Raw genomic sequence first — 230,686 nt, forward strand, 5'->3', positions numbered from 1 at the left:
CAGCGATGCGGAACGCGGTGTCGCCGGGCAGCCAGCGCGTCATGAAGAAGCACAGCGTGCCCACCAGCAGCGCGACCAGCAGCGCCTGCAGCAGGCGCCGGCCCAGCAGCGGCGACCAGCGCCGCGCGGTATCGATCCAGGGTGTCAGGGATTCCATTTGATGTCCGATAGTCGGTAGCTGCGCTCGAAGGCGTCGATGGTCACGTTGCGCACGCGGCTGGAGACGGCAATCGTTTGCCGGTACCAGACGATCGGCACGACCGGCAGCGATGCCTGCAGGCGCGTGGCGACGATGGCGCGGTCGGCCTGCTGCGCGGCCGGCGCGGCGCCCGTGGCCAGGCGCGCCAGGGCGGCATCGAGCGCGGCGTCGTGCCAGTTCATGGCGCCCCAGTCGCCGCCGCCGTTGGTGTAGTCGCCGACCATGGTGGCGGTGGGATCGGGCGTGGTACCGAAGTTGCGGGCGACCAGTCCCATGTCCAGCGATCCGCTGCGATGGCCGGCCGGGATGTCGCTGGAGTTGCCGACCACTACCCGCACGGCGATGCCGATCTGGCGCATCTCTTCCTGGATCGCGGAGGCGATCAGCGGCAGCTCGGGGCGATCGACAAAGGTGTACAGCGTGATGGCAAAACGCCGGCCGCCTTTCACCAGGATGCCATCGGCGCCCGGCATGAAGCCGGCTTCCTTCAACAGCGCGCGGGCGGCGGCAGGGTCGGTGCGCAACGGCGCCAGCGCCGGCTGGTGCCACTGCGTCAGGGCGGGCGGGAACAGCTGGGTGGCGCCCAGGTCGGCGTCGCGCAGCAGTGCGCGGGCAATGCCGTCGCGTTCCACACCCAGACTGATCGCACGGCGCACCCGTTCGTCGCGCATGAACGGGTGGGCGGCATTGAGCTTGAGGAAGGTGGTGCGCGGCAGGTTCTGCGCCACCAGCGACACGCCTTGCTGGCGTTGCAGGCGGCGGATGCTGGGCGGATCGAGCGTGAAGGCGAGATCGGCCTGGCGGCTTTGCGCCATCAGCGCCCGCGTCTCCGCGCGCGACACGCTGATGTAGCGCGCGCGCCGCACGTTCGGGGCGTCGCCATTCCAGGTTTCGGCAAACTCGGTTTCGAACATCTGCGGCAGGGTCATCGACTTGATGCGATACGGGCCGCTGCCGACAATGGCCGTTACGCGGCCGGTGGCGTTGAACGACGATGGCGCCAGCAGTTGCGTGCTGTACTGGGTGAACAGGTACGGCAGCGGCGCAAACGGTTTGCGCAGCCGCACCACGATGGCGCCGCGCTCCGCGTACAGGTCGTCGATGCCGGCCAGTTGCAGCACGCCGGGCGTGCTCAAGGCCCGTTGCAACGACACCAGCGCGGTATTGGCGGTAAGCGCGGAGCCGTCGTGGAAGCGGTTGCCCTGGCGGATGAAGAACCGCCATTCGCGCTGGTCGCTCGATACTTCCCAGGTGCTGGCCGCGCCGGCCCGCAGGCGGCCCTGGTCATCGACGTCGAGCAGGGTTTGCGTGACTTCCATGCGGGTAAACATGAAGCCGCTGCGCGACGGTTCCAGTCCGGTCAACTCCCACGGCCCGACCACGGTCAGCGTATCGGCACTGGCAGGCGTGAGCTCGTGGACGTGCCCCGGATCGGCCAGGGCCGCCAGCGGCAATGCCAGCAGGGCGGCGACCATCAGGCGGCGTTTAAAGAGTGTGGCGGCAGCTGGTCTCATGGAGCGCACGGGGATGAAAGACCCCGCATGGTAAAGCAAGTTGAAGGGCGGGGCCAGTCCAACAGGCGGACAGGTGTCACGGCTTGTCTCGGCTGGCGACCTGCTACCCCGTATACTGCACAATCACATGAATCACCAACCCCGCCAGCCCACCCACCACCGTGCCATTGATGCGGATGAACTGCAAATCGCGCCCGATCGCCAGTTCGATGCGCTTGCTCATTTCGTCGCGGGTCCACCTGGCCAGCTGGGTTTCGATGAACAGGCCCACTTCGCCGCGATAGTTGCGCACCAGTTGCGCGCTGCCCGCTTCCAGCAGGCGGTTCAGGCCTTCGCGCATCGACTGGTTTTCGGTCAGCATGCGGCCCGCTTTTTCCACCAGCTTTTGCACGCCGGCCGGCACGCCTGGCGTCTCCGTGTGCAGGTCGGCCAGTGCGCGTGCGTGCAGTGCATCCCACAGGCCTTCGAGCATGTGCCGGATCTTGTCGCTGGCCAGTGCGTCTTGCTGGTAGCGGCTGATGGCGTCCTGCCATAGCGGGTCGGCCTTCAGCCGCAGCGCGCTTTCGGCGATCCAGACGCCCAAGCGCGCGCGCAGCGGATGATTGCGGTCGGCGCGCACGTCGGCCACCTTGCGGATGGTGGAGCGGATCAGGCGCGGCATGGCCTTGTGCAGCGCGTATTCGACCACCGAGCTGTCGGTATTGACCGCGCTTTGCACCATGTTGCCGATGGTCTCGTGGTTGTCCTCGTGCGCCAGGTACTCGCCCAACTGGTCGAGCAGCAGGTCCACCAGATGCTGCGGCTGGTCTTCGGCGATCAGCGCATCGACGCAGTCGCCGGCCAGGCTGGCCAGGTCCAGGCGCGCCAGTTCGCGGGTGGCGGTGTCGCACACCATGCGCCGCATCTTGTCCTGGTCGAGCGAATGCAGCAGCTTTTCCAGCGCGGGGCCGGTCCACTGGGACAGGCTCGCGGCGTTGGCCGGCTGCTGCAGGTAGTTGCCGGCCCTGCCTGCAAGGTCTAGCTCGCGCAGGCGGGCGTTGATGGCCGCTTCGGTAATAAAATGGTTTTCGACGAACTGGCCCAGGCTCTTGCCGATGCGTTCCTTGCTGTTGGGGATGATGGCGGTGTGCCACAGCGGAATGCCGAGCGGGTGGCGGAACAGCGCCACCACCGCGAACCAGTCGGCAATCGCACCGATCATGGCCGCTTCGGAAAAAGCTTCCAGATAGCCCCAGGCAGGATGCGCATGGCGTTGCGAGCGGGCCAGCGCGAACAGCAGCGCGGCAATCAATAACAGGCCCAGTGCAACCAGTTGCATGGTGCGCAGGCGCGCGCGTTGCAGCACTTCTTCCTGGTCGTCGAGCTGGCGGATGATGTCGACTTCGTGTTCCACGAGTATTCCCCCGGGTCAATTTGATTGCATTGTAGGGCAGGGCGCGCAGGACCGGTCACACGCCTAGCGCCGATGCGGGTAAAATAGCGCCGAGTCGAAAATGAGCAAGCCGGTTGGTAACCCGGCAAGTGTCCCGCTATGGGAGATGCTCCCGCACAGCGGACCCACGGCGCCGATCTTGACAGAGAACCTATCTCAGTAGGGATGGGGCAGCGGATTGCGATGCATCGGTAGTGGGGGCAAGGCGCGAGGAAGAAGCATGGCAGGCCATGCGATGACGAGCAACGCCGGCCCCGCTGCCGAGGCGCGCAAGCAGCGCCTCATTCCCTGCTGAGATAGGTTCTCCTAACCGTCCGGGGATGCGTGGTGGTGCGCCTGGTGCGTTGACCATGTATCTGCCGGCCATTGAGGACAATCCGATGGCATCAACCAATTCCACCTTCTCCGGCCTTGCGCTGGACCGCTCCGAACTCGAACACCACCTCGCGCAAGACACCCGTCACTTCGAACAATGCACGTTCGACGACGAGGACCTGTCGCGCCTCGACCTGCAAGGCTGTACGTTCGACCGCTGCACGTTCGGCGGCGCCAACCTGTTTGCCGCCAAACTGGCGCGCACCGTGTGGCAGCGCTGCCGCGCTGGCGGCGCTGATTTCGAATCGGTGGACGCGGTCGATGCCCGCTTCGATAGCTGCGACCTGAACAACACCAAGTGGCGCCGCGCCAAGCTGGCTTCGGTCAGCTATCGCGGTTGCAAGCTGACCGGCGCCTCGTTCGAGGAAGTCGCGCACCTGGGCCTGCTGTTCGAAGAAAGCCTGCTGGTGGGCGCCGATCTGCGCGGCTTTTCGTTCAAAAAAGCGACCCTGAAAGAGCTCGATTTCTCCGATGCCTACCTGGCTGGCTGCGACTTCCGCGAGTCCGTGTTCGAAGGCGGCAGCTTGCGCAACGCCACGCTCAAGCTGGCCAAATTCCAGGGCGCCGACTTGCGCGCGGCCGATATCGAGGGGCTGAAACTGTCGGATGCGGCCGTGTTCAAGGGCGCCGTAATTTCGCATGCGCAGGCCGCCAGTTTCCTGCGTGCGCTCGATTTTGTTGTCATTTAGTGTTGTTATTTAGAGCAATCTTTCAATCAATTGATTGATTATTTAAAAGATATCTATTTCTACACGGATATTCTCATACTTTCAGTTGTCTTTTTCTGCTAGCGTTGCTTTAGGGAATTATCCCTATAACAATAACGGAGAAGACACATGACTATCAGCATCAAAATGACCGGCGCCGCCCTGGCTGTCCTCGCAGCTTTCGCGACCGCTCCGGCCTTTGCCGACGACACCCTGCAAACCGCGCCATCGAACGGCTGGGCCGGCCAGAATGGCGGCACCAAGGGTGGCGCCGGCGCCTCGTCGGCGGCGACCTACAAGGTCAGCTCGGCAGCGCAACTGCTGGCCGCGATCAAGGCGCAGGGTGACAAGCCCAAGATTATCAAGCTGTACGGCACCATCGATCCAACCACGGCCGATAACGGCGGCCCCTACAAGAACGCCGCCGACCAGAAGGCGCGGCTGCAAATCAAGCTGACCAGCAACACCACGCTGATCGGCATGGGTTCCGACACCAAGCTCGTCAACGCCGGCCTGATCCTCAACGGCATCCAGAACGTCATCATCCGCAACCTCAATATCGTCAATCCGTGCGACATCAATCCGATCTGGGACCCGGAAGATGGCAGTGCGGGCAACTGGAACTCCGAGTACGACGGCATCAACATTGCAAACTCGAAGAACATCTGGATCGACCACAACGTGTTTACCGATGCCCCCAAGACCGACGACCAGCTGCCCACCGCCAATGGCCGCCTCAAGCAGTGCCACGATGCCGCGCTCGACGTCAAGAATGGCTCGGACTACGTGACCATTTCCAACAACCGCTTCGAGCTGCACCAGAAGAACAACCTGATCGGCTCATCGGACAGCACCACGTCCGACGATGGCCACCTGACTGTTACCTTCAACAACAACCATTTCCTGCACATCTCGGAACGGGCGCCGCGCGTGCGCTTCGGCAAGGTCCACGTCTTCAACAATTATTTCGAAGGCAGCCGCTCGCACAAGGTCTATCCGCACAAGTACAGCGTGGGCGTCGGCTACAAGGCCAAGATCATCATGCAGAACAACGCGTTCGACATCGCCGGCGCCAGCGCGTGCGCGGACATCGTCAACAATCCGGGCTCGGCCAGCAAGTCGGGTGCAATCACCGATACCGGTTCGCTGCTCAACGGCGCGGCGCTGAACCTGGCCGGGAAATGCAGCTTCAGCAATTCTGTGGGCTGGACGCCGCCGTACACCGCCAATCCGGCAGCGGCCTCGTCGGTCAGGCAGTCGGTATTGAATAATGCGGGGACGGGGAAAATCAGCGTGAACTAAGAACCTGCCGGCAAGCCGTTGCGGCTTGCCGGTTTCAGGGAGGATCAGTTGAGCAGCGAACGCTTGCGCGAGTAGGTGAAATACACGATCAGACCCAGCACGATCCAGATGGCGAACGCCACCCAGGTATGCCAGCTCAGGTAGGTCATCAGCATCACGCAGAAGATCACTGCCAGCGCCGGGATCAGCGGCACGAACGGTACGCGGAAGGTGCGCTTGAGGTCCGGACGCTTTTTACGCATGATGATCACGGCAATCGACACCAGGCTGAACGCGGCCAGCGTGCCGATGTTGATCAGCTCGGTAAGGATGTTGAGCGGCACGAATGCTGCCACCACGCCGAAGAACAGGCCCACCATCCAGGTCGCAAAGAACGGCGTCTGGTATTTCGGGTGGACGGTGGACAGCTTCTTCGGCAGCAGGCCGTCGCGCGACATGGCGTAGATGATGCGGGTCTGGCCGTAGGCCATGACCAGGATCACGGTGGTCATGCCGAGAATGGCGCCAGCATCCACCACGCGCGCCATCCAGTTTTCACCGGCATATTGCAGCGCCAGCGTAACCGGGTGATCGACACCGAGGAATTCCTTGTACGGCACGATGCCGGTCATGATGCCTGCGACGATCACGTACAGGATGGTGCACACGGCCAGCGAGCCGATAATGCCGATCGGCAGATCGCGCTCGGGGCGTTTGACTTCCTCTGCTGCCGAGGTCACGGCGTCAAAGCCGATGAAGGCAAAGAATACCAGCGCGGCTGCGCTCAGCATGCCGTTGTAGCCGTATGGCATGAAGGGTTGCCAGTTGTCCGGTTTGACGTGCGGTGCGCCCACAAAGATAAACAGCAGCACCACGCCGACCTTGATGGCCACCATGATATTGTTCATGCGCGCCGACTCGCGCACGCCCCAGCCGAGCATGGCGGTCAGTACCAGCATGATCGCCAGCGCCGGCAGGTTGACGATGGTGGCCACACCCGGCACGGCGCCCGGGGCAGCGGTCAGCGCCACCGGCAACTGGTAGCCATAGCTCGCCAGCAGCGACTGCAGATAGCCGGACCAGCCCACCGAGACGGCAGCCGAGGCCAGGCCATATTCGAGCAGCAAGTCCCAGCCGATCATCCAGGCGGCCAGCTCACCGAGGGTGGCATATGTGTACGTGTAGATGGAGCCCGCCACGGGGACCGAAGAGGCGAACTCGGCGTAACAGAGGGCGGCAAAGCCGCAGGCGATGGCGGCGACCACGAAGGAGAGGGTGAGGGCGGGGCCGGCAGTCACGGCGCCGGTGCCGGTCAACACGAAGATGCCGGTTCCGACAATCGCGCCTATGCCCATCAGTATCAAATCGAATGGACCGAGTACTTTGGCCAGACCACCGGGCTTGTTAGCGCCGGCAATCATATCGTCGAGGTTCTTCGTTCTAAAAAGGCTCAAATTAAGCTCCAGATATTTTTATGGTGGCGGGATTGCACCCCGTGTCCCGGGTCGCGGCGACGGCAAATAATACAGGAAGATGACACCGCCGCGACAGTTTGCTTTGTTGCATTATTGTTTCGGATAACAGCAGGCGCGGCAAAACTGCCGCGCAACCAGCGTCAGGACTGGTTGATGGGCGAATTGGACTTGAGGGAGCGTGCTATTTCTGCGTCGCGGTGCGGCGTTTTGGAACCGTCGCCTTGAAAGCAGCCCGAAACTCTGGAATGGAAATTCTGGAGCCGCCGAGCACTTTGGTTTGTCCGCCCAGCGTGGAAACAGACTGGGCATTCGCCGAGAGCTTCACCGTTACCACGCCGCCTCTTTGGGTGATGCCGTCTGCATCAGGTGCGCGATCTTTGTGAAGAATGCTACTCGCACGCCGTGCAGCCGCGCCCGATCGATACGCGGCAATCAATTCAGCATCGGTGATCGGCTTGCGGGTCATGATGGGACTCTGGCAAAGGCATTGAACAGGTAGTTTATCAGAACCCGCCATGAGCGGCTTCCTGGAGCCAGATCGAAACTCATTTCACGGCCGCGACCATGTTGTTCCCACAGCACGCTGTTGCGCGCCATCACGTCCAGGACCGATGCACAGCCTTGAAGTTGGGGCCACATATTGATATCCGCCGCAATCAAGGGGGCATCGAAACCAAACTTGGGCCAGATGAAATAGCCGATCAGGTCATCAGCCTCCGGCTGCAAAGGTGAAGGCCCGCTGCCGCCGGCAAATAGTGTCAGTTGCTTGAATCCATATCGATAGGCCGTGCAGGCCATCAGCCCGATGGCGACCGAGCACAGGCGCGCAGGCGCATCGGGAGAGAACATGATACGTGCCAGATGAATGGAATCGAGCCGCACTCCTGGGCCATGGCTGTCCTGGTAGGCGATCACGAGAACTGGCGCGCCATCGAGCACAAAGCCGTTATCGGAACTGACGTTGAACCCCGCTGGATTGCCGTTCGGTTGTTCTGGCAAACGAGAGAACGATACGATCGATTCGTCCGGCGCCAGGAATAACCGACCTACCTCTGCGGCAGTCAGCGTGATCCTCCCGGGCGCAAAGCCGTCCAGCTCGACTGAAGTGAGCAAGGCATTGTCCGGAGTGTAGAGAACACCGGTGAATAAACTCCCCAGCGGATGGGAAAGCAAAAATTTCTCCAGCGGTATTACTTGCTGATCGAGAAACAGGCTTTCTTCACTGCTAATCATCGCTGTGATTCTCTCCGTGTCTGCCGCTTACCTGATCGCCCCAAACACCTTGCCCAGCAATTTGCTGCCCGTACCGATCGGATCGGCGCGGATGGCTTTTTCTTCTTCGGCAATCATCGTGTAGAGGCCGTCGAGGGCGCGCTGGGTGACGTAGCCTTCCACGGTGGATTGCTCTTTGGTGACCAGGCCCATCTTGGGCGCCATGGCCATGGTGCTGTTGTACTTGGTGGACAGGCTGGAGCGGTCGGTCACTTTTTTGACGATGGGCAGGAATTGCACGGCCAGCTTGGGCGACGTCTTTTCGCGGAAGAAGTCGGTGACCGAGGTGTCGCCGCCGGTCAGGATGTTCTTGGCGTCGGTGATGCTCATCGATTTGACGGCGTCGAGCAGCAGCGGTTTGGCCAGCGGTACGGCCGCTTCGGCGGCGTGGTTCATCTGGATCACCAGGTCGTCGAGCTGCTGGCCCTTGCCGGTCAACTTCAGCAGCGGCCGGGCCTGCTCGAGGATTTTCGGCAGCGGGATGCGCACGCGCTCGTTGTTGAGAAAGCCGTTTTCCACGCCCAGCTTGGCGACGGCCAAGCTTGCACCTTGCTCGAGCGCGGCTTTCACGCCGCCGGAGGCGTCCTGGTTGCTCAGGTCGGACAGCGACAGCGCGAACGCGCTGGCGCTCAGCAGGCCGAGGGGAAGCAGGACCAGCGCGCGGCGCGCGGTGACTACGGACTTGGACGGGAACATGAACGACCTTTCAGTTTTGCAGAACCGGCAAACACCGGGATTGCATTACTGTAAACCACCGGCGCTCATGCCGCCAGTGCCGGCAGCTCCTGTGCCAGCCGTTGCAGGAGGCGGTCGCATTCGAATACGCTCAGCGTCTGGTGTTGCTGGGTACCGCCTTCGCCGTCGGACTCGATGTCGATCACGTCAGGCATGTCACTGCTGGGACCGTTGCTATCGGCGCCGCGCATGATGCGCGGCGCCGTGAAGCGGCGGCTGTCTTCGATGGTCATGATGTTTTGCACGGCATCGACCATCAGGCCGAATTTCTCCACGCCTAGTTCGCCCATGCGCTCGACCACCAGGATCTTGGTCTGGCCGGTGGTTTCCGCTGGCGCCATGCCGTACAGGCTGCGCAGGTCGATCACGCTGATCATCTGCTGGCGCAGGTTGAGCATGCCGCGCATGAAATCGGGCATGCCGGGCGGGCGCGAGATGTCCGGCGTGTAGTCGATGATTTCGCGCACCTGCTTGATTTCGACCGCATAGATGTTATCGAGCGCAAAGGTGAGATAGACCTGGCGCTTGCTGCGCCGCGCTTCGCGCGCAGCCAGGCTCGCTGCTGCCGTGTCGTCGGTAGGGTACAAGCGGGCATGGCCGGTGCGCATCTCGACGATTTCCGAGCTCGACAGGATCTGGCGGTGGTCGAGCAGGATCACGTCGGCCTGGTCCGGCCGGGCGATGCACCCGGCAAACATGCCGGCGCGCGCCCGGCTCAGCAGCGGAATCGGCATCAGGTCTTCCGCATGGTAATTGACGATGCTGTCCACTGCATCGACCAGGAAGCCGATAGTGGCGTCGTCGATGCGGGCAATCACGATGCGCTGGTCGGGCAAAAACTCGCGCGCGGCGCAGTTGGCATCCGCGGTTTCCTTGCTGGCACCGGGCGCGGTAAGCAAGGTGCTGAAGCACACGATGGCCACCGGGCTGCCGCGAAAATTGATGCGGCCCAGGCACAGTGCACTGTTAAGGATGGACGGTTGGATCTCGGGCACGCGGATAATTTCCTGGATCGCGCTCATGTCGAAGGCAAACTTGGAGCCGGCCGCGCGGAAGCTCACGCATTGGCGCCGTTCGCCCTGGTGGCGCCGCGCCGCCTGGCGTCCGGCGTTTTGCAGCGCCAGCACGTGGGGCACGTTTTCGATGCGCACCAGTGCGGCAGGATCGAGCACTTGCAGCAGGCGGGCGCCGTCCCCCAGCAGGATAGTGCCGGCAATCACGGCATGTTCGGCGCCGGGGGCGTAGCTGAGGGTGCTGCGCTGTTCCGGGCGCACGCGCAGGATTTCACCGGTGGCGTGGAACAGGATGCCCACCAGCACGCCCTGGTAATCGAGGATGGCGATCTTGTGGCTGTTGTCGGCCTTCGGTGCGCCGGGATCGAACACGCGGCTGAGGTTGACCACCGGGATCACCGTGCCGCGCAGGTTGAACATGCCGTCGAGGAAGGGCGGCGACAGCGGCACGACCGTCATCTTGTCCGGGTAATTGACCACTTCGCGGATGCAGCTGGCGGGCAGGGCGAATTCGTCCGGGCCCAGCAGGAAGGAGCCGAACAGTTCCGGCCCCGGACCCGGTTCCGGCGCCGTTGTCGGCGCCTTCGTCACCACCATGCTGCTATCCACGGTGTCAGGCATGGTGCACCACCCGCGCCGGTTTCTGGATCGCGCTGACGCGTACTTCCTGGGTGGCGCAATCGACCGTCAGGGTGCGGCCGCACTTGCCGCCCACTTCGGCAAAGCGCACGTGCAATCCGTGCAGGCGCAGATGCTTCTGGGCGGCGTCGATATTTTGCTGGCCGATCTGGAAGCGCGCCGAGCACGCTTCGAGCATATTGCCGCCACCGGCCACCACTACTTCGATATCGGCGTAGTCGGCCACGCAGGCGCCCATCAGGCGCAGCAGCGATGGCACCGCCTGGCTGACGTAGCGCGCGCCCAGTTCGGTGGGCGGCAGCGGCGACTCGGGCAGCAGGCAATGGGCCAGGCCGCAGCGGCCGCGTTTTTTCCACAGCAGGGCAATGCCCACGCAGGAACCCAGCAGCGCCTGCAACTGGTCGGTGCGGGCGCCCACGCGCAGTTCGCCGATATTGACGTGGAAGCAACGCTGGCCGCCGGCGGCAGCAATCGGCGCGGCGTCGGCATCGAACCATGGCGCCCTGGAGGCGAGGTCGGCGGGGAAGAGGGATGGTTGTGCGTGCATGGCGGCGCCCGTTATTTTTCGAACCTGTAAATCATCGGCCGGTCGAAGTGGTAGGCGGTGTCGAGGCCAGAGATCGATTCGGATTCACCCAGGATTAACCGGGCATGGGGCGCCATGCTGTGGCGGGCTTGCTGCAGGACGGTCTCCTGGTGTTCCTGGTCGAAATAGATCAGGACATTGCGCAGGAACACGAGATCGAACTGTTTTGCTTGCTTCAGTGGAGTGAGCAGGTTGTGTTGGGCCAACTCCACGTTTTTTTTCAGTGCTTCAACGACTTGCAGGCCATGGCTGCTGGCCTGAAAATATTTTTTCACCCAGTCGGGGTGGCTGGTGCGGATTTTTTCCACCGAGCGGCCGGCATAGCGGCCCGCGCGCGCCTGCGCCAGAATCTGTTGCGAAATATCGGTGGCGTAAATCTGGTACGTGAATCCCGGCGTTCTGGCCTTGAACTCCTCGCACAGGATGGCCATCGAATACAATTCTTCGCCGCTCGAGGCTGCCGCCGACCATATTTTCAGCGTCTGGCCCGCGTGGTCGCGCTGCCACTGCGGCAGGAATTCCTGCTCCACGTAGTCCCACACCTGCTGGGTACGGAAGAACAGGGTGTCGTTGGTGGTCACCAGGTCGATAAAATGCGGCACTTCGGCGCGGTCCCTGACCACCTTGTCCAAATAGTCCTGGTAGCTGCCGATCTCCAGTGCCTGCATGCGCGGCCGCAGCCGGCGTTCGAGCAGGATGCTTTTGCGCTCGGACATGGCAATCCCCGTGTGCTCGCGCACCAGCGCGATGAGCGCGGTGAGCGTTTCGGGTTGGATGCCGGCGGCCAGGTTCATCGCATTGCTCTCGCTTACACCACGAAACCGGATACGGTTTTGTTGAGGTCGCCGGCGCGCTGATTCAGTCCCTCGGTCGAACGGGCGATGCTGTCGCAGGCGGCTGCCGATTTTTCCGCTTCCTCGGCAATATATTGCACTGCGGTGGCCACTTCGCGCGCAGTCAGTTGCTGCTCGTTGGTGGCCATCGAGATGTCGGAAATGGCGGCCGTGGTTTTGGCCACGCCAGCGACGATCTTGTCGAACGCTTCGCTGGCCTGGCGCGAAATTTCGCTGCCGGCCGACACGCGTTTCACCGACTCGTTAATCAACTTGGAAATTTCCTTGGTGGCCTGCGACGAACGCTCGGCCAGCTTGCGCACTTCGTCGGCAACCACGGAGAAGCCCAGGCCATGCTCGCCGGCGCGGGCGGCTTCGATGGCGGCGTTGAAGGCCAGCATATTGGTCTGGGTGGCGATTTCGCTGATGACCTTGACGATTTCGCCGATGTCCTCGGACGAGCGGTTGATCAGGTCCATCGCTTCGATCGACTTGGCGACCGCCTTGGCGCCGGCTTCTGCCTCGCGCTGGGTGTCCTTGGCCAGGGCGTCGGCATTGGTGCTGTTGCCGGCGATGATGTTGATCGAGCTGCTCAGGCCGTCGATCGATGCATTCATTTGCTCGACCGTGGCGCCCAGCGCCTGGGTGCCGACCGCCACCGCGTTGGAGCGCTCGGCAATGGTAGTCGAAGCGTCGGACAGGCCGTTGGCAGAGGCCACCACGTCGCCGATCACCTTGCGCAGGTCGGCGATCATCTTGCTGATGCCTTCGGCCAGCTGGTCGAGCGCTTCGTCGCCGGAGATGTCGATCTGGCTGGTGAGGTCGCCCTGAGCAGCGCGCTCGACCGACAGCAGCAGGCTGTGGATCTTGACGCTGTCCGCTTGCGACTTGGCAGCCACCGATGTTTCCAGTTCCACCTGGGCGGTAATGTCGCTGGCAAATTTGACGACCTTGTACGGTTTGCCGTTCAGATCGAGCACGGGATTATAGGTGGCCTGTATCCATACTGTTTTACCATGGTTGCCAATTCGTTTATAACGTCCCGTATCGAATTCACCGCGATTGAGCTTTTGCCAGAAGCGCTTGTAATCGCTGCTGGCGGCATATTCGGGTTCGCAAAACATGCGGTGGTGTTCACCCTGAATATCATCGATGTCGTAACCCATTACACCAAGGAAGTTATCGTTGGCATTGAGGATATGGCCAGACATGTCGAACTCGATCACGGCCTGGGCCTTGCCGATGGCAGCGACCTTGCTTTCGTACTCTGCATTCTTGAGCTTGCTATCGGTGATCACGGTGGCAAACTTGATCACCTTGTAGGGCTTGCCGTTGTCGTCGATGATGGGGTTGTACGACGCGCTGATCCAGATTTCGCGGCCGCCCTTGCCGATGCGCTTGTAGTCGCCACGGTCGAACTCACCGCGCCCCAGCTTGTCCCACAAGGCTTTATAGGCGCCGGACTGCACGTATTCGGGATCGCAAAACATGGCATGGTGCTGACCCTGGACTTCGTCCAGCGTGTAGCCGACCGTGGCCAGGAAATTTTCGTTGGCGTGCAGGATGGTGCCGTCCAGGTCGAATTCGATCAACGCCTGCACACGGTTGAGCGCGGTGTTAATCGCTTGCAAATCCTGTTCGCGGGAGTGAATGACCTGGGTATGCGCGTCCATAATAGTCCTGTTATATTTGGAGAGAATTATTTCAAGGTAAATATTTAATGAAAACGGTAACCAACAGCGCGCAATGTCGATCTGCGACAGCGTTTCATTATTCAGGTCTGGCCCTGCAATTTCAAGCCTGTTCGATTAATTTCGCTATTTTATGTGCTTTATTTTCCACTAGGAATTAATGTCTGAATTAAACCAGTTGAATTATTCTCTCGCAGTAAAAGTTTTATCGCCGCATTCAAAAGCGGGTGGCGGTTTGGGCAAGTTTTCAGGTACGATCACGATCCGGGCCTAGCAGGCCATCCAGGGACAACACATGACTGCCGAATACCAGGTTCACGGCGCCGTTGCCGTTATCACTTTGAACAACCCGCCGGTCAACGGCATGGGGCTGGCCACGCGCACCGCTGCCGTGGCCGGCATCGAACGTGCGCTCGCCGATGACGCCGTCAGGGCCATCGTCATCACCGGCGCCGGCAAGGCGTTCTCGGGCGGCGCCGATATCCGCGAATTCAATTCTCCCAAGGCGCTGGCCGAGCCGTCGCTGCACACTTTTATTGCCACGGCAGAAAGCTCGACCAAGCCGGTCGTGGCCGCCATCCACACCATTTGCATGGGCGGCGGGCTGGAGCTGTCGCTTGGTTGCCATTACCGCGTGGCGTTGCCGGGTGCGAAAATCGCGTTGCCCGAGGTTAAACTGGGCTTGCTGCCGGGCGCCGGCGGCACCCAGCGCCTGCCGCGCGTCCTGGGGCTGGAACAGGCGCTCTCCATGATCGTCACCGGCGAGCCGGTGCTCTCGGAAAAGCTGGCCGATACGCCGCTGTTCGACCGCGTATTCGAGCCCGGCGCGGATCTGGTCGCCTCGGCGGTGGCCTTTGCCGAAGGCATTGCCGATCTCCGGCCTCTGCCCAAGGTGCGCGACCGGTCGGTTGACCATCCGCATGCCGAGGCGGTTCTGCACTATGCGCGCGAGCAGGCCCGCGCCAGGGCGCGCGGCTACCCGGCGCCGCTCGAATGCATTGCCACGGTCGGCGCGTCGGTCACCATGCCATTCGATGACGGCATGAAATTCGAGCGCGAACGTTTCATGCACCTGATCCAGAGCACCGAATCGAAGGCGCTGCGCCACGCTTTCTTTGCCGAGCGCGTCGCTGGCAAGGTGCCCGATGTACCGGCCGACACGCCCTTGCGCGCGATGACCTCGGCCGCCGTGGTCGGCGCCGGCATGATGGGCGTGGGCATAACCATGAATTTCCTCAACGCCGGCATTCCGGTGGTGGTGCTGGAAACCTCGCAGCCGGCGCTGGACAAGGGGCTGGCGTCGCTGCGCAAGCTGTACGACAACGCCGTCGCCAAGGGCAAACTGAAACCCGAGCAGCTGCAACAGCGCCTGGCGCTGGTCAGTGGCACGCTGGCGTACGCCGACCTGGCGCAGGCCGATATCGTGGTCGAAGCCGTGTTCGAGAATCTGGCCGTCAAGCAGGCCGTGTTCCGTGAGCTCGACGCAGTGATGAAGCCAGGCGCCATCCTGGCCACCAATACTTCCACGCTCGACGTCGATGCGCTCGCTGCCGTGACCACGCGGCCGCAGGATGTGCTGGGCTTGCACTTCTTCAGCCCGGCCCACGTGATGAAGTTGCTGGAAATCGTGCGGGGCGAACACACTGCCACCGACGTGCTGGCCACTGCACTGGCACTGTCGAAAAAGCTGCGCAAGACCGGCGTGGTGGCGCGCGTTTGCGACGGCTTCATCGGCAACCGCATGATCGAGCAATACAGCCGCCAGGCCGGCTTTTTGCTGGAAGAGGGCGCCCTGCCGGCGCAGGTGGATGCGGCGATCGAGCGGTTCGGCTTTGCCATGGGGCCGTTCCGCATGGCCGACCTGGCCGGCAACGACATCGGACTGGCCATCCGCCAGCGCCGCGCGGTGGAACAGCCGGATCTTGCCTACTCAAAAACTGCCAACCTGCTGTGCGCGATGGGCCGGCTGGGCCAGAAGACGGGCGCCGGCTGGTACGACTACCGGGCCGGCGACCGCACGCCGTATCCGAGTTCGGAGGTGGACGCCATGGTCAATGCGTACTCGGCGCAGATGGGGTTGGTACGGCGCGCCATCAGCGACGACGAAATCGTCGAGCGGCTGGTGTATGCGCTGGTTAACGAGGGAGCACGCATCGTGGAAGAGGGCATTGCCTTGCGGGCCTCGGATATCGACATGGTATATCTGACCGGTTACGGCTTCCCGCCGTACCGGGGCGGGCCGATGTTCTATGCCGACACGGTGGGCTTGCCCAGGGTGCTGGCTGCCATCGAGCGCTATGCCGCCGGGCGTCACGGCGAGGCCTGGACGCCTGCGCCATTGCTCGTGACATTGGCTGCGGAGGGGCGCAACTTCACCAGCTGATGGCGAATGTTGTTGTATTCTCACATGTCTTAAGGAAAACTTAATGGCATGTGAGCATTTGTTTCAAAACAACGCTATAATTGCACTACCTACCCGCCATCGATACCCTAAAAAACGGTTCGAGTTGCAACGACGGAACGGCATCCGCACCGATGTCTTCGTTACAACCATATACTTTTTAGAGGTCATCATGAAGCGCATCATTATCGCAGCCGCAATTTCCCTGTCCGCCTTTGTTTCCGCGCACGCCGCGTCGATCACCGGCTTGAACAACACCGGCATCGGCGCTGGCGGCGCTAACGACAGCAGCTACCAGCTCAGCATTGTGAGCGATACCTGGAATGGCTCGACCGTCCCGGTCATCACCCTCGACAATACCTGGCCGGTGAATACCTGGCTGGCCAACGACAGCACCTCGAAATGGATCACGCCAACGGCCAACCAGGGCCAGTCGTACGACGCCTGGAATAACGGTACCTATACCTATCGACTCTCGTTCGACCTGACCGGTTTTGACGCCGCCACCGCATCGTTCGCAGGCCGTGTGCTGTCCGACAATACAGTCAAGGTCTTGCTCAACAACACCGAGATCGCCAGTGGCAACGGCTTCACCACCTGGAGCAACTTCACCGCAGCCAGCGGTTTCACGAGCGGCGTCAACCAGCTCGACTTCGTGGTTACCAACTGGGCGCAAAACAGCGGCAACCCGACCGGCCTGCGCGTGGAATTCGGCCAGTCGGCCGTGACCGCAGTACCGGAACCGGAAACCTACGCCATGATGCTGGGCGGCCTGGGCCTGGTAGGCTTCATCGCCCGCCGCCGCAAAAACAAGCAAGCCAGCGCATAAGCAAGCAAGTAGTCCACAAAGTGAGTTTGAGCCGCCAGCGATGGCGGCTTTTTTTCTTTACAGACGTCGAGGCCAACGCCGGGCCACGTGTTGGACGCGCAGTATTTCTATGGTGTTTCCCCGGACTCGATAGGGAATAATGTAGTGAGGGTGGACGACCAATTCGCGCGTGCCCGGTACCCTTCCTGGCCGGCCAAGTTCGGGAAAGTCCGCGAGTTTGTTGGTTTGTGCACGGATTTCCGACGCGAATGATTTTGCGCGTTCGGGGCTGTCTTGCTCGATGTACTCCACGATCGCCACCAGGTTGGCGAGCGCAGTCCTGGTCCATCTAACCGCTGTATTTCGCGAAGAAGGCATGGACTTCTCCCTCGCTGGCGAATTCGCCACGATCGGCCTCTGCCACGCCCTGCTCGATATCGCGGATTTGCAGCGCTTCGGCGTCTAGATAGTCGCGCAACGCGGTGACGGTGATGCTGGTTTTGTCACGCCCAGTGGACTTGATAAGCTGGTCAAGCCGGGCGGCAAGCTCGGCTGGTAGTTGGACTGTCATCGACAGGTCGGTGCTGGAGGTCATGATGCTGATCCATTGATTAAGTGCGGCAGGTACCCAGCGTACGGAGGCCTGATCCTAAAGTCAATCGGACGCCATTTGCGGCAATAAAAAATGGCCAGCCCCGCTCGCACGGAACCGGCCACCCGGATGTCAGCCTGGACGATCAGTCGTTGGCGTAAATATCGTTATCCTTGGTCTCGCCGACAAACAAGGCGCCGATCACGACCGTGATGATGGCGATGATGATCGGGTACCACAGGCCGTAATAAATATCTCCCTTGAACGCCACCAGCGCGAACGAGATGGTGGGCAGCAGGCCGCCGAACCAGCCGTTGCCGATGTGATACGGCAGCGACATCGACGTGTAGCGTATGCGGGTGGGGAACATTTCCACCAGCATCGCGGCAATCGGCCCATAGACCATGGTCACGTACAGCACCAGCACGAACAGGATCAGCACCACCATCGGCTTGTTCATCTGGGCTTCGTCGGCCTTGGTCGGATAGCCGGCCAGCTTGATCGCATCCACCACGTCTTTCTTGAGGGTGGCCTCGGTCTTCTTGCTCTCGGCACTGAAGTTGAGGTTATCGGGCGTCATGACGGCGTTGAACGACGTGATTTCCTTGTCGCCGATCTTGACCTTGGCAATCGATCCTGCCGGTGCATCTTCATGGGTGTACGCCACCGAGGCGCGCGACAGGATGCCGGCGGCGATGTCGCACGACGACGGGAACTTGCGCTGGCCGGTGGGGTTGAACTGGAAGTTGCACGAGGCGGGGTCAGCCACCAGCACCACCGGCGAATTTTTGAGCGCCATTTCCAGCGCCGGATTGCCGTAGTGGGTGAGCGCCTTGAACAGCGGGAAGTAGGTGGCCGCCGCAATGATGCAACCGCCGAGGATGATCCACTTGCGGCCAATCTTGTCCGACAGCATGCCGAAGATGATGAAGAACGGCGTGGCCAGGGCCAGCGACGTGGCGGTCATGATGTTGGCGGTGGCGCCATCGATCTTGAGCGTTTCGGTCATGAAGAACAGCGCATAGAACTGGCCCGTGTACCACACCACCGCCTGGCCCATGGTCAGGCCGATCAGTGCCAGGATCACCACTTTCAGGTTGCGCCATTGACCAAAAGCTTCGCTCAGCGGCGCCTTGGACGTCTTGCCCTCGGCCTTCATCTTGGCAAACGCCGGCGACTCGTGCATCGACATGCGGATCCACACCGACACGCCCAGCAGCAGGATCGAGACCAGGAACGGCACGCGCCAGCCCCAGGCCTGGAACTCGTCCTCGCCAATGGCAGTGCGGGTGCCCAGGATAACCAGCAGCGACAGGAACAGCCCCAGCGTGGCCGTGGTCTGGATCCAGGCTGTAAACGAGCCGCGCTTGCCCTGCGGCGCATGTTCCGCGACATAGGTGGCCGCGCCGCCATACTCGCCGCCCAGCGCCAGGCCCTGCAGGATGCGCAGGAACACCAGGATGATCGGCGCCGCGATGCCGATTGCCGCATACCCCGGCAGAAGCCCCACAATGAAGGTGGAGGCGCCCATGATCAGGATGGTGACCAGGAACGTGTATTTACGGCCGATCATGTCGCCGAGTCGGCCGAATACCAGCGCGCCGAACGGGCGCACGATGAAACCGGCGGCAAATGCCAGCAAGGCGAAAATGAAAGTGGTGGTGGGTTCGCCGATGAAGAACTGCTTGGCGATGATCGGCGCGAGCGCGCCATACAGATAGAAGTCATACCATTCGAACACGGTGCCCAGCGATGAAGCGAAGATGACCTTGCGTTCCTCTGGTGTGATCGGCGCGCCCTTGGACTGGTTGCGCGGATCGGCAGTACCCGACGATGATGCCATTATTTGTCTCCTTTTTTTAGTGTTGTGTTAAGCGGCAGACCTGGTAAAACCGGTTGAGCAAACCAACAGAAGACAAGCTCGACAGTTTCCAAATCGACAGCTTGGCAGCGAGTGTGAACGCCGAACCTTGCACCAAACTTACAACCGGCGAGCCGACGTACCTGTCGTTGAAAGCTTGCATTGTGCTATTCTTACCACCCTTTATTTGGCGCCTCGCCCGGAGAGAAACTATGCTGAAACACATCGTGATGTGGAAACTGAAAGACCATGCAGAAGGCGCCGACCGCGCCGCCAACGCCATCAAGATGAAAGCCTTGCTGGACGGCTGCGCCACGATCGTACCCGGCATCGTCAAGTTCGAGGCCATGCTGGCCCAGCCTGGACTGGAAGCGACCTACGACGTGGTGCTGTACTCCGAGTTCACCGGCAAGGATGCGCTGAATGCCTACCTCGATCACCCTGAGCACGTTGCCATCAAGCCATTCATCGGCGCCATCCGGCTGGAGCGCCAGTGCATGGATTACGAGGTTTGACGATGCCGGACAGCTACCGGCGCATCGTGCTGGCCAGCCGGCCGCGCGGCGCCGTCACGCCGGACAATTTCCGGCTCGAAACGGTGGCCACGCCCGTCTTGCAGGATGGCGAGCTGCTGGTGCGCAACCATTACCTGTCGCTCGACCCGTATATGCGCGGCCGCATGAGCGCAGCCAGGAGTTACGCTGCCTCCCAGGCGCTGGACCAGACCATGATCGGCGGCACCGTCGGTGAGGTGGTCGCCTCGCGCCATGCCGGTTTTGCTGTCGGCGATGCGGTGGTTGGCGTGCTGGGCTGGACCGAGCTGGCGGTGACCGATGGCGCCCAGTTGCGCAAGGTCGATGCGGACAAATTGCCTTTATCGGCCTACCTGGGCGCGGTGGGCATGCCCGGCATGGCCGCCTGGTACGGACTGAACCGCATCATCAAGCCCAGGGCGGGCGAAACCATCGTGGTCTCCGCTGCCAGCGGCGCAGTGGGCAGCGTGGTGGGACAACTGGCGCGCTTGCAAGGCTGCCGCGTGGTGGGTATTGCCGGCGGACCCGCCAAATGCCGATACGTGATCGATGAGCTCGGCTTCGATGCCTGCATCGATTACAAGGGCGGCAAGCTCGAGGCCGACCTGGCCGCCGCCACGTCCGATGGCGTCAATGGCATTTTCGAGAACGTCGGTGGCGTCATGCTGGACGCTGCTCTGGCGCGCACCAGTGCGTTCGGCCGGGTAGCGTTGTGCGGCCTGATCGGCGGCTTCGGCGGCGCCGACATGGCGTTGCACAATGCCCGCCTGCTGCTGATCAACCGCCTGACAGTGCAGGGCTTTATTGTCACCGAGCACATGGAATTGTGGGACCAGGGGTTGACGGAGTTGGCGGAACTGGTGGCATCGGGTCAGGTCAAATACCGTGAAACCGTGACGCAGGGCATCGCCGCTGCGCCCGAGGCGTTCATCGGTTTACTGCAGGGGTTCAATTTTGGCAAGCAATTGGTAAAGTTGATATGATTTGAACGCGTTGTGCCGCCGCAAACCGGTGGCGCATTTTGTTCGATCACGTCTACAAGGAACCACACAATGAAAACAGCCGCACTAAGCTTGAGCTGCATCCTGGCGCTGGCCGCCATTCAGACCGCCTCAGCAGCTAATGTCACCGCCCAGGCCAAGCTGGCGCCGACCGCCAACAGCAAGACGTCCGGCCTGGTCACGTTCGAACAAACCGCCGACGGCGTGCACGTCAAGGCCAAGGTCGAAGGCCTGACGCCCGGCCTGCACGGGTTCCACATCCACGAAAAAGGCGATTGCTCGGCGCCGGACGGCAGCAGCGCCGGCGGCCATTTCAATCCCACCAGCGCACCGCACGGCGATCCGTCTCACGCCAGCAAGCACAGCGGCGACTTTGGCAATATCACTGCCGATGCCAAGGGTGTAGCCACGCTCGACGTCAAGGTGCCGCTGTCGCAGCTGACGCTGACCGAAGGCAGCCCGGTCAACGCTCTCAACCGTGGCGTGATCGTGCACACTGCGCCCGACGACCTGAAAACCCAGCCGACCGGCAATGCCGGTGGCCGGCTGGCTTGTGGTGTGATTACTGCTGCCAAGTAAACCCGGACCGTGGTCCACTGGAGGGCGTTGTTGGACGCGTCTTCCAAAACGCTTCTCTGGCAACGGTAGCGGAATCACGGTGGCCTGATTGCCTGGCGGCGTGCCTGACGGCGGCGCCGGCCTACGCGCACTCCAACGTGCACTTTAGGCGGCCACGCCAGCGGTGCGCATTGCCACTCTGTTGCCACGTGTTCCGGGGCGCGACGTGCGCCAGCGTAACAGTGTTCCGTTGATGACGCAGCGCCGTGCGAATCAACGATTAATTCAACAACGCCGCAATCGCCATCCCCGCCTCAGTCGTGCTGGCTGTGCCACCGAGGTCAGGCGTTCTGGCGGCGCCGGCGATGGTGCTTTCGATCGCGGCCAGTATCGCATCGTGCGCGGCCCGGTAGTTGGCGTCGCCCTGGCCCAAAAAGTCCAGCATCATGGCGCCGGACCAGATCATGGCCACCGGGTTGGCGATGTTTTTGCCGTAGATGTCGGGCGCCGAGCCATGCACCGGTTCGAACAGCGACGGCCAGGTGCGGTCGGGATTCAGGTTGGCGGACGGTGCGATGCCGATGGTGCCCGTGCACGCCGGTCCCAGGTCCGACAGGATATCGCCGAACAGGTTGGACGCCACCACCACGTCGAAGCGTTCGGGCGAGAGCACGAAGCGGGCGGCCAGGATGTCGATGTGGTACTGGTCGCAGCGTACATCCGCGTAATCCTTGCCCATCAGCGCGAAGCGCTCGTCCCAGTACGGCATGCTGATCGAGATGCCGTTCGACTTGGTGGCCGACGTCAGGTGTTTTTTCGGCCGCGACTGCGCCAGTTCGAACGCATACTTCAGCACCCGGTCCACGCCGGTGCGGGTAAAGATCGACTCTTGCAGCACGAATTCACGGTCGGTGCCCTCGAACATCTTGCCGCCGATCGATGAATATTCACCCTCGGTGTTTTCACGGACAATATAAAAATCGATGTCGCCGGGCTGCTTGTTGGCCAGCGGGCAAGGCACGCCGGGCATCAGCCGCACCGGGCGCAGGTTCACATACTGGTCGAACTGGCGGCGGAATTTCAGCAGCGAACCCCACAGCGAAATGTGATCGGGCACCAGTTCCGGCCAGCCGACCGCGCCAAAGAAAATGGCGTCAAAGCCCTTCAGTTGCTCGAACCAGTCGTCCGGCATCATCTTGCCGTGCCGAGCGTAGTAGTCGCAGCTGGCCCATTCGAAGGTGGTCCATTCGATGCCGATGTTGAAGCGGCGGGCGGCGGCGTCCACCACGCGTATGCCTTCGGGCATGACTTCCTTGCCGATGCCGTCGCCGGCGATAACTGCGATTTTATGGGTGTGCATGGCAATCTCCTGTGTGTTGCAAAACAGCATAGCGTGATTCCATTGCGTTTAGAATGGTGCTGTTTGTAAATGCATGGATCACGAATTGTGAATAATGAGCATGAATAAGGATATCGAGAACAGCGACCTGCGCGTCTTCGCTGCCGTGGTACGCAAGGCCAGCTTTGCTGGCGCCGCAGCCGAGCTGGGCATGTCGCCCGCGTATGTGAGCAAGCGCATTGCCGTGCTGGAGACAGCGTTGGGGGTACGCCTGTTTCACCGTAGCACGCGGCGGGTGGTGGTCAGCGCCGATGGCGAGCAGGTGTATGCACGGGCGCTGACGATCCTGTCCAGCCTGGACAGCCTGTTCGACGAAGTGGCCGAACGGCAGGGCGTGCCGCGCGGCCAGTTGCGGGTCAGCAGCAGCTTCGGCTTTGGACGCAACGTGGTGGCCCCGGCCATCGCGCAACTGGTGGCTGCTCACCCGGCGCTGCAAGTGCGCTTCGAAGTGCTCGACCGGCTGGTCGATATCGTGGCCGAGGGCTTCGACCTTGACATCCGGGTAGGCGAGGACATCGAGCCGAACCTGATCGCCCGCAAGTTGATGAGCAATCACCGCATCCTGTGCGCGGCGCCGGCCTACCTGGACCGGCGCGGCACGCCGCGTGCGGTGGCAGAGTTGTCGGGCCACGATTGCCTGCCGATCAAGGAGCGCGACCTGCCGTTTGGCGTGTGGAAGCTGCGCCATGGCGCGGGCGAGGACGTGGTGGTGAAAGTGACCGGACCGCTCTCGACCAACCACGGCGAGATTGCGCTGCAGTGGGCGGTGGCTGGCGCCGGCATCGTGCTGCGTTCGCTGTGGGACGCGCAACCGCACCTCGACCGGGGCGAACTGGTGCAAATACTGCCCGGTTATACGCAGGAAGCCAATGTGTGGGCCGTGTATCCGCAACGCCTGGCAAGCTCGGCAAAAGTACGTGTGTGCGTGGACTTCCTCGAACGGCACCTTGCGTGCGACAATCATTGTTTTTCCTGAGCAAACCGAAGCCATGAACGACACCGTCCACCACACGATCCGCTACGGCGACTGGGCCACCATGTCTGCCGAAGCCAAACTGATACGCACCGAAGTCTTTGTCGAAGAGCAGGGTGTGCCTGCCGAACTGGAAATGGACAATATGGATGTGCTGTGCCTGCACGCGGTGGCGTACGACGCTGCCGGCGTGCCGATCGGCACCGGCCGCCTGCTGCCCGATGGGCACATCGGCCGCATGGCCGTGCGCAAGTCGGGCCGGGGTACCGGCGTGGGCGGCGCGCTGCTGCAAGGCCTGATGGCGCAAGCCCGCGCACGCGGCGAAAGCCTGGTCGCCCTGAGCGCCCAGACCCATGCTGCCGCCTTCTACCAGCGCCACGGCTTTGCCATCGAAGGCGAAGAATTCCTCGAGGCAGGCATCCGCCACATCAATATGAACCACAAGTTCTAGTGGATCAGTTCTTCCTGTAACGTCGCAGTGGCGTCGGCGTAGAGCTTGACGACGGTGGACGTGCGGGTTCCGTAGCCGGGGCTTTCGATCTTGACCGACGACAGCACCCGTTCCACTTCTAGCGGCACGCCGGTTTCCGGCAGGCGCTGGTCGGGGGCGGGGGTGGTGTCGGACAGCATTTCGAAGAAGGCATCGTCCGGTGCGCCCAGGCACAACAGGCTGGCGAACTGAGCCTTGGTTCTGAGCACTTTCGGCCAGGGAGCATCGAGCAGAGCGTTCGAGACGCCGTATACGCCGGGTTCGAGCGGCTTGCCGTTGCGCGGGTCGCTGTCGCCCCGGTTCGAGTACCAGATCAGGGTGTCGCGGTCGCCGATCACCAGGTTGAAGCCGTTGTAGCGGTCAGCCCGCTGGCGCAGGTCATCGATGTACTCTTGCGGACTCATGCAGCCGGCCAGGTAGTCGGCCACCAGTTGGCCGCGTGACGGCGCGTCGTCGCGGTGCTCGCTGGGGGCGCGGATGTTGGTAATCGCGGCAAAACGGGCGCCGCCGTGGTGGTTGGGGCAGTCGGCCGGATGGGTGATGCCCATCCAGCTGCCGCCCGCCTGCAGGTCGCGGCCCGCATACACTTGCGGATGCTCGGGCCACGGCGCGGCCGGCGCGGTGGCGCGCTGGTAGAACTCGTCACGGTTGGCAGCAGCTACCAGCGGCACTGTCGGCAACACTTTCCAGGCAAAGACGATCAGGCACATGGCACGACATCCACGAACGCTTCGAGGTGGCGGGCGCCAACGATCCACTGCGACAGGCCGGCCCGGTCCACTGCTGCGGCCAGCGTGCCGGCGAAATTGCCGGGAGCGGCCGGATAGATTTCCATCCAGGTTTGCACGTCGTCGTCCGCTTCCGGACGGCGTTTGAGTTCGCTGGTAATGGCGAACTGTTCGGCCAGTTGCGCCTGCATGGCGGCAACTGCCGAGTGCAGGGCTGCCGCGTCGGCATCCCTGACCTTGTAGTAAATATAGAGATCCATGCTAGAGGTCGAGCGGTTCCAGCACGTACGGCAGCGCCAGGAAGGTCAGCGCCGGGCCTGCGGCCGAGCCGAGGCGCACCGACGCCGCGTCGATTGCGGCCAGTTTCATCTCCACCAGCGCATCGACGCCGCCTTGTCCGTTCGGTGCGGCGTTGACGATCATGCCGCAAGGCTGTTCCGGATCGGCCGTGGCAAAGACTTCGGCGCCGGCCACTGCGGCCGGATCGGCAATGCTGACCAGCGTGGTACGGCGCTTGAGCTTGCCGAGGTACTGGCTGCGGGCGACGATTTCCTGGCCCGGGTAGCAGCCTTTTTTAAAGTTGACCGCGCCCAGCAATTCGAAATTGACCATCTGCGGCACGAACTGTTCCTGCGTGGCCTTGTCGATCTGCGGCACGCCCGAGTGGATTTCGGCCAGGCGCCAGGCCTGGGCGCCGCCCACGGCCAGCTTGCTGGCCAGTTCGGCGGCGATGGTATCGGCAGTTGCCGCCGACATCAGCCACTGGTAGCGCGCCGCACCGAAGGCGTCGGCCACGCGCAGCAGCGTGCCCAGCGGATGCTCGACGCGAGTGAACGGTTTGGCGGGCAGGGTGTCGAACCAGTTTTGCAGCACGACTTCGGCCTTGTCGCCGCCAAAGCCCAGCACCACCTCCATGCCCGGCAGTTCGGTGGCGTCAGTGAGCTTGGTTTTGGCGCGCAGCACGAACATCGACAGGCGCTTTTGCACCGGCGCCTGGATTTCGCGCGGCAGTTGCAAGAAGATGGTGGTGGCGCTGCGCCACATCAGGAACGAGGCCAGCAGGCGGCCCTTGGGCGAGCAGTAGCCGGCCAGGCGCACGTCGTCGGCGCCGAGGTGCTCGACATCGTTGGTCAGTTGGCTATGCAGGAACTTCGCCGACTCTTCACCATCGAGGGCGATCAGGCCCTGGTCGGTGATCGGTGCGACAAAGCCGGCGGCAAGCGCGGCGGTGGTCAGCGGGCTAGCCGGCGCGGCGGCAGATAACAGTTCGGTCCAGGATGACATAATTTCCAATATTTAGCGACGTATGTGACGATGTAGGTGACGATTACGCATTATCATTACGGGCTCATTATAGTGATGTCCCGTCGATCGCGTCGGCAACGGTGCAAAAGCGTCCGTAATACTGGCGCATCGCCTCCGGAAGTGGCAAGCTGGTCGATTGATTCAAATATGGCGTAGAAATGGCTTTTATTAAAAAAATAATCACACTCTGCATTCTTGTCGCGCTCGCGGTCGGCGGTTACTTCATGTACTGGCAGCAAGCGCCTATCCTCACCGGCGCCGCCGAACCGATCGCCTTCACCATCGTGCCCGGCAGCGGCGCCCACGCGGTCGGCCAGCAAATCGCCGAGGCCGGCGTGCCGATCCAGCCGCTGCTGTTCAACCTGCTGGCGCGCAGCACCGGCAAGAGCAGCCGCATCAAGGCCGGCTCGTACGAACTGAAGCCGGGTACCACGCCGGCGCGGCTGATCGAGCAGCTGGTGCGCGGCGAATTCGCGCAGGAGCAATTGACCATCATCGAAGGCTGGAGCTTCCGCCAGATGCGCGCGGCAATCGACGCCCACCCGGGCCTCAAGCACGACACCATCACCCTCAGCGACACCGAGCTGATGAAAGCCATCGGCTCCGAGTACGAGCGCCCGGAGGGCCTGTTCTTCCCCGATACCTATTTGTTCGCCAAGGGTTCGAGCGAATTGCAGATCTATCGCCAGGCCCACGCGATGATGATCAAGCGCCTGGAGGCGGCCTGGGCCAAACGCGAAGCGGGCTTGCCGTACAAGACGCCATACGAGGCCTTGACCATGGCCTCGATCGTGGAAAAGGAAACCGGGCAAAAGTCCGAGCGCAACATGATCGCCGCCGTGTTCGTCAACCGCCTGCGCCTGGGCATGATGCTGCAGACCGACCCGACCGTGATCTACGGCATGGGCCTCAAGTTCGAGGGCAATATCCGCAAGCGCGATTTGGAGACCGATACGCCGTTCAACACCTACACCCGCACCGGCCTGCCGCCCACGCCGATCTCGCTGCCGGGAGTGGAATCGCTGGCCGCAGCGATGGCGCCTGCCAAAACCGCCGCCCTGTATTTCGTCGCGCGCGGCAATGGCACCAGCAAATTCTCAGACAACCTCACCGACCACAACCGGGCAGTGAACCAGTACCAACGATAGAGCCATGACCGATTCCAGTATCCGCCACAACAAATTCATCACGTTCGAAGGCATCGACGGCGCCGGCAAGTCCACGCATATCGCGTTTGTCAGCAAGTACCTGCAAGACCGCGGCATCGACCTGGTGAGCTCGCGCGAACCGGGCGGCACCCAGCTCGGCGAGAAGCTGCGCGAACTGGTGCTGCACGAAACCATGCACCTGGAAACCGAAGCATTGCTGATGTTTGCCAGCCGCCGCGAACATATCGCGCAGGTAATTGCACCGGCGCTGGCACGCGGCGCCTGGGTGATTTCCGACCGGTTTACGGATGCCAGCTTCGCTTACCAGGGCGGCGGCCGCGGCATGGACCTGGCCAAGCTGGACGCGCTGGAGCAGTGGGTGCACCCGCACCTGCAACCGGATCTCACCCTGCTGTTCGACGTACCGCTGGAAGTGGCCCGCGCGCGGCTGGACGCCACCCGCACACTCGACAAGTTCGAGCAGGAAAAGACCGATTTCTTTGCCTCCACCCGCAACGAATACCTGCGCCGCGCCGCGCAGTTCCCGCAGCGCTTCCGCCTGGTCGATTCCACCCGCACGATTGCCGAGATCGAGGTGGAGATCACGGCCATTCTCGACGAACTGCTGGCGCAGCACTAGCCGCAGATCCCGCAGCCCACGCCGACGGAGCCAACCATGATCTCCAGCCAGTTCGTGTCGCAGGTCCGATTGCGCGTGGCCGACGTGCCGGGATTCGACCGGTATCCGTTTTCGCTGCCTGCCGTGCGCCATCTCGACGTCCTCGACCTGCATCCCAGGGTGACCTTCATCGTCGGCGAAAACGGCTCCGGTAAATCGACGCTGATGGAGGCGATCGCGGTGTCGTTCGGTTTCAATGCCGAGGGCGGCACGCGCAATTTCGGCTTCGGCACGCGCGCTTCGCATTCGGTGCTGCACCAGTACCTGCGGCTGTCGAAGGGCATACGGAAACCACGCGACGGCTTTTTCCTGCGCGCGGAAAGCTTCTTCAATCTCGCCACCGAAATCGAAAGACTCGACGCCGAGCCATCGTTCGGGCCGCCCATCATCAACTCCTACGGCGGCAAGTCGCTGCACGAGCAATCGCACGGCGAGTCGTTCTTTTCGCTGGTGATGCACCGTTTCGGCGGCAACGGATTTTATGTGCTGGATGAACCGGAAGCCGCGCTCTCGCCGCAGCGCCAACTCTCGCTGCTGAGCCGCATCCACGACCTGGTGAAAGACCGCTCCCAATTCGTGATCACCACCCATTCACCGATCCTGATGGCCTATCCCGACGCCGTGATCTACCAGTGCACCGACACTGGCATCCGCCAGGTCACGTACGAGGAGACCGAGCACTTCCAGGTGATGCATGATTTTGTGGTCGATCCGAAACGGATGCTGGATATTTTGCTGGATTAGGAACCACTGATAGTATGGCACTTTATTGGCCTTAAATTATTAGGTAGCTGAATGCGAGTAAATCAGACTGGTAATTTCCGCCTGCACATTTAACGTTTCTGAGGATTGAAGCGATTCTTTTAGGCCGCTAACGGCCAGGAGCAGACTTCGACACTACGTAAAATTCTTGAATAAATTCGACTCCTATGCCCGCCCAGATAATTTCTCTTGACGTAGTTATTGAACCCATCGCATCTTCTGACTTTGAAGTATTTTTTGCGTATTTAAACGACCATCTTTCCGATAACGGAAAACCCGGAAGTGTTTATTTTCAGCCATTGCCGTACGCTGAATCGGTGTTTTCGATTGATAGGGCTAAGGCTTTTCGGGATGCGCTAGACATCCCGATGGGAGAGCCAGGTTGGCGTCGATTGTGGGGAGCGTTTACTCCTGGTCGAAAGTTGGTAGGTCACATCGACTTGCGGGCAAATCCGGAGCGATTTGCAGCTCATCGTTGCCTTCTAGGTATGGGAGTTGACCGAACCTTGAGAAAGTTTGGAATGGGACAACGCCTAATTGAACATGCGGGAAAATGGGCCTCGGAAAGCGGCAAACTAAAGTGGATTGATTTGCAAGTTTTGTCTGTTAACCAACCTGCTATTCGCCTATATCAGCGCTCGGGCTTCACGAAAACTGGAGAGGTGCCTGAAATGTTCGAGATAGATGGCCAACCTTTTTCGTATACGAGTATGGCGAAGAGGGTTGAGGTCAATTTTAGCGATCTCGTGTAACATCATTTCGCAGGGCGGCGACAACTATCGGGCAAGGCCTGACGAACGAGAAAGGCAACATGAGGTTGTTTAGATTCCTTTTGGTGTTGACCGTTGCTTCATCTGCCGTTGCGATAATGATGTGGGCTTGGAGTGAAATATCGATTGACCGATGCCTAGATAGTGGCGGGCGATGGAACAGAGAGAAATCGGCCTGTGAGGGCCCGTCACGCTAGACTGTTTTCGGCCATTAGCCGCCATTCATGTATTGATGAACTATGAAAATACTCGAGCGTCTGTTGGAGTTGGAAAATGCGGCTGAGTTTATCGGAGTGATTTGCGGGTTGGGCATTCTTGGGTACATTGGCACGACATGGGTTCTTGCGCTCTGGAGTCTCGGTAGTTATGCCATCGCTGTGACTGCTTCGATTGCTGGAGCTGCGTTAGCGCTGCTTGCATTGGTGCGAATTCCTATTGCACTTATCATAGTATTCGGGGCTGCCGCAATTTCCATCGTTGCTTTCTTGGCCGGTCAGTTGGGCATCCTTCTACCTTAAGGATTGACTCGAATCGGCCAAAAGCAGTCGTTCAAAAAATTATTAAATACGAATTTTAAGGTAAATATACTGACTCCTAGCATGAAAGAAGACATGAATCGACGTCTAAGGGATGCCCTTGAAGCCGTTAAGGATGAACAATCATTCACCCGATTTTTGCTTGCGCTGGCTACCGACTGGGAGACTGAGCAAGAGATTGAATCTGTACAGCCATCATCGCCTTATTCGAGTGGGGCATCACGCTGGCTCGCGCTGCCACATGGCCTCCATGGCAGACATCGTTGACGCGTAGTCGGACCAAGTCGCACCCACGCAATTTGCTGTAGATGGCCAAGTTGAAGAGTGCCAAGTCTCGGACCCTGCCGAAGATTTCCAGGCGAACGCGAATTGCCCAGATTTCGCTTACGCGAAGCGGTGCTTTTTGCCCCACCAACTTGCCCTTGTTCCACGGCATACTGTGGCATGCGGAACCTTTCAATGGATTGTTCATGATAGACCTCCTGGATTGAAGCTCTACTATGCGCTGGACTGGCGGCGGTCGCATCCGAAAGGGATGTGGTAATTGGTGAGTTTTCTATTTGGGCAACATGGTATCCTTGCTCATCGGCCGGGCGTGGCCAGGAGCGGACTGTCGCAACTACCGCCTAATCAATCAGCAAAAATGTTTATTTACGTCTTAGTCTTTACCTGTATTAGCGCTGGCAACATTGTTCATTGTTGGTGTCTCGTTCGCCATCGCTGGGGATGGGAATAGAGCGCTATGGTTGCCGGTAATGTTAGTTGAGATTACGGTATGGGGCTTCTTCACCCATAGCGTATGGGAAGCTGCCACTCAGAGTTCTGGCGGGTATCTTGCATTGATATTTCGGTCGCTTAGTTTTCCTCTATTATTGTGGTTAAGTGCTCGCTACTTTAAGAGATGGAGAGAGCGATTTTGACCGGAAACGGCCAAAAGCAGACAGTGAGGGGAATTCCGTATGAGACTTCATATTATTTACACTGAATAGGCCATACTGTTGTCGAAGAAGGATTATGCGACATGGCAGGAAATCCAGCAGGAGTTCCCAGATTACAAAGCATCACTCGGTCCTTGGATTGATGCGGCGGTAGTGGAGTATCTTGATGAAGAGTATGTCGATATTTTTCCAAACGCGAACAAGCAGATTGCTGAGTTTCTAAAATCGGAGTCAAAGGCTGCTGTGGTACGGTTCGCGAAGCAGGTACCATCATCCAAGTCAGCAACCGGTCAGAATTCGACGCCGATGCCGACGCCGAAAAATTTAAACTTATTGGGCTAATTAGATGCGTCAGAATATTAATAAATACTTGGCGTCACTCAACTGGACAGAGAAAGTACCACCTGTCGTGGACTTCCATATGTACTTCTTGGGTAACACCGAAGAGGAATGCATCGCACCGAATCAATGGGAAAGCGGACGGCCATCCATAAGTGAGCTTTATGCAAGATTCAAAGAGATAGCGGCCAAACAAGACGTAGAAAAAGTGCTAGTCGGATTGCACTCTGACTGGGATGACCCTGACTATACTGACGGTTTCCCTCCAGGGGAGAATGTTCATATTTTAACCTCCGCCAGCAAGCGTGATGTTGAGAATTGGATAGTTGGCCTAGGGGCTGATGGAGTGGTCAATGGCTGGCCCTATGGGAGACCAGGAAACGCGCCGGAGCCGTCAGACGGGTACGCAGTTTATTCCGTATGCTGGGACTAGTAATTATCTATTTGCTTATGAAAAAATCTGAACCTTGGACGAGTATCATTTCATACTGGAGTCGATGCGGTCTGCCAATCCGTCAGGGCGTGACATTGGAGTCAATCAAGGCCTTTGAGGAGAAATATCAGGTCACTTTACCATTCGATTTCGCTGAGTATTTACAAGCCGTTGATGGAACTGGCAGCGATGATTCAGATGAAAATATTCTTAGTTTCTTGTCGCTTGCTGAAATGCGGCCTGTTCACGAGGTGCTGGATGACTGTGGAGATGTCGTGTACCCCGACCGGTTTGCATATCCCAAATGCTTTATATTTGCAGACTATTCGAGGCAAGTGACGTGTGCGGCTGCTATTGTTGTGTTCGCTTGTTCGCCCCGACAGAGGTAACACTTTGGGCTGACTCGAACGATCCAAACGATGAATACCCAGGTGCTTTGAGGGAAGCAAATGATAAGTTCCGTGGTTTGACAGCGGTATGCCCAGCCTGCGAAGACACCTCCGTCATAGGCTCGGCATCAGGGGCGACAATGACACTTTCTTTTCTTAAAGAGATGAATGATTACTGGTGCTCGCAGAATAGGCCAGTTGGCCTTTAGCCGCCAGCAGCAGGCCAGGAGCCGACGGTGAGGGATTGTGAAAATTTAAACTGTGCAGCGTGAAAATTTAGACATACGAAATATGGTTTCATCGGAATTATTACAGTCATGGGCTCGAACTGAGATGTTACTGGAGAAAGCTCAGGATTTGCTCTCTCCTGAGGTCTTCCAAGAGCATGAGATTACTCTTACGCAGATGGCCGATTTTATCGAGCATAACGAGCTTGGACTTGCATTTGTTTGGTTGAAGTCGATTGCGGAGGAGAGCCAATGGGATTCTGTAGAGTTATTGAATACGCTCCTTTTAGCAGCAGAAAACATGAATAGAACCGATGATGGAAATGCATTGCGACAGCGTCTCCGTGAGCTGGCTTAGGTATCAGCAGGGTTCGGCAAACAGCCGATATAAGATGATTGTACTTTTGGGGGGAGCAGATGACTACGGTCTTGGCTGAAACTGAATGGGTTCAAAACCTTGCTTCAGATTTTGTAATTCGTTTCCTAGCCAGGCTCAGTTGCGAGATAACCATTGTCGGGCGAAATGGTTATGAGGCCGGCACTGACGAGTTGATAAACCCGAGGCAACTTCGTAGAGTCAATGAAGTTCAAAATAAGGTTACTGCATGCCTTTCCCAATTGCTCGAAGGCGAATGCCCAGATGGTTTCGTTGAGTCGATTGCTCAGAGGGTGCTTGCGGAAGACGACGATGAGTTGAAGTGCATGCTTGAACGGTCATGGCTTCAAGCGAAAAAGTACGTTCAATCGAAATGACCGCTTTGGGGCGACAACGGCGTGTCGGGCAGCATTTTTTCACTATGAAAATTGAACCGTCTGAATCCTGCCCGCAGCTGACTTTAGAATAAATTCATAATGAAATTTTTACAAAGCGAACGCGAGACGTTGATAGGACCCGCTGCGGTAGGTGTTGCGTTGGGTATAGTTTTAGCAGTCTGCACTATCGCGTTCAATAGTGAATACAACGCAGCAGCTTCGTCCGACTGGGCAGCAGTTGGCGACACAGCGTTGATTTTTTTCGGCGGGTTTCTCCTGGCGTTTGTCCCTTTCGGTTTGGCTCCCGTGTTAATCGGACGCATCAGACTCGGAGCCGGAAAAAAGAGCAAGTAACCCCGGCTGCGGCCAAGATCAGCCATTCAAAAAGCGGGTTTTAAACGCCATCACAGCCCCGGAATATCAACGTTATGAAACCTGCTCATCCCCACCACCCGGGTACTGCTGTCCGAATACGATAACTCCACCTTGTCCCCGGGCTTGGTCAGTACCAGTTCCTCCGACAAGTCCGAACTGCCGGTAAAGATCGTGCCGAGGGTTTTCTCGGCCGTGGCCAGCGTGATGTAGTACATGGTCTGGTTGTTGCGGAACTCCGACGAGATGCGCACGACCGTGCCCTTGAGCTCGACATCGCGCGCTTCGGTGCCGATGTCGGCGGCTACGCGGTTAGTCGAGCGTTTCGACTGGTAGCTGCGCAGCGTGGCGGACAGCGTATCGGCCACGCCGATCACCTGGTTGTTGCGCATATCGACCATGCCGAACGCGCGGGACACGCCTTGGGCGTCGCGCAGCGCCATCACGTACGTGGGGGCGCCGCCCACCAGGAATGGCAGCGGGTTGGTGGCCTGGTAGCGTTTTTCCGGGTTGACGTTCTCCGCCGCATGGGCTGCCGTGTATTGCGACACCGACGGCACCTTGAACCAGCGCACCGTCTTGGTCCGCGAATCGACAAAATAAAAGCCGGACAGGCCGTTGTTGTTGCCTTTCGAGGTCATGCCGCCCACCCAGTACGGGCGCTGGTCGGAGCCGTATACCAGGTCGAGGTAGCCATCGACGCGCAGCCGGCCTTCGTTGTTGAGGTTGAAGTAGCCGTGGATGAATTCGCCGCGATCCTGCATCTGCTCGAGGATGAATTCTTCGGCCTGGATGCGATCGACCCACTTCGGTTCCGTGCCCAGCTTGTAGCGCACCACGTCGCCGGTGACAGCATTGACGGTGACGATGCCGGTCGATTCGCTGCCGGAGAAGCCCACCTTGTGCTCGTACGTGGTGCCGACGAAATACGGCACGCCGTCATCATCGATTTCCGGCTCGAAATCGGTCAGGCCCACCGTGGCCTGGCCCGACAGGTAGGCGTGGCGCTCGACGTGGTCACCAAAATAGGCCGACAGCAGGTAGCGCAGCTTGAGCGGCTTGCCATTGAGTTCCATCACCAGCTGCACGTCCGCCGGGTCGTGCGCGGAGACGGTCAGGTAGCCGGGCGTGCCGCCGTCGGCAAACCACTTGAAGAAACCGCTATGCTCGAGAAAAGCCACCCACACCAGCTTGTCGCGCACCAGTTGTTTTACTGGCCTGCCCACCCGCACTTGCGACCCAAGCGAGGCAATTTCGGACAGTCGCTTCTGCATCGCCTGCAAGGCCATGTCCTCCGACACCAGCGGCGCCTGGTCGATATCGATCGGCGGCAGGGCGTCGTGGAAATTGGCCTGGTGTTCCGTGCCCAGCATCTGGTAATAGGCGTTCGCACGGATGATCGGCGCACTGGTCAAGAACACCACCGCGCCGAACAGCACGGTCAGCGCCGTGTACGCCGCCATCAGTCCCACCCGCCCGGTGAGCGCCACCGCCGGGATCGCCGCCACCAGCAGCACCACTTAGATCCCGGCAAAGTCCAACGCCAGGGTCGGGATCTTGAAGTAGAACAGGGCCGCCAGCAGCAGGACCGAGAGGACCAGGCCGACAATACTCAAGGTACGGCGCGGATAGCGGGAGTGGCCAGGGTGACGGTACTTCATGTGCTCCATTCGTGAGGTGCCGGGCTGTGGATGCCGAAATCGATGCATAGAATACCATTTTGCCTATGAGAAAGTAAGGAAACGGCGCCCGGTGGCGTACAATCGCTCACCCGCGCGGAGTATCTTTACTTTGCTTATGCGCATGATTTAAAACACAATACCAAGAATGAGCGATTCCATTTATCCCTGGCAGCAAGAATCCTGGCAACAATTGCAGCAGTTGCGCCAGCGCCTGCCGCACGCGATCCTGTTCCACGGCGCGGCCGGCATCGGCAAGGCCGACTTTATCGAGCGCTTCGCCCAGGGGCTGCTGTGCGAGGCCGTGCGCCCCGATGGCCACGCCTGCGGCCAGTGCGCGTCGTGCGGCTGGTTCGCCCAGCACAATCACCCCGATTACCGCCGCGTGCGGCCCGAAGCGCTCGAAGACGAGCCGCCCGAGGGTGAGGAAGGCGAGGGCGATGGCGGCAAAAAGGCGGCCAAGTCCACCAAAACGCCGTCGAAAGAGATCAAGATCGAGCAGATCCGCAACCTGGCCGACTTCATGAACGTCTCCACCCACCGCGCCGGCTTGCGCGTGGTGGTGCTATACCCGGCCGAGGCGCTGAATATGCCGGCATCCAACGCACTGTTAAAGACCCTGGAAGAACCGCCGCCTGGCACCGTGTTCCTGCTGGCGTCCAACAGTCTCGATCGCCTACTGCCCACCGTCCTGTCGCGCTGCCGCAAATTTGCCATGCCGATGCCGTCGCACGACCAGGCGCTGGCCTGGCTCAAGCAGCAAAACGTCCCGGACGCCGACAGCTGGCTGCGCGAGCAGGGCGGGGCGCCGCTGGCAGCCATGGCCCAGGCCGAATCGGGCAACCGCGACGACCTGGAAACCCTGCTGCAACTGCTGGCCCGTCCCAGCGTGGAAGGCGCCCTGAAAGTGGCCGACAAGCTGCAAAAAGTGCCGCTCACGGCGCAGGTGTCATGGTTGCAGCGCTGGCTGTATGATGTGTGTGCGCTCAAGCTGGCGGGCAACGTGCGTTACTATCCACGCTATCAGCGCGAATTGGGCAGCCTGGCCGATAAAATCCATATCAGCCGGCTGCTGGCGGTGATCAAGGGCGTCAACGACCGCCGCGCCACGTCGGACCACCCGTTGTCGCCGAAGCTGTTTTTGGAGGATATGTTGCTCGACTATACCGCCGCCTGCACCCACTGAGAGATCGACCATGCCCGCTGACAGCCATTTCGATTCCACCACCGCCCCGGGCTTGCCCGGCCGGCCGGCGGTGCTGTCGCTGGCAATCCGCGAGAAGGCGGCGCTGTATGCCGCTTACATGCCGTTCCTCAAGCACGGCGGTCTGTTCATCGCCACCAAGCAGCCGTACAAGCTCGGCGACGAGTTGTTCCTGGCGCTGACCCTGATGGACGAGCCCGAAAAATACCAGGTGGCAGGCCGGGTGGCCTGGATCACCCCGGTGGGCGCCCACCACGACAAAGCGCAAGGCGTGGGCATCCACTTCCCGGATGACGAAGGCGGCCAGAAGCTGCGCCAGCGCATCGAGGATATCCTGGGGCCGGCGCTGCGCTCGGCCCGCGCCACGCACACCCTGTAGCCGCGCACTGGGGACAAGCGGTACAATCGCACCATGTATATCGACTCCCACTGCCACATCAATTTCCCCGAGCTGGCTGCTCGCATGCCCGAGATCCTGGCCAAGATGGCCGACAACGGCGTCACCCACGCCTTGTGCGTGTCGGTAGACTTGCCGGACTTTCCGCAAGTGCTGGCGCTGGCCCACCAGTATCCGCACATCTATGCGTCGGTGGGCGTGCATCCCGACTACGAGGACACGCCCGAACCCACCGTCGAACAACTGGTCGAGCTGGCCGACGATCCGAAGATCATTGCCATCGGCGAGACCGGCCTCGACTACTACCGCCTGGAAGGCGACCTGGAATGGCAGCGCGAGCGCTTCCGCACCCATATCCGGGCGTCGCGCATTACCCGCAAGCCGCTGATCATCCACACCCGCAGCGCCAGTGAAGACACCATCCGCATCCTGCGCGAAGAAGGCGCCGCACCGGAGGCCGGCGGCGTGGCCGGCGTGATGCACTGCTTTACGGAATCGCTGGAAGTGGCGCGCGCCGCTATCGAACTGGGCTTTTATATCTCGTTCTCGGGCATCGTCACCTTTAAAAGCGCCAAGGAGCTGCAAGCCGTGGCTTTGGAGGTGCCGCTCGAACGCATGCTGATCGAGACCGATTCGCCGTACCTGGCGCCGGTGCCGTTCCGCGGTCGCACCAACGAGCCGGGCTATGTCGCCCACGTGGGCGAGTACATCGCCAGGCTCAAGGGTATCCCGGTGGAAGAGGTCGCAGCGCAGACGTCGGCCAATTTCTTCAAACTGTTTAACGTCAAAGAGGCCGCCTGATGAGACGTCATTACTGGTTGCTGGCCAGCGTTGCCATCATGTTGTCCGGTTCGGCGCTGGCAGCAGCATTGCCGCCTGCGGAAGTGGCGCTGTTCCGCGCCGTCGAGCAGGACCGTGCATCCAGCGTGAAAAAAGCGCTGGCCGGCGGCGTCAATCCCAATGCACGCGACCTGGGTGGCGAAACAGCGCTGATCGTTGCCATCCGCAACGACGCCAACGACGCTGCGACGGTATTGATGGACCAGAAGGGCATCGACCTCGAAGCCAAGGCACCAAACGGCAACACGGCGCTGATGATGGCTGCGTACCGCAAGAACCAGCCGCTGGTGATCGACCTGCTACGGCGCGGCGCCAAGGTCAATCAATCCGGCTGGACCGCCTTGCACTACGCGGCGGCGGGCGGCAGCGCCGAGATCACCAACTTGCTGCTCGATCACAAGGCCCAGATCGACGCCGAGTCACCTTCGGGCATGACACCGCTGATGATGGCCGCACGCGAAGGCCAGGAAGACGCGGTCAAGGTACTGCTCGCACGCGGCGCCAATGCCACCCTCAAGGATGGCGGCTTTCACTTGACGGCTTCGGGCTTCGCGCTCAAGGCCGACAAGCCGTGGATCGCCAAGGCCATCGACGCCCACCTGGCAGCCAAGGGCATCAAACCTCAGTAGCCTATGTCTTCGAGGAAGGCATCGATATAGTTCGAGCTGTCCTCGGGCGCGCTCAAATGCGGGCAGTGGCCCACGTTGCTAATCACTTTCACGGTCGAGAGCGGCAGGTGGTCGCGCAGGTAATCGCCCACCTCGCGCGGCGCCACCAGGTCGTCGCTGCATTGCAGGACCAGTGACGGAATGGTCGACCTGGCCAGGTCCGCGCGGTGGTCGGCGGTAAACGTCACGCGGGCGAAATGGCGGGCGATCTCCGGATCGTTATGCTCGAAGCGGGTGAGCAGTTCGCGCGTGAGCTGCGGCTGGTTCGGCGCCCCCATGATGGCCGGCGCCATGTGGCGGGCCCAGGCCAGGTAGTTATCATCGATCAGTTTGAGCAGTTGTTCGATGTCTTCCGCATTGAAACCACCGACGTAATCGCCATCGTTCATATAGCACGGCGACGGGCCCACCATCACCTGGGCGGCGAAACGCTCGGGGCGCTGTATCGAAGCCAGCAGGCCGATCATGGCACTCACCGAGTGCCCGACAAAAATCACCCTGCCTTTCGCATAGAGTTCGATAATCTCAAGCATGTCTTCGGCGTGGCCGTGCAGGTCGGCGTACTTGTTGCGGTCGTAGGCGGACAGGTCGGAGCCACCGTGGCCGGTCAGGTCGAGCAGGATGATCTTGTAGCGCCGGCTATACGCCGGGTGGATGAAACGCCACATGGTCTGGTCGCAACCATAGCCATGGACGAACATGATCGTGTGGTCCCCATCGCCGTGACAATGGACGTTGTTGCGTTGCTGCACCGACATTACTATCTCCTTGAAAGCAACACCCAGTATACGGTGAAAGTGCGGATAATAGTGATTAAAAGGTAAGTTGGATCAAAGCATACCGATATATCGAGAATTGGCGGGTAATTCCTGTCCATCTCGTAACATCATGCCGAAGCGAAATTCTTGATAATGAGCCTATCCGCATTGCATCCAGAGACAGTGCGATTCATAGTTTGTTAATAGAGGGAAATCGAGGACATCCATGCTGAACGAACGCGAGATCGAAAGCTGCTATCTGGGGCAATTCATACCAGTCCACTACCATCACAATATGTTGATGGACCAAAACCGCATGCACGGGTTCAAATCGGCAATCGATTACGCGGTCCGGCCCGGCGCCAAGGTGCTCGAGCTCGGTGGTGGCACCGGCGTGCTGTCGTGGTTTGCGGCAGCCAAGGCCGCCAAGGTGTATTGCGTGGAATTCAATCCGGACATGGTGCGCGAGGCCCGCAAGATGCTGGCGCTTAATCCCAATGGCGAAAAAGTGGAAGTCATCCACGCCGACGCCTTCGAATACCTGCCACCGGAACCGGTGGACGTGGTGATCTGCGAAATGATCCACGTGGCCATGCTGCGCGAAAAACAGGTGGAAGTGATCGAATCGTTCAAGCGCCGCTACCTGGAACGCTTCGGCGGACCGCTGCCGGTATTCCTGCCCGAAGCAGTGATCATGGCAGTGCAGCCGCTGCAGCAGGAATACGATTTCGAAGGTTTCTATGCGCCGATCGTGCAATTCCAGGAAACCCAGGTGGTATACCCGGGCACCGTGGAAATGGCCCATCCGGCCGTGTACAGCATTATCGACTTCAGCCAGCCCAGCCAGCTGACCTATGCGTGGCAGGGCAAGTTCGTGGTCGAGCGCACCGGCGAAATCAATGCCATGCGTTTCGTCACCAAGAACGTGCTGGCTGTGGTGCAGGACCGGGCCACCACCATCGACTGGCTCAACCATTACATGACCTTGCCGCTGGCGCTGCCGGTCAAGGCCCGCGCGGGCGATGTGCTCGAAGTGAGCTTCCAGTACCGGGCCGGCGGTTCGATCCCGTCGCTGCAGGCGTCGCTCAAGGCCGAGCTGGTTTTTGAGGCGGCCACGCAATCCGTGGCACACGTGCCGGCTTACGCCTAAGTTGCTGCTGTGGACTGGACGGGAACAGCGTATACTTCCGCTTTTATATTTTTAAGTTGAAGAAGATGGAACAGATCGACCAGCGCTACCTCGTCCAGCAAAACAAGATCGCCGACGGCGACACCAAGCCGCCGGTGTTTGCCAAGGTGATGCGCAGCAAGGAAGGCGCCTTCGAGGGCGTCTCGTTCATTAAGTCGAAGGACAAGGCGTCGGTGCTGACCATCGACCAGGCCAACGAGGCGATTGCGTGGTCGGCCAAGAAAAAGCCGAATGCGCACGAGTACGTCACCAAGATCATCTGCGTCGGCCAATAAAAGGGCCAATACCCCGGTCCGCCACGCCGGTCCGCCACGCCGTTCATCCCGCCTTTTCCCCGCTTGATTCCCGCGTAGCTGCAACCGGTCGCACCATCGTTGCAGCAAAAACTCCCGGTCACTACAGTGTCAGCATCGACACCATTGTGATCCGGGAGTTTTTATATGTTCAGTTTTTTATTATGGCTGGTCCTGCTGCTGGTGTGCTGGCCGCTGGCGCTGCTGGCGCTGGTGCTCTATCCGCTGTGCTGGCTGCTGACGCTGCCGTTTCGCCTGATCGGCATCGGCGTGGAAGGCATATTCGAGCTGCTGCGCGCCGTGGTCATGCTGCCGGCGCGCATCCTCGGTGGCGGCGCGCGCCGCTAGATCAGAAGTCCACCTTGACGCCGATGCCGATCGACTTCTGCGCGTAGTTGTAGTCGATCAGGCTCTGGCCGTAGCCGCTGAAGCCCTGCACATACCCTTTCAGGTTGGCTGCCACCGGGAACGCCCAGCCCAATTGCAGCGCGCCGTGGTTGGTGTGCAGGTTGCGGCGCGCCAGCATCGAGATTTCGTGGCCGTCCCAGCGATAGCTGGCGGTGACGTCGCCGTGGCCGAGGAAGTCGTTGATGTCGATGTTGTCGTTGTCGGAGCGGGAATTGTCGAGGCGCTTCCACAGGCGGAAGTTGACCGCAAAATTACCCTTTTCGGCGCCGATCTGGGCGTAGATCCGGTTCCAGCTGCGCGACAGCGTCGAGGTCTGGCCGTTGGACTGGTGGACCATGCCCAGGGTCAGGAAGCGCACATCGACGCCACCGAGGTTCAGCGCCAGCGGCGTGGTTACCATCAGCTCGGGCTGGTAATTGGTTTCGCGGAACGGGCTCGATGCAGAGCGGTTGTACGCCTGCCAGAAGCTCTCTTGCGTATAGCCGAACCACAGATCGACCGGGTAGCCGAATGCCTGCTCGAGCATCTTCATCTTGAAGCTGAGCTGGTACATCAGTTCCACGTGTTTCGACTCGAGGCCGTCGGGCGAAAATTCCTTGAACGGCTGGTCGTTATTGCCGCTGCTGTAATTAGCCAGCAGCAGGTAGCTGTCGCGGTGCGGACGGAAATTGAACACGCCGCGCTTGGCCGACCGGTCCAGCTCCCACGACTGCACCATGCGCGAGACCTTGTCTTCGGCGGGGATGGTGGTCAGCTCGGCCACTTTCGGCGGCAGGACGGCTTCGGGTGGCGGCGGTGGGGCGTCGGGCTGGGTACGGGCAGGGGCATCTGCCGCCGCCACTTTTTCCGCCTCGGTGGCCGGGCCGCCGGTGGCCGGTGCGGCCGCTACCTGGCCGCCCGGCGTCTTGCGCGCCAGGCCGTCGTAGCAGGCCAGCCGCGCGCTGGCGTCGCCCAGTACCGAGCAGCGTTCGATGCGCAATTCAAGTTCGGGTGTGTCGGTGGCGGCTACCTGGGCCAAAGCGAGGACGGGGGCCATGCCAAAGGATAGGAAAAGGGCGGTTTTCGGTCGGACAGTCATGCAGATATTCCCGGTGAGATGTAAGCTTGCAGTTTAGTCCAGAGACTATATTAATTGCTGTTCGGTACGTCGCACATTTGGAAACAACTTTACTGCTTGAAATATTCTGTGCGCGCCGCACCTGAGACTACCCAAACCAGTTGTGTACGAGGAGCTGTGATGACCCGCAAAACCCCTATCGAGCGCTATCGCAATATCGGCATCAGCGCCCACATCGACGCCGGCAAAACCACCACCACCGAGCGTATCCTGTTTTATACCGGCGTCAATCACAAGATCGGCGAGGTACACAACGGCGCGGCTACCATGGACTGGATGGAGCAGGAGCAGGAACGCGGCATTACGATTACGTCCGCCGCCACCACGGCGTTCTGGAAAGGCATGGCCGGCAACTTCGCCGAGCACCGCATCAACATCATCGACACCCCGGGCCACGTCGACTTCACCATCGAAGTCGAGCGCTCGATGCGCGTGCTCGACGGCGCCGTCATGGTCTATGACGCCGTGGGCGGCGTGCAGCCGCAATCGGAAACCGTGTGGCGCCAGGCCAACAAGTACAAGGTGCCGCGCATCGCCTTCGTCAACAAGATGGACCGCGTCGGCGCCGATTTTTTGCGCGTGCGCGAACAGATCGCCAACCGGCTGAAAGGCGTGCCGGTGCCGATCCAGCTGCCGCTGGGCGCCGAGGACAATTTTCACGGCGTGATCGACCTGGTGAAAATGCGCGCGATTAACTGGGACGACGAGAGCCTGGGCGTGAAGTTTACGTACGAGGACATTCCGGCCGACTTGCAGGCGCAAGCACAGGAATGGCGCGACAAGCTGGTGGAGGCGGCGGCCGAAGCCACGCCCGAGCTGCTCGACAAGTACCTCGAAGGCGAGCAGCTGACCGAAGACGAGATCAAGGCCGGCCTGCGCCTGCGCACCATCCGCAACGAAATCGTGCCCATGCTCGCTGGCAGCGCGTTTAAAAACCGCGGCGTGCAGGCCATGCTCGACGCCGTGATCGAATACCTGCCATCGCCGGTGGACGTGCCCGCCATTTCAGGCACCGACGAGCAGGATCGGCCGATCGAGCGTCATCCGGCCGACAGCGATCCGTTCTCGGCGCTGGCGTTCAAGATCATGACCGATCCGTTCGTGGGCCAACTGACGTTCTTCCGCGTGTATTCGGGCGTGGTCAATTCCGGTGACACGGTCTATAACCCGACCAAGTCGCAAAAAGAACGGCTGGGCCGCATCCTGCAAATGCACGCCAACGAGCGCAAGGAGATCAAGGAAGTGTATGCCGGCGATATCGCGGCGGCCGTCGGCCTGAAAGGCGTGACCACGGGCGATACCTTGAGTTCGCCCGACCACGTGATCGTGCTGGAAAAGATGATCTTCCCCGAGCCCGTGATTTCGCAGGCGGTGGAACCGAAGACCAAGGCCGACCAGGAAAAAATGGGGATTGCCTTGAATCGCCTGGCGCAGGAGGACCCGTCGTTCCGCGTGCATTCGGACGAAGAGTCGGGCCAAACCATCATGTCCGGCATGGGCGAGCTGCACCTGGAAATCCTGGTCGATCGCATGCGCCGCGAATTCGGCGTGGAAGCGACGGTCGGCAAGCCGCAGGTGGCGTACCGCGAAACGATCCAGAAAGCCGTCACGGATGTCGAGGGCAAGTTCGTCAAGCAGTCGGGCGGACGCGGCCAGTACGGCCACGTGGTGCTGGCGCTCGAACCGCTCGAACCCGGTAAAGGCTTCCAGTTCGTCGATGCGATCAAGGGCGGCGTGGTGCCGCGCGAGTTCATTCCGGCCGTCGATAAAGGCGTGCAGGAAACCTTGCGCAGCGGCGTGCTGGCCGGCTACCCGGTGGTCGATGTCAAGGTAACGCTCACGTTCGGTTCTTACCACGACGTCGATTCGAACGAAAACGCGTTCCGCATGGCCGGTTCGATGGCGTTCAAGGAAGGCATGCGCCGCGCCGACCCGGTGTTGCTGGAACCGATGATGCAGGTCGAGGTGGAAACGCCGGAAGAGTTCATGGGCAACGCCATGGGCGACCTGACGTCGCGGCGCGGGATGGTGCAGGGCATGGATGAAATTGCCGGTGGCGGCGGCAAGATCATCCGCGCGCTGGTGCCGCTGGCGGAAATGTTTGGCTACTCAACGACGCTGCGTTCATTGTCGCAAGGCCGTGCAACGTATACGATGGAATTCAAGCACTACGCGGCCGTGCCGAAGCACATCCTCGACCAGATTGCCGTGTCGAAGTCCCGCAACTGAGTAACTGATTAACTAAGCGATCCCCGTGCGAGCGGGGATTTTTTTACTCGAACACTTTCAATTTCAGCTGTATCGACAAGGCGCCATACAGCCGATCCTTGTATTTCGGTACCACCGCCACGTTCACGCCCACGCTCTTGTACTCGAAGCTGGCCGTCGGTATCGCTGCCGGAAACCAGCCGCCGTCGCGCATCTTCGGGTAGCCGTTGAACCCGCCCACTACCGCGCCCAGCCGCACCGGCCCGATGCTGAACGGCTGGTAATACACGCCCACGTAATTCGAATATTGCCGATCGCTGTTATAGAAGCGACCCATCGTTGCCGACGCCACGGTCGAAAAACGGTATTCCGCGCCCAGCCCCGGATTGCTGTTGTTCAGTCCCTTGTCGCGATCGAAGTGGTACGAATAAAAGCCGGCATTGAGCCACACCTGCTTGAGCGGCGCGGACTCGATGACCTCGAAGGTATCGGCCACGGCCGCGCCGTGCAGCCCGGCCAGCGCCAGAACGCCAAAAAGAAAACGCAATCGAGAGCTCATGTCATGGTTCCATGCAGTAAAAGATTGGCAATTATAGCGATTCCAGGCTCTATAATTGCGCAGCTGAAACTTTAAATCTGAATGCCATGACGCTCGCCACCCGTGTACTCCCCCTGATTCTTGCCGTGCTGTTGGCCGGCTGTTCTGCTTCGATCAAGCAGCGCATCGCCGCCTGCAAGGTCGGCGACTGGCAGCAGATCGGCAAGACCGACGGTGCAGAAGGGGCGCCGCCCAACTTCGCCGAGCGCAAGGATTTTTGCGATGACCACGTCGATGGCGGCAAGTCCGTTACGGCCGACGCCGCCGCCCGCTACACGACCGGTTGGGAACAGGGCAACGCCGAGCTGTGGTCGGGCCTGGGCGCGGCCGATGGCACGCGCGGCCTGCCGCAACAGTTTGCCGCGCGCGCTGCCGCCGAGGACATGCGCAAGCGCAAGACCCCGCCCAACCAGGGCGCTTATGACGCTGGCTGGCTCAAGGGCAATTCCCAGTACTGGGAAGGCATCGGCAAACGCGATGGCGTGGCCGGCCAGCCGTTGACCGCCAGGGAAGCGGGCCGCAGCCAGGCTGATCACTCCGGCATCCGCTTTGACGATGCTGCCTACAGCAACGGCTGGCAGGTGGGCAACCGCCAGTTCTGGCAGGACGCCGGCGCCAACGATGCCAGCAACGGCGTGCCTGACAGCGAACTGCAGAAGCGTGCATCGAGCGCCCGCAGCCTCGGCGTGCAAGTGCAGGAAGACGTGTACCGCGCTGCCTGGAATGGCGAAATCGTCAATTATTGGCGCAACCTTGGCGCGCGCGATGCGGTGACCGGTTCCGAATTCGGCGTGCGCGGCCGCGAAGCGCGGCAAAAAGGCCTCAAGATTTTCGAAGCCGAGTACCGGCAAGCGTGGGAAAAGCGCCTGATGGAACACTGGGAACAGGCGGGCAGGGAAGACGGCTACGGCAAGCCGTTCCTGCTGGAAGAGCGCATCGCCAACGCCCGCCGCGACGGCGTGTTCGCCATTCCCGACACCCGCACTATCTATACCCGCGCCTGGGAAGCGGAAAATGCCCGCTACTGCGTGCCGGAAAACGCCTTCGAGCACGGCCGCGCCAACCGCAGCATGGCGATAGAAGTCTGCGGCTCGCCGCTGCGCGACAAGCTCAAACACGCGTACTTCAGCGGCCAGGACTTCGCCAGCGCCGAAGTGCGGCAACGCCAGGGAGTCGAAGACGCACGCCAGATCGAAGCACGGTTATACGATGGCCGCAAGCGCCTCGACCGCCTGGACCGCGACATCCGCAACAACCAGCCGACCAAGGAGAAACCGGCCACCGACGAATCGGACAAGCAGAACCGCCGCCGCGAACAGGAGCGGCGCGAGCTGGTGGACCACCTGCGCCGCCTGGAACGCCAGCTCGACGACGCCCGCCTGTGGCTCGACCAGAACGACTTACACATGCAACGCCTGCGCCGCAATATCTATTAGGAGTCTATCCCGACAGGGAATGCGGCGCTGCTTGCGCGCCTCCTCCCTACCGGAAGAGGTCCCAAAAAGAAACGATTTGCATTATCATTTGCGATTCTCTTGCGTGAATGTTATTTAACGATGAAAACCATTAATGTCCGGCGCTGGGCCTGGGTCCACAGGTGGAGCAGCCTGGTGTGTACGGTGTTCATGCTGTTGCTGTGTATTACCGGGCTGCCGCTGATCTATCACCACGAGATCGACCACCTGCTCGGCAACGCCATCGAGGCGCCGGTCATGCCGGCAGCAACGCCCAAGGCCAACCTCGATGATGTGATCGCCGCCGGCAAGACCTTGTATCCGAACAAGGTCATGATGTATATGTCGCAGGAGGCCGACGAGCGCGAGATCTGGTACCTGACCATGGGCGATACGCCCACGTCGGAACAGTTCAAGTCGATCGCGGTCGATGCCCGTACCGCCAAAGTATTGGGCGAACCCAGCTTCGAGGGCACCTTCCTCGGCGTGATGTTTCACCTGCACGTGGACTTGTACGCCGGCCTGTGGGGCAAGCTGTTCCTCGGGTTCATGGGGCTGCTGCTGATCGTGGCGATCATCTCGGGCGTGGTGCTGTATGCGCCGTTCATGCGCAAGCTGCACTTCGGCGAGGTGCGGCGCACCCGTGGCCCGCGCGTCAAATGGCTCGACTTGCACAATATGCTGGGCATCGTCACGCTCACCTGGCTGTTCGTGGTAGGCGCCACCGGCATGATCAATACCTGGGCCGACCTGTTGGTGAAGTACTACCAGTACACCGAGGTGGCCGCCATGATCGCGCCCTACAAGGGCATGCCCACGCCAAGCAAGCTGGGCTCGATGGAAAAGGCGATGGCCAACGCCACGGCGGCCGAACCGGCAATGCAGGTCGGCTTCGTGGCGTTCCCCGGTACCGCGTTTTCAAGCCCGCACCATTACGGCATCTTCATGCACGGCAACCAGCCGCTGACGTCGCGCCTGTACAAGCCGGTGCTGGTCGATGCGCAAACCAGCGAGATTACCGACCGCCGCGAACTGCCATGGTACCTGACCGCCTTGCTGGTCTCGCAGCCGCTGCACTTCGGCGATTACGGCGGCGGCTGGCTGCAGTTCCTGTGGGCGATGCTCGATATCGCCGCCATCATCGTGCTCGGCAGCGGGATTTACCTGTGGCTCAAGCGCGGCGTCCAGACTACCGCCCCGGGAGAGCAATCATGACCGACCATTTCAAACGCCTGTGGGGCGGCCCGCTGGTGATGGCCGTGCTGACCGTAATCGGCCTGCTGTCGGCGCTGCTGGGCGACGGCTTCTGGGACTACCTGTCCGCCGTTGCGCTGGGCATACCGGTGCTGGCCTGCGCCTGGTTCGGCTGGCGCCGCCGTTAGCGGCCGCCCGGCATCCTGGCCGGGGCTGTACTCGCACCGGCACCCGAACCTGCATCGGGCCGCGCGCCGGGACCGGCGCCACCGGCCCGTCGCGGCGGCGGCGTGGCGCCGCCGAAGCGGTAGCGCATGCCCAAATACATCACGCGGCCGTCGTAGCGCCGCAGCGAATTTTCCTTGAGCGTGCTGGTGTCGCTCACGAATGCCATCTTGTTGCCATTGAAGGCGTCCTGGATGTCTAGCAGCAGGTCGAGGCGCGGCGTGTACGCGTGGCGCACGGTGAAGTTGAAGGTGGTGGTCGGTTCGCGGTAGCCTTGGCCCACCAGGGTGCGCCCTTGGGCATTGAGCATCGACTGCACGGTGGTCTGCGGCGTGAGCTGGTAGCTCAATCGCACGCGTCCGCTCAGCGAATTGGTGGCGCGCCGGTTGCTTTGCCCGGTGTCGTCGAGGATGCGCTGCTCGCTGCGCGCCAGGTTGCCGCTGGCATTGAGCGTGAGCGTGGGCATCAGCTTGCCGCTGAGACTGAACTCGAGGCCGCTGGCAGCCGAGCCGGGACCGTTGTCGCTGGTGGACAGCAGCACCGACTGGTTGATGAAGTAGCGGCGTGACAGGATGGCGTCGCTGTCCTTGCGGTAGTAGCCGCGTAGATTGGCGTCCATGCCGAACAAACGGCTTTCGTAGCCCAGCTCGAACGAATTGGTGCGCGTCGGTTTCAACTTCGTGTTCCCCGACCGCACATTGAATTCATCGAGATAGATCACGAACGGATTCAACTCGTAGTCACCGGGCCGGCGCAGGCGGTTGGCATAGGCAAAGCGCAGGTTGCTCTCGCTTGACACCTTGTACGTGGCGAACAGGCTGGGGATATAGTTAACGTAGCTGTTGCTGGCGCGCACGCCGGTGGTGACCTGGTTGATGTCCAGGTCGGTGTGCTCGACGCGCAAGCCGCCCATCACGCCCCAGCGCTCGTTCAACCGCGTCTGCCAGGTGCCGTACAGCGCAACGATGGTCTCGTCGAGCTGGAAGCGGTTGGTGCGCGTGCTGCTGACGGTTTCTACCTGGCTTTGCGGATTGATGTCGAAGTAGCGGGCATCGATATCGTTGTGGGTGCTGACCGCCTTGAAGCCGGCCTTGACCATCGATTGACCCACCGGACGCTCGTAGTCGGCGGTGAAGTCGGCCACGCGCTTGTCGTTCAGGTTGGCCTGGCGCGCCTGGGCGTCGAGCCGGCCTGCCGGCCGCACGTTGTAGGTATTGGCGTAAGCGCTGTTGCTGCTAATGTCCGCGCCCGACACGCGCAGGTCGAGCTTGAACAGCTCACCGTCGATATCGCCCTTGTGATCGAGCCGTCCGCCCCAGCTGTAGCCGGTGTTGTCGCCGCTGCGCCGGCTGCTGCGGCTGTAATCGCTGGTGACCACTGGGCGGGTGTCGGTGAGCACGTACGAGTCTATCCCGCTATTGTCGTTGCTGCGCGCATTGTACGAGGCGCTTGCCTGCAGGGTGTCGCGCGCGTTCAGGTTGTAGGTCACCGCGCCGTTGATGCCGGCCGAGTCGTTGAGCCCTTCCTGGCGCGAGCGCTGCACCGTGTGCGAACGTTCGCCGGTGAATGGCGAGATGCGGTCGCGCACGGTGTCGCCGGTGCTGTTACGGCCATCGTGGCGCACGTTGATGCTGCCCTGGACGCCCCACGGGCCTTCGTTATAGGTACCCGAGGCCGAGCTGTTGTACCGGCCGCCGGTGCCGCCGTTAGCGCCCACCGAGGCCATGCCGCCCGGCTTGCGGTTGCGCCGCGTAACCAGGTTGAGGATCGGGCCGCCGCCGCCATCGGTGCCGAACTGCGCGCCGGGATTGTTGATCACTTCGATCGACTCCACGCTGTCGGCCATCATGGCGGCCAGGTTGGCGCCCCGGCTCTCGCCCTGCAACATGGCCGACGGCTTGCCATCGACCATGATCTGCACATTGGTGCTGCCGCGCAGCGTGACCGTGCCATCGGGATCGACCGCCACCGACGGCACCTTGTTGAGCGCATCGGCCACCGACGCGTTGCTGGCGGCGGCATCGTCCTTGACGTCGTAGACCTGGCGGTCGATGCGGTTGGTGGGGCGTTCGGCCGAAACGGTCACCGAGGCCATGCCGGCGGCGGCGTCGGCTTCCGGTTCGGGCGGGTCGGCTTTGACGGGTTTCTCTTCTTTGTCCGCAAGCGTCGTGGCCGGCACAGCGGCGGCAAGCGTGGTGACGGGTGCGGTCGTAGGCCCGGTGCCAGGCACATCGGCAGGCCCGGTACCCGACACGATCGCCGGTGCGATCGATGGCACAGTCGTTGGCACTGCAGCAGGCAGAGCGCCAGGCACGACCGGGGGCACGTCGGCAGGCACAACATTACGCACGGTCTCCGGCCCGTTAGCTCGCAACGCACCAGACGCGGCCGTGGGCACGCCGGCAGGCCCGGCCGCAGTGGAGGAAACTTGCGCAGAGGCCGAGGCGCTGGCGCACAGCAGCACCACGCTCGAGGCGCGGCGGATGGAATAGTTGATGGAAGGCATTACGCATACTAGCGCCTCGCCGCGTCCCCGAGTGCGCAACCGGTTGACAGTTTCTGGCTTGCACGCGGCAAGTAAGCATTGCCGCGACGCAGCAATTGTGGTTGCGTTTTTTGCACTATTGGTTATGATGGACGTTGATATCGCACAGGAGCAACGATGACTATTCCGCAAATTCCTCATCCGAACTACGACCGCCTGATCGATGCCGCCCGCAAATCGGGCCATGTCACGGTCGCAGTGGCCCACCCTTGCGACCGCAGCGCGCTCGAAGGCGTGCTCGACGCCACCCGGCTCGGCCTGATCGCACCGATCCTGGTCGGACCCGCCGCGCGCATCCGCCAGGCGGCCGACGAGGCCGGCCTCGACATTGCCGGCCTGTCCATCGAAGACACGCCGCACAGCCACGCGTCGGCCGCCCGCGCGGTGGAGCTGGTGCACGAGGGCCGCGCGGCCGTGCTGATGAAAGGCAGCCTGCACACCGACGAATTGATGGGCGCCGTGGTGGCCACGGCCACCGGCCTGCGCACCGCGCGCCGCCTTAGTCACTGCTTCGTGATGGACGTACCGGGCCGGTCCGACCCGCTGATCATCACCGACGCCGCCATCAACATCGTGCCCACGCTCACCGACAAGGTCGATATCGTGCAGAACGCCATCGACCTGGCCCACGTGCTGCGCTTCGACCCGGTACTGATCGCCATCCTGGCGGCGGTGGAGACGGTCAGCGCCAAGATGCCCTCAACGATTGACGCCGCCGCCCTGTGCAAGATGGCCGACCGGGGCCAGATCACCGGCGCCATCCTCGACGGTCCGCTGGCGATGGACAACGCCATCGACCCGCACGCCGCCGCCATCAAGCACCTGGTCTCGCCGGTGGCGGGCCGGGCCAACGTGCTGGTCGCACCGGACCTGGAAGCCGGCAACATGCTGGCCAAGAGCCTGAGCTTCATGGCCGGTGCGGCGGCGGCCGGCATCGTGCTGGGCGCGCGCGTGCCGATCGTGCTCACCAGCCGCGCCGACACCGTATCCGCGCGCCTGGCCTCGTGCGCGGTGGCGGTGCTGGTCGCCCACGACCGGCTGCGCAGCGCCAACGTGGTGGCCTGAGCGATGGATGCCACGGACAGCATTGTCGTCATCAACGCCGGCTCGTCGAGCATCAAGTTCTCGCTGTACGACGGCGTCGCGCTTGAACTGGCCATGCGCGGCAAGATCGAGAACCTGTATGCGGGGGTGACCCGTTTCGTGGCACAGGACGCCGCTGGCGCCGTCATCGACGAACACCGCTGGAGCGGCGGCGCGATCGACCACGCGGCCGGCATGCGCTTCCTGATCGACTTCGCGCAGTCGCACCTGGCCGGGCGGCGGGTAGTGGCCGTGGGTCACCGCATCGTCCACGGCGGTGTCGATTACAGCGGGCCGCAACTGCTGGACGCCGACGTGCTGGCGCAGCTCGATACGCTGGTGCCGCTGGCGCCGCTGCACCTGCCGCACAACCTGGCGCCGGTACGCTCGATGTTCGCGATGGCGCCGCAGGTGCCGCAAGTGGGCTGCTTCGACACCGCCTTCCACACTGGCCAGCCGGCCGCAGCGCAGGCGTTTGCGCTGCCGGCCCGCATCACCGACCTCGGTATTCGCCGCTACGGCTTCCACGGCTTGTCGTACGAATACATTGCCGGCACGCTGCCGCAGGCCGACCCGCAGCTGGCCAACGCCAAGGTGGTGGCCGCGCACCTGGGCAACGGCGCCAGCATGTGCGCCATGCACGGCGGGCGCAGCGTGGCCAGCACCATGGGTTTTACCGCCGTCGATGGCCTGCCGATGGGCACGCGCTGCGGCGCGCTCGACCCCGGCGTGGTGCTGTACCTGATCGAAGAACTGGGCATGGACGTGGCGGCGGTACAAAAACTGCTGTACCAGGAGTCGGGCTTGCTGGGCGTGTCCGGCCTGTCGTCGGACATGCGCACGCTGGAACAAAGCGCCGATCCGCGCGCACAGGCGGCCATCGCGCTGATGGTCTATCGCATCGGGCGAGAGCTCGGTTCGCTTGCCGCCGCCCTGGGCGGCCTCGATGCGCTGGTGTTCTCGGGCGGCATCGGCGAGAACAGCACGGCATTGCGTGCAGCCGTTTGCCGCGATGCCGCCTGGCTCGGCGTCCAGCTCGACGCGGCCGCCAACGACCGCAGTGGCAACGGCGTACGCCGCATCAGCACCGCCGACAGCCGCGTGGCGGTGTGGGTGGTGCCCGCCAACGAGGAACTGATGATCGCCCGCCACACCCTTGATATCCTGGAGCAGCAATGAATACCGAAACCGTTTATCCGATATTGGCCGGCAAGCGCGCGCTCGTCGTCGGCGTGGCCAACGAGCACTCGATCGCCTGGGGCTGCGCGCTGGCGTTCCGCAAGCTCGGTGCGGACGTGGTGCTGACGTACCTGAACGAGAAGGCGTATCCGCACGTGGCGCCGCTGGCCGCCGAGATCGACGCCCAGTTGCTGCCGCTCGACGTCACCCAGCCGGGCCAGTTGGAAGCGCTATTTTCTGCACTGGCAGGGCAGGGCCCACTCGACATCGTGGTCCATTCGATCGCCTTTGCACCGAAGGCCGACCTGCAGGGCGGCCTGCTCGATTGTTCGCTCGACGGCTTCCTGCAGGCGATGGACGTGTCGTGCCACTCGTTCGTGCGCATGGCCAGGCTGGCCGCGCCGTTGATGACCGGGGGCGGCACCTTGTTCGCGATGAGCTACCACGGCGCCAACAAGGTGGTCCCCAACTACAACGTGATGGGACCGGTGAAGGCGGCGCTTGAGGCAGCGTGCCGCTACCTGGCCTACGAGCTGGGACCGCAGGCGATCCGGGTGCACGCGATTTCGCCGGGACCGCTGCAAACCCGGGCCGCATCGGGACTCAAGGATTTCGACCGCCTGCTCAACGATGCAGTGGAACGCGCGCCGATCGGCGAACTGGTGGACATCGTCGATGTGGGCAATACCTGCGCCTATCTCGCGTCGCCCTACGCGCAGCGGCTTACCGGCAGCACGGTCTATGTGGACAGTGGCCTCAACATCGTCGCCTGACTTCCAAGGAGTTTTATCATGCAAATCATCTTGTCGGGCCTGCACTGCGATGCCTGTGAAACCAGCGTGACCGAAGGGCTGTCGCGCTTCCTGCACGTCAAGCACGTGCGCATGGTGCGCGAAGGAATAGAAGACAACCCGTGGGCGCTGATCGAGGTGGCCGATTCCTACGAGCGGGTATGGAACGTATGCAACCAGCTGCGCGGCGTGTTCCATCGCGGTAAAGTCATCAAGCTGTACATCCCGCTGCACCAGGACAACGTGTATCACGACCTGGAACCGCACCAGCGCCTCGATATCTTTTAAGGCAAGCGCGCCAGGAAGCCGTGAATCTGCGACACCACGGCCGCGCCTTCACCGACGGCCGCCGCTACCCGCTTGGTGGAGCCGGCGCGCACGTCGCCGATGGCGAATACGCCCGGTACGCTGGTTTCGAGGCTGGCTACCGGCCGGTCGCGGTCATGCCCCTGCTCGGTCGAACGATCACCGTTTTGATCAATGTTTCGATCATCAGTTTGATCATTTCGAACCAGCGCGTCGTGCCCGGTCAAAATAAACCCCTTGTCATCGACCGCCACGCCGCAGTCGTCGAGCCAGCCGGTGTTGGGATCGGCGCCGATGAACAGGAACACGCGGTTGATGGCGTAATCGCGTTCGGTGCCAAGCTGCCGGTCGCGCACTCTGACCCGGGTCAGGCCCTCGTCGTCGTTGCCATCGAGTTCCACGATCTCGGACTGCGTGTGCAGCACGATGTTGGGCGTGGCGGCGATGCGTTCGATCAGGTAGGTGGACATGGTATCGACCAGGCTGTCGCGCCGGATCAGCATGTGCACGCGGGCCGCGTGCGCCGACAGGTACACGGCGGCCTGGCCGGCCGAATTGCCGCCGCCGACCAGGATGACTTCGGCATCGGCGCATAAGCCGGCTTCCAGCGGCGAGGCCCAGTAGTACACGCCCTTGCCCTCGAAGCGGGACAGGTTGGCCAGGGCAGGGCGGCGGTAGCGCGCGCCGCACGCCACTACCACGCTGCGCGCGCGCAGCCGTTGCAGGCTGCCGCACATTTCCACTTCCAGCGGGCGGACGTCGCACAGCAGCCGGCCAGCGGGCGCCGGTATCGCCATCTCCACGCCGAATTTTTTCGATTGCACGTAGGCGCGACCGGCCAGTGCGCGGCCCGAAATGCCGGTGGGGAAGCCCAGGTAGTTTTCGATGCGCGCGCTGGCGGCGGCCTGGCCGCCATAGGCGCGGGTTTCCAGGGCCAGCACCGACAAACCCTCCGACGCCGCATACACGGCAGTGGCCAGGCCGGCCGGTCCGGCGCCCACCACGATCACATCCCATACCTGGTCGGAATCGAGCGCGGGCAGGGTGCCCAGGCGCCGTCCCAGTTCGACGATGGTCGGATTTCTCTGCACGCTGCCATCGGGGAACACCACCAGCGGCCAGTCGTTGGCCTGCGGATTGTGGCGCGCACACAACGCCCGTGCCTGCTCGGTCGCCTGCGGATCGAGCACCTTGTGCGGCTGGCCATTGCTGGCGAGCCAGCCGCGCATGGCGTGCATTTGGGAATTGTTGTTGGGTGATAGCAACACCGGCCCGCAGGCCGCGCTCTCCATCAATTCGACGCGCCGCAATATGAAAGCGCGCACGATGCGCTCACCCAGCTCGGCCTCCGCCACCAGCAGTGCGCGCAGCGCGACAGTGGTGAGCACCAGTACTTCCACAGCACCCACGGCATGGCCGTTGACCAGCGTGGGCGCATCGGACAACTGGCTCATTTCGCCGGCAAATTCGCCGGCGCCGTGCTCGGTGATGAGCGAGCTGTTACCGAGGCCGTCATAGCGGCTGATGCGGATTCTGCCTTGCACCACCACCATCAAACCGAACTTGCTGCGACCGGCTTCGAACAGCATGTCGCCGTCATTGAACGCGGCGCGTACGCCGAAGCGCTCCATGCGTTTGAGTTCCGCCGGCGCGATGGTGGGCAGCGCTTGAGCGGTGCGTGATTGGAAAGTGTCGGGGAGTGTCATCGCGCCAGTGTAGCGCGGTTTTATGGTGCATTGCCAGATGCGAAAGAGGGAAAGTCCGGCGCACGATTGTGACAATCAGTGATCATCATTTTGATTCTTTGAGCGTTTCATGATTTTTATCCGCAAGTGACAACTAGAATGCGATCACAAGCTGATCATAAAACCAAGGCCACCCGAGGGCCATGACACAAATGGAGACCATAGTGACTCATCAGTACCAAGCCTCTCACAGCAATACCACCCGCCGCGCGATCGTCAGCGCAGTCGCTTCCGCACTGGCCACCCTCATGGCCGGCAATGCCGCCATGGCGCAAACCGCCGACGCTGCCGCTACAGCCGCTACTGCCGACAACGCGCAGGCTGCGCGTTCGCCGTCCGACGTCGCGCCGACCAACGTGGTGACGGTGGTCGGTACCCGCAAATCGGTGGCCTCGGCAATCGACCGCAAGATCCGCAACGCCACCATCTCCGATTCGCTGGTGGCCGAAGACATCAATCAATTCCCCGACAAGAACGTGGGTGAGGCTCTCTCGCGCATCACCGGCGTGCAGCTGACGCGCGACTTCGGCGAAGGCTCGCAGATCTCGATCCGCGGTGTTGAGCCCGACCTGAACCGCGTGGAAGTGAACGGCATGTCGGTGCTGGGCACGAACGGCAACGCCGGCCGCGGCGCCGAGCTGCGCGAACTGGCTTCCGAACTGATCGGTTCGATCGACGTGTACAAGGGCAGCACCGCCGACCTGACCGAAGGCGGCGTGGGCGGCACCGTGGTGATCACTACCCGCAAACCGCTCGACTTCAAGAAATTCACGGTCGCCAGCTCGCTGGCCGCCGAGCACTCGACCAGCCGTGGCGGCGTGCAGCCGCGCGGCAGCCTGTTGATTGCCGACCAGTACCTCGATGGCAAACTGGGCGTGATGGCCAACATCGTCTACGACGATGTGCGCACCCGTAACGATTACTCGCGCAACACCACCTGGCGCTTCCTGCGCGACTGGGATTTCTCGCCAGAGAAAACCGTCAATTCGCTCGATCCGGCAGTCGCTGCCGTGGGTTCGGCCGCCGGTTGCGCTACTGCTGCCAACTTGAGCGCTGCCCAGAAAACTGCGTGCAACCAGCAATGGTACGACTACTCGCCAGGCACGCCGCGCTACGGCATCTGGACCCGCGACCACAAGCGTTCGTCGGTCGAGCTGACCGCGCAGTACAAGGTCAGCAACGAAATGAAAGCGTTCGTCAGCTACCAGGGCAACCGCCAGGACCAGCGCCTCAACGACCGCAATTTCGGCACTGATTTCGGCAACGTCAACCGCCTGGCCAATGCCGGCCGCGCACCGGTATATGCCGCCAACGGTACCACCACCACGGCTGGTACCTGCCTGCCGGCTTCGACCACCAGCACGCCAGCCGGCGTGACCGTGGAAAACCACTACGTCACCGGTTACACGGTCGGCAGCTGCAACTACGTGGCAGGCCAGGGCGGCCAGGGCGCCTTCAGCACCTCGGCGCGCGACTTCAAGCTCAAGATTGATTCCAACTACGCTACCACCGGTTTCAACTACAAGGATGGTCCGCTGGAAGTGGACGGTCTGGCCGGACGTTCGCGTTCGACCTATCACAACGAGACCAACAGTATCGTCCTGACGCAAAACGCGCCGGGCTTGAAAGTGTCGCTCGATTCGCAAGGCTTGCCGCACTTCGACTTCCCGGCAGGTTACTCGCCGGACGACGCCAGCTCGTACGTGAAGGCCGAACTGCAATACCGTCCTTACGAAACCAAGAATGCCGAAGACCAGGTCAAGCTGGACCTGAAGTACCGCCTGACCACGCCGTTCTTCACCAAGCTGTGGGCTGGCGCGCAGGCGCGTAAATCGGAAGCCCAGCGTTACAACGGCGGCGGCTACATCGCCAGCGGCGGCGCCGACCCGGTCAGCACCGCCGACGATATCTCGGTGCGCGGCGCCAATATCAACCAGACCATCACCTACGATCCGTACAACACGGGCGCGGTGCGCGGCCCCGATACCAACACCTTCATCAACGGCAACTACTCGAGCACGTACGTTACGGCTGCCAAGATGCAGGAACTGATCAACGCCGTGCGCGGCTCGTCGCCGGGCACCTTCTTCGGCGGCTACGACAAGATCTCGAACATTCCGTCGGGCTGGATGTCGCCGGTGTATAACAACGCCAAACCGTTCTTCGACACGTCGAACTTCAACTTCAACAACGTCTATAACGCCATCGGCAGCGACGGCAAGATGTACCCGCAAGTGCCGGCCTACATGGTCGATGAGCGGGTACGCGCCGCCTACATCCGTGCCGACTTCGACACCGAACTGGCCGGCCACCAGATCTGGGGCAATATCGGCGTGCGTTACACCGGCACCAAGACCGATGCCAGCGGCTCGCAATCGATCAAGGTGCGCATCCAGAATCCGGGCGGTGCTCTTGGTTCGTCCATTGATCGGGATCTAAGCTTCGGCACGACCACGGTCAAAACCAAGTACAACGACTACCTGCCAAGCTTTAACTTGATGGCATGGGCGATTCCGGACCAGTTCATGGTGCGCTTCGGCCTGTCGAAGGTGATGTCGCGTCCGCGCATCGACCTGCTGGCACCGAACGTCGCCTGTATCATCGGCAGCGGCAACCAGGCCTTCGGCGGCGACGGCTTCGACGATTGCACGGCCGGCAACCCGAACCTGAAACCGTTCCGCGCCAAGAACACCGACCTGAGCTTCGAATACTATCCGAGCGCAGACAGCCAGTTGAGCATGGGCCTGTTCAAGAAGGATATCTCGAGCTACATCCTGGAAAAGCAGATCGTCAAGAACGTCGACCTGCTGGGCAACGGCAGCCGTTTCGACGTGAACACCGCCCTCAACGGCGAAGGCGCCACCACCAAGGGTGTGGAACTGACCGCGCGTACCGCGTTCACCTTCCTGCCGGGCTGGATGAGCGGCTTCGGCGGCGATGTCAACTACACCCGCATGAGCTACGACTATGCCAAGGGTACCGAACGCATCAACCCGCTCGACGGTTCGATCTTGCCGTACGCCGGCCTGTCGAAGAACAGCTACAACGCCGCACTGTGGTATGACCTGGGCAAGATCAACGCCCGCCTGGCCTACAACTATCGCGACCGTTTCTACACCGGCACCAACGACGTTTCCGGCAACCCGAACTTCCAGGAAAAAACCGGTTTCCTGGACGCGAAGTTCCAGTACCGTTACAGTGACAACGTAACGATCTCGATCGAAGGCAAGAACCTGACCAAGGAATCGCAGATCACCGACGCCGGTGACCTGTACCGCGTCAACGAACTGGCCTGGTCCGGACGTCGTTACTTCTTCACCGTGTCGATCAAAAACTAAGGAGACCCATGGCGCAAGGACCATTTGCGCGCGGACTCAAAACGGTGGCCCTCGCGGCCGCCGTTTTTTCGTTTGCGCAGAACATTGCAGTTGCAGCAGAACCGACCTTCAACAACCCGCTGGTCAAACACCGCGCCGACCCGCAGGTGGCGCTGCACGGCGACGGCTATTACTACTACACGGCCACCGTGCCCGAGTACGACCGCATCGAAATCCGCCGCGCGCGCTCGCTCAACGACCTCGGTGCGGCCGAAGCCAAGGTGGTATGGCGCAAGCACGCCAGGGGCGAGATGGGCGCCCACATCTGGGCCCCGGAGATGCACCATATCGACGGTAAATGGTATATCTACTTTACCGCCGGCCGGTCCGATGCGGTCTGGGAGATCCGCCTGTACGTGCTGGAAAACGCATCGGCCAATCCCCTGGAAGGCGAGTGGAAGGAACTGGGGCAGCTGAAGACGGGCTGGGAATCGTTCGCGCTCGACGCCACCACGTTCGCGCTCGACGGCAAGCGCTACCTGGCCTGGACCCAGCGCGGGCAGGATAGCAAAATCCACGCCACCAATATCTACCTGGCGCAGATGGATACGCCATGGTCGATCACCGGCCCGGCGGTGCTGCTGTCGAAGCCTGACTATGCATGGGAAAAAGTGAAGCACGAGGTGAACGAGGCGCCGGCGGTGATCGTCAGGAACGGCCGCGTGTTCATGACCTATTCGGCCAGCGCCACCGATGCCAACTACGCCTTGGGGCTGTTGACGGCGCCGGTGGGAGCGAACCTGCTCGATGCGGCTTCATGGAAAAAATCACCGGTGCCGGTGTTTGCCAGCAGCGAGAAGAACAGCCAGTACGGTCCCGGGCACAACTCGTTTACGACCACGCCCGATGGCAAGACCGACATCCTGGTGTACCACGCGCGTAATTTCAGGGATATCGTGGGGGAGCCGCTGAAGGACACCAATCGCCATACGCGGGCGCAGGTGCTGCACTGGAATAAGGATGGGACGCCGGACTTCGGGGTGCCGGTGGCGGACTGAAGCCAGGATAGGGCATGAAAGGGCAGGGCGCGCGCAGCCATGCGTGCCCTGCAGTACAGGAAAAAATTTTTAAACAAATACATGCGCGTTTATATAAGTGCTTATATAATGAGAGCACTACTTGAAATTCAACCCAGGAGCTCTCATGAACAGCACCGCCATGCCCGGCGTCATCACGCCCACATCCTCTCCGGACACCATTTGCGCAGCATCGGCCCCCGGGCGCTGGACCCGGCACACCGCCGTACGCACCTTGCTGGCGGTACTGGCAGTGTGTCTGCCGGTAGCGCTGGTCCTCGTGATAGCGGCCCAGATCACCGACAAGAACCTGCGCATGCACTGGCCGCCACTGCTGGCCGCCATGCTTGGCGTGTGGGGATACCGCGTGTACCTGCGTCGCGTTGAGCGCCGGGGCGCCGAGGAACTTGGAACGGCCGGCTGGACGCGCGAAGCGATGACCGGTGCATTGATCGGCACGGTGATGTTCCTGGTCGCTTTTGGCCTGATCGCGGCCACCGCCGATTACCAGGTCGCCGGTACCGGGACCTGGAATATGCTGGCCAAGACCATGACCGAGATGATTTTCATCGCCATCATCGAAGAACTGGTTTTCCGTGGCATTCTTTTCAGGATACCCGAGCGCGCACTGGGCACCTGGTCGGCCCTGGGCCTGTCGTGCGCCTTGTTCGCGCTGGCGCATTTGCCGAATCACGAGGTGACCGTGCTGGCGGTGGTCAACACTGCGCTGGCCGGCGTCATGTTCACCGCCGCCTATTTGGCAACGCGCCGCCTGTGGCTGCCGATCGGTTTGCACTTCGCCTGGAATTTTGTATCTGCCGGCATCCTTTCGCTACCGACGTCGGGCAATCCGGGGCGCGGTCTGCTGCAGGGGCAGGTGACCGGTCCAGAATGGCTGACGGGCGGCGCTTACGGCATCGAAGGATCGGTGGTAACGCTGGTCGTGTTTGCCCTGGCGAGCGTGCTGCTGTTGTGGCGGGCACACCGTGCCGGCCAGGTACGGTCGAGCGCCGACGTACGTCGGATGGCAGCATGAAGCGCGGACTGGGGACACAATTGCGCCACCTGATCGAATTGCTCGATGGCGCAGTCGAGCAATCGTATATCGACGCCGGCCTGAATTACCGGCCGCGCTACACGCCGGTCATGCGCGCATTGCTGAACCAGGAGCCGCTGACCATCGGCGACATCGCCGCCAGCGCAGGAATCACCCAGCCGGCTGCCACGCAGACGGTCGGCTTGATGGTGAAGGAGGGTTTACTGACTGTGGCTGCCAGCGCCCACGACGGCCGGCAAAAGATGGTGTGGCTCAGCGAGGCAGGGCGGCAAATGGCGCCGCGCATCCGCCAGTGCTGGCAAGCCACGGCGTCCGCCGCCGACAGCATCGATGCACAGATGCCGTACCCGCTGTCGCAGGCACTGGCAGACGCCATCGCGGTACTCGAGCAGCAATCGTTCGGTGAACGGATACGCGCTGCCCAGGTCCGTCCCGAGTGAGCCTCTGGCCCGGGATTACAGTGCCGCCAGCCAGCGCGACCGGTACGCGTCCCAGCCATTCAACGCCAGCGGCGCTGCCACCGAACTGGCCACCGCCGGCGCGCTACCCCAGTGATGCAGCATCCAGCCGCCGCACGTGGTGCCGCTGGTGTCATCGGTGCTGCTGATCGCCTGGCCCGGCCGCAAGGCCGCGAGCAGCGGCGCAAACCACGGGTTGCCCGTGTAGCTGCCTTCCACCACCACGGCGCCATCGGCGCCCAACTGTTCGAGACAGTAGTCCGAGACCAGCACGCAATACAGCGTGGCCAGCGCATACCGCTGGCGCGCATCGATCGGCGCCGGACCAGTTATCGACCCGGCGCGGCCGGCAAACGGGCCGCCAGCCTGCGAGAAGCAGGGCAGGGCCATGGTTTGCTGGTCGATCAGCTGCTGCAGATCTTCCACGGTACAGGTCTGCGCATCGGCACCGGCCAGTTCGCCGAACTCGCGCCCGCCCATGAAGCGGATGCAGGCCACGGCCTGACCCAGCGCATTGGTATTGGCCAGCATGTCCGACTGCTCGCGCAAACCGCTCAAAGGTTTGCCCGGCGCAGCCGCGATCACCCAGGTGCCGGTGGAGAGCACCGCCGGCTGCGGCACGCCTTCGACGGCCGCCAGGTGGCGCAACAGCGATGCGTTGCTGTCGTGGATGCCGCAGATCACGCGGCACGTGGCCGGCAAGCCGGTGCGCTCAAGCAGCTCCGCTTTCAACGGTCCCAGTGGCGCCCACGCCGGCTGCAATGGCGGGAACAGCGCGTTCCAGCCCATGCGTTCGACCAGTTGCGAGTACTGCTGGCGCGCCGGCTGCCATAAATCGGTATGACAACCGAGCGACGTCACTTCGCTGGCCGCCACGCCGGACAGGCGCCAGGCCCAGTACTGCGGATACATCAGGATGTGGTTCGCTTGCGCGAATTCGGCCGGGAAGGTCTGCGCCTGCCACGCCAGCTGGCGGCCCAGGTTCAGGCCGGCGGGCAGCAGCGGCGAATTGGTGGTGTCGTACGCCGGGCGCAGCGCCTGGTAGCTCGCTACCTGCGCAGCCGGTGGTTCGAACTCGTAATCGAGCACCGGCAGCACCAGGCCGTCGTCATCGACCAGCGCGGCGGTGGCGCCGTGCGTGACCGGGACGATGGCGCCGATGGTGGCCAGGCTCGAGAACTCGCGCATGCCGTCCAGCATCCAGTGCCAGATGCGCTCGACGTCGTGGTGCGGATACGGACCATCGGTCAGTATCGTGTTGGGGCTGCGCCGTTCGGCCAGCACCGCGCCGGCGGCGTCCAGCAACACCAGCTTGACGTTGGTCTTGCCGATGTCGAGGACGATGGTCGCATCGCTGGTTGCGTCATTGGTTGCCGTCATTTGGCGATCCTCTTGCCGCGCAACAGGCGGGGCAGGGCGATGGTCACCAGCAGCAGGATGCCGACCACGATGGTCATGTAAATGCCGGGGATGTTCGCCAGCGACAGGCCGTAGGTGACGGTGCCGAGAGTCAGTACCGCCAGCAGCACGCCGCCGATGGTGCCGGCGCCGCCGGCGATGCTCACGCCACCGAGGATCACCATGGTGATCACTTCGAGCTCCCAGCCCATGGCGATGTTCGGGCGGGTGCTGCCAATACGGCCGGTCAGGAACCACGCGGCCAGGCCAGCCATGGCGCCGGTCAGCATGAACAGGCCGAGGCGGTAGCTGTCCACGGGAATACCGGAGAAGCGTGCGGCCACCGGGTTGTTACCGATCGCATACACGCGGCGGCCCCAGGTCGTGCAGTGCAGGAAACCTGCAAACAGCAGCGCGAACACCAGCAGCACCACGAACTCGCGCGGGATGAAACCGAAGAAGTAGCCCTGACCCCAGTCGGTCATCAGCTGCGGGTAGCCGGTAAAGGCTTTATCGCCCAGCACCACGCTGGCCAGGCCGCGGAACAGCGACACGGTGCCGATGGTGACCACGATCGACGGCAGCTTGTAGCGCGTGACCATGATGCCATTGAGCCAGCCGCAGGCCGTGCCGGTGGCAATCGCGATCGGCAGCAGCACTTCGGGCGGAGCGCCGTTGGTGTGGGCCAGACCGATCGCCACCGACGACAGTGCCAGGATGCCGGACACCGAAATGTCGATCTCGCGGCAAATGATCAACAAGGCCATCGGCAGCGCGATCATCGCCTTTTCGCTGAAGTTGAAGGTGCCGTCGGCCAGGTTGTACATGTCGAGGAAATGCGGCTGGACGATGGCGCAGATGGTAAACGCAGCCACGAACAGCAACGCCAGCATGCTTTCCCAGCTGCCCAGCGCCGCGCCGAGGCGGAAGTTCTGGCGGTCGGCGATGATATAGCGCGACGTGGAGGCGGTCGGCTTGTCGGCGGCCGGATCTTTTACTTCAGTGGACATGACGGTACTCGTATTCACGCGGCGCTCCCTTGAGCGTTAGCTTTGTTCAGATGCAGGGGCAGAATCTGGCGCCCGCCGGTCTTGCCATTGCGGGCATTGATCAGGACCGCGGTCAGGATCACCACGCCGGTCAGCGCGCTTTGCCAGAATGGCGATACTTTCACCACCGGCAGGGCGTTGCCGATCACGGCCAGGAACAGGCCGCCCAGCACCGCGCCAGCCACGCTGCCGCTGCCGCCGGCGATGCTCACGCCGCCGATCACGCAGGCAGCAATCACGGTAAATTCGAAGCCGTAGGCGATCTCGGTGTAAGCGACCGCGTAGCGCGCCACCCACAGGTAGCCGCACAGGCCGGCGACCGCGCCGGAAATACCGTAGGTCCAGAACAGGCGCTTGGCGATTGGGATGCCGACGTAGCGGGCCGAGGCCGGGGCGTTACCGACTGCGTACAGGTCGCGGCCGAAGCGGCTATGCATGGCGATGTACCAGAACACCAGGATCGTGAGTCCCGCAATCCACACCAGGTTGGTCACGCCGAGAAAGCGCGAGAGGGGGAACGCGATGAACTCTGGCGGCATCTGGTGCGACGACACCCACGCGCCGCCGGACAGCACGAACACCAGGCCGCGATACACGCTCATGGTGCCCAGCGTGACCACGATGGGCGCCAGGTCCAGGTACCCGATCAGGTAGCCGTTGACCAGGCCCAGTACCAGGCCAATGGCCACGGCGACCAGCATCACCACCGGCAGCGGCAGTTCCGGGAAGCGCACGGCCAGCAGCGCCGACATCATGCCCGACAGCGCCAGGGTGGACGCGACCGACAGGTCGATGCCACGGGTGACGATGACCAGCATCTGCGCCAGGGCCAGCATGATCAATAACGTGCTGTCGGTGAGCAGGTTGCCCAGGCTGGAGCTCGAGACGAACACCGGCGCGCGCGAACCGACCAGGGCGATCAGCACCACGATCGAAATCGCCAGCTGCGTTTCGCGCATTTTCAAGATTTCTTTCACGCGCAGTCCTCCGCCAGTTCGTTGCCGGATGCGGCGGAGACGATCATTTCCGGCGTCGCCTCGCCACGGTTGAATGTATGTTCGATGCGGCCCTGGTGCATGACCACGATGCGGTCGGCCAGGCCCATCACTTCAGGCAGCTCGGACGACACCAGGATCACCGACAGGCCCTTGCTCACCAGCTCACCGATAAAGCGGTGCACGGCGGCCTTGGAGCCGATGTCGATACCCTTGGTCGGTTCGTCGAGGATGATGACCTTGGGGTTGGTGGCCAGCCATTTGCCCAGCACGACCTTCTGCTGGTTGCCGCCCGAGAGTTCGGAGACGTTTTGCGTCAGGTACGCAGCTTTCAGTTCCAGCTGTTCGGCGAAGTGGCGGGCGATCTTGTTTTCCTCGGCGCGGCGACCGCGCAGGAAGAAGCCGACCTTGGACAGGATCGGCAGCGTGATGTTCTGCAGGATGGGCAGCGTCAGGTGCGCGCCCTGGTGCTGGCGGTCCTCGGGCACGTAGGCGATGCCGTGGCGGATGGCGTCGGCGGCGCAGGTCACGCATACCGATTTGCCGTCGAGGCGCACATTGCCGCGTACCTGGGTGGACAGGCCGAACAGCGCCTGCATCACCTCGGAACGGCCGGCGCCCACCAGGCCGTAAAAGCCGAGGATTTCGCCGCGCCGCAGTTCGAAGCTGACGTTATCGAATTCGGTAGGGTGGCACAGGTTCTCCACGGACAGCAGCACTTCGCCGGGCGTGACGTCCGCCTTCGGGTAGGCCTGCTTGACGGTGCGCCCGACCATCAGGGCGACCAGTTCCTGCTCGGTGATGTCGGCCAGCGCGCCTTCGGCGATGAACTGGCCGTCGCGCAGCACGGTGTAGCGGTCGGCCACTTCGTAAATCTCGTCGAACTTGTGCGAGATGAAGATGACCGCAGTGCCGGCGTCGCGCAACTGGCGGATGATGCGATAGAGCTCGCGGATCTCGCGCTGCGACAGCGACGCCGTCGGCTCGTCGAGAATCACCACGCGCGCATCCTGCGACAGGGCGCGCGCGATTTCCACGAAGTGGCGCTGCGCCACGGACAGGTCTTTTACCCGTGCGCGCACCGGCAGTGCTACTTCCAGTCGTTCGAACAGCTTCTCGGCTTCCGCCTCGATCTTGCTCCAGTCGATGCGCCCGGAGGCGCCGCGACAGGGCTGGCGCCCCACGTAAATGTTTTCCGCCACCGTCAATTCGTCGAACATCACCGTTTCCTGGTGCACGGCGGTGACGCCCGCTTTCATCGCATCCTGGGCATTGGCGAACTTGACGGGCTGGCCGGCCAGTTCGATGGTGCCCTCGTCGGGACGATAGATGCCGGTCAGGGTCTTGACCAGGGTGGACTTGCCGGCGCCGTTCTCGCCGATCAGCGCCATCACTTCACCGGCCCGTACCGACAGGGCGACGTTGTTGAGGGCGACGATGCCGGCAAAGCGCTTGCAAATCCCGGTCAGTTGCAGGACCGGGGTTGTATTCATATCCATGGGGCTGTTCCAGCTCAGAAGATCTTGGAGAACTTGTCGACGTTCCCTTTGTCGTACACGAATGGCGCGGCCATTGCGCCTTCGCCGTTGGCATCGATGGCGATGGCGCCCATGCGGCCGGCGTTCACGCTGCCACCGGCCTTGGCGCCGGGAGCAGCTTTGACGAAGTCGTAGGCGGCGTAGGTGACGGCGTAACCGAGGTCGATCGGGTTCCAGATCGCGAACTCGCGCACGGCGCCGCTCTTCACGTGGCCTGCCATCTCCGACGGCAAACCGAGGCCGGTGACGAACACCTTGCCCACCAGCTTTTCATCGACCACTGCCTTGCTGGCGGCGTTGATGCCCACGGTGGTCGGGGAGATGATGGCTTTCAGGTTCGGATTGCTGCGCAGCAGACCGATCGCTTCGCGGTAGCTCTTGTCCGACTGGTCGTCACCGTACACGGTGGCGACCAGCTTCATGCCGCTGTACTCGGGCTTGGTCAGCGTGTCCTTCATGATGCCGATCCAGATATTCTGGTTGGTCGCCTGCGCGGAAGCGGACAGGATGGCAATTTCTCCCTTGCCGCCGATGGCGTCGGACGCCATCTGTATCTGCTTCTCGCCGATCAGCAGCGCGTTCGACGGGTTCAGTTGCATCAGGCGGCCGTCCTTGGCCAGGCCGCTGTCGAAGCTGACGACCTTGATGCCGCGCGCCATGGCCTTCTTGGTGATCGGTACCAGCGCGTTTGGATCATTGGCCGAGATCACGATCGCATCGACCTTCTGACTGATCAGCGAATTGATGATTTCGATCTGGCCTTCGGCGCTGGGCGTGGTGGGACCGGTATAAATGATTTCGACGTTTTTCAGTTCCTTGGCAGCGTCGTTGGCGCCGGCGTGGGCGGCATCGAAGAAGCCGTTGCCCAGGCTTTTTACTACCATGGCGATGCGGATCTTTTCGCCACTGGCGCCACCTGCGCTACCGTCAGCGCCGGTGGCGGCTTTTTTCTCGCCGCAGCCGGCGACGGTCGCGAACAGTCCGGCGACCACGGTCGCCAATATGATTTTCCTGCGCTTCAATGTGATACCTCCGACTGGAACATGGCTGCCGCCTGGTAGTCAAACGGCGAAGTAAAAGGGCTGGCATTCAGCTGGGCGGGCACCGCTTCCGGTTCCACGGTCACCACGCGCACACCCGACTGCTCGAGCAGCTGCACGGCCGAATCGGAGGCGTAGGTATCGGTGATGACGGTGGAGACGCGATTGAGGCCGCACAGGATCAGGCCAGCCTTCTTGGCAAACTTGGAGCTGTCCACTAAAACGATCAATTCTTCGGCCTGCGAGATCAGGCGCTTTTCGGCCTGGATCAGCAGCGGATCGGCTTCCATGAGGCCGAGCAGCGACAGGCCGTACACGCTCATGAACATCTTGGCCGCGTAGTGGTGCTGGGTGATGTCGTTGTCGAAGGGGCTGAGGATGACGTTCTGCTCGCGATAGACCTTGCCGCCGGGGACAATGATCTCGTTCTCGCTCGATACCAGCAGGCGCTCGGCCATCAGGAAGGAATTGGTGAGGATCTTGAGGTGGTGATCGACCAGGAATTCGGCCATCATGAAGGTGGTGGTGCCACCGTTGATGATGATGGTCTCGCCCTCGGAGCACATGCCCGCAGCGTGGCGCGCAATCGCGCGTTTGCGCTCGGCGTAGCATTGGATGTTGTGCTGGAAGGTCTCGCTGGTGAGGGTGAAGCTGCGCTTCTTTTGTTCCAGGTTGGCGGCCCCGCCCCTGGTGCGGGTGAGCAGGCTGCGGGCGGCAAGCCAGCTGATGTCGCGGCGCACGGTGGCCGGGGAGGCGCTGAGCCAATCGACCAACTGCGGCACGCTGGCCGTCTGATGTTCGGCGAGCAACTTCAGCAAACGTTTACGGCGCTTGTGATTTACCATATTTGTCTCCATTTTTTGTCGTCCCTACTACCGTCGCTGCCGCGCAGCTACTCAGCTACTACTGCATTACTGCTGCGGACCGATCCGGTGTGGCACTTTATTAATTACCAAGACTAAACATTTACCTAGCCATCGTCAATCACTATGCGATCAAATATTTGATTGATTCGATAACCGTGTCATCAATCGCTCAAGTTTCAATCACTGGGGTGATTATTTCCGTCTTGGTCATCAAGTTGAGCGCTTGTGCATTGACACTGTTGCGGCGCTGATTTCTACTGGCTGCATGTGCCCAAAGCGGCATGAAACCACGCTATACCAATCAAACAACGACGGAGATCAGCAATGAATGTAACTCAGCAAGCCCCGATTACTTCCCTGTGGGACGATGCCGCAGCAGCCACGATGAGCGAGCCAGAGCTGCTGCTGTATCGGTCCAACTTGCTCGGGTCCGATCTGCGCATCACCAACTTCGGCGGCGGTAATACCTCGGCCAAGGTCATGATGGCAGATCCGCTCAGCGGCGAGCAAGTGGAAGTGCTGTGGGTGAAGGGCTCCGGCGGCGACCTGGGCAGCATCAAGCTCGACGGCTTCTCGACCCTGTACATGAGCAAACTGAACGAACTGAAAGGCCGCTACCGCGGTCTGGCGCTCGAAGATGAAATGGTGGCGTACCTGCCACACTGCACGTTCAACCTGAACCCGCGCGCCGCCAGTATCGACACCCCGCTGCATGCCTACATCGACCGCAAGCACGTCGATCACATGCACCCCGATTCGCTGATCGCGATTGCCGCCTGCGCCAGCAGCAAGGCGCTCACGCAAAAAATCTTCGAAGGCGAACTCGGTTGGCTGCCATGGCAGCGTCCAGGCTACGATCTCGGTCTGAAGCTGGAAGAAGTCTCGAAAGCCAATCCGGCCCTGAAAGGCATCATCCTCGAAGGCCACGGCCTGTTCACCTGGGGCGATACCGCCAAGTCGTGCTACGAAACCACGCTGGCCATCATCAAACGCGCAGAAGAGTGGATCGCTGCGAACTCGAAACAACCGGCATTCGGCGGCCAGGCGTTTGACGCCCTGCCGGCCGAACAGCGCGCCGCGCTGGCCGCCAAACTGATGCCACTCTTGCGCGGTAAAATCAGCCGCGACGAATTCAAGCTGGGCGACTTCAACGACAACGCCACCGTGCTGGAGTTCGTGTGCAGCCGCGACCTGAAACCGCTGGCCGCACTCGGCACGTCGTGCCCCGACCACTTCCTGCGCACCAAGATCCGTCCGTTCGTGGTCGATTTCGATCCGCTGAACCCGGACTTCGACAAGCTGGTCGCCAGCCTGGATCAGGCGCTGGAAGACTACCGCGCCGACTACCGCGCCTACTACGACCGCTGCAAGCGCGATAACAGCCCGGCCGTGCGCGACGCCAATCCGATCATCTACCTGATTCCTGGCGTGGGCATGCTGTCGTTCGCCAAGGACAAGGCCACCGCGCGTATCGCCGGCGAGTTCTACGTCAATGCAATCAACGTGATGCGCGGCGCGAATGGCGTGGACACCTACGTCGGCCTGCCGGAACAGGAAGCATTCGACATCGAATACTGGCTGCTCGAAGAAGCCAAGCTGCAACGCATGCCGAAACCGAAAAGCCTGGCGGGCCGTATCGCCCTGGTGACCGGCGGCGCTGGCGGCATCGGCCAGGCCGTGGCCCGTCAACTGCTGCAGGAAGGCGCTTGCGTGATGCTGACCGATATCGATCCGGAAGCACTGGAACAGGCCAAGAAAGACCTGACCAAGGCTGCCGGTAAAGACAGCGTCGAGAGCATCGTCGCCAACATTACCAGCGAAGAAGAAGTCGAGAACATCCTGGCCGCGACCTCGCTGCGCTTCGGTGGTGTCGATCTGTTGATCTCGAACGCCGGTATCGCCTCGTCGGCGCCGCTGGAAGACACCACGCTGGAAATCTGGCAGCGCAACCAGGACATCCTGGTCAAGGGTTACTTCCTGGCCGGCCGCGCAGCGTTCCGCATCATGAAGCAGCAAAAACTGGGCGGCAGCATGGTGTTCGTCGCCTCGAAAAACGGCCTCGTGGCATCGGCCGGCGCGTCGGCTTACTGCACCGCCAAGGCTGCCGAAATCCACCTGGCACGCTGCATCGCGCTGGAAGGCGCACCGCACGGCATCCGTGTGAACGTCGTCAATCCGGACGCAGTGATCCGTGGTTCGCGCATCTGGGACGGCAAGTGGAAGCAGGAACGCGCGCAGTCGAACAAGATCGAAGCCGACGACGTCGAAGCGTTCTACCGCGACCGCAGCATGCTCAAACTGAGCGTACTGCCAGAGGATATCGCGGAAGCCGTGTACTTCCTGGCCAGCTCGAAATCGGCCAAGAGCACCGGTAACATCCTGAACGTCGATGCTGGCAACGCTGCCGCATTTACTCGCTAATCACCCGCTGATAGCTATAAAATGCCGCCGGCCCGGTTCGTGACGAACGCACCGGCGGCACCATAAGAAACGAAGGAGACCCTCACATGAGCACCATTATCGACAGCGGCCGCGTGGCCGAACACAACGACAAGCTGCGCAGCGGCCTGGAAGAAGATTACGCCGCCCTGGCCGGCATGTTGTCGCGCCGTGGCGTGGACATCGAGCAGCTGACCGCCAAGGCGCAGAAATTTGCCGTGGCCCTGCCAAGCTGGGGCGCCGGCACCGGCGGCACGCGTTTCGCGCGCTTCCCGGGCCGTGGCGAACCACGCAACGTGTTTGAAAAACTCGACGACTGCGGCGTGATCCACCAGCTGACCCGCGCCACCCCTGGCGTGTCGCTGCACTTCCCATGGGATAAAGTATCGGACACCCAGGCGCTGCGCCAGCAAGCCGAAGCCCATGGCCTGTATTTTGACGCCGTCAACTCGAATACCTTCCAGGACCAGGTCGGCCAGGAACACACGTATAAATACGGCAGCATGACCGCGATCAGCGCTGCCACCCGCGCGCAAGCGGTTGCGCACAACGTCGAATGTATCGAGCTCGGTAACGCACTCGGTTCGAAAGCGCTGACCGTGTGGGTAGGCGACGGCGCCAACTTCCCCGGCCAGCACAACCTGCGCGGCGCGCTGGAACGCTACCTGGAAAGCGCACGCGAAATCTACGCCGCGCTGCCAGCCGACTGGAACCTGCTGATCGAACACAAACTGTTCGAGCCGGCGTTCTACGCCACCACCATTGCCGACTGGGGCACCAGCTTCGCCTGCGCGCAATCGCTGGGCGAAAAAGCCAAGTGCCTGGTCGACCTTGGGCACCACGCACCGAACACCAACATCGAAATGATCGTGGCGCGCCTGACCCAGTTCGGCAAGCTGGGTGGCTTCCACTTCAACGACAGCAAGTACGGCGACGACGACCTCGATTCGGGCAGCATCAACCCGTTCCAGCTGTTCCTGGTCTTCAACGAGCTGGCCGATGCGGCCGAGCGCGAAGGCGCGGCGTTCAACCCGGCCTACATGCTGGACCAGTCGCACAACGTGACCGATCCGATCGAGAGCCTGATGAGCAGCGCGGTGGAAGTGCAGCGCGCCTTCGTCCAGGCCAACCTGGTCGATCGCGATGCGCTGCGCGGTTTCCAGGAATCGCACGATGCGCTGCAATCGGCGCAAACCCTCAAGCACGCTTACCGTACCGACGTTTCGGCCATCCTGGCCATGGCGCGCCTGCGCAACGGCGGCGCCATCGATCCGGTGGCCTGCTACCGTGCTTCGGGCTACCGCGACCAGGTGGCGGAAGCCCGTCCGGCCAAGGCTGGCGCCAGCAGCAGCGGTATCGTATAAACGGTGGCACACGTCACTGTTGGACTGCGCGGGTGTGACCACCTGCGCGGTACGCTGACGCCTGTTGCACAGGCGGCGGCGCTGGTCTGCGCCCTGGCTTGCTGTGTTGTCCCCGCAGCAGCCCTGGCGCAGGAACCCGCACTGTCGAAGCGGCTCGCCGATGTCGCCGCGCAGTTTGCGGCGCCGCCGCCCGATGCCCGGCCGATGGTGCGCTGGTGGTGGTTTGGCCCGGCCGTGGTCAAACCCCAACTGGAACGCGAACTGCAAGCCATGAAGGCGGGCGGTTTTGGCGGCGTGGAGATCCAGCCGGTCTATCCGATGGAACTCGACGATCCCGCGCGCGGCATCCGTAACACTCCTTATCTTTCTCCCGAATTCCTCGACAACGTCAGTTACACCAACCGCACGGCGCGCGCGCTCGGCCTGCGCGTGGACATGACGCTGGCCAGCGGCTGGCCGTACGGCGGCCCGCACGTGGCCGTGACCGAAGCGGCATCGCGCCTTCGCGTGCACGTCGCCGAACTGCCAGCCGGTGCCGCCTCGGTGGCGCTGCCGTCGATCATGAGCGGCGAACAGCTGATCGCCAGTTTTGTCGGCGCCGGTACGCCCAAAGAGTACGACGCCACCGCCCTGAAACGCACGGAGCTTGGCGCACCCACGGCTACCACGCCGGGGCGCGGCGCGATTGCCGCCAGCGGCCAGCCGCGCGTGGTGGTCAGCTATACCGCCAGCCGCACCGGCCAGCAGGTCAAGCGCGCGGCGCTGGGCGCCGAAGGTTTCGTGCTCGACCACCTGAGCCGCAAGGCCATCGACCACCACCTCGACGTGGTGGCCACGCCGTTGTTGCAGGCGTTTGGCGACCAGCCGCCGACGGCGGTGTTCTCGGACAGCCTGGAGGTCTATAACACCGACTGGACTGACGACTTCCTGCAAGAGTTCCAGCGCCGCCGTGGCTACGATCTGACGCCGCACCTGCCGCTGGTGACCAGCGGCCAGGGACCGGATGCCCCGGCGATGCGGCGCGACTGGGTACTGACCCAAACGGAACTGGTCAACGAGCGCTATCTGACCCCGGTCAACGACTGGGCCGTCAAGCACAAGACGCAATTCCGTTCGCAGACATATGGCGAACCGGCGGTATCGCTGTCGAGCTACCGGCTGGTGGGGCTGCCCGAAGGCGAAGGCCCGCAATTCCGCGAATTTTCGTTTACCCGCCTGGCCACGTCGGCCGGGCACCTGTATAACCGCCCGGTAATCTCGGCCGAGACCTGGACCTGGCTGCATTCACCGGCATTTGCCGCCACCCCGCTGGACATGAAGGTGGAAGCGGACCGCATGCTGCTGCAGGGCGTGAACCTGTTCGTCGGCCACGGCTGGCCGTACACGCCGCCCGGCGCAACGGAACCGGGCTACTCGTTCTACGCGGCGGCCGTGTTCAACAACCACCAGCCGTGGTGGAACGTGATGCCGGACGTAAATGCCTATCTGACCCGCACCAGCTACCTGATGCGCCAGGGCCAGCCGGCCAACACGGTGGCGGTGCTGCTGCCCAACGACGACGCCTATGCGTCGATGACACCCGGTAAAGTGTCGCTATCGGAAAAAATGCAGCACTACGTCACACCGGAGTTGACCACGCAAATTCTCGACGCCGGCCACAATCTCGATTACGTCGATGCGGACTCGGTGCTGTCGCTGGGCGTGAACCACCCGGTACTGGTGCTGCCGCACGTGACGCGGCTGGCGCCCGAGGTGCTGGCAAAACTGGACGACTACGTGCGCCAGGGCGGCAAGATCATTGCCGTCGGCGCGCTGCCGTCGAAAGCGCCCGGCTACCGCGATGCTGCGCGCATCACGGCACGGGTGCAGGCGGCATCGAAAGCATTGGCCGCCAAGCCTGCCGTGACCGTGGTCGCGCAGGATGGCGACGTCGGCGCGGTCTTGAGCAGGGTGCTCACGCCCGACTTCAAGGTGGCGTCCAACGCGGCCGATATCGGTTTCGTGCGGCGCAAGCTGGCGGACGCCGATATCTACTTCATCGCCAACACGGGCAACCAGCCGGTGCGCACCACGGCCACCCTGGCCAACCTGCGCAAATCGGCATCGTGGTGGAATCCGCACGACGGCACCACCCGCGCCGCGACGGTGTTCCCGGCGGTGGACCTGGACCTGGCGCCGTACGAATCGCGGGTGCTGATCCTCAGCGATGCGCCGGCGGGTACGAAGACCGGTCCTGCGCCTTCGAATGCGGCACCGGTGGTGCTGGCCGACCTGGCGCGCGACTGGCAGTTGCGCTACCCGGACGGCGCGGCGCAGCCCATGCCACAGTTGCGCTCCTGGACCGACGATCCGGCGCGCCGCTATTTTTCCGGCATTGCGACCTACACCCGCGACGTCACGCTCACGGCCGCGCAGTTGAACAATGCGGCGGTCACACTCGATTTCGGCCAGGGCACGCCGTTGGCGACCGCACCGAAGGTTCCCGCCGGCATGCGCGCCATGCTCGAGAGCCCGGTGCGCGAAGCGGCCGAAGTGTTCGTCAACGGCCGCCGCGCCGGGTCGGTCTGGCGCCCGCCGTACACGGTGGACGTGACCAGCGCCCTGAAACCGGGCGTCAACCGCATCGAGGTGAAGGTGGCCAACCTGGCGCTGAATGCGCTGGCGGGGCAGGAGCGGCCGGACTACCGGCTGCTGTCAAGCCGTTACACCCAGCGCTTCGTGCCGCAGGATACGCAGCTGATCACACCACAGCCATCGGGCATGCTGGGCGCCGTGCGCCTGCTGGCCCAACCAGCAAAGTGAGGACATCATGATTTTCAAGAAATGGTTACATGTAGCAGCGCTCTCGCTGCTGGCACTGTGCTCGGCATCCGTCAGTGCCAAAACCTTCGATCCGTCGAGCTACGGCGCCAAGGGCGACGGCGTCACGCTCGACACCAGGGCGATCCAGGCCGCCATCGACGCTGCCGCCAAAAACGGCGGTACTGTGGCGTTCAAGCCGGGCACGTATCTGAGCGGCTCGATCTTTGTAAAAAGCGGCGTCACGCTGCAAGTGGACAAGGGCGTGACCATCCTCGGCTCGCAGAAGATCGCCGACTACACGGTACTGCCTACCCGCATTGCCGGCATCGAGATGCGCTGGCCGGCCGCGCTGATCAATATCTATGAACAGAAGAATGCGGCAATTACCGGCGAAGGCACCATCGACGGCGACGGCAAGATCTTCTGGGACAGCTACTGGACCCTGCGCAAAACCTACGAACCGCGCGGCCTGCGCTGGGCCTCGGACTACGACGCGCAGCGTCCGCGCCTGATCCAGGTGTTCAATTCGTCGCAGGTAAAAGTGGGCGGCGGGCTGCTGCTGCGCCGTTCCGGCTTCTGGACCCTGCATATCTGCTATTCGACCGATGTGACGGTGGATGGTGTCATCATCCGCAACAACGAAGGCGGCCACGGACCATCGACCGACGGCATCGATATCGACTCGTCGAAGAACATCCTGGTGCAGAACGCCGACATCTCGGTCAACGACGATGCGCTGTGCCTCAAGGCCGGCCGCGATTCGGATGGCCAGCGCGTCGCGCGTCCTACCGAAAATGTCGTGATCCGCAATTCCATCATCCGCGAGGGCGCCGCTGGCGTCACCTTCGGCAGCGAAACGGCGGGCGGCTTCCGCAACGTCGAGGCCTACGGCATTACGGTGCTGGACAAGGTGCCGGTCGGGATCCTGTTCAAGTCGGCGCACACGCGCGGCGGCTTTGGCGACAACCTGCGCCTGCACGACATCATCATGAAGGGCACGCCGGTGGCGATCCGCATCACCATGAACTGGAATCCGAGCTACAGCTATGCCAAGATCCCGGACGACGTCAAGGAACATCCGGATTACTGGAAAGTGCTGGCCACGCCGGTGCCGCGCGAGAAGGGCATCGCCCATTTCCACGACGTCAAAATCTGGAACATCAAGGCCACCGGCGCTACCACCGCGTTCGAGGTGAGCGGCTATCCGGAAGCGCCGTTGAATCGCTTCAGCTTTGAGAACATCGACATCGAAGCGCAAAATGGCGGCTTCATTTTCGATGCCAGCAACTGGCAGTTCAGGGACGTCAAGCTGGCCATCAAGCAGCCGGTGCACCTGCTGAACAACAGCGATGTGCGCGGTTTGCCAGTCGCCAGCACGGTCGTCAAGCCGCGTCCACCGGAAGTGCCGCTCAAAGAAAAGAGTTACGAAGAGCAGGATAAATCGTGAACAAATTATCCGTGCTGGCGGCCGTAATGTCCGCCTTGGCCGCACTGGGGGGCTGTGCCAGCGTGCCCCAAACCCCGTCCTACCCGCTGCCCACGCCGGCCATGCAGGCCATCGTGGACAAGGACATCAGCCGCCACTTCGGCGACGCCCCGGTGGATGGCGGCCCGCTGGCCACCGATCTGTCGCCGGCCTTGCGGCCGGCCGACATCGACAGGGTGCTGCGCAAGGTGGCGGACTGGCAGATGGCGCGCACCACGCCGCATTTCGACCGCATCTGGACCTCCAGCGTGCTGTACTCGGGCTTCATGGCAGCATCAAGCGCTACCGGCGACGCCAAATACCGTGACGCCATGCTGGCCATGAGCGAAAAGTTCGAGTGGAAGCTGCGCACGCCGTACCCGGACGCCGACAACATCAGCGTGGCGCAGACTTACCTGGAGCTGTATCAGCGCGACCCTTCACCGGAACGCATCGCCTCCACCCGCGCAGAACTCGAAACGCTGATCGATTTGAAAACCATGCGGCCCGGCGACGCGCGCCTGCCATGGTGGTGGTGCGACGCGCTGTTCATGGCGCCGCCGGTATGGGCCAAGATGTACCGGATCACCGGTGAGCGCCGGTACCTCGACTACATCCACACCCAGTGGCAAGCCACCTACGACCAGCTGTACGACCAGGAGGAACACCTGTATGCGCGCGACGCCAGCTACAAGGACAAGCGCGAACCGAATGGCAAAAAGGTGTTCTGGTCGCGCGGCGAGGGCTGGGTGCTGGGCGGCCTGGCGCGCACCATCGACTTCATCCCGGACAACGATCCGAAAAAGCCGTTCTACGTGACGCAGCTGCGGCAGATGTCGGCGCGCCTGGCGCAGTTGCAGGGCAAGGACGGCCTGTGGCACGCGGGCCTGCTCGACCCGGCCAGCTATCCGCTGCCGGAAATCTCCGGCTCGGCGCTGTTCGTGTACGGCATGGCGTACGGCGTCAATCGCGGCTACCTCGATGCGGCCACGTATCGTCCCGTGATCGAAAAGGCGTGGGCGGGCATACTGAAGAATATTTACGCGGACGGCCGCCTGGGCGGCATCCAGCAAACGGGCGCCGAACCGGCCTACTATTTGCCGGCGTCGAGCTACAACTATGGCGTCGGCGGCTTCCTGCTGGCCGCTGCCGAACTGAAAACCATGACCAAGGACGACAAATGACTGTAACTGCACCGATCACGCGCGCTTTCCGCATGAAGCTCAAACCCGGCACGGTGGAGGAATACAAGCGCCGCCACGACGAGCTGTGGCCCGACCTGGCCGCTGCGCTCAAGCAGGCCGGCATCTACGACTATTCGATCTTCCTCGACGAGGAAACCCTGCACCTGTTCGCGGTACTGAAACTCGCGCCCGACCACACCACCGCCGACCTGCCGCAGCAGCCGGTGATGAAGCGCTGGTGGGACTACATGGCCGAGCTGATGGAAGTGGAACCGGGCAACCGGCCAACCGAATGGCCGTTGCAGCAGGTGTTTTACTTCGCCTGAAGCTTCGCCACGGCCTTGGACGGCGTGAGCAGACCGCGCTCAAGCAGCCATTCTTCGGCGCGGTGCGGCCACAGCGACGTGGTGCCCAGGCCGTCGCGCATGCCCATGCCATGGCTGCCATGCTCGAACAGGTACATTTCGGCAGGTACCTTGGCGCGCGTGAGCGCCTGATAGAACACGATGCTGTTCTCGACCGGCACGGCCTGGTCTTCCTGGGTGTGGATCAGCAGGGTGGGCGGCGTGGCGGACGTCACCTGGTTTTCCAGCGACATCAGCTCGATCGCTGCCGGCGATGGATTCGCGCCCAGCAGCGCCTTGCGCGAGCCGGCGTGGGCTGCCGGGTCTTTCATGGTAATGACCGGGTACATCAGCATCAGGAAGTCGGGACGGGCGCTGGTGGCGTCGAGCGGCGCGCCGGTGCGGCCCAGCGGGTGGTCGAACAGGGTGCCGGCGCTGGCCGCCAGGTGGCCGCCGGCCGAGCTGCCCATCACGCCGATGCGCGCCGGATCGATGCCCAATTCCGCCGCGCGCGAGCGCAAGGTGCGCACCGCGCGCAGCACGTCCTGCAGCGGGGCAGGGTGGCCGTATTCCTGCATCCGGTACTTGAGCACATAGGCGGTCACGCCCAGGGTGCTGAGCCAGTTGCCGTATTGTTCGCCCTCGCGCGCGGTGGACATGCGCACATAGCCGCCGCCGGGGCAGATGATGACGGCGGTGCCGTTGGGTCGGTCCACGGCAGGGCCGATGCGGGTGAGCGAGGCGTCGGTGACGTTGGAGTTGTAGCCGCCGCCGATTTTTTCAGGGCCGATCGCCTTTGCGCCCGGCACGCCTTCGGGCCACAAGGTGATGACATTGCTGTCGGCGCTGGCCATGCCGGCGCCGAGGGTGAGAAGCAGAGCTATCAGAGTTTTTTTCATGGGGAGACAATCAAATGATCAAGAAGATTTTATGGGCGACGGCAGTACTGGTGACCATGCAGTCTACCAGCGCCGCGCCATTGTTCAATGGCCGCAATTTCGACGGCTGGGAACTCAAGACCACGCCCGCCGCTACCATGGACCAGGTGTTCAGCGTGCTGCCGCAAGGCGTGATCGCATCCACCGGCCAGCCGGGCGGCTTCCTGGCCACGACCAAAAGCTATGCCAATTTCAAGCTCCACGTCGAATGGCGCTGGAGCGGCAAGCCCGGTAACGGCGGCGTGCTGCTGCACATCAGCGACGGTCCGATGGACCGCGTATGGCCATTGAGCCTGCAGGTACAAACCAAGCATGGCAGCGCCGGCGACCTGCTGCCGATGGCCGGCGCAGCGTTTGCCGAACCGCTCACCAGCGCGCCCGGCGCCGAACCGCGCATCAAGGCCAAGATCGCCGCCAACAGCGAACTGGCGATCGGCCAGTGGAACGTGGCCGACATCGTCGCCCGCGACGGCACGGTGGAAGTGTCGATCAACGGCGTGGTGCAGAACCGCGTGACGGCCGTTAAACCGGCCGCCGGCCGCATCGGCTTCCAGCTCGAAGGTGCGCCATATGAGTTGCGCAATATCGAGCTGGTCGAGCAGCCCTAACGTTTCAGCCAGGCTTGTGGTACGGGGACAACCACGATATTCATCGACCGGTTGTCCTCGGACAGCATGGCCGACTGGATCTGGATCTTGGTGCCTTCCTTGTTGAAGGTAGGGTGGGGATGATCCGCCGCCGTGGTCTTGTGGCCGGTGGTGAGCATGATCATCTCGCGCGTTTTGCGGTCGATCAGGTACACGCTGCGGCTGAAATCGTCGCCGACCGCCCACTTGCCGTCCGACGAGCCATGCACGTGCCACAAGCCGCTGCCCGAAGGCGTCTGGCCGGCGATGGTCATCTCGCGCGTGCGCAGGTTGACGATCGCCAGGCCGGTCGGTTTTTCGCGGGTGCCGGTTGCGCCCCACCCGTCGTCCTGGCCCGGGTTGGCGCCATAGACGCCGGTGGCTGGCGCGGCCACGCCGCTCGGGCCTTCGGCGCCGGGAATCGGGCGATGGCCCATGATGGCCATCGCCACTTCATCCTTCGAGATTACCGCTTCGTGCGTCACCCACTCGTACGACGCTTCCGGATACAGCGGGCGCAGGCCGGTGCCGTCGGCCTTGACGGTCCAGGTGCGTTGCGGCGACTTGCCGCCGGTTTCCCAGCAGAACACGATCTCGCCCGGGTTGTACAGGTTGGCCTGGATATGGCCGATCTGGAACGGCACCGACACCACGTGCTTGACTTCACCGGTGCGCACGTTCAGGCGCGCGATGCCATTCGGGCCGGCGCCCATCTTGCGCGGGCCGAATGCCGGTTCGATCTTGGTGCCTGCCGCCAGGTGCTGGCCGGACCAGGTGGGGCCGGTGCGGAAATAGGCCCATTCTTCGTCGGCGTCGAGCGCCATGTCGCCGCCCGCTTCCAGCTCGGCGTCCGTGGTGCCGCAAATGCGCTGGTAGGCGTCGGCTTTTTTCAGCTTGCCGGCGGCGCTGTCGGCAAACAGCTTGGCCAGGTCCACTTCGACGATCTGCACGCGCTTGCTGTCGCCATCGGCGCGCATGAAGTACAGCTTCATCGATTTCTGGGCCAGGTTCAGCATGCCCATGTAGCCGCCCTCGGTCACCTGCACCAGGGCCCCGGTGGCTTCGTTGACGGCCATCGCCTCGCCCTTGACGCGGTTGGAACGGAACACCAGCCACTTGCCGTCGGAGGTCCATTGCGGGTGGGTGGGATAGATCTTGGAGTCGCCGCGCGGGGTACTGGTCAAAAAGGTCAGCATGGTGCCGGTGACCGGGTCCTTGACCACCTTGCGCTCGGACGGGAAGCGGGTGCCGATCTGCGCCTGGGCGGCGGTGGATGCGATCAACGCTGCGCAAATAAGTAATTTGGAAATCATTATTGGCCGAAAAAGGATGGAGAGGGTACGATTGTGGGCCGATACGCGGGTGCGTATTGCTCATGTTCCTGATTCTTTAAACGTCAAGAACTGGGGTGGAAAAATCCTCGCATAGAATTGGTACCATGAACAAATATCTCGCCTCCTTTTTCCTCATGCTGTGCTGCGCCGCTGGTGTAATGGCACAAGCCCCTGCCAACACCGACCCACGCAACGCCAAGGTCACGCTACCCGATCCCGCCAACCCCAAGCTGCCGTCGCTGATCATGATCGGCGACTCCACCGTGCGCAATGGTCACGACGATGGCCAGGGCAAGGGCGCGGCCGGCCAGTGGGGCTGGGGTAACCCGATCGCCGCGTACTTCGATCCCGCAAAAATCAACGTCGTCAATCGCGCCGTGGGCGGCTTGAGCAGCCGCACCTACATGAGTTCCGGCCACTGGGAACGCACGCTGCCGCTGATCAAGGCCGGCGACGTGGTGCTGATCCAGTTCGGCCACAACGACAGCGGCCCGGTCAACGACACCGTGCGTGCGCGCGGCACCATCAAGGGCACCGGCGAAGAATCGGAAGCGATCAACAACCTGATCACCAAGCAGGACGAAGTGGTGCACACCTACGGCTGGTACCTGCGCAGTTACGTCGCGCAGATCAAGGCGCGCGGCGCCACGCCGGTCATCTGCTCGCCGATCCCGCGTAACAACTGGGGTACGGATGGCAAGGTCGCGCGCGCAGCCGACAGCTACGGCAGCTGGGCCAAGCAGGTGGCCGCCCAGGAAAAGGTCGGCTTCATCGATCTGAATGAGACCATCGCGAAGCAGTACGACGCCATGGGCCGCGACAAGGCCAACCTGATGTTCCCGCCTGACGAACGCACGCACACCAATATGGCCGGTGCCGAGTTCAATGCGAAGGTCGTGGTAGCGGGCCTGAAGGCGCTGCGCCCGCCGCTGGCGGGGGATGCCTTGAGCGCGCTGAACGACGCCGGCCGTGCCATCCCTGCGGCCGAGGATGAACGTCCCGTGGTGGACGGCGCCAAGGTCGCCGGCGTGCAGCCGCGTGATCCGGCGCTGCCCAATTTGTTCCTGGTCGGCGACTCCACCGTCAAGAGCGGCGGCGCTGGCGGCGCCATCGGCTGGGGCGAGCGCATCGCCACCCACTTCGACACCAGCAAGATCAACGTCGTCAACCACGCCATCGGTGGCCGCAGCAGCCGTACCTTTTTCACCGAAGGCCGCTGGACCCGGGTGCTCGAGCAGATGAAGCCGGGCGACTTCGTCGCGATCCAGTTCGGCCACAACGACGGCGGCCGCATCGGCGACCCCGCCAACAAGAACCGCGCTTCGGTGGCAGGCACCGGCCCCGAGACCGTGGAAGACACCAAGCCCGATGGCAGCAAGGAGCAAGTCCACACCTTCGGCTGGTACATGGCGCGCTACGTGGCCGATGCAAAGGCCAAGGGTGCAACCGTGATCCTGCTGTCGCCGGTGCCGCACCGCGACGTGTGGGAAAACGCCCGCGACTTCGCCAGCTTCGCCCAGTGGGACCAGGAAGTGGCTGCCAAGGGTGGCGCGCTTTACGCGGATCTGACGATGGTGGTGAGCGACGCCTACCGCAAGCAGGGCGCGCAAGTGGTCGATACCTATTTCTCGGACGCGCGCACGCACACCAACGAAGCCGGCGCCCAGTTCAATGCGGCGCGCGTGGTCGATGCGTTTAATGGTTTGCCAGGCAAGCCGCTGGCGAAGTATTTGAAGTAATCGGTGGTGCCAGCGCGATTCCCCGCTTGCGCGGGGATGACCCTGGTTAGTTCTCCAGCCCTGCCACGACTTCCTCCGGCACGGCAATCACGGTACCGTGCCGCATGCGCTTTTTCGTGCCTTCGTCGGGGAACTGCATCTTGTCAGACACGTCTTCCCAGTGCACCAGGTCGCGCGAGCGCATGGCGCCGTAGTGCTTGGTGATGTAGGCGTCGTAGTACAGCACCACGTCGTCGCCGATCTGCAGCGCGGTCGGGCCTTCCACCCACAGCTTGGGTGGCGTGATCGGTGCGCCCAGTTTGCCGAACGGTCCTTGCAGGTCGGGTGCGTCGGCCACTTGCAGATGCTTTTTCGGCGGGTTGCGGGTTTCGTCCTTCACCAGCAGGTGGTTCTTGCCCTTGAAGTTGACGAAGGTGGCGTCGATCACCGAGAAACCGGGATCGTAAAACAGTTTGGTCGGCGTGTACGTTTTAAAATCGCGCGTGGTGGTCGCGTACATGCGGTGGTTGTACTTGTCTTCCGACGAGCCGTCGGTGGCCGGGAAGCGGCCGGGGATGGTGGAGGCCCAGAAGATCAGAAACTCGCCGCGCTTGTCGTCGTAGACGATTTCCGGCGCCCAGGCGTTGAGCGAACCTGGTTCGTGCGCCATCACCGGTACCTGCTGCTGCTTCGACCAGTTGACCAGGTCTTTCGACGACGCGTAACCGATATTGTTCTCGTTCCAGCCCGACGTCCACACCATGTGGAAAGTGCCGTCGGGACCGCGCACGATGCACGGGTCGCGCATCAGCTTTGAATTGCCGACAACGGGCGTGAGGAAGCTGCGGCCACCGGCCACTTTGTCCCACTTGTAGCCATCGGTGCTGCGGGCGAAATGCAGGCCGTCCTGGCCGTTCTCGGTGAAGTAGGCGAACAGGTAATTGTCCGCCGCCTGGGAGGCGATGCTGGCCGCAGCCAGCATCGCACCAGCGGCCAGCCGGCGCACGTTGAAAAGAAAATTGCGGCTCTTCGGAATTCCCATCATCAGCGGTTGCCCTCGTCGCCCAGCGGACGCTCATTGGTGAAAGTGGGGCTGACTGGCACGGCGAATTTCGCCACCGGATCGGGATGCGACGGATCGAAATTGCCGTAGCCGTCGGCGATCCACTGCGCCGCCGGCACGCCGGCCTGGCGCAAGCCGGTGGTAACCGCCTGCGCCAGCTCGTAGCTGCCGTAGGCATTGTGGTGGGTGTTATCGAGCTTGCCCGGCTGCGGTTCAGCGAAGGCCAGCTTGGAACCTTCCACGCCCAGCGCCGCGTACAGCGGCAAACTCATGGCGTGCAGGTCGATGAAGGCGGTGCCCAGTTCTTTGGCCGACTGGCGCGCGGCGGTGGCGTAGTCGGTCAGGGTTTCCTGCGGCTTGCCGGCGTCGTCGAAACGGCGGCGCTCCATCGACGACATGATAACCGGGATGCCGCCGTGCTTGCGGATGGCTTCCACGTGCTGGCGGATTTCGTCCTTGTACGTGGTGAACGGGCCGCCCTTGTTGTCCTTGATCTGCTTCTGGTCGTTGTGGCCGAACTGCATCAGGACCGTGTCGCCGGGGCGCATCATGCTCAGGACCTTGTCCAGGCGCCGGCGCGACAGCGAGTCGCGGTAGGTTTCGCCCGACTGCGCCAGGTTGGCCACCGCGATGCCGGGCTTGAAAAAGCGCGGCAGCATCTGGCCCCAGCTGTTGAACGGTTCGCCCGGCTGGTCGGATACGGTGGAGTCGCCCAGCAGGAAGATGGTTGGCGCGGTTACCGGCACGATGTCGATCGACTGGATCACCGGGTTGCTGCCGTTGATCTCGAGCGTGAGACGCTGGTCCCAGGCGCGCGCTTCGGATACCGTTTCGCGCGGCACCTTGAGGTCCACCACGCCCGCCGCCACGCCCGCCACGGCCTTGATGCGCGGCGTGCGCACGTTGACGGTGAAGGTGCGGGTTTCCGTCGTGCCGCTGGCCGTGCTCACATTCTCGAGCATCAGGCGCCGCAGTTCGGACTTGATGGTGGTGTTGGAAGCCGTACCGGCCGCGCCCAGTTTGACGGTAACGTTGTAGTTACCCTCGGGGACGTCGGCGGTGAAATAGGACGGTTTGGTTGCGACCAGGTACCCGGCGGTGCGCACTTCCGCGCCCGGTTCGAAGCCGAACCCGCGTTTCGCATCGTACGCCATGCTGGCATCCACCGTGGTGTAGCCGTCCCTGGCCGCGCCAAAGCTGAAGTGCCAGGCCTCTGCTGCATGGGCGTGGCCCGGGCCGAGGATGGCGAGTGTAGAAAACCCTGCCAGCAGCAGCGCCGAGGAGACCCGGCGCGCCACCGGCAGGGAAGGAGTGCCCTGTCGGTGAAGTTTCATATTACTTGGTGGCTGACAGCGCGACCGTGACCGGTGCGCGTACGCGCGCGGCCTGGGCCGACACGTACTTGGTCCAGTCTTCGCGCTTGGCGAAGTCGCCGGCGCGGGTCCAGCCGGCGCCCACGTAGTAGCGCAGCGGCTGGCCGGAAACGATTTTCGCGGTGATCAGCGCATTGAGCTTGTCTTCGGCGTAGTCCTTTTCGCCGGCGGTCGGCACGATGATCGCGGTGCCGAAGGCGCCGTTCGATTTCTGTTCCACCCATTGCAGCAGCGCGCGGTCGGCCGGTTGCGTGATCGGCTGCACCTTGGCGTCCTGGCCCTTGTCGGCCGGGGTTTTGTTCAGGCCGATGGCGGCGGTGAGCTGCTGCGGACCGGTGAAGTTGAAAGTGCTGTCGATCTGGTCGAAGTAGTGGCCGGCATCGACGGTGAAGCGCTTCACTTCCGAGACCTTGGCGCCGCCGGCATCCCAGGCGTCGTACGACAGCTCGAAGATGGCGCGGATCGGGCCATTGGCGATCACTTTCCAGCCGGCGTAGTTCACGCCCGTGTACAGGGTCTTGCCGTCCCAGATGCCGGCGCCGCCGGCGCCGCGCGACTTGCCGACGTTGTACATGTCCATGCCTTCGCCTTCGTCGTCATGGTAATGGTCGTGGCCCTTGTTGTACCAGCGATCGACGATCGGGTACGGTACGCGCTTGAACCAGATGTCCATGCCGCTGGTGACCAGCACCTCCTTGCCGCTGCCTTCGGCGGCAGGCGCCGCCAGCGCGGGACCATAGGTACGGTGCGCCACCTTGTCGTTCTCCCAGGCGAAATCGTCGAGACGTTCCTGGATGTAGCGGGCCGACACCTTGCTCGGGAAGACCGGCGCCACGGTGTCGATTTTCTCGACCGTGAAGGTGGCCTTCTTTTCGCCCGGGGCGAAGTCATGCTGGAAAATCAGCTCGCCGTAGGCGATGCCTTCGTTTTTCGGATCCTTGGCCTGCGGCGCCACATTGGTCACCTGGTATGGCAGCACCTTGCCCGCAGCATCCTTGACGGCGATCTTCTGCAGCAGCGCACCAGGCAGGGCGCGATTGACTTCGGTCCAGGGGATGGTGATGGTTTCCGATGGGCGGGCCTGGTCCAGCGTGTGGGTGACGGTGACAGTCAGGCGCTCGGCGGCGTTGACGATGCCGGCGCTGGCCAGGGCGGTGAACAGGATTGCGGGGACGAACAGCTGCTGACGTAGTTTCATGTATTTACCAGTCCTTCGATACGAGTGAGGCAAGTGATACAACGATAGGGGGTATCGCGCAGAGGCGCAACGCGTAGACTGTACCGCAATCGGTTAGCCCCGCAAAGCACGCCATGATCGTTGGAGTATCGATAGTCTGATTGAGAGTGTCAACGCTTCGCGCCATCTAATCACTTTCGTGAGTAGATGGCGTAAAACCAGGTTCACACCGCAGTGTCACACCTCCAGGACGATGGCCGGCGCCGTCATGCGGCGGCGTTGTTCTGCATCGACGGCCGCATTGAGGTCGGGCGAAAAGTCATCGACATGCACCGACAGGTCGGTAAAGCGTGCGAAGTCGGCCAGTGTGCGGCGCTCCTCCGGCGTGAGCAGGCCAAGCGACACCGCGTGCGCGCTCCACTGGTCCAGCAGCGGCAGGGTTTGCGGCATCGCTTCGAGCTGGCCGGCGCGCACGACGGGTTTCAGGCGATGCTCGATGGCGTCCACCTGCGGCAGCAGGGCGAAAGCCAGTTCGCCGCAGGCGACCGGGTCGCGCAGATCGTCGGCCAGGAAGCCGTCGGCCAGCAGGCGTTCGCGGCTCGGGCCGGCCGTCTGCATGGCGCGCGCCACGTCGCCGCCTAGGTCGTCGTTCGGTTCCGCGTACGGCATCCCGAACGGGAACAGCAGCACGCGCACGGCGCCGGCGATGAAGCGGTTGGGGAAGTTGTCGAGCACTCCGGCGAGCGCCAGTTGTGCCTTGTGCAGCGCGTCCTGCACCGACCAGTGCACGTACGGCGCATCGTCGGCCTGGCGACCGTCGTCTTCGAATCGCTTGAGCGTGGCGCTCACCAGGTACAGCATCGACAGCGCATCGCCCAGGCGGGCGGAGATGCGTTCGCGGCGCTTGAGTTCTCCGCCCAGCACGAACATCGAGGTGTCGGTCAGCAGCGCAAAGGCGGTGGACATGCGGCCGACGGCGCGGTAATAGCCGGCCATGGCGGGATCGGCCTGCTGCGGCACGGGCGCGGAACTGGCGCCGGTGAGCGCGTACCACAGGCCGCGCGCGGCATTGGCGCACACGAAGCGCACGTGGCCGAAGAAGGCGTCGTCGAATTCCAGCTCGGCGCGGCGCTGGTCCTTGTCGGCCGTGGCGTGCATTTCGCGCAGCACGTAGGGATGGGCGCGAATGGCGCCCTGGCCAAAGATGATCAGGCAGCGCGTGAGGATGTTGGCGCCCTCCACCGTAATGGCGATCGGGATCTGCTGGTAGGCGCGGCCGAGGAAATTGCTGGGCCCCATGCAGATGCCCTTGCCGCCCAGGATGTCCATGCCGTCGTTGACCACCGCGCGTCCTCGTTCGGTGACGTGGTACTTGGCGATGGCCGAGATCACGGCCGGCTTCTCGCCGAGGTCCACGGCCAGCGCGGACAGCTTGCGGGTGGCGTCCATCATGTACAGGTTGCCGCCCATGCGGGCCAGCGCTTCCTGCACGCCTTCGAACTTGCCGATCGGCGTTTTGAACTGGCGCCGGATCGCGCAATAGGCGCTGGTGCCGCGCACGGCCAGCTTGGCGGTGCCCACGCTGGTCGATGGCAGGGATATCGCGCGACCGGCAGCCAGGCACTCCATCAACATGCGCCAGCCCTTGCCGATCTGCTGCGGCCCGCCGATGATCCAGTCCATCGGAATGAACACGTCCTTGCCGCTGGTAGGGCCGTTCTGGAACACGGCGCCCAGCGGCCAGTGGCGGCGGCCGATCACCACGCCCTCGTGGGTGGTGGGTATCAGCGCGCAGGTGATGCCGGTATCGGTCCCGGGAGGCAGCAGCCGGTCTGGATCGACCACGCGGAATGCCAGGCCAAGCAGGGTGGCGATGGGGCCCAGCGTGATGTATCGCTTGTTCCAGGTGATGCGCAAGCCCAGCGTCTCGCGGCCTTCGTGGGTGCCCATGCAGACCACGCCGGTGTCGGGAATGGCGGCGGCATCGGACCCCGCGTAGGGGCTGGTGAGCGCGAAGCACGGGATTTCCTTGCCGGCGGCCAGGCGTGGCAGATAGTAGTTTTTTTGTTCTTCGGTGCCATAGTGGAGCAGCAGTTCGGCCGGTCCCAGCGAGTTGGGCACCATCACCTGCACGGCCAGTGCCGACGAGCGGGTGGACAGCTGCATCACCACCTGCGAGTGCATGTACGCGGAGAAGGCCTTGCCGCCGTACTCCCTGGGGATGATCATGCCGAGAAAGCCCTTGTCGCGCGCATACTGCCAGGCCGGCGCGGGAATGCCTTGCCACACTTGCGTCGATTCCCAGTCGTCCACCAGTTCGCACAGGTGGCGCACTTCCACGTCGAGGAACGACTGTTCTTCGGCGGTGAGCGTGGGCTTGGGCAATTTCATCAGCTTGTCCCAGTCGGGCCGGCCCGAGAACAGGTCGGCGTCCCACCAGGTGGTGCCGGCTTCGAGTGCGTCGCGTTCGGTGTCGGACATGGCGGGCAGGATGCGCTTGAACAGCGCAAAGATATGCGGCGTGACCAGGCTGCGGCGCAGTGCCGGCACGCCGAGGATCACGGCTGGTACGCCGATCAGCAATACCACTATGGTCCAGAAAATCATGATGTGCTCCTCCTGTTTTTAGGAGCACCATACTGCGGACCGCGATGCGCCACTGTGCGGCTGCGCTCATAGTGCGCAGTGCCGCAGCCCAGCTTACAGCGACTTCAAAAACGCCAGCACGGCGTCGCGGTCGGTCCTGGACAGCTGTTCGAAGCGCTGCCGCGCCCGCGCCGCTTCGCCGTCGTGCCACAGGATCGCCTCGGTCAGGTTACGTGCGCGACCGTCATGCAGGTAGCCGACGCTGCCGGCGCTGCCCATCACCTTGTCGGTATAGCCGATGCCCCACAGCGGCGCGGTGCGCCACATATTGCCTTTCGCTTGTCCTTCCACCAGGTTGTCGGCCAGGCCGGGGCCCATATCGTGCAGCAGCAGGTCGGAATATGGCGCGATGGTCTGGTTGCGCAGTTCCGCGAACAGGTGGCCGCTGCCGGTGGTCATTTGCGCCGTGTGGCAGGCCACGCAGCGCATACCGTTGAACAGCCGCGCGCCGGCCGCCACCTGGGCGGCATCCACGCGGTGCTCGTCCAGCGGCGCCACCCCCCTGGGGAAGCCGCTCGGCATGCTGCGCTGGGCCGGCACCGCCACCAGCGCCAGGTACTGGGTGATCAGTTGCAGGTCGGCTTCGGTGATGCCCGGCTGCGCGGCCGCCGCGCCGCAGCCGGCGGGATCGGTGTGGCACGACCGGTTGCGATAGACCGGCGACGTGACCGCCATGTCGGCCAGCAGCGCCGACGCGGTTTGATGGCGTAGGCTGGCCTTCGACGCCTTCCAGCCGAAGCGGCCCAGGCGCACCGCGCCCGACTCCGGATCGAACACGAAGTTGGCCACGCCGATGACACCGTCGGCGTCCGGGGAAGATCGCACGTGCGACAGGATCTCCGCTTCCGGGATCGCCTCGAGCAGGCCGGTGCCCATCATCGGCTGGGCTGCGCGCAGCGATACCGCCGCCGGGGTGGCGCCGTCGAAGGCGATGGCGGGCTTGCGCAGCTCGACCACGGTGCCGTCGGCCAGCGTGACCTGGCGCGTATCGAACGCCGCCACGCGCACGCCACTGCCCCAGTTCTGGCGCGCGCCGGTAGCGGACACGCCGTTCATCTGCACCGCCGCACCATATTGCGGATGCGGCGACTGCACGCCGTTGGCGTCGATGGCGGCCACCCGCACCGACATCGTGTCCAGGCGCTGGTTGATGGCGGCGGGCGCCGGGCTGCGGCCGTTGTTGACGTGGCACGCGATGCAGGCCGACTGGTTGAAGCGCTGGCCCTGCAGGCCCACCGCCGCTGCATAGCGGTCGTTGCCAGGTTCGTTGTGCTCACCGGTGGTAAAGCTGGTGTGCACCAGGCGCCGGCCCTCCACGAAGCGCTGCATGTTCTGCATGCCGATGTGGTTATGCGGTTGCTGGAACATGAACAGGCCGTTGTCGCTGTAGTTGTAGGACACCGAACCGAGGCCGCCGGCCAGCGTGGCTGCCGGCAGCGGCACCGAGTTCAAACGCGGCTGCACGCCATACCACGGCCGCAAACCGGCGCCCACCACGTAGATCCACTCCGCCGAGTAGTAGCGGATGCCGCCGGTGTCGCCAATGGCGCCCATGGCGGCGGTGGTGGAAAACATCGACGGCGATACCTCGATAACGTCGCCCACGGCCAGCGCCCGTGCCGGCACATGGACATTGTTCGGCATGCCGGCGGCATCGAGGCCGCCGTGGCCCGGGTAGTCCTTGACCTGCAAGGTGCAGGCGCCGTTGATGCCGGTGGCGGTAGCCAGCTTGCCGTTGGCGGGGTAGGGCGTGGGTTTGCAGACGGCGACACCGCGGTCCACCAGTTCGCCGGGCGCCATCCAGCCGTAGCCGGTCACGCCGGGACGGTCGAAGCCGCGAAAAAAGGCCACGCCGCCGGGCAGGAAATCGACGGTGGTGTACTGGTTGACGATCAAAGTAGGCTTGGCCACGCCGGCCACGCGGCTGTTGTCGATGATCTCCACGCCCCAGGTGCGGTTCTTGAAATACTGCGGCACGAAGGTGAGGTAGTTGCCTGGGCCCTTGTCCACCGGCAGGCCGGTGGCCGGATCCACGGTGTCATTGGGGCCGTAGCCGATTTCGTTCCAGTCCTCGCCCCGTTCGCGCCCGTGGCGCGCCAGCCCGCGCGCGCCGAAACGCGTGACCAGCGTGCCGTCGGCCAGGGTGAACTGCAGCGTCTCGAGCGGTTCGGCGCTCGCGGGCAGCGGCGTCCAGCCGGCGCCGCTGGCGGGATAGCGCAGCGCAGAAGTCGTGGCCGTGGGCAGGGTGTTGTCATTGCCGGGCGACTTGAACTCCACCTCGAACAGCGAGTAACCGTACTGCGTGGCGCGTTCCACGCCCTGCACGCGCAGATAGCGCGCCCGTGCGCCCAGGTTGAAGAACTCCTCGGCGCCGCCGCGGCCGTCGGTCACGTAGCGCAGCTGCGACCAGTTCTGGCCATCGTCGGACACCTGCACCGCGTACTGTTTTGCGTACGAGTCTTCCCACAGCAGTTTCATGTAGCCGATGGCGGTGCTGGCGCCGAAATCGAACTGGATGTACGCGTTATCGACGGCGGTGCTGGACCAGCGCGTGGTCACACTGCCGTCGATAGCTTGAAAGGCCGACATGGCCGGATTTTCCACGGCCGACGACGTGGCGGCGGCCGGCTTGACGACCACGCCTGGCTGGCCCGGATCGCTGACGATCGGCGCTGGCACGGCCACCACCGGCGGCGGCTGCACTTGCACCGGATCGGGCGTGGAAGCTGCCGATTTCTCGCCGCCGCCCCCGCCGCATGCTGCCAGGGCCAATGCTACGCCGAGTGGCAGCATGCGGGTGGTGATGGTGTGTAGTGCGATCAAGACAGGCCCCTCGGCATTTGACGGCGGCATAATAGTGCCACATGGAAACATTAATGCTATCACATGCGTACCATTGGAGCCACGCCGGCCACACCGACCGCCACTTTCAACGCGCAGGAGTTACGGCATAAGCCTTGCCCCGCACCGCGTTGAACGTGGTGGTATAGCCGAGGGCATCGCGCCGGCTGGCGGCTTTTACGCCGGCCACCTGCACCGGCACGGCGGTGCGCAGCACGCAGCGGCCATCGCGCCGCGCGGTGATGCGCGCCGATTTCAATTGCCCCTGACCCCAGTCGATATCGACCACGAAGTTGCCGCGCCCGACCAGTCCCTTGACTTCACCATCGCGCCACGCGGCCGGCAGCGCCGGCAGCAGGTGCAATTCGCCATTCTGACTTTGCAACAGCATCTCGATCACGCCGGCGGTACCGGCAAAATTGCCGTCGATCTGGAACGGCGGATGGGCGTCGAACAGGTTGGCGTAGGCGCCGCCGTGCTTGTCGCCTGGTTTGGTCAGGCGCAGCAGGTTGCGGAACAACTTGTAGGCGTGGTCGCCATCGAGCAGCCGCGCCCACATATTAACCTTCCACGCCAGCGCCCAGCCGGTGCCGTCGTCGCCGCGCAGTTCCAGCGTGCGGCGCGCGGCGTCGGCCAGCCTGGGCGTGGCAAGCGGCGAGATGTCGCGCGCCGGATGCAGCGCGTACAGGTGCGACACGTGGCGATGGTGCGGTTCCACTTCCTCGAAGTCTTTCGACCATTCCTGCAACTGGCCGCGCGCGCCCACCTGGAACGGCAGCAGCTTGTCGTTGGCCGCGCGCACCTGGCGGCGGAACGGCGCATCGATGTTCAATTCCTTGCCGGCCGCTTCGAGGTTGCGGAACAAGTCACGGGCGATGGCGATGTCCATGGTGGACGCCACGCTGACCACGCCGGTCTGGCGGTCGCGATAATAAAAGGCGTTTTCCGGCGAGGTGGAAGGAGAGGTTACCAGTTGTCCCTGGGCGTTGGGCTGCAACCAGGCCAGCATGAACTGCGCCGCGCCTTTCATGACCGGGTAGGCGCTGCGCAGGTAATCGCGGTCGCCGGTGAACTGGTAGTGCTCCCACAGGTGGCGGGTGAGCCAGGCGCTGCCCATGCTCCAGTTGGCCCACTTGGGATCGCCCTTGCCGAAGTCGCCGACCGGATTGCTGCTGGCCCAGACGTCGGAATTGTGGTGCACCGCCCAGCCGGGCGCGTGGTAGTACGAGGCGGCCGTCTCGGCGCCGGTGACGGCCAGGTTGCGTATCAGGTCGTCCATTGGCGTGAACAGTTCGCCCAGGTTGGCGCTGTCAACCAGCCAGTAATTCATCTGGACGTTGATGTTGGTGGTGTAGTTGCTGCTCCATGGCGCGCGCACGATGGGATTCCAGATGCCCTGCAGGTTGGCCGGCGCGTTGCGGGTGCGCGAGGACGACATCAGCAGATAGCGGCCGTACTGGACGTACAGCGCTTCCAGTCCGGGATCGGCGGCGCCGGCGGTGTGCTCGGCCAGGCGGCGGTCGGTCGGAATGGCGCTGCGGTCGGGCGCGTTGCTGTCCAGCGTGAGCGACACACGGTCGAACATGCTGCGGAAGTTGTCCACGTGGGCGGCGCGCAGCGCGGCGTAGCTGCGTTTGGCGGCGGCGTCCAGGTAGCCCTGCGCCAGCGCGTGCTGGTCGCGTCCCGCGCTGTCGGGGCACCGGTCGTAGCCGGCAAAGCTGGTGGCGGCCGACAGCAGCAGCGTGACCGAGGTCGCGGCGCGGACGCGCAGGCGGGAGCCGTCGGTTTCCACGGTGCCGTCGCCATCATCGAGCACCGGCTTGACCAGCAGCTCGTAGCGCATGCCCTTGCATCCGGTCGGATCGATCTCCACGATCGGCTCGGGATTGTGCTTGACGTAGCTGGGATCGACGTGGGCCGGCGCCTTGCCGGCCAGCCGCAGGCCGTTTGCCGTGGCCATGCTGGTCGATTTGAGCAGACTGGCCGTTTCCAGTTCCAGGTTCAGGCTGCGCGGCTGGTCGGCCGTGAGCCGCACCACGATCACCTGGTCGGGTACCGAGGCGAACACCTCGCGCCGGTACGCCACGCCATTTGCCGTAAAGGCTGTGGACTGGATGCCGTCGCGCAGATCGAGGCTGCGCCGGTAGCCGGTGGCCGGGGCGCCGGCCAGGTCGTGGCGCAGGTGCAGGTCGCCCAGCGGCAGGAAGCCTTCCGTGTAGCGGCCTTGCAGCTTGCGCGACAGCGCGTAGGCTGCTGCGTAGTCGTCGCGGGCCAGGGCCTGGCGCACTTCGCCCAGCGCGGCAAAGGCGCCGGGGTTGAGGTTCTTGTCCACCGGGCCGCCGCTCCACAGGGTGGCCTCGTTCAGTTGCAGCAGTTCGTCGCCGGGGCGGCCGAACACCATCGCGCCCAGGCGGCCATTACCGACCGGGAGCGCCTCGGTCCAGGCGGCGGCCGGGCGGTCGTAGTGCAGGGTGAGGTCGGGTTTCGACGGTTCCGCGCGGGCGGACATGGCAAGCAGCACCAGGAGGCTGGTGGTTGCGAGTCGAGCGAGTGTCGGGCGCATGGCTGTACTTTGGTGGTGATTGAGTGGTCGATGATACGGCGATGAACCGGGCGTTTCGTGTCAATCGCCTGATAATTTGGCAGCGCCGGGGCGATCGACGGCGCTTACCGTATTGCTGCTGCGAAGAAGCCATTTATCCGCTATATTCTGCATCCTTCTCCGGCCCCAGTTACGGTGTTTTCAGTTCATGAGCTTGTCCCTGCCCAAAGCGTTGTTGTATCTACTGCTGGTCGTGGCGCACGGCTGCTGGGCGGCCGCGCCCCGGCCGCTGCTGTCCGAGTACACGCACACGGCGTGGACGGCAGTCGATGGCGCGCCCACCGGCGCCACCAAGTTCGCCCAGGGCGACGATGGCTGGCTGTGGGTCGCCACGCCCACCGGCTTGTTCCGCTTCGATGGCGTCCATTTCGAGCGCGTGACGCAGGTGTACGGCCATGCGCTTGCCACCAGCAACATCATGGCGCTGGCCACGGCGCCCGACGGCGCGCTGTGGGTGGGCGACCGCGTGGGCGGCGTTTCGGTATTTCGCAAGGATGGCGCGCAAACCTATACCGAAGCAGGCGGCCTGCAACCGGTGGGCGTGATGCATATCGAGGTGGCGCCCGACGGCACGGTCTGGGCGGCGATGCGCGACGGCGTGGCGGTGCTGGCGCCGGGCGCGCGGCGCTTCGAGTATCTGCCGCCAACCGCCGGCTTGCCGGCTCTGGGTGTGTTCCAGATCCTGTTCGCGCGCGACGGCACCACCTGGATCGGCACCAATATCGGCGCATATTTCAGGCCCAGGGGCGAGTCGCGCTTTCGCCCGTCATGGCCGCGCGAGGGGCGGGTGGCGCTGGCAGAGGCGCCCGATGGCGCGATCTGGGCCCAGGATTTTCAGCATAGCTATTACAAGGTGCGGCGTACCGCGCCGCCGGCCGGCACCGTGATCAAGCCGGACATGGACGGATCGTCGCTCCGCTACGACCAGCGGGGCACGCAGTGGGTGCTGCACGCCGATGCGCTGGAACGCCGCGTCAAGGGCGCCGGTCCCGCCGCACCGGACCAGCGCCTGTCGCAATTGAACGGTATCAGTGGCCCGATGCTGTCAACCAGTTTCCAGGACCGCGAGGGCAACCTGTGGATCAGCACGTCGCAGGGCATCGACCGGCTGCGTCCCAACCGCCTGACTACCATGCCGGGCAAGGTGCGCCTGCAGTTTCCCGCGCTGATGACCGGCCCCGAAGGCGATATCTGGGTGGGCGACTATGCCGGCGACGTGTGGAGCTACGACGCCGATGGACCGCGCCAGCGCGAAGTGGCCGGCGAAATCACGGCCGCGCACACGGCGCAGGATGGCGTGCTGTGGCTGGGCGGCACCGCCGGCGTCAAGCGCCGCGCGCCCGATGGCGCGGTGACCACGTTCGGCTTTCCCGACGACGTCAAGGGTCTGCGCGTGCACGCGTTGCAACAGGACCGCCACGGCGCGCTGTGGGCCTCGTTCTCGGCCGGCAAGGGCGTGTACCGGCTGGAGCATGGCCGCTGGGTAAAGTCCGGCGGCCTGCGCGGCATCTCCGAGCTGCTCACCACCACCATGGCGCTTGATGGTCAAGGCGATCTGTGGCTCGGGCATTTGCGCAGCGAGATCAGCGTGGTGGGCGACGGCGGCGTGCGCCGCCTCGGTGCAGCACATGGGCTGGAACTGGGCACCGTGCTGGCCCTGCATGCGGACGGCCAGCGCATGTGGGTGGGCGCCGAGAACGGCGTGGCGCTGTATCGCGATGGCGGCTTCGTCGTACTGGCAGGCGAGCGTGGCGAGCGCTTTCGCGGCGTCTCCGGCATCGTGCGCATGCCGGACGGCGACCTGTGGCTGCACGGTGCGGAAGGCCTGTTCCGCATCGCCGCCGCCAGCCTCGACGCATGGTCGAACAATCCGAGGGCGCTGCTGGCATTTGAACGCTTTGACGCCCGCGACGGCATGCAGGGCCACGCACCGCAACTGCGCCCGGTGCCGTCGCTGCTGCGCGCCCGCGACGGCAAGCTGTGGTACGCCACCACCAGTTCGGTCGGCACCATCGACCCGGCCAACATCCTGCGCAATCGCCTGCCGCCGCCCGTGCGCATCGTCGCGGTGGTGGCGGAAGGCGCGCGCCATCCAGTCGGCGAAGCCGGGCCGCACTCGTTGGCGCTACCGCAGGGGACGCGTGACATGCAGATCGATTTTACGGCGCTCAGCCTCTCGATCCCGGAGCGGGTGCGCATGCGTTACCGGCTGGCGGGCCTGGACCGCGACTGGCAGGAGCCGGTGGGGCGGCGCGCCGCCTACTATACCAATCTGGCGCCGGGCAAATACCGCTTCGAGGTGATCGCCTCCAACGAGGACAACTTGTGGAACACTGCCGGCGCCGCGCTCGACATCGACATCGCGCCGACCTTCGTGCAAACCGGCTGGTTCAAGCTGCTGCTGGCAGCATTGGCGCTGCTGCTGCTCTACATCGCGTACGCGCTGCGCATCCGCAGCCTCACCCGGCGCATGCAGGAGCGCCTGCAGGAACGGCTGGCCGAGCGCACCCGGATTGCCCGCGCGCTGCACGACACCCTGCTGCAAAGCGTGCAGTCGCTGTTGCTGTCGTTCGACGCCCACAGCCGGCTGCTCAAGGAAGGCACGCAGGAACGCGCGCGGCTGGACCAAACCCTCAACCTGGCCGAGCAACTGCTGGTGGAAGGGCGCGACCAGATCATGGACTTGCGGGCCTCGGCGTCGCCCGAGGAACTGGGGCTCGCGCTCGAGCAGTTCGGCAAGGGGCTGGCGGAGCATCGCGCCCACCAGTTCGAGATGCGGATGCGCGGCGCGCCGCACCGCCTGCAGCCCGGTGTGCAGGATGAGATCTACGCGATTGCCCGCGAAGCGCTGTTCAATGCGTCGCGCTATGCGGATGCGGGGAAGATCACCCTGATGCTGGAGTATGGAGCCGGCGGCCTGACGCTGCGGGTGGACGATGACGGTCGGGGCCTCAATGACAGCGTGGCTGCCGCCGGCCACCGCCCCGGGCACTGGGGTATGGTGGGCATGCGCGAGCGCGCCCGTAACCTGAGCGGCACGCTGGACATCGATAGCGCACCGGGTGCCGGCACACAGGTAAAGCTGCATGTGCCGGCCCGCAAGGCATACTGATGACGCCTGACCGGGCCTTCAGGGCAAGACGCCAGTGCTCCCTTAAGCGCCCGGGCGCTGGCGGTGGAACTTGATCGGCGTGTAGGCCACGTTGGATGGCGGGGCGGACTTCAGGATGTTGGTCTTCATCGCGCCCACCACGTGCATCTCGCACGGTTTGCAGTCGAAGCGCAGGGTGTAGGTTTCCTTGCCGCTGACCAGGGTCATCGGCTCAGCTTTTACCTGTCCCTGCACGCCTTGCACGCCCTTGGCCTGCTTGGGGCACAGGTTGAACGAGAAGCGCAGGCAGTGCTTGGTGATCATCAGCGGCACTTCGCCGGCTTCCTCGTGCGCCTCGTAGGCGGCGGCGATCAGCTGCACGCCGTGCTTCTGGTAGAACGCGCGCGCCTTTTCGTTGTACACGTTGGCCAGGTAGCTCAGTTGCGTTTCCGGGTACACCGGCGGCGGTTCGATCGACGCCTTGCGCAGCGGCCGCTCCCATGCGGCGAGACGCACCGCTTCGTGCGCTTCGACCGCATCGCGGCGCAGCGCGTTGATGGCGGCCGACGGCACGAACCACGGCTGCGAGAGATTGAGTTCCACGTCCGACGCCGTAAACATGGTGGCGCCCAGCTTGGACAGGCTGGCGCGCAGGCCGGCTGCGGCCTGGTCGGCCTGCTGCGCCGGTTGCAGCGCCATCGGCGCATCGGTCACACTCAGGCACCCGTCTTCGTCGAGCAGCGACAGGCGCAGGCCCGCGCCGCCGTCGAGTTCGGACAGGGTGGCGTGCACCGACACCTTGCGATCTGCCGATTTCTTGTTCAGGATCGCTTCCCACTGGTGGTCGCGGTTGCGGTGGATGGCGATGCCGGGCTTGAAGCCGGGCAGGGCGAGGAAGGCTTCGTTGGGGAACACGCGCCACAATTCGCCATCCTTGCTGTCGCCGAGTTTCTTGGCGACGTTGGCCTGCACGCCCACGGTTTCGCGCTTGTTCATGTAGTTCAAGCCGTCGCCGTTGGCCAGCGGGGCGTTCGACACCATGTCGAAGTGGTCGGTGGCCACGCGGGTGACGGTGCCCAGTTCCAGGCCCAGGTATTTCGGGCTGTCGAAGGCGCCGATTTCTTCCGTGCGGCCGTTGGCGAAGTAATCGGTGTGGCCGCGATTGAAATTTTTCTCCACGTCCGGCGTGAAGTGAATGCTGGTGGTGCCGCTGGCAGCGCGCTTGAATTCGGTGCGGCGCTCGAGAATCTCGTCGAGCAGCAGGCGGTAGTGGGCGGTGATGTTCTTCACGTAGCCCATGTCCTTGTAGCGGCCTTCGATCTTGAGCGAGCGGATGCCGGCATCGATCAGCGCTTCCAGGTTGCGGCTCTGGTCGTTGTCCTTCATTGAAAGCAAATGCTTGTCGTAGGCAACCACGCGGCCGGCGTTATCGGAAAGCGTGTATGGCAGGCGGCACGCCTGCGAGCAGTCGCCGCGATTGGCGCTGCGGCCCGTATCCGCGTGCGAGATATAGCACTGGCCGGAAAACGCCACGCACAGCGCGCCGTGCACGAAATATTCGAGCGGGGTGTCGGTGGCGGCGTGGATGTCGCGGATCTGGTTGATGGTCAGTTCGCGCGCAAGCACCAGCTGCGAGAAGCCGGCGTCGCCGAGGAATTTCGCCTTCTCTTTCGTGCGGATGTCGCACTGGGTGCTGGCGTGCAGCTGGATCGGCGGCAGGTCCATTTCCATCAGGCCCAGGTCCTGCACGATCAGCGCATCGACGCCGGCCTCGTACAACTGCCAGATCTGCTTGCGCGCACCTTCCAGTTCCGAGTCGTGCAGGATGGTGTTGAGCGTAACGAAAATGCGCGCATGGTAGCGATGCGCGAACTGCACCAGCGCCGAGATATCCTCGATCGGGTTGCTGGCGTTATGGCGGGCGCCAAAGGCGGGACCGCCGATATAGACAGCGTCGGCACCGTGGAGGATGGCCTCCCGGCCGATTTCGGCGGTTTTGGCGGGCGACAGCAGTTCGAGCTGGTGGGCTAGCAGAGACATGGCAGATTCCTTCTGGTGAAGGGCGACATTATAGCGGGGTTGGATGTCGGCGGCAGTTGCAACTTTATGGCTGTTGCTTTGTCTAATGGGGATTGATACTTCAATCAACATTGTCCTATGCCCAATCCAGCCAGGGAGGCGGTTATGAATGACGAAATAGCGACGATTGCAGACGACATCTTGTACAGAGCGATCGAAGATGTCACTGGGCTGCATTTCAGCGGCGCGGATGACGCTGAGGTTCAGGCTTTTTCAGTGGTATTGAACAAGGTGCTCAATAATGAACGTACTGCTGGGAAATTTGCACAGAGGGTTGCCGCATATGGCAACCGCGACGCTTGCCAACACCTGCCTCCCCTCGAGAAGTATCGCAATATCAAATTGAAAACCGTAAAAGCTTCTCCAGGTCCCGCAGATCCCACGGCCGACGATTATCCGTCGGACGCATCGCATTCCAGCGCTACAAAAGTAGCCGAAGCGTGAATCCGCTAGAATGACCCATCCGCGCGCCGACACCCGTGCGCGCGTGCCTAGGAGATTTGCATGACCGAACCGACCAATTACGTCCCGCCCGCAGTCTGGACCGCGCCCACCACGGCAGGCGGCACCTTTGCCAGCATCAACCGCCCGGTAGCGGGCCCCACGCACGACAAGGAACTTCCAATCGGCAAACACCCGTTGCAGCTGTATTCGCTGGGCACGCCCAATGGCGTCAAGGTCACCATCCTGCTCGAGGAATTGCTGGCGGCAGGGCACACCGGCGCCGAGTACGACGCCTGGCTGATCCGCATTAACGAAGGCGACCAGTTCGGCAGCGGCTTCGTGGACATCAATCCCAACTCCAAGATTCCGGCACTGCTGGACCTTAGCGGGGCAGAACCGCAGCGCGTGTTCGAATCGGGTTCGATCCTGGTGCACCTGGCCGAAAAATTCGGCGCCTTCCTGCCGAAAGAGGGCAGTGCCCGGACCGAAACCCTGAACTGGCTGTTCTGGCAGATGGGTTCGGCGCCGTTCATGGGCGGCGGCTTCGGTCACTTCTACGCGTATGCGCCGGAAAAGCTCGAGTACCCGATCAACCGCTATGCGATGGAAACCAAGCGCCAGCTCGACGTGCTGGACCGCCAGCTGGCGCAGCATCGCTACGTGGCAGGGGACGAGTACACGATTGCCGACATGGCAATCTGGCCGTGGTACGGCTGGATGGTGCTGGGACAGCTCTACAATGCGGCCGAGTTCCTGTCGGTGCACGAGTACCAGCATGTCAAGCGCTGGGCCGAAGAGATTGCCGCGCGGCCGGCGGTGCAGCGCGGCCGCAGGGTGAACCGGGTGTTCGGCGAGCCAGCCGTGCAACTGGCGGAGCGCCATGACAAGGCTGACCTGGACTAAGTAACTCATGCTGCGGACGACGGGAAACATGTCCGCAGCATGCAGTTCCTCAACTCATTTAACTCGACATTACTACCTATATTGTCGATTAATATTACTGTATGCGATACTGTATAATTGGCTGTATATTCACACAGTCTTTTAGCCCGGTATCGACCATGCAGCTGCCAACGCCAGAGAAGAAGTTCGCCGTCATCAACCTCGAGCCGTTTCCCGCGCACAGCGACGGCGCGGCGCAGCGGCGCCAGCGCGACCGGGATGCCCTGCGTACCATCGCCGAGGACGCCATCACCGATGCCCAGACCGACAGCGAAATCGCCCGCGAATTCATCAGCCACGGCGAACTGGGCCCCAAATCGATCGCCAATACCCAAAAAGAGCTGTTCCGCTTCCTGACCTGGTGCCGGGAAGAGGCGGGCAAGACGCTGCGCCAGCTCAGCGTCGCCGAGCTCAATAGCTACAAGGACTTCCTCAAGGCGCCGCCGGCCTCGTGGATTTCCACCACCAAGTGGCCGCGCAGCGATGAACGCTACCGGCCGTTCAGCGGCCCGTTATCCGACGCCAGCCGGCGCCAGGCCATGATCGCGGTCAAGGGATTATTCGCGTACGCCACGCAGACAGGCTATCTGCGGCGCGATCCGGCGGCGCTGGTCAAGCACGTCAAAACGGCCAGTGCCAGCCGCATCACGCGCTACCTTACGCACGACGCGCTGGCCCTGGCGCTGCATACAGTCGCCACGCGCGAGGCGCCTGCGCCAGCCGCCATGCGCCGCCGCGAACGCGATCGCTTCCTGCTGACGGCCTACATTCACACCGGCGCGCGCCTCAACGAAATCGTCAGCGCCAACATGGGCGCGTTCTACACCGAAGGCAACGGCCGCTGGTGGCTCGACGTGCTCGGCAAAGGCAACAAGCCGCGCCGGCTGCCGGTGCCGCCCGAAATGCTGTCCGCTTACCGACAATACCGCGCCGCCTTTGGCTTGCTGCCGCACACCATCCGCACCGACACCACGCCGCTGGTCCTGTCGAGCCGGGGTGACGCGCTGGTGCGCATCACCGACGAAGCAGCGTCCGACGCACTCAAAGCCATCTTCGCCGCCGCAGCCGGCGCCGCCGACGCGTTCGGCGATGCGGACATGGCCGCGACATTGCGCCAGGCATCGGCGCACTGGCTGCGCCACAGCATGTTGACCAATCACGCCAACAACGGCGTGCAATTGAAAACGCTGCAGGAAACGGCTGGTCACGCCAGCATTGCGACGACGGCGGCGTATTTGCACAAGAGCGATAATGAGCGGCATGATGAAATTCTGGCGTCGGCTGGGGTTCGGGTTGGGTCGGATACATAACTTCGCATAATTTATATTATGTAAAATCTCGCTCGGGGAAACGGATTCCCAGTTCTCCCTCCGCGGGCCTCTTCACGTAGCCAGCGAACTCGGCTTGGCTACCTTCCCGCAAATTACGCCGACCTCCGATTGAATTGCGGCCAGGCTTCCCTCGTCACACGAATGGCCGAGCGAAGAAATACCAGGGCAATCAACACACCGATAACGATGTCGGGCCAGGCGGAATGGAACATTGCCACCGCCCCGCCCGCGCACAACACACCCACGTTGGCGACCACGTCGTTCCGCGAGCATTCGAACGTGCTGCTCATGTTGACGTTGGTTTTGCGGAAGCGCCACAGCAGTCCGAGGCACGTCACGTTGGCCAGCAGCGCCAGGAAGCCGAATATCAACATCAGGTCGCTCGATGGCGGAACGCCATGGCGCAGTTTGTAGGCGATCTCCACCACGATACCGATGAAGAACAGGAAAATGATGCCGCCTTTGGCGAGCGCAGCGCCTGCCTCCCAGCGCGCTCCCCGGTGTAAAGCAAACAAGCTCAGCACATAGACGATGGCGTCGCCCAGCATGTCCACCGCATCGGCCATCAGCGCCGACGAATTGGCGATGTAGCCGGCAGAAAATTCGATCACGAACATCACCGCGTTGATCGCCAACACCCACAGCAGCACGCGGCGCTGGCCTGCTTTCAGTGCCAGTTCGGCGATTTCTTTCCCCTTGTTTGAACAGCATTCGTCCATGGAGCCTCCCAGGTTTATCGAACTTGACTTGATGCGTACTTCCACTTTATAAACGTTGAAGTCACTTCAAGGTCAAGCGCAATCATGGAGACATTCAATATCGGGCAACTGGCAACGGCGGCGCAAACGCCGGCGGCAACCATCAGGTATTACGAAAAGATCGGCCTGCTACCTGCACCGGCCCGTACCGGCAGCAACTACCGCCGCTATGACGGCGATGCCCTGGCGCGCCTGAGTTTTGTTTGCCGCGCCCGCGATCTGGGATTTTCGATCGATCAAGTACGCAATTTGCTGGACCTGTCGGACCAGCGCGAACACGATTGCTGCACGGTCGATCAATTGACGCAGGAACACCTGGCGACAATCGAGCAGAAAATCGCCGACCTGAGCGCACTCAAGCACCACTTGTCGCAATTGCTGGTGTCGTGCCATGGCGGCACGGTGGCGGATTGCCGCATTATCGATGCGCTGACCCCAAGAAAGGTTCCTCCGGTCGGGAATTAGTGTATTTCGTCCACCCGGCCCGCTGTGAAGCCTGTTGGTATTTCAAAAACATCGCTAATAAGTTAAGCTTGCTGATCTATGTCGCTGCCCCAAGGATCATTATGCAATGTGTTGTTTGCAGCACCCCGCAGTTGCAAGGTTTAACTGATTGGCATATTTCATGTTCCGCGTGTGGATACGAAGGCTCTGCGCTGACGGTGAAAATCAACGCGCAACCGGAAGGCGCGCCGGTTGACGAGCTTGAGCGTGAAGTGGGTTTGAAATCGCTGCGGCAGGAAAATTTTCGCGACATTTTAAGCGTGGTGCTCAAGCATGTGAAACCGGGGGCGCGGCGCCTGCTTGATGTGGGTTGCGCGCACGGATGGTTTCTCGAGACCGCGCGCGCGCATTTCGATGTGCTGGGCGTCGAGCCCGATTCGGTGGTTGGCAGCCGCACCGCCTCGCGCGGCCTGCCGGTACGACCTGGCTATTTTCCCGATGCGCTCACGCCCGATGAATCATTCGATGTCATCGTGTTTAACGACGTTATCGAGCATATTCCTGATATTGCCTCCGCCCTGGACGCATGCAATGCGCGCTTGAGCGAAAACGGCCTGCTGGTTCTTAATCTTCCGAACAGCCGGGGATTTTTCTACCGCTTATCAAAAATATTTGCCAGGCTAGGGTGGCGCAATCCGTTCAACCGGCTTTGGCAAAAGGATCTGCCCTCCCCCCCCACGTTCATTATTTCAATCCACGCAATCTGGAACTGCTCGTGGCCCAGCATGGCTTCGTGAACGTGTATTCCGGGCAGTTGCCTTCCTTGCGCAAAAAAGGCCTGTTCGAGCGGATTCGCTGTACTGGCGATATTTCGGGCTTCTCTTTGTACCTGCAGTATTTTGCTGTGTTGTGTTCGATTCCCGTCTTGTCAGCCTTCCCAAGCGACATCATGTTCTGCGTTTTTCGCAAAACGACGTCCGAAGGCAGCTGAAACCATGCTGGAACGTATCCATCTCGCCACCCTGCTGGAAGTTGAAAAACAAGGCTCCCTGACGGCAGCCGCCGAAGTGCTGCACCTGACCCAGTCTGCGCTGAGCCACAGCATGAAAAAGCTCGAGCAGCAACTGGGCACCGACATCTGGCTGCGGGAAGGACGCACGTTGCGGCTTACCCAGGCGGGCCAGTACCTGCATGCGGTCGCCCAGCGCGTGATTCCGCAACTGGATTTGGCCGAAGAGCGCCTGCGCCAGTTTGCCCAGGGCGAGCGCGGCACGCTGCGCATCGGCATGGAGTGCCATCCGTGCTACCAGTGGCTGCTGAAAATCGTCAGCGGCTACCTGGCGGCGTGGCCGCACGTGGATGTGGACGTCAAACAAAAATTCCAGTTCGGCGGCATCGGCGCCCTGTTCGGTTTCGAGATCGACTTGCTGGTCACGCCCGATCCACTGCTCAAACCGGGCCTGCGGTTCGAACCTGTGTTCGATTATGAACAGGTGCTGGTGGTGCACAAGGACCATCCCTGGGCCGATCAGCAGGAAGTGCGTCCGGAACAGTTGAACGAAGAGACGCTGATCACCTACCCGGTCCCGCTCGAAAGGCTCGACATCTATAATATGTTCCTGCTGCCGGCCAAGGTTGGGCCGCGCAGGCACAAGACCATCGAAACCACCGACATCATGTTGCAGATGGTGGCCAGCGGCCGTGGCGTGACCGCCCTGCCCAAGTGGCTGGTGACCGACTACGCGCCGCACCTGCAACTGCGCACGCTGCGCCTGGGCCCCACGGGCATCCAGAAGCATATCTACCTTGGCGCACGCGAAGTCGATTACGACACCGACTACCTGCAATCGTTCATCGCCATGGCGCGCAAGGCAGAAAGCTACTCGGCGTGACATGAGCCGCGCTCATGGATGTATGAAATAAGACCATTTTACTTCAACGATTCCCATGGTTATCATCGCTCCATCATTTCTTGCAGAAATCAGGACGACAGATCACCATGAGCAACGATTTTACTTTCAACATCAAGAGCATAGTTTTCGATGAAAACTATCATCCGTCCGACAACACGCGGCTGACGACCAACTTCGCCAATTTGGCGAGGGGCAAAAGCCGCCAGGAAAATCTGCGCAACACCCTGCGCATGATCGACAACCGATTCAACAACCTGGCGCACTGGGACAACCCCAACGGCGACCGCTATACGCTCGAACTCGACATCATTTCAGTAGAAATGACGATCGGCGCCGCAGGCGGCAATGATGCATTGCCGCTGATCGAGATATTGAAACCGAATATCATCGACAAGAAAACCGGCGAACGCACCGATGGCATCGCTGGCAACAACTTCTCGTCTTACGTGCGCGATTACGACTTCAGCGTCCTGCTGCCAGAGCATAACGCCGATAAAGCCACGTTTGGCACGCCCGATAATTTCGGCGATTTTCACGGCAAACTGTTCAAGCACTTTGTCAATTCCGACGCTTATAAACAGCATTTCAGCAAGCCGCCGGTCATTTGCATCAGCGCCTCGAGCAGCAAGGTCTATCACCGCACCGAGAATGTACACCCGATACTGGGCGTCGAGTACCAGCAAAATGAGTTGTCGCCGACCGATCGGTATTTCGACAAAATGGGGATGAAGGTTCGCTACTTCATGCCGCCCAATAGTTTTGCGCCGCTGGCGTTTTATTTTATCGGCGACCTGCTGGCCGACTATACCAACCTGGAGCTCATCGGCACCATCAGCACGATGGAGACGTTCCAGAAGATTTACCGGCCCGAGATCTATAACGCCAATTCCGCAGCGGGAAAACTGTATCAGCCCAGCCTGAAAAACCAGGATTACTCGTTGACACAAATTGTCTATGACCGCGACGAGCGCAGCCAGCTGGCGGTCAAGCAGGGCAAATATACGGAAGAGCATTTCATCAAACCGTACAAAAATATTCTTGAACAATGGGCTGCGAATGACGCGCACTGATCGACCGACCTGCACAAAGACCTCATCATGAAAAAAATATTACCGACTTCAACCGCCGGCAGCTTGCCCAAACCATCCTGGCTGGCACAGCCTGAAAAACTCTGGTCGCCCTGGAAATTGCAAGGCGAAGAACTGGCGGAGGGCAAACAGGATGCGTTGCTGCTGGCGCTGCAGGAGCAGCAGCAAGCCGGCATCGATATCGTCAGCGATGGCGAGCAAACCCGCCAGCATTTTGTCACCACGTTTATCGAGCATCTGAGCGGCGTCGATTTTGAAAAACGCGAGACCGTCAGGATACGCGATCGCTACGATGCCAGCGTGCCGACCGTCGTCGGCGCGGTGAGCCGCCAGAAACCGGTGTTCGTGGAAGACGCCAAATTCTTACGCCGGCAAACCGACCAACCGATCAAGTGGGCCCTGCCAGGCCCGATGACGATGATCGATACGCTCTACGACAGCCACTACAAGAGCCGCGAAAAACTGGCCTGGGAGTTCGCCAAGATCCTCAACCAGGAAGCGCGGGAACTGGAAGCGGCCGGCGTCGACATCATCCAGTTCGACGAACCGGCATTCAATGTGTTTTTCGATGAAGTGAACGATTGGGGCGTTGCCACGCTGGAGCGGGCGATCGAAGGGCTCAAGTGCGAAACTGCCGTCCATATCTGCTATGGCTACGGTATCAAAGCCAATACCGACTGGAAAAATACGCTGGGGTCCGAGTGGCGCCAATACGAAGAATCCTTCCCCAAGTTGCAGAAGTCCAGTATCGATATCATCTCGCTGGAATGCCACAACTCGCATGTGCCGATCGACCTGATTGAGCTCATCCGTGGCAAAAAAGTGATGGTCGGGGCCATCGACGTGGCCAGCCATGTGATTGAAACGCCCGAGGAAGTCGCCAATACCTTGCGCAAGGCGCTGCAGTTCGTCGATGCCGACAAGCTCTACCCTTGCACCAACTGCGGCATGGCGCCTTTGCCGCGCCACGTCGCCAGAGGAAAACTCAAAGCGCTCAGTGCCGGTGCGGAGATTATCCGGAGAGAACTGTCAGCCTGATAGCTGGAGTGGCAAAAATACATTAAAAATTCTCCCCCTTATGATTTAAATAATAGTAGTGTTATCGCTTGGGTGGCCATCGGTTTGTGGCTTGCCAATCGGTTAAACCATGGGGGGATAAATTGTTCAACTCAATGACCCGGCCAGCCGTGCTGGCGATTGCGCTGATCCTCACCGGATGCGCCAACCTCGGTGCGATCCAGGAATTCGGCAGGATGTCGGCCGATGGCGCCAGCTATACCAGGCTGACCAATGACTACGTGCAGAGCCCGGAAGTCAGAAAAGCCTTCACGTTTTGGGCCGATACTGCACAGCGCGATCACCTGACACGGGTTGCAGAAGAGCGCAAGAAACAAAGTGCGGAACTGGCGATCTATCACAAATCCATTTCCGCCTACATGAGCGCCCTGGCTGACCTGGCCGGGGACGAGACGCCAAGTTTCGATCCCGAGCTTGACGCAATGGTCGATGCAGCAGCAGAAGCCCGCTACCTCACCGAGGAAAAAGCAGAGGCTGTCAGAGCACTCGGCAAGGCATTGACCAATGCGCTCGCCAGCGCCTATCAACAACGGGAATTGAAGCAGGTGGTCGAGAATGCCAATGGGCCCCTGCAAAAAGTGATTGCTTCCATGACCGTGGTGATGGAAGGCTTCGCTGAGTCCCTGGACACCGAGCACACGGCTTTCGTCAGCTACCATCGGACCCTGATCGGCATGGCCGAGGAAAAAAGCAAGGACGACACCATGCGCGAACCGGTTGCCGCGCAAATGGCGTACGCAAATCTCGAGCTCGGCAAGCCTGCTTACGCGGCGCGCGCCCGGGCTATTCCCAAATATATCGAGACCTTGCAGAAGATAGCCGCTGCGCATCAGTCGCTGTACGACAACCGTAACCGGATATCGGACAAGGAAGTTCTATCGCAACTCGCAAAGCAGACCCGGCAGATTCGCGCCGCTTACGTTGCCGTGCGTGCAGCCGAGTAAAACTATATGGGGGTGACCATGAGCGACAATATCTTGGCTGCAAAACAGGCGTTGCAACTGGCCAAGCAATTTCGGCTGGCAGCGGTGGCGGTGGGCGACCGTGTGTTTAGCCAATGGGACGCCATTCCAAAAAAGGACAGGGCCCAACTGCAATCGCTGGAAGTAACGCTGCTCAATCTGGCGACCGACCTCACTACCCAGGCCGTTGGCATCGCTCTCGACGATGGCAAGATCAGCCTGGCAGCACTGGACCGTGCCACCGAATCTGCCAGGGAAGCACTGAAGCACATCATAGACGCGAAGGCGATGATCGGCATTACCACCGCCCTGATCGGCTTGGCTGCTACCATTCCTACCGGGAACTTGCTGGGGATGATAGCCGCCGTCAAGAACCTGGACGATGCGGTGAAGGCGTCAAAATCACCACCTTCGGAAAATAGCCGAGACCACGCCAGCTAGACGATGCGCCGCCGCGTGTCCGGAACGGGTATCCGTTCCTGCTGCGGCGACACAACCCAGCCCGTCAATTTGCTCTTGAGCGCATCCAGTTCGCCGGCCGCAACATCGACCAGCAAATTGTCGCCGCTGTGATGAATGACGCGCCCGTCGATGGTCGCGCCCACCATGGAAAGCGCTTCCTCGGTGGAGATGGTGGCATCAGCGGTACGTCGCAGGATAACTTGGCTCATATACTCAATATAGCATGATCACCGGCCCAATCAGGGCAGCATCCCCAGTCCCTCCAGGTCCTTGGGAAAGCCGAGCGGTTTTGCCGCAGCATTGATCACGGCCAGCATGGCCGTGGACCGGTCGCGGTTCCGTTTCATTTTGAGCACCTTGGGCTGGGCGGCCAGCAACGCGGCTGCGGCGCCGGCTGCGGCCGGACACGCCATCGACGTGCCGCTCATCACACCGTAGCCGCCACCGGGCAGCGTCGAGACGATGCCGACGCCCGGACCGGTCAGGTCGATTTCCGGTCCCACGTTGGAAAACTGCGCAATGAAAAGCTGTTCATCGGTAGTGGCTGCCGGCGGCGCCACGTCCAGTAGTTCGGACGAGTTGGCGGGAAAAGTACCCTGCCTGCCAGCGGCTGACACCGCAACGGACTCGGTCCATGCGGCGGGATAGGAAACCGGCTGGCGTCCGTCATTGCCGGCCGCGACAATGCATAAAGTGCCATTATCATATGCCTCCTTGATGGCGTCGTGCACGGCCTCATCGGGCGACGCGCCGCCCAGGCTCAGGTTCAGCAAGTCGCACTGGTCTTGTACCCCCTGCTCGATCGCGCGCAAGATGTCGTAGTTGGTGGCGCCGCCGCCGGCGTTGGGAAATACTCGGTAACTGTACAGCGCCACGCCCGGGGCCACGCCGGGTTTGCCGGTCGGTTGCTGGCCACGGGAGGCGATGATGCCCGCCACATGGGTGCCGTGCTCGCCTTGCTCCTTGGCCGGTCCCCAGCCACCGGCATCATTCTCATCGGCGACAAACGCGGCGCCGCCCAGCACTTTTAAATCAGGATGCTTGCCATCGACACCGGTATCGATCACGCCCACCCGCACGCCGTGGCCAGCCTCGGCGGGATGTTCGCCATAGACGGTGGCGAGGAAATCCGGCACCGCCAGGTCAATGGGGGCAATACCGACACTGTCGCCGTTCTTGATCTTGCGGGTGCGCTCGCACAGTCCCCAGTAGCCGGCGGGACCGTAGATCAGCAACAAGTCCAGCGTCTTGCTCACAGTGGAAAACTGCAAGGTGACCTCGCCTTTCGCATTGCTGGTGCCCTGCGCGCCTTCCTGGCCGGCGAAATTCGTAAACGCGACCACCATGGCGCCCCTGACGGGCCTGCCACTGACGGTATCGACCACCTTGATCTTCAAGCCCGGCGCCGCTGCCGCAGCCGCCTTGCTGCGAACGGCCGCTGGCTGCAGGATCTGCCACCGGGGGCTGCGGGCGATCTCGTAGCGCACCAGCGGCACCAGCCTGATGCCGGCATTGCTGGCCTTCAAGGCAGTGGCTGCGACATCGCTCAGCTCTACCAGTTTGGGGCCGCTGTCTGCGCTGGAATGCACGATCTTGACGGCCGCAGCCGGCTGGACAGCCGTTCTGGCGGCACCCTGCAAGTCCAACCTGGCTGACATTACAGAGGAAAAAAGCTGGGGGGATGCAAGCGGCTCCCGTAGCGCCTCGGAGTGCAGACCCCGTTTAGGTAACAGCAGGTAGCGTTGAATATCGGTTGCCGTGTTGCGCGATCGGGATGCCATATGATTACCTCTACCATGGGTGTCACCCGATCATATTACTTTTAAAATAATATATATCGGATAACCAACATATATTTTTTGAACTGTCTGCGCGCAACAACATCTACAGATCAGTCCGATGTTGCCTGTTGCTGCTCGAACGTGATCACGATGAATTCCGCCGGCCGCTGCACGGCCACCTTCACCGATACGCGCATGATGCCGTTCTGGATATCTTCGGGTGTCATCGTGACACCCAGGCCGATATCGACCTGGTAGGTATCGCCCGGCGATGCGCCCTGCAACCCTCCCTGTTTCCACACATCGGTGAGGAAGCTGCCGATCATGCTTTTGACGGCAGCCCAGGTATTGGCATCGTTAGGCTGGAAAACATAGGCACGCGCCGCCTCCCTGATCGACTGCTCGAGGTAAATCATGGTCCGGCGCACTGCGATATAACGCCAGTCCTGGCTATTGCCATCGAGGGTGCGCGCGCCCCACACCAGGATGCCCTGGCCATTGAACAAGCGGATGGCATTGATCGATTTACCGGTGGCCTCATCGATATTCAGGGTGGCCTGCTGGCTGTCCGACAGCAGAATCGGCAGGCTGACTGCGCCGGTGATGGGACAATTAGCTGGCGAGCACCAGGGGCCGTCCGTGTTGTCGGTGACGGTGTACACGCCCGCCATCGCGCCACTTGGCGGCAGAATATTGGCCAACTCGGTCACCGACGCCATGATCCGGGCATAGACAGGGCTGGCCGCCACCAGCGCCGCCTGCAACTGCCTGTTGGTCATCGGCTTGGCCGATGGATGCTGGATCTGGGTGAGGATTTGTACTGCTTGCGGATTCGGCGCCGATGCCGGGCTCAGCAAAGAATTGAGCCTGGTCGTATCGCCACCGAACAAATTGGTGAAATCGAGTTCGCCCGTTTGCATGATGGTCGTGCCGAGAAACGGGTAGTAGCTGATGCCGTAACGCAGTCCGTTAATGCCGGTACTGTTGCGAAAATTGGCGATGTCGTCGGTGTACTGGATCGGATCGGGTTGGGCGCCGCCAATGATATCGAGCAGGCATACCGCCGTCCCCATTGCCGTTGCTTGCTGCAACATCGCCGGATTCAAGATGGCGTTATCGGCCAATGACATCAGCGTGGCATCGGGACACAGATACATGGTCGGTTCCTGCTCGGTCTTCAGCAGCGCCAGACCGCGTTGCAAGTCGGCCAGTTTCACGTTGGGATTGACGATCTGCGCTGCCGGATCGGTGATCGGCTTGCCACTTGCGGCGCCATAGGTACCCACCGAAACGATATACGCGTCGCCACCGCCATTCTGGTAAAACAGGCGCACGCTGTTGTACAGATAGTAAATCGTGCTCGGGTCGGGCAGGACCGCGTAATACACGCCATCGAGTAAGATGTATTCGCCCGAAGCCGGCTGGGTTTTTTGCGCCACCAGGTAATAACCGGGAGCATATTGCACCGCCGGATCCAGCGGCGCCGGCGGATCGGGCAGCGTAAAATAGGCCTGGAAGTCCGCGAAGCTGGTGATTTTTACCGCGACATTGGCATATGACTTGCCCTGGTACGCAGCGACCGGGGTGTAACCAATAAATGCGGGAACGGCGGATGCCACCGCCACCACCGAGTTGGGAAAGGCGTTGAGTTCCTGGATGTACACGCCCGGGGTTGCATAAGCAGATGTCATGTTCAAAGTAAAAAGTGGCTCATGAGCAATAAATATATCACGTAAAAAGGCAGTATCATTCCCCTATGCGCACAACAAATATTCTCGCCGTCATACTCGTTACGCTGGCATCCGCCGCGTCCCCCACATTCGCCGCCGACCTGCCGGCCACTTCCCGCGCCGAAATCGATGCCCTGCTCAATCGCCTGGGTACATCCGGCTGCCAGTTCAACCGCAACGGCAGCTGGTATAGCTCCGCCGACGCCAAGGCGCACCTGGCGAAAAAATTGAATTACCTCGTGGAGAAAAACAAGCTTGATGGCACCGAGCAGTTCATCAAGCTGGCAGCGAGCTCGAGCAGCATGTCGGGCACGCCCTACCAGGTGCGGTGTGCTGACAGCCAGCCCGTGGCCAGCCAGACCTGGCTGACCACCGAACTGCAAACCATCCGCGCCAAAGCCGCCCCGCCGAAGTAGTCCCCGCGTTAAAGCCGGACAATCAAGCCGGGCCACCTCGACTAACACGGCATCATTACACTTACCAGCACATCAGAACCGATGCTGCACGCCGGCCATCAAGCCGCGCTGGCTATCGGAAAACCCCGCATCGGCACGTGACAGGCTGATCAGCTTGCCGTTCTTGGCCTTGGCATACGCTGCCGTCACGTACACGTCGGTGCGCTTGGACAGCGCGTAGCGGGCGCGGGTCACGTACATCTTCGGATCGGCATCAGTACGGGCCGCCACGTTGCGCACGTCGGTGTAGTAGATGGCGCCGACCAGCGTCAACGCCGGGCCGGCCTTGTAGGTCAGGCCGGCCCAGTAGGTGTTGGCGCGCACATCGGGCAAGGCGCGGTTGTTCGATTCGTTCTTGTAGCTGCGGCCTACCAGTTGCACCTTGAAGTCGCCGGCAGTGACCATGCCGCCCAGGTGGTAGATATTGCTGGTGTCGTGGCGATTGGTGGCAGCAACTTTGTTGCCGTTGCCTTGTTCGGCCGAGCCGATTACCGAGAACATGCCGGCCGTGTAGGTAGCGGCTACCTGCATCCTCGCGCCGTCGGCGGTACCGGTGCTCTGTTCGCCGAAGGCATACGTGGCGCCGAATTTGAGTGGCCCGGTTTCCAGCGAATATTTGACGATGTTGTCGGCCGACGTGATCATGCCGTAGCTGTTGACGTTCGAGGCCGAGCCGCTCGAGGCCCACGAGTAGTACGGCGCGTATGCCATCGGGTCGAACGGCACGATGAAATCATACACGGTGGTAAACGAACGGCCCAGGACCACCCGGCCGAACGAACCTTCCAGGCCCACGTTGGCCTGACGCCGGAACAGGCCGCCGCCATCGGAGCCGCCGATGTCGGTCAGCAAACCGCCTTCGAGATTGAACACGGCTTTCAGGCCGCCGCCCAGATCCTCGGTGCCACGGAAGCCGAAGCGCGAGTTGTTCATGCCGCCCGAGCTCACCCGCGTGGCGCTGCCGCCCGGTCCCGCATGGGTCAGGTTTTCCACGCCCGTGTCGAGCAGTCCGTACAGCGTGACGTTCGATTGCGCGGCGGCCGGAACGACTGCGCAGACGGCGGCCAGTACGGCGCCGGCGATGACGGTGGTCTTATGCATGGAGATCTCCTCAGTTAATTATTATCGTGTTGTTTGTCTATGCCAGGCGGAAGACGCTGACGACCGCCGCCAGGTTGGCCGACTGTTCCTGCAATGCCGCTGCCGCTGCGGCGGCTTCTTCCACCAGCGCGGCATTCTGTTGCGTTACCTGGTCCATCTGGATCACGGCGCGGTTCACTTCTTCGATGCCCACGCTCTGCTCTTCGCTGGCGGCGGTAATCTCGGTCACTACTTCACTCACGCGGCGCACGCTCTCGAGCATGTCGTTCATCGACTTACCGGCCTGCTGCACTTGCGATGTGCCGGAACCTACCTGCACCACCGAGTCGTCGATCAGCACCTTGATTTCCTTGGCGGCTGCCGCGCTGCGGTGGGCCAGGTTGCGCACTTCGGTCGCGACCACGGCAAAGCCCCGGCCCTGCTCGCCTGCCCGAGCTGCTTCGACGGCAGCGTTCAGGGCCAGGATATTGGTCTGGAACGCGATACCGTCGATCACGCTGATGATGTCGACGATCTTGCGTGACGACGCGCTGATCGATTCCATGGTGGTGATCACTTCGCCCACGACCTTGCCGCAATCGCCGGCGATGGTCGAAGCCGATTGCGCCAGTTTCTTGGCGTGGCGCGAGTTGTCGGCATTCTGCTTGACGGTGGACGTCAACTCTTCCATGGCCGACGCGGTTTCTTCCAGCGAACTGGCCTGCTCCTCGGTGCGGCTCGAGAGGTCGAGGTTGCCGCTGGCGATCTCGGCCGAGGCGGTGGCGATGGTGTCGGTGCCGCTGCGAACTTCGCCGACCACGCGCAACAAGCTGGCGTTCATCAGGCCCAGGGCCGCCATCAACTGGCCGGTCTCGTCGGCGCCGCCGCGTGCGATGTTGGCGGTCAGGTCGCCGTTGGCCACGCGCTGGGCCACTTCCACCGCCTCCTGCAACGGCCGCGACACGATGCGCGCCACCCACACGGCCAGCGCCATGCCGACTACGATCAGCACCGCCAGCACGCCCAGGATCAGGTTGCGTGATAGGGCGAACGTAGCGGACGCCTGCTCGTCGGACGCTGCGCTGCCGTCGTCGTTGATCTTGACCAGCGCTTCGAGCTGCTCGTTCACCTGGCGGAACAGCTTATTGGAAGCGCCCCGGAACAGCGTGCGCGCCTCTTCCTTGCTGCCCGCGTGCGACAGGCCGGTGAGCTTTTTGCTTTGCGCCATGTAGTCGGCGAGCGACTTTTGCAGCTCGGCGTAGATGCGCTTTTCTTCTGGCTCGGACACCAAGGCAGCGTACGACGCCTGCTGCTTGGACAGGGTTTCGAGCCGGGTGGCCATCGACTTGTCGGTGGCCACCATGTCTTCTTCGGTGGTGAGCAGGATGTGGGTCGATTCGGAGATGCGGTAGCGCGAGAGCGAATTCTGCATTTGCCCCAGGTAGCGCACTGCCGGCAGCCAGTTGGTGGCGATATCGCTGGACGCCTGGCTGACCTTGGTCATTTGCGCGATCGAGAACAGGCCCAGTGCGCAGGTAAAAACGGTGAGGATAGCGAACGAAATGATCAGCTTTTTGCCGATCTTTAAATCATAAAACCACTGCATGTCGCCTCCGGATTATTTTCCTTTTAGAAACATAATCATAGCGACCGGCTTTTTAAAAGTCGATCAAACCGGCATGGCTTCGATGAATGAGATTGAATTTGTGGCTTTTTAGCTGAATCTGGTAGAAGTTAATCCATGTTGCGTAAAAAGCCAATCTTCAATTGTGTCGGCGCTTGCCGTTGTCGAACATGCGCGACTCGGCCGCCAGGGCCAGCAGGTTCGGATCGCGCTCGCGCGATTTGAGCATCAGCAGCGAAATCACCTGGTGCGATGCATACGGCGCCGCCAGCGCGATCAGCTCGATGCGGGCGCTGTACTCGGCCACCCGCGCCGGCAGCAGGCTGTAGCCCATGCCGCTGCCCACCAGGTTGATCAGTGAGAAAATGTCGCTGACCTGCATCGCGGTTTCCGGCTCGAAGCCGGCCTGGCGGAATGCGTGGTTGAAACTGTCTGCCGTCACGAAACCGGCGCCCAGCGTGATCCATTGCTCGTGGCGCAGCTGGCGCAAGTCCACCTGGGCCGCGCCCGCGTAGGGAGAACCGAGCGGCGCGGCCAGCCGCACCTCGTCCTCGAACATGGGAATGGCGATCAGGCGGCCGTCATCGCTCGGTGCTTGCAAGCCGATGACCACGGCGTCGAGACGGCCGTCGGCCAGGCCTTGCAGCAAATCCTTGTTGGAGCCGAGCGTGAGATCGACGTGCAGCTCGGGACGGCGCAATTTCAGGCCCATCAGCAGGTGCGGAATACAGCGCAAGGTCAGCGAGTACAGCGAGCCGATGCGCAGCCGGCCACTGTTGAAACCGGCGATTTCGCGCACCTTGCGGATACCCTCTTCCGCCTCGTTGACAGCCCGCTGCGCATGCGTGGCCAGGGCAAATGCGGCCGGCTGGGCAGTCAGCTTGCGGCCTTCGCGCGCAAACAGCTGGCAGCGCAAGCCTTCTTCCAGCGAATGCAGCGCCCGGTGCACGCTGACCACGCTTTGCCCGACCTCGTCCGACACCCGCGCCAGGCTGCCCAGGCGCATGAAAGCCAGGAAGATTTCCAGTTTCTTGAGCGTGATTTCTTCGTCGATCATAGGGATTCTCCTTTGGGCCAGAACCTATCCCGGTAGGGAGGAGGCAGCGGATTGCGATGCATCGGTAGCGGGGGCAAGGCGCGAGGAAGAAGCATGGTAGCCCATGCGATGACGAGCAACGCCGGCCCCGCTGCCGAGGCGCGCAAGCAGCGCCTCACTCCCTGCCGGGATAGGTTCTCAGTATAGCGATAGTTAACCTGAAGGTAAACGTTGAGGCGCTGCGGTTGATTGAACTGGACGGTATTGCGGCCTATGCTGGGTCCTGTCAGACATCCAGCTTATGTCGAGAACGTAATGACAGGAGACAATATGAACAACAGCAGCAAGCCGCCGCGCCAGTGGGACACGCGGCGCCAGGAAAAGCGCCGCCGCCGCGACTCCGTCCGCCACCTCAGCGACGGCCCCATCATCGGCACCGACGCCATCGTCGATGCGCTCTCGCTCCTGATCGCCAGCGGCGACCGCGTGGTCCTCGAAGGGAACAACCAGAAACAGGCCGATTTCCTGGCCCGCGCCATGGTGCAAATGAATGCCGACAAGGTCAACAAGCTGCACATGATCATGCCCAGCGTGAGCCTGCCGCAGCACCTGGACCTGTTCGAGCGCGGCATCGCCAACAAGCTCGATTTCGCCTTTGCCGGCGCCCAGAGCCTGCGCATCTCGCAACTGCTGCAGGACGGCGTGCTACAAGTGGGCGCGCTGCACACCTACGTGGAACTGTATGCGCGGCTGTACGTGGACCTGGCGCCCAACGTGGTGCTGGTGGCCGGCTACATGGCCGACCGCCAGGGCAACCTGTACACGGGCCCCAGCACCGAGGACACGCCGGCGCTGGTGGAAGCGGCCGCCTTCCACGATGGCATCGTGATCGCCCAGGTGAACCAGATCGTCGACGATCCCGGCGACCTGCCGCGCGTGGACATTCCCGGCTCGTGGATCGACTTCGTGGTGCAGGCCGACAAGCCGTTCTATATCGAGCCGCTGTTCACCCGCGACCCGCGCCTGATCAAGCCCGTGCACGTGCTGATGGGGATGATGGCGATCCGTGGCGTCTATGAGCGCCACAACGTGCAGTCACTGAACCACGGCATCGGTTTTAATACCGCCGCCATCGAGCTGCTGCTGCCCACCTATGGCGAGCAACTGGGCTTGAAGGGCAAGATCTGCCGCCACTGGACCCTGAATCCGCACCCCACGCTGATCCCTGCCATCGAAAGCGGCTGGGTGGACAGCGTGCATTGCTTCGGCGCCGAACTGGGCATGGAAGCCTACACGGCCGCCCGCCCCGACGTGTTCTTCACCGGTCGCGACGGCTCCATGCGCTCGAACCGCCTGCTGTGCCAGATGGCCGGCCAGTACGCGGTGGACCTGTTCATCGGCGCCACCCTGCAAATGGATGGCCTGGGCAATTCATCGACCGTCACGCACGGCCGGCTCACCGGCTTTGGCGGCGCGCCGAACATGGGCCACGACCCGCACGGCCGCCGCCACGCCACGCCGGCCTGGCTGGACCTGATCGAAGGCGACGACCCGCTCTCGCGCGGCCGCAAGCTGGTGGTGCAGATGGTGGAAACCTTCCAGGACGGCACCCAGCCCACCATCGTCGAATCCCTCGACGCCGTCGCCGTCGGCAAGGCGTCCGGCATGCCGCTGGCGCCGGTGATGATTTACGGCGACGACGTCAGCCACGTGCTGACCGAGGAAGGCATCGCCTACCTGTACAAGGCGCGCAACCTGGAAGAGCGCAAGGCCATGCTGGCGGCGGTGGCGGGCGTCACGCCCGTCGGCCTGCGCCACGATCCGAAACAGACTGCTCGCATGCGCCAGGAGGGCCTGATCGCGCTGCCGGAAGACTTGGGCGTGCAACGGGCGCAGGCCACGCGCTCGCTGCTGGCCGCCAAGAGCATCGCCGACCTGGTTGACTGGTCCGATGGCCTGTACGACCCACCTGCCAAATTCAGGAGCTGGTAATGACGATGCTGACCGAACTTTCCCGCACCGTGCCAGTGGACTTGAATGGCGCCGCGCTGGCCGACATTGCGGTCACCGTACTGGTGGACGAAGCCATGCTCACACCAAAACCGGGCCTGGTGGACATGCGCGGCAGCGGCGCCCACACCGACTTGAGCTGGCTGCTGATGTGCCGCTCGGCCCACGCGCTGCGCCCCGCCTTCGAAGCCATGGCCCATGCGGGCGCCACGATGGACGACCTGCCTGCGCTGCGCCTGCGCATCGGCGCCATTGGCCGCGCCGGCGAAACGCTGATGATGAACGCCACCGGCGGCGTCAACACCCACCGGGGCGCGATCTGGGCGCTCGGGTTGCTGGTCACTGCGGCCGCCCACGGCGACTTCGATGCACGCACCATCGCGGCGCGGGCCGGCGCCCTGGCGCGGCTGCACGATCCCGCCGCTCCGGCCAGCACCGGCAACAAGGGCGAGACCGTGCGCCGCATCTATGGCGTGGGCGGCGCGCGCGGCCAGGCCGAGGCGGCGTTCCCGCACGTGACCGACGTGGCGCTGCCGATGCTGCACGCCTCGCGCGCCCGGGGCGACAGCGAAACCGCCGCCCAATTGAACGCGCTGCTGGCCGTGATGGCCGACCTGGACGACACCTGCCTGCTGGCGCGCGGCGGCCCTGCGGCACTGGCGGCCGCCCAGAGCGGCGCCAAGGCGGTGCTTTACGCCGGTGGCGCCGGCACAAATACCGGCCGCGCGGCCTTGCGCGAGCTAGATGCCGACCTGATGGCGCGTGGCGTCTCGCCCGGCGGCGCGGCGGACCTGCTGGCGGCCACGCTGCTGCTCGACCGCCTCGCGCATCCGAACCACCGCATCACCCCACAATTACAAGCTACGGAGGCCCAACATGGAACGACTGCATTTTGAATTCCCCGCTGGCCAGCCCGCTGCGCCCACTATCGTTGCCCGCGTGGTCACCGGCGTGGTGGCATCGGGCGACCTGGAGGTGCTCTTGGCCCCGCAAGGCGGCGTGCTGACCACCATTGCCGTGCAAACCTCGGTGGACGGCTACGGCGGCACCTGGAAAGCGCTGCTCGAACGCGTGTTTACCGACGCCACGCTGCCGGCGGCCAGCATCGAGATCAACGACAACGGCGCCACGCCCGGCGTGGTGCGCATGCGCATCGAGCAGGCGTTCGAAGAAGCGCAAGCGGCTGGAGGTCAACCATGAATATCGAACAACTGCTGAACCGCGACAGCTTTATCGAGCGCAGCGCCCGCAACCGCGCCCGCGCCCTGCTCGACACCGGCTCGATGCGCGAACTGATCGGCCCTTTCGATCGCGTCACGTCGCCGTGGCTGGCGCAGCAAAAGCTGGTCACCCAGTCCGATGACGGGGTGGTCGTGGCCAAGGGCACGGTCGAGGGCGTGGCCACCGTGGTGCTGGCCATCGAAGGCGCGTTCCAGGGCGGCAGCATGGGCGAAGTGGGCGGCGCAAAAATCGCCGGCGCGCTCGAGCTGGCGGCCGATGACAACCGTGCCGGCATTCCCACCCAGGCCGTGATCGTGTTTGAGACGGGCGGAGTGCGGCTGCAGGAAGCCAACCTGGGGCTGGCGGCGATTGCCGAAATCCAGTCGGCCATCGTCGATCTGCGCCGCTACCGTCCCGTGATCGGTGTCAGTGCCGGCACCGTGGGCTGCTACGGTGGCATGTCGATCGCTGCCGGCCTGTGCTCGTACCTGGCGCTCACCCGCGAGGCGCGCCTGGGGCTGAACGGCCCGCAGGTGATCGAGCAGGAAGCGGGGATCGCCGAATTTGACGCCCGCAACCGCGCTCTCATCTGGGGCCTGACCGGCGGCCAGCAGCGCGCAGCGACCGGCCTGGCCGATGCGCTGGTGGACGACGATACGGCGCAGGTGCGCAGCCTGGTGGTGGACCTGTTCCGCGCCGGCGTGCCGCCGGAGCATCGCAGCGACCGTTACGCCCACTACCTCGAACGCCTGGCGCGTTTCGACACTGCCGGCCAGCCGGAGGCGGCCGATGTCCGCGCCCTGTACGGAAAGGATCTCTGATGAATACCGCAAACCACACCTCCAACGGTGGCACCTGGCTCGACCTGCTCGCTGGCGGTGCCGATGTTTATGACTGGCCGGCAGTGCGCGTGCGCGACGCCAGCCTGGCCGGTGCACCCGCGCGTTTTATTGCCGTGGTGCCCGACGCTGCTAACCGCTTCCCGCGCGCCCGCACCGGCGAAGTGGGCCTGGTCGAAGGCTGGCAGCTGGCGCAGGCCGTGCACGAGGTCATCGATGCCGACCGCGCGTCTGCCAGCAAGCGCGCCATCGTCGCCGTGATCGACGTCACCAGCCAGGCATACGGCCGCCGCGAGGAAGCCTTCGGCATCCACCAGGCGCTGGCCGGCGCGGCGGGCGCTTATGCCCAGGCGCGGCTGGCCGGCCACCCGGTGATCGGGCTGATCGTCGGGCTGGCGATGTCGGGCGCCTTCCTGGCCCACGGCTACCAGGCCAACCGCCTGATCGCTTTCGACGATGCTGGCGTGATGGTGCATGCGATGGGCAAGGCGTCCGCTGCGCGCATCACGCTGCGCTCGGTGGAAGCGCTGGAGGCGCTGGCGCAAAGCGTGCCGCCGATGGCGTACGACATCCACAGCTATGCGTCGCTGGGTTTGTTGTGGAAGGTGCTGCAGCCTTCGAGTGCATCGGCGCCGTCAGCGGACGACGTGGCGCTGGTAACGACCACGCTGGAAGCGGCGCTGGCCGATATCGCCAACGACACCCGCAAAGACCTCGCCACCCGTTTCGATGGCGAACACCGGGCCGCCTCGCGGCGCGTCCGGCAACTGCTGCGCGAGCAGTGGAAAGGAGAGACAAGCGCCTGACCCACTATGACGGCCGCCCATGAAACCACTATATAAACCGGTGCGGCCGATCCCTGGAACGAGTTGAAACTAGTTGGAGACACAATCATGATTATCTACGGAACCGCTTTACTGGCGATCTGCCACTTGCTGGGGATCTTCCTCGGCGACCTGCTGGGCACCCTGATCGGCGCCAAGACCAATGTCGGCGGCGTGGGCATTGCGATGATATTGCTTATCTGCGCCCGGCTGTGGATGCACAAGAAGGGCTGGATGCCCGAGCAGACCGAAATGGGCGTGGCCTTCTGGGGCGCGATGTACATCCCGGTGGTGGTCGCCATGGCCGCGCAACAGAACGTGCTGACCGCGCTGCGCGGTGGCCCGGTCGCGCTGCTGGCGGCTGTCGGCAGCGTGGTGGTGTGCGCCTGCGTGATCGCGCTGATCAACCGCGGCGAAAAGGTTGAAGGAACGGCTTTGCCGCCGCTGGAAGTGCCAACCCCTGCCACCGTGCGCTAAGGAGATCGTCATGCTCGAACTACTCGAAGGAACTGCCCGCCACAATGGCCTGGTCACCGCATTTGCGCTGGTGGGCCTGGTGATGCTGATCTCCATGAAACTCTCGCGCCACTTGACCATGGGACGCGTGCACGGCTCCGCCATCGCCATCGTGATCGGCCTCGGGCTGGCCTACTGGGGCGGCGTGCAGACCGGCGGCACCAAGGGCCTTGCCGACGTCTCGCTGTTTGCCGGCGTGGGCCTGATGGGCGGCGCCATGCTGCGCGACTTCGCGATTGTCGCCACCGCGTTCGAAGTGCAGGTGGTGGAAGCGAAAAAGGCCGGCATGGTCGGCGTGGTGGCGCTGTTGCTGGGCACCTTCCTGCCGTTTATCGTCGGTGCTTGCGTGGCCTACGCGTTCGGTTATCGCGATGCGGTCAGCATCACCACCATCGGCGCCGGCGCGGTTACGTATATCGTCGGTCCGGTCACCGGGGCGGCCATCGGCGCCACGTCGGACGTGATGGCGCTGAGTATTGCCGCTGGTCTGATCAAGGCCATCCTGGTGATGGTGGCCACGCCGGCCGCCGCCAAATTCCTCGGCTTGCGCACGCCGCGTTCGGCGATGGTGTTCGGCGGCCTGGCCGGCACCGTGTCCGGCGTCTCGGCCGGTCTGGCGGCCACCGACCGCAGGCTGGTGCCGTATGGCGCGCTGGTGGCCACGTTCCACACGGGACTGGGCTGCCTGCTCGGACCATCGCTGTTATTCTTTGCCACCCGCGCCATTGTTGGATAACGTATGAAAAACTTGCCCTGCCGTCCGCACGACCTGCTGTTCCTGCGCTTGCCCGACCGCTTTACCACCGGCGCCGGCGAAGCCTGGCCCGAGTGGCTCGACGCGGCGTGGCTCACGCAAGCGCCGCTGGTGGTGCGGCGCGAGGCGGCGCCTGGCAGCCTGCTGCCGGTGGGTGCCCGCGGCCTGACGCGCAGCCAGCGCTGCAAGGGTTATGTGCAGCGCGATGCCGTGGCCCGCTGCGTCACGCCCGAGATGCTGGCGCGCCTGCATTTGCGTGCAGTGCGCTCGGGCGAGTGCCAGTCGGACTTGCCGCCGCTGCGCGCGCTGGCCGCCATGACGCCGCGCCTGAAAGACCTGGGCCTGGCGTGGGGACCCACCGGCGGCGCCGGCTTTTACCTGGCCTCCGGCCTGCCGGTGCTGCGCGCAGACAGCGACCTCGATCTGCTGGTGCGCGCACCGGAACCGCTGCCGGCCTGGATCATCGACCGCCTGCTGCGGTTGCAGGAACAGCAGTGCCGTGTCGATATCCAGGTCGATACGGGACGCGGCGGTTTCGCCCTGAACGAATACGCGCGCGGCGGCCGGGTGCTGCTCAAGACCGCGCACGGGCCGGTGTTGGTCGCCGATCCGTGGCGCATGGCAGACGCGCAGCGCGAGGCAGCATGAGCGTGCTGTTGACCTTCCCCGGCCAGGGCGCGCAAAAGCCGGGCATGCTGCACGCCCTGCCCGCGCACGCGGTGGTCGGCGATACACTGGCCGAAGCTTCGGCAGCCCTGGGCAGCGACGTGCTGTTGCTCGATACCGTGGAAGCGCTGCGCTCCACCGTTGCCGTGCAACTGTGCCTGCTGGTGGCCGGCGTGGCTGCCGCGCGCTACATGGCCATGCTCGGTGCCCAGCCGACAATGGTGGCAGGACTGTCGATTGGCGCCTATCCGGCCGCCGTCATCGCCGGTGTGCTGGACTTTGCCGACGCCGTGCGGCTGGTGCGCCAGCGCGCGCAGTCGATGGAAGATGCCTATCCTTCCGGCTTTGGCATGACGGCGGTATCTGGCCTGGTGGAAGCCCAGCTTGCGCCGCTGGTAGCGCAAGTGCACAGCATGGAGACGCCCGTGTACCTCGCCAACCTGAACGGCCCGCGCCAGCTGGTCATCGCTGGTTCCGACCAGGCCATGGCGGCGGTGGCGTCGCTGGTGCAGGCTGGCAGCTCGGGCGCCAAGGCCGAGCGGCTGGCGGTGAGCGTGCCGTCGCATTGCGAATTATTCGATCGCCAGGCGCTGGAACTGGCAGCGGCGATGGCTGACGTGCCGCTGCGCCGTCCGCGCATGACGTACATCAGCGGCAGCGCGGCGCGGGCACTATTTGACGGCGCCGCCATCGGCGCCGACCTGGCCCGCAACATGGCGCGACCGGTGCAGTGGCACGACAGCATGCGCCACGCGTGGGAACGCGGCGCGCGGCTGGCCGTGGAAATGCCGAGCGGCAGCGTGCTGACCAAGCTGGCTCAGCCGATGTTTGACGGTGGGATGGCGGTCAGTTGCGAGGGGATGCGGTTTGAGGATATTGCGCAGCTGGTTGCCAGAGGTGATGGCTAATCCCGCGCCGCCATCCGGTCCAGGTAGGCCCGCAACTGCTCGCCCACCTGCTCCTGGACCTGCGCGCGTGCCTCGGCCTGCGCCAGCAGCAGTTCCAGTTCGCGGGCTCGCGCCTGCGCTGGCGCCAGCGCCGATTCCATCGCCGCCGCTTGCTCGCCCAGGCGCTCGTTGTGCGCGATGCTGGTGGCTAGCTGCCGTTCGAGGTCGCCCGTGTGGCGTTGCTGCGCCTGCAGTTGCTCCACTTTCTGTTCGAGCTTGCGGGCGTTGGTCAGCTGTTCGTACAGCGACTGCTGGGTATGTGCCAGCTCGGTCGCGATGCGGCTGCTTTCCTTGCTCAGTTGCGCCAGTTCGTCCTGCTTGATGTTGAAGGCCAGCCGCTGCTGGCGCAACTCGGTTTGCAGCCGTGCTTCATGTTCGCGCGTGGTACGCAATTCGCTTTCCATCTGCCGATTTGCTTGCGCCAGTTGCAGCTCTTTCTCGGCCAGTTCCGCGCGCGCGAGATCGAGCTGGTCTTCCGACTCCTGGCGCAGCCGCGCCGCCAGCCGCTCCACCAGGTCGTGCAGGACATCGCTGATGGTCGATTGGCGCACGCCAACCGGAGTGCTACCACCCTGCTCTTCATCGAGCTCCTTCAAATACTTGTGGATTGTGGTCTTGGAGCCGGTGTTGCCCAACGCCACGCGTACCGCATCCACCGACGGGTACTGGCCTTGCGCCAGCAAACCAGCACGCGCCTGCGCCACCTCTTCTTTTGATAATCCGGTACGTGCCATTCATCACTCCTAATAAGATAACGTCTTACATAACACGTATTATGTAATACGATTCGATCCAAAGCAAGCGCTTGCTGTATCATCGAGTCTTTGCAACCACTGCATCGACTATGGCACGCGATAATATCAGCGACATTCTCGTCTTTTTCGCCGTTGCGCGCGAGCGCAGTTTTACGCGGGCAGCCGCCAAGCTCGGCATGACGCAATCGGCGCTCAGTCACATCATCCGTTCGCTGGAAGAACGCCTCGGCGTGCGCCTGTTGACGCGCACCACACGCAGCGTCTCGCCCACCGAGGCTGGCGAGCGGCTGCTGCTCAATGTCGCACCGCGCCTGGAGGAAATCGAAGCGGAGATCGCCGCCGTCAGCGACCTTGGCGACAAGCCGGCCGGCACCATCCGCATCACTGCCATCGACATGGTGGTCGATACGATCCTGTTGCCGCGCATCGCGCCGCTGATGCCGCTGTACCCGGACTTGCACGTGGAGATCAACTCCGACTACCGGCTGGTCGATATCGCGGCCGAGCGCTACGACATCGGCGTGCGCCACGGCGACCAGGTGGACAAGGACATGATCGCCGTGCGCCTCACGCCCGATGTACCGATGCGCATCGTCGGCTCGCCGTCGTACTTTGCCTGGCACAGCAAGCCGACCACGATCGCGGAACTGCTGAAACAGAACTGCATCGCACTGCGCTTTGCCGGCAGCGGCGGTTTGTATGCGTGGGAATTGTGCGAACACGGCAAGCCGGTGGAAGCGCGCGTGCGCGGCCAAGCCGTATTTACCAGCGTGTATCCGATGCGCGACGCGGCACTGGCCGGCTGCGGCCTGGCATTCCTGCCCGGCGACCTGGTGGACGAACATATCGAAGCTGGTCGCCTGGTGTCAGTGATGGAGGATTGTTGCCCGAACTTCGAAGGACTGCACGCCTATTATCCGAGCCGGCGGCAGTCCTCACGGGCGTTGTCGCTGGTGATCGAGGCGATCAGATTGAAGAATTGAAGACGGGGCCGCAGCCCCGTGCTTGTCAGTACCGCGGTCAATACACCGCCGGCATTTGCGCAATCAGCTTATCCAGCGTGACCGGATAATCGCGCACGCGGATGCCGGTGGCGTTGTAGATGGCGTTGGCCACCGCCGCCCCTACGCCGCACAGGCCCAACTCACCGACACCCTTGGCCTTCATCGGCGACGACATCGGGTCGTTCTCGTCGAGGAAAATCACCTCCTGGTGCGGAATGTCGGCATGCACCGGCACCTCGTACCCGGCCAGGTCGTGGTTGACGAAAAAGCCCAGGCGCTTGTCCACCACCAGGTGCTCCATCAACGCCCCGCCCACACCCATGGTCATGGCGCCGATCAACTGGCTGCGCGCGGTCTTGGGGTTGAGGATGCGGCCCGCCGCGCACACGGCCAGCATGCGCCGCACCCGCACTTCAGCGGTTGCCAGGTCCACGCCCACTTCCACGAAGTGCGCACCGAACGTCGATTGCTGGAATTTCTTTCCGAGGTCACCGAATTCGATCGCGTCTTCCGCCGTGATCGCACCTTGGGCTGCCACGACGGACAGCGCCACCGTCTTCGCGCCGACATGCACCTGGCCGCCGGCAAATTCGGCGGCGACCGGATCGAGGCCGGCCTGGCGCGCGATCTGCTCGCGCAGCTTCACGCACGCTGCGTACACGCCAGCCGTGGCGCTGTTGGCGCCCCACTGCCCGCCCGAGCCGGACGACACCGGGAACGACGAGTCGCCCAGGCGCACCGTCACGCGCTCGACCGGAAGGCCAAGGATTTCTGCCGCCGTCTGGGCGATGATGGTGTAGCTGCCGGTGCCGATATCGGTCATGTCGGTTTCCACCGTCACCGTGCCGTCCTGCTCCAGCCGTACGCGCGCGCCGGACTTCATCACGATGTTGTTGCGGAAGGCCGAGGCCACGCCCATGCCCACCAGCCAGCGGCCGTCGCGGCGCGTACCCGGTTGCACGGCGCGCTGGTCCCAGCCGAACTTGCGCGCGCCCTGGCGCAGGCACTCCACCAGCCGTCGCTGCGAAAACTTGCGGCCACGCTGTTCGGGATCGACCGTGGTGTCGTTGAGGACGCGGAACGTTACAGGGTCCATCCTGAGTTTTTCCGCCAGTTCGTCGATCGCTACTTCCAGCGCCATCAGGCCAGGCGCCTCGCCCGGCGCGCGCATGGCATTCCCTTCCGGCAGATCGAGCGTGGCCAGCATCATGCGGGTCAGACGATTGGGGCCGGCGTACAGCAGGCGTGTTTGCGCCACCGCCGTTTCCGGCCCGCCGCCTTCCAGGTCGCCCGACCAGCTCTCGTGGGCGATGGCGGTGATGCGGCCCTCGCGCGAGGCGCCGATGCGGATGCGCTGGATGGTGGCCGGACGGTGCGTGGTGTTGTTGGCGATGAGCGGGCGTTGCAGCGTCACCTTCACCGGCCGCTTGACGACCCTGGCGCCCAGCGCGGCCAGCACGGTCTCGCTGCGCAGGAACAGCTTGCCGCCGAAGCCGCCGCCGATGTACGGCGATATCAATCGCACCTTGTCCTTGGAGATGCCCAGCGTGGTGGCCAGGTCGGTGCGGGTCCAGTCGATCATCTGGTTCGAGATCCATACCGTGAGCTGGTCGCCACTCCACGACGCGATCGACGCGAACGGCTCCATCATCGCATGGGTGTGGTCGGGCGTGGTGTAGGTGGCGTCGAGCTTGACCGGGGCGTTGGCGTACGCGCCTTCGAAGTCGCCCGTTCTTTGCTCACCCTGGTCTTCGTCCTTGTCGCCGGACTTGACCGGCCTGGCCTGGTCCATCGCTGCCTTCAGGTCGAACGCTCCCGGCGCAGCCTCGTAATCGACGCGCACCAGCGCGGCAGCGGCGCGAGCCTGCTCGAAGGTCTCGGCCACCACCAGCGCCACGGCCTGGTGGTAATGCTGCACGTCGGGGCCGGCCAGCAGGTGGGCCGTGTTGAAATTGCCTTTACCGAGTTTACCGGCACTCTCGTAGGTGACAACGGCCAGTACGCCGGGTGCGCGGCTGGCGGCGGTGCTGTCGATACCCTTGATGCGCCCCTTGGGGATGCTGGCGCCGATCACATAGCCATAGACGGCGTTCGGCGCCGCCTCGTGCTGTTCGTACGCGTATGGCGCGGTGCCGGTGACTTTGAGCGGACCGTCGATGCGGTCCAGGGGCTTGCCCACCACCTTGAGCTGGTCGATGGGATTGGTGCTTGCCGGGTTGGTGAATTTCATGTCTTATCCTTTCAGGATGGCGTCGAGCGTGCGATGCACCAGCACGACCTTGAAGGCGTTCTCCTCGGTGGTGCGGGCGCCTGCCAGCAACAGCGTCGTCGCGGCCTGGCCGCCCTGCGGCAGTGCGGCGTCGGCCGCCGGCACGCGCCACGGCTGGTGCGCCACGCCGCCCACGGCCACGCGCCCGGTGCCGTCGGGCTGCACCACGGCCGCTACCGAGGCCAGCGCAAAGGCGTACGAGGCGCGGTCGCGCACCTTGCGGTACACATGGCGACCGCCGAGCGGCTTGGGCAGCGTGACGGCGGTGATCAGTTCCGCCGGGCGCAGGTTGGTGTCCAGGTTGGGCGTGTTGCCGGGCGGGCGATAGAAGTCGGCGATGGGAATGGTGCGCGTGGCGCCATCCGGGTTCACCGTTTCCACCACCGCGTCGAGCAGGCGCATGGCCACCGCCATGTCGCTCGGGTGCGTGGCGATGCAGGCGTCGCTCTGGCCCACGATGGCGTGGCCGCGCGTAAAACCGCCGATAGCGGCGCAGCCGGCGCCGGGCGTGCGCTTGTTGCAGGCCTGGTTGGTGTCGTAAAAGTACGGGCAGCGCGTGCGTTGCAGCAGATTGCCGGCCGTGGTGGCCTTGTTGCGCAGCTGGGCGCTGGCGCCGGCCAGCAAGGCGCGTGACAGCACCCCGTAATCGCGGCGCACGGTGGTGTCGGCCGCCAGGTCGGTGTTGCGCACCAGCGCGCCGATGCGCAGACCGCCGTCCGGCGTGGCGTCGATGCGGTCCAGGCCCAGGCCGTTCACATCGACCAGGTGTGCGGGCGTTTCAATCTCGAGCTTCATTAGGTCGAGCAGGTTGGTGCCGCCCGCGATGAAGCGGGAGCCCGGTGTGCGGGCCGCGACGGCCGCCGCTTCGGCAGCTGTGGCGGCACGTTGATAGGTAAAGGCTCTCATGAAATACTCCCCGCCATCGACATAATGGACGCTAGTTGACAGGTAAAGGCTCTCATGCGCGGCTCCCGGCCACTTCGGTGATGGCGTCGATGATGTTGGAATAGGCGCCGCAGCGGCACAGATTGCCGCTCATGCGCTCACGCAGTTCGTCGGCCGACAGCAACGGCTGCACGGTGAGGTCGCCGGTGACATGGCTTGGCACGCCGCGCCGTATTTCATCGATGGCCGCTACCGCCGAGCAGATCTGGCCAGGCGTACAGTAGCCGCACTGGAAACCGTCGTGCTTGACGAACGCCGCCTGCATCGGGTGCAGCCGGTCCGGGGTACCCAGGCCTTCGATGGTGGTGACCTCGGCGCCTTCGTGCATCACCGCCAGCGTCAGGCAGGAGTTGATGCGGCGGCCATCGACAAGTACCGTGCAGGCGCCGCACTGGCCGTGGTCGCAGCCTTTCTTGGTGCCGGTCAGGTGCAGGTGTTCGCGCAGCGCGTCGAGCAAGGTGGTGCGGGTGTCAAGCGAGAGGGTGTGCGGCTTGCCGTTGATGCGCATGGTGACGGTGGACTGCACCGGCGCCGGGGTGGTGGCATTGATGCCAGCGGTGCCGGTAAGTGCTGCGGCGGCGCCCTGCCCGCCCGCCATGGCCGGCAACGCGGCGGCGGTCGCCGTGAGGGCGCCGCCGATCAGGATGCCGCGCCGGGTGTTGTCGATGTCTTGATTGTGCATGGTCTTCCTTGTTTATTTATGAGTAGTAGCCAGGGCCACCGAAGCTTGTGCGCCGGCGCGTGCCGCCAGCAGGGAAACGCCACTTGCCGCCACCAGCACTACGGCCGCCAGTTCGAACGTGCCGCGATAGCCGCCGGCGTCGAATACCAGGCCGCCCACCATGGCGCCGAGCATGATCGCCAACTGCACCACGGCCACCATCAGGCCGCCGCCCGCCTCGGCATCGTGCGGCAAGGTCCGGGCCAGCCAGGTCCACCAGCCCACCGGCGCCGACGTGGCCAGCAGGCCCCACAAAGCCAGCAGCACGGCAGTGGCGGCCACCGACGCGCCAAACGTCATCAACGCCAGGGCGATCGCCGCCATCAGCAGCGGGATCGCGACCAGGGTGCGGTACAGGTGATTACCCAGCAGGCCGCCGATCAGCGCGGTGCCGGCAAAGCCGGCCACGCCCAGGACCAGCAACAGCAGTGACAGGGTGGAGACGCTGGCGTGGGTCGCGGTTTCCAGGAACGGCCGCAGGTACGTAAACAGCGCGAATTGCCCCATGAAGAACAGGCTCACGGCAACCATGCCCAGCGCCACTTCGGGGCGTTTGAGCAGCGCTGGCAGGCTCGCCGGTCTGGTGTTGGTGTCGTTGTGCATGGGCGGCAGCGTGGCCAGCTTCCACACGAACGCGATGAGCGCGACCGGGATCACGCACAGGAAGGCGCCGCGCCAGCCGATCAGGGAACCGAGGAAACTGCCGGCGGGCGCCGCGATCACGGTGGCCAGCGCATTGCCGCCGTTGAGGATGGCCAGCGCGCGCGGGATTTTCGCGGGTTCTACCAGCCGCATCACGGTTGCCGCCGACAGCGACCAGAAACCGCCGATGGCCACGCCGATCAGCGCGCGGCCCACCATGAAGACCAGGTAGTTCGGCGCAAACGCCACCACGGTGCCGGAGACGATCATCAGCATCGACATGGCCAGCAGCAGGATCTTGCGGTCCATCTTGCCGGCCATGCCCGAGATGAACAGGCTGGTGAGCAAGGCAAAGGCGCCGGAAATGGCGATCGCCTGGCCGGCCTGGCCTTCGGTGATCTGCAGGTCGGCGGCGATCGGCGTGAGCAGGCTGACCGGCATGAATTCGGATGCCACCAGCGCGAAGGCGCCCAGCGACATGGCCAGCACCGCGCCCCAGGCAGAGGTGTTTTGCGCCCGCATCAAGCCGCCGGCGTGATGAAGTTGAGGGACTCAGGTAAGAAGGCGCCCGAGTGGGTGCCGCAGGCTTCGATAGTCATGGCAGGATCCTTTGAATTGCACAATGCGGAGAGCCTGCATGCTAAATGCTAATTCATGCATAAAACGTCATTAATATTTGATGACCTTATGAAAATCCTTCATCAATAAACCTCATTATTTGGCTGCCGCCGAATACTTGCGTGCCCACTTCGCATACTTGTCCAGCGTCGATGCCGGATTATTCACGTACCACGCATAACCGGCGCGGCGCTCGGGCGAGAGTTCGTTGACGTCGGTGTGGATGGTGCGGTCGCGGTCACCGAAGATCGGGCGCATGGTGGCGATGTCGTACAGGCGCGCCCATAACGGCCCGGCGCCGGCTTTGGGCGTGAGGCCGGCACTGTCTTTTGTGCGCACCCACTCCTGGCCGTGGATGGCGGCACGCTTGAGCCAGGCCGCGCCGGCATCTACCGCGTTGACGATGGCCGGACTGGGCGCCGGGTCGCGCATCAGCACGTTGAGCAGCCGCGCGCTTTCCACGCTGGTGAGCGCGATCGGCTCGAAGTTGCGGGCGCCGACCGGGGCGAGCGTCACCGCGTCGTGCTGCTGGCACCAGGCAGTGAGCACGCCATCGACCCGGATCTGGCTGGCGATGATCACCTGCTCGGCCTTGTCGCGCGACTGCGCCGCGCGCGCGGCCAGCTCCGGCGGGACAAAGCTGTAGTCACCCTTGCGCAGTGCCACCTCTTCCAGCAGGTCGGTGACGTTGGCCAGCGCGTTGTCGTTGTAGGTGATGGCGTCGTGGTAGCCGCCGGCCAGCGGATACACCTGCGGGAAGCCGCCGTTCGGATACTGGGCAGTAAACAGGTATTCCATGCCGCGCACGAAGGCCGCGGTATATTCAGGTCTGCCGGCACCACCTCCGCTGGCGATCACGCGCGCCAGGAAGCGCAGTTCGGTGATGGTGGCGTCGTTGTCGATGGTGCCGACGTACGACCAGCCGTCCAGCTTGCCGCCGTCGCTGTGGACATACGCTTCACCCTTGTCGCGCGGCGCTTCGCTGCGGTTGACGTTTTTGCCCCAGCCGCCGGCCGGTGTCTGGTAGCTGACGATGTTGTCGGCCACGCGCAGCGCTTCGACGGAACCATACCAGGCCCCCGGATTCTTGAGCGGCATGCCGTTGCCCGGCGGCGGGTGCGTTGCTGCTGTCACCTGCCATAGCGGAACCGCTGCGCGTTCGGCGGCCAGCGCCGCCTTGTCGGCCGCCATCAGGCTGCGCGAGCGCTCCAGGTACGCCTGCCACACAGCGCGCTCGGGTACCGACAACACGGCTAGGCGCGCTTCGCTCAACGCTTGCGGGGTCTCCATCTTGCCGATTATTTCGGCGTGGGCGACACCCGCCGCCAGCACCACCGCAATGGCCGCAGCCAGCACACATCGTTTCATTAACAATACTCCTAAGGCACGCGCACGATGCGCAGCGCCATGTACGGACGGCCCGGCAGCGCAATGCTGCGGCCATCCTTGTCGGCGAACATGTAATCGTCGCGCTTCCTGATCTCGAACACGCCTTCGACCGGCGTGACCGTCATGTTCCAGGTGTCGATGACCTCGACCTTGAAGCGCATGCCGTCTTTCAGGCCCGTCTTGAACAAGGCGAACGGCCAGGCGGTTGGCTGCGCGCGGTTGAAGTAACCGAGATAATACTCGCCATGCTTGCCGGCGAACGGATGCTCCTGCCATTTGTCGATCGGTTCCAGGCCCTCGGCCGGGCTGTCGGCCAGTATCTTGCGGAAGAACGCCAGCCGGGGCGCGCTCTGGCCGCGCAACACGCCGCCCTTGCCCAGCCAGATCTCGCCCTTGCCGCTGGTGTCGGTGTAAATCTCGCTGTGGCCCACGTAGGTGCCGGCCACCGCGCCGTTCCAGAAGCGCAGCACCATTTCTTCCGGTGTCAGTTGTCCCCAGCGCTTGGTCCAGTTGCCTTCATATTTCACTTCGTCGAACACCACCGGCTTGTTATAGACGTCGCGGAACAGCACCGCCCGCTCCGGGTCTTCCGTTGCCGCGCCGTGCTGGATGCTCACGTGCGTGACCCACGGCTTGCTGTGGTCATAGAAGCGGAACGCATTGTGGATCGAGCGCAGGTGGTTGTAAGGATCGACGGCCTGGACGATGCGGAAGTAGCGGTCCCAGTCGTCGGTCTTCTTCTCGGTGAGGAAGTCGTACTCGTTGGCCATCGACCACCACACGTTGCGGTACGCGGACAGGCGCGCCACCACGTAGCGCAGGTAGCGGTCATCAACCGCAGCAGGCATGCGGTCGAAGCCCCAGCGGCCCTTGTCGTACGGGTGGAACAGGATCAAATCGGCCTCGATGCCGAGCGCGCGCAACTGCGCCACGCGCTGATCGAGATTGCGGAAGAAGACCGGGTCGAAGCGGGTAAAGTCCCAGCCGTGCGGCGGCTTGCCGACGAACGGAAAATGCTGGCCCGCCACCTGGTCGTCGTTGTTCGGGAAGATCGCCATGCGGATCTTGTTGAACGGCGCCCCGGCCAGGGTCTTGAGCGTTTGCTCCTGCAGCGCCGCGCTCTGGTGGGTCCAGGCATAGCTGGTGGTGCCAACCTGCCGGAACGGCGTGCCGTCGCCATAGCCGAAGTGGTACGTGTTGCGCACCGAGACGGGGCCGTGATTGCCGGGCGCCGGCTGCACCGCCGCGAATGCGCCGCGCTTGCCGTGCAGCACGGGTGCGCCGGAGCGGGTTTCGTACGTCCAGTCGCCCACGGTATCGGGCATGAAGCGGATTTTATAGACGCCGTCGCCATCGTAAAAGCCTGGCACCAGCTGTTCGCGCCCGCCCTGGCGGAACACGGCCGACAGGTCAACGTCCATGAACGGGTTGCCAGTGGCCGGTCCCATGAACGACAGTTCGAGCGTACCCCAGCGCTCGACCGGCCCTGTGGCCTGCACCACGCCAAACTGGTTCACCGCCGGCGCGGCAGCAGCATGGCCGGCATGGCCAAAAGCGACCACGCCAGCCAACAACATCATGCAAACACGTCGCTTCATTTTTACCCCGACAGGTTCTCGTCGTACCGCTTGCCGCCGATGACGACGTTGCGCAGCGCGATATTTTTTGCGTTGTGGATGAACCACGGCTGCGCGGCGTTGACCGGTGTGCCGAAGTTGCAATCGCTGATCGTCACGTCCGTGACCGGCAGGATCGGCTTGCCGGCCGGGCCGTTGTAGCTGTGACCCACAGGGCCGAGCACCACGAACGCCTGGTAGCAGCCGAACGTGCCCTCGGCGGTCTTCACGTCCGCCACCCGGATATCCGAGATATGGACGTGCGAGACTTCGGGCGGCCGGCTGCGTATCAGGTCGAACGCGGGCGCGTAGTCGCAATCGAAGGTGATCACGGCGCCGCCGCCCGTCGGCACGGTACCGGCCTTGACCGGGCCGCCCGGTATCGGTTTGTAGAAGCCGGGCTTCAAACGCACGCCGTTGGGCAGTTTGACATCGCGCACATAAAAATGGCGCAGGAAGCCGCCGCGATTCATATTGGTTTTCAGGCGCACCACGGTATTGAGCGGGTCGGTCTGCCAGTGCTGGTTGCGCACGTCCAGGTGCTGGGCGTACACGTGCTCGATCCCGGCCGACATTTCGCTGCCCAGGGTTACGGCGCCGTGGCCGCTGTTCATCACCGAGTTCTGGATCACGACGTTGCGGGTGGGGCCGTAATTCGTATCGAGGTTCTTGCCGGCCTTGATGGCGATGCAGTCGTCGCCGGTGTTGAACCAGCAGCCGTCCACCAGCACGGTGTCGCACGATTCCGGATCGAAGCCGTCGGAATTCGGGCCGATGCTTTCCATGCGCACCTTGGAAAAATGCACGCGGCGGCAATCAACCGGGTGGTGGATCCAGAACGGCGTGTTGATCACCTGGTAGCCCTGCATCAGCACATGGTCGCAGTCGATGAATTCGACCATGCACGGGCGCAGGTAGTGGCCGAGGCCGAAGATACGTTTTTCGACGGGCACGCCCGCTTCGGATAGCGCCGGTAGAAATTTTTCATCGCTGCGCCAGTCGGGTGCATCGCCCTGGATCCGCGCCAGCACAGCGGCGTCCAGCGTGGGCGCCAATGCGGCCAGCGACTCGGGATTGAGCGGATTGTTGCGGCCCTGGTGCATGGCGTCCGGATTCGGTCCCTGGCGTGCGCCCTTGGGGTTCATGCCCCACCAGCCGTTGCCGCTGCCGTCCTCGAACGGCACGCCGGCCTGGCCATCGAGTTCGCTGGTCCAGTCGGCGCCGGTGATGGCGATATTGCGTTGGCCGCGCGCATACACGAGCGGCGAGAAATTCAGGCAGTCGTTGCCCTGCCAGCGCGAGAGCACCAGCTTGCCGTTGGCGCCGCAATCGTAGTCGCCGTCGCGCGCGTAATCGCGCGGATCGGCGGAAAAGCGTATCCGCGCCCTGGCCGCCAGGTGCACGCGCACGTTCGACAGCAGCACGATCGGACCCTTGCAGTACCAGTCGCCGGCCGGCACCAGCACGGTGCCGCCACCGGCCTGGTGGACGGCGGCAATCGCAGCGCGCAGCGCGGGATAGCAGTCGTGGGAACCGGGAACGGGCGTGAGGACTTTACCTTTGGCGTCGATGGTGGGAAAGCCATCGACTGCATGCAGCTGGCACGGCCTGGCGCCGTGGCTGGTAATGGAAACTTCGCGCTGCGAGAAATCGAGCGGCTTGGAAAATTGATCGATGATGCCCTGGGCATAAGCCCAGGGAACGGCGGGGGCCGACCTGGCCGCTGACGGCGCGCCCGCCACCGAGGCGGCGGCCATGGCGGCCGCCCCCTTCAGCAAACGGCGCCGTCCCTGGTGTGGAGACGGTTGGTTCATGTGACTTAGAACTTGTATTCCACCGACAGACGGTAAACACGGCCCAGCATGTCCGCCATACTCGTCACATAACCGCCGCTATAGGTGCTGTTGGAGGTCAGTGGCGGGAATTCCTTGGTGATGTTGTTCACACCGAAGGTAACGGTCGCTTTGGGAATGCCGGTGTAGCGCACGTTCATGTTGAACTGGCTGTACGCATCGACCTTGGTCAGGGTAGAACCCAGGCGTGGGGTCAGATCGCGCACGCTGGTGTTATAGCGGTGCGACAGCGTGGTGCGGAAGTCGCCATAACCCCAGCCGATCGACGCCGTGTGCTTCCAGCGTGGATTGATCTGTGGCAGGCCTGCCAGACCGGCATTCGGACCAGCGCTGCCGTAACGGCCGTCGTTGGTGATCACGCCCACGTTTTGCAGCCAGACGCCGTCTTTCTCGCCCTGGAACTCGTTCTTCTGGTACCAGGTGCCATCGAGCTTGGTGTCGAACGTGCCGAACGAGGTTTTCGGGAAGCGGTAGTTGGCCGACAGGTCGGCGCCGCGAATGCGGGCCATGCCACGGTTGGCCTGGCTGGCGACGATATGGTCGATCAGGCCGTCTGCGCCACGGATGATCTGGTCGCTGTACTTGCCCGGATTTTGCTGGATTTCCGCGATCGACACGGCGCCCAGCACGTCACGCATTTTCAGACCCCAGTAATCGACCGTGATCGACAGGTTCTTGATCGGTTCCAGTGCGAAGCCGTACGAGAAGCCACGCGATTTTTCCGGTTTCAGGAAGCTGTTGTTCGGCGACTTGGTCCAGTAGCTGGTCAATACATCGCACACCTGGTCGCGGGTACGGCCGGCCACCGGCGTGCCGCTGCCGGCCACGGTCGGTTGTGCGCTCGGGCACAGGACCGGATCGTCCATCTGCTGGGTACGCACTTCGGCGGTCGGGTTCTGGATGTCCATGATCGACGGCGCCCGGAAGCCGGTCGAGACCGAACCACGCAGTACCAGCGGCTGGTATGGCTGCCAGCGCGCGGCCAGTTTCGGATTGACGGTGGTCTGATCGAGGTCGTCGTACTTGTCGGCCCGCACGGCGGCGTTCAGCAGGAACGTCTCGGTGATCGGCGCATCGACTTCGGCCAGGATCGACGAGATCTTGCGCTTGAGCTTTTTGGCCACGCCTTGCGGCACTTCACCGACCAGGTCGTGCTGCAGCACGTTGCCGGCGGCATCGAGGTTGTAGCTGCCATCGGCCTTGCGATAGACGTAGTCGAGCGGCGCATCGAACGTGCGGGCGCTGTCTTCGCGCAGTTCGCCGGAAACGGCCAGCGTCAGGTCGCCGCCACCGAGCTTGAACAGGCCCTTGGACAAGGTCAGGTCGATGCTCTTGTTGTAGGCCTTGTTCAGGCGGTACGTGTAATCCTTGGCGACGATGCTTTTCAGGTAAGCGGTACCGGCTTCGTCCTGGGCGCCGAACGGATTGAGGATGCCGCGGTTGATGCCGTCCTGCGCTTTCGAGTACAGGATGTAGCCGTCGCCGACCATGGTGTTACGCTCTGCCACGCCGTAGTTGGCGCCCGCGCGGTAGTCCCAGCCCAGCACTTCGCCTTCGGCGGTGAGCACCAGGCGCTTGTTGGTCTGCTTGTCGTTGCGGTAGGCCGAACCGAGTTCCGCCGGCCCCCACTGGAAGTAGATCGGACGGTTGGCCATGTTCAGGTTGACCGGCGTGCCAGGGGTCTTGGCCGCATCGATGTACATGGTTGGCGTGCTGGTCGCGCCATTGGTGCCCACCACCCGCACCGCCGGCGTGATGCCGTTGCCCGGGTAGAAGCGGCTGGTCGATGGCATCGAGTAGGTGGTGAACGGATTGGTCGCGGCCGGGGTCTGCATGCCGCGGAATTTCTGTACCGTGAACTCGGAGTTCAGCACGTCCATGTCGATCTTGTGACCGCCGGACAGGTTGAAGCTCAGGCGACCGGACATGGTGGTGATCTTGCTGCCGTCGGTCACTGCGTTGAAGTACAGCGGATTGCGGTAGCAACCAGGCGCATAGGTCGGGGTGGCGGCGGTGCTTTGCGCACCGAGGGTCGGCAGCGAGGCCGGTGAATTACAGCCGGTGGCGTAATTCGGATTGTAGTTCGAGTTCGAGGCGCGGGTGAAACCGAAGTTGGCCAGCGGGTTCGAGTTGCGGCCTTCCGGCAGCAGGCCCAGGCCCAGCGAACGCAGGGTGTCGGGATCGTGCTGCTCCGGGCGGTCGCCCTGCATCAGCGCCGATTTTTCCTGGTGGTCGATGGCGAAGTAGGCATTGAAGCCATCCTGGCCCAGGTCGCCGAAGCCGCCGATGGCGCCGAACGACTTGGTGGTGCCGCCGCCGTGCATTTGCGGTGCGGCGAATTCACCTTTCAGGGTCAGGCCCTTGTAACCGCGCTTGGTCCAGAAGTTCTGCACGCCGCCGATGGCGTCGGCGCCGTAGATCGACGCAGCGCCGCCGGACAGGGTTTCCACGCGATCGAGCGCCATGCGCGGGATCACGTTCACGGACACGTACTGGTCCTGCAGCGGCTCGTTGGCCAGGCGGCGGCCGTTGAGCAGGGTCAGGGTACGCATCGGGCCCAGGCCGCGCAAGTTGGTCACCGGACCGGCGGCGCCGGTATTGGTGCCCAGCGACAGCGACTGCGGCTGTTCGAGGACCAGGTCTTTCAGTTCGGTGTGGCCGCGTGCTTCCATTTCGGCCGATTTGATGGTGGTCAGCGGGGTGGCGCCTTCGTCCGCGACGCGGCGGATCAGCGAACCGGTAACAACGACTGCCTGAACTTCCTGTGCAGGGGCTTCGGCCGGTGCGGTCTGGGCGTAAGCCTGGCCGCTCATTTGAAGCAGTGCTACAGAAATGCAAACTGCCATCGTCGCCCGACGCAGTGGTGGGGTGGATTGATACTGCATGTGTCTCCTCCGTCCTGGATTTTATAAATTGGTTGGATCGGTTTAATCTTCTGGTAAACCAATCTTAGAATTGGTCGGACCAGTTTTTTTAGTATGCACGTAGTTGCCCAATCGGTCATTAGTCTTTGCACCGATGTTGTGGAAATGCATCACTAAATTGGAAAACGATTAACCACGCACGTTTCCATGCGGGTTTTTTGGCAACGGCGGGCGTTTTCGGGGGCGGAGGAAATACGTTTTTCGTGGATTTTCGGCTATCTATCTGATAGTGACCGGCTTTCAAAACAGGGCGAATCTCTCAAGTAATTGATCGGATGGCAGATTTTTCGTGCTCTGTAACCATTTATCATGAGCGCTCGGAATCTTTAACCATCAGATACAGGGTCCATGCTCACTATTCCACCACGCTTTTCCGGACGTCGCGCCCCCGCTTCCCGCCCCCGTCTCAAGTTGCTCCATACCGGCCTGACCGCCCTTGGCGGCATGTCGCTTGCGCTCAGCTGCATGGCGCAGGAACTCGGTATTCCCCAGGCCTCCGATGCCAACCGCCCCGCGTCGACCACCACCTCTGCCGCCAGCGCCAACACCCCGGCCGCCAACGCCCAGGCATTCGTGCTGACCAGTGTCAACCTGGCGTCGAATAATGCGCTGAGCGTGTTTTCGTCCACCGATGGCGTGACCTTCACGTCGCTGGCCTCGGAAGCGTTCCAGCCCGACCAGGCAAGCGGCAGCGCCACCCTGCGCGATCCGGCCATCGTGCGGCACAGCGACGGCTATTATTACGTGGTGTATTCCACCGGCAGCGCGCTGGCCCTCACCCGATCGCAGGATCTGAAGCGCTGGCAGTTCGTGCGCGACTTGCCCGGCATCGCCGGCACGCCGCGCTGGCTGCGCGACAAGGATGGCGCACTGAAGCTCGTGGTCGCCTCCGCCACCGGCAGCGTGCAACTGCTGACGGCCAATGCCGACCTGTCGCAATGGTCGGCGCCTGTCGTCCTGGCCGGCCTGCCCGCCGCCAGCGACGCCGTGGTGGTGGCAACCGATGACGGCTATGCCGCCCTGGTGCGCGATGACAAGACCGGATTGCTGGAACTGGCCACCGCCACGGCGCTGGCCGGGCCGTGGACGGTTGCCCCCCGTGGCGACCGCGAGAGCTGGGGCCGCACGGCCGGTGGCCAGTCGCTGGTCAAGCTGGCCAACGGCCACTGGCGCGCGTACTTTAGCGATGCCGTCCTGGGCAAGCTGTGGTACGCCGACAGCAGCGACGGTCTGCGCACCTGGACCAAACAGCAGGAACTGGGCGGCGTGTCCGGCCTGCTGGGCAAGACCGCCGTACTGGCCGAAGACGGCAAGCAGTTCGCCGCTGCCACCAAGCCGAAAGGCCAACCGAAAAAAATCAGCTGGGACGAGCATTCGATGCTCGTCGATGGCAAGCGCATCGTGGTGTGGTCCGGTGAAATCCACCCGTTCCGCCTGCCCAACCCGTCGCTGTGGCGCGACGTGATCCAGAAAATGAAAGCGCTCGGCTTCAACGGCGTGGCCTTTTATTTCGACTGGGGCTATCACTCGTCGGCGCCCGGCGTATACGATTTTTCCAATGTCCGCAATGTCGAGCGCGCGCTCGAGATCGCCGAAGAAGAAGGCATGTACGTGATCGCCCGCACCGGCCCGTACGTGAATGCGGAACTGACCGGCGGCGGCTACCCGGGCTGGATGTTCCGCAACCGTGCCGAAGCGCGCACCGACGATCCCGTGTACCTGGCGGCCGTCGATGAATGGATGACGCAGATTAACGCCATCATCGCCCGCCACCAGGCCACGACCGGCGGCGGCAACGTGATCGCCTACCAGCTCGAAAACGAACTGGGCAAGGTCGAGCCGAAGCACGTGCGCCAGATGGAACACCTGGCCAAGAAGGCCCGCGCCGATGGCCTGACCGTGCCGTTCTTCCACAACTCGGCCGGCCGCCTGCCGGACTGGACGCCAAAGAACTCCACCGCACCATGGGCCAATCCCGGCCCCACCGACATGTACGCATTCGACGGCTACCCGGGCGGCACCTGCAACGTGTTTGCCAGCCCGGCCGGCCCCAACCGCGCGCCCGACTGGGGCATCTATGGCAAGAACTCGCCCAAGATCGGCTCGCTGTCGTCGCCGAAGACGCCCGGCTTTGCGGCCGAACTCGGCGGCGGCTGGTTCGATTACTGGGGTTCCAACGGCACCTATAATTGCACGGCCGAGCGCCAGGGCACCGGCTACCAGCGCGTGTTCTACGGCACCAACCTGATCAACCGCATCACCATCCACAATGTGTACATGACTTTTGGCGGCACGTCGTGGGGCTGGCTGGCCGGCCCGGTGGTGTACACGTCGTACGATTACGGCGCGCCGATCTCGGAAGATCGCGGCTTGCGCGCCAAGGCGCTGTCGCTCAAGCAGCAAGGCATGTTCGTGCAGGCTGCCGAACAGGCGCTGGCCAAGATGGACAAGGGCCCGGAAATCGCCACCTCGTCGCCGAAAGCCAAGGTCTATCACAACATCAACCCGGACCTGGGCACCCACGTGCTGTTTGCCGTGCACAGCCCGTCCGACCTGACCACCGACGACAGCTTTACGTTCGACCTGGCCACGGCCGACGGCAAGTACCAGGTGCCGCTGCGCCTGAACGGCCAGGATGCCAAGATGCTGCTGGCGAACTACAAGCTCGAACGCCAGCACCTGGTGTATTCGACCTCGGAAATCCAGACCCATTTCGCCAACGGCGAGCGCGACATCGCGCTGCTGCACGGCCGCGATGGCGAAGCCGGCGAAACCGTGCTGCGCTTCAAGGGCGAACCGAAGGTGGAAGTGCTCGCTGGTCAGGTGGCAGCGCGTTTCGATGCCGCCACGGGCGACCTCAAGCTGACCTACACCCACGACGGTCTGGCGCGCGTGCGCATCACCGGCGGTGGCCGTGCGCCGCTGCTGCTGCTGCTGGCCGATAACAAGCACAGCCTGCAGTTCTGGAGCCAGAACACTGCGGCCGGCCCGGTATTGCAGCTGACGCCAGCCATGGTGCGCACCGCCACCCTGGCCGACGGCAAACTGGCCCTGACCGGCGACACCGCCGCCGCCAGCGAGCTGACCGTGTGGGGCCCGACCTTCACCTCGGCCAGCTTCAACGGCGACAACCTGGCGCTGGCGCCACAGCCGGACGGCAGTATCAAGGCCGGCACCCTGGCCGGCCCCGCCGCCGTCAAACTGCCCGACCTGGCCACCCTGCCCTGGTCGCGCCGCATGGACAGCCTGGAAGCCCAGCCCGGCTTCGACGACAGCAAGTGGACCAAGGTTGATAACCGCGCCTCGGCAGCGCAAACCTGGACCATGCCCGAGCGCGGCCAGCCCACCCTGGCGATGAGCGACTACGGCTTCCACCACGGTGATGTCTGGTATCGCGGCCGCGTCAACATTGCTGACCCCAAAACCAACCAGCTCGAGCTGTTCTACGGCGCCGGTGGCGCGGGCATGGTGCAGGTGTGGGTCGATGGCAAGTTCATCGGCCAGGACGAGATGGACGTGGGCCGCTCGTTCCCCGAGACCACCGACAGCGTCAAGCTGTCGCTCGGCGATAAATTAACCAAGGGCGAGCACGTCATCGCAGTCATGGTGCGCAATAATTCGCACAACTGGAACCTGATGGCCGACGATTACCACCGCGAAGCGCGCGGCCTGATCGCGGCGTCGCTGACCAAGCGTGGCGGCCAGCGCTTTGGCGTGCCGATCACCTGGCGCATCCAGGGCAACCTCGGCGGCGAGCAGATTGCCGACGTGGTGCGCGGTCCGATGAACAACGGCGGCCTGTACGGCGAGCGCGCAGGCTGGTATCGCCCGCTGTGGGAGCAGCAGGACAGCCAGTCCGACCGAAGCGGCTGGGCCGCCACCAAGCCCACCGCTGCGCCACCGGCAACCGGCACCTACTGGCTGCGCACGTCGTTCGACCTTGATCTGCCGAAAGACCACGATGTGCAGCTGGGACTGGCATTCGGCGACACGACCACGCCGCGTTCGGAACGCGAGAACCGCGTGCTGATCTTTGTGAATGGCTGGAACATGGGGCAATTCATCGCCCACATCGGCCCGCAACGGGTGTTCGTGCTGCCGCCGGGCATCCTCAATCCCAACGGTCAGAACACGATCGCGCTGGCGGTCACGACTGACGGCAAGGCGGCCAATGCACTGGAGCCTGTGAAACTGGTGAATTTGCGGACGGTACGCGGTGGGGTGAAGCTGGAAATAATGCCGGGGTCGAACGCCCCGGCGAAGTAAGAAGTAAGCGATCCCCGCAGCTGCGGGGATTTTTTTACGCGTTATCGCCTTGCGGCTCGACGCGGCTGATCAGCACCGTGGCAATCCTTCGCTCCAGCAGCTCCGCCACCTCGAAGCGCAAGCCATCGACCTCGATGGCCTGGCCCAGTTCCGGCAAGGCGCCGAATTGTTCCAGCATGAAGCCGCCCAGTGACGCGTAGTCGTCGGTCTCGCTGACCAGCGCATCGGTCTCCAGCACTTGCTGCAAGTGGTGCAGGTCGGCGCTGCCGGCCACGCGCCAGCGGCCCGGGCCTTCCACTTGCACTTCCGGTTGTTCGTCCTCGTCCGGGAACTCGCCGGCGATCGCTTCCAGGATGTCGATCGGCGTGACCAGGCCCACGATGGTGCCGTACTCGTCGGCGATCAGCACCAGCTGGCGCGAGCGCTTGAGGGTTTCCATCACTTTCAGCACGCCACCGGCTTCGGGCATGATGATCGGTGCGCGCACGTACTCGTCGGTGATTTCCTGGCCGGCGGCCAGGCAGGCCACCAGGTCCTTGGCGCGCACAATGCCCACCACGTTGTCGAGCTGGCCCCGGCTGACCGGGAAGAAGCTGTGCGGCGTTTCCAGCAACTGGCCCTGGATGGTGGCGCTGTCCTGGTCCAGGTCGATCCACGAAATGTCGGAACGGTTGGTCATCACCGAACGGATCGAACGTTGCGACAGGCTCAGCACGCCGCTGACCATATTGCGTTCCTGTTCCTCGAACGCGGGCAGTTCGACGGTGTCGCTGGTCTCTTCCGGCTCTTCGCCGGCCGTTGCGCGCTTCTTGCTGCCCAGCAGGCGCAGCACGGTGTCGGCGGTACGGTCGCGCAGCGGCATGTGTGCATCCTTGCGCAGGAAGTTACGGCGCGCCAGCTGGTTGAGGAACTCGATCACGACCGAGAAACCAATCGCTGCGTACAGATAACCTTTGGGGATGTGGAAGCCCAGGCCTTCGGCGATCAGGCTCAAGCCCACCATCAGCAGGAAGCTCAGGCACAACACCACCACGGTCGGGTGGGCATTGACGAAACGCGTCAGCGGTTTCGATGCCAGCACCATCACGGCCATCGAGATCACCACGGCGGCCATCATCACGCCCAGTTGCTCGACCATGCCGACGGCCGTGATCACGGCGTCGAGCGAGAACACGGCGTCGAGCACGACGATTTGCGCCACGACCGCACCGAAGCTCGCGTATTCGCGGTTGCCGGTGTGGACGTGGACCTTGCCCTCGACCCGCTCGTGCAGCTCGGTAGTGGCCTTGAACAGAAGGAACAGGCCGCCCAACAGCAGGATCAGGTCACGGCCGGAAAACGGTTGCGAGGCGATGTGGAATAGCGGCTCGGTCAGGGTGACCAGCCAGGACATGACAGACAGCAAGCCGAGGCGCATGATCATCGCCAGGCTCAAACCGATCAGCCGTGCCTTGTCGCGCTGCTCGGGCGCGAGTTTGTCCGCGAGAATTGCTATGAATATCAGGTTATCAATACCGAGTACGATTTCGAGTACGATAAGTGCGAACAAGCCGACCCAAATGTTTGGGTCGAATAGCCATTCCATGCCTTGCCTTCCAGAGTTAAGAGGAGGCCATTGTAATCGATTATCTCGGTAAGACTACTTATCCCTGGTTTATGAAACCGTGGACATTTTCGGTCAAGATGGGTGTATCCCCCACCTTTTTGACTTGAATCTTGTTCAAAGTGACATTTTTGACGGGCATCTCGCGCTCGGCCTTGATGTGGCAAACGAACTTGGCTTCCCCCACCGTGACGTTACTGACATGCAGTCCCTCGATCGGCGTCAGCCGCCGTTCGTAGGTGGGCACCAGGTTGCGCCACTGGTACAGCACATCGGTTTCCACGCTCAGGACGCCGCCGGCGATGCGGGTGGCGCTGACATTGTTGACATAAATATTGCGCACGTAGCCGCCGCGCCGCTCGTTCGTTTTGACAAACAGCAGGTTGTTGATGGTGCTGGCCACGCGCGAATCGGCATGGTCGAAGTGGCAGTTATCGACGTACACGTTCTCGATGCCGGCCGACAGCTCGCTGCCGATGGCGATCAGCTGGTGGCCGTTCTTGATGCGGCAGTTGCGCATGACGATGTTGCGCGATGGGACGCCGAGGCGCCACGCATCCTGGTCGCGGCCGGACTTGACGGAAATCGCATCGTCGCCCTGGTCGAACACGCAGTCTTCGATCAGCACGCTCTGGGTCATCTCGGGGTCGACACCGTCGTTGTTGTGGCCGTGCGCGCGGATATTCACCCGGCGGATCACCACGTCCTTGCACAGCAGCGGGTGCACCACCCAGAACGGGCTGTCCTCGATGCTGATGTCTTCGATCAGCACGTGGCGGCAGCGGTTGAACTGGACGAATTGCGGGCGCAGGTTGGCCGCGCCGCCGGTCATTTGCCGCTCGCTGACGGGCACGCCCTTCGCTGCCTGGTGGTATAGGGCGACCAGCGCATCCATGTGCGGCTTGGGGCGCAGATACCACACGCGCCAGATATCGAGCTTGGCTTGCAGCTTGCCCTGGCCGGTGATGGCGACGTTTTCGCACTCGAACGCATAGACCAGCGGCGAGTAGTTGTAGCATTCCAGGCCTTCCCAGCTGCTCAGTACTGCCGGCAGGTAGTCTTCGGGACGCTCGGAAAACAGCAGGGTCGCGCCTTTTTCCACGTGCAGGTTGACGTTGCTCTTGAGGTGAATCTTGGCGGTGGGCCATACGCCGGGTGGCACCACGACCACGCCGGAGCCGCTGGCATGGGCGGCGGCGATGGCGCGGGTGATCGCAGTTGACGTCGCGCTCTGGCTGGCCGGGTCGGCACCGAAATCGGTGATCGGAAAACGCTTGCTGGCGGCAAAGTCGGGAATCGCGATGTCGGGCATGGCGAACGGGGCTTTGACCGTGATCCGTTGTTGCGGATGGCCGGCAGCGGCGATGCTGGCGCAGCCGGCGAACAGGGGCAGGCTGAGGCCGGCGATGACGGCCTTGCGGCGCGATGGTGAGGCAGGTGACGTTGGTGAATCTGGCGAAGTTGGGGACATGGCTTAACTCTTGGTAGATGTACCCAGGATGGTAGTCCACCTCCCCCGCCCCGCACCACGGCCCCGCCAAATTCTCAGGGCCGTGACCGAATGCGACTTAAGCCTGCTGTGGCAACTTGTCGATCAGCTTGTCGAGCGTGATCGGGTATTCGCGCACGCGCACACCGGTAGCGTTATAGATGGCGTTGGCGATCGCCGCCCCTACCCCGCAAATACCGAGTTCGCCGACACCCTTGGCCTTCATCGGCGACGACATCGGGTCGGTTTCGTCAAGGAAGATCACGTCCTGGTGCGGAATGTCGGCATGGACCGGTACTTCGTAACCGGCCAGGTCGTGGTTGACGAAGAAGCCACGGCGGTGGTCCACCACCAGGTCTTCCATCAATGCAGCACCCGCGCCCATGGTCATGGCGCCGATGACCTGGCTGCGGGCCGACTTGGGGTTGAGGATGCGGCCGGCTGCGCAGACGGCCAGCATGCGGCGGATGCGGGTTTCGCCGGTGTCGGCATCGACTCCCACTTCGACGAAGTGCGCGCCGAACGTCGATTGCTGGAATTTCTTGTCCAGGTCGCCGAACTCGATGCTGTCTTCGGCCATGATGTCGCCACTTTCGGCGGCCTTGGCCAGGGTGGCCGTCTTGCCGCCGCCGCGCACCGAACCATCGGCAAATTCCGCGTCTGCCGGCAGGCCCAGTTTTTGCGCCACGGCCTCGCGCAGCTTAACGCAGGCGGCGTACACGCCGGCGGTGGAGCTGTTGCCGCCCCACTGCCCGCCCGAGCCGGCCGAGACCGGGAAATCGGAGTCGCCAAGCTTGACCACGACCTTGTCGATGGTAACGCCCATCATTTCAGCGGCGGTCTGGGCGATGATGGTGTAGCTCCCGGTGCCGATGTCGGTCATGTCGGTTTCGACCGTGATGATGCCCTTGCTGTCGAGTTTGACGCGCGCGCCCGACTTCATGACGATGTTATTGCGGAAAGCAGATGCGACACCGTAGCCGATCAGCCAGCGGCCATCTCGCACCTGGCCCGGCTGGGCGTTGCGCTTGTCCCAGCCGAAGCGCTCGGAACCCACGCGCATGCACTCGACAAAGCGGCGTTGCGAGAACTTGCGCTCGCGCTTGGCCGGATCATGGGTGATGTCGTTGATGATACGGAAGCGCACCGGATCCATTTTTAGCTTTTCGGCCAGCTCGTCGATCGCCACTTCCAGCGCCATCAGGCCCGGCGCTTCGCCCGGGGCGCGCATGGCGTTGCCTTCGGGGAGATTGAGAACAGCTAAGCGCATTTTGGTCATGCGGTTGGCGCCGGCATACAGCAGCTTGGTCTGGGCGGTGGCGGTTTCCGGTTGACCTTCGGGCAGGTCGCCGGACCAGCTTTCGTGGCCGATGGCGGTGATCTTGCCCTCGCGGCTGGCGCCGATGCGCAGGCGCTGGATGGTGGCCGGGCGGTGCGTGGTGTTGTTGAACATGAACGGCCGTGGCAGGGTCAGCTTGACCGGGCGGCCGGCCGCCTTGGCGCCGAGCGCCGCCAGCACGGCCTCGCAGCGCACGAACAGCTTGCCGCCGAAGCCGCCGCCGATGTAAGGCGACACCAGCCGCACCTGGTCCTTGGACAGGCCGAGAGTCTTGGCAACATCGCCCTGGCCCCAGGCGATCATCTGGTTCGAGGTCCAGATGGTGACCTTGTCGCCATCCCATTTGGCGATCGACGCGTGCGGTTCCATCATCGCGTGCGACTGGTCGGGCGTGGTGTAGGTAAGGTCGATTTTGACCGGCGCCGCTTTGAAGGCGCCGTCGAAGTCGCCAACCTTGGTGTCGGCGTTTTCCTTGTCCTTGTGCGGCTTGGCGGTGTCTTTCACCTTGGCCAGGTCGTACGTGCCTGCGCTTTCGGCGTATTTGACTTGCACCAGCTGGGCGGCGGCGCGCGCCTGTTCCCAGGTGTCGGCCACGACCACGGCCACGGCCTGGTGATAGTGTTCGACGTCGGGGCCGGCCAGCAGATGGGCGGTGTTCATCTTGCCTTTGCCGAGCTTGCCGGCATTTTCGTAAGTGACGATGGCCAGCACGCCCGGCGATTTGCGGGCGGCAGCCAGGTCGATCGCCGTAATCTTGCCCTTGGCAATAGACGAACCGACCACGTAGCCATAGGCGGCGTTCGGCGCCACCGCGTGCTGCTCGTAGGCATAGGGCGCGGTGCCGGTGGTTTTCATGGGGCCGTCGATGCGGTCGAGCGGCTTGCCGACGACCTTCAGCTGGTCGATCGGATTGGTGGTGGCGGGAGTGGTAAATTTCATGGCTTATGCTTTCTTCGCTTCCGCCAGCACGGCGGAGATCGTGCGCTGGACCAGGGTGATCTTGAAGGCGTTGTCTTCGGTGGTGCGGGCGCCGGCCAGCAACTGGTCGGCCACGGCCTTGCCGCCCTGCGCCACGCTGGCGTCCGCCGCCGGCAAACGCCACGGCTTGTGAGCGACGCCGCCAAGGGCCACGCGGCCGGTACCGTCCGGCAGCACCACGGCCGCTACCGAAATCAGCGCGAATGCGTACGACGAGCGGTCGCGCACCTTGCGGTAATAGTGCTTGCCACCCAGCGGCTTGGGCAAGGTCACCGCCGTGATCAGCTCGCCCGGTTCAAGCGCGGTTTCGATGTGCGGCGTGTTGCCCGGCAGGCGGTGGAAGTCGGCCATGGCGATGGTGCGGGTGGCGCCGTCGGCTTTCACGGTTTCCACGCGGGCGTCGAGCAACTGCATGGCCACGGCCATGTCGCTCGGGTGGGTGGCGATGCAGGCGTCGCTGGTGCCGACCACCGCGTGCTGGCGCGAAAAGCCGCCGATGGCCGAGCAGCCGGTGCCCGGTTGGCGCTTGTTGCACGCCTGGTTGGTGTCGTAGAAGTACGGGCAGCGCGTGCGTTGCAGCAGGTTGCCGGCCGTGGTGGCCTTGTTGCGCAACTGCGCCGAGGCGCCCGCCAGCAAGGCGCGCGACAGCACGGCGTAGTCGCGCCGCACGCGCTGGTCGGCGGCCAGATCGGTGTTACGGACCAGGGCGCCGATGCGCAGGCCCCCTTCTTTTGTCGCTTCGATCTTGTCGAAGCCGATGCCGTTGACATCCACCAGGTGCGTGGGCGCCTCGATTTCGAGTTTCATCAGGTCGAGCAGGTTGGTGCCGCCGGCGATGAATTTGGCATTCGGTTGGCGGGCAATCGCGGCCGCTGCTTCAGCCGGGGTCCTGGCGCGTTCGTAGCTGAAGGCTTTCATGCGCGGCTCCCGGCAACGTCGTTGATGGCGTCGATGATGTTGGAGTACGCGCCACAGCGACAGATATTGCCGCTCATGCGCTCGCGCAGTTCCTCGCTGCTGAGTAAGGGTTTGGTGTTAAGGTCGGCGGTGACGTGGCTCGGGATGCCCTGTTTGATTTCCTCGATGGCCGAGATGGCCGAACAGATCTGGCCGGGGGTACAGTAGCCGCACTGGTAACCATCGTGCTTGACGAACGCCGCTTGCATCGGGTGCAATTTGTCGGGCGTGCCGAGGCCTTCGATGGTGGTGATCTTGTCGCCGTCGTGCATCACGGCCAGCGACAGGCAGGAGTTGATGCGCCGGCCTTCGACGATGACGGTGCAGGCGCCGCATTGGCCATGGTCGCACCCCTTCTTGGTGCCAGTCAGGTGCATGTTTTCGCGCAGTACGTCGAGCAAGGTGGTGCGGGTATCGACGTCCACCGCACGCGACTGGCCATTGACCACGAGCGTGACCTTGTTGATCACGGGGGCGGCAGCCGCTTGCGCCGCGCCGCCATTGCCGCCGCCGGAGTTGCTGTTGTTTTGAGCGCCGGCCACCGACGGAACGGCGGCGGTAGTGGCGGTAATGGCGCCTGCGATCAGCAGGTCGCGCCGGGTGATTTTTACATCGCTAAGGTCGTTCATCATCGATTCGTCCTGTGGCTAGATTGTGAGTAATGATTCATCGACGACTTGTGGCCGGATGAGTCAAAACATCTTAATCGCATTATCAGGACGACATCCGCACTGTTGACTGCAGGTTAGTGCGGCTTACGTGATACTACTTATTGGCGCAAAGGTCGGCAATTTCCTCTTCCGTAAAACCGGCCTGGCGGCGCGCTTCGACATTGAACGGGCCACGCGGCACCGGCGCCCAGTATTCCTCGCACAGCGCGGCGAACGTCGCGCGCGGCTCCAGCCCGCGCTGGTGGCACAGGTGGCGGTACCAGCGGTTGCCGATTTCGACGTGGCCGATTTCGTCGCGCAGGATGATGTCGAGAATGGCAGCGGCCTGCAAATCGCCGGCCTGGGCGATCTTGGCGCGCATCGGCGGATTGGCGTCCAGCCCCCGCGCTTCCAGCACGCGCGGCACCAGGGCCATGCGCGCCAGCGCGTCGCCGGTGGTCTTGGCCACCATTTCCCACAAGCTGCCGTGGGCGGTGAAGTCGCCGTAGGCATAGCCGAGCGTCACCAGATGCGCGGCCACCAGCGAAAAATGCAGCGATTCCTCTTCCGCCACTTTCAGCCAGTCGGTGTAGTAGGCGGCGGGCAGATCGGGGAAGCGCCATAGCGCATCGAGCGCCAGGTTGATGGCGTTGAATTCGATGTGGGCCAGCGCGTGGATCAGCATGGCGCGCCCTTCCACCGTGTTCATCGAACGCTTGCCCAGTGCTGACGGCAGCACCAGTTGCGGCAAGTCCGGGCGACCTGGTATCGGCCGGTCGGCCGGCGCTTGCAGCTGCGCCGCGGGATCGGGCGCGCAGATGCCGGCACGAACGGCTGCGGCCAGGGCGTTGACGGCGGCGACTTTCTCGAACGGGTCCGATTGCAGCAGGCAGTGCAAGGCGCGGGTGCGCAGTTCGCCGCTATGAGCGTATGGTGGCAAGGACATGAAAATACTGGAGGGCAAAGGCACGAGTGTAGCATCTTGCTATGTGCCTCAGTTACTCATCCTGGTCCTACAGTCGTGCCGCGCGTGCACCTATACCCGGCTCGGCGAGCTCGCCGCATCATGGATCCTGTGCTGCGCTACACACCCGGCAGAAAGCGCCGGAAGCCAGCGTGTATCCCCCAACCATTAGGAGACCAACATGAGCTACCTCGACCGCGACACCTACGGCATTTACAACACCGATTATGCAGACGTCGACAACGGCCCCGGCCCGCGTCTGATGGGCGCCGACACCCTCATCGGCGAAGACGTGTACAACCTGCAGGAAGAAGACCTGGGCGACATCAAGGAAATCATGCTCGACATGCGCCAGGGTAATGTGGCCTACGCCGTGTTGTCGTTCGGCGGCTGGCTGGGCATGGGCGACAAGCTGTTTGCCGTGCCATGGGAAGCGCTGCAACTCGACACCGTCAACAAGCGCTTCCTGCTCAACGTGTCGAAAGACCATCTGAAGAATGCTCCCGGTTTCGACAAGGACAATTGGCCTGACATGGCCAGCTCCGAATTCTCCACCCAGATTCATGATTTCTATGGCACCCAGCAAGCCGTGCCCGGCGGCCGTACTGCCAGCGGCAGCGTGATGAGCGCCGGCACCGGCAGCCTGCAGAGCGACCCCGGCTATTCGAGCAGCCGTGGTTCGGGGCTGGGCAACCTGTAAATCTTAAAAGTTTCACCGAAAAAGCACGCGCTGGTCGCGTGCTTTTTTTATGCACCATAATCGTGCGGGTCTTCTGGCATGTTTCTTGATATAACTGCACTCAACAGGGGGGAAGTTATATTATGGGAAAATTTTTCAATGAAATGACCGCAGATGGCCTGGCACACAACGCCAGCGCCGAGGTGCGTGAGCATTACCGTGAGTTTTGTGGCTGGCTGCAACGCCAGTCGCCCGATACCATCGAACGCAAGCGGGCGGAGGCGGATCTGACCTTCCGCCGGGTGGGTATTACCTTTGCCGTCTACGGCGACGACGCCGGCACCGAACGGCTGATTCCGTTCGACACCATTCCCCGCATTATCACTGCTGCCGAATGGAAGCAGATGGAAGCCGGCCTGGTGCAGCGCGTTAAAGCGCTCAATATGTTTATCCATGATATTTATCATGACCAGAATATCGTCAAGGCCGGCCTGATCCCGGCAGAGCAAATCTACAAGAACGCCCAGTATCGACCGGAAATGCAAGGCATCAATGTCGCTTCCGACATCTATGCCCACATTGCCGGGGTCGATATCGTGCGCGCCGGCGAAGGCGAGTTTTACGTATTGGAAGATAATTTGCGGGTGCCTTCCGGCGTGTCGTACATGCTGGAAGACCGCAAGATGATGATGCGCTTGTTCCCTGAGTTGTTTGCACGCAACAAAATCGCGCCGGTCGATCACTATCCCGACTTGTTGCTCGACAACCTGCGTTCGGTTGCGCCGATGGGCATTACCGACCCGGTGGTGGTGGTAATGACCCCCGGCATGTACAACTCGGCCTACTTCGAGCACGCGTTCCTGGCCCAGCAAATGGGCGTGGAACTGGTCGAAGGCAAGGATTTGTTTGTCAGCGATAACACGGTCTTCATGCGCACCACGCGCGGCCCCAAGCGGGTCGATGTGATTTACCGTCGCCTGGACGACGATTTCCTCGATCCGCTGGCATTCCGTCCCGATTCTTCGCTGGGCGTACCCGGCTTGCTGTCGGTGTACCGCGCCGGCCGCGTCACCCTGGCCAATGCGATCGGTACCGGCGTGGCCGACGACAAGTCGATTTACCCGTTCGTGCCCGACATGATCAAGTTTTACCTGTCGGAAGAGCCGATCCTCAACAACGTGCCGACCTACCAGTGTCGCAAGAAAGAAGACCTGGCGTACACGCTGGCCAACCTGCCCGACCTGGTAGTCAAGGAAGTACACGGCGCCGGCGGCTACGGCATGCTGGTAGGACCGGCTTCGACCAGGCAGCAGATCGAAGACTTCCGGGCCCGCCTGCTGGCCAACCCCAACGGCTATATCGCCCAGCCCACGCTGGCCCTGTCGGCCTGCCCTACGTATGTCGAGAACGGCATCGCGCCGCGCCATATCGACTTGCGGCCGTTTGTGTTGTCTGGCAAGACCATTTCGATGGTGCCCGGCGGCCTGACGCGCGTGGCCTTGCAGGAAGGCTCGCTGGTGGTGAACTCGTCGCAAGGCGGCGGCACCAAGGATACCTGGATTTTGGAACGCTAAGGAGACACCCATGTTAAGCCGCACCGCCGATCACCTGTTCTGGATGGCGCGCTACACCGAGCGCGCCGAGAACACCGCCCGCATGTTGGACGTCAACGTGCAAACCTGCATGTTGCCGCAGTCCGACGAAGATAACGCCCAGGTCTGGCGCGCCCTGCTCGGTATTTCCGAGTTGGAACACCGCTTTGCCGAGCACTACGACGTCCTCGGCGCACGCGAAGTCATCGACTTCATGGTGCGTGATCCCGCCAATCCGTCGTCGGTGGTCTCGTGCCTGACCGAGGCGCGCGAAAACGCCCGCGCCGTGCGTGGCACGCTGACCACCGAGGTCTGGGAAACCCAGAACCAGACCTGGCTCGACATGCAGAAAATGCTTAAGAGCAATATGCTGGAGGACGATCCCAGCAAGTTTTTCGAATGGGTCAAGTACCGCTCGCACCTGTCGCGCGGCGTCACGCTGGGCACCATGTTGCGCGACGAGGCCGTGCATTTCATCCGCCTGGGCACCTTCCTGGAGCGGGCCGACAACACGGCGCGCATCCTCGACGTCAAGTTCCACAGCGGTACCGCCGCGCCGGCCGTGCGCGACGCCATGAACCAGCGCGATTTTTATTACTGGGGCGCGCTGCTGCGCTCCGTCTCGGGTTTCGAAATTTATCGCAAGGTGTACCGCGACGTGATCACCCCGGCGCGTATCGCCGAACTGCTGATGCTGCGTGCCGACATGCCGCGTTCGCTGCTGGCGTGCATGGACGAGGTGGTACACAACCTGGGCGAAGTGCGCAACGACGTGTCGGCCGATACCGAGCGCCTGGCCGGCCGCCTGCGCGCGGCGCTGCAGTTTTCCAAGATCGATGACATCCTCGAAGCTGGCCTGCACGACACCCTCACCCGCTTCCTGGCCGACATCAATCAGCTTGGCAATCGCGTCAGCCGCGATTTCCTGGTTCCCCTGGCGGCATGAACGAAAGGTAATCGATGCAACTGACCATACGGCACGAAACGCGCTATATCTATACGGCGCCGCTGGCCTACACCATCCAGCAACTGCACATGACGCCGCGCAAGGAACCGCAGCAGCAGGTGCATTCCTGGCACCTGAACGTGCCTGGTCATGTGCACGCTTACACCGACGCTTTTGGCAACCTGTCGCACATGATGACGATGGACACCCAGCACCGGGGGCTGGACATCGTCGCGTCCGGCATCGTCGAGACCACGGCCCCGCTCAAGGGCCGGGTGCCGAACGGCGATGCACTGTCGCCGCTGTTGTTTACCGCGCCGACCCGGCTGACCGAAGCCACGCCCGGCATTCTCGAGCTGGCCGCGTCGTGCCTGCCGGATGGCCGCGCGCAATCGCGCGACCTCATGAGTTTAGCCGAGCACATCTTTGGTGCAGTCAAGTATCAAAGCGGTGCAACGGCGGTCACGACCACCGCCAGCGACGCGCTGGCGCTGGGCCAGGGCGTGTGCCAGGATCACGCTCACCTTTTCCTGGCCTGCTGCCATGCGCATGGCATTCCGGCGCGCTATGTGTCCGGTTACATCGATCCGGAAGACAGCGACCACGCGGCCAGCCATGCCTGGGTGGACGCCTGGGTGGAAGACAAGGATTATCACGGCTGGATCAGCATCGACGTTACCCATGCGCGCCTGATGACCGATGCGTATTGTCGGCTGGCGATCGGCCGCGACTATGACGGCGCCGCGCCGATACGCGGCGTGCGGCGCGGCGGCGGCATTGAATCGATGGAGGTGACAGTCGATATTTCTACTCGCTAGTGTCCGTGAAAGGTTGCTCGGTGTAAAATTAAACTGTTTTCATTAATCAAGATCCAACATGACTTATTGTGTGGCCATGCGCCTCGATGCCGGCCTGGTGTTTTTATCGGATTCGCGGACCAACGCGGGTGTGGACCAGGTGGGTACTTTCCGCAAGATGAGCGTCTTCGACGTCCCCGGCGACCGCACCATGGTCATGATGACCGCTGGTAACCTGTCGATCTCGCAATCGATCCGGCAACTGGTGGCCGATTATGTCAGTGCCGATGGCCGCAGCATCTGGAATGTCACCAGCATGTTCGAAGCGGCGCGCCTGCTCGGCGATGTGGTGCGGCGGGTGCACGAGCGCGATGCCAAAGCGCTGGCCGAGTTCGGCATCGACTTCAATGTCAGCATCATCCTTGGCGGCCAGATCGGGGCCGAGCGCTGCCGCTTGTTCCAGATTTATTCTGCCGGAAACTTCATCGAATCGCACGATGAAAATACCTATTTCCAGATCGGCGAGGCCAAGTATGGCAAGCCGATCATCGACCGCGTGATCACGCCTGCCACCAGCCTCGACGATGCTGCCAAGTGCGCGCTGATTTCGATGGATTCCACCTTGCGCTCGAACGTGTCGGTCGGCTTGCCGCTCGATTTGCTCGTGTATGAGCAAGGCGCGCTGGCCATCACCCACTTCGTCACCATCGATCAGCGCAACCAGTACTTCCAGATGATCCGCAACACCTGGGGCGACCAGCTCAAGCAGGTGTTCGAGGGACTCGACAAGCCGGTATGGGACGCCGCGCCCGACACCCGCGACAATGTGCTGCATGCCAGCAGCGCGACCGCCAAGCCGATGCGAGTACCTGCGCCGGCCGGCTTGGTGGTTGCCGCCGCGCCCCGGGTACCGCTGCAAACCCTGGCGCAGCAGTTCAGCGACGGTCAGCAGTAAGCATTCCCATTAAATTGTAACAATGTGTGCACAACTGCCCGGTACGTCTCTGGCGGACCGGGGTATGATGTGCACTCAACCTCTGGAGTGACGTATGCCTGATACCCCCCGGTCACCTACCGACGACGACGTATTCTCGGTTACCACGCTGCTCAAATACATGGGCAATGATGACAAGGCGCTGGCCATCGTCACCAAGATCGTCCGCGATGCCTGCGCTCCGCGCCAGATGCCGCTCGACCAGGTCCGCGCTGCCATCGATGACGGCCGCCTGGTCGAAGCGGGCAAAATCTTCCACGGCCTGCGCGGCTCGGTGGGCAGCCTGGGCGCCAAGCGCCTGGTTGCCGCCTCGCTGGCGCTGGAACAGGCCCTGGCCGCGCGCGATACCGCTGGCATCCCTGCCCTGCTGGACACCGTCCACGCTGAATATAACGCCGTACTGGCAGCAGGCGATGCCTGGCTGGCGCAACTGTAACTTCCGCCTGAAGCCGGTTGACGGCTTTAACGAATGGTTACAATTGTTACCCAAGACCATCCTTGAAATCGTCAATGTTGAGAAATCTGCATGCTACTATCGCCATCGCTGATCACGGATGGCCGCCTCTTTTGCTGTGCAAGCCGTGCGACGTTGCAGTGCGCCCGATTGTAAGATCGGGACATCGAATGGCAAGCATTGAAGGGGATAATCGAGCATATGGATTTATTCAACAAGTCTGGAGTGCTGGTGGCGTCGGTACTGGTAATGGTCGGTACCGCGATCGGCTGGCAGGCGCAGGAAAGCCCGATACCCGCTCCGACCAAGATTGAAGCCATGGCCACGCGCATCGGCGACGCCGGCCACGTCGCCGCCGAGCGCAGGTTGCAAGAGTGGGCCGACCTCGGCTCCCCGGTGGCCCAGCGCGAACTGGCGCTGCGTTACCTCTCGGATCCCGATAAACGCGACGAAGCGATGGACTTGTTCCAGCGCGCGGCCAATGGCGGCGATGCCCGTGCCGCCGGCCTGGTAGGCCTGGTGCGTGCCGGCCCCGGGCACTTGCAGCGCTGATCGGTCGAGTCGCCTGGTCCGACCAATTGCCGCGCCGCCCCAGGGCCGCGCGGTTTTTTTATGCGCGCCGACCGTGGTCCAGTTGTTCGATATACCAGCGCAAGGCCTGGCGCAGGCCGCGCCGCAGGTCGTGGGTGGGTGCATAGCCGAGCAGTTCGGCGGCCTTGGTAATGTCGGCCTGCGAGTGGCGCACATCGCCGACGCGGAAATCGGCGTAGGCCGGCTGAAAGTCGCGCAGGTGGCCGTAGCGGTCCACCAGCAACTCCTGCAACAGCAGGTACAGCTCGTTGAGACTGGTGCGATGGCCGAGCGCCACGTTGTAGACCTGGTTGGCGGCGGCCGGCTGCTCGCCGAGCGCCGCCAGCAGGTTGGCTTGCACCACGTTGGCCACGTAGCAAAAATCACGGCTGCTGTCGCCGTCGCCATGGATAACGACCTGGCGCTGGCCGATCATGGCCGCAATCCATTGCGGAATGACGGCGGCATACGCGCCGCAAGGGTCCTGGCGCGGACCGAACACATTAAAGTACCGCAAGCCTATCGATTGCTGGCCATAGCTGCGCGCATACACTGCCGCGTACAGCTCGTTGACATGTTTGCTTACGGCATAAGGCGACAGTGCCCGGCCGATATGCGGCTCCTGCTTGGGCAATGCCGGGTGGTCGCCGTAGGTGGCGCTCGACGCCGCATACACCACGCGCCGTGCGCCCGCCAGCCGCGCGGCGTCGAGCACGTTGAGGAAACCGCCGACATTGATGTCGTTGGTGAGCAGCGGATCCTCGATCGAACGCGCCACCGAACCCAGCGCGGCCTGGTGCAGCACGAAGTCGGCCCGTTCGCAAACGCGGCGGCACACCACGGCGTCGCGAATATCGCCTTCGATCAGCTCGAAATTGCGCCAGATCGCAGGGCCGACCTGTTCGCGCACCTGCTCCAGATTGTGGCGATAGCCGGTGAGAAAGTTATCGAGCCCCACTACCCGCTGCCCCAGTTCCAGCAGCGCTTGCAACAGGTTGGAGCCGATGAAGCCGGCCGCGCCAGTCACCACCCAGCGGTACTGTTGCTGCGCCAGTTGTTCGCGCACGCGCTGGTAGGCGCCGGTGGCGGGCGCGCCGTTTTCGTAGGCGTTGTCGTAGTCATGCATCACAGCCTCCACACGGACAGGCCGCTGGCGCGCAGCGTTGCTTCGTCGAACTGCGACTTGAGGTCGATGAAGCAGCCGGCCGGGGCGATCTTGTCGCGCACCTGGGCCAGCGGGCGCTCGCACAGTTCGCGGTGGGCCACGGCGGAAATCAGCGCCTCCGCACACGGCAGTTCGTCCCAGCTCGACAGCTTGACGCCGTACTCGTGCATGGCTTCGGCGGCATCGGCCACCGGATCGTGCACATGCACTTGCAGGCCGTACGATTCGAGTTCGCGGATCATGTCGGCCACCTTGGAGTTGCGCAGGTCGGGGCAGTTTTCCTTGAAGGTCAGGCCCAGCACATTGACTCGGCAGCCCTTGAGCTTGAAGCCGGCCTGCACCATCTGCTTGACGGTCTTTTCCGCCACAAACTTGGCCATGCCGTCGTTGATGCGGCGCCCGGCCAGGATCACGTGCGGATGGTAGCCAAGCATTTCGGCCTTGTGCGTCAGGTAATAGGGATCGACGCCGATGCAGTGTCCGCCCACCAGGCCCGGGCGGAACGGCAGAAAATTCCACTTGGTGCCGGCGGCCTGCAAGACTTCCAGCGTGTCGATCTCGAGCCGGTCGAAGATGATGGCCAGTTCGTTCATCAACGCGATATTGAGGTCGCGCTGGGTGTTTTCAATGATCTTGGCCGCTTCGGCCACCTTGATGCTCGACGCCCGGTGCACACCGGCATCGACCACCTGCTCGTACAGTTGCGCCACGCGCTGCAGGGTGGCGTCGTCGTCGCCCGAGACCACCTTGCGGATCGAGGCCAGCGTGTGTTCCTTGTCGCCGGGGTTGATGCGTTCGGGCGAAAAGCCCACGTGAAAATCGCGCTGCCAGGTCAGGCCCGAGTGGTGTTCGAGCAGCGGGATGCAGATTTCCTCGGTAGCGCCCGGATACACGGTCGATTCGTAGACCACGATCGCGCCCGGTTTCATGTAGCGCCCCACCGACTCGCTGGCACCGACCAGCGCCGAAAAATCGGGGTTGTGGGCGCTGTCCACCGGCGTGGGCACGGCCACGATGATGACGTCGGCCTCGCCCAGGGCTGCCGGATCGCACCCCATTTCCAGCCAGCGCGACGCCTGGAATTGCGCGGCGGTGACTTCGCCGGCGGGGTCGATGCCCATCCGGTAACTGGCAACCTTGCGCTCCGATAAATCGACACCGATGGTGCGCCGGCTGGCGCCGAACGCCACCGCCAGCGACAACCCCACGTATCCCAATCCGACTACTGCGACCACTTCCATTTGGCACCTCGTCTGAAAAGCGTTGAATCCAGGCGGGTTTTCGACCCGGGTCTGGCCGATTCTACGGAGGGGTGCCGGCCCACCATTGAGGTGGCACAAACGGCCGTCCATTGCGGGAACCTCGAAACCTGCTGCGCGATGATCGCCACATCGGGCGCGATCTTGCGGGGCATCAACGAAGCGTGCGACCAAGCTCCTTACCCTAACAAGTCTTGTTCGCCAGGAGTGCGCCATGTCCAAGCTGTCTCCATTGTTTTGTACCCTGTTGATGCCCGTGCTGCTGGCCGGCTGCGGCGCCAGGTCCAGCCCCCAGCAACTGCTGGCCGAGGCGCGCCAGCTCGAGGCGCGCGGCGAAACCAGGTCGGCCATCATCAAGCTGAAAAACCTGGTCCGCGATGCGCCCAAAGACGCCGGCGCCAGGATGGCGCTGGGGCGCTTGTACCTGGACACGGGCGACATCCTGTCGGCGGAAAAGGAAATGCGGCGCGCGCTGGAATTGGGCATGGCGGCCACCGAGGTGATGCCGTGGCTGGGCAGATCGCTGTTGCTGCAAGGGCAGTTCGACCAGATGCTCAAACAGATCGCCGCCGATCCGCAGCAGCCGCGCTTGCTGGCCCTGCGCGGCCACGCCCTGCTGGGACTGCAACGCAACGACGAGGCGGCCAAGCTGTTCGCGCAGATCCTGGCGGACCATCCCGAGCATCCGGCGGCATTGATCGGGCAGGCGCGCATCGCCTTGCAGACGGCGGACCACGCGCTGGCGCTGTCCCTGGTCGAGCGGGCGCTGGCGCGTTTTCCCGATGACGTCGATGCCTGGCGCCTGAAAGGCGACCTGCTGCGCCTCAACAGCGACAACCCCGGCGCGCTGGCCGCGTATCGCCGTGCCCTGGTGTTGCATCCGGCGCTGGTGCAGGCGCACGTCGACATTGCCAGCTTGCACATCCAGTCCGGCCAGTTCGAGCAGGCGGGCAAGGAGCTGGCGATTGCCCGCAACGTCTCGCCCAACAGCCTGATGCTGATCTACACCCAGGCGCTGCTCGATTTCCGCCAGGGCAAGCTGCAATCGGCGCGCGAGCAATTGCAGCTGGTGCTGCGCGCCGCGCCCGAACACTTGCCCAGCCACTTGTTGATGGGCGTGGTGATGCGCGGCGTGGGTTCCTACCCACAGGCGGAACAACACCTGCGCAAATTCCTCGAAGCCCACCCTGGCCAGGCCTACGCCAGCAAATTGCTGGCCTCGGTGCTGATGCATGGCGGCGACGCCAAACAGGCAATGACGGTGATCGCGCCGCTGTTGCCAAACCACGAGAACGACGCCGAACTGCAAGCGCTGGCCGGCGAATTGTCGCTGCGGCTGCGGCGCTACGACCAGGCGGCCGCGCATTTCGAAAAAGCCAGTACACTGGCGCCGAACACCACCATGCTGCGCACGGCGCTGGCGATGAGCCACCTGGGCCAGGGCGACAGCGAGCGCGCCATCGCCCAGCTCGAAGAGGCGGTCAGCCTCGACGAAAAATCGTCGCGTACCGGCGTGTTGCTGGTGCTCGCGCAACTGCGCAGCAAGGACTACGACGGCGCGCTGTCCACGGTGCAGCGCATGGAAAAACAGCATGCCGACAATCCGATGGTGCAAAACCTCAAGGGCGGCGTGCTGTTGATGAAACGCAACCATGCCGGCGCGCGCTCCAGCTTCGAGCGGGCGCTGAAGGTTGATCCGCTGTTCCTGCCGGCGCACGACAACCTGACCCGGCTCGACCTGATCGACAAGCAGCCGGAACGGGCACGCAAGCGGCTGGAAAGCGCGCTGGCGCGCGATCCGCGCAACCTGGACTTGATGGTGTCGCTGACCAATCTCGCCCTTTCGATCGGGCAGCCGGCGCTGGCGCAGACCTGGCTCGAGCGCGCGGTACGCGAGTATCCCGACGATGTCGATGCCACCTTGCGGCTGGCGCGCTTCCTGGCGCGCGGCAATACCTTGCCGCGTGCCTTGTTATTGTTGGAAAAGCTGGCCGCCGTTCATCCTGCCAACCCGCAAGTGCTGGGCCAACTGGCGCAGTTGCAGGAGCGCAGCGGCAAGCCCGATGAGGCGCTCGACAACTGGGTGCGGCTGTCCATCGTGCAACCGAACGCGGCAGATGTACAACTGCGCATTGCCGATTTGCGCACGGTAAATGGCGACTTCGACGGCGCCCACAAGGCGCTTAACAAGGTGCTGGCGCCGGGCGCCCTGGCGGCCGGATCGCCGGCACGCGCCCAGGCGCAAGTGGCGCAAGTGCGACTGCTGATCCGGCAACGGGAATGGGAGCAGGCGCTGCAAGTGGTGCACGGCTTGCAGAAGGCACAGCCAGCCGATGCCTTCGGCTACCGGTTGGAGGCCGACATCCTGCTCGCTCGCAAGCAATTCCTGGCGGCCGCAAAGCTGTACCAAAAGGCGTTCGACATGCAGCCGGGGGCGCCGATGCTGATCCCGCTTTACAGCGCGCTGGTGCAGGCCGGTCAGCCCGACCAGGCCCGGCAACGCATGCGGCAATGGCTGGACAGTCACGGCGATGACCGCACCACGCGCCTGTATTATGCCAACAGCCTGCTGGCCGAGAAGGATTTCGTGGCCAGCATCGCGCAATTCGAGCACTTGCACCAGCACGCGCCCGGCCAGGTGCTCGTGCTCAACAACCTGGCCTGGTTGTACCAGCAAATCCAGGACAACCGCGCCTTGCCCACCGCCGAGCAGGCTTACGCCATTGCGCCGGATAACCCGGTAGTGCTCGACACCCTGGGCGCCATCCTGGCCGGGCAGGGCCAGTTGCCGCGCGCCATAGGCTACCTGAAACGCGCGGCACATTTGGCCCCGGACAACCCCGATATCCGCCGCCACCTGGAGGCCGCGCAGGCCAGGGCCGGCGTGCCTGGCCCGGTCGCCAGCCGCTGATCGCGCGTTTTTACAGTGCGCAGCGCGGGCGAACGGTTGTCCAGGTGGGCGATTGCCGGGCTGGCGATGGCGGCGCTGGCGGCGGCGCTCGCCGTGTATCCGCTGCGCGGACACTGGCTGGCGCCGCTGCTGCTGTGCTACGTGGCCCTGCTGTGCTGGCGTCCAGCGCTGTGGCTGTTCCTGCTGCCGGCGCTGCTGCCGGTCGTGGACCTGGCGCCGGTGACCGGCTGGTTCTTCCTCGAAGAAATCGATTTGCTGATGCTGGCCACCGTGGCGTGCTGTTACGGCCGCCTGCAATGCGAAAAGACCGCCCTGCCCGCCTGGGCGCCGTTGTTGCGCACCGGCGTGGCATTGATGGCGATTGCCTGCATGATCGGCTTGTTGCGCGGCCTGTGGCGCGGCTTGCAGCCGTGGTCCGGCTCTGGTGTCGACTTCGCAATGCTGGCTGATCCTAACGCTTTCAGCAATTATTTCAGCCCGTTCAATGCCGCGCGCATCGCCAAGGCGTGGTTGTGGACGCTGCTGTTGCTGCCGCTGCTACGCCGCACTGCGGGGCCACAGCTGGAACGCATGTCCAGCCACTTCGTGCCCGGCATGCTGGCCGGACTGCTGCTGGTGGCAAGCGCTGCAGTGCGGGAACGGGTGCTGTTTCCCGGCTTGCTCAATTTGTCCACCGATTACCGCATCACCGCGCCGTTTTCCGCCATGCACACCGGCGGCGCGGCGCTCGATGGCTACCTGGCGCTATGTGCGCCGCTGGTGGCGCTCTGGTTGCACCAGGCCCGGCACTGGTGGCAGGCGCTGGCGGGCCTGGCGCTGCTCGGTCTGGCCTTGTACGCGGGCCTGGCGACGTTTTCGCGCGGCTTGTATGCGGCGTATGCGGTATCGCTGCTGGTGGTGGCTGCCGGTTGGTGGCGGGCGTCGGCACCGGCGACAGACAAGACCCGCAGGCTTACGGCTGCGCTTGCGGTTTTGCTGGTGACGGCGGCGGCCCTGGCCTTTCACGACGGCTATTACGTCGAGCGACGCTTTGCCACCACCGCCATCGACTTCGACCACCGCCGTCAGCACTGGCGCGATGTGCTGGGCATGATGGATGACGATGGCGCGACCTCGGCGCTGGGCATGGGACTCGGTACATTTCCAGCGACCTATTACTGGCGTAATCCCGGGCAGGAACTCCCGCCAGGCTACCGGTACGTCAAACAGGCGGACGATGGGCTTCCCGGCGAGGCGACTGGCCAAAGTCAGTCTTACGGCAACGACATCGACGAAGGTTGCTCAAAAAGTGGGCGTATCCTCAAAGAGCGTTCTCTCGAAGGCCAGCTTCACAGCAACCGCCTCGACGGTAGCGGCTGCTGCGGTGGCCGCTACCACTGCGATCGCTTTTACGGCGGCCAACCTGATGACAGCCGACTCCACAGCAGCCGCTTCCTGCGGCTCTCCGCCGGCCGGTACGCGGCGGGCTACGGCGAGCTGCTGCGGATCTGGCAAACCGTGCCGCTCATCGCCGGGCGCGAGTACCACCTGTCAGTGGACGTGCGCACCGCGTCACCGATGGCGTTCCTGCACCTGCGCCTGTGCGAACGGCAATTGCTGTATCCGATCCATTGCATCGCCGTGCCAATGCAGCGGCTGGCCACCGGCCCGGACTGGCAGCGCCTGGCCATGAATTTCAACGCCGGCAAGCTGGGCAGCCGCGCGGCGCCGGTGCGGCTGGAGCTGGCCGTGGAGGGGCAAAACGCGGTGGTCGAGGTGACCAGCGCCAGCTTGCGCCTGCTGCCGGATGACCGCGAACTGCTGCGCAATGGCGACTTTAGCCAGACCAACGACTACTGGTTCTTTTCCAGCGACCGCCACCACCTGCCCTGGCACATCAAGAATCTCGCGCTCAACCTGTATTTCGAGATGGGCTGGACAGGGCTGCTGGCCGCCCTGTTGCTGGTATTTGGCGCCGGCGCCCAACTGCTGGTTCGCGCTTTCGAACAGCGCGAGTTTGCGGCAGCGGCCTGGCTGGCAGCGCTGGCCGGCTTCCAGGTCGTGGGCCTGTTCGACAGCCTGGTCGATGTGCCGCGCATCGCCTTGCTGTCCATGCTGGTGCTGGGCGCGGCGTCGTTGCAGCCGCGTCAGGTCTTGCCTTCGATCAGACGGCCGGTAATGCCGGGCTCGTCCCAGCGCGGGAAAAAATAGGGGTAGAACGAGCGCTCGGATGCCTCGTGCTTTTCCATCTGGCCGCCGAATTTGCGGATTTGCTCGCCCATGTATTCGAGTTCGAGCCGCAGTAACACAGCCGGAGCGCCCACCCGGGTGCATTCGCGCTGGCCACCAAAATTGCGAAAACCGAGCATGCGCTTGTAAAACATAACGTGGCGCGGATTAACCTCGATCACGTAATCGGTATAACCGTGAATATTGCGTGCATAGATGTAGGAAATGTGGATCAGCGCCGCGAACACGCGCTTGGAGACGCCTTTGTCGATGGCCAGCCGCGACGGCTCGCACAGGCGCCGGTGCTCGCCGCGCAGCTCGTCAAGCTTGTCGCGGTAGTTTTCGTCGGCAGGCAAGCCCATCTCGGTGCTGTCGAGGCACAAGGACATGGTGCCCACGGTTTCGCCGCCGGTTTCGGCAAATAGCGTGATCTTGTTGGGCGATGGCGTAGTGCCGGGTTCCACCGCGTAACCGCGCCAGCCATACATTTTTTTCAGCAGCAAGCTGGCGGCTTCGCGCCGCCCTTCCGAGTTGGCCATGCGAATATGAAATATTTGCTGGTCCAGCTGGTGGTCGAGCAGGGCTTCGCCCTTGCCTTCTCCCACCACCAGGTCGCGCAGGTCCATTCCAGCTTCAAAAGAAATGATAGCGTCGTCATCGTGCACTTTGGGCTCCAGTCTGGTCTACCGGCCAGCACCGGCAGGGGCGCTGGGCTCATGCATGGTTCAGACAGAGCTACTTTCAAATAAGTTCCCTCAAATAAAAAAAATATTGTGGGAACTTTTTCAGAACCAGCCTTCGGGGATCACTAATATGTCGCCCGGCAACAGCATGACATTGGCTGAAATGTCGCCGTTGCGCAGCAAATCGTGCAGGCGTACTGGCAGCGCCAGCCGCTGTCCATCGACAGTGCGGATGATGTTGGCTTTGTTACCCGCCGCAAAATCGGTGATGCCGCCGACCGCGATCAGCACGTCCATCAGCGACATGCCTTGCCGATAGGCCAACGCTTGCGGCCGCGCAGCCTGGCCGATCACCCGGATCTGCTGGGCGTAGGGGCCGACGAAGCTGGTGACGATCACCGTCACCAGTGGTTGCTGGATGTATTTTTCCAGCGATTTTTCAATGTCGCGCGCCAGTTGGGTGGAAGTTTTGCCGGCGGCCTGCAAGTCTTCCACCAGCGGCGTGGTGATCTTGCCGTCCGGCCGCACCGGCACGCTTAGCGACACTTCAGGGTTGCGCCAGACGTTGATATTGAGCACGTCGCCGGCGCCGATCAGGTAATCGACCGGGGCGGCGGGTGCTTCCGGTTCCACCAGCGATGGCGCATTGGCGCAGCCGGCCAGGGCCGCCAACAATATGAATACTCCCGCAACCTTCAAATAGCCCAGCATGATCGCCCCCGTGTCGATGTCCGGCTTCCATGATTGAGAATTCAGGCGAACTCTGCTTGATGTGCCTCAAGCGCGATGGACTTAGGAAAAATCACTGGAAACCGGCCCCTATAATCGAATTCCCTGTCCGCAGCCACTGGAGAATCCGATCATGGAGGAGTTGATTACCCAGCTCGTCTCCAGTCTCAAAGGGATCTGGAAGTACCGCTGGGCCGCGATGTCGGTGATGTGGCTGGTCGCCGTACTGGGCTGGACCAAGGTGGCCCTGTTGCCCGACGATTACCAGACCACGGCGCGCGTATTTGTCGATACCCAGAGCATCCTGAAACCATTGCTGGCCGGCATGACCAGCGTGCCCAACGTGGAACAGCAAGTGTCGATCATGAGCCGCACCCTGCTCAGCCGGCCCAATGTGGAACGGGTGATGCGCATGGTCGATCTCGACGTCAATGCCCGCACGCCCAGGGAACAGCAGCGCCAGCTGGATGAACTGATGGGCAAGATTCGCATCGGCGGCACCGCCAACTACGACATTTATACGATTACCTACAGCAATTCCAATCCGCGCCTGGTACGCGACGTGGTGCAGTCGCTGCTGACCATTTTTGTCGAGGGCAGCCTCAAGGGTAAAACCAGCGAAACCCGCAAGGCCGTGCAATTCATCGACGACCAGATCAAGGCGTACGAAGACAAACTGGTGGCGGCGGAAAATTCGGTGATGGAATTTCGCCGCAGGCACACCGGCCTGCTGCCGCGCGGCGGCGCTGATTTCAGCAGCCAGCTGCAGCAAGCTGCGGACCAGTTGAGCGCCGCCCGGCTCGAACTGGTGGAGGCACAACAGGCGCGTAATGCCATCGCCGGCCAGATCAGCGGCGACGAGCCCATCCTGTCGGTCGATCCCCATCCGGCCAGCATCGACAATCCCGAGCTCGATGGCCGGATCGCCGCGCTCAACAAGAATCTCGATGCGATGCTGCTGCAATTTACGGAGCTGCACCCGGACATCGTCGCTGCCCGCCGCCTGGTGGCGCAACTGGAGGCGCGCAAGGTTGAGGAAAGCAAGCTGCGTGCTGCCAGCGATCCCGGCCGCAATTACAGCCCGATGTTGCAGCAGCTCAAGGTGGCGCAGACCGAGGCCGAGGCCCGGGTGGCCGCTATCGGCGCCCGCGTGCAAGAGTACGAAGCGCGTCACCAGCGCCTGCTGGCCCAGGTGCACGCAGTGCCGGAGGTGGAATCGCAACTGGCCCAGCTCAACCGCGATTACCTGATCAACAAGGAAAACTACGAAAAACTGATCGGCCGGCGCGAAGCGGCCAAGCTGTCGGGCGATCTCAGCTCCACTACCGACATGATGACCTTCAAGATCATCGACCCACCCACGGTGCCGCTGACACCCAACGGCCCCAACCGGCCTTTGCTGTCCACCCTGGTGCTCGGCGGTGCTTTGCTGACTGGAATCGCCGCAGCGTTGCTGATCAGCCAGGTGCGCCCGACTTTCCTCACGCCCGGCGAGCTACGTGCGCGCACCGGTTTGTCCGTGCTGGGTACGGTGTCGATGAACTGGACCGAGCGCGAGAAAATCAAACGCAAGCGCGCCAATGTTGCGTTCGGTGCGGCGCTGGCCAGCGTGTTGGTGGCCTATGGTGCGGTACTGGCCGGCACCGCGCTGCGCTAGGAGGCCGCCATGGAACTGAGCAATTCACGGCAAGTGACACTGGACCTGGAACGGCTCGCCGGGCTGGGCCTGGTCACCCAGGAGGGTGGCCGCACTGCAGTGGCCGAGGATTTTCGCGCCATCAAACGCCCGCTGCTGCGCACCGCGCGGGCCGCAACCATCGCCAACAGCAACCTGATCGTGGTCACCAGCGCCCTCCCCAGCGAAGGCAAAACATATTGTGCCGTCAACCTGGCCATGAGCATCGCCATGGAAATGGACAGCACGGTGTTGCTGGTCGATGCCGATGTGGCCCGTCCTTCCGTGCTCAAGGTGCTTGGCTTGCCGCCAGGGCCTGGCCTGATGGATGTGTTACTGGGTGAACAGGCGGACTTGTCGGACGTGATCCTCAAGACCAATATCCGCACCCTGAGCGTGGTGCCGGCCGGCCGTGCCGACAAGCACGCCACCGAATTGCTGGCCAGCCGCAGCATGAGCCGCCTGCTGGCCGATATTGCCGGGCGCTATGCGGACCGCATCGTCATCTTCGATTCACCGCCATTGCTGCTCACCACGGAAGCCAGCGTGCTGGCCGCCCACATGGGGCAAGTGGTGATGGTGGTCGAAGCCGAACACACCACCCAACATGCGGTGAAGGAAGCATTGCAGCGTATTCAGCATTGCCCGAACGTCAACCTGATCTATAACAAGAGCCGCGCTACCGCCGATGCCAAATACTATGGCTACTATGATTAGACTCTCGGCGGTCGTGCTGGGTCTGCCGTTGGTGCCATCGCTGGCCCACGCTGTCGACTGGACCGTGACGCCCACCGTGCGCCTGCGCGAGAGCTATACCGACAATGTCAACCTGGCGCCGGCCGAACTGGCCCAGTCCGAGCTGAGCACGGAAATCGCGCCCGGTATCGCCATTACCGCCAACGCCGGCCAGCGCTTGCAGCTGGCGCTGTCGTATGGGCTGCACAAGGTCATCTACCAGCGCCGCGCGGACCGTATCAACCATCAGCTCGATGCCAGCGGCCATGCGCAAGTGCTGCCGGACTGGCTGTACTTCGATGCCCGCGCCAGCATCAACCGGCAAAACATCTCCGGCTTCGGCCCGCGCCTGGTGGATCCGGCGCAGGTAACCACCAACAGCGATACCGTGCATGCCCACAGCGCCAGCCCCTATCTGCACCACTATTTTCGCGGCCTGGCCACGGCCACGCTGCGCTACGACATGCAGCGCGTGGCCAGCGGCAGGCTGCTGAGCGTGCGCAGCGACGCGGCCCGGCTGCAACTGGTGGGCGACAACGGCGGGCGTGGCTGGAACTGGGAGCTCAATCTAGACCGCCAGCATATCGACGACAGCGCGCTGGCGCCGGTCACCATGACCAATGCGGCCCTCACGCTCAGCTACCCGCTCAAGCCCGAACTGGGCGTGTTTACCACTGGCGGGCGCGAAAAGAAGGATTACCACGCCAGCAGCAGCCAGCCCGAAGGCCAGTACTGGTCGGCGGGCGCCAACTGGACGCCGTCGCCGCGCACCCGGGTGTCGGCCAGTTATGGCAGGCGCTACTTCGGCAAGACCTACAAGCTCGACGCCGCCTACCGCATGCGCAGCATGTTGTGGACGCTGAACTACGACGAAGACATCACCACCATGCATGCGCAGTTCTTCCGCGTGTCGCCCGCCGGCCTCGGCGATTTTCTGTACCAGCTGTGGGAAACCAAGATCCCCGATCCGCAAAAGCGCGTGCAAAGCGTCAAGGCCTTCCTCCTGATTTCGCAACTGCTGGGCAGTGACGGCAATGTCAATTTCTTCAGTCATCGTTACTACCTGCAAAAATCGTTGCGGCTGGCGTCCGTGTACAGCGGCACCCGTGGTGCGCTGGCGTTCAATGCGTCGCGCCTGGACCGCACGGCGCAGACCAGCAGCGCGGTGGACAGCATCCTCACCGGGCCGGATCAATTGACGCTCGAGGACCGCACCCGCCAGAGCGCTTTCCAGGCCGGCTGGAACTGGCAACTGTCGGCGCGCGCCGGTGTCACCGTGGGCGCCAGCCACAGCCGGGCCAAGTCATTGACATCGCGGCGCCAGGACCGCAACAGCGTGGTCTCGGTGCAGTGGTCGCACCGGCTGCGCAGCGGCATCGACCTCGATGTCAACCTGCGCCACAGCCGCCATGCCAGCAATGCCGGCGGTAGTTACCGCGAGAACGGCCTGGGCGCCGGCTTGACGGTGGCCTTTTGAACCTCACCCTATGACGGAGTCGCTCATGCCATCCCAGCCGCCCAGCAAACCGGTCATCGTCTGTGTCGTTGCCGCCCGGCCCAATCTGATGAAAATGGCGCCGATCCTGCGCGCGTTCGCCAAACCGGACTTCGCCGCGCGGCCGGTGCTGGTCCACACGGGCCAGCACTACGACGCCGACATGGACAGCGATTTTTTCACGGCGCTCGACATCGCCGCGCCCGACTTCCGGCTCGAGGTGGGCTCGGCCAGCCACGCATGGCAGACTGCCGAAGTGATGCGCCGCTTCGAGCCGGTGCTGGACCAAACCCAACCTGCCGCAGTGCTGGTGGTGGGCGATGTCAATTCCACGCTGGCCTGCGCGCTGACCGCCGCCAAGAAGAACATCCCGGTGTTCCACGTCGAGGCGGGCTTGCGCAGCCACGACCGCGCCATGCCCGAGGAAATCAACCGCGTACTCACCGACCAGGTGGCCGAACTGCTGTTTACCAGCGAGGCGAGCGGCACCAGCAACCTGCTGCGCGAAGGGATAGGCGCCGGCCGCATCCACTTCGTCGGCAACGTCATGATCGACACCCTGCGTCTGCGCCTGTCTTCTGCGCCGTCCGTGGCGCAAGTGCTGCGCGACGCCAATCTGGCCGGTTTCATCGCCGACGGCGCCCCGTATGCGCTACTGACCCTGCACCGGCCGTCGAACGTGGACGAGCCACAGCGTCTGCGTTCACTGCTGGGCACCGTGGCCCGCCTCAGCGCGGACGTGCCGGTGCTGTTCCCGCTCCACCCGCGCACCCGCGCTATGATCCACCAGCACGACCTGTCCGACCTGCTCGATGCGCCCGGGCTGGCCTGCATGCAGCCGCAACCCTACCTGGCGATGCTGGCCATGATGCAGGCGGCGCGCATGGTGCTCACCGATTCGGGCGGAGTGCAGGAGGAAACCACGGCGCTGGGCGTGCCATGCCTGACCCTGCGCGAGAACACCGAGCGGCCGATCACGGTCACCGAGGGCAGCAATGCCATCGCCGGGCGCGATCCGGCCGTGATCCTGGCGCTCTCGCGCGACATCCTGCGCTTCGGCGGCAAGGCCGGCCGGGTGCCGCAGTACTGGGACGGCCATGCAGCCGACCGCATTGCCGCTGCCGTCAACACGTGGTTCGCGCAACGGCGCCGGAGGCGGCCATGACCAGCACGAATGACATGCTGCGCAATGCCATGACCATCGACGTCGAAGACTATTTCCAGGTCTCCGCCTTCGACAGCCATATCGCCCGCGCCGACTGGGACAAGTGGCCGTCGCGCGTGGAGCGCAATGTCGAGCGCATCCTGGAGCTGCTCGACCGCCACCACGTGCTGGCGACGTTTTTCACGCTGGGCTGGATCGCCGAACGCCACCCGGCCCTGGTGCGACAGGTAGCGGCGGCCGGCCACGAAATCGCCAGCCACGGCTACGGCCACCAGCGCGTCACGCATTTGACGCAGCAGGCATTCGTCCACGATGTCGTCCGCAGCAAGCGGCTGCTGGAAGACCTGTGCGGCCAAGCGGTCCTCGGGTATCGCGCGCCGAGCTTTTCCATCGCCGCCGACAACCTGTGGGCGCTGGAAAGCCTGCACCAGGCCGGCTACCGCTACAGTTCCAGCATCTACCCGATCCGCCATGACCACTACGGCATGCCCGACAGCCCGCGCTTCGCCTGGCGTCCATGGGGCAAAGCCGGGGTGCTGGAACTGCCGATCAGTACCGTGCGGCTGTGCGGACGCCAGTGGCCGGCCGGCGGCGGCGGTTACTTCAGACTGCTGCCGTACGCCGCCTCGCGGTGGGCATTGCGTCAAGTCAACTTCCGCGACGGACAAGCTGGCATATTCTACTTTCACCCGTGGGAGCTCGATCCCGGCCAGCCTCGACCGGCCGGACTGGGCGCCAGGACCCGTTTTCGCCACTACCTGAACCTGCACCGGACCGCAGTGCGCCTCGAGCGCCTGCTGCACGACTTCCGCTGGGGCCGCATCGACGACATCTTTCTGGGACCCGTATGACGCCGCCCCCGCTCACCGTGACCCTGATGGATGCCGCCAGCCGGCAGCGCTGGGACGATTTCGTCTTCAGCCATCCCGAGGCGACGTTCTTCCACCGCGCCGGCTGGCAGGACGTGATCGAGCAGCACTTCGGCCACCGCACCTGGTTCCTGGCTGCCGAGTCGAACGGCCAAATCCGTGCGATCCTGCCGCTGGCGCAAGTGAAAAGCCGGCTGTTCGGCCATACCTTGGTATCGCTGCCATTTTGCGTGTATGGCGGCATCGTCGCGCGCGATGCGGAAGCGGCCGAAGCGCTCGACCGCGAAGCGCAGGCGCTGGCGATCCGCCTGGGCGTCGATCACCTCGAATATCGGCAACTGCAAGCGCGCCACCCGGAATGGCACACGCGCAGCGTGTATGCCACCTTCCGCCGACCGCTGCTGGCCACGCCCGAAGAAAACCTGCTGGCGATCCCGCGCAAGCAGCGCGCAATGATCCGCAAAGGGATCGCGGGCGGATTGCGCAGCCATGTCGATCACGATACCGACCGGCTATTCCGGTGCTACGCGGCCAGCGTGCACCGCCTGGGCACCCCGGTCTTCAGCCGCCGCTATTTTGCTTTTCTTGCCGAGACCTTCAGCGATGCGTGCGAAGTGCTCAGCATCGAGCATGGCGGCAAGGCGGTGAGCGCGGTGCTCAGTTTCCGCTTTCGCGACCAGATCCTGCCATATTATGGCGGCGGCGACCTGCAAGCGCGCCAACTGGCCGCCAACGACTTCATGTACTGGGAAGTGATGCGGCGCGCCTGCGAAGCGGGTTGCACCGTGTTCGACTTCGGCCGCAGCAAGATCGGCACGGGATCGTTCGCCTTCAAGAAGAACTGGGGGTTCGAACCGCAACTGCTGCACTACGAGTGCCAGATGGTGGGCGCCGCCGCGCCGCGCGACAACCAGCCGCTCAACCCGCGCTTTGCGCTATTCATCCGCGCCTGGAAGCTGCTGCCGCGCGGCGTGGCGAATGCGCTCGGCCCCCACCTCGTGCGCCAGCTCGGATAAGCCATGCGCGATGTCCTGTTTCTCACCCACCGCATTCCGTACCCGCTCAACAAGGGGGAGAAGATCCGTGCCTATCACGTGCTGCGCTACCTGCAAGCGCGTGGCCGAGTCCATCTGGGCACCTTTATCGACCATCCCGACGACGAACGCCACGCCGGCATGCTCGCTGCCGGCTGCGCCAGCTCGTGCATGATCAGGATCGCGCCCCGGACGGCCAGGCTGCGCAGCCTGGCGGGATTGTTCACCGGCCAGGCCCTGAGCGTGCGCTACTACCAGAACAACAGACTGAAACGCTGGGTGCGGCAAACGCTGGACGACCACGATATCGGCATGGTGCTGGCCTATTCCGGACCGATGGCGCAGTACGTGCCGGCCACCAGCCCCCGGCCGTTGCTGCGGCTCATGGATCTGGTTGATGTCGACTCAGAAAAATGGCGCGCTTATGGCCAGGCCGCGCGCTGGCCGCTTGCCGGCGTATATCGCCGCGAGGCGCGCCGGCTGCTGGCCTGGGAACGCCAGGTGGCGCAGCGCTGCGATCACACCTTGCTGGTGTCCGGCGCGGAAGCAGCGCTGTTGCGCCGGCTGGCGCCCGAGTCGGCGCACAAGATCGATTATTTCAACCTGGGCGTGGACTGCGACTTTTATTCACCCGCGCATCGGTTCGACACGCCTTACCCGGCAGGCATCAACGTGGTATTTACCGGTGCGCTCGACTACCAGCCCAATATCGAGGCCGTGGAGTGGTTTGCGCAGTGTGTCCTGCCGCACCTGCAAAGCCGCCATCCCGGCCTGGTGTTTCACATCGTCGGCCTGCGCCCCGTGGCCCGCGTGCTGGAACTGCGCCGGAACGCTGGCGTGGCCGTGCATGCGAATGTGCCCGATGTGCGGCCCTTCCTGCACCATGCGATGCTGGCCGTGGCGCCGTTGTCGCTGGCGCGCGGCGTGCAAACCAAGGTGCTGGAAGCGATGGCGATGCAAAAGGTGGTAGTCGTCACGCCACAAGCGTTCGAAGGCATCTCGGCCCACGCGCAGCAGGAGTTGATGGTGGCTGCCGACGATGGCGCTTTCATCGAGTGCATCCTCGGCGCGCTGGCTCATCCCGGCACGATGGCGGTCATGGGCGCCCGCGCCCGCCAGCGGATATTGCTGGACTATCGCTGGGAAAACAATTTGCAGCGTCTGGGCCGACTGCTGCAAAATCAACCATTGCAAGACCGGACATGGCAGGCCGGGTCGGCGTGCGTCTTGGGGCCAACAACATGAACGCACCATCGGCCCGCCGCCGCCTGGGTTTGCACCCACCGCTACCAACCGGCACACCGTCCGCCCATCGCGCGCTGGCCTGGTGCCTGTTGCTTGCGCTGGCGGCGCTGCTGGTGCTGTATTGTGCCAGCGTACGGTCGCTGTTCGACGTCTGGATCCGTTCAGCCACGTTTGCCCACGGCTTCATCATCGCGCCGATTGCCGCGTGGCTGGTATGGCGCCAGCGCGCGCACTGGCGCCATGTGCCCATCCGGCCCGCGCTGCTGGCGTTGCCGGTGCTGGCAGCCGTCGGCGCGGGTTGGCTGCTGGCCATGGTCGCCAGCGTGCAGGTACTGCACCAGTTCTGCCTGATACTGCTGGTGATCGGCAGCGTGGTGGCGATCGGCGGGGTGGCGCTGGGCCGCGCCCTGGCTTTTCCGCTCGCCTACCTGCTGCTGGCCGTGCCGTTCGGCGAAGTGTTCATTGCGCCGCTGATCGACTTCACCACTGCTTTTTGTGTGATCACGCTGCAGATTCTGGGCATACCGGTCTTCAGGGAAAACAACTATCTGACCCTGCCGACCGGAACCTGGTCGGTGGTGGAAGCGTGCAGCGGCTTGCGTTACCTGATTGCCTCGCTGGCCATGGGCGCGGTGTACGCATACCTGACCTACCGCAGCACGTGGCGGCGGCTGGCATTCATCGCCGTGTCGCTGGTAGTGCCGGTGATCGCCAACGGTGTGCGCGCGGCGCTGATCATCCTGCTCGGTCACTACAGCGACATGAGCCTGGCGCTGGGGGTTGACCACCTGATTTATGGCTGGGTGTTCTTCGGGCTGGTAACCTTGCTGCTGTTCTGGTGGGGTGCGCGCTGGCGTCAGCCGGAGGCCCCCGTGCCTTCCGTGCCATCTGCACCCGCGCCATCGGCATCGCCGCGCCGCCTGGCCGCCATGACCGCTGCCGTGGTGACGCTTTGCGCGATCTGGCCGGCCATCGAGCGCTTGGTGGCAGCGCGCGATACTGCGCCAGCCACTGACGTCATGGCCGGCCGCCCGTTTCGCCTGCCAGCGCCACCGACGCCGTGGACCGCCACGCCCATGGCGCCCACCGACTGGCATGCGCTGCACCGCGGCCTGCCACGGCGCTGGTCTGCCAACTATCACGATGGATCGGGCGCGACCGTGTCGCTGCAACTGACCTGGTACCAGCACCAGCGCCGCCGCGACGAACTGCTTTCGCCAGTGCGGCGCATGGTCGTTCCCGGCCTGCCGCGCTGGCTCGAGACGCCAGCCGGCCAGCACGACATCACCGTGGGCGGACGCCGCATCACGGTGCAGCAAACCATCGAACAATCGGCCAACGTCAAGCTGCTGGTGTGGCGCTGGTATCGCCAGCAAGATCTGGAAACGGCCAGCCCGGTGATGCTCAAGCTGGTCATCGCCAAGAACCGGCTGCTGGGCGGCGACGACAGCGCCGCCGAAATCATCGTCGCCAGCAGCTACGACGATGAACCGGCACCAGCCGAACGCGCCATGACCGCCTTGCTGGACGCGCTGCTGCCCGCCATCGAACAGGGACTGCACCATGTCGCCGCCCCTCGATAACACGGACAACGCGGCCGCGCCGCTGATCGTGCACCTGGTGCACCGGCTCGACGTCGGCGGCCTGGAAAACGGCCTGGTCAACCTGATCAACCACTTGCCGGTGGAGCGTTACCGCCACGCCATCATCTGCCTGACCGACCACAGCGAATTCCGGCGCCGCATCCGCCGTCCCGGCGTGGAAATCATCGCCATCAACAAGCGCGAAGGCAAGGACTGGAACCACTACCTGCGCTTGTTCCATGCGCTCAAGCGTTTGCAGCCAGCGCTGGTTCACAGCCGTAACCTGGCCAGCATGGAAGGCCAGTTGCTGGCGGCGGCAGCCGGCGTGCGCTGGCGGGTGCACGGCGAGCATGGCCGCGACATCGATGATTTGGACGGCAGCAAGCGCCGCTACCGCCTGTTGCGCCGGGCGCTCAAGCCGCTGATCGGCCAGTTCATCGCTGTCAGCCGCGACCTGGAGGCCTGGCTGGTGCAGGCGATTGGCGCGCGGCCGCAACTGGTCACGCACATCGACAACGGCGTGGACAGCATGCAGTTCCACCCCAGGCTGGGGCCGCGCGCGGCAATCGGACCGGCGGGATTCATCAGCGAGCGGTGTTTTGTCATCGGCAGCGTGGGCCGCATGGCCGAGGTCAAGGACTATCCGACCCTGGTCCGCGCCTTCCTGCTGCTGACCGAAGACGACGATGCAGCGCGCGAACAACTCCGGCTGGTAATCGCCGGCGACGGCCCGGGCCGCGAGCAATGCATGGACCTGCTGTGCGACGCCGGCCTGGCGCGCCAGGCCTGGCTGCCGGGCGCGCGCGACGACGTCGCCGCGCTGATGCGCGCCTTCGACGTGTTCGCGCTGCCCTCGCTGGCGGAAGGTACGTCGAACACGATCCTGGAAGCGATGGCCAGCGGCCTGCCGGTGGTGGCCACTGCCGTTGGCGGCACGCCCGAGCTGGTGCAAAGCGGCTGGACCGGCACCCTGGCGCCGCCCGGTGATCCGGTGCGACTGGCGCGCGCCATCGATCCTTATTACCGCATTCCCGGCCTGGCTGCCCACCACGGGGCCTGCGGGCGCCGCCGCGTGCTGGAACATTACAGCATGGGCGCCATGGCCGCCGCCTACCTCGCGGTGTACGACCGCCTTATCCAACCTCAAACTCAAGCGCCGACGAAAGGATAGCCATGTGTGCGATTGCCGGAATTTTCGACCTGTACCGTCACGCCGAGATCGACACCGAACTGCTGCGGCAAATGACCGACATCCAGCGCCACCGGGGCCCGGACGGGCGCGGCGTGCACCACGAACCGGGGCTGGGCCTGGGCCACCGGCGCCTGGCGATTATCGACCTGGCCGGTGGCCAGCAGCCGTTGTTCAACGAAAACCACACGGTGGCCGTGGTGTTCAACGGCGAGATCTATAACTTCGCGGTGCTCAAGCGAACGCTGGAGCAGTATGGGCATATTTTCCGCACCCATTGCGATACCGAAGTGATCGTCCACGCCTGGGAGCAATGGGGCGAAGCCTGCGTCGGGCATTTTCGCGGCATGTTCGCGTTTGCCGTGTGGGACCGCAAGCAGCAGTGCGTGTTCCTGGCGCGCGATCGCCTCGGCGTCAAGCCGTTGCACTATGCGTGCCTGGCCGATGGCCAGGTGGTGTTTGCCTCCGAGATGAAAGCGCTGCTGCTGCATGCCGGCCTGCGGCGCGAACTCGACCCGCTGGCGATCGAAGAGTATTTCGCCTACGGCTACGTGGCGGAGCCGCGCACGATCTTCCGCCAGATCCGCAAGCTTGAACCCGGCCACACCCTGCTGCTGCGCAAAGGCTTCGAACCACCAGCGCCCCGGCGCTACTGGGATGTGCCGTTCCGCGTGCATCCGGTCGCCACCGATGCCAATTACGCGTTGCACTGCGAAGAAGAATTGCTGGCACGGCTGCGCGAAGCGGTGCATATTCGCATGGTGGCCGAGGTGCCGCTGGGGGCTTTCCTGTCCGGCGGCGTCGACTCCAGCGCGGTGGTGGCGATGATGGCGCAGCTGTCTTCGCAACCGGTCAACACCTGCTCGATCGGTTTCGACGACGCCCGCTTCGATGAGTCGCCCTACGCTCACATGGTGGCGCAGCGCTACCAGACCCGCCACCATTGCCAGACCGTACGCCAGCACGATGTCGACCTGGTGGACCAACTGGCGGGCCTGTACGACGAACCATTCGCCGACAGTTCCGCGCTCCCCACTTATCGCGTCTGCCAGCTGGCGCGCCAGCGGGTAACGGTGGCGCTGTCGGGCGACGGCGGCGACGAAAACCTGGCCGGCTACCGGCGCTATCGCGGCCACCTGCGCGAGGAGCGCTGGCGGTCGATGCTGCCGCTGGGATTGCGCCAGCCACTGTTAGGCGCCCTGGGTCGGCTGTACCCCAAGGCCGACTGGGCCCCGCGTCCGTTACGCGCCAAGACCACCCTGCAGGCGCTGGCGCGCGACAGCGTGGAAGCCTATTTCCACACGGTGGCGATCATGAACGACACCCAGCGCCAACGCCTGTTCAGCCCTGCGCTGCACAACGCGCTGGGCGGTTACCACGCGGTCGAGGTCATGCGTCGGCATGCGGCCAACAGCCCCGCACAAGACGCGCTGTCGATGGTGCAATACCTCGACCTCAAAACCTATCTGCCCGGCGACATTCTGACCAAGGTCGATCGCGCCAGCATGGCGCACGGACTCGAAGTGCGCTCGCCGCTGCTCGACCATCAACTGGTGGAATGGTTATCGGGACTGCCGCCGGCATTCAAGCTGCACGGCGACAGCGGCAAGCATTTGTTCAAGCGCGCACTGGGGCCGTACCTGCCGCACGATGTGCTGTACCGCCGCAAGATGGGCTTTTCGGTGCCGCTGGCCGACTGGATGCGCGGGCCGCTGCGCGCGCGCTTGCAGGCAAGCCTGGACAGTCCGCTGCTGGCCGATTGCGGCTGGTTCGATCCCGCCGGCGTGCGCGAGCTGCTGGCTCGGCACCTGTCGGGCCGCAGCGACCACAGTGCGCCATTATGGTCGCTGATGATGTTCGAATCGTTCCTGCGCCAGACGGCAGCTGCGCCCACCAGCGGCCGGCAAAGGCAGGCGGCATGAGCTGGCGTATCCTTCACATCCTCGACCATTCACTGCCGCTCCATAGCGGCTACACGTTCCGCACCGCAGCCATTTTGCAGCACCAGCGCGCGCTGGGCTGGCACACCAGCCAGTTGACGAGCGCCCGCCAGGGGGGCAGCGGCGGTGAGCACCTGGTGGACGGCTGGAACTTCTATCGCACCCGGGAACTTGCCACTTGGTGGACGCGACTGCCGGTCCTGCGCCAGGTGGGCCTGGTTGTGGGACTGTCCCGGCGCCTGCGGCAGGTGGTGCAAAGGGAACGGCCCGACGTGCTGCACGCCCATTCGCCCGGGCTCAATGCGCTGGCCGCGCTGCGGGTCGGCCGTGCGATGGGAATCCCGGTGGTGTACGAAATCCGCGCCTTCTGGGAAGACGCAGCCGCCGATCACGGCACCAGTCCGGCCGGCGGCCTGCGCTACCGCCTCACGCGTGCGCTCGACAACTACCTGCTGCGGCGCGTCGATGCGATCACCACCATCTGCGAGGGTCTGCGCGCGGACATCGTCGCGCGCGGCGTGCCGGCCGCCAGGGTGACCGTAGTACCCAACGCGGTGGACCTCGATCAGTTCACTGCGGTGCCAACAGCAGCCGGCATGCTGGCACACCAGCTGGGACTGACGGGAAAACTGGTGATCGGCTTTATCGGCTCGTTTTATGCCTACGAAGGACTGGGGCAGCTGATCGAATCACTGCCGAAGATGCTGGCCAGCGTGCCGTCACTGCACCTGCTGCTGGTCGGCGGCGGCCCACAGGAGGAGACGCTACGCGCACGCAGCGCACAACTCGGAATCGAACACCGCGTGACATTTGCGGGCCGCGTCGAGCATGAACGGATCGCTGGCTACTATGCGCTGATCGACATCATGGTGTATCCGCGCCTGCCGATGCGGCTGACCGACCTGGTCACACCCCTCAAGCCGCTGGAAGCGATGGCCCAGCACCGGCTGGTGGTGGCTTCCAACGTCGGCGGTCACCGCGAATTGATCGAGGATGGCAAAACCGGCCTGCTGTTCCGCGCCGGCGATGCCGACGCCCTGGCCGCCCAGGTGGTGCGCCTGCTGCGCCAGCCCGACACCTGGCCGATGATGCGGCTGCAGGCCCGCGCCTTTGTCGAGCAGCAGCGCAACTGGCCGGCCAGCGTGGCGCGTTATCGCGCGGTGTACCAGCAGTTGGCGCCACGATGACAGGCCGCCATCAAATACCGGGCTTTGCCGGCCTTCGCATCGCCCTGGTCGGGCCGCTGCCGCCACCCGCCGGCGGCATCGCCAACCAGACCGTGCAACTGGCAGCGTTGCTGCGCGATGCCGGCGCCGAGGTGGAACTGGTGCAGGTAAACCCGCCGCACCCGCGCTGGGTGGCCAACATACGGGGCGTGCGCGCGCTGGTGCGACTGCCCGGCTACCTGCGGCGCCTGTGGCGCGCCGGCGGCCGCGCCCAACTGCTGCACGTGATGGCCCATTCCGGCTGGTCGTGGCACTTGTGCGCGGCGCCGGCGATCTGGATCGGCCGTTTGCGCGGCGCCGGTGTATTGGTCAACTATCGAGGCGGCGAGGCGCACGCTTTTTTCGCCCGCCAGGCGGCGCTGGTCGTCCCCAGCTTGCGGCGCGCCGATGCACTGGTCGTGCCATCCGAGTTCCTGGCTGGCCTGTTCCGCCAGCATGGCCTGGCAGTGGCCATCGTGCCCAACGTGGTGGACCTGGCCCGCTTCCACCCGGCCGGCAATTCTGACAAACCACGCGCCCACATCCTGGTTGCACGGCACCTGGAAGCGCTGTACGACAATGCCAGCGCCTTGCGCGCGCTGGCGCTGCTGCTGCCCGCCGTGCCGCACGCGTGCGTGACGCTGTGCGGCGAAGGCCCGGAGCTGGAGCGCTTGCGCCAACTCGCCGTGGAGTTGGGCGTAGCCCACGCCGTGCGCTTTGCCGGCAGGACCAGCCACGAACAGATGGCGCATTTGTACCGGCAGGCCGACCTGCTGCTCAATCCCAGCCTGGCCGACAATATGCCCAATTCGATCCTCGAAGCCTGGGCCAGCGGCGTGCCGGTGGTGAGCACGCGCGTGGGCGGCATACCGTACCTGGTGCATCATGGCGAAGACGGCCTGCTGGTGGCGCCGGGCGACAGTGCGGCGATGGCGGACGCCATGGTGACGCTGCTGACCGATGCCGACGGCGCCCGCCGGCTGGCCGCCGCCGGTGCGTTGCAGGCGCAACGCCACGCGTGGACGCAGGTGGCGCCGCTGCTGTCCGCGCAATATCGCCGAGTGCTCAAGCGGCCGCCATCGTCCGGTTACACCGACTGGGTGGCGCGGCGCCTGTTTCCGTTGCAGGAATGGTTCAAGCGCCACGACAGCCACCGGCTGCTGCATGAACTCGAACGTTCGCAATGGTGGCCGGCACGCGATCTCGAAGCGTTGCAGTTGCGCCGCCTGCAGGACTTGCTGCGCCATGCGGGCGAACACTCGCCGTACTATCGCCAGGTGTTCACGCAACGCGGCTTCGATCCTGGCAAAGTCCAGCATCGGCGCGACCTGCGCTGTCTGCCGATCCTGCGCAAGGCCGACATCAACGACCATCGCAAAGATTTTTGCACGCGCGACAGCGGCACCCTGCAAAGCATGACCACTGGCGGTTCGAGCGGCGAGCCGCTGATTTTCCATGTCGGCAAAGCGCGGGTGAGTCACGACGTTGCGGCCAAGTGGCGCGCCACGCGCTGGTGGGGTGTCGATATCGGCGACCGCGAAGCGGTGATGTGGGGCTCGCCCATCGAACTGAAAGCGCAAGACTATTGGCGCGCTTGGCGCGACCGGCTGCTGCGCACCCGTCTGCTGCCGGCATTCGACCTGTCGCCCGCACGGCTCGACACGTATCTCGCCAGTTTGCGCCGGCAGCGGCCGGCGATGTTGTTCGGCTATCCCTCGGTGATGTGCCTGTTGGCGCGCCATGCACGCCAACGCCGGGTGCGGCTCGACGATCTCGGCATCAAGGTGGTGTTCGCCACAGCGGAGCGCCTGTACGAAGAACAGCGTGCGCTGCTGGCTGCCGCTTTCGGTGCGCCGGTCGCCAATGGCTACGGCGGGCGCGATGCCGGTTTCCTGGCGCATGAATGCCCGGAGGGCGGGCTGCATATCGCGGCCGAAGACATCATCATCGAGATCGTCGATCAGCAGGGGCAACCGGTGCCGGACGGCGACAGCGGTGCGATCGTCGTCACCCACCTGGCCAGCGCCGATTTCCCGTTCATCCGCTACGCGACCGGCGACATCGGCGCGCTCGATACCCGCGCCTGTCCGTGCGGACGCGGCCTGCCGCTCCTCAAAAGCATCGAGGGCCGCACCACCGATTTCGTGGTGGCCCGCGACGGCACCGTGATGCACGGTCTGGCGCTGATCTACATCCTGCGCGACCTGGCGCAGATCCGCGCCTTCAAGATCATCCAGGAAAGCGTGGTCCGCACGCGCATCCTGGTGGTGGCCACGCCCCAGTTACCGCTGTCACTCAAGCAGGATATCGCCGCCAAGTTCCATGCCCGACTGGGCGCCGGGGTCGAGATCGTGATCGAGCCGGTGAACGCGATTCCCGCCGAGGCGTCGGGCAAGCACCGCTACGTGGTCAGCCACGTGGCACAACATTAAGGGACCGCCATGCTCATGATTGTTTATCTCGCCGTGCTGGCACTGCCATTGCTGTTGCCACTCTACCTGTTGTACAAGCTGCGCCGGGTGCACTTGCTGCTGCACGACGTGCGTGACGATGTACGCGGCGGCCATGACAGGCTGTTTCGCCAGCTGGAGGCCTTGCAGGGGCTGTACGTGGAATTACAGCTCGAGCACAGCCTGCCGCCCACGCGGGGGTGGGCCGGTTCGCCGGACTTCCTGCTGGAGGTGGCGCGCCAGGTGCGCTCGGCGCGACCAAGGTTGGTGGTCGAATGCAGCAGCGGCGTTTCGACCGTGGTGATCGCGCGCAGCCTGCAGCGCAATGGCAGCGGCAAACTCTATAGCCTCGAGCATGACGCCGACTATGCGCGCCAAACCCGTGCGCAGTTGCTGCGCCACGGCCTGCAAGACTGGGCCACGGTGCTCGACGCGCCGCTGGTGGCGCACCCGCTGGGAGCTGACAACTGGCCATGGTACGACCTGGCAGCCCTGCCGCAAGATATCGCCATCGACTTGCTGGTGATCGACGGCCCACCCCAGGCCACGCATGCGCTGACGCGCTATCCGGCCGCGCCGCTGCTGTTCCCACGCCTCGCGCCAGGGGCGATGGTATTGCTCGACGACGCCAACCGGCCCGACGAGCAGGCGGCGCTGCAGCGTTGGGCTGCGGAGTTTCCGGCCTTGGTGCAGTCGTCGCGGCCGTGCGAAAAAGGCTGCGCCATGCTTACCGCGCCGCAGATGCCTTGACCAGGTCTAGCACCATTCTCGCTTGCAGCGCATGCTCCGCATGATAGCGTGCCAGTCCGGCGCGCTGCCTGGCCTGGTGCAGCGCCACCGTCTGCGGCGCCAGTTCCACGCCGAATTCCGGGTACGCTGCCACTTCGCCTTCCAGCAGGCGCGCCAAAATCAGGGCCCCGACGTTGGTGCGGTAGTGCGAGGTTTCCCAGTACCAGGTCATGGTCTCGGGCCCGCCCGCCTGCGGTACCGGCTCCATGGTGATGCTGTTAAAACCCGAAAAATCGACAATCCGGGCGTCGCAACCACTATCGCGGTGGCGCTGGAACATGTCGGCCAGCTGGCGCTGCCATTGTTCCACGGCTGGCCATTTGTCGTTGCGATATAGCGCGTCGGCCATCATCGCGTGGGTGGGGTTGATGTACGCACGCACCTGCACCCCGGCCCGACACGCACTCCCGACAACCTTGTCAAACTCGGCCAGAGCATCGCTGGTCGGTCCCGGTCCCCGGATGAATTCACGTATTCGGGGCATAACTGCGCCGCGCGTGCCGCCCCAGCCATTGATGCGGTCGCGCACGCACACGGCGTCTCGCTGGCCGTACAAGGCCAGACTGGAATGACACACGGCGCCGAAGGTGCCGCGCTGCAGGCGTATCGAATCTAACGTCATGTCGGCGGTCACCGCGCGTTTGAGGTCGATCAGCTTGCGGCGCCACAGGTACCAGCGATCGGTGGCGACCACTTCGCGATCAAACTCGGTGTTGCCCACTTCCAGCGTGAAGGTTGGCGCGTCGATGCCCCATATCACGGTCGCCGGCGGGCCCACTTGCAGCGCATGCGACACCATTGCCAGCGAGTCGCCGAGCGAGGCGCCGGCCAGGCCGCCGTTGAAGACGGTGCGGCCGGTCAGCGGTGCGGCAACCGTGGGTACGCCCAGTTCGGTGCGCGAATTGCCCGCATAGAGCACCTGCGGCCGGTAGCGCGCCAGCGCATAGGTCTTGCCCCACGCAGCCAGCTTTTCGCGCCCGGGCCGCAGTTGCTGCACCTGGGGCGTATTCCACTGGTGGATCAGGTAGGGATCGACCTGGTAGTTGAACGCAGCCACCGCCGCGATCACGCCGGCCGAGGTGAGGCCGAACAGCGCCAGGTAACGGCGCCAGTGGGCAGCGGAATGGTTGGCCATGGTCAGAACTGGAAGTAGAGGAATTCGCTGACGCGGTTCATGCTGAACGCGCAACCGAGGAACAACGCTGCCAGCCCGAGGCTCCAGGCGCGGTTTGGCCGCCAGTGCCAACGGCCGGCGGAACCGGCGAACCGCTCCAGGGCCGGCCCGTAGCGGCGGAAAATCTGCTGGGTATTTGGTGCATACCAGGCCAGCACGCAGGCAACAACCAGGGTCGGTACGCCGATGCCGCTGAAATCGATCCAGCGGATCCCTGAAAACGTCACATCGATGGACTGCACACTGCCGCCATATGCCGCCAGCCCGCGCGGCAGCGCGATGCCATTGGCGCCGAACATGGCGCCAATGATGTCGGCGGCGGTGGCCAGGTCCGGCGCGCGAAACACCACCCAAGCCAGCACCACCGCCAAGAACGTCAGCGCCCGTCCCCACCAGCACGGCGTCCGTGCACCAGTCCACGATCGCCAGCCGTGGTGCAGCACCAGAAACAGGCCGTGCAGACCGCCCCACACCACGAAAGTCCAGCCGGCGCCGTGCCAGAGGCCGCCGATGAGCATGGTTGCCATCAGGTTGCAGTAGCGGCGTAACAAGCCGGCGCGGTTGCCGCCCAGCGGCACGTACAGGTAGTCGCGCAGGAAACGCGACAAGGTCATGTGCCAGCGGCGCCAGAATTCGGCGATGTCGCGAGCCTGGTAAGGCGAATGGAAATTGAGCGGCAGTCGCACGCCGAACAGGCGCGACAAACCGATCGCCATGTCCGAGTAGCCGGAAAAATCGAAGTACAGCTGCATGGTGTAAGCCAGCGCGCCAATCCACGCCTCGACCAGTTGCGGCTCAGCGCCCGGCGCGAACACGGGCGCCACGAGCACCGACAGCGGATCGGCCAATAACACCTTCTTGGCCAGTCCAATGACGAAGATCGACGTCCCCACCGCGAAATCGGCGGCATTGGGCCGGCAGCGGGTAACGAATTGCGGCATCATTTCCTTGTGATGCAGGACCGGCCCGGCGATCAGGTGCGGAAAGTAGCTGACGAACAGCGTGTAATGCACGAACCGGTATTCGCCAGCCAGCCCGCGATAGCAATCGACCAGGAAGGCAACCTGGGTAAAGGTAAAAAACGAGATACCGATGGGCAGGATGATCTGCCAGCCCTGTAGATGGCCGCCGCTCACCGCGTTGACGCTGTCGATAAAAAAATTGGCATATTTATAGTACGCCAGCAGCGCCAGGTTGGCCGCCAGTGCACCGATCAGCCACTGCTTGCGGCGCGCCTGCGCCGCAAGGATGCGTAAGCCGCACCAGTAGTTGAAGACAATGGACACCAGCAGCAACGGCAGGTAGCGGCTGTCCCAGTAGCCATAGAAAAACAGCGACACCAGCGCCAGCCAGCCGACGATCCACTGCGGCCGCCAGCGCGCCAGCAGCAGGTAGCCGGCCAGCACCACCGGCAGGTACAGGAACAGGAAGCTGAACGAATTAAACAGCACGGCGCTCTGCCTGCAAGACGGGCGAATTTTCGCTCACCTCTGCGAGCAGCCCGGCGTAACAATCGGTCAATTGCTGCGCCACCCGACGCCAGGTGAACTGCTCCACCAGCGCGCTCACCGCCGCCCGCTCCGGTGGGCAGTTGATAAAGCCATCGAGCGCCGCGCGCCAGGCCGGCATGTCGTCGGCACGCAGCTGGCGCAGGGCGAAACCGCTGTCCGGCAACTGGAGCGCGCTGGCGCGCGTCATCACTGCCGGGGTGCCGGCGGCCAGCGCTTCGAGCACCACCAGCGGAAACACCTCGCCCTGGCTGGGCAACGCCAAGGCGGCAGCAGCGGCGTAGGCGCTTGCCAGCAGCGGGTTGTCATGCGCCAGCGCGCCCAGCCAGTGCACGTTGGGACAGTCCAGCAATTGCCGCAGGTAGTCGCGGTGCTGCGGCTGGGCGCAGCCGGCCAGCACCACGTTGATACCCGCACTGCCCAACGCCTGCGCCAGCGCCAGCTGGTTCTTATACGGGGAGATGGCGCCCGCCATCAGCACGAACGGTCCGCCGATCCCCGTGTGGCGGCGGAACAAGCCGGAATCGGCCTCGAAGAAGCGCCGGTCCACGCCGTTGGGCAGCACCCGGATCTTGTGCGGATCGGTGCGAAACGCTGCGACGATGGCGGTGCGCTCGGCGGTGCCGAGCGCGATCACCCGTTGCGCCAGTTGCAAGGCGCGCTTGGTCTGGGCATAGCTGGTTTGGACGTTCCAGGCGGTGAGGCGTCCCGCCAGGCGGTCGGCAAACCGGGCGCACGCGCCGCTCGATCGGTCCCAGGCCGGCGGCACCAGCGCCGAGAGCACCACCGGCACCCCCATCTCCGCCGCTGTCTCGACGATGCGATAGTTGCCATTGATGGCCGAGAACACGTGGATCACGTCGTACTCGTCGAGCCGGTGCCGGTGCGGGTCCACCAGTTCCGCTTGCACGCCGGCCTGCACCAGGGCGTCGAGCGTGGCGCGCAACTGCACCTGCAAACCGCCTTCGCGCTGGAACAACATGGGATACGACAGCAGACCGACACGCATAATCATCCTTTGACGTTAGTGCCGCCAGGCCAGCACCTTGCGGCCGGCATTGCGGCATTCATCGGCCAGCTCGTGCCGGACCAGCACTATCGCCAGCAACCACAGCACCGCGCAACTGGCGGCGGCGGCCGGCAATTGCAGCCAGGTGACGTCGACGGTCAGTGCCGCCAGCGCCGGTCCCGCCAGGCACACCAGCGCGATTGCCGCGCTCTTGCGCACCGCCACCAGCAATGGCTGCCACCGCACACCGCAAAGCCGGTGCAGCGCCCGATACGTGAGCCAGCTGCGAAATACCGCGCCCGCCACCACCGCCCACGCCACCCACAGCAGTCCGAACGGCGCCGCCAGCAACACCGCAGCAATCCGCAGCGGTACGGCCGTCGCGTCGAGGCGGGCCTGGGCGCCTACTTCGCCCATGGCCACCAGCAGGTAGCGCGCCATGCCGAACACGCTGTAGAGCGCCGCGCCGATGCAGATCACGCGTATCAACGGCGTTGCCGCGTCCCACTGGTCGCCGTACAGCGCCCGCACGATCGCCGGCGCCAACAGCGCCACGAAGCCAAAGAACGGCCAGGCCAGCGCGGTGACATAGCTGGCAGTAGTCAAGTATGCGGCGCGCATGTCGGCCCCCTGCCGCGCGCGCGCCGCGTACAACGGAAAGATTACCGGCGACACCGCCGCCGTCACCAGCTGGTTGAACACATTGATCACACCCATCGCCTTGCCGAAAATGCCCACCTCGGCCACGCCGATCAGCTTGCCGATCACGAGGTCTGGCGCGGCCACACCCGCCTCGTCGATCACCGTGCCGCCCGTGGCCACCGAACCGAAGCGCCAGATCGCGCCGATGCCGCGCCAGCCTGGTAGCCACGGTAACTGGGCTGGCCGGCAGCACAGGCTGGCCAGCACGCCTGCCGCAGCGCCGGCCAGTGCGCCCCACACCAGGCTCAAATACCCGAATCCCAACCAGGCCAGCCAGACGCCGCACATTAGTTGCGCCACCGTCTGGCTCAGGTTGATGGCAAAGATGGCCGCGAACCGCAATTGCCGCCGCAGGCAAGGCAAGGCGAGCGCGCTGAACGGCAACAAAACAAAATTCACGGCCAGCAGCTGCACCACCGTTTGCAGCCGTGGTTCGCGGTAAAACCAGGCCGCCAGCGGGCCGGCGGCAAACACCAGCGCGGCCAGCAGCCAGCCCACCAGCATGCTCATGCCGAGCGCGGCGCGCAACTTGGCGCGATCGATCTGCTTTTCCTGCACCAGATAAGCGCCCACGCCGAAGTCGCGCACCACCTGGACCAGCCCGGCCAACACCGCGCCGATCGCGTACAGGCCCACATCCGCCGGCGTCAGCAGGCGCGCCAGCACCATTGCGCCTGCAGTATTGAGCAGCAGCAGCGTGTATTTTTCCGAGAACGACGCCAGGAACGACAGGCGCGTGCGGCCGGCGCTAGCGTTATCAAGCGAGATCGGCATAAAAATCCCGCACCAGCTGACCCACCACGTCCACGCTGTAACGTGCTTGCGCTTCGGCCCGTCCTTGTGCCCCCATGCGGGCGCGGCGCGCCGGATCGCCCAGCAAGGCGGCGATGGCCGGTACCGCCGGTTTGAGATTGCCGAGCGCCACCAGCAAACCGGCCGCGCTGCCGCGCAGCACGTCGGCATTGCCCGGCACATCGGTCGCCACCACCGGCACGCCGCACGCCATTGCCTCCACCGTGGCGATGCCGAAGCCCTCGTTGCGGCTGAGCAGCAGGTGCAGGTCGAAAGCCGGCATCAAGGCGGCCACATCATCGACAAAGCCGGTGAATACGACCTGCCCGGCCAGCCCCATGCGTGCCGCTTGTGCCCGCAGCGAAGCTTCCAACGGCCCCTGCCCGGCCAGCACCAGGCACAGGTCGGGAAAACGCTTGCGCAGCATGCCAAACAGGGCCAGGACGGACTCCGGCTGCTTTTGCGGCGACAGGCGCGCCACCGAGCCGAGCACCAGCGCGTCGTGCGGCAGGCCCCAGCGCAGCCGCGCGATGCGGCGGGCGGCTGCACTGGGCCGAAAGCGCACCGTGTCGACGGGGTTGGGGATCACGGCCAGCCGTACACCGCGTGGAAGATAAGGCTGGTAGATCGCCAGAAAATGCTCCATGGCCGATGTCGAGACCGCGTACACGCCGCGCACGCCGGCAAATGCCTGCACCAGAAGCGGGTGCTGCCAGCGGCCGAACGTGGCCGGCGGAAAAGCGTTGTGGACGCTGATCACGGTAGGCAAGCCGCAGTGCGCCGCCAGCCACAACACCGAGGCGCCGTAATTGGTCCAGCAAAATGCGACATGGACCAAGTTGGCCCTGAAGGCCTTCATGCGACCCGCTGCCAGCCAGCGGGCGCGCCACAGTTGCCGGCGTCGTGCCAGCCAATGCTCGAGAAAGTCGGGCGGATCGAAGACGGCAACGCCGATCTGCTCGGCCGCCAGGCGCTGTGACCAGGCGTCGAGGCCCGCGAACGGGCGCAGCGCCAGCGTGGCCGCATGGCCGTTCTGCTGCAGATAGCGTACCTCCTGCGCCATGCGCAATTCCATGCCACCGAACTCGCCGGAATAACTGGTGACCAGTACCGACCGCGCCGCTGAAGGGCCACCACGCCAAGCCTCGCTGACGTAGCCTTTTAGGTAGGCCAGGTCCCACCGCGTGCGCAGCACCGTATCGCGGTCACGCCGCAACCAGGCCAGCGCGCAGCTGCCCAGTGCGGCCAGATATTGACGACACATCCAGCGCGGCACCCTGGCCAGCTCGGGGAAGATGCCGGGCCGGTCCTGCCGGTACTTGCCGCGCCCGAAGCGGCGCGCTTTCTGCAGCACATAATCGAGTTGCAGCTGGTGGGTGCGGATATGGTGAGCCACGCGCGGCCCCGGGCTGTGCCAGCTGCGCTGGCCGGCCAGCGCTACTCGCCGCACGAACTCGGTCTCACTGCCCATCGCGTAGTCGCCGCCGGACGGGCCCACCGAGACCTCGAAGCGGTGGCCGGCCAGGAATACCGTTGCGCGCACCGCCATATTGGCGCCCCAGACCAGGCCGGGGAACACGGGGCCTTCCGGCAAATCGGCGGCGGTCAGGCCGTAGGTCAGGCCGGTCGGAGCCAGCCGCAGCAGCCAGTCGGGAGGCGTTACCGCCCAATCGGGCGTGATGGCGCCGCCGAATACGGCGTAGTCGGGCTGTTCGCGTGCCACCATTTCCCATTGTTGCAACCAGTCGGGTGCGGGGCTGACGTCGTCGTCGGTGAAGATGAACAGGTCGCCTTCCGACGCGGTGGGCAGCAAGACGTCAAGGGCGGTATTGAGGGCGCGGTTCTTGCCCCGTTGCGGTTCTTGCAGCAGGCGCAGCGGCAGGCGATTGGCATGGCTGGCGACAATCGCGGCCGTGTCGTCGGTGCTGCCATTGTCGATGACGAGCAGTTGCCATGGCTGGGCGGGTGAGCGCAACCGTTGGTAGGCGGCCAGCACCTGCGGCAGCGTGGCAGCCCCATCATAAGTCGCCATGAGAACAGTCAACAAGGGCGCCGCTCCTCTGCTCTAAGATTGCCGGACGTACTTACCGGAAATAAGCAGTGTACTGACTGGCTCAACCGCTCATTTGCGCCACATCAACGACTGCCCGCCCCTCCCCATGCGCGACATCCTTGTCACCCTGATCGTGTTTGCCAGCCTGCCGTTGATCGTCCGTACCCCCGTCAACGGCGTGCTGATGTGGGTCTGGATCAGCGTGATGAATCCGCACACCCAGGGCTGGGGCTTCGCCACCACCTTTCCCTTTGCCATGATCGTCGGCGTGGCCACCCTGTTCAGCGTGGCCATCACGCGCCAGCCGAAGACCTTGCCTGCGTCAAACATCACCTTCACCCTGATCGCCTTTGTCCTGTGGATGAACGTGACCACGCTGTTTGCCATTTTTCCCGAAGCCTCGATGGTGCAATGGGGCAAAGTCATGAAGATCATGTTGATGAGCCTGGTAACCATGATGGTGATCCGCACCCGCGAAGATATCCAGCGCATGGTCTGGGTGCTGACCTTGTCGCTGGGCTTCTACGGCGTAAAAGGCGGTATCTTTACCGTGCGCAGCGGTGGCCAGGACCGGGTGTGGGGGCCGGTGGGCACCTTCATCGGCGACAACAATTCGCTGGCGCTGGCCCTGATCATGACCATCCCGTTGATGCGCTACCTGCAACAGACCACCGACCGGCGCTGGGTGTGGCATGCGCTGACCGTCATGATGCTGTTGTCGGCGCTGGCCGCATTGGGTTCCTACTCGCGCGGCGGCTTGCTGGCGATCGGCGCCATGGTGATTTACATGTGGCTGCAAAGCCACAACAAGCTGGTGACCGGGATGCTGATCATGCTGCTCACCCCGCTGGCGCTGCTGTTCATGCCCGAGCGCTGGAGCGAACGCATGGACAGCATCGGCGACTACCAGAACGACGGCTCGGCCCTGGGCCGCATCAATGCCTGGCACATGGCGTACAACCTGGCCAAGGACCGCTTCTTCGGCGGCGGTTACGAGGTTTCCGAAGCGTCCGTATTCCTCCTGTACGCGCCCGATCCCAAGGCTATCCATGCCGCCCACAGCATTTATTTCCAGGCGCTGGGCGAGCATGGTTTTGTGGGCCTGTTCATCTACCTGCTGCTGGGTTGGCAAACCTGGCGCTCCGCCTCGTGGATCGTGCGCCACAGCGAAGGTATCGCCGACCTGGCCTGGGCCGGCCACCTGGCCCGCATGATGCAGGCCAGCCTGGCCGGTTTTGCTGTCGGTGGCGCCTTCCTCAGCCTGTTGTATTACGACGTACCGTATTACCTGATGGCGGTGGTGGTTGCCACCCGTATCGAGGTGGCGCGGTACCGCGCGCAGGCGCCTGCCGCACTACCGACGCCTGCTCTCACACTGGAGCGTGCCCGATGACCGGAGACCTGTCGCTGCTGATGTACCACCGCGTGCTGCCGGCAGCCGATCCGCTGCTGCCCGGCACACCGGACCAGGCCACGTTCGCCCGGCAGCTGCGGCTGGTGAAGCGCTGGTTCCGGGTGCTGCCGCTGCCGCTGGCGCTCGACCTGCTGGACCAGCATCGCCTGCCCGCGCGCGCGCTGGCCATTACCTTCGACGACGGCTACGCCGACAACGCCGAACTGGCGCTGCCGATCCTGCAAGACCTGGGCTTGTCCGCCACTTTTTTTATCGCCAGCGCCTACCTGGACGGCGGCCGGATGTGGAACGACGCCATCATCGACCATGTGCGGCAAGTGCCAGCCGGCATGCTCGACGGCGGCAGCGCCGGCCTGGGACTGCTGCCCGTGCACACGCCCGCCCAGCGCTGCCAGGCCATCGCGCAAATGCTGGCGGCACTCAAGTACCGGCCGTTCGGCGAGCGCCAGGCCATCGCCGACCAGCTGGCGCCGCCCGGCGCAGCGCCGTTGATGATGACTTCGCACCAGGTCGCACAACTGCACCGCGCCGGCATGACCATCGGCGGCCATACCCACCGCCATCCGATCCTGGCCACATTGAACGATGCGGCAGCACGCCAGGACATCGCAGAAAACCGCCAACGCCTGGCGCAATTGACCGGCGCCCCGGTCGATTTGTTCGCCTACCCCAACGGCAAGCCAGGCGCCGACTTCGACGTTCGCCATCCCGCCCTGCTGCGCGACCTGGGTTTCCGTGCCGCAGTCACCACCAGCCCCGGCATTACCCGCGCAGGCACCGACCGCCTGCTTCTGCCGCGCTACACGCCGTGGCAGGCCGACAGCCCGCGTTTTTTATTGGGGTTGATGATGAACCGGCGCCGATCAAGCCCTCAGCAGTGATCGGCCAGGGCCGCGTGGGCGGTGCCGGGAACCTCCGCCCGCTGCGCGCTTTGCACGCGCAGCCACTGCTCCAGCATCATCAACACCCACACCATGGTGCCGTGATACGCCGGATGCTCGTGCACCATCCTTCCGGTCAGCGCATCGATGAAACTGGCGCGCACGATGTGGCGCGATTTGAGGTCGCTCAGGCTGTCGTACGCCAGCGCACGCAGACCCGCATGCTCTTGCAGCCAGTGGCCGAACGGCAGGCCGAAACCGTGCTTGCGCTTGCGCACGATGGCGCGCGGCAGGTGATCGGCCAGCGCCTGCTTGAAAAAATGCCGCAACTGCGTGCCAAGCAGCTTGGCTTCCGGGGCCAGGCGGGCGGAGAATTCCAGCATGGCGTCGGACAGGAACGGAAACGCCACTTCCACCCCCGCCAGCTCGCATGCCTGGCGCACCTTGGGCAGGTCGTTGTCGGCCAGCGTGAAACGCATGTCGAGCGCCTGCATGCGGTTGATTTGCGCGAGCGCGTCGGCCTGCCAGTAGCAGGCGTCGAGTTCCGCTTGCGGCATCGACGTGTCGATCCGCGCCAGAAATTCGGTAGTCAGCACCTCGCTTGGGCCGTAGCGGCGCAGCAGGTTGTAGGTCTCCAGCCGGGCCGGCATGCTGACCAGCGCCTGGTCCACGTAGCTGCGCGCCTTGCGCAACGGCGCCACATCGAGTCCGCCCAGGGCGCCGAACAGCAGCGGCTCGAGCAGCAACTGCCGGCACGCCGACGGCAACTGCTCGTAGCGAGCGAACACTGCCTGCCGCGCATAGCGCTCGTTGCCGCCGAATAGCTCGTCGCCGCCATCGCCGCCGATCATGCGGGTAACGCCATCGGCGGCGGCCATGCGCGCGCAAAAATAGGCGGGCACCAGCGACGCATTGGCGAACGGCTGGTCGCAGGCGGCCGCCAGCTTTGGCACGGCTGCCACCACGTCGTCGGCGGTGACATAGTATTCGTGGTGGTCGGTGTCGAAATGATGGGCAGCCAGGCGCGCGTACTGCATTTCGTCGTAACCCGGCACGTCGAAGCCGATCGAATAGGTTTGGGGGCGCTCGTCGCGCACCTGGCCCAGGATGCCGGCCAGGGTCGAGCTGTCGGTGCCGCCGCTGAGGAAAGCGCCCACCTTGCCTTGGCCCGATGCCGCGCGCACCGCGTCCTGCAAGATGGCGCGAAATTCCTGTTTCCGGCCGGCGAACGGCGGGCGATTGTGCTCGTCGAAGTGCAAACGCCAGTAGCTGGCGCGCGTGGCTTTACCGTGCCGGTACAGCAGGTACTCGCCCGGCAGCAGCCGCGCCTGGCCGGCAAACGCCGTGTGCGGCGCCGGTATCATGTGAAAGTGCAGGTAGTGGTATAGCGCCTGAGGATCGGCCGCGCGCGCGGCGTCGGGATGGCTTAGCAAGTCCGCCGCCGACGATCCGAACAACAGCCCGTGCGGCGTGCGCTGGTACAGCAGCGGCAGCGACCCGCAACGGTCCACCGCCAGGCATACCTGGCCGGCCACGGTATCGACAATCGCCAGCGCGAACGCGCCTGACAGGGCCTGGCAGGCCTGCGGACCACTTGTCTGCCACAACTGCGCCAACCGTTCGGCCACGCGATCGGCGCGTTCGCCCAGCATTGGCCTGCCCCACAGCGCAACCAGCAAGCCCTCGCGCCGGTACAGATGGCAGGCGCCGTCCGGCGCCGCCACTGCCACCGCACCGAACGGCGTTTGCAGCGTATGGAGCTCCGTGCCGCTGGTGGTCAGGCGCTTCCCCATCGCGCTTATGACTTCCGCCACAACGTCCTGCGCCCTGCCATAAAAGCCGCACAAACCGCTCATACCAGCACCTCCAGCGGGGCGGGATGGCCGAGAAAGGCCGTGGGACTGGCTGTCAAACCATAGGCACCGGACTGGAATACCACCACCAGGTCGCCCGGCTCGGCGCGCGCGAGCTCCATGCGGTCGGCCAGCAGATCGAGCGGCGTGCACAGGGGGCCGACCACGGTGACCGTCTCGCGTGCGTCGCCAGCGATGCGGTTGCCGATCGCCACCGGGTAGTTCTTGCGCAGCACCTGGCCGAAATTGCCTGATGCCGCCAGGTGGTGGTGCATGCCGCCGTCCGTGACCAGGAACACCTGGCCATGCGACAGCTTGCGCTCGATCACCCGGCACACGTAAAGGCCCGCCTCGGCCACCAGGTAGCGGCCCAGTTCCAGCACCAGCCGGGTATCGGTCCACTCGCTGCGCAGCAATTCGACCAGCGGATGCAGCCCCTGCGCCACTGCGTGCAAGTCGAGCGGGCGCTCACCCGGAAAATACGGCACACCGAAGCCGCCGCCGATATTGAGCACGCGTACCGGCGACGGTGCGTGCTCGGCCAGTTCGAGCCCCAACACCACGCAGGCGTGCTGGGCTTCGCAAATCGCCGCCGCCGACAGGTTTTGCGCACCGCAGAACAGGTGGAAGCCGTAAAAGTCCAGCCCCAGGCGCGCCATCCGGCGCAGCATGGCCGGTACTTTTTCTGCATCGACGCCGAACTGGCGCGCGCCGCCGGCCATCTTCATGCCAGCTTGCTTGAGTTCGAAATCGGGATTGACCCGCACCGCCACCCGTGGCGTGATGCCCAGCAGGTCGCCGGCAGCCAGCACGCGGTTCATCTCCTCCTCCGATTCGAGGTGGATCAGCACGCCGGCCGCGACGGCACTGCGCAATTCGCTCGCGCGCTTGCCGGGACCGGCAAAGCTGATGCTGTGCGGCGCCATACCGGTGTCAAGAGCAGTCTTCATCTCGCCGGCCGAAGCGACGTCGAAACCGTCCACCAGCGTTGCCAGCAATTGTGCCACGGCCGGCATCGGATTGGCCTTCAGTGCGTAATGCAGGTGCACCCCGGCTGGCAGTTCGCTGCGCAGCAGCGCCACGCGCGAAGCGATGTGGCTGCGTTCATACGCGTAGAACGGCGTACGACCCACGCGCTCGGCCAGGCGGGACAAGGCCACGCCGCCGATCTGCAAGCTGTCCTCCTGCACCGGGAACTGGCGCTGCGGCGCGTGACGGGCCGGTGCAAACTGGTCCAGCAAGGCGGCGGTCATGAGGCCACCTGCTCGGCAGCGCGCACGCCGGCGGCCAACTCGGTAGCGATGCACACCCGATCGAGCTTGCCGTTGGGGTTGCGCGGCAGCGGCTCGTCGCGCAGCTCGATCTGCAACGGCACCATGTAGGAAGGCAGCGTGCGCCGGCAGGCGGCCAGCAGTTCGGTTTCTCCGGCGTCGATGTCTGCCTTGATGCACACCACCAGCGCAATCGATTGGCCCAGCAGCGGATGCGGCATGCCGATCGCTACCGCCTCGGCCACCAGCCCGGTGTCGTACACCACTTCCTCGACCTCGGACGGGCTGACGCGGTAGCCGGACGTCTTGATCATGTCGTCGCTGCGGCCGATGAAGTATAAAAATCCTTCGGTATCGACGCGCACCGTATCGCCCGACCACACGGCCATGTCCGGCAATGGCAGGCCGCCGCTTGGATCGCGCAAGGGCCGGAAGCGTTGCGCAGTGCGGGCCGGGTCGTTCCAGTACCCGAGCGACACCAGCGCACCGCGATGGACCAGTTCTCCCGGCTCGTCGGGCGCACAGCGGCTGCCGTCGGGCCGCAGCACCAGGATCTCGGCGTTGGGAATGGCCTTGCCGATGGAGTCGGGCCGGCGCCCCAGTTCCTCCGGCGGCAGGTACGTGGACCGGAAGGCTTCGGTCAGGCCGTACATCAGGTACACGCGGGTGCGCGGCAGCGCCGCCTGCAGCGCCTGCAAGGTACTGCGCTGCATGACGCCGCCCGAGTTGGTGATGTAGCGCAGGTGGCGGGCATTACTCCATCCGAGCGCCGCCAGCTGGATCCACAGCGGCGGCACCGCCGCCAGCCCCGTGATGCGCTCGCGCGCCACGGTCTCGATGACGTCGCGCACCAGCAGGTGGTTTTGCAGCACGGCGCAGGCACCCACGGCAAACGCGGTAGTCAGCTGGCTCAGGCCATAGTCAAAGCTGAGCGGGAGCACGCACAGGATGCGGTCCTCGGGCACATTGTGCAGGTAGGCGGAGACGCTCAGCGCGCCCGCCACCAGGTTGCGGTGCGAGAGCACTACGCCCTTGGGCCGGCCGGTGCTGCCGGACGTGTACAGGATGGCCGCCATGTCGGCGTCGATCACGGCATGTGGCGCGCGCGGGCTGGAACCCTGCATCGCCGCCTGCCAGCCCAGCAAGCGCACGCCCTCCACCGGCCCCACGCCTGCCAGCGGACCGGCCAGGACCACCGTGTGCAGATCGGCGCACTTTGCCAGTTCGCCGTCCATGGCCAACGTGGCCAGGCGTTCGGGCGACGTCACCAGCAGCCGCACATTGCAGTCGCGCAGGATATGCACGACCTGCGCCGTCTTGAGCACCGGGTTTATCGGCACAAACACCAGGCCTGCTGCGGCCGCACCGAACATCGCCACCACGGCCTCTTCGCGCTTTTCCAGGTACACGGCCACCCGTTCGCCGCGCGCCATGCCGGCACCCAGCCAGGCATCTGCGGCCACCTTTACCTGGCCGGCCAGCACATCGTAAGTCAGCACGTCGCCGTCGTGCGCCAGCGCGTGGCGCTGCGGCATGCGGTATGCGGATTGGTAAATCAGATCATGCAAGAGTTGTGGCACGAGTTGCGGAACGATTGGCGTCATGGCGGCGGTCCTGTCGAGAGAAAGGTTCCAAGTCCTCCATGATCGAAACAAATCGCCAGCGCGCTGTTGACACAGATCAAAGGCCCAGTCCGCTTGTGCGGGCGCAAGCCACAAGCGGCGGGGCCAGTGTCTAATCGCGGTTTCCCCCGTGTTGGAATTCCTCATGGCAACTAACCTGCGACAGACGCTAGCCCAGATGGGCTGGCAAAACGCGGCCCTGTACTGGCTAGCACGCGTGCTGGCGCGGGCCAGTGGCGGCCGCTGGCGTATCCATCGTTACCATTTCGTAGCGCAGTACCTCGGCGAGACATCGGTGATCGGCGCGCGCGGACGCGATATCGAGATTCTCCCGCACGATCCGCAGGCTGCACTGCCGCCCGGCTATCCCCGTGCGGCCCGCGTGGTGGCGGCGCGCCATGCCCAGGGCGCCCGCAGCCTGCAGGCCTGGCGCCATGGCCGGCTGGCGGGTTTTCTGTGGCTGGTCCACGGCGCCTACCACGAAGACGAAGTACGCGCGCGCTTCGAGCTGGCCTCGCCACAGTCCTGCTGGGACTTCGATGTGTGGATCGCGCCCGAGCAGCGGCTGGGATTGACGTTTGCCCGTCTGTGGGACGCCGCCCGCGCGCAACTGCGCCAGCATGGCACGCGCTGGACTTGCAGCCGCATCTCCGCCTTCAATCCGGGTTCGTTGCGCGCCCATGCCGGGCTGGGACCGGCCCTGATACCGCTTGGCTCCGCGTTGATCATCTGCTGCGGCGGCTGGCAATGGATGTTTTCCAGCGTGGCCCCGCGTTTCCATCTGTCGCGCACGCCGTCGTCGTTCCCCCGCCTGACCTTCGACACCGGCGCATTGTCCTTACCCACCAGGGAGCACTCATGAACAATCTCGAAAACCAGGTCTGTGACGTCTTGCGCGGCACGCTGGGCCTGGGCAAGATGCCGCTGTCGGCCGACTCGCCGTTGCTGGGCGCCCTGCCGCAACTCGACTCGATGGCCGTGCTGGCGCTGTTGACGGCACTCGAAGAATACTTCGGCATCGCCATCCTCGACGATGAAATCAGCGCCCGCCATTTTGCCACGGTGGGCACACTGACCGCCTTCGTGCAGTCCAAGCGGCCGTGAGCGCGCAACCGTTCTTCCTGCCGGCGGGTGACGCCGGCCCGGGCCAGCGCTTTTGCCTGCACCAGGCTGCCAGTCCGGCAGTGGCCGCACGCGGCGCCATCATCTATATCCATCCGTTTGCGGAAGAGATGAACAAGAGCCGACGCATGGCGGCGTTGCAAGCGCGCGCGTTTGCCGGTGCCGGCTTCCACGTGCTGCACATCGACCTGTATGGCTGCGGCGACAGCAGCGGCGATTTTGCCGACGCGCGCTGGGAACTGTGGCGCGAGGACGTGGCCCTGGCCGCCCACTGGCTGCGCGACAGCTTTCCCGGTCCGCTGACCCTGTGGGGTCTGCGCTTGGGCGCCCTGCTGGCGCTCGACTGCGCCCACCGCCTGCGCCCGGATGGTCTGCTGCTGTGGCAAGCAGTGGTGAGCGGTCAGGCGCACCTGCACCAGTTTGCACGCCTGCAAACCGCCGCGCGCCTGTTCGGCGGCGACACTGCGCCGGGTGCAGACAACCACGACATCGCCGGCTACACCATCGCCCCTGCCCTGGCCGACGCCATCCGCAGGCAGGAAGCGCAGCCGCTGCCGCCCCCATGCCCGGTGCAGTGGCTGGAACTGGCGCCGGCATCTACCGAGCAGCCCCCCGCGCTGCAGGCGGCATCGATGCTGGTCATCGACCGCTGGCGCCAGGCCGGTGCCAGCGTCACTGCAAGGGCGCTGGGCGGCACGCCGTTCTGGAACAGCAGCGAGATTGTCGAGGTACCCGCCTTGCTGGACGCATCGCTGGACGCCATGGACTCCCTCGCTCCGGCAGGAGTTTTACCATGACGGCGACCGAGCACGCGCTGCGCTTTGCCTGCCGGGGCCAGGGCCTGGTCGGTATCCTGCATCTGCCGGCTCAACCGCTGGCGCGCGGTGTGCTGGTCGTTACCGGCGGGCCGCAGTACCGTGCGGGCAGCCATCGCCAGTTCGTGCTGCTCGGTCGTCATCTGGCTGCCGCCGGGATTGCCGTCATGCGCTTCGATTATCGCGGCATGGGCGACAGCGAAGGCGCAGTACACGGCTTCGACGACATCGACGACGACCTGCAAGCGGCCATCGACCAGTTCTTTTCTGCCGTGCCGCAGTTGCGCGAACTGGTGTTGTGGGGCCTGTGCGATGGCGCCACGGCCGCCGCTTTCCACGCCGCTGCCGACCGCCGCATCAGCGGATTGGTACTACTCAACCCCTGGGTGCGCACGGACGCTGGCGCGGCCCAGGCCACCTTGCGCCACTATTACCTGCGGCGCCTGTGCTCGGGCGCCTTCTGGCGCAAGCTCGCTGGCGGCGCGGTCGATGCCAACGCCTCGCTGGCTTCCCTGCGCCGGTCGGCGCTGGTCGCGCGGCGCGGGAAACACAGGCCAGGCGCCGACGACCTGCCAGCGCGCCTGCACCGCGCGCTGACGCGCTTCCCGGGCCGTATCCTGGTCATCCTGGCCGGCGCCGACCTGGTGGCGCGCGAGTTCGAGGCACTGTCCGAACAACACCCGCACTGGCGCCAATTGCTTGAAGCACCGCGCGTCCGCCGGATCGCCATCGCCGACGCCAATCACACCTTCGCCCGTCGGGCATGGCGCGACCGCGTGGCGCAAGCGACCGGCGAATGGCTCACATCATGGTAAAACGTGTGCTGATGGTCGCGTTTCACTACCCGCCGCTGCAAGGCGGCAGCGGCATCCAGCGCACGCTGGCATTTTCCCGCCATTTGCCCGCATGCGGCTGGGAGCCGCTGGTGCTGACGGTCACCCCCGGCGCCCACGCCAGCCTGGCACCGGGTGGCGCCGACCAAGATGGTTGCATCGTCCACCGCACGCGGGCGCTCGACGCCAGTCGCCACCTGGCCATCAAGGGCCGTTATCCCGACCTGCTGGCCATGCCCGATCGCTGGGCTACTTGGTTGATCAGTGCCGTGCCGGCCGGCCTGCGGCTGATCCGCCGCTACCGGCCGGACCTGATCTGGTCCACCTACCCGATCGCCACCGCCCATCTGGTGGCGCTGGCCCTGCATCGCGCCAGCGGTCTGCCGTGGATCGCCGACCAGCGCGACCCGATGCTCGACGACGACTATCCGGCAGACCTGCGGCGCCGGCGCCTGCACGCCTGGATCGAACAGCGCGTGATGGCGCGTTGTGCTGCCGTGGTCTGCACCACGCCCGGGGCGGTGGTAGCCTTGCGTGAACGCCACCTGCGCCGCGCCAGATGCCAGGTCAGGCTGATCGAGAACGGCTACGACGAAGATGCTTTCTACAACGCGAAGAAACTCCCTGCGTCCAACACTCATGCCCGGCAACCATTCAGGCTACTGCACAGCGGCGTGATTTATCCGTCCGAACGCGATCCCGCGCCGTTGTTCACGGCTCTGGCCAGACTGCACAGCGGCGGCGAGATCGGTCCGGCCACATTCCGCCTGGTACTGCGTGCCAGCGGCCATGACGACCACTTGCGCGCCATGCTGTCCCGCCATCCCGGGCTGTCGTCGCTGGTGGAACTGGCGCCGCCGTTGCCTTATCCCGCTGCCCTGCGCGAGATGCTCGATGCCGACGCCCTGCTGCTGCTGCAAGCGGCCAATTGCAACGCCCAAATTCCGGCCAAGTTTTACGAATACCTGCGTGCGCAACGGCCGGTCCTGGCGCTGACCGACGCCGCCGGCGACACCGCCTCCGCGCTGCGCCACGCCGGCCTGGACACCATCGCCCCGCTCGACGATGCCGAAAAAATCGCCATCGCGCTGCGCCGCTTCGTTGCGCTGTGCCGGCATGGCCAGGCGCCGCTGGCCAGCGCGCAGACGGTGGCAGATCACGCCCGCAGCGCACGCACGCGCGAACTGGCGGCCCTCTTCGACGCCATCCATCACAAGGAGCTGCCATGAAACACCTGAAACCGCACCGCCTCGCCAGCCTGGCCACCGCCTGCCTGTTGTCAACCGCCCTGGTGGCCGGGGCCGCGCCGTTGCCTGTCTGCCCGGATTACGTACCCGGCAAACCAGGGGGCGACTACAACGATCCCACCGACCGCGAAGGACTCACGGTCGTCGAACAGTTTCACTTCACACCGCCCGTGGAGAGCCTGGTCAAGGGCGCCTCCGGCCCGTTGGGCGGCGATATCGGCTACACGCTCGACCACTTTCCCAATCACCACCGGGCTTTGGCGGCCATGATGAAGCTCGCCCTGCGCGAAAAAAACCGCAAGCCGCCCGGCGCGCGCTACACGATCGACTGCTACTTCGAGCGCGCCACCCGGTTCCGTCCCAACGATGCCAAGGTGCGCACGCTGCACGGTAGCTACCTGCTGGCCATCGGCCGCCAGGACGACGCCCTCGAACAGCTGGAAAAGGCGGCCGTGCTGGAGCCGGCCAATCCCACCGCACACTACAACCTGGGCCTGCTCTACGTGCAAAAGCAGCAGTACGACAAGGCACGCGCCAGCGCCCAGCAGGCCTACAAAATGGGATTTCCGCTGCCGGGACTGAAGAACAAGCTCGTCGCCGCCGGTCAGTGGAAAGAAGCAAACTAGTGAGCGCCTGACAAAGCCTCCAGAGCAATGCGCAGCGACGAAGACAATATGAATGCACGGCGAGAAGATGCAACGCGGCTATGAAAGTTTTATCACGCGCTCACTTCAGACCGTGGTGATTCATCAAGTCATATAAAGTGGGGCGACTGATGCCCAGCAATTCCGCGGCCCGGACGATATTGCCATCCACCCGCGCTAGCGCCTTGACCATGACCTTGTATTCGGCGGCATCGCGCGCCTGGCGCAGGTTGAGGTTTTCTTCCACGGCTTCGATGGCAGGCAAGTCCAGGTCGGCCGGGGTGATCTGCGCGCCGTCGGCCATGACCACCGCGCGGCGTATACAATTTTCCAGTTCGCGCACATTACCCGGCCAAGCATGCGCTTCCAGCGCGGCAATGGCATCGGCACTGAAACTGAGCGCGGGACGCGCTTCGCTGGCACAGAAACGGTGCTTGAAATGATGCGCCAGCAAGGCGCAATCGCCGGCGCGCTCGCGCAGCGGTGGAATCGCCAGCACGATCTCGCCCAGCCGGTAATACAAATCCGCGCGGAAGCGCCCTTCTTTCGCCAGCGCCTTCAGATCCTGGTGGGTGGCGCACACGATACGCACGTCGATGGCGATCTCCTGGCGCCCGCCCACGCGTTCGATCACCCGCTCCTGCAAGAAGCGCAGCAGCTTCGCTTGCAACGGCAAGGCCATGTCGCCGATCTCGTCGAGAAAAAGTGTGCCGCCGTGTGCCATTTCCAGCTTGCCGATGCTCTGGCGCTGAGCGCCCGTGAAAGCGCCCTTTTCGTGGCCGAACAATTCGCTCTCGAGCAGTTGCTCAGGAATCGCCGCACAGTTGATGGCCACGAAACGCTTGTCGCGCCGCCCGGACAGGCCGTGCAGGCCGCGCGCGACGAGCTCCTTGCCGCTGCCGGAGTCGCCCAGCAGCATCACCGAGGCTGATGACGGTGCGATCTTCTCGACGTTGCGACACAGCTTGAGCATGGCCGGGTCGCGCGTGATGATGCCGGCCAGTGGCGAGTCGGCCTCGATCTGCATCATGCGCCGGTTTTCCTGCTGCATCGCGTGCAAGGTACGGGCGCGCGCAATCACCAGCGCCAGGGTGGCGGCATCGGGCGGCTTTTGATGGAAATCGTAGGCGCCCATGGCGATGGCCTTGAGCGCATTGGCGCGGTCGCGGTTGCCCGACAGGACGATCACCTTCAGGTCGGGCGCCACTGCCAGCATCTGCGCCAGCAGGGCCAGGCCTTCGCTGGCGCCGTCGGCATCGGGCGGCAGGCCCAGATCCATGGTGGCCACCGCCGGCTGGTGGCGGCGCAGCTGCGCCATCGCCGTCTCGCGGTCGTGGGCCACCACCACGTCGTCGTCGTCGAATGCCCAGCGCAGCTGCTGTTGCAGCCCCGGGTCGTCTTCCACTACCAGCAATTTCGCTTTAGCCATCGTGCTTCTCCTGGTGTACAACGTCCAGCGTGATGCAAAAACGGGTGCCGACGCCGGGCATGCTGACCACGTCGATTGCGCCGCCCAATTCCTGCAGATATTCGCGCGCTTCGAACACGCCGATGCCCATGCCCGCCGGCTTGGTGGAGTCGAACGGCTGGAACAGGCGGTCGCTCACGAAATCGGCCGACATGCCCTGGCCGGTATCGGCCACCTCGATCAGGGCCGATTCTCCCCGGTGCTCCAGGCGCACGATCACTCTGCCATCCGCATCGGTGGCCTCCACCGCGTTGAGGATCAAATGGGCGAACACACGCTCCAGCCGTTCGGGCTGGGCGGCCACCAGCAGCGGTGCGGACGGCACCACCAGCACCGGTTGCGGCGCCAGGCCGGCACACGCCTGCACGGCGCGGGTCAGCGCCGCGCCCAGGTCCACCAGCACGGCCGGTTCCGCAGCGTCAGCGTCCGGAGCCTGGTGCAGCTTGCGCAGCAAGTGCTGCATTTTTCCCAGCGCGTGGCGCGACGTGTCCAGTATGGCATCCTGGAACTGCGGGTTGTCGCGGTGCCGCTCGGCATTCGAGAGCAGCAAGCCCAGTTGCGTTACGAGGTTCTTCAAATCGTGGGCGACGAATGCCGTCATGCGGTTGAACGACTCGAACTGGCGCGCCACGGCCAGGTCGTTGGCATACTGCCGGTGCGCCAGCACGGCGGCAGCCTGGCGCCCGGCGATGCGCAGCACGTCGCGCACTTCCCAGTTGACCGCTACCGGCGCGCGCGGCGGCGCCAGGCACACGAAGCCGAACAGCCGCCGGTCGAGCAGCAGTGGCGCCATCAGCCACACGGCCGGCCCAGCCGCCTCCAGCCACGCCGGCACGGGCAGATCGCCATACAGCGACGACTGGCGGCGCCATGCCGCCGGTTCCACCACCCATTGACGCGCCTCCAGCAACTGGCACAACCCGCTGCCTGCCGCTAGTGCACTCTCGGTCACACGTGGCAGGGGCAAGTTCCAGGCAGCCGCAGGCTTGAACGCCGAGTCGCCGTGCCGCAGCCACAACACGCCGGCAGGGCTTTCTACCAGGCCGGCCAGCGCTTCAATGATCCGTTCCGGCAGCGGTCCGCCAGCGGCACCCAAGCCGTGCGTGAAGCGCTGCCATTCCTCGCGGTAGTCGTAGCGCGCCCGATAGAAATGCTTGCCGATCAGGACTTTCAGACGTGCCCGCACCGCGCCCGAAAACAGCACCGCCGCCAGCAGCAGCACCGCGCCGCACAGACAGCCAAGCTGCATCACGGGTCCCCATGCACCGCCCACAAGCCGCAGGTACCAGGCGCTGGCCGCCATCGCCAGCAGGTAGCCGGCGGCGCCCAGCAGGGCCACCGATCGGAACATGATTTGCCGCGAGAACTGAAAGTTATGTCCCCACGCAGGATTGCGGCGCAACGCTGCGATCAGCAACGGCACGCACAGCGCGTTCACCACCCCGCGTGCGCCCCAGATATCGATCGAAACCCGCTGGAACAGCAAGGCGTCCGCGTAAAGGTAGACGTCATACGCGAACAGCGCGCCGATGCCCAGGCAGGCCAGCTTGATGCCCCAGCGCGCGCCGGGTGGCGCGGCCCGGTACACCTGCTCTACCAGCAGCATGCCGGTCACCGCCAGCGCCAATCGCATCATGGTCAGGTGGACCGCGCCAACCCACGGCAGGGCCAGAGCGGAGAGTTGCAGCGCTGCCGCGACACCCACCGCGACCGACCAGCGGCGCCGATGCGCACCGGCGCCGCCCATGGCAGTCAGTGCGAGCAGCCAGGCCGCCGTACGCAGCACCTCCGGTCCGTCGATCAACCACACCTGGCGGAGATCGGTCGCGCCTGAGAATGCGGCCATGCCGGCCCAGAAGAAGGACAGCAATGCTGCCAGGGCAATGTGGAATGCCAGCGGCGCCCGCCGGCGCCGTGCGGCGGACATGAAGAGCAGCAGGAACGCCCCCGCCGCCAGGCCGTAGCTGGCGATCGACACAGCCAGCGGTTGCAACCACCATGCCGCGTGCAGTTGCCATCCATCGAACCACAGCGGCATCAGCGCCCCTTGCCGAACAGGACCACCTGCACCGTATCGACCAGGATCAGCACATCGAGGAACAAGCTGTTGTTCTTGACGTAGTACAGGTCGTACTGCAGCTTGCACACGGCGTCGTCAAACGAGGCGCCGTAGCTGTAGCGCACCTGCGCCAGGCCGGTGATGCCCGGCTTGATCCCGTGCCGCATGTTGTAGTAGGCGATGTCGCGCGCCAGTTGGTCGACAAAATAGCTGCGCTCCGGACGCGGCCCGACAAAACTCATCTCGCCCTTGAACACGTTGAGCATCTGCGGCAGTTCGTCGATGCGCAGCTTGCGCAGCCAGCGGCCCACACGGGTCACGCGCGGATCGTCCTCGGTGGCCCAGGTGGGCGTGCCGTCGCGCTCCGCGTCGATGCGCATGCTGCGGAATTTCAGAACCCGGAACAGGCGGTTGTCGCGTCCCACCCGCTCCTGCTGGTAAAACACCGGACCGCCATCTTCCAGGCGTATGGCCAGCGCGGCCAGCAGCATCACCGGCATCGTCGCCAGCCCGATGAAGGCGCTGGCAGCCAGGTCAAACGCGCGCTTGACGGCAGCCCGGAACAGGCTCTGGTCGAAGCCACCGCCGAAAATCAGATAGCTCGGTTGCAGCGAGTCGAGCCGGATCTGGCATGCCTCGCGCTCGAAAAAAGTGGCGGCGTCGGTGACGCGCACGCCGCCCACCGCGCATTCAAGCAGTTGGCGCACCGGGAAGCCGCCGTTACGGCGATCCGACACCGAGACGATGATTTCATCGGCCGCGTAACGCCGCGCCAGGGCCAGCAACGACAGGTCCGGCGGCAACACCAGCGCGGGCGGCACGCGCAGCTGTTCTCCTTCGACCGGTACGCAGCCGACCACCCGGAACCGGTGAAAGCCGCCGCCGCCCGCAAGCTCCAGGCATTCGTGCGCGGCCGCGCCATGGCCGACGATTATCAGGCGCTTTTCCAGCATGCGCGAACCGGCCGACGTGAACACCACCACCCGCGCCAGCAGCACCGCCGCGCCGCCGAGCACGAACACCATGCTGCCCAGGCGCCCGAACTGTGGCGCCGGCAGCAGCATGGCCAGGAGGCTGAACAGGCAAAAGCCGAGCAGGAACGACGGCAATATCCGGCGCAGGGTGTTGTGCTGGTACATGCCCAGCGCCCCCATCGAAAACACCAGCACCAGCGCAAAAGCGGCGGACGGCAGATACAGGGTATCGGGCGTCAACGCCTGGCCGGGAAGCAGCAACGGTGCACTGGCCAGGGCCGCCGTGACCAGCAGCAGCACTTCCATCAGCAGCAGCAGGAAGGCCATTTTCGATACATAGTGATGAAAGATACGGATCACGATCGGCTCCCCGGCGGGCGTAAACGCGGAAGCTTCCATGATCGCAAGATCGAGTCTCCCTGCGTTTGCGTCGTCACAATCGCCGCAACGGGCAATCATCGCCGTGATCGAAACGGCGCAAAACCTGTGTAATTAACAGGGGTATATGACCAAAGTATGACAAATAGACTATAGTCATGCTTCCCTACTGCATCCAGCCATGTGAATCATGAAATTTGATGTTGCAATCGTCGGCAGCGGACTGGCCGGCCTCTCGGTCGCCCTGCACCTCGCCGAAACCCGTACTGTCGCCATTATTTCCAAACGTGCCTTGCGAGATGGCGCCAGCAACTGGGCCCAGGGCGGCATCGCCGCAGTGCTCGACTCCGGCGACAGCCACCACCAGCACATCGACGACACCCTGGTTGCCGGCGGCGGCCTGTGCGACGAGAGCGCCACGCGCTTCATCGTCGAACATGGCCGCGAAGCGATCGAATGGCTGATCGCCCAGGGCGTGCCCTTTACCCGCGACGCCACCGCCGAATTGGGCTTCCACCTCACTCGCGAGGGTGGCCACAGCCAGCGCCGCATCATCCACGCGGCCGACGCCACCGGCCACGCGGTGCAGGTGACGCTGGAAGAAAAGGTGCGCGCGCACCCGAATATCTCGCTGTTCGAGCACCACTGCGCGATCGACCTGATCACGTCCGACAAGGTCAACCCGGACGCTAGGCGCCACTCGCAGCCGAAGTGCCACGGCCTGTACGTACAGGATGAACGCAGCGGCGTGGTGCATACCTTCGCGGCCGAACACACGGTGCTGGCCACCGGCGGCGCCGGCAAGGTGTACCTGTACACCACCAACCCGGACACCGCCAGCGGCGACGGCATCGCCATGGCGTGGAGGGCGGGTTGCCGCATCTCGAACATGGAATTCATCCAGTTCCACCCGACCTGCCTGTACCACCCGTATGCGAAGTCGTTCCTGATCACGGAAGCGATCCGTGGCGAAGGCGGTTTGCTCAAGCTGCCGCCCGAAGCCGGCGCCGCCGCCGGCACCCGCTTCATGCTGGCCCACGACGACCGCGCCGAGCTGGCGCCGCGCGACGTGGTGGCCCGCGCCATCGACTTCGAGATCAAGAAGCGCGGCCTCGATTACGTCCACCTCGACATCAGCCACAAGCCTGCCGACTGGCTGATCGAACACTTCCCCACCATTTACGCGCGCTGCCTGGAACTGGGCATCGACATTACGAAAGAACCGATCCCGATCGTGCCGGCCGCGCACTACACGTGCGGCGGCGTCGTCACCGACCTGCAAGGCCGCACCGATTTGCCGGGCCTGTACGCGGTTGGCGAGACGGCCTGCACCGGCCTGCACGGCGCCAACCGCCTGGCCAGCAACTCGCTGCTCGAATGCGTGGTGGTGGGCAGCGCCTGCGCGCGCGATATCGCTTCCAAAGAAAAAGGCGAGATCCCGTACCTGCCCGACTGGGACGAGAGCCGCGTGACCGACGCCGACGAAGAAGTGGTGATCGCCCACAACTGGGACGAACTGCGCCGCTTCATGTGGAACTACGTGGGCATCGTGCGCACCACCAAGCGCCTCGAACGCGCCCAGCACCGCATTGCACTGCTCAAGGAAGAAATCGACGAGTACTATCGCAACTTCCGCATCACCCATGACCTGCTGGAACTGCGCAACCTGGTCGATGTGGCGAGCCTGATCGTCAACAGCGCACTGCAGCGGCGCGAAAGCCGTGGCCTGCACTTCAGTCGCGACTACCCGGAAACCCTGCCCAAGGCGCTGCCAAGCATCCTGACGCCACCGCGCCGCAGCTAGGACCATGGCGACCGTCCGCACCGCCATCCACGCCGACATTCCTGCCATGGAGGCGCTGATCCGCCGCTCGGGTATCGGTTTGAGTACGGGCTTCTATACGCCGGAGCAGGCGCGCGCGGTCACCGACCACGTGTTCGGGGTCGATACCCAGCTGGTGATCGACCAGACTTACTTCGTGGTGGAAGACAGTGGGGAGATAGTGGCGTGCGGCGGCTGGAGCCGCCGCGCCACGCTGTTCGGCGCCGACCGCATGAAGCAGGAAGCAGATCCCCTGCTCGATCCGGCCACGGAGCCGGCCCGCATCCGCGCTTTCTTTGTCGATCCTTCAGCCGCGCGGCGTGGCTATGGCAAGCTGCTGCTATCCTGGTGCACCGAAGCGGCAGCCGCCGGTGGCTTCACCACGCTGGAACTTGCGGCGACACTGCCGGGAGTACCACTCTACCGAGCCTGTGGATTCGCGGAAGAGGAACGTCTGGAGCTGGATTTACCAGGTCCCATACATGTATCCCTGATTCGCATGCGCAAGACCATCAAAATAGACCAAATTTAATAAATTTTCGGTAGCGGTAACTTCATGCCATATCTAGCGCGACGTTAAGCTTCCGTATCGATCAACATTATGATCAAAATAAAATATATTCCGTGATAAAGTTTTTTGCCAGTTAACCATCTATTAACTAATAAATAGATAGTCAGGGCAAATCACTTTCATTGTTAATTAACGGAGACAATATGTTATCTATAAAAAAACTCATGCCGCGTGTTTCGTTATTGTGCGTTGGTTTGTTTTTCGCAGTTCTCAGCAACGTTGCAAGTGCATACACCATCTATGACCTCCAAGCTGCAGACCAGGCACATACCGAGGCCACTTATGAAGTGATGCAACTGGAATCGCAATCGTCGGAGTTTTACCAAGCGGAACTCGATGCCTGGCAGGTCTACAGCAATGGTATAAAACTTTGCGTTGGAAATGGATCTCACCCGCTTGAGTGCGAGGATGGGTGGTGGCATGAATATGAAGCCACCATGAAGGACATCCAGGAAGCGGCATCAGCTCACGCGACCCTCTTGGATAATGCACGACTGGTCCAACATATCGCCATGTTGACCTACACCGAAATATATACCGCTTTGTATGGATAATCTCGCAACCCGGGCTCAATTGAGCCCGAGTGCAACTTTATTGTAATTCTAAGCCACAATCCGCAACGAATAATCGGTGGCCTGAATATCCTTGGTCAGACTGCCGATCGAAATGCGGTCCACGCCGGTTTCCGCAATCGCCCGCACGGTATCGAAGTTGATCCCGCCCGAGGCTTCCAGCAACGCCCGGCCCGCATTGATCACGACCGCTTCGCGCATCATGTCGGTGCTGAAGTTGTCGAGCAGGACGGAGACCGCGCCAGCGTCCAGCGCTTCGTGCAGTTCCGCCAGGTTTTCCACCTCGACCTGGATGGTCACGCCGGCGTCGAGTTTTTTCGCTGCCAGCACCGCGTTGGTCACGCCGCCGGCGGCTGCAATATGGTTTTCCTTGATCAGGATGCCGTCGTACAGCGCCAGGCGCTGGTTCTTGCCGCCCCCGACGCGCACCGCGTACTTTTGCGCCAGCCGCAGGCCGGGCAAAGTCTTGCGCGTATCGAGAATCGCGGCGCGGGTGCCGGCGATGACGTCCACGTACTTGCGGGTGGCCGTGGCCACGGCGGACAACAACTGCAGGAAGTTGAGCGCCGATCGCTCGGCGGTCAGCAGCGCGCGCGCCGGCCCGGTCATGGTGCACACCACGCTATCAGCAGTCATCAGATCGCCCTCGGCGTATTGCCAATCGATCTCGATACCGGCCTGCAGGCAGTTCATCACGCCTTCGAACCACGGGGCGCCGCACAGCACGGCGTCTTCGCGCACGATCACGCGCGCCGTCACACTGCCACCGTCCGGCACCAACAAGCCGGTCAGGTCGCCCGTGCCCACGTCTTCCAGCAGGGCTGCGAGCAGGTTGGCTTCAAAGGCGGTGCGCAACGCGTCGTCGAACGGCGCAAAGGTATTTTTAAGGGTACTCATCATGCCGGTCCGATTCCTGAAAACAGTTGCGCTTCCTGGCCCAGGTCGGGGCCCGGCTGCACCTTGGCTTTTTTGGCTGCCGCGAAGTCCAGCATGCGGTTGATCGACGTGACAGCCTGCTTGCCGATGGCCGGATCGACAAACACTTCGTGCGCGGCGATGGTGCCCTTGCTGTCCATATTCTCCAGCAGGTCGGCCAGGTTTTGCAGGCCGTTCATCGCCATCCACGGGCAATGCGCGCAGCTTTTACACGTGGCGCTGTTGCCGGCCGTCGGCGCGACGATAAACCGTTTACCGGGCGCGGCCGCCTGCATCTTGTGCAGGATGCCGTTGTCGGTGGCGACGATGAAGGTATCGGCATCCATCTCGACGGCGGCATTGATGATCTGGGTGGTGGAACCCACCACGTCGGCCAGCGCCACCACGTTGGCGGGCGACTCCGGGTGCACCAGCACTTTGGCGTCCGGGTACTGCTCCTTGAGCAGGTCCAGTTCCACGCCCTTGAATTCGTCGTGCACCAGGCACGAACCCTGCCACAGCAACATGTCGGCGCCGGTTTCTTTCTGGATGTAGCCGCCCAGGTGTTTATCCGGCGCCCACAGGATCTTCTTGCCCTGCGCGTGCAAGTGCTTGACGATATCGAGGCCGATCGACGACGTCACCATCCAGTCCGCGCGCGCCTTGACGGCCGCGCTGGTGTTGGCATACACCACCACCGTGCGTTCCGGATGCTGGTCGCAGAACGCCGTGAACTCATCGACCGGACAACCGAGGTCGAGCGAACAGGTAGCGTCCAGGTCCGGCATCAGGATGCGTTTTTCGGGACTGAGGATCTTGGCGGTTTCGCCCATGAAGCGCACGCCGGCGACGATCAGCGTTTTCGCTGCGTGGTCGCGACCGAAGCGCGCCATCTCCAGCGAATCGGACACGCAGCCGCCGGTTTCCTCGGCCAGGTCCTGCAAATCGGCATCGACGTAATAGTGCGCCACCAGCACGGCTTCGCGCTCAACCAGCAACTGCTTGATGCGCGCCTTGAGCTGCGTGCGCTGGTCGGCGGTGGGCGTGGCTGGCGTGCGGGCCCATGCATGGGCAACGCAGCTGGCGCCGTCTTGTGGATGCTCGTACTCGACGGGTTTGATTTCTACAGTTTGCATGATGGAGTGAATACGATTCGGGTGCTTAGGCAATGCCCTGGCTGGTCAGATATTCCTCGTAGTTGCCACGGAAGTCGACAACTTCGTTTTCCTTGATTTCGATGATGCGGTTGGCCAGCGACGAGACGAATTCGCGGTCGTGCGACACGAAGATCAGGGTGCCGGCGTACTTGTCGAGCGCAATGTTGAGCGACTCGATCGATTCCATGTCCATGTGGTTGGTCGGCTCATCGAGCAGCAGCACGTTGTGGCGGCCCAGCATCAGCTTGCCGTACATCATGCGACCCTTTTCACCACCGGACAGCACCTTCACCGATTTTTTCACTTCGTCGCCGCCGAACAGCAGACGACCGAGGATCGAACGCACGGCCTGGTCGTCGTCGCCCTCTTGCGTCCAGTTGCCCATCCAGTCGGTCAGCGTGGCGCCGCTGGCAAATTCTTCGGTCGGATCCTGCGGCATATAGCCAACGTTGGCGTTTTCCGCCCATTTGACGGCGCCGTGATCGGCGTGCAAGCCGGCAATGTCGTCACCGCCGATGCAACGCAGCATGGTGGTTTTACCGGCGCCGTTGGCGCCGATGATGGCAATCCGCTCACCCGCTTCCACCATGATGCTGAAGTTGTTGAACAGGTTGCGGTCGTAGGTCTTGGAAATGCTGTCCACTTCCACTGCCAGGCGGTGCAGCTTTTTCTCGCCGTCGAACCGCACAAACGGATAGGCGCGCGACGATGGCTTGATGTCATCGACCTTGATCTTGTCGATCTGCTTGGCGCGCGACGTGGCCTGGCGGGCTTTCGACTTGTTGGCGGCAAAGCGGCGCACGAAGTCTTGCAGCTCGGCGACCTTCTCTTTGGCCTTGGCGTTGTTGGCCAGTTGCTGGTTGCGTGCCTGGGTGGACGCGAACATGTACTCGTCGTAGTTGCCCGGGTAGATTTTCAGCGTGCCGTAATCCATGTCGGCCACGTGGGTGCACACCTGGTTGAGGAAGTGGCGATCGTGGGAAATGATGATCATGGTGGAGTTGCGCTCGTTGAGCACGTCTTCCAGCCAGCGAATCGTGTTGATGTCCAGGTTATTGGTCGGCTCGTCGAGCAGCAGGATGTCCGGGTTCGAGAACAGCGCCTGGGCCAGCAGCACGCGCAATTTCCAGCCTGGCGACACATTGCTCATCGGACCGTGGTGCAGTTCGATCGCCACGCCGGCGCCCAGCAGCAGTTCGCCGGCGCGCGACTCGGCCGTGTAGCCGTCGTACTCGGACACTTTGCCTTCCAGCTCGGCGGCTTTCATGTAGTCGTCGTCGGTGGCTTCCGGGTTGGCGTAGATGGCGTCGCGTTCCTGCATCGCCGCCCACATCTCGGTGTGGCCCATCATGACCACGTCCAGCACGCGCATGTCTTCAAAGGCAAACTGGTCCTGGCGCAGCTTGCCCAGGCGTTCGTTGGTGTCGAGCATGACGTTGCCGCCGGACGGATCGAGATCGCCGCCGAGGATCTTCATAAACGTCGATTTGCCGCAGCCGTTGGCGCCGATCAGGCCATAACGGTTGCCATCCCCGAACTTGACGGAGATGTTTTCAAACAACGGCTTGGCGCCGAACTGCATCGTGATATTGGCTGTAGAGAGCATCTGTAATGAGGTTTTTCTATTGAAATCATGCCGTTAGGCGGAATGCCATGATTATACAGCACCCGCCCCCTGCCGCTCCAGCAGCCCCGGGATCGCGCCTCACCCTGAATCGAATTTCGCATAAGGATATTTGCGTCTCAGCCCCGGGAGCAGCCCTCCCATGGAATGAATTTCGCATAAGGATATTTGCTTTATGGCAACGTTAAACGTATAACAAACGCCCTCGTTCTAATATTTTCATTTTAGAAACATTTCAGCGACTTTCAACATTAAACTCCTTGAAAATTCAAGCCTGGCAGCGATAGCCGGGCGTTAAAACAGGCCGCCAGGCCATTCAGGGAGTTTTCATGCAAAGAGTCAGTCATCATCACGTTGGTCGCAAGAAAAAAATCAGTGTCGCCGTCTCCATCGCCCTTGCCTCTGTGGTTGCAGGCAACCTCGCCATGGCGCAGGAAGCGCCGGGCGATGCCACCACCGCCCCGGCCGCCGAGGACATCAAGAAAGTCGTCATCAACGGCACCCGCGCCTCGCAGCAGTCGGGCATCGAGCGCAAGAAGAACGCTGCCACCGCGATGGATTCCATCGTTGCCGAAGACGTCGGGGCTTTTCCCGATCGAAATATCGGTGAAGCGATTTCGCGCATCTCCGGCGTGGCGCTCGACCGTGGCGATTTCGGCGAAGGCATCAGCGTCGCCATCCGCGGCAACTCGGCCGACCTGACGCGCGTGGAAATCGACGGCCAGGGCGTGCAGTCGGCCGGCGGCACCGACATGAATGGCGGCGGCAACGGCCGTGGCACCGAGTTCCGTTCGCTGTCGGCCGACCTGATCAAGAGTGTGGACGTGGTGAAAGGATCGACGGCCGACATGACTGAAGGTTCTCTTGGCGGCGGCGTGGTGATCAAGACCCGCACCAGCCTCGACTTCAAGGAGCCATTCGTGTCGCTGCGCGTGGCCGGCTCGCAAGGGTCGCTCAACAAGGACTGGTCGCCCGACGCCAACCTGATCGCCACCCGCAAGTTCCTCGACAACCGGCTCGGCGTGATGATCAACGCCTCGACCTCGCGCATGGTTAACGAATCGCATTCGACCGAAATCGCCACCTCGCGCAATGCCGGCTATGCGCGCCTGATCGATTTCGACAACTCGCCCAACAAGACCTTCACTTACTTGCCATCCACCCTGTCAAAGGATGATCCTGCCGTCAACACGCCCACCCTGCGCTCGCCGCTGACTGCCGGCGGCACGTTCAATGCCGCCACGCCGTTCGAGATCCTCACCAAGTCCGCCGCCGCCCAGACCAAGGCCGACTGCTACGCAGCCTTCCCCGCGCTGACCAATGCCCAGCGCAATGCCTTCAACGGCAATACCGCGCGCAACCAGGCCAGCAACGCCCGCAGCAATGAGCTGATCAGTTGCCTGAACCAGTGGAACGATTACACGCCGTCGCTGGTGCGCTTCATCGAGCGCCGCCAGGAGGACAAGCGCAACAACGTCGACCTGCGCTTCGACTTCAAGGTCAACAACGAGCTGACCGTGTTTGCCAAGGGCAGCTATGCGCGCCGCAAGGTAGACGACACCAACATGACGCTGGCGCTTGGCGGCCTCAATGTCAATCCCGACGTCACCGTCAGCCCTACCTACCAAGGTGCGGCCTGGACCGACAACGCCAGCGGCGTGCGCAGCGCAGTGCCGGGCTCCGGTTACTACCTGTACGACAATGCCAGCTACCGTGCCCAGGTGGCCACCGCGCGCGGCGCCGTCGCCAACGTCGATCCGCGCTCGGTCACGGTGGACGCCAACCACCATGTCACGCAGTTCACCATCAGCGACGCCAACGCGAATACCGACCAGATCCACAACGTCATGAAGACCAGCGACCGCTACTTCCAGACCGGCGGCACCTACAAAAACGGCGGCCTGGTGGCAGAATTCTTTGTCGGCGATGCGCGCTCGAAGTGGCAGCGCGGCGACAAGCGCGTGAGCTGGAGCTATGACTACGGCCCCACCACGCTCAAGGTGCTGCCGAACGGCCTGTGGACCTACGAACAGCCGGCCGGCACCTCCTTCAACCAGGCGGACCCCGCCCTGTATGCGATCGTGCGCCCGGCCGGCGCCGCCACCGTGGCCGTACCGGCCGGCGCCAACGTGCCGGTGGCGATACCCGCCTATACCGTCAATCAGCAGCCGCTCTCCACGCAGGCGCCGCAATTGCAGTTCTCGCCCAAGATGGCCGAGACCGAAGAGCGCACGGCCAAGGCCGACTTCAGCTACGCGCTGGGCGCCAGCGTGCCGTTCTTCAGCCGTATCAAGGCCGGCTTCAATCTGCGGGAAACCTCGGGCAGCAGCTGGGGCGCCGGTGGTTACGAGGCCGTGGGCGCCATCGGCCAGTTCAGCCGCCCGGCAGGTTACACGCCGGCGGTGGTGGTGCCGACCGCCAACGTGCGCAGCAACCTCGTCGGCTGCGTCGATACGCCCGGCTCGCTCGGTGCGAACGGCCGCCCGTGCGCGTTCGGCTACGTGGCCAACGTGGCGCCGGCTACCGCGCTGTCGGGCACGGCGACCGTGACACCGCAGCAGTTCCAGGACATCATCGCCGCATCGATGACGCAAAAGAACACGCCATTCTTCAACGGCGCCCCCGATCGCCCGGCCGGCCTGATCGATGGCTGGACCCAGATCGACGTGGAAAAAGTGTTTGCGCTGTCGGGCATCCCGAATGTCAATTTCGACTGCGTCAAGCAATGCGCAGCCAATGACGGCAAGGTCTACCAGCAACCGGTGACGCGCTACAAGGAGCGCGCCACGGCCAGCTACGTAATGACCGACTTCAGCTTCGACCACCTGCCGTTCACCAACCGCAGCCTGCCGTTCGGCCTGGAACTCGATGGCAACTTCGGCTACCGCGTGGTGCGCACCAAGGTGCAGGCCAGCGGCACCATGGGCTTGACGTCGATCCTCACCACCGCCAACTTCGACCCCGCCGCACCAAACGCGGTGGGCGGCACCGTGACGGCCACCACGCGCCGCGCCACCCGCATGGAGGCGACCACCACCGACTACCTGCCGATCCTCAACCTGGCGCTGTGGCTGGTGCCGAACGAAGTGGTGTTGCGCTACAACCGCGCCAAGCAGGTGGCCCGGCCGCCTGTCACGGCTCTGATCCCGTCCGGCGATTGCACGTACGACCAGCGCAACGCCAACCCCGCCACCGGCGACGACGGCACGCAGACGTGCAGCGGCACCATCGGCAATCCGCAGTTGCGCGCGCAAACCAACCAGAACCAGAACCTGGGACTCGAGTGGTATCCGAATGCCGACACCTCGTTCTCGCTGGCGGGCTTCCGCCAGGTGGGCAAGGTGGGCGGCAATGTCGTGGTGGGCCGCACCGACCTGAATATTTTCAACGGCACCGGCGTGGTCGATCCCAACACCGGCCAGCCGGTCGATATCGGCTTCGATTACCGCACCTACGAGAACGGCCCGAACATCACGCGCACCGGCGTGGAGTACGGCAGCAAGACCGCGTTCACTTTCCTGCCGTGGCTGCTGCGCTACACGGGCATCGATTTGAACTACACCAAGCTGCGCTCGTCCAACACCTCGCAGCGCATCGTCGACCTGCTGACCGGCGACGAGTTGCCGCCGATCGGCGAGTCGAAGTACACGTACAACGCCTCGCTGTGGTACGACGATGGCAAGCTGTCGGCGCGGGTGTCGTTGCAGGCGGTGGGCGTGAAATTCAATTGCATCGCAGCATGCGGCAACAACTCGGTCAACAACTATCCGAACGCAGCTGGGGGGCGCACCACCGCACTGGCATACAATCCGGGCTCGCCGAATTTCAAGGATGCCACACGGTATGTCGATGCGAAAATTTCCTACCGCCTCAGCAAGAATCTCGACATCTTTGCCGAGGGCCGCAACCTCGGCCTGAGCTCGACGTCGAACAGCCAGGGCCAGTACGCGGGCTTCGCCGACGGCACGCCGAACCTGCTGGATGTGACGTATGCGGGCCGCCGCATCATGGTCGGCATGAACTACCGAAATTGAGGTAACCCCGTCGGACAAGCAATCACGCAGTTGATCGAAGAGTAGCTGACCTTGGGCCCGGCCGCCTTGTGCGCCGGGCTTTTTTTTTGCAGTGCAGAAAAAGTGATATCGAAATGACGCACAAAATCGCCGATTTGCGTTAAAGCGACATTACTGATCAGTCGCATGATTGTTTTCTAATATGCAATCCACGACGTGTTGTTCGCCACTAGACTAAACACTGAAATATCAGCGGGCGATCACAGCCGCAACTTAAAACAGGCCACAAGGCCACTCAGGGAGATACACATGACGACCACCGATTACGGCACCCGCCGTAAGCCGCTCAGCTACGCCATTTCCATCGCACTCGCGTCCTTCGTTGCCAGCGGTTACGCCGCTGCGCAAGAGACGGCGCCGGCACAAGGCACCGAAGCCGCCGCCACCACTGCCGCCGATGGCGAGATCAAAAAAGTGGTCGTGCAAGGCACGCGCGCTTCGCAGCAGTCGAGCATCGAGCGCAAGAAAAACGCCGCTACCGCGATGGACTCCATCGTCGCGGAAGACGTGGGCTCGTTCCCCGACCGTAACATCGGCGAGGCGATTTCACGCATCTCCGGCGTGGCGCTCGATCGCGGCGATTTCGGTGAAGGCGTCAGCGTGGCCATTCGCGGCAACTCGGCCGACCTCACCCGCGTCGAGATCGACGGCCAGGGCGTGCAATCGGCCGGCGGCACCGACATGAACGGCGGCGGCAGCGGCCGTGGCACCGAGTTCCGCTCGCTGTCCGCCGACCTGATCAAGAGCGTCGACGTGGTCAAGGGATCCACTGCCGACATGACCGAAGGCTCGCTCGGTGGCGGCATCATCATCAAGACCCGCACCAGCCTGGAATTCGACAAGCCGTTCGTCTCGCTGCGCGTGGCCGGAACGCAAAGCTCGATCAACGAAAAATGGACCCCTGACGCCAACCTGATCGCCACCAAGAGATTCTTCGACAACCGCTTCGGTGTGATGGTCAACGCCAGCACCTCGCGCGTGGTCAACGAGTCGCACTCGTCGCAGGTGGCGACGTCGGCCGACCAGGGCTATGCGCGTGCGATCGACTTCGACAATTCGCCGAACAAGACCTTTAGTTACCAGCCGGGCACGCTGTCGCGTACCGACGTGTCCGTCAACCAGCCGCTGCTGCAATCGAACCTGACCGCTGGCGGCTTCTTCAACGCCGCCACGCCGATGGAAATCCTGACCAAGTCGGCCGCTGCCCAGACCAAGGCCGAATGCTATGCAGCGTTCCCGAACCTGACCACGGCACAGCGCAACTCCTTGAACGGCGGCGCCAACCTCACCAACGCCATCAATGCGCGCAGCAACGAGCTGATCTCGTGCCTGAACCAGTGGAACGACTACTCGCCGTCGCTGGTACGCTTCATTCAAAAGCGCCAGGAAGACACGCGCAAGAACATCGACCTGCGTTTCGACTTCAAGGTTGACAACAATCTCAGCGTGTACGGCAAGGTCAACTACTCCAAGCGCGAGGTGGACGACACCTTCATGACGTACGGCCTGGGCGGCCTGAACGTCAATCCCGGCGTCACCAACAGCCCGACCTACAACGGCCTGGCCTTTACCGACACGGTCACCAATGGCAATGGCGTGCGCCGGCCGGTGGCAGGTTCCGGTTACTACCTGTACGACAACGTCAGCTATGTCTCGGGCGCCTACCCTTATCAGGGCGCCGTGGCCAACGTCGATCCGCGCTCGGTGGTGGTCGATGCCAATCACCACGTCACGCAAATGCGTATCAGCGACGCCAACGTCAATACCGACCAGATCTTCAATGCGATGGAGACCTCCACCCGCTATCTGCAGGCCGGTGGTACCTATCGCAATGGCGGCTTTACGGCAGAATTCTTCGTTGGCGACTCCAAGTCCGACTGGCGCCGCGGCGACAAGCGCACCAACTGGAGCTATAACTATGGCCCCGCGATCATGAAGGTGTTGCCGAACGGCTTGTGGACTTATGAGGCGGTGCCCGGAAGCACCTTCAACCAGGCCGATCCGACCATTTACGCCGGTGTGCGCCCCGCAACCGTGGGCACGGCTGCAGTCGCTGCCGGCCCCAACGTGCCGGTGGCGATTCCCGCCTACACGGCCAACCAGATACCGCTGACAACGCAGTCGCCGCAAATCACTTATTCGCCCAAGATGGCGGAAACCGAGGAACGCACTGCCAAGGCCGACTTCAGCTATGCACTGGGCGCAGCGATCCCGGTCTTCAGCCGTATCAAGGCTGGCTTCAACCTGCGCGACACGTCGGGCAGCAGCTGGGGCGCCGGCGGCAACACGGTGCAAAGCCAGGTAGGCGAGTTCGGCAAGCCAGGGTATGTGCCAGCCGTGATTATTCCGAGCGCCAACGTGCGCAGCTTCTTCACCGGCTGTACCGATACCCCGGGTTCGCTGGGCGCGGGTGGCAGGCCATGCCAGAGCGGTTACGTGGCAAACACCAATCCGGCTGCCGCCAACTCCGGCACCACCTATATGTCGCAGCAGCAGTTCCTGGACATCATTACGCAATCGATGAAAGCGCCGAACTCGACTTTCTTCAATGGCATGCCTGACCGTCCTGCCGGCATCATCAATGGCTGGAACCAGATCGACGTCGAAAAAGTGTTCCAACTGGTGGGCTCGCCTAACGTCAACTTCGACTGCGTCAAGGAGTGCACGGCCAACGACGGCAAGGTATATGCCCAACCCGTCAACAAATTCAAGGAAAAAGTCACCTCGGGCTACCTGATGACCGATTTCAACATCAGCGAAATCCCGTTCACCAACTGGACACTGCCGTTCGGCATGGAGCTTGACGGGAACTTCGGCTACCGCATGGTGCGCACCAAGATTACCGCGACCGGCAACATGGGCTTCACGTCGATCTATATCGTGCCGGGCGTGTACAATCCTTTGCGTCCGAACGATGCAGGCGGCACCATCACGGCCACCACCCGCAAGCCCACCACGTTCCACGCCAAGACCACCGATTATCTGCCGATTCTGAACCTGTCGATGTGGCTGGTGCCGGACCAGGTGGTACTCCGGTATAACCGCGCCAAGACCGTGGCCCGTCCGCCCGTTAATGCACTGATTCCGGTCGGTGATTGCACCTACGACCAGCGCCGTACCGGACTGGACGGCAACACCGAACTGAACCAGACCTGCGGCAGCGTCATCGGCAACCCGGCCCTGCGCGCGCAAACCAACAAGAACCAGAATCTGGCGCTGGAATGGTATCCGAACAGCGACACCAACCTGTCGATCGCCGGCTTCCGCCAGGTCGGCATCGTGGGCGCCAACACCGTGGTCGGCCGCAGCGATGTGCGCATCTTCGACGGCACCGGCATCGTCGATCCGCAAACCGGCCAGCCGGTGGACAATATCGACTTCGACTACCGCACTTACGAAAACGGCCCGAACATCATCCGCAAGGGCGTGGAAGTGGGCGGCAAGACAGCCTTCACCTTCCTGCCGTGGATGCTGCGCTACACTGGCTTCGACTTCAACTACACCAAGCTGAAATCGTCGAACACCACCGCGCGCATCGTCGATCTGCTGACCGGCGAGGAATTGCCGCCGATGGGCGAGTCCAAGTACACGTACAACGCTGCCCTGTGGTACGACGACGGCAAGTTCTCGGCACGGATCGCCCTGCAGGCGGTGGGCCAGAAATTCACCTGTATTGCTGCCTGCGGCAAGAACACGGTGAACAACTACCCGAACGAAGGCGGCGGTCGCACCACCTTCGCGCCGTACAACCCTGGTTCGCCGAACTTCAAGGACGCCACCCGCTACGTGGACGCCAAGATCTCGTACCGCATCAACAAGAACCTCGAGATCTTTGCCGAAGGCCGCAACCTGAACCTCTCGTCAACCACCAACAGCCAGGCCCACTACGCACCGTTTGCGGATGGCACGCCAAGCATCCTCGACACCGCATATGCCGGCCGTCGCATCATGGTCGGTCTGAATTTACGTAACTAATTCACGTGCAACTCCAGGGAGGGTGGCAACACCCTCCATGTCTTTTGGCCCGGCCGCGCAAGCGTCCCGGGCTGTTTTTTTTATAGTGGGAGCCGATATAATCGGCCATCTCAACCTGGAAAGCGCCCGATGAAAGCCTTGTTCGCCCTGTTAGCCGTCTCCGTGTCCACAACCGTCATGGCCGCCGATGCCGATTTGCTGCGTTGCCGTGCGCTGGCCGATGCGCCGGCCAAGCTGGCCTGCTATGACGCCATTCCGGTCGGCACGGCGGCGCCAGCCCCTGCTTCCGCTGCGAACAGCACCTTCGGTCTGACCGCCGGACAGATGCGCAAGACCGAGCAGGAAGAGTCCGTGGAAAGTGCGCTGGTCGGGACTTTCAGCGGCTGGAGGCCGGGCACGAACTTCCGCCTGGCCAACGGCCAGACCTGGCGCGTGGTGGACGACACTTCGGCGTCGCACTATGACCTCAATGCGCCCAAGGTGGTCATCAAGCGCAGTTTCTTCGGCACGTATTTCCTCGATATTGAAGGAGTAAACCAGGCGCCGCGCGTGCGCCGCGTGGACTAGCATTCTTACAAGGTGGGATAGTCGCCGATGGTCAGGGTGAAGCCGCGCGCGCTCGAGGCCAGCCGCGCCATGCCGCCGAACGGCAAGGTGGTGTGGCGCCGCACATGGCCCAGCGGCAGGCCGGTGAGCACCGGCAGCGGCAGCGTGGCGCGCACGTAGGCCAGCATGGCCTCGAAGTCGTAACCGTTCTCGTACGCGCCCAGTTTATAGGCGGTGAATTCGCCCAGCACCACCGCACGCTGGCGGTCCAGCACGCCGGCCTGCTGCAATTGCAACAGCATGCGCTCCACCCGGTACGGGTGCTCGCCCACGTCTTCCAGGAACAGGATGCCGTCGTCGATGGTCGGGAAATACGGCGTGCCCAGCAGGCTGACCAGCATCGCCAGGTTGCCGCCCCACAGCCGCCCTTCTACTTTGATCTCGGGATTGTCGGACGCGCCGTCGGCCACAGCGCCCAGCACCCGGTGCTGCGGACCACGCAGGCAATTGAAAAACTCGGTGACGGTGTAGTCGTCCGGCTCGGCCGGTGCGAAATCGGCGCAGAACATCGGACCGGCAAAGCTGATGTGGCCCGTCGCCTGCATCAGGGCCATCTGCAAGGCAGTAAAATCGCTGTAGCCGACGAACAGCTTGCCGCTATCGGCCAACAGCTGGTAATCGATATGCGGCAGCAGCCGCGTCATGCCGTAGGAGCCGCGCAGGGCCATCACCACCTTCACTGCCGGGTCGGCGGCGGCGGCGTGCAGCTGTGCCACGCGCGCTTCGTCGGTGCCGCCGAAGCGCTGGTGGCGGGCGGCGTGATCGTAATAGTTATGGACGATAAAGCCCTGCTGCTGCAGGCGGACGATGCCGGCGTTGAGGGCGTCGGCGTCGGGCGCGAAGCCGCTCGGCGCGACAATGGCGATGCCTGTCGGTGGTTGGTTCAAGATGCCTCGGATAGTCATGGGGTGGCGGCTGGCCGCCGGCGCGGGGCGCGGCTGGCGGGGCAGGATCCGCCGCCATCTTACCGCGCAGCCGCAGGCCGGGCAAGCGACCTTATCGAGCCGCTTCCAGCGCAGCGCGGCGGGCGGCGGCAACCTGCGCGCGGCGGGCGGCAAAGAAGCGCTTGAGCAGATCGGCGCAGGCATCGGCCAGCACGCCGCCGGTCACCTGCGCGTGGTGATTGAGTTGCTCCTGCTCGAACAGGTTGACCACCGAGCCGCAGGCGCCGGTCTTGGGGTCGGGCGCACCATAAACGATTTTCGCCACGCGCGCATGCATCATGGCGCCCGAGCACATCACGCACGGTTCGAGCGTGACATACAGCTCGCAGCCGGGCAGCCGGTAATTGCCCAGCACTTCGGCAGCGGCGCGCAAGGCGACGATCTCGGCGTGGGCGGTGGGGTCGTGCTTGCCGATCGGCTGGTTGTAGCCGGTGGCGATCACCACGCCATCCTTGACCACGACCGCGCCCACCGGCACCTCGCCCAGATCCCATGCGTGCTGGGCCTGCTCGAGCGCCAGCTTCATGAAATCGTCATGCAGGGACTCAGGCATCGGTGATCTCGGCCCAGCAGTTCGGGGTTTCGTGCAGCACCAGCTTGTGCAGGCGCAGGCCGGTACCGAAACGGTCGGTAAACGCCGCTTTGAGGATGCCGAATGCCACGTGGGCCAGGTTTTCCACGGTAGGAATGCGGTCGATCACGACGGTCTTGTGGTCGGGCAGGCTGGCCAGGAATTCACGCACCGCCGTGTCCTTCTCGTAGACGATGAAGGCGTGGTCCCACACGTCGACCAGGTGCTGCTTGGCCAGCGTCTTGACGTCGGAAAAGTCCATGATCATGCCGTTATCGGAATTGCCTTCAGCGGTGATGATCTCGCCGGTGAGCGTGATTTCCAGCGTGTAGCGGTGACCGTGCAGGTTGCGGCACTGGCTTTTATGGTCGGGAATACGGTGGCCGGCGTCGAACTCCAGCTTGCGGGTAATGGTCAGCATTATGGTATCTGTAAAAGTTTATGGGTTTGCAAGCTCAGCTTCCATTTCGGATGGCGCTTGCAGGTTTCGATCGCCAGCGTGGTGTTGAAGGCGGCCAGCGGGCCGTCCATCGCCTGCACGTAGAAATGTTGGAAATCGAGGTGTTCGTAGGCGGCCAGGTCCTGGTTGGTTTGCGGAATCACGACTTTCAATTCGCTGCCCCTGGATACCACCAGGGTGGAGCCCATCTTGGGGCTGACGCAAATCCAGTCCACGCCTTCGGGCACCGGAAGGGTGCCGTTGGTCTCGATGGCAATCGTAAAACCCTGGGCATGCATGGCGGCAATCAGCGGCGCGTCGAGTTGCAGCAACGGCTCGCCGCCGGTAAACACTACGTATTTGCTGGCCGGATAGCTTTCGGGCCACAGCGCGTTGATGGTGGCGGCCAGCTCCTCGGGCGACTTGAACTTGCCGCCGCCTTCGCCGTCGGTACCGACGAAGTCGGTATCGCAAAACTGGCAGATGGCGCTGGCGCGGTCGCTCTCGCGGCCGGTCCACAGGTTACACCCGGAAAAGCGGCAGAACACGGCCGGCCGGCCGGCATGCGCGCCCTCGCCCTGCAAGGTGTAGAAAATCTCTTTGATGCTGTAAGTCACGATAGTTCCTGAATGGACAACCCTCGATTATATCGCACGCGTCTGCCGCTGTCCTGATCCGTCGCTTTTTCATGCATTGCAGCATGAATTGACATAGCACAAAGATGTAAATAGGCAAGCAATGTATTTTCTTTGAATCGAGTCCTGCTTTTTTGCAACCATTTTGTCATTGGGAATAATATTCACAGGGAGATACCGGGCATGGAAACCGCTGCAATACTCAATGAAATCGACCTCATCGTGGCGGGCATGTGCCTGCTGGCCGGGTTGACCCTGTTTCTGTACTGGCGCCAGCGCCACCAGCATATTGCACTGCACCGCCTGCAGGCGCGGCTGGAGCGCGAACGTGCCACGCGCGAACAGGCCGAACAGGCCCTGGCCGATACCCGGCGCCAGGTGTGCCACCTGAGCGCCAGCCAGCAATCGCTGCGCGACGCCGAGCGGCGCCGCATCGCCCGCGACCTGCACGACGACCTCGGCCAGCACCTGCTCACCCTGGGCATGGAACTGCGCGCACTGGGCGCCAGCCAGCCGGCGCTGGGAGAAATAGTGGACCGGATCGACGGCCATGTCCAGCACACCGTGCGCGCCATGCGCTGCGTGGTGCGCGACTTGCAGCCCGAAGCGCTGGAAAACGGCCTGGAGGCGGCCGTCAACGGTCAACTGGCGCAGTTTTCGCGCCTCTCCGGCATTCCGTGCCAGCTCGACGTCCAGCCCGAGGTATTCGACAACCGCGATGCCGGCGTTGAAAAAATGATCTACCGCATCCTGCAAGAGTCGCTCAGCAACATCGCCCGCCACGCCCACGCCACCCAGGTCTCGGTGGCGATCGCCCGCGCCGCCAATCGCCTCGACCTGACCGTGCAGGACAACGGCGTGGGCATGCCGGCGCCGCCGCCCGCCTGCCGGACCGGCGTCCGGGTGGGCTTGCGCGGCATTGCCGAGCGCGTTGCCGAGGCGGGCGGACGGTTCGATGTGGCCAGCACGCCCGGCCAGGGCACGGCGCTGACCATGTCGTTCCCGCTCACCACCATCCATTAAGTCGTTAATCAGGTAGCCCATCCGCCGATCAGCAAAGGACGTCATGAACAGTACGCACAAAGTTTCGCACATGATGTTGCACACCACGGAATTGTCCCAGGCAAACCAGCAGCACGGCTTTGCGCTCAATATGTTGCAATCGCTGGTGATACCAACCTTCGTCATCGATATCGACGGCAAGGTGATCATCTGGAACGCCGCCTGCGAACGCCTGACCGGCGTGCAGGCCTGGGAAGTGCTGGGCACCGACAACCACTGGCAAGCGTTTTATGAAGACCAGCGCCCCACCCTGGCCGACCTGGTGATCGAAGGCAGCCGCCGGCTGGCGACAGGCACAGGCAAGCTGGTGCACCCCGGCGATGCCGACGCCAGCCTGGGCTCGCAAAACTGGTGCGACATGCCGCGCGTGGGACGGCGCCGGTTCCTGGCGGCCGACGCCAGCCCGATACTCGACGCCAACGGCAAGTTGCTGGCGGTGGTGGAAACCCTGCGCGACGTCACCGACGAAAAGCGCGCCCAGGTGGCGCTGGAACAGCTGGCCACCTGCGACGGCCTGACCGGCCTGGCCAACCGACGCTGCTTCGACAATACCCTGCAAGCCGAGTGGCAGCGCGCGCTGCGTCAGCAGCAGCCGTTATCGTTGCTGATGGTGGACGTGGATAATTTCAAGCAGTACAACGATGCCTACGGCCACCTCGGTGGCGACGAGTGCCTGCAGCGCATTGCCGCCGCCGTCGCCAACGAAATGCGCACCAACGACCTGGTGGCGCGCTACGGCGGTGAAGAATTCGCGGTGATCCTGCCCAACCAGTCGCTGAAAGGGGCGGCGATCGTGGCCGAACGGATCCGCTGCCGGGTCGAGCAACTGCACCTGCCCAACCTGGGCAGCCAGCCGCACGTGGTGACGGTAAGCATCGGCGCCGCCACCGCCCTGCCCTCGCACGATACCGATCCCAGCCAGCTGGTGGCAACCGCCGATTCGGCGCTGTACCGCGCCAAGCACATGGGCCGCAACCGTATCAGCCTGCCCAATAGCGAATTGCTGGCTTGAGCCTTTAGAACAGCCTCAGGCGAACGGATTGTCCACCGTTTTCACAGCGGGAGGCGGCAACTGCTTCGGCAAGTCCTGCTGCGCTTCCAGATGTTTCACCACGTCGCCCAGCAGGCGGTGCAAGTCGCGGGCGTCGGCCAGACCGGCCTGGTCGGCGGTGAGATCGATGTCGCCGCTGACGGTGATGCGGTCGAGCCGGTTTTCGATGGTCAGGCGGCCGATGGTCAGCACGTCTGCTTCATTGGCATAGGGTTTGAATGGCATTATTTACTCCGTTCCTTGCGTTGACGCACATTGGGCAGGCGCAGCATCACTTGTTTTTCGCGCGCCGACAACGAAGGTAGCAGATCGATGCCGATCCGGCTTTCCAGTTGCGCAACGGTCAGGGTCTCGTACGTGGCGCCAGCCTTGTTCTCGACAAAATAGGCGCCGCCGGCGCGCTGGCGCGGGCTGTATACGAGCTTGTACAAATGCGTGGGCACCAGCACCTTGCCGACTTTTTGCAGGTTGCTGCCGATGAAGGCCGGACCGGTCAGCACGTACAGGTCGCCTTCTTTCCTGGCCATGCCGCGCACTACGCCTTCGATGCCGGCCCACAGGTTGCGGTTGATGTCGCCATCTTGCGGCACCATATTGGCCAGGGTAAAACTTTCGCGCTGGGTGCTGCGGTCGGGCATGTCCGCATTGGGCGCCATGTGGCCGCGATCGTAGCCGCTGCGCGCATAGTCGGCCAGCTCGGCGCGGGCATTGGCCGGCAACCGTTTTTCAGCATGGAAAGAGTTCTCTCGCGACAAGTCCTTGGCGGCCTCGAGATTGCCCACCTTCAAATGCTCGGCCGACCACAGCGGCGTGCGGGTGATGCCGGAATGCATGACGCCAAACACGCCGTAGCAAAGTTCGGTGGTGGCTGCTTCCATCTTGCGATTGAGAATTTCAGGGGGGCGGCCATCGACGTAATGGGTAGGGCACTGGCTGGCGGCTGCCAAGCCGGCGGCCAGCAGGCCACCGGCAACGAACACGGCGGCGGCCGAACGCTGGATCAAATTCATTGAGTAAGACAGGAAATATTGTGAGGCAGGATACTAGCAAAAAAATGGCCGGTTCCCCAAGAGGCCGGCCATTTTTTTGTCACGACGCTTTGGCACGTCGCACCGTATTTCGTCTGCGATAACCGGTGCCGGTGCGACCGCCTTGCGGCTCCTTAGTCTCGCCGGCGTCGGCGCGCTGCTGGTTGACGATGCGGGCGGCGACTTCTTCCTCGTGGCCCGGGTAGCGGCCCTCCTGCTTGAATTTCTGTTCCAGCTCCTTGAATTCGCGCTCGCGCTTGGGGTTGGCGCCTCTGGGCATGTCGTACTCCTTAAACATTCGCATGGCCTATCCTAATGAATGCTGAGCGCGGAAGTCGCACGACTGCCGACACTATTGCCACACTACACCAGCGCTTGCTGGTGTAACTCTGTCTCCTATGCAATACTAGATTCAGCCCCCCCTCGAAAAGCGCACCATGGACGTTGCCGTCATCCTTCCACGGAGTCTCAAGTTCCGCATGACCCTGGTCGTGATTTTGCTGGTGCTGGTCGCCACCATGATCGTGACGTGGGTGGCGCTGGTGCTGGCGGAGCGCGACATGAAAGCCATCATCGGCAACCAGCAATTTGCATTGCTGTCATCATCGGCGGCACAGATCGACGCGCAATTGAACGCCAAAAAGCTGCTGCTGGCCAGCCTGGCCGAAGATTTGCCGCTGGCTGCCACCGCCAGCGCGGCAGACATGCTCGAGTTCGTCAATCGCCACCCGATCGCGCGGCGCGAGTTTCGCAACCTGGTCATCTACAACCGGCAGGGCGATCTGTTGCACACCCAGGGCCAGGGCGTGGCCACGCTTGACACCAGCGCCTCGCTGCGCGCTTACCTGGCCAAGGTGCTGGCAGACGGCAAGGCCATCGTTTCGCCGCCCTACAAGAGCGTGATGACCGGCGAGCCGGCGGTGGTGATCATGCAACCGGTGAAAGACGCCGAAGGCCGCCCGACCATGATGCTGGGCGGCAGCCTCGACCTGGCCGACTCCAGCATGCTGGAACAGGTGGCCGGGCAACGATCGGGACAGACCGGCTATTCTTTCATCATCACCACCCGCGGCGTGCTGGTCCAGCACCCGGACCGCGCGCTGCTGCTCGAAGATGTGACCAAGCGCGCCAATCCCAACCTCGGCACGCAACGGGCGCTGGAAGGGTTCGAAGGCTGGACCGAGGCGACTGGAAAAGATGGCACGCCCAGCATCTATTCCTATAAACGCTTGCACAGCGCGGACTGGATCGTCGGCGCCCGCTACCCGGTCGATGAAGCGTTCGCGCCGATGATCGCCATGCGCCACCAGGGCATGCTGGCAGCGGCCGTGTTTGCGGGCGTGGCCGGTGTCATGGCCTGGCTGGCGATCCGCGCCATGTTGCGCCCGCTGAGCTTGCTGCGCCAGCACGTAGGCGAGATCCGCAACGGCAGCGCCGACATCGGCGTGTTGCAACCGTGCCGCCCCGACGAGATCGGCGAACTGGCCGGCGCATTCCACGAACTGATGGCCGAGCGCGAAGCGGCGCAAAAGGCGGTGCGCGACAGCGAAACGCTGATCAGCAGCATCCTCGAACGGGCGCCGGACGCGTTTGTCAGTTGCGCGGCCGACGGCGCCATCACCAACTGGAACGAAGCGGCCGAACGCACGTTCGGCTGGCGCCGTGCCGAAGTGCTGGGCCGCGATATCGCCGAACTGATCGTGCCACCGGCCATGCGCGGCGCGCACCAGGCTGGCATGCGCGCGTTTGGCGAGGGCCACATGGGGCGCCTGATCGACGCACGGGTGCGTATCACCGCCCTGCACCGCGACGGCCACGAAGTGCCGGTCGAACTGTCGGTCGGCTCGATCCGCCATGGCGGCGCCTACTATGCCACGGCGTTTTTGCACGACATTACCGAGCGGGTGGCATTCGAAGAGCGGCTGACCCAGCTGGCCCGCATCGATCCGCTGACCGGCATTGCCAACCGCCTGTACTTCGAGGAAGTGCTGCAACAGGCCGTGGTGCGGGCGCGCCGCAACCGCATGCCGCTCGCGCTCGCCTATCTCGACATCGACCGTTTCAAAT

The 230,686-nt window shown here is 63.6% G+C and carries 198 protein-coding genes (2 of these 198 cut by a window edge); 109 read left to right on the plus strand and 89 right to left on the minus strand.

The window, feature by feature from the left end; all coding sequences use genetic code 11:
• The 3 genes from F8197_RS04155 to F8197_RS04165 form a co-directional block, all read right to left on the minus strand.
• On the minus strand, positions 1–157 hold the 5' portion of the coding sequence (locus tag F8197_RS04155) for an ABC transporter permease (RefSeq protein ID WP_152880181.1). Its footprint begins 818 nt before the window's first position; 157 of the gene's 975 nt are visible here — the first part of the coding sequence; the start codon lies at positions 155–157; its stop codon lies beyond the left edge, outside the window.
• Complete coding sequence (locus F8197_RS04160) at positions 145–1,713, minus strand: ABC transporter substrate-binding protein (protein WP_227012056.1); 1,569 nt, start codon at positions 1,711–1,713, stop codon at positions 145–147. The genes F8197_RS04155 and F8197_RS04160 overlap by 13 nt, the downstream gene beginning before the upstream one ends.
• A gap of 103 nt (positions 1,714–1,816) precedes the next feature.
• Positions 1,817–3,106 carry a DUF445 domain-containing protein gene (locus tag F8197_RS04165; RefSeq protein ID WP_373996784.1) on the minus strand — a complete coding sequence of 430 codons (1,290 nt, stop codon included), beginning with the start codon at positions 3,104–3,106 and terminating at the stop codon, positions 1,817–1,819.
• A gap of 419 nt (positions 3,107–3,525) precedes the next feature.
• On the opposite strand from F8197_RS04165, the gene F8197_RS04170 reads away from it, so the two are divergent.
• Both F8197_RS04170 and F8197_RS04175 read left to right on the plus strand, forming a co-directional pair.
• Entirely contained in the window at positions 3,526–4,209 is a 684-nt protein-coding gene (locus F8197_RS04170) for a pentapeptide repeat-containing protein (RefSeq protein ID WP_227012057.1), read from the plus strand.
• 147 nt (positions 4,210–4,356) lie between these two features.
• The gene (locus tag F8197_RS04175) at positions 4,357–5,529 is read left to right on the plus strand and encodes a polysaccharide lyase family 1 protein (protein WP_227012058.1); all 1,173 of its coding nucleotides are present in this window, start codon (positions 4,357–4,359) and stop codon (positions 5,527–5,529) included.
• 44 nt (positions 5,530–5,573) lie between these two features.
• Here F8197_RS04175 and F8197_RS04180 read toward each other — a convergent pair whose 3' ends face one another.
• From F8197_RS04180 to F8197_RS04215, 8 genes are all read right to left on the minus strand, one after another.
• Positions 5,574–6,962 (minus strand): amino acid permease, encoded by a 1,389-nt coding sequence (locus F8197_RS04180; RefSeq protein ID WP_040377595.1) that lies wholly within the window; start codon positions 6,960–6,962, stop codon positions 5,574–5,576.
• 202 nt (positions 6,963–7,164) lie between these two features.
• A complete protein-coding gene (locus F8197_RS04185; protein WP_152880184.1) occupies positions 7,165–7,449 on the minus strand; it encodes a hypothetical protein in 285 nt (94 codons plus the stop codon).
• Positions 7,446–8,216 carry a hypothetical protein gene (locus tag F8197_RS04190; protein ID WP_152880186.1) on the minus strand — a complete coding sequence of 257 codons (771 nt, stop codon included), beginning with the start codon at positions 8,214–8,216 and terminating at the stop codon, positions 7,446–7,448. The genes F8197_RS04185 and F8197_RS04190 overlap by 4 nt, the downstream gene beginning before the upstream one ends.
• A 27-nt stretch (positions 8,217–8,243) precedes the next feature.
• Entirely contained in the window at positions 8,244–8,951 is a 708-nt protein-coding gene (locus F8197_RS04195; protein WP_152880188.1) for a DUF4197 domain-containing protein, read from the minus strand.
• 65 nt (positions 8,952–9,016) lie between these two features.
• Positions 9,017–10,624 (minus strand): chemotaxis protein CheW, encoded by a 1,608-nt coding sequence (locus F8197_RS04200; RefSeq protein ID WP_227012059.1) that lies wholly within the window; start codon positions 10,622–10,624, stop codon positions 9,017–9,019.
• Positions 10,617–11,189: a chemotaxis protein CheD gene (locus tag F8197_RS04205; protein ID WP_152880190.1), complete on the minus strand. Its 573-nt coding sequence runs from the start codon at positions 11,187–11,189 to the stop codon at positions 10,617–10,619. The genes F8197_RS04200 and F8197_RS04205 overlap by 8 nt, the downstream gene beginning before the upstream one ends.
• A gap of 11 nt (positions 11,190–11,200) precedes the next feature.
• Complete coding sequence (locus F8197_RS04210; protein WP_152880192.1) at positions 11,201–12,022, minus strand: protein-glutamate O-methyltransferase CheR; 822 nt, start codon at positions 12,020–12,022, stop codon at positions 11,201–11,203.
• 14 nt (positions 12,023–12,036) lie between these two features.
• Positions 12,037–13,734 carry a methyl-accepting chemotaxis protein gene (locus F8197_RS04215; protein ID WP_152880194.1) on the minus strand — a complete coding sequence of 566 codons (1,698 nt, stop codon included), beginning with the start codon at positions 13,732–13,734 and terminating at the stop codon, positions 12,037–12,039.
• 313 nt (positions 13,735–14,047) lie between these two features.
• Here F8197_RS04215 and F8197_RS04220 point away from each other — a divergent pair, with 313 nt between their 5' ends.
• Together F8197_RS04220 and F8197_RS04225 are read left to right on the plus strand one after the other, a co-directional pair.
• Entirely contained in the window at positions 14,048–16,135 is a 2,088-nt protein-coding gene (locus F8197_RS04220) for a 3-hydroxyacyl-CoA dehydrogenase NAD-binding domain-containing protein (protein WP_152880196.1), read from the plus strand.
• A 190-nt stretch (positions 16,136–16,325) separates the two neighbouring features.
• Positions 16,326–16,982 (plus strand): FxDxF family PEP-CTERM protein, encoded by a 657-nt coding sequence (locus tag F8197_RS04225; RefSeq protein ID WP_152880197.1) that lies wholly within the window; start codon positions 16,326–16,328, stop codon positions 16,980–16,982.
• A gap of 57 nt (positions 16,983–17,039) precedes the next feature.
• On the opposite strand, the gene F8197_RS04230 is transcribed toward F8197_RS04225, so the two are convergent.
• The 3 genes from F8197_RS04230 to F8197_RS04240 all read right to left on the minus strand — a co-directional run bounded on the left by F8197_RS04230 (position 17,040) and on the right by F8197_RS04240 (position 19,396).
• A complete protein-coding gene (locus F8197_RS04230) occupies positions 17,040–17,339 on the minus strand; it encodes a type II toxin-antitoxin system RelE/ParE family toxin (RefSeq protein ID WP_152880199.1) in 300 nt (99 codons plus the stop codon).
• Positions 17,311–17,556, minus strand: a complete 246-nt coding sequence (locus tag F8197_RS04235; protein WP_152880201.1) for a CopG family ribbon-helix-helix protein — start codon at positions 17,554–17,556, stop codon at positions 17,311–17,313. Before F8197_RS04235 ends, F8197_RS04230 begins: the two co-directional genes overlap by 29 nt.
• Positions 17,557–17,698: 142 nt before the next feature.
• A complete protein-coding gene (locus tag F8197_RS04240; RefSeq protein ID WP_152880203.1) occupies positions 17,699–19,396 on the minus strand; it encodes an MFS transporter in 1,698 nt (565 codons plus the stop codon).
• Positions 19,397–19,626: 230 nt separating this feature from the next.
• Here F8197_RS04240 and F8197_RS04245 point away from each other — a divergent pair, with 230 nt between their 5' ends.
• From F8197_RS04245 to F8197_RS04255, 3 genes are all read left to right on the plus strand, one after another.
• Entirely contained in the window at positions 19,627–19,929 is a 303-nt protein-coding gene (locus tag F8197_RS04245) for a Dabb family protein (protein WP_152880205.1), read from the plus strand.
• 2 nt (positions 19,930–19,931) lie between these two features.
• Positions 19,932–20,930: an NADP-dependent oxidoreductase gene (locus tag F8197_RS04250; RefSeq protein WP_152880873.1), complete on the plus strand. Its 999-nt coding sequence runs from the start codon at positions 19,932–19,934 to the stop codon at positions 20,928–20,930.
• Positions 20,931–20,999: 69 nt separating this feature from the next.
• Positions 21,000–21,527, plus strand: a complete 528-nt coding sequence (locus F8197_RS04255; protein ID WP_040377593.1) for a superoxide dismutase family protein — start codon at positions 21,000–21,002, stop codon at positions 21,525–21,527.
• A 259-nt stretch (positions 21,528–21,786) separates the two neighbouring features.
• On the opposite strand, the gene F8197_RS04260 is transcribed toward F8197_RS04255, so the two are convergent.
• Entirely contained in the window at positions 21,787–22,866 is a 1,080-nt protein-coding gene (locus F8197_RS04260) for a tartrate dehydrogenase (protein ID WP_152880207.1), read from the minus strand.
• A gap of 100 nt (positions 22,867–22,966) precedes the next feature.
• Between F8197_RS04260 and F8197_RS04265 the strand changes: the two genes are divergently transcribed.
• Together F8197_RS04265 and F8197_RS04270 are read left to right on the plus strand one after the other, a co-directional pair.
• Positions 22,967–23,881 (plus strand): LysR substrate-binding domain-containing protein, encoded by a 915-nt coding sequence (locus F8197_RS04265; RefSeq protein WP_193333355.1) that lies wholly within the window; start codon positions 22,967–22,969, stop codon positions 23,879–23,881.
• Positions 23,882–23,894: 13 nt separating this feature from the next.
• Positions 23,895–24,329, plus strand: a complete 435-nt coding sequence (locus tag F8197_RS04270) for a GNAT family N-acetyltransferase (RefSeq protein WP_056145630.1) — start codon at positions 23,895–23,897, stop codon at positions 24,327–24,329.
• Here the strand turns inward: F8197_RS04270 and F8197_RS04275 are convergent.
• Genes F8197_RS04275 through F8197_RS04285 form a run of 3 tightly spaced genes read right to left on the minus strand, consistent with a single transcriptional unit; the run spans position 24,326 to position 26,380 of the window.
• A complete protein-coding gene (locus F8197_RS04275; protein ID WP_152880211.1) occupies positions 24,326–25,078 on the minus strand; it encodes an NRDE family protein in 753 nt (250 codons plus the stop codon). The genes F8197_RS04270 and F8197_RS04275 overlap by 4 nt on opposite strands.
• The gene (locus F8197_RS04280; protein WP_152880213.1) at positions 25,069–25,356 is read right to left on the minus strand and encodes a DUF4936 family protein; all 288 of its coding nucleotides are present in this window, start codon (positions 25,354–25,356) and stop codon (positions 25,069–25,071) included. The genes F8197_RS04275 and F8197_RS04280 overlap by 10 nt, the downstream gene beginning before the upstream one ends.
• Before the next feature lies 1 nt (position 25,357).
• Positions 25,358–26,380, minus strand: a complete 1,023-nt coding sequence (locus F8197_RS04285; RefSeq protein WP_152880215.1) for a folate-binding protein YgfZ — start codon at positions 26,378–26,380, stop codon at positions 25,358–25,360.
• A gap of 179 nt (positions 26,381–26,559) precedes the next feature.
• Between F8197_RS04285 and mltG the strand changes: the two genes are divergently transcribed.
• The 5 genes from mltG to F8197_RS04310 all read left to right on the plus strand — a co-directional run bounded on the left by mltG (position 26,560) and on the right by F8197_RS04310 (position 30,278).
• Complete coding sequence (mltG, locus tag F8197_RS04290; protein ID WP_152880217.1) at positions 26,560–27,549, plus strand: endolytic transglycosylase MltG; 990 nt, start codon at positions 26,560–26,562, stop codon at positions 27,547–27,549.
• A gap of 4 nt (positions 27,550–27,553) precedes the next feature.
• The gene (gene tmk / locus F8197_RS04295; protein ID WP_152880219.1) at positions 27,554–28,189 is read left to right on the plus strand and encodes a dTMP kinase; all 636 of its coding nucleotides are present in this window, start codon (positions 27,554–27,556) and stop codon (positions 28,187–28,189) included.
• A 36-nt stretch (positions 28,190–28,225) separates the two neighbouring features.
• Positions 28,226–28,972 carry an AAA family ATPase gene (locus tag F8197_RS04300; RefSeq protein ID WP_152880221.1) on the plus strand — a complete coding sequence of 249 codons (747 nt, stop codon included), beginning with the start codon at positions 28,226–28,228 and terminating at the stop codon, positions 28,970–28,972.
• 185 nt (positions 28,973–29,157) lie between these two features.
• On the plus strand, positions 29,158–29,742 hold the full coding sequence (locus F8197_RS04305; RefSeq protein WP_152880223.1) for a GNAT family N-acetyltransferase: 585 nt from the start codon (positions 29,158–29,160) through the stop codon (positions 29,740–29,742).
• Between the two features lie 257 nt (positions 29,743–29,999).
• Entirely contained in the window at positions 30,000–30,278 is a 279-nt protein-coding gene (locus F8197_RS04310; RefSeq protein ID WP_152880225.1) for a hypothetical protein, read from the plus strand.
• A gap of 169 nt (positions 30,279–30,447) precedes the next feature.
• On the opposite strand, the gene F8197_RS04315 is transcribed toward F8197_RS04310, so the two are convergent.
• Complete coding sequence (locus F8197_RS04315; RefSeq protein ID WP_373996785.1) at positions 30,448–30,768, minus strand: integrase; 321 nt, start codon at positions 30,766–30,768, stop codon at positions 30,448–30,450.
• A 526-nt stretch (positions 30,769–31,294) separates the two neighbouring features.
• Between F8197_RS04315 and F8197_RS28490 the strand changes: the two genes are divergently transcribed.
• The 5 genes from F8197_RS28490 to F8197_RS04345 all read left to right on the plus strand — a co-directional run bounded on the left by F8197_RS28490 (position 31,295) and on the right by F8197_RS04345 (position 33,729).
• Positions 31,295–31,576 (plus strand): hypothetical protein, encoded by a 282-nt coding sequence (locus F8197_RS28490; protein WP_193333322.1) that lies wholly within the window; start codon positions 31,295–31,297, stop codon positions 31,574–31,576.
• A 447-nt stretch (positions 31,577–32,023) separates the two neighbouring features.
• The gene (locus F8197_RS29425; RefSeq protein WP_193333323.1) at positions 32,024–32,395 is read left to right on the plus strand and encodes an SMI1/KNR4 family protein; all 372 of its coding nucleotides are present in this window, start codon (positions 32,024–32,026) and stop codon (positions 32,393–32,395) included.
• A 333-nt stretch (positions 32,396–32,728) separates the two neighbouring features.
• Positions 32,729–32,980 (plus strand): hypothetical protein, encoded by a 252-nt coding sequence (locus F8197_RS04335; RefSeq protein ID WP_152880229.1) that lies wholly within the window; start codon positions 32,729–32,731, stop codon positions 32,978–32,980.
• 59 nt (positions 32,981–33,039) lie between these two features.
• The gene (locus tag F8197_RS04340; protein WP_152880231.1) at positions 33,040–33,375 is read left to right on the plus strand and encodes a hypothetical protein; all 336 of its coding nucleotides are present in this window, start codon (positions 33,040–33,042) and stop codon (positions 33,373–33,375) included.
• 99 nt (positions 33,376–33,474) lie between these two features.
• Positions 33,475–33,729: a hypothetical protein gene (locus F8197_RS04345; protein ID WP_152880233.1), complete on the plus strand. Its 255-nt coding sequence runs from the start codon at positions 33,475–33,477 to the stop codon at positions 33,727–33,729.
• A gap of 50 nt (positions 33,730–33,779) precedes the next feature.
• On the opposite strand, the gene F8197_RS04350 is transcribed toward F8197_RS04345, so the two are convergent.
• Complete coding sequence (locus tag F8197_RS04350; protein ID WP_152880235.1) at positions 33,780–35,267, minus strand: hypothetical protein; 1,488 nt, start codon at positions 35,265–35,267, stop codon at positions 33,780–33,782.
• Positions 35,268–35,408 (minus strand): hypothetical protein, encoded by a 141-nt coding sequence (locus F8197_RS28495; RefSeq protein ID WP_193333324.1) that lies wholly within the window; start codon positions 35,406–35,408, stop codon positions 35,268–35,270.
• A gap of 166 nt (positions 35,409–35,574) precedes the next feature.
• Here F8197_RS28495 and F8197_RS04355 point away from each other — a divergent pair, with 166 nt between their 5' ends.
• The 4 genes from F8197_RS04355 to F8197_RS04370 are packed head-to-tail and all read left to right on the plus strand — an operon-like array spanning position 35,575 to position 38,496.
• Positions 35,575–36,612 (plus strand): DNA polymerase III subunit delta', encoded by a 1,038-nt coding sequence (locus F8197_RS04355; RefSeq protein WP_152880237.1) that lies wholly within the window; start codon positions 35,575–35,577, stop codon positions 36,610–36,612.
• A gap of 10 nt (positions 36,613–36,622) precedes the next feature.
• On the plus strand, positions 36,623–37,009 hold the full coding sequence (locus F8197_RS04360) for a PilZ domain-containing protein (protein ID WP_152880239.1): 387 nt from the start codon (positions 36,623–36,625) through the stop codon (positions 37,007–37,009).
• A 33-nt stretch (positions 37,010–37,042) separates the two neighbouring features.
• On the plus strand, positions 37,043–37,828 hold the full coding sequence (locus F8197_RS04365) for a TatD family hydrolase (RefSeq protein ID WP_152880240.1): 786 nt from the start codon (positions 37,043–37,045) through the stop codon (positions 37,826–37,828).
• Positions 37,828–38,496: an ankyrin repeat domain-containing protein gene (locus tag F8197_RS04370; protein ID WP_152880243.1), complete on the plus strand. Its 669-nt coding sequence runs from the start codon at positions 37,828–37,830 to the stop codon at positions 38,494–38,496. Before F8197_RS04365 ends, F8197_RS04370 begins: the two co-directional genes overlap by 1 nt.
• Here the strand turns inward: F8197_RS04370 and F8197_RS04375 are convergent.
• Positions 38,490–39,293, minus strand: a complete 804-nt coding sequence (locus tag F8197_RS04375) for an alpha/beta fold hydrolase (RefSeq protein WP_152880245.1) — start codon at positions 39,291–39,293, stop codon at positions 38,490–38,492. The two genes, F8197_RS04370 and F8197_RS04375, sit on opposite strands and share 7 nt — an antisense overlap.
• 226 nt (positions 39,294–39,519) lie before the next feature.
• Here F8197_RS04375 and F8197_RS04380 point away from each other — a divergent pair, with 226 nt between their 5' ends.
• The 3 genes from F8197_RS04380 to F8197_RS04390 all read left to right on the plus strand — a co-directional run bounded on the left by F8197_RS04380 (position 39,520) and on the right by F8197_RS04390 (position 41,123).
• A complete protein-coding gene (locus F8197_RS04380) occupies positions 39,520–40,443 on the plus strand; it encodes a methyltransferase domain-containing protein (protein ID WP_152880247.1) in 924 nt (307 codons plus the stop codon).
• A gap of 65 nt (positions 40,444–40,508) precedes the next feature.
• Entirely contained in the window at positions 40,509–40,757 is a 249-nt protein-coding gene (locus F8197_RS04385) for a hypothetical protein (protein ID WP_152880249.1), read from the plus strand.
• 165 nt (positions 40,758–40,922) lie between these two features.
• Positions 40,923–41,123, plus strand: coding sequence for a hypothetical protein (locus F8197_RS04390; RefSeq protein WP_152880251.1), 201 nt, complete (start codon positions 40,923–40,925; stop codon positions 41,121–41,123).
• Position 41,124: 1 nt separating this feature from the next.
• Here the strand turns inward: F8197_RS04390 and F8197_RS04395 are convergent, their stop codons facing one another.
• Complete coding sequence (locus F8197_RS04395; protein ID WP_193333325.1) at positions 41,125–42,219, minus strand: phospholipase A; 1,095 nt, start codon at positions 42,217–42,219, stop codon at positions 41,125–41,127.
• Between the two features lie 201 nt (positions 42,220–42,420).
• Here F8197_RS04395 and fusA point away from each other — a divergent pair, with 201 nt between their 5' ends.
• Entirely contained in the window at positions 42,421–44,529 is a 2,109-nt protein-coding gene (fusA, locus tag F8197_RS04400; RefSeq protein ID WP_152880253.1) for an elongation factor G, read from the plus strand.
• A 43-nt stretch (positions 44,530–44,572) separates the two neighbouring features.
• Here fusA and F8197_RS04405 read toward each other — a convergent pair whose 3' ends face one another.
• Positions 44,573–45,067, minus strand: a complete 495-nt coding sequence (locus tag F8197_RS04405) for a hypothetical protein (protein ID WP_152880254.1) — start codon at positions 45,065–45,067, stop codon at positions 44,573–44,575.
• 86 nt (positions 45,068–45,153) lie between these two features.
• On the opposite strand from F8197_RS04405, the gene F8197_RS04410 reads away from it, so the two are divergent.
• The 3 genes from F8197_RS04410 (at position 45,154) to F8197_RS28500 (ending at position 47,942) form a co-directional block, all read left to right on the plus strand.
• The gene (locus F8197_RS04410; RefSeq protein ID WP_152880256.1) at positions 45,154–46,542 is read left to right on the plus strand and encodes a DUF2799 domain-containing protein; all 1,389 of its coding nucleotides are present in this window, start codon (positions 45,154–45,156) and stop codon (positions 46,540–46,542) included.
• Positions 46,543–46,662: 120 nt separating this feature from the next.
• Entirely contained in the window at positions 46,663–47,775 is a 1,113-nt protein-coding gene (locus tag F8197_RS04415; protein WP_152880258.1) for a PepSY domain-containing protein, read from the plus strand.
• Complete coding sequence (locus F8197_RS28500) at positions 47,772–47,942, plus strand: hypothetical protein (protein WP_193333326.1); 171 nt, start codon at positions 47,772–47,774, stop codon at positions 47,940–47,942. Before F8197_RS04415 ends, F8197_RS28500 begins: the two co-directional genes overlap by 4 nt.
• Here the strand turns inward: F8197_RS28500 and F8197_RS04420 are convergent.
• Entirely contained in the window at positions 47,939–50,485 is a 2,547-nt protein-coding gene (locus F8197_RS04420) for an outer membrane beta-barrel family protein (RefSeq protein WP_152880260.1), read from the minus strand. The two genes, F8197_RS28500 and F8197_RS04420, sit on opposite strands and share 4 nt — an antisense overlap.
• 156 nt (positions 50,486–50,641) lie before the next feature.
• Between F8197_RS04420 and F8197_RS04425 the strand changes: the two genes are divergently transcribed.
• The 4 genes from F8197_RS04425 to F8197_RS04440 are packed head-to-tail and all read left to right on the plus strand — an operon-like array spanning position 50,642 to position 53,865.
• Entirely contained in the window at positions 50,642–51,589 is a 948-nt protein-coding gene (locus F8197_RS04425; protein ID WP_152880262.1) for a phosphate acetyltransferase, read from the plus strand.
• Positions 51,590–51,592: 3 nt separating this feature from the next.
• Positions 51,593–52,786, plus strand: a complete 1,194-nt coding sequence (locus F8197_RS04430; protein ID WP_152880264.1) for an acetate/propionate family kinase — start codon at positions 51,593–51,595, stop codon at positions 52,784–52,786.
• A complete protein-coding gene (gene fabI / locus F8197_RS04435; RefSeq protein ID WP_152880266.1) occupies positions 52,783–53,559 on the plus strand; it encodes an enoyl-ACP reductase FabI in 777 nt (258 codons plus the stop codon). The genes F8197_RS04430 and fabI overlap by 4 nt, the downstream gene beginning before the upstream one ends.
• 18 nt (positions 53,560–53,577) lie before the next feature.
• On the plus strand, positions 53,578–53,865 hold the full coding sequence (locus F8197_RS04440; protein ID WP_152880268.1) for an RNA-binding protein: 288 nt from the start codon (positions 53,578–53,580) through the stop codon (positions 53,863–53,865).
• On the opposite strand, the gene F8197_RS04445 is transcribed toward F8197_RS04440, so the two are convergent.
• Complete coding sequence (locus F8197_RS04445) at positions 53,862–55,589, minus strand: FAD-dependent oxidoreductase (protein WP_152880270.1); 1,728 nt, start codon at positions 55,587–55,589, stop codon at positions 53,862–53,864. The genes F8197_RS04440 and F8197_RS04445 overlap by 4 nt on opposite strands.
• 203 nt (positions 55,590–55,792) lie before the next feature.
• Here F8197_RS04445 and F8197_RS04450 point away from each other — a divergent pair, with 203 nt between their 5' ends.
• The 4 genes from F8197_RS04450 to F8197_RS04465 all read left to right on the plus strand — a co-directional run bounded on the left by F8197_RS04450 (position 55,793) and on the right by F8197_RS04465 (position 61,518).
• Positions 55,793–58,966 carry a TonB-dependent receptor gene (locus F8197_RS04450; RefSeq protein WP_373996786.1) on the plus strand — a complete coding sequence of 1,058 codons (3,174 nt, stop codon included), beginning with the start codon at positions 55,793–55,795 and terminating at the stop codon, positions 58,964–58,966.
• 8 nt (positions 58,967–58,974) lie between these two features.
• Entirely contained in the window at positions 58,975–60,003 is a 1,029-nt protein-coding gene (locus F8197_RS04455) for a family 43 glycosylhydrolase (protein WP_152880274.1), read from the plus strand.
• A 145-nt stretch (positions 60,004–60,148) separates the two neighbouring features.
• On the plus strand, positions 60,149–61,057 hold the full coding sequence (locus F8197_RS04460) for a CPBP family intramembrane glutamic endopeptidase (protein WP_152880276.1): 909 nt from the start codon (positions 60,149–60,151) through the stop codon (positions 61,055–61,057).
• The gene (locus F8197_RS04465) at positions 61,054–61,518 is read left to right on the plus strand and encodes a MarR family winged helix-turn-helix transcriptional regulator (RefSeq protein WP_152880278.1); all 465 of its coding nucleotides are present in this window, start codon (positions 61,054–61,056) and stop codon (positions 61,516–61,518) included. Before F8197_RS04460 ends, F8197_RS04465 begins: the two co-directional genes overlap by 4 nt.
• 15 nt (positions 61,519–61,533) lie before the next feature.
• On the opposite strand, the gene F8197_RS04470 is transcribed toward F8197_RS04465, so the two are convergent.
• The 6 genes from F8197_RS04470 to F8197_RS04495 are packed head-to-tail and all read right to left on the minus strand — an operon-like array spanning position 61,534 to position 68,401.
• Positions 61,534–62,916, minus strand: coding sequence for an FGGY-family carbohydrate kinase (locus tag F8197_RS04470; RefSeq protein ID WP_152880280.1), 1,383 nt, complete (start codon positions 62,914–62,916; stop codon positions 61,534–61,536).
• Positions 62,913–63,944 (minus strand): ABC transporter permease, encoded by a 1,032-nt coding sequence (locus F8197_RS04475; RefSeq protein WP_019921195.1) that lies wholly within the window; start codon positions 63,942–63,944, stop codon positions 62,913–62,915. Before F8197_RS04475 ends, F8197_RS04470 begins: the two co-directional genes overlap by 4 nt.
• A gap of 14 nt (positions 63,945–63,958) precedes the next feature.
• Positions 63,959–64,960: an ABC transporter permease gene (locus F8197_RS04480; protein ID WP_019921194.1), complete on the minus strand. Its 1,002-nt coding sequence runs from the start codon at positions 64,958–64,960 to the stop codon at positions 63,959–63,961.
• Positions 64,957–66,477, minus strand: a complete 1,521-nt coding sequence (locus F8197_RS04485) for a sugar ABC transporter ATP-binding protein (protein ID WP_227012060.1) — start codon at positions 66,475–66,477, stop codon at positions 64,957–64,959. Before F8197_RS04485 ends, F8197_RS04480 begins: the two co-directional genes overlap by 4 nt.
• 14 nt (positions 66,478–66,491) lie before the next feature.
• Positions 66,492–67,517, minus strand: a complete 1,026-nt coding sequence (gene rhaS, locus F8197_RS04490; protein WP_227012061.1) for a rhamnose ABC transporter substrate-binding protein — start codon at positions 67,515–67,517, stop codon at positions 66,492–66,494.
• Positions 67,518–67,534: 17 nt separating this feature from the next.
• Complete coding sequence (locus F8197_RS04495) at positions 67,535–68,401, minus strand: DeoR/GlpR family DNA-binding transcription regulator (RefSeq protein ID WP_019921191.1); 867 nt, start codon at positions 68,399–68,401, stop codon at positions 67,535–67,537.
• A 345-nt stretch (positions 68,402–68,746) separates the two neighbouring features.
• On the opposite strand from F8197_RS04495, the gene F8197_RS04500 reads away from it, so the two are divergent.
• The 6 genes from F8197_RS04500 (at position 68,747) to rhaM (ending at position 78,002) form a co-directional block, all read left to right on the plus strand.
• Complete coding sequence (locus F8197_RS04500) at positions 68,747–70,843, plus strand: bifunctional rhamnulose-1-phosphate aldolase/short-chain dehydrogenase (protein WP_056145534.1); 2,097 nt, start codon at positions 68,747–68,749, stop codon at positions 70,841–70,843.
• 86 nt (positions 70,844–70,929) lie between these two features.
• Entirely contained in the window at positions 70,930–72,225 is a 1,296-nt protein-coding gene (rhaI, locus tag F8197_RS04505; RefSeq protein ID WP_152880282.1) for an L-rhamnose catabolism isomerase, read from the plus strand.
• A gap of 3 nt (positions 72,226–72,228) precedes the next feature.
• The gene (locus F8197_RS04510; protein WP_373996787.1) at positions 72,229–75,027 is read left to right on the plus strand and encodes a glycosyl hydrolase; all 2,799 of its coding nucleotides are present in this window, start codon (positions 72,229–72,231) and stop codon (positions 75,025–75,027) included.
• Positions 75,028–75,034: 7 nt separating this feature from the next.
• Entirely contained in the window at positions 75,035–76,474 is a 1,440-nt protein-coding gene (locus tag F8197_RS04515) for a glycoside hydrolase family 28 protein (RefSeq protein ID WP_152880284.1), read from the plus strand.
• Entirely contained in the window at positions 76,471–77,676 is a 1,206-nt protein-coding gene (locus F8197_RS04520; protein WP_373996788.1) for a glycoside hydrolase family 88 protein, read from the plus strand. Before F8197_RS04515 ends, F8197_RS04520 begins: the two co-directional genes overlap by 4 nt.
• Entirely contained in the window at positions 77,673–78,002 is a 330-nt protein-coding gene (gene rhaM / locus F8197_RS04525; protein WP_152880287.1) for an L-rhamnose mutarotase, read from the plus strand. The genes F8197_RS04520 and rhaM overlap by 4 nt, the downstream gene beginning before the upstream one ends.
• On the opposite strand, the gene F8197_RS04530 is transcribed toward rhaM, so the two are convergent.
• Entirely contained in the window at positions 77,990–78,919 is a 930-nt protein-coding gene (locus tag F8197_RS04530; RefSeq protein ID WP_227012062.1) for an alpha/beta hydrolase, read from the minus strand. The two genes, rhaM and F8197_RS04530, sit on opposite strands and share 13 nt — an antisense overlap.
• Positions 78,920–78,933: 14 nt before the next feature.
• Between F8197_RS04530 and F8197_RS04535 the strand changes: the two genes are divergently transcribed.
• Positions 78,934–79,566, plus strand: a complete 633-nt coding sequence (locus tag F8197_RS04535) for a DUF1080 domain-containing protein (protein ID WP_152880288.1) — start codon at positions 78,934–78,936, stop codon at positions 79,564–79,566.
• Here the strand turns inward: F8197_RS04535 and F8197_RS04540 are convergent.
• A complete protein-coding gene (locus F8197_RS04540; RefSeq protein ID WP_152880290.1) occupies positions 79,563–80,867 on the minus strand; it encodes a hypothetical protein in 1,305 nt (434 codons plus the stop codon). The genes F8197_RS04535 and F8197_RS04540 overlap by 4 nt on opposite strands.
• Positions 80,868–81,022: 155 nt before the next feature.
• Here F8197_RS04540 and F8197_RS04545 point away from each other — a divergent pair, with 155 nt between their 5' ends.
• Complete coding sequence (locus F8197_RS04545) at positions 81,023–82,657, plus strand: rhamnogalacturonan acetylesterase (protein ID WP_152880292.1); 1,635 nt, start codon at positions 81,023–81,025, stop codon at positions 82,655–82,657.
• Positions 82,658–82,703: 46 nt separating this feature from the next.
• Here the strand turns inward: F8197_RS04545 and F8197_RS04550 are convergent, their stop codons facing one another.
• The 6 genes from F8197_RS04550 to F8197_RS04575 all read right to left on the minus strand — a co-directional run bounded on the left by F8197_RS04550 (position 82,704) and on the right by F8197_RS04575 (position 94,245).
• Positions 82,704–83,681, minus strand: coding sequence for a glycoside hydrolase family 43 protein (locus F8197_RS04550; RefSeq protein WP_152880294.1), 978 nt, complete (start codon positions 83,679–83,681; stop codon positions 82,704–82,706).
• Positions 83,681–85,033 (minus strand): rhamnogalacturonan acetylesterase, encoded by a 1,353-nt coding sequence (locus F8197_RS04555; RefSeq protein ID WP_152880296.1) that lies wholly within the window; start codon positions 85,031–85,033, stop codon positions 83,681–83,683. Before F8197_RS04555 ends, F8197_RS04550 begins: the two co-directional genes overlap by 1 nt.
• A gap of 1 nt (position 85,034) precedes the next feature.
• On the minus strand, positions 85,035–86,270 hold the full coding sequence (locus F8197_RS04560) for a DUF4861 domain-containing protein (RefSeq protein ID WP_152880298.1): 1,236 nt from the start codon (positions 86,268–86,270) through the stop codon (positions 85,035–85,037).
• A 216-nt stretch (positions 86,271–86,486) separates the two neighbouring features.
• Positions 86,487–88,856 (minus strand): acyl-CoA dehydrogenase, encoded by a 2,370-nt coding sequence (locus F8197_RS04565; protein WP_152880300.1) that lies wholly within the window; start codon positions 88,854–88,856, stop codon positions 86,487–86,489.
• A gap of 93 nt (positions 88,857–88,949) precedes the next feature.
• Complete coding sequence (locus F8197_RS04570; RefSeq protein ID WP_152880302.1) at positions 88,950–91,718, minus strand: di-heme oxidoredictase family protein; 2,769 nt, start codon at positions 91,716–91,718, stop codon at positions 88,950–88,952.
• A gap of 106 nt (positions 91,719–91,824) precedes the next feature.
• Entirely contained in the window at positions 91,825–94,245 is a 2,421-nt protein-coding gene (locus tag F8197_RS04575; protein ID WP_152880304.1) for a glycoside hydrolase N-terminal domain-containing protein, read from the minus strand.
• 241 nt (positions 94,246–94,486) lie between these two features.
• Here F8197_RS04575 and F8197_RS04580 point away from each other — a divergent pair, with 241 nt between their 5' ends.
• On the plus strand, positions 94,487–97,450 hold the full coding sequence (locus tag F8197_RS04580; RefSeq protein WP_227012063.1) for a triple tyrosine motif-containing protein: 2,964 nt from the start codon (positions 94,487–94,489) through the stop codon (positions 97,448–97,450).
• A 42-nt stretch (positions 97,451–97,492) separates the two neighbouring features.
• On the opposite strand, the gene F8197_RS04585 is transcribed toward F8197_RS04580, so the two are convergent.
• The gene (locus tag F8197_RS04585; protein WP_152880306.1) at positions 97,493–99,469 is read right to left on the minus strand and encodes a U32 family peptidase; all 1,977 of its coding nucleotides are present in this window, start codon (positions 99,467–99,469) and stop codon (positions 97,493–97,495) included.
• Between the two features lie 144 nt (positions 99,470–99,613).
• On the opposite strand from F8197_RS04585, the gene F8197_RS04590 reads away from it, so the two are divergent.
• From F8197_RS04590 to F8197_RS04600, 3 genes are all read left to right on the plus strand, one after another.
• Positions 99,614–99,952 carry a hypothetical protein gene (locus tag F8197_RS04590; protein WP_152880308.1) on the plus strand — a complete coding sequence of 113 codons (339 nt, stop codon included), beginning with the start codon at positions 99,614–99,616 and terminating at the stop codon, positions 99,950–99,952.
• Between the two features lie 60 nt (positions 99,953–100,012).
• Complete coding sequence (gene yghU, locus F8197_RS04595) at positions 100,013–100,855, plus strand: glutathione-dependent disulfide-bond oxidoreductase (RefSeq protein ID WP_152880310.1); 843 nt, start codon at positions 100,013–100,015, stop codon at positions 100,853–100,855.
• 158 nt (positions 100,856–101,013) lie between these two features.
• Positions 101,014–102,204 carry a tyrosine-type recombinase/integrase gene (locus tag F8197_RS04600; protein ID WP_152880312.1) on the plus strand — a complete coding sequence of 397 codons (1,191 nt, stop codon included), beginning with the start codon at positions 101,014–101,016 and terminating at the stop codon, positions 102,202–102,204.
• A 113-nt stretch (positions 102,205–102,317) separates the two neighbouring features.
• Here F8197_RS04600 and F8197_RS04605 read toward each other — a convergent pair whose 3' ends face one another.
• Positions 102,318–102,989, minus strand: coding sequence for a cation diffusion facilitator family transporter (locus tag F8197_RS04605; RefSeq protein ID WP_373996789.1), 672 nt, complete (start codon positions 102,987–102,989; stop codon positions 102,318–102,320).
• Between the two features lie 39 nt (positions 102,990–103,028).
• Between F8197_RS04605 and F8197_RS04610 the strand changes: the two genes are divergently transcribed.
• The 8 genes from F8197_RS04610 to F8197_RS04640 all read left to right on the plus strand — a co-directional run bounded on the left by F8197_RS04610 (position 103,029) and on the right by F8197_RS04640 (position 108,908).
• The gene (locus F8197_RS04610) at positions 103,029–103,448 is read left to right on the plus strand and encodes a helix-turn-helix domain-containing protein (RefSeq protein WP_152880314.1); all 420 of its coding nucleotides are present in this window, start codon (positions 103,029–103,031) and stop codon (positions 103,446–103,448) included.
• A complete protein-coding gene (locus tag F8197_RS04615; RefSeq protein WP_373996790.1) occupies positions 103,448–104,224 on the plus strand; it encodes a class I SAM-dependent methyltransferase in 777 nt (258 codons plus the stop codon). The genes F8197_RS04610 and F8197_RS04615 overlap by 1 nt, the downstream gene beginning before the upstream one ends.
• Positions 104,203–104,418, plus strand: coding sequence for a hypothetical protein (locus F8197_RS28810; RefSeq protein WP_227012064.1), 216 nt, complete (start codon positions 104,203–104,205; stop codon positions 104,416–104,418). The genes F8197_RS04615 and F8197_RS28810 overlap by 22 nt, the downstream gene beginning before the upstream one ends.
• A 4-nt stretch (positions 104,419–104,422) precedes the next feature.
• Positions 104,423–105,319 carry a LysR family transcriptional regulator gene (locus F8197_RS04620; RefSeq protein ID WP_152880316.1) on the plus strand — a complete coding sequence of 299 codons (897 nt, stop codon included), beginning with the start codon at positions 104,423–104,425 and terminating at the stop codon, positions 105,317–105,319.
• Between the two features lie 107 nt (positions 105,320–105,426).
• The gene (locus F8197_RS04625) at positions 105,427–106,410 is read left to right on the plus strand and encodes a DUF1852 domain-containing protein (RefSeq protein WP_152880318.1); all 984 of its coding nucleotides are present in this window, start codon (positions 105,427–105,429) and stop codon (positions 106,408–106,410) included.
• 27 nt (positions 106,411–106,437) lie between these two features.
• Positions 106,438–107,466, plus strand: coding sequence for a methionine synthase (locus F8197_RS04630; protein ID WP_152880320.1), 1,029 nt, complete (start codon positions 106,438–106,440; stop codon positions 107,464–107,466).
• Positions 107,467–107,600: 134 nt separating this feature from the next.
• Complete coding sequence (locus F8197_RS04635; RefSeq protein ID WP_152880322.1) at positions 107,601–108,449, plus strand: hypothetical protein; 849 nt, start codon at positions 107,601–107,603, stop codon at positions 108,447–108,449.
• A gap of 18 nt (positions 108,450–108,467) precedes the next feature.
• Entirely contained in the window at positions 108,468–108,908 is a 441-nt protein-coding gene (locus F8197_RS04640; protein ID WP_152880324.1) for a hypothetical protein, read from the plus strand.
• Here F8197_RS04640 and F8197_RS04645 read toward each other — a convergent pair.
• From F8197_RS04645 to F8197_RS04655, 3 genes are all read right to left on the minus strand, one after another.
• Positions 108,905–109,138 (minus strand): hypothetical protein, encoded by a 234-nt coding sequence (locus tag F8197_RS04645; RefSeq protein WP_152880326.1) that lies wholly within the window; start codon positions 109,136–109,138, stop codon positions 108,905–108,907. The two genes, F8197_RS04640 and F8197_RS04645, sit on opposite strands and share 4 nt — an antisense overlap.
• 30 nt (positions 109,139–109,168) lie before the next feature.
• The gene (locus F8197_RS04650) at positions 109,169–110,587 is read right to left on the minus strand and encodes a S8 family serine peptidase (RefSeq protein ID WP_193333328.1); all 1,419 of its coding nucleotides are present in this window, start codon (positions 110,585–110,587) and stop codon (positions 109,169–109,171) included.
• Between the two features lie 233 nt (positions 110,588–110,820).
• On the minus strand, positions 110,821–112,401 hold the full coding sequence (locus F8197_RS04655) for a phage tail sheath C-terminal domain-containing protein (RefSeq protein WP_152880330.1): 1,581 nt from the start codon (positions 112,399–112,401) through the stop codon (positions 110,821–110,823).
• A 65-nt stretch (positions 112,402–112,466) separates the two neighbouring features.
• On the opposite strand from F8197_RS04655, the gene F8197_RS04660 reads away from it, so the two are divergent.
• Positions 112,467–112,856 carry a DUF5329 domain-containing protein gene (locus F8197_RS04660; protein ID WP_152880332.1) on the plus strand — a complete coding sequence of 130 codons (390 nt, stop codon included), beginning with the start codon at positions 112,467–112,469 and terminating at the stop codon, positions 112,854–112,856.
• Positions 112,857–112,928: 72 nt separating this feature from the next.
• On the opposite strand, the gene F8197_RS04665 is transcribed toward F8197_RS04660, so the two are convergent.
• The 3 genes from F8197_RS04665 to F8197_RS04675 form a co-directional block, all read right to left on the minus strand.
• Positions 112,929–113,996 (minus strand): porin, encoded by a 1,068-nt coding sequence (locus F8197_RS04665; RefSeq protein WP_152880333.1) that lies wholly within the window; start codon positions 113,994–113,996, stop codon positions 112,929–112,931.
• 37 nt (positions 113,997–114,033) lie between these two features.
• A complete protein-coding gene (locus F8197_RS04670) occupies positions 114,034–115,581 on the minus strand; it encodes a methyl-accepting chemotaxis protein (RefSeq protein ID WP_152880335.1) in 1,548 nt (515 codons plus the stop codon).
• Positions 115,582–115,738: 157 nt separating this feature from the next.
• Positions 115,739–116,656: a LysR family transcriptional regulator gene (locus tag F8197_RS04675; protein ID WP_152880336.1), complete on the minus strand. Its 918-nt coding sequence runs from the start codon at positions 116,654–116,656 to the stop codon at positions 115,739–115,741.
• 309 nt (positions 116,657–116,965) lie between these two features.
• Here F8197_RS04675 and mdcA point away from each other — a divergent pair, with 309 nt between their 5' ends.
• The 9 genes from mdcA to mdcH all read left to right on the plus strand — a co-directional run bounded on the left by mdcA (position 116,966) and on the right by mdcH (position 124,373).
• The gene (gene mdcA, locus F8197_RS04680; RefSeq protein WP_152880338.1) at positions 116,966–118,627 is read left to right on the plus strand and encodes a malonate decarboxylase subunit alpha; all 1,662 of its coding nucleotides are present in this window, start codon (positions 116,966–116,968) and stop codon (positions 118,625–118,627) included.
• Entirely contained in the window at positions 118,627–119,541 is a 915-nt protein-coding gene (locus tag F8197_RS04685) for a triphosphoribosyl-dephospho-CoA synthase (RefSeq protein WP_152880340.1), read from the plus strand. The genes mdcA and F8197_RS04685 overlap by 1 nt, the downstream gene beginning before the upstream one ends.
• Positions 119,522–119,845, plus strand: coding sequence for a malonate decarboxylase subunit delta (locus tag F8197_RS04690; protein ID WP_152880342.1), 324 nt, complete (start codon positions 119,522–119,524; stop codon positions 119,843–119,845). The genes F8197_RS04685 and F8197_RS04690 overlap by 20 nt, the downstream gene beginning before the upstream one ends.
• Positions 119,842–120,687, plus strand: coding sequence for a biotin-independent malonate decarboxylase subunit beta (locus tag F8197_RS04695; protein WP_152880344.1), 846 nt, complete (start codon positions 119,842–119,844; stop codon positions 120,685–120,687). Before F8197_RS04690 ends, F8197_RS04695 begins: the two co-directional genes overlap by 4 nt.
• The gene (gene mdcE / locus F8197_RS04700; protein ID WP_152880346.1) at positions 120,687–121,511 is read left to right on the plus strand and encodes a biotin-independent malonate decarboxylase subunit gamma; all 825 of its coding nucleotides are present in this window, start codon (positions 120,687–120,689) and stop codon (positions 121,509–121,511) included. The genes F8197_RS04695 and mdcE overlap by 1 nt, the downstream gene beginning before the upstream one ends.
• A gap of 87 nt (positions 121,512–121,598) precedes the next feature.
• Positions 121,599–122,006: a malonate transporter subunit MadL gene (gene madL / locus F8197_RS04705; protein WP_019921145.1), complete on the plus strand. Its 408-nt coding sequence runs from the start codon at positions 121,599–121,601 to the stop codon at positions 122,004–122,006.
• 10 nt (positions 122,007–122,016) lie between these two features.
• The gene (madM, locus tag F8197_RS04710) at positions 122,017–122,781 is read left to right on the plus strand and encodes a malonate transporter subunit MadM (protein ID WP_152880348.1); all 765 of its coding nucleotides are present in this window, start codon (positions 122,017–122,019) and stop codon (positions 122,779–122,781) included.
• A 3-nt stretch (positions 122,782–122,784) separates the two neighbouring features.
• Entirely contained in the window at positions 122,785–123,447 is a 663-nt protein-coding gene (locus F8197_RS04715) for a malonate decarboxylase holo-ACP synthase (RefSeq protein ID WP_152880350.1), read from the plus strand.
• Positions 123,444–124,373: a malonate decarboxylase subunit epsilon gene (gene mdcH, locus F8197_RS04720; RefSeq protein ID WP_152880352.1), complete on the plus strand. Its 930-nt coding sequence runs from the start codon at positions 123,444–123,446 to the stop codon at positions 124,371–124,373. Before F8197_RS04715 ends, mdcH begins: the two co-directional genes overlap by 4 nt.
• Here the strand turns inward: mdcH and F8197_RS04725 are convergent.
• Complete coding sequence (locus tag F8197_RS04725; protein ID WP_152880354.1) at positions 124,370–125,146, minus strand: DNA-binding protein; 777 nt, start codon at positions 125,144–125,146, stop codon at positions 124,370–124,372. The two genes, mdcH and F8197_RS04725, sit on opposite strands and share 4 nt — an antisense overlap.
• 110 nt (positions 125,147–125,256) lie before the next feature.
• Between F8197_RS04725 and F8197_RS04730 the strand changes: the two genes are divergently transcribed.
• Positions 125,257–126,150, plus strand: a complete 894-nt coding sequence (locus F8197_RS04730) for a LysR family transcriptional regulator (RefSeq protein WP_152880356.1) — start codon at positions 125,257–125,259, stop codon at positions 126,148–126,150.
• Positions 126,151–126,187: 37 nt separating this feature from the next.
• Here the strand turns inward: F8197_RS04730 and paoC (F8197_RS04735) are convergent, their stop codons facing one another.
• The 8 genes from paoC (F8197_RS04735) to F8197_RS04770 form a co-directional block, all read right to left on the minus strand.
• A complete protein-coding gene (gene paoC, locus F8197_RS04735; protein WP_152880358.1) occupies positions 126,188–128,401 on the minus strand; it encodes an aldehyde oxidoreductase molybdenum-binding subunit PaoC in 2,214 nt (737 codons plus the stop codon).
• Between the two features lie 3 nt (positions 128,402–128,404).
• Positions 128,405–129,346, minus strand: a complete 942-nt coding sequence (locus F8197_RS04740; protein WP_152880360.1) for a xanthine dehydrogenase family protein subunit M — start codon at positions 129,344–129,346, stop codon at positions 128,405–128,407.
• Between the two features lie 52 nt (positions 129,347–129,398).
• Entirely contained in the window at positions 129,399–130,067 is a 669-nt protein-coding gene (gene paoA, locus F8197_RS04745) for an aldehyde dehydrogenase iron-sulfur subunit PaoA (RefSeq protein ID WP_152880362.1), read from the minus strand.
• A 12-nt stretch (positions 130,068–130,079) separates the two neighbouring features.
• A complete protein-coding gene (locus tag F8197_RS04750) occupies positions 130,080–131,270 on the minus strand; it encodes an MFS transporter (RefSeq protein ID WP_152880364.1) in 1,191 nt (396 codons plus the stop codon).
• A 192-nt stretch (positions 131,271–131,462) separates the two neighbouring features.
• Positions 131,463–132,734, minus strand: a complete 1,272-nt coding sequence (gene pelA, locus F8197_RS04755; RefSeq protein ID WP_193333329.1) for a pectate lyase — start codon at positions 132,732–132,734, stop codon at positions 131,463–131,465.
• 11 nt (positions 132,735–132,745) lie between these two features.
• Positions 132,746–134,353: a DUF5060 domain-containing protein gene (locus tag F8197_RS04760; RefSeq protein WP_227012065.1), complete on the minus strand. Its 1,608-nt coding sequence runs from the start codon at positions 134,351–134,353 to the stop codon at positions 132,746–132,748.
• Positions 134,354–134,355: 2 nt separating this feature from the next.
• Positions 134,356–136,185: a glycoside hydrolase family 28 protein gene (locus F8197_RS04765; RefSeq protein ID WP_227012066.1), complete on the minus strand. Its 1,830-nt coding sequence runs from the start codon at positions 136,183–136,185 to the stop codon at positions 134,356–134,358.
• Between the two features lie 5 nt (positions 136,186–136,190).
• Positions 136,191–139,037 (minus strand): TonB-dependent receptor domain-containing protein, encoded by a 2,847-nt coding sequence (locus F8197_RS04770; RefSeq protein WP_193333330.1) that lies wholly within the window; start codon positions 139,035–139,037, stop codon positions 136,191–136,193.
• A 459-nt stretch (positions 139,038–139,496) separates the two neighbouring features.
• On the opposite strand from F8197_RS04770, the gene F8197_RS04775 reads away from it, so the two are divergent.
• A complete protein-coding gene (locus F8197_RS04775) occupies positions 139,497–143,414 on the plus strand; it encodes a beta-galactosidase (protein WP_227012067.1) in 3,918 nt (1,305 codons plus the stop codon).
• Positions 143,415–143,448: 34 nt separating this feature from the next.
• Here the strand turns inward: F8197_RS04775 and F8197_RS04780 are convergent, their stop codons facing one another.
• From F8197_RS04780 to F8197_RS04805, 6 genes are all read right to left on the minus strand, one after another.
• Entirely contained in the window at positions 143,449–144,999 is a 1,551-nt protein-coding gene (locus tag F8197_RS04780) for a TerC family protein (protein WP_152880368.1), read from the minus strand.
• Between the two features lie 58 nt (positions 145,000–145,057).
• The gene (locus tag F8197_RS04785; protein WP_152880370.1) at positions 145,058–146,488 is read right to left on the minus strand and encodes a glycoside hydrolase family 28 protein; all 1,431 of its coding nucleotides are present in this window, start codon (positions 146,486–146,488) and stop codon (positions 145,058–145,060) included.
• Positions 146,489–146,585: 97 nt separating this feature from the next.
• Complete coding sequence (gene paoC / locus F8197_RS04790; RefSeq protein ID WP_152880371.1) at positions 146,586–148,784, minus strand: aldehyde oxidoreductase molybdenum-binding subunit PaoC; 2,199 nt, start codon at positions 148,782–148,784, stop codon at positions 146,586–146,588.
• Between the two features lie 3 nt (positions 148,785–148,787).
• Positions 148,788–149,741, minus strand: coding sequence for a xanthine dehydrogenase family protein subunit M (locus F8197_RS04795; RefSeq protein ID WP_152880373.1), 954 nt, complete (start codon positions 149,739–149,741; stop codon positions 148,788–148,790).
• The gene (gene paoA / locus F8197_RS04800) at positions 149,738–150,412 is read right to left on the minus strand and encodes an aldehyde dehydrogenase iron-sulfur subunit PaoA (protein ID WP_152880375.1); all 675 of its coding nucleotides are present in this window, start codon (positions 150,410–150,412) and stop codon (positions 149,738–149,740) included. The genes F8197_RS04795 and paoA (F8197_RS04800) overlap by 4 nt, the downstream gene beginning before the upstream one ends.
• 133 nt (positions 150,413–150,545) lie before the next feature.
• Positions 150,546–151,376, minus strand: a complete 831-nt coding sequence (locus F8197_RS04805) for a ferritin-like domain-containing protein (protein WP_152880377.1) — start codon at positions 151,374–151,376, stop codon at positions 150,546–150,548.
• Positions 151,377–151,575: 199 nt separating this feature from the next.
• Here F8197_RS04805 and F8197_RS04810 point away from each other — a divergent pair, with 199 nt between their 5' ends.
• The 7 genes from F8197_RS04810 to F8197_RS04840 all read left to right on the plus strand — a co-directional run bounded on the left by F8197_RS04810 (position 151,576) and on the right by F8197_RS04840 (position 157,408).
• The gene (locus F8197_RS04810; protein ID WP_019921123.1) at positions 151,576–152,094 is read left to right on the plus strand and encodes a PRC-barrel domain-containing protein; all 519 of its coding nucleotides are present in this window, start codon (positions 151,576–151,578) and stop codon (positions 152,092–152,094) included.
• 122 nt (positions 152,095–152,216) lie between these two features.
• Positions 152,217–153,647 carry a circularly permuted type 2 ATP-grasp protein gene (locus F8197_RS04815; RefSeq protein WP_152880379.1) on the plus strand — a complete coding sequence of 477 codons (1,431 nt, stop codon included), beginning with the start codon at positions 152,217–152,219 and terminating at the stop codon, positions 153,645–153,647.
• Between the two features lie 10 nt (positions 153,648–153,657).
• Positions 153,658–154,611, plus strand: a complete 954-nt coding sequence (locus F8197_RS04820) for an alpha-E domain-containing protein (protein WP_152880381.1) — start codon at positions 153,658–153,660, stop codon at positions 154,609–154,611.
• 14 nt (positions 154,612–154,625) lie between these two features.
• Complete coding sequence (locus F8197_RS04825; protein WP_152880383.1) at positions 154,626–155,429, plus strand: transglutaminase family protein; 804 nt, start codon at positions 154,626–154,628, stop codon at positions 155,427–155,429.
• A 58-nt stretch (positions 155,430–155,487) separates the two neighbouring features.
• The gene (locus F8197_RS04830; RefSeq protein WP_152880385.1) at positions 155,488–156,363 is read left to right on the plus strand and encodes a proteasome-type protease; all 876 of its coding nucleotides are present in this window, start codon (positions 155,488–155,490) and stop codon (positions 156,361–156,363) included.
• 94 nt (positions 156,364–156,457) lie between these two features.
• Complete coding sequence (locus tag F8197_RS04835; protein ID WP_152880387.1) at positions 156,458–156,838, plus strand: Hpt domain-containing protein; 381 nt, start codon at positions 156,458–156,460, stop codon at positions 156,836–156,838.
• Between the two features lie 219 nt (positions 156,839–157,057).
• Complete coding sequence (locus F8197_RS04840; protein ID WP_152880389.1) at positions 157,058–157,408, plus strand: hypothetical protein; 351 nt, start codon at positions 157,058–157,060, stop codon at positions 157,406–157,408.
• Positions 157,409–157,466: 58 nt separating this feature from the next.
• Here the strand turns inward: F8197_RS04840 and F8197_RS04845 are convergent, their stop codons facing one another.
• Both F8197_RS04845 and F8197_RS04850 read right to left on the minus strand, forming a co-directional pair.
• Positions 157,467–158,552 carry an SDR family oxidoreductase gene (locus tag F8197_RS04845; RefSeq protein WP_152880391.1) on the minus strand — a complete coding sequence of 362 codons (1,086 nt, stop codon included), beginning with the start codon at positions 158,550–158,552 and terminating at the stop codon, positions 157,467–157,469.
• A complete protein-coding gene (locus F8197_RS04850) occupies positions 158,552–159,832 on the minus strand; it encodes a nucleotide sugar dehydrogenase (protein ID WP_152880393.1) in 1,281 nt (426 codons plus the stop codon). Before F8197_RS04850 ends, F8197_RS04845 begins: the two co-directional genes overlap by 1 nt.
• Before the next feature lie 232 nt (positions 159,833–160,064).
• Here F8197_RS04850 and prsT point away from each other — a divergent pair, with 232 nt between their 5' ends.
• Both prsT and F8197_RS04860 read left to right on the plus strand, forming a co-directional pair.
• Complete coding sequence (gene prsT / locus F8197_RS04855; RefSeq protein ID WP_152880395.1) at positions 160,065–162,761, plus strand: XrtA/PEP-CTERM system TPR-repeat protein PrsT; 2,697 nt, start codon at positions 160,065–160,067, stop codon at positions 162,759–162,761.
• A gap of 36 nt (positions 162,762–162,797) precedes the next feature.
• Entirely contained in the window at positions 162,798–164,951 is a 2,154-nt protein-coding gene (locus tag F8197_RS04860) for an O-antigen ligase (protein WP_152880397.1), read from the plus strand.
• Here the strand turns inward: F8197_RS04860 and F8197_RS04865 are convergent.
• On the minus strand, positions 164,888–165,595 hold the full coding sequence (locus F8197_RS04865; RefSeq protein ID WP_152880399.1) for a long-chain N-acyl amino acid synthase: 708 nt from the start codon (positions 165,593–165,595) through the stop codon (positions 164,888–164,890). The genes F8197_RS04860 and F8197_RS04865 overlap by 64 nt on opposite strands.
• Positions 165,596–165,754: 159 nt before the next feature.
• Positions 165,755–166,363 carry an XrtA/PEP-CTERM system exopolysaccharide export protein gene (locus F8197_RS04870; protein WP_152880401.1) on the minus strand — a complete coding sequence of 203 codons (609 nt, stop codon included), beginning with the start codon at positions 166,361–166,363 and terminating at the stop codon, positions 165,755–165,757.
• A 151-nt stretch (positions 166,364–166,514) separates the two neighbouring features.
• Here F8197_RS04870 and F8197_RS04875 point away from each other — a divergent pair, with 151 nt between their 5' ends.
• The 13 genes from F8197_RS04875 to F8197_RS04935 are packed head-to-tail and all read left to right on the plus strand — an operon-like array spanning position 166,515 to position 183,716.
• Positions 166,515–168,038: an XrtA system polysaccharide chain length determinant gene (locus F8197_RS04875; protein ID WP_152880403.1), complete on the plus strand. Its 1,524-nt coding sequence runs from the start codon at positions 166,515–166,517 to the stop codon at positions 168,036–168,038.
• 9 nt (positions 168,039–168,047) lie between these two features.
• Entirely contained in the window at positions 168,048–168,773 is a 726-nt protein-coding gene (locus tag F8197_RS04880) for an XrtA-associated tyrosine autokinase (protein WP_152880405.1), read from the plus strand.
• A complete protein-coding gene (locus F8197_RS04885; RefSeq protein ID WP_227012068.1) occupies positions 168,757–170,268 on the plus strand; it encodes a TIGR03016 family PEP-CTERM system-associated outer membrane protein in 1,512 nt (503 codons plus the stop codon). Before F8197_RS04880 ends, F8197_RS04885 begins: the two co-directional genes overlap by 17 nt.
• Positions 170,269–170,293: 25 nt before the next feature.
• Positions 170,294–171,451, plus strand: a complete 1,158-nt coding sequence (wecB, locus tag F8197_RS04890) for a non-hydrolyzing UDP-N-acetylglucosamine 2-epimerase (protein WP_152880408.1) — start codon at positions 170,294–170,296, stop codon at positions 171,449–171,451.
• Complete coding sequence (locus tag F8197_RS04895) at positions 171,448–172,302, plus strand: XrtA system polysaccharide deacetylase (protein WP_152880410.1); 855 nt, start codon at positions 171,448–171,450, stop codon at positions 172,300–172,302. The genes wecB and F8197_RS04895 overlap by 4 nt, the downstream gene beginning before the upstream one ends.
• Complete coding sequence (locus tag F8197_RS04900) at positions 172,299–173,336, plus strand: FemAB family XrtA/PEP-CTERM system-associated protein (protein WP_152880412.1); 1,038 nt, start codon at positions 172,299–172,301, stop codon at positions 173,334–173,336. The genes F8197_RS04895 and F8197_RS04900 overlap by 4 nt, the downstream gene beginning before the upstream one ends.
• A gap of 3 nt (positions 173,337–173,339) precedes the next feature.
• Positions 173,340–174,599 carry a TIGR03087 family PEP-CTERM/XrtA system glycosyltransferase gene (locus tag F8197_RS04905; RefSeq protein WP_152880414.1) on the plus strand — a complete coding sequence of 420 codons (1,260 nt, stop codon included), beginning with the start codon at positions 173,340–173,342 and terminating at the stop codon, positions 174,597–174,599.
• Complete coding sequence (gene xrtA, locus F8197_RS04910) at positions 174,596–176,182, plus strand: exosortase A (RefSeq protein WP_193333332.1); 1,587 nt, start codon at positions 174,596–174,598, stop codon at positions 176,180–176,182. Before F8197_RS04905 ends, xrtA begins: the two co-directional genes overlap by 4 nt.
• The gene (locus F8197_RS04915) at positions 176,163–177,353 is read left to right on the plus strand and encodes a TIGR03088 family PEP-CTERM/XrtA system glycosyltransferase (protein WP_152880418.1); all 1,191 of its coding nucleotides are present in this window, start codon (positions 176,163–176,165) and stop codon (positions 177,351–177,353) included. The genes xrtA and F8197_RS04915 overlap by 20 nt, the downstream gene beginning before the upstream one ends.
• Positions 177,354–177,355: 2 nt before the next feature.
• Positions 177,356–179,293 (plus strand): XrtA/PEP-CTERM system amidotransferase, encoded by a 1,938-nt coding sequence (locus F8197_RS04920; RefSeq protein WP_152880420.1) that lies wholly within the window; start codon positions 177,356–177,358, stop codon positions 179,291–179,293.
• Positions 179,290–180,498, plus strand: coding sequence for a TIGR04063 family PEP-CTERM/XrtA system glycosyltransferase (locus tag F8197_RS04925; RefSeq protein ID WP_152880422.1), 1,209 nt, complete (start codon positions 179,290–179,292; stop codon positions 180,496–180,498). Before F8197_RS04920 ends, F8197_RS04925 begins: the two co-directional genes overlap by 4 nt.
• A complete protein-coding gene (locus F8197_RS04930) occupies positions 180,495–182,948 on the plus strand; it encodes a glycosyltransferase (protein WP_152880424.1) in 2,454 nt (817 codons plus the stop codon). The genes F8197_RS04925 and F8197_RS04930 overlap by 4 nt, the downstream gene beginning before the upstream one ends.
• A 9-nt stretch (positions 182,949–182,957) precedes the next feature.
• The gene (locus tag F8197_RS04935; protein ID WP_227012069.1) at positions 182,958–183,716 is read left to right on the plus strand and encodes a class I SAM-dependent methyltransferase; all 759 of its coding nucleotides are present in this window, start codon (positions 182,958–182,960) and stop codon (positions 183,714–183,716) included.
• Here the strand turns inward: F8197_RS04935 and F8197_RS04940 are convergent.
• The 5 genes from F8197_RS04940 to F8197_RS04960 are packed head-to-tail and all read right to left on the minus strand — an operon-like array spanning position 183,694 to position 190,987.
• Complete coding sequence (locus F8197_RS04940; protein ID WP_152880426.1) at positions 183,694–184,890, minus strand: hypothetical protein; 1,197 nt, start codon at positions 184,888–184,890, stop codon at positions 183,694–183,696. The genes F8197_RS04935 and F8197_RS04940 overlap by 23 nt on opposite strands.
• 2 nt (positions 184,891–184,892) lie before the next feature.
• Complete coding sequence (locus F8197_RS04945; protein ID WP_373996791.1) at positions 184,893–186,380, minus strand: MBOAT family protein; 1,488 nt, start codon at positions 186,378–186,380, stop codon at positions 184,893–184,895.
• Positions 186,370–187,446, minus strand: coding sequence for a glycosyltransferase family 4 protein (locus F8197_RS04950; protein ID WP_193333333.1), 1,077 nt, complete (start codon positions 187,444–187,446; stop codon positions 186,370–186,372). Before F8197_RS04950 ends, F8197_RS04945 begins: the two co-directional genes overlap by 11 nt.
• Positions 187,447–187,461: 15 nt before the next feature.
• Complete coding sequence (locus F8197_RS04955) at positions 187,462–188,922, minus strand: lipopolysaccharide biosynthesis protein (protein ID WP_152880428.1); 1,461 nt, start codon at positions 188,920–188,922, stop codon at positions 187,462–187,464.
• Positions 188,906–190,987, minus strand: coding sequence for a glycosyltransferase (locus F8197_RS04960; RefSeq protein WP_227012070.1), 2,082 nt, complete (start codon positions 190,985–190,987; stop codon positions 188,906–188,908). The genes F8197_RS04955 and F8197_RS04960 overlap by 17 nt, the downstream gene beginning before the upstream one ends.
• Positions 190,988–191,099: 112 nt before the next feature.
• On the opposite strand from F8197_RS04960, the gene F8197_RS04965 reads away from it, so the two are divergent.
• Together F8197_RS04965 and F8197_RS04970 are read left to right on the plus strand one after the other, a co-directional pair.
• Positions 191,100–192,386: a putative O-glycosylation ligase, exosortase A system-associated gene (locus F8197_RS04965; protein ID WP_152880430.1), complete on the plus strand. Its 1,287-nt coding sequence runs from the start codon at positions 191,100–191,102 to the stop codon at positions 192,384–192,386.
• The gene (locus tag F8197_RS04970) at positions 192,383–193,288 is read left to right on the plus strand and encodes a polysaccharide deacetylase family protein (RefSeq protein WP_152880432.1); all 906 of its coding nucleotides are present in this window, start codon (positions 192,383–192,385) and stop codon (positions 193,286–193,288) included. The genes F8197_RS04965 and F8197_RS04970 overlap by 4 nt, the downstream gene beginning before the upstream one ends.
• Here F8197_RS04970 and F8197_RS04975 read toward each other — a convergent pair.
• From F8197_RS04975 to F8197_RS04985, 3 genes are read right to left on the minus strand one after another with little or no spacing between them, the layout of a single operon-like run.
• Positions 193,279–195,144, minus strand: a complete 1,866-nt coding sequence (locus F8197_RS04975) for an asparagine synthetase B (RefSeq protein ID WP_152880434.1) — start codon at positions 195,142–195,144, stop codon at positions 193,279–193,281. The two genes, F8197_RS04970 and F8197_RS04975, sit on opposite strands and share 10 nt — an antisense overlap.
• Positions 195,141–196,394, minus strand: a complete 1,254-nt coding sequence (locus tag F8197_RS04980; protein WP_152880436.1) for a pyridoxal-dependent decarboxylase, exosortase A system-associated — start codon at positions 196,392–196,394, stop codon at positions 195,141–195,143. The genes F8197_RS04975 and F8197_RS04980 overlap by 4 nt, the downstream gene beginning before the upstream one ends.
• The gene (locus F8197_RS04985) at positions 196,391–198,016 is read right to left on the minus strand and encodes an acyl-CoA ligase (AMP-forming), exosortase A system-associated (protein ID WP_152880438.1); all 1,626 of its coding nucleotides are present in this window, start codon (positions 198,014–198,016) and stop codon (positions 196,391–196,393) included. The genes F8197_RS04980 and F8197_RS04985 overlap by 4 nt, the downstream gene beginning before the upstream one ends.
• A 163-nt stretch (positions 198,017–198,179) precedes the next feature.
• Here F8197_RS04985 and F8197_RS04990 point away from each other — a divergent pair, with 163 nt between their 5' ends.
• Genes F8197_RS04990 through F8197_RS05015 form a run of 6 tightly spaced genes read left to right on the plus strand, consistent with a single transcriptional unit; the run spans position 198,180 to position 202,677 of the window.
• The gene (locus tag F8197_RS04990; protein WP_152880440.1) at positions 198,180–198,896 is read left to right on the plus strand and encodes a hypothetical protein; all 717 of its coding nucleotides are present in this window, start codon (positions 198,180–198,182) and stop codon (positions 198,894–198,896) included.
• On the plus strand, positions 198,893–199,138 hold the full coding sequence (locus F8197_RS04995) for an acyl carrier protein (RefSeq protein WP_152880442.1): 246 nt from the start codon (positions 198,893–198,895) through the stop codon (positions 199,136–199,138). Before F8197_RS04990 ends, F8197_RS04995 begins: the two co-directional genes overlap by 4 nt.
• Entirely contained in the window at positions 199,135–199,953 is an 819-nt protein-coding gene (locus tag F8197_RS05000; RefSeq protein ID WP_373996792.1) for a hydrolase 2, exosortase A system-associated, read from the plus strand. The genes F8197_RS04995 and F8197_RS05000 overlap by 4 nt, the downstream gene beginning before the upstream one ends.
• Positions 199,950–200,786 carry a hydrolase 1, exosortase A system-associated gene (locus F8197_RS05005; RefSeq protein ID WP_152880444.1) on the plus strand — a complete coding sequence of 279 codons (837 nt, stop codon included), beginning with the start codon at positions 199,950–199,952 and terminating at the stop codon, positions 200,784–200,786. The genes F8197_RS05000 and F8197_RS05005 overlap by 4 nt, the downstream gene beginning before the upstream one ends.
• Entirely contained in the window at positions 200,780–202,033 is a 1,254-nt protein-coding gene (locus F8197_RS05010; protein ID WP_152880446.1) for a glycosyltransferase, read from the plus strand. Before F8197_RS05005 ends, F8197_RS05010 begins: the two co-directional genes overlap by 7 nt.
• Complete coding sequence (locus F8197_RS05015; protein WP_152880448.1) at positions 202,030–202,677, plus strand: tetratricopeptide repeat protein; 648 nt, start codon at positions 202,030–202,032, stop codon at positions 202,675–202,677. Before F8197_RS05010 ends, F8197_RS05015 begins: the two co-directional genes overlap by 4 nt.
• A 100-nt stretch (positions 202,678–202,777) precedes the next feature.
• Here the strand turns inward: F8197_RS05015 and prsR are convergent, their stop codons facing one another.
• The 3 genes from prsR to F8197_RS05030 are packed head-to-tail and all read right to left on the minus strand — an operon-like array spanning position 202,778 to position 207,595.
• The gene (prsR, locus tag F8197_RS05020) at positions 202,778–204,124 is read right to left on the minus strand and encodes a PEP-CTERM-box response regulator transcription factor (RefSeq protein ID WP_152880449.1); all 1,347 of its coding nucleotides are present in this window, start codon (positions 204,122–204,124) and stop codon (positions 202,778–202,780) included.
• Positions 204,117–206,201 (minus strand): XrtA/PEP-CTERM system histidine kinase PrsK, encoded by a 2,085-nt coding sequence (prsK, locus tag F8197_RS05025; RefSeq protein ID WP_152880451.1) that lies wholly within the window; start codon positions 206,199–206,201, stop codon positions 204,117–204,119. Before prsK ends, prsR begins: the two co-directional genes overlap by 8 nt.
• Positions 206,201–207,595: a TIGR03013 family XrtA/PEP-CTERM system glycosyltransferase gene (locus F8197_RS05030; protein WP_152880453.1), complete on the minus strand. Its 1,395-nt coding sequence runs from the start codon at positions 207,593–207,595 to the stop codon at positions 206,201–206,203. The genes prsK and F8197_RS05030 overlap by 1 nt, the downstream gene beginning before the upstream one ends.
• A 169-nt stretch (positions 207,596–207,764) precedes the next feature.
• Between F8197_RS05030 and nadB the strand changes: the two genes are divergently transcribed.
• The 3 genes from nadB to F8197_RS05045 all read left to right on the plus strand — a co-directional run bounded on the left by nadB (position 207,765) and on the right by F8197_RS05045 (position 210,521).
• Positions 207,765–209,378: an L-aspartate oxidase gene (gene nadB, locus F8197_RS05035; RefSeq protein ID WP_056145276.1), complete on the plus strand. Its 1,614-nt coding sequence runs from the start codon at positions 207,765–207,767 to the stop codon at positions 209,376–209,378.
• Between the two features lie 4 nt (positions 209,379–209,382).
• On the plus strand, positions 209,383–209,928 hold the full coding sequence (locus tag F8197_RS05040) for a GNAT family N-acetyltransferase (RefSeq protein WP_152880455.1): 546 nt from the start codon (positions 209,383–209,385) through the stop codon (positions 209,926–209,928).
• 182 nt (positions 209,929–210,110) lie between these two features.
• The gene (locus F8197_RS05045) at positions 210,111–210,521 is read left to right on the plus strand and encodes a hypothetical protein (RefSeq protein ID WP_152880457.1); all 411 of its coding nucleotides are present in this window, start codon (positions 210,111–210,113) and stop codon (positions 210,519–210,521) included.
• Positions 210,522–210,569: 48 nt separating this feature from the next.
• Here the strand turns inward: F8197_RS05045 and nadC are convergent, their stop codons facing one another.
• From nadC to F8197_RS05060, 3 genes are read right to left on the minus strand one after another with little or no spacing between them, the layout of a single operon-like run.
• The gene (gene nadC / locus F8197_RS05050) at positions 210,570–211,436 is read right to left on the minus strand and encodes a carboxylating nicotinate-nucleotide diphosphorylase (protein WP_152880905.1); all 867 of its coding nucleotides are present in this window, start codon (positions 211,434–211,436) and stop codon (positions 210,570–210,572) included.
• Complete coding sequence (nadA, locus tag F8197_RS05055; RefSeq protein ID WP_152880460.1) at positions 211,436–212,590, minus strand: quinolinate synthase NadA; 1,155 nt, start codon at positions 212,588–212,590, stop codon at positions 211,436–211,438. Before nadA ends, nadC begins: the two co-directional genes overlap by 1 nt.
• A gap of 25 nt (positions 212,591–212,615) precedes the next feature.
• The gene (locus F8197_RS05060; protein WP_152880462.1) at positions 212,616–214,217 is read right to left on the minus strand and encodes an ABC-F family ATPase; all 1,602 of its coding nucleotides are present in this window, start codon (positions 214,215–214,217) and stop codon (positions 212,616–212,618) included.
• A 347-nt stretch (positions 214,218–214,564) separates the two neighbouring features.
• Here F8197_RS05060 and F8197_RS05065 point away from each other — a divergent pair, with 347 nt between their 5' ends.
• Positions 214,565–218,269 carry a TonB-dependent receptor gene (locus F8197_RS05065; RefSeq protein ID WP_227012071.1) on the plus strand — a complete coding sequence of 1,235 codons (3,705 nt, stop codon included), beginning with the start codon at positions 214,565–214,567 and terminating at the stop codon, positions 218,267–218,269.
• Here F8197_RS05065 and F8197_RS05070 read toward each other — a convergent pair.
• Positions 218,257–218,436 (minus strand): hypothetical protein, encoded by a 180-nt coding sequence (locus F8197_RS05070; RefSeq protein ID WP_152880464.1) that lies wholly within the window; start codon positions 218,434–218,436, stop codon positions 218,257–218,259. The genes F8197_RS05065 and F8197_RS05070 overlap by 13 nt on opposite strands.
• A gap of 121 nt (positions 218,437–218,557) precedes the next feature.
• Between F8197_RS05070 and F8197_RS05075 the strand changes: the two genes are divergently transcribed.
• Together F8197_RS05075 and F8197_RS05080 are read left to right on the plus strand one after the other, a co-directional pair.
• On the plus strand, positions 218,558–222,283 hold the full coding sequence (locus F8197_RS05075; protein WP_152880466.1) for a TonB-dependent receptor: 3,726 nt from the start codon (positions 218,558–218,560) through the stop codon (positions 222,281–222,283).
• 129 nt (positions 222,284–222,412) lie between these two features.
• Positions 222,413–222,850, plus strand: coding sequence for a hypothetical protein (locus F8197_RS05080; RefSeq protein ID WP_152880468.1), 438 nt, complete (start codon positions 222,413–222,415; stop codon positions 222,848–222,850).
• 5 nt (positions 222,851–222,855) lie between these two features.
• Here F8197_RS05080 and ldcA read toward each other — a convergent pair whose 3' ends face one another.
• The 4 genes from ldcA to queE form a co-directional block, all read right to left on the minus strand.
• On the minus strand, positions 222,856–223,776 hold the full coding sequence (gene ldcA / locus F8197_RS05085; protein WP_152880470.1) for a muramoyltetrapeptide carboxypeptidase: 921 nt from the start codon (positions 223,774–223,776) through the stop codon (positions 222,856–222,858).
• A gap of 109 nt (positions 223,777–223,885) precedes the next feature.
• Positions 223,886–224,386, minus strand: coding sequence for a tRNA adenosine(34) deaminase TadA (gene tadA / locus F8197_RS05090; RefSeq protein ID WP_152880472.1), 501 nt, complete (start codon positions 224,384–224,386; stop codon positions 223,886–223,888).
• Positions 224,379–224,825, minus strand: coding sequence for a 6-carboxytetrahydropterin synthase QueD (queD, locus tag F8197_RS05095; protein WP_056145237.1), 447 nt, complete (start codon positions 224,823–224,825; stop codon positions 224,379–224,381). Before queD ends, tadA begins: the two co-directional genes overlap by 8 nt.
• Complete coding sequence (queE, locus tag F8197_RS05100; RefSeq protein ID WP_373996793.1) at positions 224,825–225,460, minus strand: 7-carboxy-7-deazaguanine synthase; 636 nt, start codon at positions 225,458–225,460, stop codon at positions 224,825–224,827. Before queE ends, queD begins: the two co-directional genes overlap by 1 nt.
• Before the next feature lie 201 nt (positions 225,461–225,661).
• On the opposite strand from queE, the gene F8197_RS05105 reads away from it, so the two are divergent.
• Positions 225,662–226,501, plus strand: coding sequence for a sensor histidine kinase (locus F8197_RS05105; protein WP_152880474.1), 840 nt, complete (start codon positions 225,662–225,664; stop codon positions 226,499–226,501).
• 43 nt (positions 226,502–226,544) lie between these two features.
• Positions 226,545–227,552, plus strand: coding sequence for a sensor domain-containing diguanylate cyclase (locus tag F8197_RS05110; RefSeq protein WP_152880476.1), 1,008 nt, complete (start codon positions 226,545–226,547; stop codon positions 227,550–227,552).
• A 15-nt stretch (positions 227,553–227,567) separates the two neighbouring features.
• On the opposite strand, the gene F8197_RS05115 is transcribed toward F8197_RS05110, so the two are convergent.
• From F8197_RS05115 to F8197_RS05125, 3 genes are all read right to left on the minus strand, one after another.
• Positions 227,568–227,816: a hypothetical protein gene (locus F8197_RS05115; protein ID WP_152880478.1), complete on the minus strand. Its 249-nt coding sequence runs from the start codon at positions 227,814–227,816 to the stop codon at positions 227,568–227,570.
• The gene (locus tag F8197_RS05120) at positions 227,816–228,601 is read right to left on the minus strand and encodes a DNA/RNA non-specific endonuclease (protein ID WP_152880480.1); all 786 of its coding nucleotides are present in this window, start codon (positions 228,599–228,601) and stop codon (positions 227,816–227,818) included. Before F8197_RS05120 ends, F8197_RS05115 begins: the two co-directional genes overlap by 1 nt.
• 79 nt (positions 228,602–228,680) lie before the next feature.
• On the minus strand, positions 228,681–228,899 hold the full coding sequence (locus F8197_RS05125; protein ID WP_040377706.1) for a hypothetical protein: 219 nt from the start codon (positions 228,897–228,899) through the stop codon (positions 228,681–228,683).
• A 157-nt stretch (positions 228,900–229,056) separates the two neighbouring features.
• Here F8197_RS05125 and F8197_RS05130 point away from each other — a divergent pair, with 157 nt between their 5' ends.
• Positions 229,057–230,686 carry the 5' portion of a diguanylate cyclase domain-containing protein gene (locus F8197_RS05130; protein ID WP_227012072.1) on the plus strand. It continues 359 nt past the right edge of the window, so only the first 1,630 of its 1,989 coding nucleotides appear in the window; it begins with the start codon at positions 229,057–229,059; the stop codon falls past the right edge of the window.

This window comes from Duganella sp. FT27W, assembly GCF_009295655.1.
In the GTDB taxonomy this organism is placed as follows: Bacteria; Pseudomonadota; Gammaproteobacteria; order Burkholderiales; family Burkholderiaceae_D; genus Rugamonas; species Rugamonas zoogloeoides.

Bases quoted from the DNA above. Each gene is read 5' to 3' on its own strand.
- F8197_RS04255 (WP_040377593.1), top strand. From the start codon at position 21,000: ATGAAAACAGCCGCACTAAGCTTGAGCTGCATCCTGGCGCTGGCCGCC.
- F8197_RS04580 (WP_227012063.1), top strand. From the start codon at position 94,487: ATGAGCTTGTCCCTGCCCAAAGCGTTGTTGTATCTACTGCTGGTCGTG.
- F8197_RS04205 (WP_152880190.1), bottom strand. From the start codon at position 11,189: ATGCACGCACAACCATCCCTCTTCCCCGCCGACCTCGCCTCCAGGGCG.
- prsK (WP_152880451.1), bottom strand. From the start codon at position 206,201: ATGCCGCTGTGGTTCGATGGATGGCAACTGCACGCGGCATGGTGGTTG.
- F8197_RS04825 (WP_152880383.1), top strand. From the start codon at position 154,626: ATGCAACTGACCATACGGCACGAAACGCGCTATATCTATACGGCGCCG.
- fabI (WP_152880266.1), top strand. From the start codon at position 52,783: ATGAATACCGAAACCGTTTATCCGATATTGGCCGGCAAGCGCGCGCTC.
- F8197_RS04730 (WP_152880356.1), top strand. From the start codon at position 125,257: ATGGCACGCGATAATATCAGCGACATTCTCGTCTTTTTCGCCGTTGCG.
- F8197_RS04740 (WP_152880360.1), bottom strand. From the start codon at position 129,346: ATGAGAGCCTTTACCTATCAACGTGCCGCCACAGCTGCCGAAGCGGCG.
- F8197_RS04280 (WP_152880213.1), bottom strand. From the start codon at position 25,356: ATGGATCTCTATATTTACTACAAGGTCAGGGATGCCGACGCGGCAGCC.
- F8197_RS04500 (WP_056145534.1), top strand. From the start codon at position 68,747: ATGAATGTAACTCAGCAAGCCCCGATTACTTCCCTGTGGGACGATGCC.
- F8197_RS04575 (WP_152880304.1), bottom strand. From the start codon at position 94,245: ATGTCCGCCCGCGCGGAACCGTCGAAACCCGACCTCACCCTGCACTAC.
- queD (WP_056145237.1), bottom strand. From the start codon at position 224,825: ATGCTGACCATTACCCGCAAGCTGGAGTTCGACGCCGGCCACCGTATT.
- F8197_RS04665 (WP_152880333.1), bottom strand. From the start codon at position 113,996: ATGCATAAGACCACCGTCATCGCCGGCGCCGTACTGGCCGCCGTCTGC.
- F8197_RS05040 (WP_152880455.1), top strand. From the start codon at position 209,383: ATGGCGACCGTCCGCACCGCCATCCACGCCGACATTCCTGCCATGGAG.
- F8197_RS04585 (WP_152880306.1), bottom strand. From the start codon at position 99,469: ATGTCTCTGCTAGCCCACCAGCTCGAACTGCTGTCGCCCGCCAAAACC.
- F8197_RS04980 (WP_152880436.1), bottom strand. From the start codon at position 196,394: ATGACCGCCGCCTTGCTGGACCAGTTTGCACCGGCCCGTCACGCGCCG.
- F8197_RS05015 (WP_152880448.1), top strand. From the start codon at position 202,030: ATGAAACACCTGAAACCGCACCGCCTCGCCAGCCTGGCCACCGCCTGC.
- F8197_RS05120 (WP_152880480.1), bottom strand. From the start codon at position 228,601: ATGAATTTGATCCAGCGTTCGGCCGCCGCCGTGTTCGTTGCCGGTGGC.
- F8197_RS04535 (WP_152880288.1), top strand. From the start codon at position 78,934: ATGATCAAGAAGATTTTATGGGCGACGGCAGTACTGGTGACCATGCAG.
- tmk (WP_152880219.1), top strand. From the start codon at position 27,554: ATGACCGATTCCAGTATCCGCCACAACAAATTCATCACGTTCGAAGGC.
- F8197_RS04375 (WP_152880245.1), bottom strand. From the start codon at position 39,293: ATGTCGGTGCAGCAACGCAACAACGTCCATTGTCACGGCGATGGGGAC.
- F8197_RS04560 (WP_152880298.1), bottom strand. From the start codon at position 86,270: ATGAAACTACGTCAGCAGCTGTTCGTCCCCGCAATCCTGTTCACCGCC.
- F8197_RS04425 (WP_152880262.1), top strand. From the start codon at position 50,642: ATGACTATTCCGCAAATTCCTCATCCGAACTACGACCGCCTGATCGAT.
- F8197_RS04895 (WP_152880410.1), top strand. From the start codon at position 171,448: ATGACCAGCACGAATGACATGCTGCGCAATGCCATGACCATCGACGTC.
- F8197_RS04190 (WP_152880186.1), bottom strand. From the start codon at position 8,216: ATGATTAGCAGTGAAGAAAGCCTGTTTCTCGATCAGCAAGTAATACCG.
- F8197_RS04470 (WP_152880280.1), bottom strand. From the start codon at position 62,916: ATGACGGCAACCAATGACGCAACCAGCGATGCGACCATCGTCCTCGAC.
- madM (WP_152880348.1), top strand. From the start codon at position 122,017: ATGCTCGAACTACTCGAAGGAACTGCCCGCCACAATGGCCTGGTCACC.
- F8197_RS04965 (WP_152880430.1), top strand. From the start codon at position 191,100: ATGCGCGACATCCTTGTCACCCTGATCGTGTTTGCCAGCCTGCCGTTG.
- F8197_RS04990 (WP_152880440.1), top strand. From the start codon at position 198,180: ATGGCAACTAACCTGCGACAGACGCTAGCCCAGATGGGCTGGCAAAAC.
- F8197_RS04440 (WP_152880268.1), top strand. From the start codon at position 53,578: ATGCAAATCATCTTGTCGGGCCTGCACTGCGATGCCTGTGAAACCAGC.
- F8197_RS04160 (WP_227012056.1), bottom strand. From the start codon at position 1,713: ATGAGACCAGCTGCCGCCACACTCTTTAAACGCCGCCTGATGGTCGCC.
- F8197_RS04495 (WP_019921191.1), bottom strand. From the start codon at position 68,401: ATGGTAAATCACAAGCGCCGTAAACGTTTGCTGAAGTTGCTCGCCGAA.
- rhaM (WP_152880287.1), top strand. From the start codon at position 77,673: ATGACTGTAACTGCACCGATCACGCGCGCTTTCCGCATGAAGCTCAAA.
- F8197_RS05080 (WP_152880468.1), top strand. From the start codon at position 222,413: ATGAAAGCCTTGTTCGCCCTGTTAGCCGTCTCCGTGTCCACAACCGTC.
- F8197_RS04815 (WP_152880379.1), top strand. From the start codon at position 152,217: ATGGGAAAATTTTTCAATGAAATGACCGCAGATGGCCTGGCACACAAC.
- F8197_RS28500 (WP_193333326.1), top strand. From the start codon at position 47,772: ATGACCGACCATTTCAAACGCCTGTGGGGCGGCCCGCTGGTGATGGCC.
- F8197_RS04245 (WP_152880205.1), top strand. From the start codon at position 19,627: ATGCTGAAACACATCGTGATGTGGAAACTGAAAGACCATGCAGAAGGC.
- F8197_RS04365 (WP_152880240.1), top strand. From the start codon at position 37,043: ATGTATATCGACTCCCACTGCCACATCAATTTCCCCGAGCTGGCTGCT.
- F8197_RS04360 (WP_152880239.1), top strand. From the start codon at position 36,623: ATGCCCGCTGACAGCCATTTCGATTCCACCACCGCCCCGGGCTTGCCC.
- F8197_RS04355 (WP_152880237.1), top strand. From the start codon at position 35,575: ATGAGCGATTCCATTTATCCCTGGCAGCAAGAATCCTGGCAACAATTG.
- xrtA (WP_193333332.1), top strand. From the start codon at position 174,596: ATGAACGCACCATCGGCCCGCCGCCGCCTGGGTTTGCACCCACCGCTA.
- F8197_RS05110 (WP_152880476.1), top strand. From the start codon at position 226,545: ATGAACAGTACGCACAAAGTTTCGCACATGATGTTGCACACCACGGAA.
- F8197_RS04975 (WP_152880434.1), bottom strand. From the start codon at position 195,144: ATGAGCGGTTTGTGCGGCTTTTATGGCAGGGCGCAGGACGTTGTGGCG.
- F8197_RS04885 (WP_227012068.1), top strand. From the start codon at position 168,757: ATGGCTACTATGATTAGACTCTCGGCGGTCGTGCTGGGTCTGCCGTTG.
- F8197_RS04465 (WP_152880278.1), top strand. From the start codon at position 61,054: ATGAAGCGCGGACTGGGGACACAATTGCGCCACCTGATCGAATTGCTC.
- F8197_RS04170 (WP_227012057.1), top strand. From the start codon at position 3,526: ATGGCATCAACCAATTCCACCTTCTCCGGCCTTGCGCTGGACCGCTCC.
- nadB (WP_056145276.1), top strand. From the start codon at position 207,765: ATGAAATTTGATGTTGCAATCGTCGGCAGCGGACTGGCCGGCCTCTCG.
- F8197_RS04760 (WP_227012065.1), bottom strand. From the start codon at position 134,353: ATGAAGCGACGTGTTTGCATGATGTTGTTGGCTGGCGTGGTCGCTTTT.
- F8197_RS04395 (WP_193333325.1), bottom strand. From the start codon at position 42,219: ATGGCCCCCGTCCTCGCTTTGGCCCAGGTAGCCGCCACCGACACACCC.
- F8197_RS04645 (WP_152880326.1), bottom strand. From the start codon at position 109,138: ATGAGCCAAGTTATCCTGCGACGTACCGCTGATGCCACCATCTCCACC.
- F8197_RS04685 (WP_152880340.1), top strand. From the start codon at position 118,627: ATGACGATGCTGACCGAACTTTCCCGCACCGTGCCAGTGGACTTGAAT.
- F8197_RS04955 (WP_152880428.1), bottom strand. From the start codon at position 188,922: ATGCCGATCTCGCTTGATAACGCTAGCGCCGGCCGCACGCGCCTGTCG.
- F8197_RS04875 (WP_152880403.1), top strand. From the start codon at position 166,515: ATGGAGGAGTTGATTACCCAGCTCGTCTCCAGTCTCAAAGGGATCTGG.
- F8197_RS05065 (WP_227012071.1), top strand. From the start codon at position 214,565: ATGCAAAGAGTCAGTCATCATCACGTTGGTCGCAAGAAAAAAATCAGT.
- F8197_RS04900 (WP_152880412.1), top strand. From the start codon at position 172,299: ATGACGCCGCCCCCGCTCACCGTGACCCTGATGGATGCCGCCAGCCGG.
- F8197_RS04260 (WP_152880207.1), bottom strand. From the start codon at position 22,866: ATGCACACCCATAAAATCGCAGTTATCGCCGGCGACGGCATCGGCAAG.
- F8197_RS04315 (WP_373996785.1), bottom strand. From the start codon at position 30,768: ATGAACAATCCATTGAAAGGTTCCGCATGCCACAGTATGCCGTGGAAC.
- F8197_RS05075 (WP_152880466.1), top strand. From the start codon at position 218,558: ATGACGACCACCGATTACGGCACCCGCCGTAAGCCGCTCAGCTACGCC.
- F8197_RS04715 (WP_152880350.1), top strand. From the start codon at position 122,785: ATGAAAAACTTGCCCTGCCGTCCGCACGACCTGCTGTTCCTGCGCTTG.
- F8197_RS04555 (WP_152880296.1), bottom strand. From the start codon at position 85,033: ATGAAACTTCACCGACAGGGCACTCCTTCCCTGCCGGTGGCGCGCCGG.
- F8197_RS04880 (WP_152880405.1), top strand. From the start codon at position 168,048: ATGGAACTGAGCAATTCACGGCAAGTGACACTGGACCTGGAACGGCTC.
- prsR (WP_152880449.1), bottom strand. From the start codon at position 204,124: ATGGCTAAAGCGAAATTGCTGGTAGTGGAAGACGACCCGGGGCTGCAA.
- F8197_RS04210 (WP_152880192.1), bottom strand. From the start codon at position 12,022: ATGAACCTGGCCGCCGGCATCCAACCCGAAACGCTCACCGCGCTCATC.
- F8197_RS05105 (WP_152880474.1), top strand. From the start codon at position 225,662: ATGGAAACCGCTGCAATACTCAATGAAATCGACCTCATCGTGGCGGGC.
- F8197_RS05070 (WP_152880464.1), bottom strand. From the start codon at position 218,436: ATGCGACTGATCAGTAATGTCGCTTTAACGCAAATCGGCGATTTTGTG.
- rhaI (WP_152880282.1), top strand. From the start codon at position 70,930: ATGAGCACCATTATCGACAGCGGCCGCGTGGCCGAACACAACGACAAG.
- F8197_RS28495 (WP_193333324.1), bottom strand. From the start codon at position 35,408: ATGAAGTACCGTCACCCTGGCCACTCCCGCTATCCGCGCCGTACCTTG.
- F8197_RS04225 (WP_152880197.1), top strand. From the start codon at position 16,326: ATGAAGCGCATCATTATCGCAGCCGCAATTTCCCTGTCCGCCTTTGTT.
- F8197_RS04275 (WP_152880211.1), bottom strand. From the start codon at position 25,078: ATGTGCCTGATCGTCTTTGCCTGGAAAGTGTTGCCGACAGTGCCGCTG.
- F8197_RS04200 (WP_227012059.1), bottom strand. From the start codon at position 10,624: ATGCCTGACACCGTGGATAGCAGCATGGTGGTGACGAAGGCGCCGACA.
- F8197_RS04545 (WP_152880292.1), top strand. From the start codon at position 81,023: ATGAACAAATATCTCGCCTCCTTTTTCCTCATGCTGTGCTGCGCCGCT.
- madL (WP_019921145.1), top strand. From the start codon at position 121,599: ATGATTATCTACGGAACCGCTTTACTGGCGATCTGCCACTTGCTGGGG.
- F8197_RS04675 (WP_152880336.1), bottom strand. From the start codon at position 116,656: ATGATCGACGAAGAAATCACGCTCAAGAAACTGGAAATCTTCCTGGCT.
- F8197_RS04475 (WP_019921195.1), bottom strand. From the start codon at position 63,944: ATGTCCACTGAAGTAAAAGATCCGGCCGCCGACAAGCCGACCGCCTCC.
- F8197_RS04795 (WP_152880373.1), bottom strand. From the start codon at position 149,741: ATGAAAGCCTTCAGCTACGAACGCGCCAGGACCCCGGCTGAAGCAGCG.
- F8197_RS04750 (WP_152880364.1), bottom strand. From the start codon at position 131,270: ATGCGGGCGCAAAACACCTCTGCCTGGGGCGCGGTGCTGGCCATGTCG.
- F8197_RS04270 (WP_056145630.1), top strand. From the start codon at position 23,895: ATGAACGACACCGTCCACCACACGATCCGCTACGGCGACTGGGCCACC.
- F8197_RS04240 (WP_152880203.1), bottom strand. From the start codon at position 19,396: ATGGCATCATCGTCGGGTACTGCCGATCCGCGCAACCAGTCCAAGGGC.
- F8197_RS04920 (WP_152880420.1), top strand. From the start codon at position 177,356: ATGTGTGCGATTGCCGGAATTTTCGACCTGTACCGTCACGCCGAGATC.
- F8197_RS04830 (WP_152880385.1), top strand. From the start codon at position 155,488: ATGACTTATTGTGTGGCCATGCGCCTCGATGCCGGCCTGGTGTTTTTA.
- F8197_RS04670 (WP_152880335.1), bottom strand. From the start codon at position 115,581: ATGCAGTGGTTTTATGATTTAAAGATCGGCAAAAAGCTGATCATTTCG.
- F8197_RS04285 (WP_152880215.1), bottom strand. From the start codon at position 26,380: ATGTCATCCTGGACCGAACTGTTATCTGCCGCCGCGCCGGCTAGCCCG.
- F8197_RS04370 (WP_152880243.1), top strand. From the start codon at position 37,828: ATGAGACGTCATTACTGGTTGCTGGCCAGCGTTGCCATCATGTTGTCC.
- F8197_RS04650 (WP_193333328.1), bottom strand. From the start codon at position 110,587: ATGTCAGCCAGGTTGGACTTGCAGGGTGCCGCCAGAACGGCTGTCCAG.
- F8197_RS04600 (WP_152880312.1), top strand. From the start codon at position 101,014: ATGCAGCTGCCAACGCCAGAGAAGAAGTTCGCCGTCATCAACCTCGAG.
- F8197_RS04810 (WP_019921123.1), top strand. From the start codon at position 151,576: ATGAGCTACCTCGACCGCGACACCTACGGCATTTACAACACCGATTAT.
- F8197_RS04390 (WP_152880251.1), top strand. From the start codon at position 40,923: ATGTTCAGTTTTTTATTATGGCTGGTCCTGCTGCTGGTGTGCTGGCCG.
- F8197_RS04530 (WP_227012062.1), bottom strand. From the start codon at position 78,919: ATGAAAAAAACTCTGATAGCTCTGCTTCTCACCCTCGGCGCCGGCATG.
- F8197_RS04930 (WP_152880424.1), top strand. From the start codon at position 180,495: ATGACAGGCCGCCATCAAATACCGGGCTTTGCCGGCCTTCGCATCGCC.
- F8197_RS04220 (WP_152880196.1), top strand. From the start codon at position 14,048: ATGACTGCCGAATACCAGGTTCACGGCGCCGTTGCCGTTATCACTTTG.
- F8197_RS04805 (WP_152880377.1), bottom strand. From the start codon at position 151,376: ATGTCCTTGCCACCATACGCTCATAGCGGCGAACTGCGCACCCGCGCC.
- F8197_RS04995 (WP_152880442.1), top strand. From the start codon at position 198,893: ATGAACAATCTCGAAAACCAGGTCTGTGACGTCTTGCGCGGCACGCTG.
- F8197_RS04300 (WP_152880221.1), top strand. From the start codon at position 28,226: ATGATCTCCAGCCAGTTCGTGTCGCAGGTCCGATTGCGCGTGGCCGAC.
- F8197_RS04620 (WP_152880316.1), top strand. From the start codon at position 104,423: ATGCTGGAACGTATCCATCTCGCCACCCTGCTGGAAGTTGAAAAACAA.
- F8197_RS05005 (WP_152880444.1), top strand. From the start codon at position 199,950: ATGACGGCGACCGAGCACGCGCTGCGCTTTGCCTGCCGGGGCCAGGGC.
- F8197_RS04785 (WP_152880370.1), bottom strand. From the start codon at position 146,488: ATGTCCCCAACTTCGCCAGATTCACCAACGTCACCTGCCTCACCATCG.
- F8197_RS04305 (WP_152880223.1), top strand. From the start codon at position 29,158: ATGCCCGCCCAGATAATTTCTCTTGACGTAGTTATTGAACCCATCGCA.
- paoA (WP_152880375.1), bottom strand. From the start codon at position 150,412: ATGATGAACGACCTTAGCGATGTAAAAATCACCCGGCGCGACCTGCTG.
- F8197_RS04770 (WP_193333330.1), bottom strand. From the start codon at position 139,037: ATGAGCGGCCAGGCTTACGCCCAGACCGCACCGGCCGAAGCCCCTGCA.
- paoA (WP_152880362.1), bottom strand. From the start codon at position 130,067: ATGCACAATCAAGACATCGACAACACCCGGCGCGGCATCCTGATCGGC.
- F8197_RS04905 (WP_152880414.1), top strand. From the start codon at position 173,340: ATGCGCGATGTCCTGTTTCTCACCCACCGCATTCCGTACCCGCTCAAC.
- F8197_RS04235 (WP_152880201.1), bottom strand. From the start codon at position 17,556: ATGACCTCCAGCACCGACCTGTCGATGACAGTCCAACTACCAGCCGAG.
- F8197_RS04950 (WP_193333333.1), bottom strand. From the start codon at position 187,446: ATGCGTGTCGGTCTGCTGTCGTATCCCATGTTGTTCCAGCGCGAAGGC.
- tadA (WP_152880472.1), bottom strand. From the start codon at position 224,386: ATGCCTGAGTCCCTGCATGACGATTTCATGAAGCTGGCGCTCGAGCAG.
- F8197_RS04340 (WP_152880231.1), top strand. From the start codon at position 33,040: ATGACTACGGTCTTGGCTGAAACTGAATGGGTTCAAAACCTTGCTTCA.
- F8197_RS04850 (WP_152880393.1), bottom strand. From the start codon at position 159,832: ATGGAAGTGGTCGCAGTAGTCGGATTGGGATACGTGGGGTTGTCGCTG.
- F8197_RS04590 (WP_152880308.1), top strand. From the start codon at position 99,614: ATGAATGACGAAATAGCGACGATTGCAGACGACATCTTGTACAGAGCG.
- paoC (WP_152880371.1), bottom strand. From the start codon at position 148,784: ATGAAATTTACCACTCCCGCCACCACCAATCCGATCGACCAGCTGAAG.
- F8197_RS04780 (WP_152880368.1), bottom strand. From the start codon at position 144,999: ATGGAATGGCTATTCGACCCAAACATTTGGGTCGGCTTGTTCGCACTT.
- F8197_RS05045 (WP_152880457.1), top strand. From the start codon at position 210,111: ATGTTATCTATAAAAAAACTCATGCCGCGTGTTTCGTTATTGTGCGTT.
- F8197_RS04410 (WP_152880256.1), top strand. From the start codon at position 45,154: ATGACGCTCGCCACCCGTGTACTCCCCCTGATTCTTGCCGTGCTGTTG.
- F8197_RS04215 (WP_152880194.1), bottom strand. From the start codon at position 13,734: ATGGACGCGCATACCCAGGTCATTCACTCCCGCGAACAGGATTTGCAA.
- F8197_RS04445 (WP_152880270.1), bottom strand. From the start codon at position 55,589: ATGACACTCCCCGACACTTTCCAATCACGCACCGCTCAAGCGCTGCCC.
- mdcA (WP_152880338.1), top strand. From the start codon at position 116,966: ATGAACAACAGCAGCAAGCCGCCGCGCCAGTGGGACACGCGGCGCCAG.
- F8197_RS04985 (WP_152880438.1), bottom strand. From the start codon at position 198,016: ATGACGCCAATCGTTCCGCAACTCGTGCCACAACTCTTGCATGATCTG.
- F8197_RS04765 (WP_227012066.1), bottom strand. From the start codon at position 136,185: ATGAACCAACCGTCTCCACACCAGGGACGGCGCCGTTTGCTGAAGGGG.
- nadA (WP_152880460.1), bottom strand. From the start codon at position 212,590: ATGCAAACTGTAGAAATCAAACCCGTCGAGTACGAGCATCCACAAGAC.
- F8197_RS04415 (WP_152880258.1), top strand. From the start codon at position 46,663: ATGAAAACCATTAATGTCCGGCGCTGGGCCTGGGTCCACAGGTGGAGC.
- F8197_RS04385 (WP_152880249.1), top strand. From the start codon at position 40,509: ATGGAACAGATCGACCAGCGCTACCTCGTCCAGCAAAACAAGATCGCC.
- F8197_RS05030 (WP_152880453.1), bottom strand. From the start codon at position 207,595: ATGGAAGCTTCCGCGTTTACGCCCGCCGGGGAGCCGATCGTGATCCGT.
- F8197_RS05060 (WP_152880462.1), bottom strand. From the start codon at position 214,217: ATGCTCTCTACAGCCAATATCACGATGCAGTTCGGCGCCAAGCCGTTG.
- F8197_RS04655 (WP_152880330.1), bottom strand. From the start codon at position 112,401: ATGACATCTGCTTATGCAACCCCGGGCGTGTACATCCAGGAACTCAAC.
- F8197_RS04565 (WP_152880300.1), bottom strand. From the start codon at position 88,856: ATGATTTTCTGGACCATAGTGGTATTGCTGATCGGCGTACCAGCCGTG.
- wecB (WP_152880408.1), top strand. From the start codon at position 170,294: ATGCCATCCCAGCCGCCCAGCAAACCGGTCATCGTCTGTGTCGTTGCC.
- F8197_RS04865 (WP_152880399.1), bottom strand. From the start codon at position 165,595: ATGGACCTGCGCGACCTGGTGGTGGGAGAAGGCAAGGGCGAAGCCCTG.
- fusA (WP_152880253.1), top strand. From the start codon at position 42,421: ATGACCCGCAAAACCCCTATCGAGCGCTATCGCAATATCGGCATCAGC.
- F8197_RS04185 (WP_152880184.1), bottom strand. From the start codon at position 7,449: ATGACCCGCAAGCCGATCACCGATGCTGAATTGATTGCCGCGTATCGA.
- F8197_RS04640 (WP_152880324.1), top strand. From the start codon at position 108,468: ATGAGCGACAATATCTTGGCTGCAAAACAGGCGTTGCAACTGGCCAAG.
- F8197_RS04915 (WP_152880418.1), top strand. From the start codon at position 176,163: ATGTCGCCGCCCCTCGATAACACGGACAACGCGGCCGCGCCGCTGATC.
- F8197_RS04940 (WP_152880426.1), bottom strand. From the start codon at position 184,890: ATGGCCAACCATTCCGCTGCCCACTGGCGCCGTTACCTGGCGCTGTTC.
- F8197_RS04485 (WP_227012060.1), bottom strand. From the start codon at position 66,477: ATGGATATGAATACAACCCCGGTCCTGCAACTGACCGGGATTTGCAAG.
- F8197_RS04840 (WP_152880389.1), top strand. From the start codon at position 157,058: ATGGATTTATTCAACAAGTCTGGAGTGCTGGTGGCGTCGGTACTGGTA.
- F8197_RS04420 (WP_152880260.1), bottom strand. From the start codon at position 50,485: ATGCCTTCCATCAACTATTCCATCCGCCGCGCCTCGAGCGTGGTGCTG.
- F8197_RS04935 (WP_227012069.1), top strand. From the start codon at position 182,958: ATGCTCATGATTGTTTATCTCGCCGTGCTGGCACTGCCATTGCTGTTG.
- F8197_RS04625 (WP_152880318.1), top strand. From the start codon at position 105,427: ATGAGCAACGATTTTACTTTCAACATCAAGAGCATAGTTTTCGATGAA.
- prsT (WP_152880395.1), top strand. From the start codon at position 160,065: ATGTCCAAGCTGTCTCCATTGTTTTGTACCCTGTTGATGCCCGTGCTG.
- F8197_RS04455 (WP_152880274.1), top strand. From the start codon at position 58,975: ATGGCGCAAGGACCATTTGCGCGCGGACTCAAAACGGTGGCCCTCGCG.
- F8197_RS04870 (WP_152880401.1), bottom strand. From the start codon at position 166,363: ATGCTGGGCTATTTGAAGGTTGCGGGAGTATTCATATTGTTGGCGGCC.
- F8197_RS04695 (WP_152880344.1), top strand. From the start codon at position 119,842: ATGAATATCGAACAACTGCTGAACCGCGACAGCTTTATCGAGCGCAGC.
- nadC (WP_152880905.1), bottom strand. From the start codon at position 211,436: ATGAGTACCCTTAAAAATACCTTTGCGCCGTTCGACGACGCGTTGCGC.
- F8197_RS04635 (WP_152880322.1), top strand. From the start codon at position 107,601: ATGACCCGGCCAGCCGTGCTGGCGATTGCGCTGATCCTCACCGGATGC.
- F8197_RS04925 (WP_152880422.1), top strand. From the start codon at position 179,290: ATGAGCTGGCGTATCCTTCACATCCTCGACCATTCACTGCCGCTCCAT.
- F8197_RS04265 (WP_193333355.1), top strand. From the start codon at position 22,967: ATGAATAAGGATATCGAGAACAGCGACCTGCGCGTCTTCGCTGCCGTG.
- F8197_RS04660 (WP_152880332.1), top strand. From the start codon at position 112,467: ATGCGCACAACAAATATTCTCGCCGTCATACTCGTTACGCTGGCATCC.
- pelA (WP_193333329.1), bottom strand. From the start codon at position 132,734: ATGAAACGATGTGTGCTGGCTGCGGCCATTGCGGTGGTGCTGGCGGCG.
- F8197_RS04835 (WP_152880387.1), top strand. From the start codon at position 156,458: ATGCCTGATACCCCCCGGTCACCTACCGACGACGACGTATTCTCGGTT.
- F8197_RS05115 (WP_152880478.1), bottom strand. From the start codon at position 227,816: ATGCCATTCAAACCCTATGCCAATGAAGCAGACGTGCTGACCATCGGC.
- mltG (WP_152880217.1), top strand. From the start codon at position 26,560: ATGGCTTTTATTAAAAAAATAATCACACTCTGCATTCTTGTCGCGCTC.
- F8197_RS29425 (WP_193333323.1), top strand. From the start codon at position 32,024: ATGAAAAAATCTGAACCTTGGACGAGTATCATTTCATACTGGAGTCGA.
- mdcE (WP_152880346.1), top strand. From the start codon at position 120,687: ATGAATACCGCAAACCACACCTCCAACGGTGGCACCTGGCTCGACCTG.
- F8197_RS04335 (WP_152880229.1), top strand. From the start codon at position 32,729: ATGTTACTGGAGAAAGCTCAGGATTTGCTCTCTCCTGAGGTCTTCCAA.
- F8197_RS04405 (WP_152880254.1), bottom strand. From the start codon at position 45,067: ATGAGCTCTCGATTGCGTTTTCTTTTTGGCGTTCTGGCGCTGGCCGGG.
- F8197_RS04725 (WP_152880354.1), bottom strand. From the start codon at position 125,146: ATGGCACGTACCGGATTATCAAAAGAAGAGGTGGCGCAGGCGCGTGCT.
- F8197_RS04230 (WP_152880199.1), bottom strand. From the start codon at position 17,339: ATGCCTTCTTCGCGAAATACAGCGGTTAGATGGACCAGGACTGCGCTC.
- F8197_RS04460 (WP_152880276.1), top strand. From the start codon at position 60,149: ATGAACAGCACCGCCATGCCCGGCGTCATCACGCCCACATCCTCTCCG.
- F8197_RS05010 (WP_152880446.1), top strand. From the start codon at position 200,780: ATGGTAAAACGTGTGCTGATGGTCGCGTTTCACTACCCGCCGCTGCAA.
- F8197_RS04610 (WP_152880314.1), top strand. From the start codon at position 103,029: ATGGAGACATTCAATATCGGGCAACTGGCAACGGCGGCGCAAACGCCG.
- paoC (WP_152880358.1), bottom strand. From the start codon at position 128,401: ATGAAATTCACCAACCCGGCAAGCACCAATCCCATCGACCAGCTCAAG.
- F8197_RS04845 (WP_152880391.1), bottom strand. From the start codon at position 158,552: ATGCATGACTACGACAACGCCTACGAAAACGGCGCGCCCGCCACCGGC.
- F8197_RS04310 (WP_152880225.1), top strand. From the start codon at position 30,000: ATGAAAATACTCGAGCGTCTGTTGGAGTTGGAAAATGCGGCTGAGTTT.
- F8197_RS04515 (WP_152880284.1), top strand. From the start codon at position 75,035: ATGATTTTCAAGAAATGGTTACATGTAGCAGCGCTCTCGCTGCTGGCA.
- F8197_RS04175 (WP_227012058.1), top strand. From the start codon at position 4,357: ATGACTATCAGCATCAAAATGACCGGCGCCGCCCTGGCTGTCCTCGCA.
- F8197_RS04380 (WP_152880247.1), top strand. From the start codon at position 39,520: ATGCTGAACGAACGCGAGATCGAAAGCTGCTATCTGGGGCAATTCATA.
- F8197_RS04345 (WP_152880233.1), top strand. From the start codon at position 33,475: ATGAAATTTTTACAAAGCGAACGCGAGACGTTGATAGGACCCGCTGCG.
- F8197_RS04775 (WP_227012067.1), top strand. From the start codon at position 139,497: ATGCTCACTATTCCACCACGCTTTTCCGGACGTCGCGCCCCCGCTTCC.
- F8197_RS04970 (WP_152880432.1), top strand. From the start codon at position 192,383: ATGACCGGAGACCTGTCGCTGCTGATGTACCACCGCGTGCTGCCGGCA.
- F8197_RS04430 (WP_152880264.1), top strand. From the start codon at position 51,593: ATGGATGCCACGGACAGCATTGTCGTCATCAACGCCGGCTCGTCGAGC.
- F8197_RS04550 (WP_152880294.1), bottom strand. From the start codon at position 83,681: ATGATGGGAATTCCGAAGAGCCGCAATTTTCTTTTCAACGTGCGCCGG.
- F8197_RS04630 (WP_152880320.1), top strand. From the start codon at position 106,438: ATGAAAAAAATATTACCGACTTCAACCGCCGGCAGCTTGCCCAAACCA.
- yghU (WP_152880310.1), top strand. From the start codon at position 100,013: ATGACCGAACCGACCAATTACGTCCCGCCCGCAGTCTGGACCGCGCCC.
- F8197_RS04820 (WP_152880381.1), top strand. From the start codon at position 153,658: ATGTTAAGCCGCACCGCCGATCACCTGTTCTGGATGGCGCGCTACACC.
- F8197_RS04195 (WP_152880188.1), bottom strand. From the start codon at position 8,951: ATGTTCCCGTCCAAGTCCGTAGTCACCGCGCGCCGCGCGCTGGTCCTG.
- F8197_RS05125 (WP_040377706.1), bottom strand. From the start codon at position 228,899: ATGCCCAGAGGCGCCAACCCCAAGCGCGAGCGCGAATTCAAGGAGCTG.
- mdcH (WP_152880352.1), top strand. From the start codon at position 123,444: ATGAGCGTGCTGTTGACCTTCCCCGGCCAGGGCGCGCAAAAGCCGGGC.
- F8197_RS04690 (WP_152880342.1), top strand. From the start codon at position 119,522: ATGGAACGACTGCATTTTGAATTCCCCGCTGGCCAGCCCGCTGCGCCC.
- F8197_RS04250 (WP_152880873.1), top strand. From the start codon at position 19,932: ATGCCGGACAGCTACCGGCGCATCGTGCTGGCCAGCCGGCCGCGCGGC.